At 58.3% G+C, this 227865-nt stretch carries 213 protein-coding genes, 1 tRNA gene and 13 pseudogenes (2 of these 227 cut by a window edge); 85 read left to right on the top strand and 142 right to left on the bottom strand.

What is annotated here, in order from left to right; all coding sequences use genetic code 11:
- From ccoP to hemN, 9 genes are all read left to right on the top strand, one after another.
- A protein-coding gene (gene ccoP / locus AC4ANK_RS12095; protein WP_002554249.1) for a cytochrome-c oxidase, cbb3-type subunit III crosses the window boundary here: on the top strand, window positions 1–734 show its 3' portion. The gene continues 244 nt to the left of window position 1, outside the view; only the last 734 of its 978 coding nucleotides appear in the window; its start codon lies beyond the left edge, outside the window; it ends in the stop codon at window positions 732–734.
- A gap of 124 nt (window positions 735–858) precedes the next feature.
- Window positions 859–1110: a type II toxin-antitoxin system prevent-host-death family antitoxin gene (locus AC4ANK_RS12090; protein ID WP_002554250.1), complete on the top strand. Its 252-nt coding sequence runs from the start codon at window positions 859–861 to the stop codon at window positions 1108–1110.
- A complete protein-coding gene (locus tag AC4ANK_RS12085; protein WP_002554251.1) occupies window positions 1110–1562 on the top strand; it encodes a type II toxin-antitoxin system VapC family toxin in 453 nt (150 codons plus the stop codon). Before AC4ANK_RS12090 ends, AC4ANK_RS12085 begins: the two co-directional genes overlap by 1 nt.
- A 64-nt stretch (window positions 1563–1626) precedes the next feature.
- On the top strand, window positions 1627–3039 hold the full coding sequence (gene ccoG, locus AC4ANK_RS12080) for a cytochrome c oxidase accessory protein CcoG (protein WP_031595107.1): 1413 nt from the start codon (window positions 1627–1629) through the stop codon (window positions 3037–3039).
- A gap of 10 nt (window positions 3040–3049) precedes the next feature.
- On the top strand, window positions 3050–3586 hold the full coding sequence (locus AC4ANK_RS12075; RefSeq protein ID WP_002554253.1) for a FixH family protein: 537 nt from the start codon (window positions 3050–3052) through the stop codon (window positions 3584–3586).
- 2 nt (window positions 3587–3588) lie between these two features.
- Window positions 3589–6063: a heavy metal translocating P-type ATPase gene (locus AC4ANK_RS12070; protein WP_002554254.1), complete on the top strand. Its 2475-nt coding sequence runs from the start codon at window positions 3589–3591 to the stop codon at window positions 6061–6063.
- Window positions 6042–6245: a cbb3-type cytochrome oxidase assembly protein CcoS gene (ccoS, locus tag AC4ANK_RS12065; RefSeq protein WP_002554255.1), complete on the top strand. Its 204-nt coding sequence runs from the start codon at window positions 6042–6044 to the stop codon at window positions 6243–6245. Before AC4ANK_RS12070 ends, ccoS begins: the two co-directional genes overlap by 22 nt.
- Window positions 6238–6921 (top strand): sulfite exporter TauE/SafE family protein, encoded by a 684-nt coding sequence (locus AC4ANK_RS12060; protein ID WP_002554256.1) that lies wholly within the window; start codon window positions 6238–6240, stop codon window positions 6919–6921. The genes ccoS and AC4ANK_RS12060 overlap by 8 nt, the downstream gene beginning before the upstream one ends.
- A gap of 96 nt (window positions 6922–7017) precedes the next feature.
- Window positions 7018–8400 (top strand): oxygen-independent coproporphyrinogen III oxidase, encoded by a 1383-nt coding sequence (hemN, locus tag AC4ANK_RS12055; RefSeq protein ID WP_002554257.1) that lies wholly within the window; start codon window positions 7018–7020, stop codon window positions 8398–8400.
- Window positions 8401–8414: 14 nt separating this feature from the next.
- Here the strand turns inward: hemN and AC4ANK_RS12050 are convergent, their stop codons facing one another.
- Window positions 8415–8885 (bottom strand): hypothetical protein, encoded by a 471-nt coding sequence (locus tag AC4ANK_RS12050; RefSeq protein ID WP_002554258.1) that lies wholly within the window; start codon window positions 8883–8885, stop codon window positions 8415–8417.
- Between the two features lie 152 nt (window positions 8886–9037).
- On the opposite strand from AC4ANK_RS12050, the gene fnr reads away from it, so the two are divergent.
- Window positions 9038–9772: a fumarate/nitrate reduction transcriptional regulator Fnr gene (gene fnr, locus AC4ANK_RS12045; RefSeq protein WP_002554259.1), complete on the top strand. Its 735-nt coding sequence runs from the start codon at window positions 9038–9040 to the stop codon at window positions 9770–9772.
- Window positions 9773–9833: 61 nt separating this feature from the next.
- Entirely contained in the window at window positions 9834–10382 is a 549-nt protein-coding gene (locus AC4ANK_RS12040) for an adenine phosphoribosyltransferase (RefSeq protein ID WP_002554260.1), read from the top strand.
- A gap of 565 nt (window positions 10383–10947) precedes the next feature.
- Here the strand turns inward: AC4ANK_RS12040 and AC4ANK_RS12035 are convergent.
- From AC4ANK_RS12035 to AC4ANK_RS11965, 15 genes are all read right to left on the bottom strand, one after another.
- The gene (locus AC4ANK_RS12035) at window positions 10948–11349 is read right to left on the bottom strand and encodes a DUF2802 domain-containing protein (protein WP_002554261.1); all 402 of its coding nucleotides are present in this window, start codon (window positions 11347–11349) and stop codon (window positions 10948–10950) included.
- The gene (locus AC4ANK_RS12030; RefSeq protein WP_002554262.1) at window positions 11350–11829 is read right to left on the bottom strand and encodes a chemotaxis protein CheW; all 480 of its coding nucleotides are present in this window, start codon (window positions 11827–11829) and stop codon (window positions 11350–11352) included.
- A 57-nt stretch (window positions 11830–11886) separates the two neighbouring features.
- Window positions 11887–12771: a chemotaxis protein CheW gene (locus AC4ANK_RS12025; protein ID WP_054098526.1), complete on the bottom strand. Its 885-nt coding sequence runs from the start codon at window positions 12769–12771 to the stop codon at window positions 11887–11889.
- A 75-nt stretch (window positions 12772–12846) separates the two neighbouring features.
- Entirely contained in the window at window positions 12847–13635 is a 789-nt protein-coding gene (locus AC4ANK_RS12020; RefSeq protein WP_002554264.1) for a ParA family protein, read from the bottom strand.
- 44 nt (window positions 13636–13679) lie between these two features.
- Complete coding sequence (gene motD, locus AC4ANK_RS12015) at window positions 13680–14567, bottom strand: flagellar motor protein MotD (RefSeq protein WP_002554265.1); 888 nt, start codon at window positions 14565–14567, stop codon at window positions 13680–13682.
- Between the two features lie 6 nt (window positions 14568–14573).
- The gene (locus AC4ANK_RS12010; protein ID WP_002554266.1) at window positions 14574–15314 is read right to left on the bottom strand and encodes a flagellar motor protein; all 741 of its coding nucleotides are present in this window, start codon (window positions 15312–15314) and stop codon (window positions 14574–14576) included.
- Window positions 15314–16477 (bottom strand): protein-glutamate methylesterase/protein-glutamine glutaminase, encoded by a 1164-nt coding sequence (locus tag AC4ANK_RS12005; RefSeq protein ID WP_002554267.1) that lies wholly within the window; start codon window positions 16475–16477, stop codon window positions 15314–15316. The genes AC4ANK_RS12010 and AC4ANK_RS12005 overlap by 1 nt, the downstream gene beginning before the upstream one ends.
- A gap of 50 nt (window positions 16478–16527) precedes the next feature.
- Window positions 16528–18810, bottom strand: coding sequence for a chemotaxis protein CheA (locus AC4ANK_RS12000; RefSeq protein ID WP_002554268.1), 2283 nt, complete (start codon window positions 18808–18810; stop codon window positions 16528–16530).
- Between the two features lie 33 nt (window positions 18811–18843).
- Window positions 18844–19629, bottom strand: coding sequence for a protein phosphatase CheZ (locus AC4ANK_RS11995; protein ID WP_002554269.1), 786 nt, complete (start codon window positions 19627–19629; stop codon window positions 18844–18846).
- Between the two features lie 19 nt (window positions 19630–19648).
- The gene (locus AC4ANK_RS11990) at window positions 19649–20023 is read right to left on the bottom strand and encodes a chemotaxis response regulator CheY (RefSeq protein ID WP_011169086.1); all 375 of its coding nucleotides are present in this window, start codon (window positions 20021–20023) and stop codon (window positions 19649–19651) included.
- 252 nt (window positions 20024–20275) lie between these two features.
- Entirely contained in the window at window positions 20276–21016 is a 741-nt protein-coding gene (fliA, locus tag AC4ANK_RS11985; protein WP_002554271.1) for an RNA polymerase sigma factor FliA, read from the bottom strand.
- On the bottom strand, window positions 21013–21846 hold the full coding sequence (fleN, locus tag AC4ANK_RS11980) for a flagellar synthesis regulator FleN (protein WP_003412391.1): 834 nt from the start codon (window positions 21844–21846) through the stop codon (window positions 21013–21015). Before fleN ends, fliA begins: the two co-directional genes overlap by 4 nt.
- A 115-nt stretch (window positions 21847–21961) precedes the next feature.
- Window positions 21962–23290, bottom strand: a complete 1329-nt coding sequence (gene flhF / locus AC4ANK_RS11975; protein ID WP_002554273.1) for a flagellar biosynthesis GTPase FlhF — start codon at window positions 23288–23290, stop codon at window positions 21962–21964.
- 11 nt (window positions 23291–23301) lie between these two features.
- Window positions 23302–25431 carry a flagellar biosynthesis protein FlhA gene (flhA, locus tag AC4ANK_RS11970; RefSeq protein WP_002554274.1) on the bottom strand — a complete coding sequence of 710 codons (2130 nt, stop codon included), beginning with the start codon at window positions 25429–25431 and terminating at the stop codon, window positions 23302–23304.
- A 237-nt stretch (window positions 25432–25668) separates the two neighbouring features.
- Window positions 25669–26649 carry an IS5 family transposase gene (locus AC4ANK_RS11965; RefSeq protein WP_044424202.1) on the bottom strand — a complete coding sequence of 327 codons (981 nt, stop codon included), beginning with the start codon at window positions 26647–26649 and terminating at the stop codon, window positions 25669–25671.
- 156 nt (window positions 26650–26805) lie between these two features.
- Here AC4ANK_RS11965 and AC4ANK_RS11960 point away from each other — a divergent pair, with 156 nt between their 5' ends.
- Both AC4ANK_RS11960 and AC4ANK_RS11955 read left to right on the top strand, forming a co-directional pair.
- A complete protein-coding gene (locus tag AC4ANK_RS11960; protein ID WP_460382697.1) occupies window positions 26806–27555 on the top strand; it encodes an IS5 family transposase in 750 nt (249 codons plus the stop codon).
- A gap of 27 nt (window positions 27556–27582) precedes the next feature.
- The gene (locus tag AC4ANK_RS11955) at window positions 27583–27840 is read left to right on the top strand and encodes a hypothetical protein (protein WP_236471194.1); all 258 of its coding nucleotides are present in this window, start codon (window positions 27583–27585) and stop codon (window positions 27838–27840) included.
- Window positions 27841–28010: 170 nt separating this feature from the next.
- Here AC4ANK_RS11955 and AC4ANK_RS11950 read toward each other — a convergent pair whose 3' ends face one another.
- The 13 genes from AC4ANK_RS11950 to AC4ANK_RS11890 form a co-directional block, all read right to left on the bottom strand.
- A complete protein-coding gene (locus AC4ANK_RS11950; RefSeq protein WP_057446852.1) occupies window positions 28011–28355 on the bottom strand; it encodes a phage tail protein in 345 nt (114 codons plus the stop codon).
- A complete protein-coding gene (locus AC4ANK_RS11945; RefSeq protein WP_095178994.1) occupies window positions 28355–30925 on the bottom strand; it encodes a phage tail tape measure protein in 2571 nt (856 codons plus the stop codon). Before AC4ANK_RS11945 ends, AC4ANK_RS11950 begins: the two co-directional genes overlap by 1 nt.
- A gap of 47 nt (window positions 30926–30972) precedes the next feature.
- Window positions 30973–31125: a hypothetical protein gene (locus tag AC4ANK_RS11940; protein ID WP_474200106.1), complete on the bottom strand. Its 153-nt coding sequence runs from the start codon at window positions 31123–31125 to the stop codon at window positions 30973–30975.
- Window positions 31126–31175: 50 nt separating this feature from the next.
- Window positions 31176–31613, bottom strand: a complete 438-nt coding sequence (locus tag AC4ANK_RS11935; RefSeq protein WP_024691401.1) for a phage tail assembly chaperone family protein, TAC — start codon at window positions 31611–31613, stop codon at window positions 31176–31178.
- A 9-nt stretch (window positions 31614–31622) separates the two neighbouring features.
- Window positions 31623–32123 carry a phage tail tube protein gene (locus AC4ANK_RS11930; protein ID WP_460382875.1) on the bottom strand — a complete coding sequence of 167 codons (501 nt, stop codon included), beginning with the start codon at window positions 32121–32123 and terminating at the stop codon, window positions 31623–31625.
- Between the two features lie 62 nt (window positions 32124–32185).
- On the bottom strand, window positions 32186–32554 hold the full coding sequence (locus tag AC4ANK_RS11925; RefSeq protein ID WP_057446206.1) for a DUF3168 domain-containing protein: 369 nt from the start codon (window positions 32552–32554) through the stop codon (window positions 32186–32188).
- Window positions 32554–33039, bottom strand: a complete 486-nt coding sequence (locus AC4ANK_RS11920; RefSeq protein ID WP_057446205.1) for an HK97-gp10 family putative phage morphogenesis protein — start codon at window positions 33037–33039, stop codon at window positions 32554–32556. Before AC4ANK_RS11920 ends, AC4ANK_RS11925 begins: the two co-directional genes overlap by 1 nt.
- On the bottom strand, window positions 33032–33370 hold the full coding sequence (locus AC4ANK_RS11915; protein ID WP_057446204.1) for a phage head closure protein: 339 nt from the start codon (window positions 33368–33370) through the stop codon (window positions 33032–33034). Before AC4ANK_RS11915 ends, AC4ANK_RS11920 begins: the two co-directional genes overlap by 8 nt.
- Window positions 33370–33846 carry a head-tail connector protein gene (locus AC4ANK_RS11910; RefSeq protein ID WP_057446203.1) on the bottom strand — a complete coding sequence of 159 codons (477 nt, stop codon included), beginning with the start codon at window positions 33844–33846 and terminating at the stop codon, window positions 33370–33372. The genes AC4ANK_RS11915 and AC4ANK_RS11910 overlap by 1 nt, the downstream gene beginning before the upstream one ends.
- Window positions 33847–33849: 3 nt before the next feature.
- A complete protein-coding gene (locus AC4ANK_RS11905) occupies window positions 33850–34266 on the bottom strand; it encodes a hypothetical protein (protein WP_057446202.1) in 417 nt (138 codons plus the stop codon).
- A 50-nt stretch (window positions 34267–34316) separates the two neighbouring features.
- Window positions 34317–35510, bottom strand: a complete 1194-nt coding sequence (locus AC4ANK_RS11900; RefSeq protein WP_460382878.1) for a phage major capsid protein — start codon at window positions 35508–35510, stop codon at window positions 34317–34319.
- A complete protein-coding gene (locus AC4ANK_RS11895) occupies window positions 35507–36370 on the bottom strand; it encodes a head maturation protease, ClpP-related (protein WP_095178991.1) in 864 nt (287 codons plus the stop codon). Before AC4ANK_RS11895 ends, AC4ANK_RS11900 begins: the two co-directional genes overlap by 4 nt.
- Window positions 36371–36373: 3 nt before the next feature.
- Complete coding sequence (locus AC4ANK_RS11890) at window positions 36374–37537, bottom strand: phage portal protein (protein ID WP_420803542.1); 1164 nt, start codon at window positions 37535–37537, stop codon at window positions 36374–36376.
- Between AC4ANK_RS11890 and AC4ANK_RS11885 the strand changes: the two genes are divergently transcribed.
- Complete coding sequence (locus AC4ANK_RS11885) at window positions 37518–37829, top strand: hypothetical protein (RefSeq protein ID WP_157063155.1); 312 nt, start codon at window positions 37518–37520, stop codon at window positions 37827–37829. The genes AC4ANK_RS11890 and AC4ANK_RS11885 overlap by 20 nt on opposite strands.
- An 8-nt stretch (window positions 37830–37837) precedes the next feature.
- On the opposite strand, the gene AC4ANK_RS11880 is transcribed toward AC4ANK_RS11885, so the two are convergent.
- The 5 genes from AC4ANK_RS11880 to AC4ANK_RS11860 all read right to left on the bottom strand — a co-directional run bounded on the left by AC4ANK_RS11880 (window position 37838) and on the right by AC4ANK_RS11860 (window position 41611).
- The gene (locus tag AC4ANK_RS11880; RefSeq protein WP_057446198.1) at window positions 37838–39571 is read right to left on the bottom strand and encodes a terminase large subunit; all 1734 of its coding nucleotides are present in this window, start codon (window positions 39569–39571) and stop codon (window positions 37838–37840) included.
- The gene (locus tag AC4ANK_RS11875) at window positions 39572–40057 is read right to left on the bottom strand and encodes a phage terminase small subunit P27 family (RefSeq protein WP_057446197.1); all 486 of its coding nucleotides are present in this window, start codon (window positions 40055–40057) and stop codon (window positions 39572–39574) included.
- Between the two features lie 166 nt (window positions 40058–40223).
- Window positions 40224–40619: an HNH endonuclease gene (locus AC4ANK_RS11870; RefSeq protein ID WP_057446196.1), complete on the bottom strand. Its 396-nt coding sequence runs from the start codon at window positions 40617–40619 to the stop codon at window positions 40224–40226.
- Window positions 40610–40969 (bottom strand): hypothetical protein, encoded by a 360-nt coding sequence (locus AC4ANK_RS11865; RefSeq protein WP_046235914.1) that lies wholly within the window; start codon window positions 40967–40969, stop codon window positions 40610–40612. The genes AC4ANK_RS11870 and AC4ANK_RS11865 overlap by 10 nt, the downstream gene beginning before the upstream one ends.
- Window positions 40970–41434: 465 nt before the next feature.
- On the bottom strand, window positions 41435–41611 hold the full coding sequence (locus AC4ANK_RS11860) for a hypothetical protein (RefSeq protein WP_156174823.1): 177 nt from the start codon (window positions 41609–41611) through the stop codon (window positions 41435–41437).
- Between the two features lie 297 nt (window positions 41612–41908).
- Here AC4ANK_RS11860 and AC4ANK_RS11855 point away from each other — a divergent pair.
- Window positions 41909–42448: pseudogene (locus AC4ANK_RS11855) on the top strand (MCP four helix bundle domain-containing protein); the annotation flags it as partial.
- A 33-nt stretch (window positions 42449–42481) separates the two neighbouring features.
- A pseudogene (locus AC4ANK_RS11850) lies at window positions 42482–43156 on the top strand (methyl-accepting chemotaxis protein); the annotation flags it as partial.
- 15 nt (window positions 43157–43171) lie between these two features.
- On the opposite strand, the gene AC4ANK_RS11845 reads toward AC4ANK_RS11850, so the two are convergent.
- Entirely contained in the window at window positions 43172–43921 is a 750-nt protein-coding gene (locus AC4ANK_RS11845; protein WP_460382697.1) for an IS5 family transposase, read from the bottom strand.
- A gap of 22 nt (window positions 43922–43943) precedes the next feature.
- On the opposite strand from AC4ANK_RS11845, the gene AC4ANK_RS11840 reads away from it, so the two are divergent.
- Window positions 43944–44393: a methyl-accepting chemotaxis protein gene (locus AC4ANK_RS11840; protein WP_460382881.1), complete on the top strand. Its 450-nt coding sequence runs from the start codon at window positions 43944–43946 to the stop codon at window positions 44391–44393.
- A gap of 37 nt (window positions 44394–44430) precedes the next feature.
- Here the strand turns inward: AC4ANK_RS11840 and AC4ANK_RS11835 are convergent, their stop codons facing one another.
- The 13 genes from AC4ANK_RS11835 to AC4ANK_RS11775 all read right to left on the bottom strand — a co-directional run bounded on the left by AC4ANK_RS11835 (window position 44431) and on the right by AC4ANK_RS11775 (window position 51137).
- Complete coding sequence (locus AC4ANK_RS11835) at window positions 44431–44814, bottom strand: hypothetical protein (protein ID WP_031598203.1); 384 nt, start codon at window positions 44812–44814, stop codon at window positions 44431–44433.
- The gene (locus tag AC4ANK_RS11830) at window positions 44811–45134 is read right to left on the bottom strand and encodes a phage holin, lambda family (RefSeq protein WP_031598201.1); all 324 of its coding nucleotides are present in this window, start codon (window positions 45132–45134) and stop codon (window positions 44811–44813) included. The genes AC4ANK_RS11835 and AC4ANK_RS11830 overlap by 4 nt, the downstream gene beginning before the upstream one ends.
- Before the next feature lie 99 nt (window positions 45135–45233).
- Window positions 45234–45701, bottom strand: a complete 468-nt coding sequence (locus tag AC4ANK_RS11825) for a hypothetical protein (RefSeq protein WP_031598199.1) — start codon at window positions 45699–45701, stop codon at window positions 45234–45236.
- 160 nt (window positions 45702–45861) lie between these two features.
- The gene (locus AC4ANK_RS11820) at window positions 45862–46248 is read right to left on the bottom strand and encodes an antiterminator Q family protein (RefSeq protein ID WP_031598197.1); all 387 of its coding nucleotides are present in this window, start codon (window positions 46246–46248) and stop codon (window positions 45862–45864) included.
- Between the two features lie 2 nt (window positions 46249–46250).
- On the bottom strand, window positions 46251–46571 hold the full coding sequence (locus tag AC4ANK_RS11815; RefSeq protein WP_002553180.1) for a hypothetical protein: 321 nt from the start codon (window positions 46569–46571) through the stop codon (window positions 46251–46253).
- Window positions 46572–46743: 172 nt separating this feature from the next.
- A complete protein-coding gene (locus AC4ANK_RS11810; protein WP_002553179.1) occupies window positions 46744–48021 on the bottom strand; it encodes a tyrosine-type recombinase/integrase in 1278 nt (425 codons plus the stop codon).
- Entirely contained in the window at window positions 48018–48332 is a 315-nt protein-coding gene (locus tag AC4ANK_RS11805; RefSeq protein ID WP_002553178.1) for a hypothetical protein, read from the bottom strand. The genes AC4ANK_RS11810 and AC4ANK_RS11805 overlap by 4 nt, the downstream gene beginning before the upstream one ends.
- The gene (locus tag AC4ANK_RS11800; RefSeq protein ID WP_025168077.1) at window positions 48329–48694 is read right to left on the bottom strand and encodes a hypothetical protein; all 366 of its coding nucleotides are present in this window, start codon (window positions 48692–48694) and stop codon (window positions 48329–48331) included. The genes AC4ANK_RS11805 and AC4ANK_RS11800 overlap by 4 nt, the downstream gene beginning before the upstream one ends.
- Complete coding sequence (locus AC4ANK_RS11795) at window positions 48691–48894, bottom strand: hypothetical protein (protein WP_002553176.1); 204 nt, start codon at window positions 48892–48894, stop codon at window positions 48691–48693. The genes AC4ANK_RS11800 and AC4ANK_RS11795 overlap by 4 nt, the downstream gene beginning before the upstream one ends.
- Window positions 48895–48931: 37 nt before the next feature.
- Entirely contained in the window at window positions 48932–49075 is a 144-nt protein-coding gene (locus AC4ANK_RS11790) for a hypothetical protein (RefSeq protein WP_460382885.1), read from the bottom strand.
- 1 nt (window position 49076) lies between these two features.
- Window positions 49077–49871: an ATP-binding protein gene (locus AC4ANK_RS11785; protein ID WP_031598188.1), complete on the bottom strand. Its 795-nt coding sequence runs from the start codon at window positions 49869–49871 to the stop codon at window positions 49077–49079.
- Window positions 49861–50658, bottom strand: a complete 798-nt coding sequence (locus AC4ANK_RS11780) for an LvrA C-terminal domain-related protein (RefSeq protein ID WP_031598187.1) — start codon at window positions 50656–50658, stop codon at window positions 49861–49863. Before AC4ANK_RS11780 ends, AC4ANK_RS11785 begins: the two co-directional genes overlap by 11 nt.
- 239 nt (window positions 50659–50897) lie before the next feature.
- Window positions 50898–51137 (bottom strand): helix-turn-helix domain-containing protein, encoded by a 240-nt coding sequence (locus tag AC4ANK_RS11775; protein WP_020304837.1) that lies wholly within the window; start codon window positions 51135–51137, stop codon window positions 50898–50900.
- A gap of 83 nt (window positions 51138–51220) precedes the next feature.
- On the opposite strand from AC4ANK_RS11775, the gene AC4ANK_RS11770 reads away from it, so the two are divergent.
- The 7 genes from AC4ANK_RS11770 to AC4ANK_RS11740 all read left to right on the top strand — a co-directional run bounded on the left by AC4ANK_RS11770 (window position 51221) and on the right by AC4ANK_RS11740 (window position 56016).
- Window positions 51221–51916, top strand: coding sequence for a S24 family peptidase (locus AC4ANK_RS11770; RefSeq protein ID WP_031598186.1), 696 nt, complete (start codon window positions 51221–51223; stop codon window positions 51914–51916).
- Window positions 51917–52817: 901 nt separating this feature from the next.
- Window positions 52818–53219 carry a helix-turn-helix domain-containing protein gene (locus tag AC4ANK_RS11765; RefSeq protein WP_003364229.1) on the top strand — a complete coding sequence of 134 codons (402 nt, stop codon included), beginning with the start codon at window positions 52818–52820 and terminating at the stop codon, window positions 53217–53219.
- Between the two features lie 31 nt (window positions 53220–53250).
- Window positions 53251–53448: a hypothetical protein gene (locus AC4ANK_RS11760; protein ID WP_031595194.1), complete on the top strand. Its 198-nt coding sequence runs from the start codon at window positions 53251–53253 to the stop codon at window positions 53446–53448.
- 358 nt (window positions 53449–53806) lie between these two features.
- Window positions 53807–54145, top strand: coding sequence for a hypothetical protein (locus AC4ANK_RS11755; protein ID WP_031595196.1), 339 nt, complete (start codon window positions 53807–53809; stop codon window positions 54143–54145).
- Window positions 54145–54735 carry a hypothetical protein gene (locus AC4ANK_RS11750; RefSeq protein WP_031595198.1) on the top strand — a complete coding sequence of 197 codons (591 nt, stop codon included), beginning with the start codon at window positions 54145–54147 and terminating at the stop codon, window positions 54733–54735. Before AC4ANK_RS11755 ends, AC4ANK_RS11750 begins: the two co-directional genes overlap by 1 nt.
- 88 nt (window positions 54736–54823) lie before the next feature.
- The gene (locus tag AC4ANK_RS11745; protein WP_002553171.1) at window positions 54824–55171 is read left to right on the top strand and encodes a YfdP family phage-associated protein; all 348 of its coding nucleotides are present in this window, start codon (window positions 54824–54826) and stop codon (window positions 55169–55171) included.
- Between the two features lie 29 nt (window positions 55172–55200).
- Entirely contained in the window at window positions 55201–56016 is an 816-nt protein-coding gene (locus AC4ANK_RS11740; RefSeq protein ID WP_031595200.1) for a YfdQ family protein, read from the top strand.
- Window positions 56017–56152: 136 nt separating this feature from the next.
- Here AC4ANK_RS11740 and AC4ANK_RS11735 read toward each other — a convergent pair whose 3' ends face one another.
- Entirely contained in the window at window positions 56153–57019 is an 867-nt protein-coding gene (locus AC4ANK_RS11735; RefSeq protein ID WP_460382889.1) for a hypothetical protein, read from the bottom strand.
- A 72-nt stretch (window positions 57020–57091) separates the two neighbouring features.
- Between AC4ANK_RS11735 and AC4ANK_RS11730 the strand changes: the two genes are divergently transcribed.
- Window positions 57092–59149: a DNA cytosine methyltransferase gene (locus tag AC4ANK_RS11730; RefSeq protein ID WP_002553168.1), complete on the top strand. Its 2058-nt coding sequence runs from the start codon at window positions 57092–57094 to the stop codon at window positions 59147–59149.
- A gap of 209 nt (window positions 59150–59358) precedes the next feature.
- Entirely contained in the window at window positions 59359–59673 is a 315-nt protein-coding gene (locus AC4ANK_RS11725) for a hypothetical protein (protein ID WP_002553167.1), read from the top strand.
- A gap of 100 nt (window positions 59674–59773) precedes the next feature.
- Here AC4ANK_RS11725 and AC4ANK_RS11720 read toward each other — a convergent pair whose 3' ends face one another.
- On the bottom strand, window positions 59774–60121 hold the full coding sequence (locus AC4ANK_RS11720; protein ID WP_460385234.1) for a hypothetical protein: 348 nt from the start codon (window positions 60119–60121) through the stop codon (window positions 59774–59776).
- Here AC4ANK_RS11720 and AC4ANK_RS11715 point away from each other — a divergent pair.
- From AC4ANK_RS11715 to AC4ANK_RS11705, 3 genes are read left to right on the top strand one after another with little or no spacing between them, the layout of a single operon-like run.
- On the top strand, window positions 60093–60284 hold the full coding sequence (locus AC4ANK_RS11715; protein ID WP_031595204.1) for a hypothetical protein: 192 nt from the start codon (window positions 60093–60095) through the stop codon (window positions 60282–60284). The genes AC4ANK_RS11720 and AC4ANK_RS11715 overlap by 29 nt on opposite strands.
- A gap of 36 nt (window positions 60285–60320) precedes the next feature.
- The gene (locus tag AC4ANK_RS11710; protein WP_005753573.1) at window positions 60321–60533 is read left to right on the top strand and encodes a hypothetical protein; all 213 of its coding nucleotides are present in this window, start codon (window positions 60321–60323) and stop codon (window positions 60531–60533) included.
- Entirely contained in the window at window positions 60533–61645 is a 1113-nt protein-coding gene (locus AC4ANK_RS11705; RefSeq protein WP_460385215.1) for a tyrosine-type recombinase/integrase, read from the top strand. The genes AC4ANK_RS11710 and AC4ANK_RS11705 overlap by 1 nt, the downstream gene beginning before the upstream one ends.
- Before the next feature lie 88 nt (window positions 61646–61733).
- Here the strand turns inward: AC4ANK_RS11705 and AC4ANK_RS11700 are convergent.
- From AC4ANK_RS11700 to thrS, 9 genes are all read right to left on the bottom strand, one after another.
- Window positions 61734–61810: transfer RNA gene (locus tag AC4ANK_RS11700), tRNA-Pro, on the bottom strand.
- An 88-nt stretch (window positions 61811–61898) separates the two neighbouring features.
- A complete protein-coding gene (locus AC4ANK_RS11695) occupies window positions 61899–62255 on the bottom strand; it encodes a MerR family transcriptional regulator (RefSeq protein ID WP_002553165.1) in 357 nt (118 codons plus the stop codon).
- Window positions 62236–62538 (bottom strand): integration host factor subunit alpha, encoded by a 303-nt coding sequence (ihfA, locus tag AC4ANK_RS11690; RefSeq protein ID WP_002553164.1) that lies wholly within the window; start codon window positions 62536–62538, stop codon window positions 62236–62238. Before ihfA ends, AC4ANK_RS11695 begins: the two co-directional genes overlap by 20 nt.
- A 3-nt stretch (window positions 62539–62541) precedes the next feature.
- A complete protein-coding gene (gene pheT / locus AC4ANK_RS11685; protein WP_460382892.1) occupies window positions 62542–64920 on the bottom strand; it encodes a phenylalanine--tRNA ligase subunit beta in 2379 nt (792 codons plus the stop codon).
- Between the two features lie 28 nt (window positions 64921–64948).
- Window positions 64949–65965, bottom strand: a complete 1017-nt coding sequence (gene pheS / locus AC4ANK_RS11680) for a phenylalanine--tRNA ligase subunit alpha (RefSeq protein WP_002553162.1) — start codon at window positions 65963–65965, stop codon at window positions 64949–64951.
- A 104-nt stretch (window positions 65966–66069) separates the two neighbouring features.
- Entirely contained in the window at window positions 66070–66426 is a 357-nt protein-coding gene (gene rplT / locus AC4ANK_RS11675; RefSeq protein ID WP_002553161.1) for a 50S ribosomal protein L20, read from the bottom strand.
- Between the two features lie 29 nt (window positions 66427–66455).
- Window positions 66456–66650, bottom strand: coding sequence for a 50S ribosomal protein L35 (rpmI, locus tag AC4ANK_RS11670; RefSeq protein WP_002553160.1), 195 nt, complete (start codon window positions 66648–66650; stop codon window positions 66456–66458).
- Between the two features lie 60 nt (window positions 66651–66710).
- A complete protein-coding gene (gene infC, locus AC4ANK_RS11665; RefSeq protein ID WP_170855886.1) occupies window positions 66711–67262 on the bottom strand; it encodes a translation initiation factor IF-3 in 552 nt (183 codons plus the stop codon).
- Window positions 67262–69184, bottom strand: coding sequence for a threonine--tRNA ligase (thrS, locus tag AC4ANK_RS11660; RefSeq protein ID WP_002553158.1), 1923 nt, complete (start codon window positions 69182–69184; stop codon window positions 67262–67264). Before thrS ends, infC begins: the two co-directional genes overlap by 1 nt.
- Before the next feature lie 360 nt (window positions 69185–69544).
- Between thrS and AC4ANK_RS11655 the strand changes: the two genes are divergently transcribed.
- Both AC4ANK_RS11655 and AC4ANK_RS11650 read left to right on the top strand, forming a co-directional pair.
- The gene (locus tag AC4ANK_RS11655) at window positions 69545–69844 is read left to right on the top strand and encodes a hypothetical protein (protein ID WP_002553157.1); all 300 of its coding nucleotides are present in this window, start codon (window positions 69545–69547) and stop codon (window positions 69842–69844) included.
- Window positions 69845–70145: 301 nt separating this feature from the next.
- Complete coding sequence (locus AC4ANK_RS11650; RefSeq protein ID WP_002553156.1) at window positions 70146–70358, top strand: cold-shock protein; 213 nt, start codon at window positions 70146–70148, stop codon at window positions 70356–70358.
- A gap of 65 nt (window positions 70359–70423) precedes the next feature.
- Here AC4ANK_RS11650 and AC4ANK_RS11645 read toward each other — a convergent pair whose 3' ends face one another.
- Window positions 70424–70765 (bottom strand): I78 family peptidase inhibitor, encoded by a 342-nt coding sequence (locus AC4ANK_RS11645; protein WP_002553155.1) that lies wholly within the window; start codon window positions 70763–70765, stop codon window positions 70424–70426.
- A 309-nt stretch (window positions 70766–71074) separates the two neighbouring features.
- Here AC4ANK_RS11645 and AC4ANK_RS11640 point away from each other — a divergent pair, with 309 nt between their 5' ends.
- Complete coding sequence (locus tag AC4ANK_RS11640) at window positions 71075–71269, top strand: hypothetical protein (RefSeq protein WP_460382895.1); 195 nt, start codon at window positions 71075–71077, stop codon at window positions 71267–71269.
- A 27-nt stretch (window positions 71270–71296) separates the two neighbouring features.
- On the opposite strand, the pseudogene AC4ANK_RS11635 reads toward AC4ANK_RS11640, so the two are convergent.
- Window positions 71297–71854: pseudogene (locus AC4ANK_RS11635) on the bottom strand (nucleoside hydrolase); the annotation flags it as partial.
- Between the two features lie 94 nt (window positions 71855–71948).
- On the opposite strand from AC4ANK_RS11635, the gene AC4ANK_RS11630 reads away from it, so the two are divergent.
- Both AC4ANK_RS11630 and AC4ANK_RS11625 read left to right on the top strand, forming a co-directional pair.
- Window positions 71949–72161: a hypothetical protein gene (locus AC4ANK_RS11630; RefSeq protein ID WP_460382897.1), complete on the top strand. Its 213-nt coding sequence runs from the start codon at window positions 71949–71951 to the stop codon at window positions 72159–72161.
- Window positions 72162–72210: 49 nt separating this feature from the next.
- A complete protein-coding gene (locus AC4ANK_RS11625) occupies window positions 72211–73440 on the top strand; it encodes an IS91 family transposase (RefSeq protein WP_082301315.1) in 1230 nt (409 codons plus the stop codon).
- A 150-nt stretch (window positions 73441–73590) separates the two neighbouring features.
- Here the strand turns inward: AC4ANK_RS11625 and AC4ANK_RS11620 are convergent.
- The 8 genes and pseudogenes from AC4ANK_RS11620 to AC4ANK_RS11585 all read right to left on the bottom strand — a co-directional run.
- Window positions 73591–74088 (bottom strand): annotated as a pseudogene (locus AC4ANK_RS11620) (nucleoside hydrolase); the annotation flags it as partial.
- Window positions 74089–74110: 22 nt separating this feature from the next.
- Window positions 74111–74515: a D-ribose pyranase gene (rbsD, locus tag AC4ANK_RS11615; protein ID WP_002553152.1), complete on the bottom strand. Its 405-nt coding sequence runs from the start codon at window positions 74513–74515 to the stop codon at window positions 74111–74113.
- Complete coding sequence (gene rbsK, locus AC4ANK_RS11610; RefSeq protein WP_031595216.1) at window positions 74512–75432, bottom strand: ribokinase; 921 nt, start codon at window positions 75430–75432, stop codon at window positions 74512–74514. The genes rbsD and rbsK overlap by 4 nt, the downstream gene beginning before the upstream one ends.
- 30 nt (window positions 75433–75462) lie before the next feature.
- Window positions 75463–76479: a LacI family DNA-binding transcriptional regulator gene (locus tag AC4ANK_RS11605; protein ID WP_002553149.1), complete on the bottom strand. Its 1017-nt coding sequence runs from the start codon at window positions 76477–76479 to the stop codon at window positions 75463–75465.
- 1 nt (window position 76480) lies between these two features.
- Window positions 76481–77473 carry an ABC transporter permease gene (locus AC4ANK_RS11600; RefSeq protein ID WP_002553148.1) on the bottom strand — a complete coding sequence of 331 codons (993 nt, stop codon included), beginning with the start codon at window positions 77471–77473 and terminating at the stop codon, window positions 76481–76483.
- Window positions 77470–79023 carry a sugar ABC transporter ATP-binding protein gene (locus AC4ANK_RS11595; protein ID WP_002553147.1) on the bottom strand — a complete coding sequence of 518 codons (1554 nt, stop codon included), beginning with the start codon at window positions 79021–79023 and terminating at the stop codon, window positions 77470–77472. Before AC4ANK_RS11595 ends, AC4ANK_RS11600 begins: the two co-directional genes overlap by 4 nt.
- 53 nt (window positions 79024–79076) lie before the next feature.
- On the bottom strand, window positions 79077–79997 hold the full coding sequence (locus AC4ANK_RS11590; RefSeq protein ID WP_369812058.1) for a sugar ABC transporter substrate-binding protein: 921 nt from the start codon (window positions 79995–79997) through the stop codon (window positions 79077–79079).
- 233 nt (window positions 79998–80230) lie between these two features.
- A complete protein-coding gene (locus AC4ANK_RS11585; protein WP_002553145.1) occupies window positions 80231–80455 on the bottom strand; it encodes a YgdI/YgdR family lipoprotein in 225 nt (74 codons plus the stop codon).
- A 133-nt stretch (window positions 80456–80588) separates the two neighbouring features.
- On the opposite strand from AC4ANK_RS11585, the gene AC4ANK_RS11580 reads away from it, so the two are divergent.
- The 3 genes from AC4ANK_RS11580 to AC4ANK_RS11570 all read left to right on the top strand — a co-directional run bounded on the left by AC4ANK_RS11580 (window position 80589) and on the right by AC4ANK_RS11570 (window position 82017).
- A complete protein-coding gene (locus tag AC4ANK_RS11580) occupies window positions 80589–80840 on the top strand; it encodes a DUF1654 domain-containing protein (protein WP_004662361.1) in 252 nt (83 codons plus the stop codon).
- A 4-nt stretch (window positions 80841–80844) separates the two neighbouring features.
- Entirely contained in the window at window positions 80845–81546 is a 702-nt protein-coding gene (locus AC4ANK_RS11575) for an endonuclease (protein ID WP_460382901.1), read from the top strand.
- A 234-nt stretch (window positions 81547–81780) separates the two neighbouring features.
- Window positions 81781–82017 (top strand): DUF6555 family protein, encoded by a 237-nt coding sequence (locus tag AC4ANK_RS11570; protein ID WP_002553142.1) that lies wholly within the window; start codon window positions 81781–81783, stop codon window positions 82015–82017.
- Between the two features lie 77 nt (window positions 82018–82094).
- Here AC4ANK_RS11570 and map read toward each other — a convergent pair whose 3' ends face one another.
- The 4 genes from map to AC4ANK_RS11550 form a co-directional block, all read right to left on the bottom strand.
- Window positions 82095–82886 carry a type I methionyl aminopeptidase gene (gene map / locus AC4ANK_RS11565; RefSeq protein ID WP_002553141.1) on the bottom strand — a complete coding sequence of 264 codons (792 nt, stop codon included), beginning with the start codon at window positions 82884–82886 and terminating at the stop codon, window positions 82095–82097.
- Window positions 82883–83140, bottom strand: a complete 258-nt coding sequence (locus AC4ANK_RS11560; RefSeq protein ID WP_002553140.1) for a ParD-like family protein — start codon at window positions 83138–83140, stop codon at window positions 82883–82885. Before AC4ANK_RS11560 ends, map begins: the two co-directional genes overlap by 4 nt.
- Before the next feature lie 87 nt (window positions 83141–83227).
- Window positions 83228–83425, bottom strand: coding sequence for a hypothetical protein (locus tag AC4ANK_RS11555; RefSeq protein WP_031595220.1), 198 nt, complete (start codon window positions 83423–83425; stop codon window positions 83228–83230).
- A 102-nt stretch (window positions 83426–83527) separates the two neighbouring features.
- Complete coding sequence (locus AC4ANK_RS11550; RefSeq protein WP_002553139.1) at window positions 83528–84559, bottom strand: Ldh family oxidoreductase; 1032 nt, start codon at window positions 84557–84559, stop codon at window positions 83528–83530.
- Window positions 84560–84814: 255 nt separating this feature from the next.
- Here AC4ANK_RS11550 and AC4ANK_RS11545 point away from each other — a divergent pair, with 255 nt between their 5' ends.
- Complete coding sequence (locus tag AC4ANK_RS11545; protein WP_002553138.1) at window positions 84815–85843, top strand: FecR family protein; 1029 nt, start codon at window positions 84815–84817, stop codon at window positions 85841–85843.
- Between the two features lie 229 nt (window positions 85844–86072).
- Window positions 86073–86465 (top strand): Fe2+/Zn2+ uptake regulation protein, encoded by a 393-nt coding sequence (locus AC4ANK_RS11540; RefSeq protein ID WP_002553137.1) that lies wholly within the window; start codon window positions 86073–86075, stop codon window positions 86463–86465.
- 33 nt (window positions 86466–86498) lie between these two features.
- On the opposite strand, the gene AC4ANK_RS11535 is transcribed toward AC4ANK_RS11540, so the two are convergent.
- The gene (locus AC4ANK_RS11535) at window positions 86499–86687 is read right to left on the bottom strand and encodes a hypothetical protein (protein ID WP_005779813.1); all 189 of its coding nucleotides are present in this window, start codon (window positions 86685–86687) and stop codon (window positions 86499–86501) included.
- A gap of 243 nt (window positions 86688–86930) precedes the next feature.
- Between AC4ANK_RS11535 and AC4ANK_RS11530 the strand changes: the two genes are divergently transcribed.
- Window positions 86931–88739, top strand: coding sequence for a monovalent cation:proton antiporter-2 (CPA2) family protein (locus AC4ANK_RS11530; protein WP_002553134.1), 1809 nt, complete (start codon window positions 86931–86933; stop codon window positions 88737–88739).
- Between the two features lie 42 nt (window positions 88740–88781).
- Here AC4ANK_RS11530 and AC4ANK_RS11525 read toward each other — a convergent pair whose 3' ends face one another.
- The 3 genes from AC4ANK_RS11525 to moaB form a co-directional block, all read right to left on the bottom strand.
- Window positions 88782–89708 (bottom strand): glycosyltransferase family 2 protein, encoded by a 927-nt coding sequence (locus AC4ANK_RS11525; protein ID WP_002553133.1) that lies wholly within the window; start codon window positions 89706–89708, stop codon window positions 88782–88784.
- Between the two features lie 87 nt (window positions 89709–89795).
- Window positions 89796–91007, bottom strand: coding sequence for a molybdopterin molybdotransferase MoeA (locus AC4ANK_RS11520; RefSeq protein ID WP_002553132.1), 1212 nt, complete (start codon window positions 91005–91007; stop codon window positions 89796–89798).
- A gap of 6 nt (window positions 91008–91013) precedes the next feature.
- Window positions 91014–91553 (bottom strand): molybdenum cofactor biosynthesis protein B, encoded by a 540-nt coding sequence (moaB, locus tag AC4ANK_RS11515; protein WP_002553131.1) that lies wholly within the window; start codon window positions 91551–91553, stop codon window positions 91014–91016.
- A gap of 75 nt (window positions 91554–91628) precedes the next feature.
- Between moaB and mobA the strand changes: the two genes are divergently transcribed.
- The gene (mobA, locus tag AC4ANK_RS11510; RefSeq protein WP_002553130.1) at window positions 91629–92234 is read left to right on the top strand and encodes a molybdenum cofactor guanylyltransferase MobA; all 606 of its coding nucleotides are present in this window, start codon (window positions 91629–91631) and stop codon (window positions 92232–92234) included.
- Between the two features lie 97 nt (window positions 92235–92331).
- Complete coding sequence (locus AC4ANK_RS11505) at window positions 92332–92556, top strand: YgdI/YgdR family lipoprotein (protein ID WP_002553129.1); 225 nt, start codon at window positions 92332–92334, stop codon at window positions 92554–92556.
- 83 nt (window positions 92557–92639) lie between these two features.
- On the opposite strand, the gene AC4ANK_RS11500 is transcribed toward AC4ANK_RS11505, so the two are convergent.
- On the bottom strand, window positions 92640–93530 hold the full coding sequence (locus AC4ANK_RS11500) for a pseudouridine synthase (RefSeq protein WP_002553128.1): 891 nt from the start codon (window positions 93528–93530) through the stop codon (window positions 92640–92642).
- Between the two features lie 184 nt (window positions 93531–93714).
- Here AC4ANK_RS11500 and AC4ANK_RS11495 point away from each other — a divergent pair.
- Window positions 93715–94242 (top strand): annotated as a pseudogene (locus tag AC4ANK_RS11495) (shikimate dehydrogenase); the annotation flags it as partial.
- 266 nt (window positions 94243–94508) lie between these two features.
- On the opposite strand, the gene AC4ANK_RS11490 reads toward AC4ANK_RS11495, so the two are convergent.
- Window positions 94509–95396 carry a DMT family transporter gene (locus AC4ANK_RS11490; protein WP_002553127.1) on the bottom strand — a complete coding sequence of 296 codons (888 nt, stop codon included), beginning with the start codon at window positions 95394–95396 and terminating at the stop codon, window positions 94509–94511.
- Between the two features lie 76 nt (window positions 95397–95472).
- Window positions 95473–96732: an IS256-like element ISPsy17 family transposase gene (locus tag AC4ANK_RS11485; RefSeq protein ID WP_054082596.1), complete on the bottom strand. Its 1260-nt coding sequence runs from the start codon at window positions 96730–96732 to the stop codon at window positions 95473–95475.
- A gap of 306 nt (window positions 96733–97038) precedes the next feature.
- Here AC4ANK_RS11485 and AC4ANK_RS11480 point away from each other — a divergent pair, with 306 nt between their 5' ends.
- Window positions 97039–98295: an OprD family porin gene (locus tag AC4ANK_RS11480; RefSeq protein WP_031595227.1), complete on the top strand. Its 1257-nt coding sequence runs from the start codon at window positions 97039–97041 to the stop codon at window positions 98293–98295.
- 252 nt (window positions 98296–98547) lie between these two features.
- On the opposite strand, the gene pcaC is transcribed toward AC4ANK_RS11480, so the two are convergent.
- The 8 genes from pcaC to AC4ANK_RS11440 all read right to left on the bottom strand — a co-directional run bounded on the left by pcaC (window position 98548) and on the right by AC4ANK_RS11440 (window position 105576).
- The gene (pcaC, locus tag AC4ANK_RS11475; protein WP_002553125.1) at window positions 98548–98946 is read right to left on the bottom strand and encodes a 4-carboxymuconolactone decarboxylase; all 399 of its coding nucleotides are present in this window, start codon (window positions 98944–98946) and stop codon (window positions 98548–98550) included.
- A complete protein-coding gene (locus AC4ANK_RS11470) occupies window positions 98943–100304 on the bottom strand; it encodes a 3-carboxy-cis,cis-muconate cycloisomerase (protein WP_002553124.1) in 1362 nt (453 codons plus the stop codon). Before AC4ANK_RS11470 ends, pcaC begins: the two co-directional genes overlap by 4 nt.
- Before the next feature lie 24 nt (window positions 100305–100328).
- Window positions 100329–101678: a 4-hydroxybenzoate transporter PcaK gene (gene pcaK, locus AC4ANK_RS11465; protein ID WP_460382908.1), complete on the bottom strand. Its 1350-nt coding sequence runs from the start codon at window positions 101676–101678 to the stop codon at window positions 100329–100331.
- An 86-nt stretch (window positions 101679–101764) separates the two neighbouring features.
- Window positions 101765–102367, bottom strand: coding sequence for a protocatechuate 3,4-dioxygenase subunit alpha (pcaG, locus tag AC4ANK_RS11460; RefSeq protein WP_004665140.1), 603 nt, complete (start codon window positions 102365–102367; stop codon window positions 101765–101767).
- An 11-nt stretch (window positions 102368–102378) separates the two neighbouring features.
- Window positions 102379–103098, bottom strand: coding sequence for a protocatechuate 3,4-dioxygenase subunit beta (pcaH, locus tag AC4ANK_RS11455; RefSeq protein ID WP_460382910.1), 720 nt, complete (start codon window positions 103096–103098; stop codon window positions 102379–102381).
- A 125-nt stretch (window positions 103099–103223) separates the two neighbouring features.
- Window positions 103224–104153: a pca operon transcription factor PcaQ gene (gene pcaQ, locus AC4ANK_RS11450; RefSeq protein ID WP_002553120.1), complete on the bottom strand. Its 930-nt coding sequence runs from the start codon at window positions 104151–104153 to the stop codon at window positions 103224–103226.
- A gap of 52 nt (window positions 104154–104205) precedes the next feature.
- Window positions 104206–104448, bottom strand: a complete 243-nt coding sequence (locus AC4ANK_RS11445) for a glutaredoxin family protein (RefSeq protein WP_005732565.1) — start codon at window positions 104446–104448, stop codon at window positions 104206–104208.
- 57 nt (window positions 104449–104505) lie between these two features.
- A complete protein-coding gene (locus tag AC4ANK_RS11440) occupies window positions 104506–105576 on the bottom strand; it encodes an acyltransferase family protein (protein WP_002553119.1) in 1071 nt (356 codons plus the stop codon).
- 243 nt (window positions 105577–105819) lie between these two features.
- Between AC4ANK_RS11440 and AC4ANK_RS11435 the strand changes: the two genes are divergently transcribed.
- The 7 genes and pseudogenes from AC4ANK_RS11435 (at window position 105820) to AC4ANK_RS11405 (ending at window position 113629) form a co-directional block, all read left to right on the top strand.
- Window positions 105820–106134 (top strand): ElaB/YgaM/YqjD family protein, encoded by a 315-nt coding sequence (locus AC4ANK_RS11435; RefSeq protein WP_002553118.1) that lies wholly within the window; start codon window positions 105820–105822, stop codon window positions 106132–106134.
- A 4-nt stretch (window positions 106135–106138) separates the two neighbouring features.
- Window positions 106139–106531 carry a phage holin family protein gene (locus AC4ANK_RS11430; protein WP_002553117.1) on the top strand — a complete coding sequence of 131 codons (393 nt, stop codon included), beginning with the start codon at window positions 106139–106141 and terminating at the stop codon, window positions 106529–106531.
- Window positions 106528–106884: a hypothetical protein gene (locus tag AC4ANK_RS11425; protein ID WP_002553116.1), complete on the top strand. Its 357-nt coding sequence runs from the start codon at window positions 106528–106530 to the stop codon at window positions 106882–106884. Before AC4ANK_RS11430 ends, AC4ANK_RS11425 begins: the two co-directional genes overlap by 4 nt.
- Window positions 106885–107057: 173 nt before the next feature.
- Window positions 107058–108389, top strand: coding sequence for a deoxyguanosinetriphosphate triphosphohydrolase (locus AC4ANK_RS11420; RefSeq protein ID WP_002553115.1), 1332 nt, complete (start codon window positions 107058–107060; stop codon window positions 108387–108389).
- 250 nt (window positions 108390–108639) lie between these two features.
- On the top strand, window positions 108640–109032 hold the full coding sequence (locus tag AC4ANK_RS11415; RefSeq protein WP_002553114.1) for a response regulator: 393 nt from the start codon (window positions 108640–108642) through the stop codon (window positions 109030–109032).
- Window positions 109033–109389: 357 nt separating this feature from the next.
- A complete protein-coding gene (locus AC4ANK_RS11410) occupies window positions 109390–110016 on the top strand; it encodes a response regulator transcription factor (protein ID WP_005732559.1) in 627 nt (208 codons plus the stop codon).
- Window positions 110017–110072: 56 nt separating this feature from the next.
- Window positions 110073–113629, top strand: a pseudogene (locus AC4ANK_RS11405) (transporter substrate-binding domain-containing protein).
- An 82-nt stretch (window positions 113630–113711) separates the two neighbouring features.
- Here AC4ANK_RS11405 and AC4ANK_RS11400 read toward each other — a convergent pair.
- Window positions 113712–113822, bottom strand: a pseudogene (locus AC4ANK_RS11400) (50S ribosome-binding protein YggL); the annotation flags it as partial.
- Between the two features lie 46 nt (window positions 113823–113868).
- Here AC4ANK_RS11400 and AC4ANK_RS11395 point away from each other — a divergent pair.
- Window positions 113869–115128, top strand: a complete 1260-nt coding sequence (locus AC4ANK_RS11395) for an IS256-like element ISPsy17 family transposase (RefSeq protein WP_054082596.1) — start codon at window positions 113869–113871, stop codon at window positions 115126–115128.
- Here the strand turns inward: AC4ANK_RS11395 and AC4ANK_RS11390 are convergent.
- Window positions 115109–115438 (bottom strand): 50S ribosome-binding protein YggL, encoded by a 330-nt coding sequence (locus AC4ANK_RS11390; protein ID WP_460382915.1) that lies wholly within the window; start codon window positions 115436–115438, stop codon window positions 115109–115111. The two genes, AC4ANK_RS11395 and AC4ANK_RS11390, sit on opposite strands and share 20 nt — an antisense overlap.
- A gap of 330 nt (window positions 115439–115768) precedes the next feature.
- On the opposite strand from AC4ANK_RS11390, the gene dacB reads away from it, so the two are divergent.
- Entirely contained in the window at window positions 115769–117235 is a 1467-nt protein-coding gene (dacB, locus tag AC4ANK_RS11385; protein WP_002553058.1) for a D-alanyl-D-alanine carboxypeptidase/D-alanyl-D-alanine endopeptidase, read from the top strand.
- A 52-nt stretch (window positions 117236–117287) separates the two neighbouring features.
- Here dacB and AC4ANK_RS11380 read toward each other — a convergent pair whose 3' ends face one another.
- Together AC4ANK_RS11380 and rlmKL are read right to left on the bottom strand one after the other, a co-directional pair.
- A complete protein-coding gene (locus AC4ANK_RS11380) occupies window positions 117288–119678 on the bottom strand; it encodes a sensor domain-containing diguanylate cyclase (protein ID WP_002553057.1) in 2391 nt (796 codons plus the stop codon).
- Window positions 119679–119818: 140 nt separating this feature from the next.
- Window positions 119819–122071 (bottom strand): bifunctional 23S rRNA (guanine(2069)-N(7))-methyltransferase RlmK/23S rRNA (guanine(2445)-N(2))-methyltransferase RlmL, encoded by a 2253-nt coding sequence (gene rlmKL, locus AC4ANK_RS11375; protein WP_002553056.1) that lies wholly within the window; start codon window positions 122069–122071, stop codon window positions 119819–119821.
- A gap of 590 nt (window positions 122072–122661) precedes the next feature.
- Here rlmKL and rmf point away from each other — a divergent pair.
- On the top strand, window positions 122662–122877 hold the full coding sequence (gene rmf, locus AC4ANK_RS11370) for a ribosome modulation factor (RefSeq protein ID WP_002553055.1): 216 nt from the start codon (window positions 122662–122664) through the stop codon (window positions 122875–122877).
- 138 nt (window positions 122878–123015) lie between these two features.
- On the opposite strand, the gene AC4ANK_RS11365 is transcribed toward rmf, so the two are convergent.
- Window positions 123016–124047 carry a quinone-dependent dihydroorotate dehydrogenase gene (locus AC4ANK_RS11365; protein ID WP_460382920.1) on the bottom strand — a complete coding sequence of 344 codons (1032 nt, stop codon included), beginning with the start codon at window positions 124045–124047 and terminating at the stop codon, window positions 123016–123018.
- A gap of 251 nt (window positions 124048–124298) precedes the next feature.
- On the opposite strand from AC4ANK_RS11365, the gene AC4ANK_RS11360 reads away from it, so the two are divergent.
- Together AC4ANK_RS11360 and AC4ANK_RS11355 are read left to right on the top strand one after the other, a co-directional pair.
- Window positions 124299–125510 carry a CmpA/NrtA family ABC transporter substrate-binding protein gene (locus AC4ANK_RS11360; RefSeq protein WP_002553053.1) on the top strand — a complete coding sequence of 404 codons (1212 nt, stop codon included), beginning with the start codon at window positions 124299–124301 and terminating at the stop codon, window positions 125508–125510.
- A 14-nt stretch (window positions 125511–125524) separates the two neighbouring features.
- A complete protein-coding gene (locus tag AC4ANK_RS11355; RefSeq protein ID WP_002553052.1) occupies window positions 125525–126100 on the top strand; it encodes an ANTAR domain-containing response regulator in 576 nt (191 codons plus the stop codon).
- A 63-nt stretch (window positions 126101–126163) separates the two neighbouring features.
- On the opposite strand, the pseudogene AC4ANK_RS11350 reads toward AC4ANK_RS11355, so the two are convergent.
- Window positions 126164–126685 (bottom strand): annotated as a pseudogene (locus AC4ANK_RS11350) (glycoside hydrolase family 68 protein); the annotation flags it as partial.
- Window positions 126686–126749: 64 nt separating this feature from the next.
- Here AC4ANK_RS11350 and AC4ANK_RS11345 point away from each other — a divergent pair.
- Window positions 126750–127730 carry an IS5 family transposase gene (locus AC4ANK_RS11345; RefSeq protein ID WP_044424202.1) on the top strand — a complete coding sequence of 327 codons (981 nt, stop codon included), beginning with the start codon at window positions 126750–126752 and terminating at the stop codon, window positions 127728–127730.
- A 123-nt stretch (window positions 127731–127853) separates the two neighbouring features.
- On the opposite strand, the pseudogene AC4ANK_RS11340 reads toward AC4ANK_RS11345, so the two are convergent.
- Window positions 127854–128582, bottom strand: a pseudogene (locus AC4ANK_RS11340) (glycoside hydrolase family 68 protein); the annotation flags it as partial.
- A 900-nt stretch (window positions 128583–129482) separates the two neighbouring features.
- Here AC4ANK_RS11340 and AC4ANK_RS11335 point away from each other — a divergent pair.
- From AC4ANK_RS11335 to AC4ANK_RS11300, 8 genes and pseudogenes are all read left to right on the top strand, one after another.
- Complete coding sequence (locus tag AC4ANK_RS11335) at window positions 129483–130694, top strand: nitrate/nitrite transporter (RefSeq protein WP_002553050.1); 1212 nt, start codon at window positions 129483–129485, stop codon at window positions 130692–130694.
- A 7-nt stretch (window positions 130695–130701) separates the two neighbouring features.
- Entirely contained in the window at window positions 130702–132363 is a 1662-nt protein-coding gene (locus AC4ANK_RS11330; protein ID WP_031596331.1) for a bifunctional protein-serine/threonine kinase/phosphatase, read from the top strand.
- Window positions 132364–132640: 277 nt separating this feature from the next.
- Window positions 132641–133846: pseudogene (locus AC4ANK_RS11325) on the top strand (NAD(P)/FAD-dependent oxidoreductase); the annotation flags it as partial.
- Between the two features lie 20 nt (window positions 133847–133866).
- Window positions 133867–136587, top strand: coding sequence for a nitrate reductase (locus AC4ANK_RS11320; protein ID WP_002553046.1), 2721 nt, complete (start codon window positions 133867–133869; stop codon window positions 136585–136587).
- Between the two features lie 10 nt (window positions 136588–136597).
- Window positions 136598–136933 (top strand): annotated as a pseudogene (locus AC4ANK_RS11315) (SAM-dependent methyltransferase); the annotation flags it as partial.
- A gap of 87 nt (window positions 136934–137020) precedes the next feature.
- The gene (locus AC4ANK_RS11310; protein ID WP_460382897.1) at window positions 137021–137233 is read left to right on the top strand and encodes a hypothetical protein; all 213 of its coding nucleotides are present in this window, start codon (window positions 137021–137023) and stop codon (window positions 137231–137233) included.
- Window positions 137234–137282: 49 nt separating this feature from the next.
- Window positions 137283–138512 (top strand): IS91 family transposase, encoded by a 1230-nt coding sequence (locus AC4ANK_RS11305; RefSeq protein ID WP_082301315.1) that lies wholly within the window; start codon window positions 137283–137285, stop codon window positions 138510–138512.
- 198 nt (window positions 138513–138710) lie between these two features.
- Window positions 138711–139142: pseudogene (locus tag AC4ANK_RS11300) on the top strand (SAM-dependent methyltransferase); the annotation flags it as partial.
- Between the two features lie 87 nt (window positions 139143–139229).
- On the opposite strand, the gene AC4ANK_RS11295 reads toward AC4ANK_RS11300, so the two are convergent.
- From AC4ANK_RS11295 to ppsA, 8 genes are all read right to left on the bottom strand, one after another.
- Window positions 139230–140264 carry an OmpA family protein gene (locus tag AC4ANK_RS11295; RefSeq protein ID WP_002553044.1) on the bottom strand — a complete coding sequence of 345 codons (1035 nt, stop codon included), beginning with the start codon at window positions 140262–140264 and terminating at the stop codon, window positions 139230–139232.
- A gap of 105 nt (window positions 140265–140369) precedes the next feature.
- Entirely contained in the window at window positions 140370–140960 is a 591-nt protein-coding gene (gene sigX / locus AC4ANK_RS11290; RefSeq protein ID WP_002553043.1) for an RNA polymerase sigma factor SigX, read from the bottom strand.
- A gap of 82 nt (window positions 140961–141042) precedes the next feature.
- The gene (locus tag AC4ANK_RS11285; protein WP_002553042.1) at window positions 141043–141867 is read right to left on the bottom strand and encodes a mechanosensitive ion channel family protein; all 825 of its coding nucleotides are present in this window, start codon (window positions 141865–141867) and stop codon (window positions 141043–141045) included.
- A gap of 2 nt (window positions 141868–141869) precedes the next feature.
- Window positions 141870–142118 carry a hypothetical protein gene (locus tag AC4ANK_RS11280; RefSeq protein ID WP_002553041.1) on the bottom strand — a complete coding sequence of 83 codons (249 nt, stop codon included), beginning with the start codon at window positions 142116–142118 and terminating at the stop codon, window positions 141870–141872.
- An 86-nt stretch (window positions 142119–142204) separates the two neighbouring features.
- Window positions 142205–143200, bottom strand: a complete 996-nt coding sequence (locus AC4ANK_RS11275) for a zinc transporter ZntB (protein ID WP_002553040.1) — start codon at window positions 143198–143200, stop codon at window positions 142205–142207.
- A gap of 11 nt (window positions 143201–143211) precedes the next feature.
- On the bottom strand, window positions 143212–143700 hold the full coding sequence (rraA, locus tag AC4ANK_RS11270; RefSeq protein ID WP_004659258.1) for a ribonuclease E activity regulator RraA: 489 nt from the start codon (window positions 143698–143700) through the stop codon (window positions 143212–143214).
- An 87-nt stretch (window positions 143701–143787) separates the two neighbouring features.
- On the bottom strand, window positions 143788–144780 hold the full coding sequence (locus AC4ANK_RS11265; protein WP_002553038.1) for an alpha/beta fold hydrolase: 993 nt from the start codon (window positions 144778–144780) through the stop codon (window positions 143788–143790).
- Between the two features lie 161 nt (window positions 144781–144941).
- The gene (ppsA, locus tag AC4ANK_RS11260; RefSeq protein ID WP_002553037.1) at window positions 144942–147317 is read right to left on the bottom strand and encodes a phosphoenolpyruvate synthase; all 2376 of its coding nucleotides are present in this window, start codon (window positions 147315–147317) and stop codon (window positions 144942–144944) included.
- Window positions 147318–147522: 205 nt separating this feature from the next.
- Between ppsA and ppsR the strand changes: the two genes are divergently transcribed.
- A complete protein-coding gene (gene ppsR / locus AC4ANK_RS11255; RefSeq protein ID WP_002553036.1) occupies window positions 147523–148341 on the top strand; it encodes a posphoenolpyruvate synthetase regulatory kinase/phosphorylase PpsR in 819 nt (272 codons plus the stop codon).
- A gap of 53 nt (window positions 148342–148394) precedes the next feature.
- Here the strand turns inward: ppsR and prpF are convergent, their stop codons facing one another.
- From prpF to AC4ANK_RS11230, 5 genes are all read right to left on the bottom strand, one after another.
- Window positions 148395–149576: a 2-methylaconitate cis-trans isomerase PrpF gene (prpF, locus tag AC4ANK_RS11250; RefSeq protein WP_004667523.1), complete on the bottom strand. Its 1182-nt coding sequence runs from the start codon at window positions 149574–149576 to the stop codon at window positions 148395–148397.
- Window positions 149577–149710: 134 nt separating this feature from the next.
- Complete coding sequence (gene acnD / locus AC4ANK_RS11245) at window positions 149711–152299, bottom strand: Fe/S-dependent 2-methylisocitrate dehydratase AcnD (protein ID WP_002553034.1); 2589 nt, start codon at window positions 152297–152299, stop codon at window positions 149711–149713.
- Between the two features lie 69 nt (window positions 152300–152368).
- The gene (gene prpC / locus AC4ANK_RS11240; protein ID WP_002553033.1) at window positions 152369–153496 is read right to left on the bottom strand and encodes a bifunctional 2-methylcitrate synthase/citrate synthase; all 1128 of its coding nucleotides are present in this window, start codon (window positions 153494–153496) and stop codon (window positions 152369–152371) included.
- A 297-nt stretch (window positions 153497–153793) separates the two neighbouring features.
- Window positions 153794–154687: a methylisocitrate lyase gene (gene prpB, locus AC4ANK_RS11235; RefSeq protein WP_002553032.1), complete on the bottom strand. Its 894-nt coding sequence runs from the start codon at window positions 154685–154687 to the stop codon at window positions 153794–153796.
- On the bottom strand, window positions 154684–155391 hold the full coding sequence (locus AC4ANK_RS11230) for a GntR family transcriptional regulator (protein ID WP_002553031.1): 708 nt from the start codon (window positions 155389–155391) through the stop codon (window positions 154684–154686). Before AC4ANK_RS11230 ends, prpB begins: the two co-directional genes overlap by 4 nt.
- Before the next feature lie 296 nt (window positions 155392–155687).
- Here AC4ANK_RS11230 and rloA point away from each other — a divergent pair, with 296 nt between their 5' ends.
- The 4 genes from rloA (at window position 155688) to pabB (ending at window position 160175) form a co-directional block, all read left to right on the top strand.
- Window positions 155688–156239, top strand: coding sequence for a retropepsin-like aspartic peptidase RloA (rloA, locus tag AC4ANK_RS11225; protein WP_002553030.1), 552 nt, complete (start codon window positions 155688–155690; stop codon window positions 156237–156239).
- Window positions 156240–156243: 4 nt separating this feature from the next.
- Entirely contained in the window at window positions 156244–157779 is a 1536-nt protein-coding gene (rloB, locus tag AC4ANK_RS11220; protein WP_002553029.1) for an osmotic stress tolerance membrane protein RloB, read from the top strand.
- The gene (locus AC4ANK_RS11215; RefSeq protein WP_161794680.1) at window positions 157779–158756 is read left to right on the top strand and encodes an alpha-L-glutamate ligase-like protein; all 978 of its coding nucleotides are present in this window, start codon (window positions 157779–157781) and stop codon (window positions 158754–158756) included. Before rloB ends, AC4ANK_RS11215 begins: the two co-directional genes overlap by 1 nt.
- A gap of 75 nt (window positions 158757–158831) precedes the next feature.
- A complete protein-coding gene (pabB, locus tag AC4ANK_RS11210) occupies window positions 158832–160175 on the top strand; it encodes an aminodeoxychorismate synthase component I (protein WP_002553027.1) in 1344 nt (447 codons plus the stop codon).
- Window positions 160176–160293: 118 nt separating this feature from the next.
- On the opposite strand, the gene thrH is transcribed toward pabB, so the two are convergent.
- Window positions 160294–160911, bottom strand: a complete 618-nt coding sequence (gene thrH / locus AC4ANK_RS11205) for a bifunctional phosphoserine phosphatase/homoserine phosphotransferase ThrH (RefSeq protein ID WP_002553026.1) — start codon at window positions 160909–160911, stop codon at window positions 160294–160296.
- 139 nt (window positions 160912–161050) lie between these two features.
- Between thrH and AC4ANK_RS11200 the strand changes: the two genes are divergently transcribed.
- Window positions 161051–161785 (top strand): phosphoadenylyl-sulfate reductase, encoded by a 735-nt coding sequence (locus AC4ANK_RS11200; RefSeq protein WP_002553025.1) that lies wholly within the window; start codon window positions 161051–161053, stop codon window positions 161783–161785.
- Window positions 161786–161876: 91 nt separating this feature from the next.
- Here the strand turns inward: AC4ANK_RS11200 and cysB are convergent, their stop codons facing one another.
- The 4 genes from cysB to AC4ANK_RS11180 all read right to left on the bottom strand — a co-directional run bounded on the left by cysB (window position 161877) and on the right by AC4ANK_RS11180 (window position 165471).
- Window positions 161877–162851, bottom strand: a complete 975-nt coding sequence (cysB, locus tag AC4ANK_RS11195; RefSeq protein ID WP_002553024.1) for an HTH-type transcriptional regulator CysB — start codon at window positions 162849–162851, stop codon at window positions 161877–161879.
- 159 nt (window positions 162852–163010) lie between these two features.
- Window positions 163011–163499, bottom strand: a complete 489-nt coding sequence (locus tag AC4ANK_RS11190; protein WP_002553023.1) for a universal stress protein — start codon at window positions 163497–163499, stop codon at window positions 163011–163013.
- Window positions 163500–163575: 76 nt separating this feature from the next.
- Window positions 163576–164496 carry a 5'-nucleotidase gene (locus AC4ANK_RS11185; RefSeq protein WP_002553022.1) on the bottom strand — a complete coding sequence of 307 codons (921 nt, stop codon included), beginning with the start codon at window positions 164494–164496 and terminating at the stop codon, window positions 163576–163578.
- Window positions 164497–164499: 3 nt separating this feature from the next.
- A complete protein-coding gene (locus AC4ANK_RS11180) occupies window positions 164500–165471 on the bottom strand; it encodes a putative 2-dehydropantoate 2-reductase (RefSeq protein ID WP_002553021.1) in 972 nt (323 codons plus the stop codon).
- A gap of 243 nt (window positions 165472–165714) precedes the next feature.
- On the opposite strand from AC4ANK_RS11180, the gene AC4ANK_RS11175 reads away from it, so the two are divergent.
- Window positions 165715–166791 (top strand): 3-deoxy-7-phosphoheptulonate synthase, encoded by a 1077-nt coding sequence (locus AC4ANK_RS11175; protein ID WP_002553020.1) that lies wholly within the window; start codon window positions 165715–165717, stop codon window positions 166789–166791.
- Window positions 166792–166876: 85 nt separating this feature from the next.
- Here AC4ANK_RS11175 and AC4ANK_RS11170 read toward each other — a convergent pair whose 3' ends face one another.
- On the bottom strand, window positions 166877–167164 hold the full coding sequence (locus AC4ANK_RS11170) for a GNAT family N-acetyltransferase (RefSeq protein WP_002553019.1): 288 nt from the start codon (window positions 167162–167164) through the stop codon (window positions 166877–166879).
- Between the two features lie 475 nt (window positions 167165–167639).
- Between AC4ANK_RS11170 and oprI the strand changes: the two genes are divergently transcribed.
- On the top strand, window positions 167640–167891 hold the full coding sequence (gene oprI / locus AC4ANK_RS11165; RefSeq protein WP_002553018.1) for an outer membrane lipoprotei OprI: 252 nt from the start codon (window positions 167640–167642) through the stop codon (window positions 167889–167891).
- A gap of 183 nt (window positions 167892–168074) precedes the next feature.
- Here the strand turns inward: oprI and AC4ANK_RS11160 are convergent.
- The 4 genes from AC4ANK_RS11160 to AC4ANK_RS11145 form a co-directional block, all read right to left on the bottom strand.
- A protein-coding gene (locus AC4ANK_RS11160) for an IS3 family transposase (RefSeq protein WP_095077641.1) occupies window positions 168075–169426 on the bottom strand; the annotation gives its coding sequence in 2 pieces (ribosomal slippage) (window positions 168075–168967 and window positions 168967–169426; 1353 coding nt in all).
- A 1370-nt stretch (window positions 169427–170796) separates the two neighbouring features.
- The gene (locus AC4ANK_RS11155) at window positions 170797–171762 is read right to left on the bottom strand and encodes a L,D-transpeptidase family protein (protein WP_002553017.1); all 966 of its coding nucleotides are present in this window, start codon (window positions 171760–171762) and stop codon (window positions 170797–170799) included.
- Window positions 171763–171874: 112 nt separating this feature from the next.
- Window positions 171875–172156: a hypothetical protein gene (locus AC4ANK_RS11150; protein ID WP_002553016.1), complete on the bottom strand. Its 282-nt coding sequence runs from the start codon at window positions 172154–172156 to the stop codon at window positions 171875–171877.
- A 56-nt stretch (window positions 172157–172212) separates the two neighbouring features.
- On the bottom strand, window positions 172213–172818 hold the full coding sequence (locus AC4ANK_RS11145; protein ID WP_004664750.1) for an arylesterase: 606 nt from the start codon (window positions 172816–172818) through the stop codon (window positions 172213–172215).
- Between the two features lie 10 nt (window positions 172819–172828).
- Here AC4ANK_RS11145 and AC4ANK_RS11140 point away from each other — a divergent pair, with 10 nt between their 5' ends.
- Both AC4ANK_RS11140 and AC4ANK_RS11135 read left to right on the top strand, forming a co-directional pair.
- Window positions 172829–173512, top strand: a complete 684-nt coding sequence (locus AC4ANK_RS11140) for an ABC transporter ATP-binding protein (protein ID WP_002553014.1) — start codon at window positions 172829–172831, stop codon at window positions 173510–173512.
- Window positions 173512–176028: an ABC transporter permease gene (locus tag AC4ANK_RS11135; RefSeq protein ID WP_031598287.1), complete on the top strand. Its 2517-nt coding sequence runs from the start codon at window positions 173512–173514 to the stop codon at window positions 176026–176028. The genes AC4ANK_RS11140 and AC4ANK_RS11135 overlap by 1 nt, the downstream gene beginning before the upstream one ends.
- 37 nt (window positions 176029–176065) lie before the next feature.
- Here the strand turns inward: AC4ANK_RS11135 and greB are convergent, their stop codons facing one another.
- From greB to AC4ANK_RS11110, 5 genes are all read right to left on the bottom strand, one after another.
- Window positions 176066–176539 carry a transcription elongation factor GreB gene (gene greB / locus AC4ANK_RS11130; protein ID WP_002553012.1) on the bottom strand — a complete coding sequence of 158 codons (474 nt, stop codon included), beginning with the start codon at window positions 176537–176539 and terminating at the stop codon, window positions 176066–176068.
- A 46-nt stretch (window positions 176540–176585) separates the two neighbouring features.
- Window positions 176586–176915 carry a hypothetical protein gene (locus AC4ANK_RS11125; RefSeq protein ID WP_002553011.1) on the bottom strand — a complete coding sequence of 110 codons (330 nt, stop codon included), beginning with the start codon at window positions 176913–176915 and terminating at the stop codon, window positions 176586–176588.
- Window positions 176916–177019: 104 nt separating this feature from the next.
- The gene (locus tag AC4ANK_RS11120; RefSeq protein ID WP_002553010.1) at window positions 177020–177328 is read right to left on the bottom strand and encodes a hypothetical protein; all 309 of its coding nucleotides are present in this window, start codon (window positions 177326–177328) and stop codon (window positions 177020–177022) included.
- 242 nt (window positions 177329–177570) lie between these two features.
- On the bottom strand, window positions 177571–178005 hold the full coding sequence (locus AC4ANK_RS11115) for a DoxX family protein (protein ID WP_002553009.1): 435 nt from the start codon (window positions 178003–178005) through the stop codon (window positions 177571–177573).
- A gap of 105 nt (window positions 178006–178110) precedes the next feature.
- Window positions 178111–179532, bottom strand: coding sequence for an MltF family protein (locus AC4ANK_RS11110; protein WP_002553008.1), 1422 nt, complete (start codon window positions 179530–179532; stop codon window positions 178111–178113).
- Window positions 179533–179714: 182 nt separating this feature from the next.
- Here AC4ANK_RS11110 and AC4ANK_RS11105 point away from each other — a divergent pair, with 182 nt between their 5' ends.
- The 3 genes from AC4ANK_RS11105 to AC4ANK_RS11095 all read left to right on the top strand — a co-directional run bounded on the left by AC4ANK_RS11105 (window position 179715) and on the right by AC4ANK_RS11095 (window position 182478).
- The gene (locus AC4ANK_RS11105; RefSeq protein WP_002553007.1) at window positions 179715–180551 is read left to right on the top strand and encodes a TatD family hydrolase; all 837 of its coding nucleotides are present in this window, start codon (window positions 179715–179717) and stop codon (window positions 180549–180551) included.
- A gap of 84 nt (window positions 180552–180635) precedes the next feature.
- A complete protein-coding gene (locus AC4ANK_RS11100; protein ID WP_002553006.1) occupies window positions 180636–182111 on the top strand; it encodes a methyl-accepting chemotaxis protein in 1476 nt (491 codons plus the stop codon).
- 124 nt (window positions 182112–182235) lie between these two features.
- Window positions 182236–182478, top strand: coding sequence for a hypothetical protein (locus tag AC4ANK_RS11095; protein ID WP_002553005.1), 243 nt, complete (start codon window positions 182236–182238; stop codon window positions 182476–182478).
- 13 nt (window positions 182479–182491) lie between these two features.
- On the opposite strand, the gene AC4ANK_RS11090 is transcribed toward AC4ANK_RS11095, so the two are convergent.
- The 13 genes from AC4ANK_RS11090 to kdpF form a co-directional block, all read right to left on the bottom strand.
- Window positions 182492–183289 carry an acyl-CoA thioesterase gene (locus AC4ANK_RS11090; RefSeq protein WP_005746099.1) on the bottom strand — a complete coding sequence of 266 codons (798 nt, stop codon included), beginning with the start codon at window positions 183287–183289 and terminating at the stop codon, window positions 182492–182494.
- Between the two features lie 121 nt (window positions 183290–183410).
- The gene (locus tag AC4ANK_RS11085; RefSeq protein WP_002553003.1) at window positions 183411–184172 is read right to left on the bottom strand and encodes a CHAD domain-containing protein; all 762 of its coding nucleotides are present in this window, start codon (window positions 184170–184172) and stop codon (window positions 183411–183413) included.
- A gap of 24 nt (window positions 184173–184196) precedes the next feature.
- Window positions 184197–186206: a transglutaminase TgpA family protein gene (locus AC4ANK_RS11080; protein WP_031597555.1), complete on the bottom strand. Its 2010-nt coding sequence runs from the start codon at window positions 186204–186206 to the stop codon at window positions 184197–184199.
- Complete coding sequence (locus AC4ANK_RS11075; protein ID WP_460382940.1) at window positions 186203–187186, bottom strand: DUF58 domain-containing protein; 984 nt, start codon at window positions 187184–187186, stop codon at window positions 186203–186205. Before AC4ANK_RS11075 ends, AC4ANK_RS11080 begins: the two co-directional genes overlap by 4 nt.
- On the bottom strand, window positions 187156–188073 hold the full coding sequence (locus tag AC4ANK_RS11070; protein ID WP_002553000.1) for an AAA family ATPase: 918 nt from the start codon (window positions 188071–188073) through the stop codon (window positions 187156–187158). The genes AC4ANK_RS11075 and AC4ANK_RS11070 overlap by 31 nt, the downstream gene beginning before the upstream one ends.
- A gap of 194 nt (window positions 188074–188267) precedes the next feature.
- Window positions 188268–189017 (bottom strand): IS5 family transposase, encoded by a 750-nt coding sequence (locus tag AC4ANK_RS11065; protein WP_460382697.1) that lies wholly within the window; start codon window positions 189015–189017, stop codon window positions 188268–188270.
- Between the two features lie 308 nt (window positions 189018–189325).
- Window positions 189326–189604, bottom strand: a complete 279-nt coding sequence (locus AC4ANK_RS11060; protein WP_002552999.1) for a hypothetical protein — start codon at window positions 189602–189604, stop codon at window positions 189326–189328.
- A 96-nt stretch (window positions 189605–189700) separates the two neighbouring features.
- On the bottom strand, window positions 189701–190393 hold the full coding sequence (locus tag AC4ANK_RS11055; RefSeq protein ID WP_002552998.1) for a response regulator: 693 nt from the start codon (window positions 190391–190393) through the stop codon (window positions 189701–189703).
- On the bottom strand, window positions 190390–193053 hold the full coding sequence (locus AC4ANK_RS11050; protein WP_460382943.1) for a DUF4118 domain-containing protein: 2664 nt from the start codon (window positions 193051–193053) through the stop codon (window positions 190390–190392). The genes AC4ANK_RS11055 and AC4ANK_RS11050 overlap by 4 nt, the downstream gene beginning before the upstream one ends.
- Before the next feature lie 66 nt (window positions 193054–193119).
- Entirely contained in the window at window positions 193120–193692 is a 573-nt protein-coding gene (gene kdpC / locus AC4ANK_RS11045; protein WP_002552996.1) for a potassium-transporting ATPase subunit KdpC, read from the bottom strand.
- A gap of 54 nt (window positions 193693–193746) precedes the next feature.
- Window positions 193747–195825: a potassium-transporting ATPase subunit KdpB gene (kdpB, locus tag AC4ANK_RS11040; RefSeq protein WP_005746105.1), complete on the bottom strand. Its 2079-nt coding sequence runs from the start codon at window positions 195823–195825 to the stop codon at window positions 193747–193749.
- Window positions 195826–195835: 10 nt separating this feature from the next.
- A complete protein-coding gene (gene kdpA, locus AC4ANK_RS11035; protein ID WP_044344885.1) occupies window positions 195836–197530 on the bottom strand; it encodes a potassium-transporting ATPase subunit KdpA in 1695 nt (564 codons plus the stop codon).
- A 2-nt stretch (window positions 197531–197532) separates the two neighbouring features.
- The gene (gene kdpF, locus AC4ANK_RS11030; RefSeq protein WP_003406089.1) at window positions 197533–197628 is read right to left on the bottom strand and encodes a K(+)-transporting ATPase subunit F; all 96 of its coding nucleotides are present in this window, start codon (window positions 197626–197628) and stop codon (window positions 197533–197535) included.
- A 242-nt stretch (window positions 197629–197870) separates the two neighbouring features.
- On the opposite strand from kdpF, the gene AC4ANK_RS11025 reads away from it, so the two are divergent.
- On the top strand, window positions 197871–198134 hold the full coding sequence (locus tag AC4ANK_RS11025; protein WP_004659166.1) for a helix-turn-helix domain-containing protein: 264 nt from the start codon (window positions 197871–197873) through the stop codon (window positions 198132–198134).
- An 84-nt stretch (window positions 198135–198218) separates the two neighbouring features.
- Here the strand turns inward: AC4ANK_RS11025 and AC4ANK_RS11020 are convergent, their stop codons facing one another.
- Both AC4ANK_RS11020 and AC4ANK_RS11015 read right to left on the bottom strand, forming a co-directional pair.
- On the bottom strand, window positions 198219–203054 hold the full coding sequence (locus tag AC4ANK_RS11020) for an RHS repeat domain-containing protein (RefSeq protein WP_460382946.1): 4836 nt from the start codon (window positions 203052–203054) through the stop codon (window positions 198219–198221).
- Between the two features lie 92 nt (window positions 203055–203146).
- The gene (locus tag AC4ANK_RS11015) at window positions 203147–203677 is read right to left on the bottom strand and encodes a hypothetical protein (protein WP_460385216.1); all 531 of its coding nucleotides are present in this window, start codon (window positions 203675–203677) and stop codon (window positions 203147–203149) included.
- A 37-nt stretch (window positions 203678–203714) separates the two neighbouring features.
- Here AC4ANK_RS11015 and AC4ANK_RS11010 point away from each other — a divergent pair, with 37 nt between their 5' ends.
- The gene (locus tag AC4ANK_RS11010) at window positions 203715–204464 is read left to right on the top strand and encodes an IS5 family transposase (protein WP_460382697.1); all 750 of its coding nucleotides are present in this window, start codon (window positions 203715–203717) and stop codon (window positions 204462–204464) included.
- A 78-nt stretch (window positions 204465–204542) separates the two neighbouring features.
- On the opposite strand, the gene AC4ANK_RS11005 is transcribed toward AC4ANK_RS11010, so the two are convergent.
- Together AC4ANK_RS11005 and AC4ANK_RS11000 are read right to left on the bottom strand one after the other, a co-directional pair.
- Window positions 204543–209726: an imidazole glycerol phosphate synthase gene (locus tag AC4ANK_RS11005; RefSeq protein ID WP_460382948.1), complete on the bottom strand. Its 5184-nt coding sequence runs from the start codon at window positions 209724–209726 to the stop codon at window positions 204543–204545.
- 51 nt (window positions 209727–209777) lie between these two features.
- Window positions 209778–214070, bottom strand: a complete 4293-nt coding sequence (locus AC4ANK_RS11000; protein WP_081029278.1) for a hypothetical protein — start codon at window positions 214068–214070, stop codon at window positions 209778–209780.
- A gap of 281 nt (window positions 214071–214351) precedes the next feature.
- On the opposite strand from AC4ANK_RS11000, the gene AC4ANK_RS10995 reads away from it, so the two are divergent.
- The 5 genes from AC4ANK_RS10995 to AC4ANK_RS10975 all read left to right on the top strand — a co-directional run bounded on the left by AC4ANK_RS10995 (window position 214352) and on the right by AC4ANK_RS10975 (window position 225019).
- Complete coding sequence (locus AC4ANK_RS10995; protein WP_460382950.1) at window positions 214352–219538, top strand: RHS repeat-associated core domain-containing protein; 5187 nt, start codon at window positions 214352–214354, stop codon at window positions 219536–219538.
- Between the two features lie 356 nt (window positions 219539–219894).
- Complete coding sequence (locus AC4ANK_RS10990; protein ID WP_031594896.1) at window positions 219895–220449, top strand: fimbrial protein; 555 nt, start codon at window positions 219895–219897, stop codon at window positions 220447–220449.
- Between the two features lie 107 nt (window positions 220450–220556).
- Window positions 220557–221303, top strand: a complete 747-nt coding sequence (locus AC4ANK_RS10985) for a fimbrial biogenesis chaperone (RefSeq protein ID WP_031594897.1) — start codon at window positions 220557–220559, stop codon at window positions 221301–221303.
- 36 nt (window positions 221304–221339) lie between these two features.
- Window positions 221340–223856: a fimbria/pilus outer membrane usher protein gene (locus AC4ANK_RS10980; protein WP_460382953.1), complete on the top strand. Its 2517-nt coding sequence runs from the start codon at window positions 221340–221342 to the stop codon at window positions 223854–223856.
- 47 nt (window positions 223857–223903) lie between these two features.
- Window positions 223904–225019, top strand: coding sequence for a fimbrial protein (locus AC4ANK_RS10975; RefSeq protein WP_031594899.1), 1116 nt, complete (start codon window positions 223904–223906; stop codon window positions 225017–225019).
- A 41-nt stretch (window positions 225020–225060) separates the two neighbouring features.
- Here the strand turns inward: AC4ANK_RS10975 and AC4ANK_RS10970 are convergent, their stop codons facing one another.
- Together AC4ANK_RS10970 and AC4ANK_RS10965 are read right to left on the bottom strand one after the other, a co-directional pair.
- Window positions 225061–226593 carry a hypothetical protein gene (locus AC4ANK_RS10970; RefSeq protein WP_031594900.1) on the bottom strand — a complete coding sequence of 511 codons (1533 nt, stop codon included), beginning with the start codon at window positions 226591–226593 and terminating at the stop codon, window positions 225061–225063.
- Window positions 226594–226682: 89 nt separating this feature from the next.
- Window positions 226683–227865, bottom strand: a pseudogene (locus tag AC4ANK_RS10965) (autotransporter outer membrane beta-barrel domain-containing protein); it runs 1015 nt beyond the window's last position.

The following is a 227865-nucleotide window of genomic DNA, read 5'->3' as shown; positions in this document are numbered from 1 at the left end:
GGAAGGGTTTGCTGCCCGGTTACGACTATCGGGACAAGGACAGCAAAGTGCAATTCTCCGACGGCCAGCAAGGCTGGAGCAGTGTCCACGAATGGGAACGGGAAGTGGCCGTTGCCGAGGCCCGCTATGGCCCGCTGTTCGCCAAATACGCCGCCATGCCCGTCGAGGAGGTAGCCAAAGACCCACAGGCGCTGAAAATCGGTGCTCGCCTGTTTGCCTCCAACTGCTCGGTCTGCCACGGCTCTGACGCGAAAGGCGCCTACGGCTTTCCCAATCTGACCGATGCCGACTGGCGCTGGGGCGGCGACGCTCAGGCGATCAAGACGTCGATCATGGCCGGGCGCATGGGCGTGATGCCCGCCCTGGGCGAAGTGCTGGGCGAACAGGGTGTGCGTGATGTGTCGGCCTACGTGCTGAACCAACTGAACGCCCGGCAGTTGCCCGAAGGTGCCAAAGCTGACCCGGTCGCGGGCCAGAAGACCTTCGCGACACTCTGCGTTGCCTGTCACGGGCCAGAAGGCAAGGGAATGCCGATTCTCGGCGCGCCGGACCTGACGCATCCCAACGCGTTTATCTACGGTTCCAGCTTCGCGCAGTTGCAGCAGACCATTCGCGATGGCCGCCAGGGCCAGATGCCCGCTCAGCAGGTACTGCGAGGCAATGACCGGGTTCACATTCTGGCTGCCTATGTTTACAGCATGTCCCGCCAGGAGAAGCCACCTGAATCCAGATGACGCGGCTCGATTAGCGCATGGTTGTTGCATTCTGAAAGAACAAATTCGTTGTAGTTACATCTCTACATGACTAGACTCCTTCACGACCACAATAATCTGTCTACTCATTCTGGAAGTCGCGCACATGACCACTACCCTCTCCAGCCGTGAATTCAATCAGGACACCAGCGGGGCCAAGAAGGCCGCGAATGAAGGCCCCGTGTTCATTACCGACCGAGGTCGCCCGGCCCATGTGCTGCTTTGCATCGAGGATTACCTGAAGCTGACCGGCAGCGCAGCAAGCATCGCCGACATGCTGATAATGCCCACTGACATCGATATCGAATTCGAGCCTCAGCGTGCCGTGATCACCCCGCGACAGGTTGATCTGTCCTGATGTTCCTGCTCGACACCAACGTGGTTTCAGAGCTCAGAAAGCGCACTGCAGACGCCAACGTGCTTCGCTGGTCGCGAACACAGATGGCCTCCAGCCTGTTCATCTCGTCCATCACGATTCTTGAGCTCGAAACAGGTATCCTGCGTATCGAACGCCGCGACCCGGCACAGGGTGCAGTATTGCGAATGTGGCTTGACCAGCATGTATTGAAAGCGTTCGCCGGGCGTATCCTGACAGTCGATACTCAGGTCGCAAGGCGCTGCGCCCAACTGCATGTTCCCGACCCGCGCAGCGAATGCGATGCGTTGATCGCGGCTACTGCGCTGGTGCATGGCATGACTGTGGTCACACGCAACACAATCGATTTTCAGTCGTGCGGGGTCGCGCTGCTCAACCCCTGGGTCAGCCAGTTGAATGAAGAAGCGGCCGTTTACTCACGTGCGTCACGTTGAACGCGGATGTAAACCTGCCTGACCTGTATCGGCCCGGGCTACTCCACCGCCGCTGGACCCATCAATGAGCAACCAGATTCCAGTACACGACATCACACCGCCATCCGAAAAAAGCGGCGAATTCATCGACCTCTATGCCTCGCGCGAGAAAATCCACACCCGCGCGTTCAAAGGTCTGTTTCGCAATGTGCGCATGTTGGGCGGTGCCGTGTTGCTGCTTATCTTTTTTGGCACGGTCTGGCTCAATAAAGGTGGGCACCAGGCGGTCTGGTGGGACCTGCCGCAACGCAAGTTCTACATCTTCGGCGCGACGTTCTGGCCGCAGGATTTCATCCTGTTGTCCGGCATTCTGATCGTTGCAGCCTTCGGGCTGTTCTTCATCACGGTCTATGCCGGACGGGTATGGTGCGGCTACACCTGCCCGCAAAGCGTCTGGACCTGGATGTTCATGTGGTGCGAGAAAGTCACCGAGGGTGACCGCAACCAGCGCATCAGGCTTGACCATGCCCCGATGAGCACCGGCAAACTGGCGCGCAAGCTCGCCAAGCACAGCCTGTGGCTGCTGATCGGCTTTGCCACGGGCATGACCTTCGTGGGTTACTTCTCTCCCATTCGCGACTTGTGCATTGATCTGTTCACGGGCGAAGCGGATGGCTGGGCGTATTTCTGGGTCGGCTTCTTCACCCTGGCCACTTACCTCAATGCAGGCTGGCTGCGCGAGCAGGTGTGCATCTATATGTGCCCCTACGCGCGGTTCCAGAGCGTGATGTTCGACAAGGACACGCTGATCATCTCCTACGACCAGAATCGTGGCGAAGCCCGAGGCCCGCGCAAGAAGGAGGCTGATCCTCAGGCACTGGGGCTGGGTGACTGCATCGACTGCATGATGTGCGTGCAGGTCTGCCCGACCGGCATCGACATTCGTGACGGCCTGCAGGTGGAATGCATCAGCTGTGCGGCGTGCGTCGATGCCTGCGATACAGTCATGGACAAGATGGACTACCCTCGCGGCCTGATTCGCTACACCACCGAACACAATCTGTCCGGGCAGCGCACCCGCACCTTGCGCCCGCGCCTGATCGGTTATGCACTGGTTCTGTTGCTGATGATCGGGCTGCTGATCGCGGCCTTCTGCATGCGTGGGCTGGTGGGTCTGGAGGTCAGCAAGGACCGTATGCTTTTTCGGGAAAACGCCGAAGGCCGTATCGAAAACGTCTACACCGTGAAAGTGATGAACAAGGATCAGGTGGATCACGACTATGTGCTGGAGGCCAGCGGCCTGCCCGACCTGAAACTGCAGGGCCGTCGGGAAATAAACGTCCCGGCAGGCGAGATCGTCAGCCTGCCGGTGGAGCTCTCCAGCGCGCCCGAAAAGCTCCCGGCACACAGCAATGAAGTCACCTTTACCCTCAAGGACATCGACAGCGACACACATGTCGACACCAAAAGCCGTTTCATCGGCCCACCTCTTCGTTAAGAGCACCGTCATGCCCGTTGCGACTGCTGCAAGCCCTTGGTACAGGCACCTCTGGCCATGGATCATCATCGCCATTCTGACCTGCTCGGTGACGTTGAGCCTGTCGATGGTGTTCATTGCAGTCACCAACCCTGACCCGCTGGTTACCGATAATTACTACGAGGCCGGCAAAGGCATCAATCGCTCGCTGAATCGGGAAGTGCTTGCGCAAAACCTCAAACTGCACGCCCGTGTACATCTGGACGAGTTGACCGGCGAAGTCGAGCTGCGCCTGAGCGGCAACAGCAACCCGGAGCGTCTGGAGTTGAACCTTATTTCGCCGACGCGCCCTGCCAGTGATCGCCGTGTGTTCCTGACCCGCAGCCCGTCTGAACCGGGCCGTTACATCGGGCAGTTGCAAGACCGGGTCGAGGGTCGGCGCTTTGTGGAACTGCTGGGTGTCGAAGGCGACCAGACCTGGCGTCTGTTCGAAGAAGAGCAGGTCGACGCTGCTGACCTGACCCTGGGCGACGAACCCCTGCAAGCCGCGCAACGCCGGAAAGACTGAACATGGCGACGTTGCCCCGCGCCACTCCAATGCGCTGTTACCACTGCGACCTGCCCGTGCCGGCCGGCAGCCGTTTCACGGCGGTTGTGCTCGGTGAACCCCGGGAGCTGTGCTGCCCCGGCTGTCAGGCGGTGGCCGAGGCCATAGTCGCCAGCGGCCTGGAAAGCTATTACCGCCATCGTAGCGAGGCCTCGGCCAACCCGGAAAGCCTGCCCACGCAATTGATCGATGAACTGGCACTCTACGACCGCCCTGAAGTACAGGCGCCGTTCGTACGCCACGAAGGCGATTTGTCAGAAGCCACTTTGCTTGTCGAGGGCATCAGTTGCGCAGCCTGCGGCTGGTTGATCGAAAAGCGCCTGAGCCGCTTGCCCGCAGTGGCCGAAGCGCGCATGAACCTCTCCACCCATCGCCTGCACGTACGCTGGCGCGGCGACCAGCTTGCCCTCAGTCAACTGCTGAGCGAGCTGCACGCAATTGGTTATGTCGCTCACCCCTGGCAGGCCGATCGCGCCGCCGAACGTCTGGCAAGTGAAAACCGTCTGGCGTTGCGGCAACTGGGCGTCGCTGGCCTGCTGTGGTTTCAGGCAATGATGGCAACCATGGCCACCTGGCCGGAGTTCAACATCGACCTCAGCCCGCAGATGCACACCATCCTGCGCTGGGTGGCGCTGTTTCTGACCACTCCGATCGTGTTTTACAGTTGCGCACCGTTCTTCCGCGGTGCGTTGCGCGACCTGCGCAGCCGTCAACTGACGATGGACGTCTCGGTGTCGCTGGCAATAGGCGCGGCTTATGTCGCCGGCATCTGGACTGCGGTCACCGGCGCTGGCGAATTGTATTTCGATGCGGTAGGCATGTTTGCATTATTCCTGCTGGCCGGACGCTACCTGGAGCGCCGCGCCCGCGAGCGCACAGCGGCAGCCACGGCGCAGCTGGTCAACCTGCTGCCTGCCTCATGCCTGCGCCTTGGTGACGATGGCCAGAGCCAGCGCATCATGCTCAGCGAACTGCGTTTGACCGATCGTATATTGGTGCGCCCCGGTGCGGTGATCCCGGCTGACGGCAGGATCCTCGAAGGTCATTCCAGTATCGATGAGTCACTGCTGACCGGCGAGTACCTGCCACAAGTGCGCAGCGCGGGCGATGCGGTCACCGCAGGAACGTTGAATGTCGAGAGTCCGCTGACCATTGCCGTGTCGGCGCTGGGTCAGGAAACCCGTCTTTCGGCCATTGTCCGCCTGCTCGAGCGCGCCCAGGCGCAGAAGCCTCGTCTCGCGCAGATCGCCGACCGGGCTGCACAGACCTTTCTACTGTTTTCGCTGATGGCGGCGGCGCTGATCGGCGTTGTCTGGTGGCAAATCGACGCATCCCGTGCATTCTGGATTGTCCTGGCAATGCTCGTTGCCACCTGCCCCTGCGCGCTGTCGTTGGCGACACCGACCGCGTTGACAGCAGCCACCGGCACGCTGCACAAGCTTGGTCTGTTGCTGACCCGAGGTCATGTACTGGAGGGCCTGAATCAGATCGACACAGTCATCTTCGACAAGACCGGCACCCTGACCGAGGGACATCTGGCGCTGCGCAGCATTCACCCGCTACGCGAACTGGACGCCAGCCGCTGTCTTGAGCTGGCGGCGGCGCTGGAAAACCGTTCCGAGCACCCTATTGCCCGCGCCTTTGGTCGAGCGTCAAGGGCCGCCGAAGAGGTGCACAGCACACCGGGGCTAGGGCTGGAAGGACGTGTTGACGGGAAACTGCTGCGCATCGGCCAGGCGCCGTTCGTCTGTGCGCCGAGCGGCACTGAACCGCCGGTGATCACTGATGAGTCCGGCCAGTGGCTATTGCTGGGCGATGCGCAAGGGCCGCTGGCCTGGCTGGTACTCGACGATCGACTGCGCGACGATGCCGGCACCTTGTTACAAGCCTGCAAGGCACGAGGCTGGAAAACGCTGCTGCTGTCCGGAGACAGCTCACCGATGGTCGCCAGTGTCGCGCAGGCGCTGGGGATAGACGAAGCGCGTGGCGGTATGCACCCGGACGACAAGCTGGAGGTGCTGCGGCAACTTCAGGCTCAGGGACGCAAGGTGCTGATGATCGGTGACGGGGTGAATGACGTCCCGGTCATGGCCGCTGCCGACATCAGTGTGGCAATGGGCTCGGCCACCGACCTTGCAAAAACCAGCGCTGACGCCGTGCTGCTGTGCAACCGTTTGCCGGTGCTGATCGACGCACTGAATCTGGCCCGACGTACGCGCAGGGTCATTATCGAAAATCTGCTCTGGGCCAGCCTGTACAATGGCCTCATGCTGCCATTCGCGGCACTGGGCTGGATCACCCCGGTATGGGCGGCCATCGGCATGTCGCTCAGTTCATTGACCGTAGTGCTCAACGCCTTGCGCCTGACCCGCATGCCGCGCCGCGCCCTGACGTCACAACCTGCCCCGGAGGTTTCATGCCCGCGCTTTACATCATGATCCCTGCTGCGCTGCTGCTGGTGGGTGTCGCGATCTACGTGTTCTTCTGGGCGGTGGACAGCGGCCAGTACGACGATATGGAAGGCCCGGCGCACAGCATATTGTTCGATGATCCGCCGTCAGTGGATCATGCCCGGCCAGAACAGCAACGGCCTGGCGCTGACGAGAAACACGATGTTTGAACTTGCTTCGACGCTGCTCTCGGCGTTCATTCTCGGGCTGCTGGGCGGCGGCCATTGCCTGGGGATGTGTGGCGGCCTCATGGGAGCGCTGACACTGGCCATTCCCAAGGAACAGCGCAGCCGTCGATTCCGGCTGCTGCTGGCATATAACTTTGGGCGCATTCTCAGTTACACGATTGCCGGCCTGGGTTCCGGGCTGGTCGGCTGGGCAGTCGCGCAAAGTCCGCTGGCAACGGGTATGCGGGTCATCGCCGCAGTGTTGCTGATCGTGATGGGGCTGTATCTGGCTGGCTGGTGGAGCGGGCTGACGCATATCGAGCGCCTGGGCCGAGGACTGTGGCGATACCTGCAACCGCTGGCCAGTCGCTTGCTGCCGGTGTCCAGCCTGCCCCGCGCCTTGTTGCTCGGCGCGCTGTGGGGCTGGCTGCCCTGCGGGCTGGTTTACAGCGCCCTGCTCTGGGCCGCCAGCCAGGGCAATCCTCTCCATAGCGCCTTGCTGATGCTGGCCTTCGGGCTGGGCACCTGGCCCGTTCTGCTGGCCACCGGACTTGCCGCCGAGCGCACTACTGTCCTGCTGCGCAAACGAGGTATTCGCATGGCCGGAGGGTTGCTGGTGATCGTGTTTGGCCTCTGGACCTTGCCGGGGCCGCATCAGCATTGGCTGATGCGGCACTGAGGCCGGGCAGCTCACACCGCTTGATCCACGTCAACGCCCGCCCTTGAGCGCCTGCGTATGCTCGCGACATCGCCAGCCTGACCGGGAAACGTGCGCATGCTTGACGCCATTCGTTGGGATTCAGACCTGATCCATCGCTATGATGTGGCAGGACCGCGCTATACGTCCTATCCGACAGCAGTGCAACTTCACACACAAATAGGCGCATTTGAACTGCTGCATGCTCTGCGGGAAAGCCGCAAGGCGTTGCGCCCGCTGTCGCTCTATGTGCATCTGCCCTTCTGCGCGAACATTTGTTACTACTGTGCCTGCAATAAGGTCATCACCAAGGACCGCGGACGCGCCCAGGCTTACCTGCAGCGGCTCGAACACGAAATACAGATGCTCGCCTGCCACCTGGCACCCGGTCAGGTAGTGGAGCAACTGCACCTGGGCGGCGGCACGCCGACCTTCCTGAGTCATGCTGAACTGCGTCGGTTCATGGCGCAGCTGCGCGCGCATTTCAATTTGCTGGAAGATGACTCCGGCGACTATGGCATCGAGATTGACCCTCGCGAAGCGGACTGGTCGACCATGGGCCTGCTGCGCGAGCTGGGTTTCAACCGGGTCAGCCTTGGCGTGCAGGACCTGGACCCGACCGTGCAACGGGCGATCAACCGCATGCAAAGCCTGGAGGAAACCCGCGCCATCGTCGAAGCCGCCCGCACGCTGCAGTTTCGTTCTGTGAATATCGACCTGATCTACGGACTTCCCAGACAAACCGCGCAAGCCTTCAGCCGCACAGTGGATGAAATCATCGAATTACAGCCCGACCGGTTATCTGTGTTCAACTACGCCCACCTGCCGGAACGCTTCATGCCGCAGCGGCGCATCGACACGGCCGAACTGCCGGATGCCCGGAGCAAACTGCTCATGCTCGAGCGCACCGTCGAGCAGCTGGGCAACGCCGGTTATCGCTACATCGGCATGGACCATTTCGCCCTGCCCGACGATGAGCTGGCTATCGCCCAGGAAGACCTGACCCTGCAACGCAATTTTCAGGGCTACACCACGCATGGTCACTGTGATCTGATCGGGCTGGGCGTCTCGGCCATCAGCCAGATTGGCGAGCTGTACAGTCAGAACAGCAGCGACCTGAGCGACTATCAAAGGCTGCTGGACAGCGACCAGCCAGCAACCAGACGAGGGCTGATGTGCAGCGATGACGACCGGATAAGACGCGCAGTCATTCAGCAGTTGATCTGCCACTTCATGCTGGATTTCGCCGAGATTGAAAAAGCATTCTCCATCGATTTCAGAGACTATTTCAGCGACGCATGGCCACAACTGCTTGGCATGGCGGAGGACGGGCTGATTGCGTTGAGCGCCGCGGGAATTGAAGTGAAACCGTCAGGCCGGTTGCTGGTGCGTGCTGTGTGCATGGTCTTCGATGCGTACCTGACCCGGCAGAACAGGCAGCAGTTCTCCCGGGTGATATGAGCAGCGGCCTGGTTCTACATTTTGGCCAGAACCAGCATGCCCGCCTTGGTCTTGTCGGCGTCGCTGGAGTTCAGGCTGTTCATCAGCGACGACAAATCGGCCGTGGAATTGCTCACCTGCGCCTGCAATGTGGTGAGCACGGTCTGTAGCGCCGCGGCCTTGGTGCGGCGCTCCTCGGGACTCAGACTCGGGTCCTTCAGAGCCTTCTGGATCTGCTCCATGGTTTCCGCGATCCTGCGTTGAAGCTCGCGAATAGCCTTGAGGATCTTCTGCACGGAAGCCGGCAGGCCGCTCTGCTCGATATCGGCATTTCTGGAAGACGACGCAGCGGCAGCCTTGCCTGCTGACGACAGATTGACTTCAACACCCTTTGCCTCACCGGCAGGCGTCTCGACGCTGCTTTCGCTGGCCTGGCTGCTGTACGTAATCTGCGAGGTCGCAGTACGTATCGTAATACTGTTGATCAACGGAAGTGTCGTTGACATGCCAAGGCATCCTTGTTCATCCGAGGGAATACAGGCTTATCGGCAGCCGCTCTGGAACCTTGATGGTACAGAAGGCTTTGTAGGCTGGCCCCGACAAGCAAGGGTGAGGTACCCTTACGGCTTATGTGTGTTTTCCCACAAGGAATTAAGTGATGTCCGAGCCAGTAAAGTTGCGCGCTCAAAACCAGGCTCACTGCAAGGATTGCAGTCTCGCTCCACTCTGCCTGCCCCTCTCATTGAACACGGAAGATATGGACTGCCTTGACCAGATCGTCAAACGGGGCCGTCCGCTGAAAAAAGGCGAGTTTCTATTCCGTCAGGGAGATACCTTCGAGTCGGTCTATGCAGTACGCTCCGGCGCGCTGAAAACCTTCAACATCAGTGACAACGGCGAAGAACAACTCACCGGCTTTCATCTGCCCAGCGAACTGGTCGGAATGTCAGGCATGGACGCCCAGGCTTACCCGGTCTCGGCGCAGGCACTGGAAACCACTTCAGTGTGCGAAATACCATTTGAACGCCTGGATGAACTGTCGGTGCAGTTGCCGCAACTGCGTCGCCAGTTGATGCGCGTCATGAGCCGCGAGATTCGCGAAGATCAGCAAATGATGCTGTTGCTGTCGAAGAAGACCGCCGATGAGCGTATTGCCACGTTTCTGATCAATCTGTCTGCGCGCTTTCGGGCCAGAGGTTTCTCGGCCAATAAGTTTCGTCTGAGCATGTCGCGCAACGAAATCGGTAATCACCTGGGCCTGGCCGTCGAGACGGTGTCGCGGGTATTCACCCGGTTCCAGCAAAACCAGTTGATTGCTGCAGAAGGCAAAGAGATTCATATCCTCGCCCCGATCGAGCTGTGCGCGCTGGCGGGCGGCGCAATGCAAAGCTGATACGTGCGATCTGTGGCGGGTCGGCTTAAACTATCGGCCAAACCTGCCATGGATCCCCCTGATGACTTTCGATCAATCGAACTTCAAGTCCCTGATACGCCCGGTCATAGACTTTCCCAAGCCGGGCGTGGTCTTTCGCGACATCACTCCCCTCTTTCAGTCGCCCAAGGCTACCCGTCAGGTAATCGACAGCTTCGTGCAGCGCTATATAGAAGCCGATTTCAGCCATATCGGCGTCATGGACGCGCGTGGTTTTCTGATTGGTTCGGTGGTGGCGTATCAACTGAACAAGCCGCTGGTGCTGTTTCGCAAACAAGGCAAATTACCTGCCGACGTACTCTCCGAGGCCTATCAAACAGAATACGGCGAAGCGTATCTGGAAGTGCATGCCGACAGTCTGTGCGAAGGTGACTCAGTCATCATGTTCGATGACCTGATCGCGACGGGAGGCACGCTGATCGCCGCCGCCAACCTCATCCGCCGCATGGGCGCCGAGGTACATGAAGCCGCTGCGATCATCGACCTGCCGGAACTGGGTGGCTCCAAGCGTCTTAACGACCTGAAGATCCCGACGTTCTGTCTGACCGAGTTTGCGCTGGACGAGCAGTAAGACCGGCGCTGACCGTGGCTCCGCTTTGCACGGTGGTTCTGCGATGTCAGATGGATTGGGGTTCGACTCAGGTCACCTTTTCGCCCCTCGGCGAGTTACTTTGACGGGCCAAAGTAACCAAACCCCCTCGCTCCTGTTTCCGGCCCGACTTCGTCGGGTTCCTTCGCCCTGTCACTGATCCGGGGGTCGCCGCAACGGGCCATCCATGGCCCGGTGCGGCTAGCCTGGCGTCCTGCCAGGCTACCCCCGGATCAGCGCCAGGACTCAGCCGTCACTTACGTCGCACTCTGCGTCGTCAGTACCATCGCGATAAAAAAGCACTGTATGGCAGCATTAACAGGTAAGGCATGATGTTCTGCCGCACCGGAAATTTGCAACGCCAAGCGTTAAGAAGAGCATGCCAATGCAGAGTGATTGACACGAGAATCATACTCAAAATCGGACGCAGAGCGTCCAGAACGGCATTCGACGCAGAGCGTCGCACGATAGTTGAGATTATCGTTGCAGTTCTGGACGCTCTGCGTCCGACCTTGAATGGGCAGCGCAGGCGTGTACCGAAGAGAAACTAGCTCGCAGTATTGCTGTGCAGTTTGGTCATCAGTTGCGCTTCGGCCTGGGTCAGGCCGCAGGACTGGGTCAGCTCATCGATGCTGGCACCCATGCCGACCAGGCGTGCAGCCTGGGCAAAGGACAGCGTGGAGGGATCGCGCTGTTCCAGTGCAGTGAGCTTGTCCGGCAACGGCGCAACGATGGCACGCAGCTCGTGCAACGCTTCGCCCATGCGCACCGTGCCGTTCTGGTAGTTGTCCAGGCGTCTGGCCAACTCCTTGATCCGCTGATCACGCAAGGCAGCCGCCTCATCACGCTCGGCATCGAGCTTGCGCTGACGCCTGGTATGGGCCAGGAACATAAACAGGGTGACTACCCAGAGAATGCCCAGGAAGAAGACAGCTACCTCAAAGATCAATCAGATGCTCTCCAGTTCGGACCACTCTTCTTCGGACATCATTTTGTCCAGTTCAACCAGAATCAACAGTTCGCCGTTCTTGTTGCAAACGCCCTGAATGAATTTGGCCGACTCATCGTTACCCACGTTTGGCGCAGTTTCGACTTCAGACTGACGCAAGTAAACCACTTCAGCCACGCTATCGACCAGAATCCCGACCACTTGCTTGTCGGCTTCGATGATCACGATACGCGTATTGTCGCTGACTTCAACCGGAGCCAGACCAAAGCGCTGACGGGTATCGATCACGGTGACCACGTTACCGCGCAGGTTGATAATGCCCAGTACGTAGCTTGGCGCACCCGGGACCGGGGCGATTTCAGTGTAGCGCAGCACTTCCTGCACCTGCATCACGTTGATGCCATAGGACTCGTTGTCCAGGCGGAACGTAACCCATTGCAGGATAGGATCTTCGGAACCTTGTGCAGACGACTTATTCATAACCCCAACCCCTCACGTGTGTTCTTTGCAGGTGATGCCACTGGCATCGACCCATGATTATTTCGACTTGTTCAACTGCTTGACCGCGCCACTGGCTATCAGCTCGGCCAACTCTGCAACATCCAGCAACGCGCACATGTGCTCGATAACCGTGCCCGCCAGCCATGGGCGCTGACCTCGCTGCGTGCGCCATTTGATCTCATTCGGATCAAGACGCAACGAACGGCTGACTTGATGCACCGCCAGTCCCCACTCGTATCCCTGCACCGAAATCACGTACTGCAATCCCTGGCGAAAATCGTCGCGGTATCGATCAGGCATGATCCAGCGCGCGGTATCCAATACTTTCAGGTTGCCCGCCTGGCAAGGCAGGATCCCGAGAAACCAGTCCGGTTGACCGAACAGTGGCGTCAGCTCCTGCCCTGCCAGCGGGTAAATCGACCCCAGGCATACCAGCGGCACTGCCAGCGTCAGTCCGGCCACGTCGAACAACAGGCATTCGAACGGCTCGGCGGCCCATGCCGGGCGACCATCACTGGTAGGCGGCGGCGGCGTGCGCTGGGTCACCAGTGTGCTCAACTCAGCGACCGGCTCGACCAGCTCAACGGTCGAAACTGCTTCTTCAACCTTCACCACTTCGGCAACAATCACCGGAGCGACTTCAATCACCGGCGCAGGCGCTTCAACCTTTACCGCTACAGCCACCGGAGCCGGCGCGGCCACCGCAACCGCCAGCGGTTTGATCTGCGCTTGCATCCGCGCATCAAAGGCTTGCTCTTCGAGCACAGCCGCCTGAAATTCATCGATGCTGCTGACAGGCTCTTCAAGCACCTCAGTCGCGTCGTACAGCAATGCGTCCAGATAGGACTGCAACGCCAGCTTGGGTCGTGTTGCTACTTCTACAGGGCGGTTCATACCGGGGCCCAACAAAAAATGGAGCATGTGCAACCTGATAGAGTTATCGGCCGCATTGAGGCATCACTTGAGCAAACTGTGTAGAAAGAATGGACGTTCACGTCAGGCCACCTGAGCATTGAGCTGCTCGGCGAGCATATGCTTGAGCAATGCCCGATAAGCAATCACACCGCGACTCTTACTGTCATTCTGCGACGGCGTCAGCCCCAGACGGCTCGCATCGCGCAGCCGCGTGTCGACCGGCACGTAGGCTTGCCAGACATGATCGGGAAAACTGTCGCGCAATAATTTCAATGTGCCCATCGACGCTTGGGTACGACGGTCGAACAAGGTCGGCACGATGGTGTAAGGCAACGGCACCTTGCGCGAACGGTTGATCATGGTCAGGGTATTGACCATACGCTCCAGGCCTTTCACGGCCAAAAATTCAGTCTGTACCGGTATCGCCAACTGCTGGCTTGCCGCCAGCGCATTGACCATGAGAACGCCCAGCAGCGGCGGACTGTCGATCAGCGCATAGTCAAAATCCTGCCACAACTGCGCCAGACTTTTAGCGATCACCAGGCCCAGGCCGCTCTGGCCAGGGGATTGACGCTCCAGTGTGGCCAGCGCCGTGCTGGAGGGTATCAGCGAGATACGCTGGTCACTGGTCGGCAGCAGCAATTGGCCCGGAAGCCCCTCCGGAACCGCACCCTTGTGGAGAAACAGATCGAAGGCACTGTGTTCCAGTTCGTCCGGGTTATGCCCGAAATAGCTGGTCATGGAGCCGTGGGGGTCCAGATCGACCACGACCACACGCTTGCCCGCATCGGCCAGCAGGCCGGCCAGGGCGATGGTCGTGGTGGTCTTTCCGACTCCACCTTTCTGGTTGGCTACTGCCCAGACTCTCATTGATGTTTTTCCTTGCGTACAGCAACGACCATACCGATACGATGTTAGGGGGCAGGTGACGGAGAATTGACGGCGTTCGCACGTACCGGCGGCTTTGCTGGCACCGGTGCAGTTTGTGTGCCAGCACGCCTCAGTGCAGCATCCGGTTGCACATTGGCCGACCCTGAACTGGTCAGGCTGCGACGCACATCCAGATTTCGCGAGATGACCAGCACTACGCGGCGGTTCTTGGCACGTCCGGCGGCAGTGGTATTGGGCGCGATCGGTTGAAACTCACCGTAGCCCACAGAGGCCAGTCGCGCGGGATTGACACCGTCCATCGCCAGCATGCGCACAATGCTGGCAGATCGAGCCGAAGACAGTTCCCAGTTGGTCGGAAACTGCGCAGTGCTGATCGGCTGATCGTCAGTGAAGCCTTCAACGTGTATGGGATTGTCGAAGCGTTTGACGATTCCGGAAACCTTTTCAATGATCGTGAAAGCCTTGTCGCTGGGTATGGCGTCGCCGCTGACGAACAACAGGCTGGAGTTGAGTTCGATCTCGATCCATAACTCGTTGCCGCGCACCGTCATCTGATCGGACTTGATCAGGTCGCCGAACGCATCGCGAACATCCTGAGCGATGGTCTGCAGCGGATCATCAGAAGCCTGGCCAATTCCGGCATCGGTCTGTTCGCTGTCCTTGACCAGCGGCTCGGCGGGCTTTATCGAGACCGGGCGCTGCTCACCAATAGGGATCGGTTTCATAGTGCGCTCGGTATCGTTGAATACGCCAACCAGTGCCTGGGACAGAATTTTGTATTTGCCTTCATTGACCGAGGAAATCGAGTACATCACCACGAAAAAGGCGAACAGCAGGGTAATGAAGTCGGCATACGACACCAGCCAGCGCTCATGATTTTCGTGTTCTTCGGCCTGACGTCGGCGAGCCATGCGCTGTTACTCCATGAAGCCTTGCAGCTTGAGTTCGATGGAGCGCGGGTTTTCACCTTCGGCGATGGACAGCAAGCCTTCAAGCAGCATTTCGCGGTAACGCGACTGACGGTGGGCAATGCCTTTAAGCTTGTTGGCCACCGGCAACAGAATCAGGTTGGCCATTGCAACGCCATAAATGGTGGCAACAAAAGCCACCGCAATCCCACTGCCCAGTTGGCTCGGGTCGGCCAGGTTACCCATGACGTGAATCAGCCCCATTACCGCACCGATGATGCCCACGGTCGGCGCATAGCCGCCCATGCTTTCGAATACCTTGGCAGCCTGAATATCGCGGGTTTCCTGAGTGATGAAATCCACTTCAAGAATGCTCCGGATCGCTGCAGGCTCGGCGCCATCGACCAACAGTTGCAAGCCTTTGCGGGCATAACTGTCAGGTTCGGAATCGGCGACCGTTTCCAGACCGAGCAAGCCTTCCTTGCGGGCGGTCATGCTCCAGCCGATCACCCGGTCGACACCGCCGGGCAGATCGATACGAGGCGGGAAAATGATCCAGCGGATGATTTTCATGGCACGCATGAACGCGCTCATCGGTGACTGCAACAGCGACGCACCCAGTGTGCCGCCCAGTACAATCAGGGCTGCCGGGCCATTGAGCAACGCACCGAGGTGTCCGCCTTCAAGAAAGTTGCCGCCAATGATCGCGACAAACGCCAGGATCAGGCCGATAAGACTGAGTACATCCATCAGAGACAGGCCTCTACCAGGTGGCGACCTATGTCATCCAGACTGTAGATCGCATCTGCAAGCTCAGCCTTGACGATTGCCATCGGCATGCCGTAAATGACGCAGCTCGCTTCGTCCTGCGCCCATACGGTACTGCCCGCCTGCTTGAGCAGGCGCGCGCCCTCACGGCCATCGGCACCCATGCCGGTCAATACCACCGACAGCACCTTGTCACCGTAGGACTTGGCGGCAGAGCCAAAGGTGATATCTACACAAGGTTTGTAATTCAGGCGCTCGTCACCCGGCAGAATCTTCACCGTACCGCGCGCATCCACCATCATCTGCTTGCCGCCCGGTGCCAGCAACGCCAGACCAGGGCGCAGAACGTCGCCGTCCTCTGCTTCCTTGACGCTGATCTTGCACAGCTTGTCGAGACGCTCGGCAAAGGCCTTGGTGAAGGCCGCAGGCATGTGTTGAATCAGCACCAGCGGTGCCGGGAAGCTGGCTGGCAACTGGGTAAGTACACGTTGCAACGCAACCGGGCCACCGGTTGAGGTGCCGATGGCCACCAGTTTGTATGCCTTGCGCTTGGGCGTGCCTGAGGTGGTCGGGTGTGCCGGAGCATGGTGAGCATGAGCCGCAGGGGCCGTGGCAGGCGCTGCAGTGCGCGTCGGCACGGCACGGGCTGGCGCGGTGGTGGGCGCAGGTGCACGGCTGGACGACGTCGGCGCTGCCGGTGCAGCCGCCGATGCAGCGCTGGCCGCACCAAACCCGCTTGAACGGCGGTTACTGCGCGAAATGCTGTTGATTTTCTCGCACAGCAGTTGTTTGACCTTCTGCGGGTTGCGCGAGATATCTTCGAAATTCTTGGGCAGGAAATCCACGGCACCGGCGTCCAGAGCATCCAGCGTCACGCGCGCACCTTCGTGCGTCAGCGACGAGAACATCAATACCGGGGTGGGGATACGCTGCATGATATGACGAACTGCCGTAATGCCATCCATCATCGGCATTTCGTAGTCCATGGTGATGACATCAGGTTTGAGCGCCAGCGCCTGCTCAATCGCTTCCTTGCCGTTGGTGGCGGTGCCAACCACTACAATGTTGGGGTCCGAAGAAAGAATTTCCGTAACACGGCGGCGGAAAAAACCGGAATCATCCACCACCAGGACCTTGACTGCCATAAACACTCCAATAGGTGTTGCAGGCAGCCAGGCTGCCCGCACCCCCGGGTTCAGATACGCCGTGCGGCGTAACGCTTGAGCATGCTGGGTACATCGAGAATCAAGGCGATGCGACCGTCACCGGTGATGGTGGCGCCCGACATGCCTGGCGTACCTTGCAGCATCTTGCCCAGCGGTTTGATAACCACTTCTTCCTGGCCGACCAGTTGATCGACAACGAAGCCGATGCGCTGGGTGCCGACCGTCAGGATCACGACGTGCCCTTCTCGCTGCTCTTCATGAGCCGCCGAACTGACCAGCCAGCGCTTGAGATAGAACAGCGGCAAGGCTTTGTCACGTACGATCACCACTTCCTGACCGTCAACCACGTTGGTAGTGGACAGGTTCAGGTGGAAGATTTCGTTGACGTTGACCAACGGGAAGGCAAAAGCCTGGTTGCCCAGCATCACCATCAGGGTCGGCATGATCGCCAGGGTCAACGGGACCTTGATGACAATCTTGGAACCCTGGCCCTTGGTCGAGTAGATGTTGATCGAGCCGTTGAGCTGGGAGATCTTGGTTTTAACCACGTCCATGCCCACACCGCGACCTGACACATCGGAAATCTCGGTCTTGGTCGAGAAGCCCGGTGCAAAGATCAGGTTGTAGCAATCGGTGTCGCTCAACCGATCGGCTGCATCCTTGTCCATGACACCACGTTTGACCGCAATCGAGCGCAACACGTTGGGGTCCATACCCTTGCCGTCATCGGAAATCGACAGCAGGATATGGTCGCCTTCCTGCTCTGCCGAAAGAATTACCTTGCCGCCGCGGGACTTGCCCGAGGCTTCGCGTTCTTCCGGCGTTTCGATACCGTGGTCGACCGCGTTGCGCACCAAGTGGACCAGCGGGTCGGCAAGCGCCTCTACGAGGTTCTTGTCGAGGTCGGTTTCTTCGCCGACCAGTTCCAGATTGATCTCTTTCTTGAGCTGGCGAGCCAGGTCACGTACCAGACGCGGGAAGCGACCAAAGACTTTCTTGATCGGCTGCATACGGGTCTTCATGACCGCGGTCTGCAGGTCGGCAGTGACCACATCCAGGTTCGAAACCGCCTTGGACATGGCTTCATCGCCGCTGTTGAGACCCAGACGCACCAGGCGGTTACGTACCAGCACCAGCTCGCCGACCATGTTCATGATCTCGTCCAGTCGGGCGGTATCCACACGAACCGTGGTTTCGGCTTCAGTCGCAACCGGCTTTTCACCAGTGGGCGCAGGAGCGCGTGCAGGTGCTGGAGCAGGCTTGGCGGGCTCGGCCTTTGCCGCAGGTGCAGGCGCCGCAGCAGGCTTGGCAGCCGGTGGCGGAGCAGCAGCTATGGCAGTTGCCGGAGCAGGTGCCTTGGCAACGACCGCATCAGGCTCGAACTTGCCTTTGCCATGCAGTTCGTCGAGCAGGCTTTCAAATTCGTGATCGGTAATTTCGTCCGATGCCGCTGCAGCAGAGGGTGCCTTGGCAGCAACGGCCGCAGGTGCAGGTGCAGGTGCAGGTGCAGCAGCAGCCGTAGCGGCTATGGCACCGTCAAACGAGCCCTTGCCATGCAGTTGATCAAGCAAGGCTTCGAATTCGTCGTCGGTGATTTCATCGCCGGCAGGCGCTGCACCCTTGCTCTGTGCAGCAGGTGCCGGGGCTGGAGCGGCTACAGCATCGGCCGCAAACTTGCCCTTGCCATGCAACTGATCAAGCAGGGATTCAAATTCCTGATCGGTAATTTCATCGCGAGCTGGCGCAACCGCAGGTGCCGCTGATGGTGCCGCAGACACCGGACTGGTGCCGTGCAGCGAATCGAGCAGTTGCTCGAACTCATCATCGGTAATGTCATCGCTGGCCGCTTGCTCGGCAACCGGAGCCGGAGCCTCGGCTTCAACCACCGGCTCGGGCTCGGGCGCTGCGACTTCGTCGGCAGATTGTGGCTCGGCCAGTCGCGAAAGCGCAGCCAGCAGTTCTGGCGTCGCCGCAGTTACGTCAGTCCGTTCACGTACCTGACCGAACATGCTGTTGACGGTGTCCAGAGCTTCCAGGACCACATCCATCAGTTCGGAATCAACGCGACGCTCACCCTTGCGAAGAATGTCGAACACGTTTTCGGCGATGTGGCAGCACTCCACCAGCTCATGGAGCTGGAGGAAGCCGGCGCCCCCTTTTACAGTGTGAAAACCGCGAAAAATTGCATTGAGCAGATCAGCATCATCCGGTCGGCTTTCCAGCTCGACCAATTGCTCTGACAACTGCTCCAGAATTTCGCCGGCCTCTACCAGAAAATCCTGAAGGATTTCTTCATCGGCGCCGAAGCTCATGGGGTGCTCCCTAAAATTAACCGTCAACAGATCTTAGAAGCCGAGGCTCGATAGCAGATCGTCTACATCATCCTGTCCGGATACGACGTCTTCACGTTTATCGGCATGAATCTGCGGACCTTCACCCTTGGCGAGATGTTTTTTAGGATCTTTTTCAGCAAGGATGGATTCTTCGTCATGTTCGATGCCTGCGAAGCGATCGACATGGCTGGCCATGAGCACCAGTTTGAGCAGATTGCTCTCGACTTCCGTAACCAATTGCGTCACGCGCTTGATAACCTGCCCCGTAAGGTCCTGGTAATCCTGGGCAAGCAAAATATCGTTGAGATGCCCGGAAACCCTATCTGCCTCCTGCTCGGTGCGCGTCAGAAAACCATCGACCCGCTTGGCCAGCTCACGGAATTCTTCAGCACCGATTTCGCGGCGCATGAAACGCCCCCAGTCGTCACTCAATGCCTTGGCATCGGAGCTCAGACCGCTCATGAGCGGTGTGCTTTCCTCGACCAGGTCCATAGTGCGGTTGGCCGCATTCTCGGTCAGCCTCACCACATACGACAGGCGTTCGGTCGCGTCGGTGATCTGCGACACTTCCTCGGCTTGAGGCATGTGCGGATCAATATGAAAGTTGACGATTGCACTGTGCAGCTCACGAGTCAGCTTGCCCACTTCCTGATAAAGGCCGCGGTCGCGTGTCTGGTTGAGTTCATGGATCAGCTGCACAGCGTCACCGAAGCGGCCCTTTTCAAGGCTGGTGACGAGTTCCTGCGCGTGTCTCTTTAAGGTCGACTCAAAGTCGGCCATCGAATCATTGTTATCCATAGCGCCCTCGCGGCATGCATCAGCTATTGACGCGTTCAAAGATCTTTTCGATCTTCTCTTTAAGCGCTTGAGCCGTGAATGGCTTGACTACATAACCGTTCACCCCGGCCTGGGCAGCTTCAATGATCTGCTCACGCTTCGCTTCGGCAGTAACCATCAGTACAGGAAGGCTCTTGAGACGCTCGTCCGCACGGACCTGACGCAACAAGTCGATACCGGTCATGCCAGGCATGTTCCAGTCCGTCACCAGAAAGTCAAAGGCACCGCTCTGCAGCATCGGCAATGCGGTCAGACCGTCATCCGCTTCAGATGTGTTGGTAAATCCCAGATCACGCAACAGATTCTTGATGATCCGCCGCATCGTTGAGAAGTCATCAACGATGAGGATTTTCATGTTCTTGTCCAATTCGACCTCCAAGCAGTCTTTAACGCGTTCAGCACCTGAACACGCTGTTCACTCAATACTGGCACAGCACACCCCCAGCTATACGAAACGACGACGGGCTTGGCACAACGACAGTCAAGACTGCGACTAAAGCCCATCGAGACATTGCCCGACAGGCCCTTGCCTCGTCTATCCTGCTACCACGTAACGCTTTGCACAGCCGGCATGCAGACAACGCACGACAAACGTCGCGCACTGCCGTCAACGCGCTCGCCACTCCCCCAAACGCCCCCGCAAACGAGCTGCGCACTGGCTGTGTAACTGACTGACCCGAGATTCGCTGACCCCAAGAACCTCTCCGATTTCCTTGAGGTTCAGCTCTTCGTCGTAGTACAGCGCCAACACCAGACGCTCACGCTCTGGCAAATTGGCAATTGCATCGGCCAACGCTGCCTGGAAGCGCTCGTCTTCCAGGTCGCGCGACGGCTCAAGCGAACCGCTTGCGCCATCCTCATGCAGCCCTTCGTGATCGCCGTCCTGAAGCAGGTCGTCGAAACTGAAGAGGCGGCTGCCCAAGGTGTCATTCAAAATCCCGTAATAATCATCAAGACTCAACTGGAGTTCGGCCGCAACCTCGTGATCTTTAGCGTCACGGCCGGTTTTAGCTTCAATTGCACGAATTGCGTCACTGACCATTCGGGTATTGCGGTGCACTGAGCGTGGTGCCCAGTCGCCCTTGCGCACTTCATCCAGCATCGCACCACGAATGCGAATGCCGGCGTAGGTCTCGAAACTCGCACCTTTGGTTGAATCATATTTGGTGGAGACTTCAAGCAGACCGATCATGCCAGCCTGGATCAGATCCTCGACCTGCACGCTGGCCGGCAAGCGCGCCAGCAGATGATAAGCGATACGCTTGACCAATGGCGCATAACGCTCGATCAACTCGTATTGCGAATTACGGGAAGCCTTGCTGTACATCTGGTAGCCGCTCGCAGTCATTGCACAGGCCCTGCACTGGTCTGGTGAACGAGTCGCTCAACGAAGAACTCGAGATGACCCCGCGGGTTGGCTGGCAGCGGCCAGGTATCAACCTTCTGGGCAATGGCCTTGAACGCCAGCGCACATTTGGATCGCGGGAATGCTTCGTAGACGGCGCGCTGTTTCTGTACGGCCTTGCGCACGCACTCGTCGTACGGCACGGCACCTACATACTGCAGCGCGACATCAAGAAAACGGTCCGTCACTTTGGTGAGTTTGGCGAACAGGTTGCGCCCTTCCTGCGGGCTCTGCGCCATGTTGGCCAGCACACGGAAGCGGTTCATGCCGTAGTCGCGGTTGAGCAGTTTGATCAGGGCGTAGGCATCGGTGATCGACGTGGGCTCGTCGCACACCACCAGCAACACTTCCTGAGCGGCGCGCACGAAGCTGACCACCGATTCGCCGATACCGGCAGCCGTGTCAATCACCAGCACATCAAGGTTGTCGCCAATCTCGCTGAACGCCTGGATCAGACCCGCATGCTGGGCCGGGGACAGATGCACCATGCTCTGGGTGCCAGAGGCGGCAGGCACGATACGCACCCCACCCGGCCCCTGCAACAGAACGTCGCGCAACTCGCAACGGCCCTCTATCACATCGGCAAGTGTACGTTTAGGCGTCAGCCCAAGCAGAACGTCGACATTGGCCAGACCCAGATCGGCGTCCAGCAGCATGACACGACGGCCAAGCTCGGCAAGGGCCAGTGAAAGATTCACTGACACGTTAGTCTTACCGACGCCACCTTTGCCACCGGTCACCGCGATAACCTGTACGGGATGCATGCTGCCCATGTTATTTCTTTACCTTGTCTTGCGTAGACCGAAACCACATCGAGGGCTGCACGTTCGCAAATGAACACCGCATGGCAGACCGTTGACGCAGGGACATTCCAATAATATCCATCACTTAACCCACTCTCTTGCCAGGGGTGTGATAGAGGTCAGCAAACATATCAGCCATCGCTTCCTCGCTCGGCTCATCCTGCATCTGCACACTCACCGCACGGCTCACCAGTTGATGACGACGCGGGGTGTGCAGGTCGTCAGGAATACGGGGTCCGTCCGTGAGGTAGGCCACAGGTAATTCATGACTGATCGCCAGGCTCAGGACTTCGCCAAGGCTGGCTGTTTCATCAAGCTTGGTCAGAATGCATCCGGCCAGGCCACAACGCTTGTAACTGTGATAAGCAGCGGTCAGCACCTGCTTCTGGCTGGTGGTCGCCAGTACCAGGTAGTTACGCGACTTGATGCCACGCCCTGCCAGACTTTCCAGTTGCATGCGCAGCGCGGGATCGCTGGCTTGCAGCCCGGCGGTATCGATCAACACCACGCGCTTGCGCAGCAGCGGCTCCAGCGCCTGGACCAGCGACTGGCCAGGATCGACATGGGTAACCGGCACGTTGAGGATGCGCCCAAGGGTCTTGAGCTGCTCCTGTGCGCCGATGCGGAAACTGTCCATGCTGACCAGAGCGATATTCTGCGGACCGTACTTCAACACGTAACGTGCCGCCAGCTTGGCCAGCGTGGTGGTCTTGCCCATGCCGGCAGGCCCGACCATGGCAATGACTCCACCCTCTTCTAGCGGCTCGATGTCCGGCACGGCAATCATGCGCGCCAAATGGGCCAGCAACATGCGCCAGGCCTGACGAGGCTCGTCAATCTCCGGGATCATCGACAGCAGATCGCGCGACAGCGGGCCGGACAAACCGACACGTTGCAGGCGGCGCCACAGATTGGCCTGCTGCGGACGACTGCCCTGCAGCTGGTTCCAGGCCAGGGAGCCAAGCTGGACTTCCAGCAGCTCGCGCAAGCCGTTCAATTCGGAGCGCATCGAATCATAGGCGCGCTGGCCGACAGCAGGCTCTGCGGGCGCAGGCGGCGTGTACGCGAATGGTCGTGGCGGCTCTTCGAGCGTCGGCTCGATGTGCGTATCGACAGCGCTGACCGGTTTGCCGGAAAACAGCTGAAGATTGATCGACGCGTCACTGTCGCTGCGGTTGTTCAATTCGGCCTGAGCAGAGACGATGCGCGACTGGGTCTTGCGCAGCTCGTCTTCGAGCTCCATGTTCGGCACACGCGGTGCCAGGGCGGACAGCTTGTAATCCAGAGCGGCAGTCAGCTCTACGCCACCGGCAATGCGCCGGTTACCGATGATGGCCGCCTCGGCGCCCAGCTCATCGCGAACCAGTTTCATGGCTTGACGCATATCGGCGGCGAAAAATCGCTTAACTTGCATGACTCACTACCTCAGCCGTTCGGCCCGACAGTCGCTACGATGGTTACTTGCTTGTTGTCCGGAATTTCCTGATACGCCAGAACATGCATGTTCGGTACAGCCAATCGTCCAAATCGTGACAGCATCGCCCGGACAGGCCCTGCTACCAGAAGAATTACCGGCAACCCTTGCATCTCCTGACGCTGGGCGGCCTCAATCAACGAACGCTGGAGCTTCTCAGCCATGCTTGGCTCAAGAAGAACGCCTTCTTCCTGACCCTGACCAGCCTTCTGCAAACTATTGAGCAATATCTGTTCCAACCTTGGTTCCAGAGTGATAACAGGCAGCTCCGGCTCAACACCTACAATGCTTTGGACGATTGCGCGGCTCAGACCCACTCGCACGGCAGCCACCAAAGCGGCGGTATCTTGACTCTTGCCGGCGTTGTTGGCGATAGCTTCTGCAATGCTGCGAATATCACGCACAGGTACATGCTCAGCCAGAAGCGCTTGCAGCACGTTGAGCAACGAGGACAGGGACAGCACACCAGGGACCAGCTCTTCAGCCAGTTTGGGCGAGCTTTTGGCCAGCAATTGCATCAACTGCTGGACTTCTTCGTGACCAATCAGTTCATGAGAGTGCTTGTAGAGAATCTGGTTCAAGTGGGTTGCCACCACAGTACTGGCGTCCACCACGGTATAACCCAGCGACTGCGCCTGGCTGCGCTGGCTGATTTCGATCCAAACGGCCTCCAGACCAAACGCCGGGTCTCTGGCGGTGATGCCGTTCAGGGTGCCGAACACTTGACCGGGGTTGATCGCCAGCTCGCGATCCGGATAAATCTCGGCCTCGGCCAGAATCACGCCCATCAGCGTCAGACGGTAGGCGCTGGGTGCCAGATCAAGGTTGTCACGGATGTGTACGGTCGGCATCAGGAAGCCCAGCTCTTGCGACAGCTTCTTGCGCACGCCCTTGATACGCGCCAGCAGTTGACCACCCTGATTGCGGTCCACCAGCGGAATCAGGCGATAACCCACTTCCAGGCCGATGATGTCGATAGGGGTGACGTCATCCCAACCCAGCTCCTTGGCGTCCTGAACACGGGTCGGCGAAGGCAGCAGGTCCTGTTGGCGTTGCACTTCGGCCAGCGCCTCGACTTTCACCTGGTTCTCTTTCTTCCAGAGCAGATACGCACCACCCGCAGCCACCAGGCCGAGGCTGATGAAGGAGAAGTGCGGCATGCCCGGCACCAGCCCCATTACGATCATGATCGCAGCGGAAACTGCCAGTGCCTTGGGCGAGGCGAACATCTGACGATTGATCAGCTTGCCCATCTCTTCCGAACCGGAAGCGCGGGTCACCATGATCGCTGCGGCAGTGGACAAAAGCAGTGATGGCAATTGCGCCACCAAACCGTCACCGATGGTCAGCAGGGTATAAACGCGGCCTGCATCAGCGAATGTCATGTTGTGTTGCAGAATACCGACCAGCATGCCGCCGATCAGGTTGATGAACAGAATCAGCAAACCGGCAATTGCATCGCCGCGCACGAATTTGCTGGCACCGTCCATGGAACCGTAGAACTCGGCTTCCTGAGCGACTTCAGCACGGCGGCGCTTGGCTTCTGGCTGATCGATGAGACCGGCGTTGAGGTCGGCGTCGATTGCCATCTGTTTGCCTGGCATCGCGTCGAGGGTGAAACGCGCGCTGACCTCGGAAATACGGCCGGCACCTTTGGTGATTACTACGAAGTTGATGATCATCAGAATCGCGAACACCACGATACCGACAACATAGTTACCACCGATCACCACCTCACCGAAGGCCTGAATCACCTTGCCCGCAGCGGCGTGACCGTCCTGACCGTGAAGCATGACCACTCGCGTGGAAGCAACGTTCAGTGCCAGACGCAACAGCGTAGCGACCAGCAGAATGGTTGGAAACACCGAGAAGTCCAGCGGCCGCAGAGCGTAAACACACACCAGCAACACGACGATGGACAGTGCAATGTTGAACGTGAAGAACACGTCCAGCAGGAACGGCGGCATAGGCAACATCATCATTGCCATCATGACCAGCAACAACAGCGGAACGCCCAACTGACCACGGCCCAGGCCAGTGATATTGCTGCGTGCGCTACTGAATATCTGAGAACGATCCACTGATTGTTTACCTGCGCACTAGATCAAAACATTGACGCCGATGGCGACCTGTATCGACCCTGTTGCAAAAAGCTGTCCAACTTTTACAAAGCCAGTGCTGGTAAGGCTTTAGGGATGCTCCGATCAACTTGCCGCGCAGCGGTGGCAAGCCGTAATTTGCCAGGCACATAGCGCTATTTTTCTGAAAACGGTCTGATGCAGTGTGAGTCGAGCGCGTTTTTCGCTCGGTTTTCCGTGTTAAGCGCGCAACTCACCCAAACCCATTAGTCGCTTTCGAGCCATCCACAGGTTCGACAGGGCGAACAGCGTGGTCAGTTGGGCCGTGTTTTTCATCAGCCCACGAAAGCGTACTTTCACGTAACCAAACTGGCGCTTGATGACCCGAAACGGATGCTCGACCTTGGCGCGTGTCTGCGCTTTGCAGTACTCGATCTTGCGCTTGGCTTTGTACAACAGGCTGCGTTTGTTCAGCTTGGAATACGTGCTGCGCCGCGCCGCGATTTGCCAGATCACGTTACGATTTTCGTGCTCTTCACGCTTCTCGACACCGGTGTAGCCAGCGTCCGCATAGACCGCGTTTTCTTCCCCGTGGAGCAGTTCGGCGACTTGAGTGACATCGGCCACATTGGCCGCAGTGCCATGGACGTGATGAACCAGTCCAGACTCAACGTCAGCGCCGATGTGGGCCTTCATACCGAAGAAATACTGGTTACCCTTCTTTGTCTGATGCATCTCGGGATCACGCTCGCCGTCTTTGTTCTTGGTCGAGCTTGGGGCATGAATAATGGTGGCATCGACGATGGTGCCCTGGCGCAGCGACAGGCCTTTTTCCTGCAAATAACCGTTGATGACCGCGAGGATTGCAGGAGCCAGTTGATGTTTCTCCAGCAGGTGCCGGAAGTTCATGATCGTGGTGTCTTCCGGTATCGGCGCACTCAACGTCAGGCGTGCAAACTGGCGCATGGGGGTGATTTCGTAGAGCGCTTCTTCCATGGCCGGATCACTCAGGGAGAACCAGTTCTGCAGCAGGTGAATGCGCAGCATGGTTTCCAGCGGATAAGGTTTTCTGCCACCGCCGGCCTTGGGGTAGAACGGTTCGATCAGGCCCAGCAGACCTGTCCAGGGGACGACCTGATCCATCTCGGCGAGGAAGCGTTCGCGGCGTGTCTGCTTGCGCTTGCTGGCATATTCGAAATCGGAAAAGCTCATCTGGCTCATGGGAGGCTCGGATCAGGTGGTCAGGCGATTTTCGCATAACCGGGACTTGTTCGGAGATTCCCTAGGGTCTGTTCCCGTTTCGACGTAACCCATTGATCTCTATGAGAACAGGCCCGTATTGTTGGAGTTCTCACACAACACCAATACGAGCCTGCAATGCCCCGATTAATGCTCAGTGATGAGCACTGGCCGAAGCTTCGAGAAATTTTGCTGCACGAATCGATCTACAACAAGCGAGATTTGCGCACCACGGTTGAAGGCATGCTGTACCGCATGCGTGTGGGTTGCCCTTGGCGAGACCTGCCGAAAGCGTTTGGAAACTGGAGCAAGGTCTACAAGCGGTTCAATGCCTGGTCTGCTTCAGGCAAGTGGGTCAAGGTGCTTGAGGTGCTGATGACCGATCCTGACATGGAGTGGGTTTTCATTGATGGCAGCTATGTAAAGGCTCATCAGCACAGTGCAGGTGCTGCCAGCACGCAGGACCAGGCCATCGGAAAAAGCCGAGCCGGTAACACCAGCAAGATTCACCTGGCTGTAGACGCTTGTGGGCTGCCCATTGCATTTGACGTGACCGGAGGCCAGACCAATGATTGTTCGCAGGCGGCCTCGTTGATTGCCAAGATGCCCAATGCAGAAGTGATCATTGCGGACAAGGGCTACGACACTGAAGCGATACGCGCTCAGGTCGAGCAGCAAGGCAGCAAAGTGGTGATTCCACGAAAGCGCAATTCTCTGAAAGGGAACGCAGATCTGGACAAAGGGTTATATCGCAATCGACATCTCGTAGAAAACGCCTTTGCCCGGTTGAAGCATTTCCGGGCGGCGGCTTCTCGGTTCGACAAACTCAAGAGAAACTATGAAAGCGTCATAGCAATGGCCTGCGCTTTTCTGTGGCTGCCAATGTGAAACGGGAACAGACCCTAGGAGGTCAAAATGTCTGATGTAGAAAAGAGCGCGTTCGAAGCAGGCGTAATGTCTGCTCTTGCGGCAATCGCCGCCGCTCTGAAATCTTCGCCCGAATTCAACAATGAGGCACTGGTGAATATCGCACAACACATTTTGGATGCCGGGACACCGCACTCTTTTGACGGCCTTGAGGCAAAGCAAGCTTTTGCGCGCCCCTTACGCGTCTTGGTCAGCGATCAAGCTGCCTTGACACAATGGCTAGAAACAGGCAGCTCAAAGCATTAACGATATACTTTCATCGGCAGCATCGTCCTCAAGAATTAACCGGATGAATTGCTGCCGCCCCTCTGCATGCTCGGCATAGCCCCGCTACGTAATACTCCTTACACTCGGATACTTGAGTACGCATGACTCTTTTACTCTTGCTCCCTGAGCTCGGCTAAATTCTCAAGTTGTCACGGGTTAAAAGCTTGTTTGAAACTCACGGACAGTGAGTGTAATCCACCTCCCAAAGTAGCCGGCTTGTAACCTTTCGCTCTATAACGACCTTGGGAGCCACCAGGGGGCGTCCAGTAAAACGACTTGTAGCCTTCATGTCGGTCGAGAAAGTCCCGCACCTGTTGCAGCTTCTGCCCAGGCCCGTACCTTCCAGTGACGGTTACGTCCCAAGCTTCAGATCGGTTGTTAATGCCCACTCCACCGGATTGGCTGTAACCGTCACCGAAGTCGTTCTCCCAGGTGCGCTGTGAAACATCGCCCGAGGCGCCTACCTGCACATCAAAATCGAATGTCTCAGCCATTACGCGCGCCTCCAGAGCAAACCGCCCTGCCTCATCTCCTGCTGGAGAACCTGACGGACCTGTGCAGCAGCACTGTCGCCTATTGCTTTACCCTGACTTGCCGCTTCAGCAGCGCTCATGCCGGGCTGAGCCTCGACGGTGACAGGTACGCTGATACTGATCGGCGTAGACCCGCCGCCACCGACAGACTTGTCAGCCAGGTACTTGGTCAGGTCGCGGTTTTGGTTCGGGTTGAGCACGCGCTCACCGCCATCGAGCAGCCAGGTGCCTTCCTTCGGAATATTGTCCATACCGTTGTGAGCCATACCGGCGAGCGCCGATGAGGACACTGCGGCGACCATTGGCGCAGTTGCAGCAGCAGCGGCGAGTGCGGCAGCCGGCGCAGCAGCTGGACCGATCAGCGGGATACCGGCGGTCGATGCGTAGGCGTTCAGCGCTGCCTGCGCAGACGCTGCCTGCGCGTTGGCGATCAAGCCGGTTGCCGCCGTCGATTGGCCGCTTTTACCAACGAGCAGTTGAATGCCCTGATAGACCAGCCATTGCGCCGCCATGTCGCTCAGAGCGTTGATGACCGACTTGGACATGCTCCCAGCGAAGTCAGCGATAGCGTCTCCAGCATCCTCTGCACCGGTGACCACGTCCGAGAACACGTTGCCCAGGCCGCCGGTCAAATCATTCAGGCTGCCCGACACGAAATCGGCCGCGATCGCCGAATAGTCTTCGGCCGCATCAACGTAGTTCTGCCAAGCATCACTCACGCCAGCCATCCAGTTGGACTGGGCCTCGTCAATCCGATTGTAATAATCCTGCTGGATGACCATTCGTTCGGCCAGCGCCTCGGAGAGCATGCCGGTCTCTATGGCGTACAGCTCATCGCTTAAATCGCCGGAGTTGCGCTGCGCTTGGAGGTCCGCAGCCTTGCGCGCGTAATCCTCCTGAATGGCCATATCCTGCTTCAGGCGGTCCCGGGCTTTGTCGCCCATCCCGGCGCCAGCTAGCTCCATGTCGAAGCCAGCATCGACGGAAGCATTTTCATCCTTGAGGGTCGCCAGGAAGCTGACCGCCTTGGCCTCCTCCTCGTTGGCAACCTTGAGCTTTTGGAGAGCATCCAGCTCCGATGCCAGTCCCTCGAGGCGCTTCTGCTGAACAGCGTTGATCCCGACCAGCTTGCCCGATGCAACTTCGAAGCGAATCTTGTCCACTTCCGTAGCGTTTTTCTGCGCGTCCTTGCTGGTATTGATCAGCGCGATCTGACGCTGCAGGTCGGTCTCTGAGCCCTTGACGGTATCGCTCAGTTTCTTCGCCGCCGACGCGGCGTCCTTTGCAGCCTGCTTGGCCGCTTCCAGAGCTTTAGGATCGACTCCGCTGCCCTTTCCACCCTGATCACTGAAGCCGGTACCACCAAATAGGCGCTGGTACTCGCCCGCAGCAGCCCGCGCATCGGTGATGTATTTCTGAATCGTATCGCCCGCGAGTGGCGTTTCGAGACTTGCCTTGATCCCAGCTGCCGCCTCAGCGGCAGCGCCAAAGTTCACTTTAGCCTCATCGCGCAGACGCACACTGTCTGCTATGAACTGTTTGGACACATCACCAATGGTGAACTTTGCCAAACCCGCCGCGACATCCGCCATCATCGAAGATGTATAGCCAACTGCCGTCGCATACATACCTACAAGGGTATCCGAAACGATCTTGAATACTCTCGTAACTCCATCGCCAGCGCTAACGACAAATGCAGTTGCGGTAACGAGCTTGTCGCCCATATCCCCCACGACCTTTGTTACACCGCCGCCCGCTTTGACGCTGTCGTTAAGGTCTTTTGTCAATTGCTGAACCACTGGCATGAAATCATCAGCGATCTTGTTTTTTGTCCCCTGCAAGTTCTGCATGAGCCCCACAAGCTCGCTCGAAAACTGTTTCGAGACGGCTATGGTTTGAACGCTGAGAATAGCGCCGGCGGACTCCGCAGCATCGCCCAGCTGCTTGAACTCTTTCCCACTGTTGCGCAATAAGGGAACGAGCGCACTAGCCTCGTCGGCAATGCCTTCCATATAGAATGTCATTTCAGCCTGGGAGACATTCGCTTTCTCAAGGGTCGAAACATACAACTGAAGAGCTTCGGCGCTGTTGAGCTTTTTGAAACTTTCCGCTGTCACGCCGACTTTCGGCGCGATGACCTCAAAGAAGTCTTTCAGCTCGCCGCCGCCGGTGTTGAAGAAGTCACCCAGCTTGTCGTTGGTATCCTTGAAGATGTCCGCGAGCTTGTCCTGCTCAACGCCAACAGTTTTCGCGCCAGCCGCGTACTTCTGGAACTCGGTTGTTCCAAGACCGGCCAGCGCTGCAAGGTTGGAGATTTCCTTAGCGCTGCCGGCCGTGTAGGCGACCAGCCCTGTCAGAGCGGCAGGGACAGCTGCGATGGCAACGCCCACACCCTTGGCCAGGTTTTCAAAAGACTTGGCGATTTCCGCGTTGCGTTTCTTTGCCTCTTGGCTCGCCCTGTCAAGAGGGCCAGTGAAGGAACCGATCCTGGCCACCAAATCCAGCGTGAGCGTGCCCAGTGACTTGCTCATTCAACTCGCCTCCAAAGGTAAAGCCCGCTGTGCGGGCCTTTTAAGTTTTATGCCCAGCTTTCCATAGCCTGCTCGAGACTGATGGGCGGCTCGACCTCATGCTGCATGAAGTCGAAAATCTTGTACGGACCGTCCTTGTAATTCACGTTGGCGTACATCATTGCGAGCAATGCCGATCCGCGTTCCACCCGCATGCCGATGTTCAGAGAGCCACGTAGCTCCCGGTACTTCAGCCAGGACCTGAACTCATTCAGGCTGAGGGTTTCCTTGGCTTCCGCGATCGTACGCCCGCCGATGCCGGCGAGGACGAGCTCGTGCCAGAACTCTTCTTCGTCGGAGAGGGCGCCGTCTTTCCCAAGTTGTTGACCTGGGCGATGACTGTCAGCAACGCGAAAGTCAGGCTGGGGTCGAGCGAGCCACGCGTTGGATCAGCTTCACCGGTGATGTCTTCAACCGTGAAGACGGGCTTCCCCTCTTCGTCGCAGATACTTGCGGCAATTCGGCCCGCGTGAACCTGCACCTTGCCAGCGGCGGATAGCGCATCGTTGATCGCCGTTTGAAACCCCAGCGGCCTGACGTAGACCGTGGCGACGATTTCTTCTTCGCCCTGCTGCCATTTGATTTCTTTCTCAACGGGGCGGCCGGTAAACGCACCGACGCCGCGCAAGCTTTCAAGACTTAATTTCATCGCGATGCCTTATGCGTTAGCCGACTTGCGAATCCAGGCGGAGCCGCCGGAGCGCTGGATGGTGCCCGCAGTCTTCATGACTGTGTTTCCTGCGAAGTCGAACGGGAAGTCGGCGACATAGCCGTCGAACACGAACCAGGTGCGTGTCGGTGGCAGCTCGAAATCATCGCCATCCGTATTTAAGGTGGGCTTGACATCGAAGCCATCAGCCCAGCCAACGACCCACGACGTATTTTCGACCGAGTCGTCCTCGGAAAGCTGGTAAAGCCGGACGTGCGAGGCGTTTTTCGGATCAGCGTCTACTGAAAACGAAGCCTGTCCAGGCGTGCGCAAGCCGCGCAGGTATCGCCTTACCTTGTCACTCAGACACGTAATTTCAACTTGGTCTGCTGGGTTGCCGCCGGGGTTGAACGCTGTAATGCATTCCACCTCGATAACCTCCAGCTTTTTCGGGTCTGCGGATGTAGGCACCAGCGCATACATCTGAGTGCCTTGAGTCAAAATCGCCATTGTGTTCTCCAAATGTCGGGCATAAAAAACCCGCTCATGGCGGGCTGAAAAATTGGTTGGGACTACCTGAGCACTATCCAGTCGATATCGAAGCTCGACCGGTACAGCTTTGTTTCGGTGTCTTTGCTCTCGCCGCCCCAGCGGACCACATACGCTTTGAGCTCAATGGCGTGTCTGATGGCGTCGGTCACTGCCCTTGCCTGCGCGCCTGTGGCGGCATACACGTCGACTTGCAGAGTGAAGCTGTCGGCATCAGGACGGCCTGCGAGGTAGTTTTCTGGGCTGCCGGTGATGAGCTGCCAGACTGCATACGGCTTCGCCACGCCTTCGGGTGCATCATCGAACGGATAGAGCCTGGTGGGGCTGACGCCGAGTAGTGCCGTCACGCCTGCGTCAGCAGCGCATACCGCGAATATGGGTGCATATGACATCACGCCCCCCCTGAGGCCTTTGCCGCTTTTTTAATCGCGCGGTCAATGGCCTTCTCGTATTCAGTGATGAATGTGTTGGTTGCCTCGGCTATGTTGTCGGCCAAGGCTTTTCGCGCGAATGGATCCGCCCGCATTTTGGAAGTACCGAATTCGATCAAGCGCCAATGAGGCGTCGCAGCGTTCGCAGATTTGTCGCCGCCCTTCTTGAGGACAGCGCCTTGCAGAACACCAACCCGGAAACCCAGGTCCCCGCTCGACTTGAACAATTTCCCGTTCCAGCGAAGCGCGACGTTGTCAGCGATGGATCGGCCTGTTTCAGGGTCGTCTATCCGCTGCGCGCCTTCTTTCATCTTGTTGGCCACCAGCTGGGCAGCCTTACGCAGCGCCGACCGTCCGCCCTTACGCTTCATGTCCTGAGTGATCGATTCGAGTTTCCCAACGAGAGAGTCAATACCCCCCAGTTGGAAATCCACTGAGTCAGCCATCGTTGACCCCCTTGGCCACCAAGATGGTGAGATAGTCCAGACCTGAATCGGGATCGGGCAGCGGCGGGCCTTTGATGTCGTAGACATCACCCCGGTAAAGGATTCGCATCGTCGGCAGCACGCCGGCTCGGTAGCGGATAACCATCCTCGCGGTCGCCTCCGACTGGCTGGCCTGGGCAGCAATGAAATCCCTGGCGCTCAACGGCTCGACCGATGCGGGCACCGTGTCCCAAACTGTTTGCCAGCTCTCCAGCTCTTCGCCGGTTTGGGGGTCCTGCAGTCGGCCCAGCGCCTGGAACGTAATGCGATGTCGAAGTCGGCCGGCACGCATTACACGCCCATCCCGATGCGGTATGGCATAAGCAGCGACTTGGAGGCCAGTGGCAGCTCCGCGGCAATCGTGCCGATTACCACTTCCTCGCGGTTGGCGAAGAGGTTGCCCAGCTTGAGCAGGCATGCTGCCTGTATGGCCTTGTTGATCACGATGCCGAAGTCGTCCATATCTATCTGCTCAAAGCTTTCAGACAATGACTGGCGAGCGCGCTCGCGAAGACGGCAGCGAATATCAGAGTTTTCTGGCTCGTCGGCCAACTCCAGCGCGGCCCGGTATGCAGCTCTCGCGGCTTGAGTGCGCTGAATGGTGTCAGCCTTCACCTTATCGAGATCAGCCTGATCGGCATAGAACCGGCGCTGCAAAAACTGCATGACAGCTTCCTCCGCCGCGCCCAGAAATTCATCCACGAGCGGCTGATCCTCGGATTCTGCGTGCAGGTGATGCATGGCCGTTTCTATACTGATGACGGGCATGTGTCACTCCTGAGGTGGTTGGTTCTGCTCGGTTTTCGGAATCGAATTCTCGCCCTGAACCGGCGGCCCTTCGATAGGAGCATCAGGTTCAGGATTGACGGCGGGATCCGGTGTGGTGGAGGCTGAAAGTTTGGCCAGTTCGCTTTCGGCCTCTTCTTTCTTGCCGATAAACTCACCGACCTGAGCGCCCTCAGCGTCAATAACAATCCAGCGCTGCCCCTTCTTAGCAATCGTCAGCGCCGAGCGTTCACTGGAATTGGTGGTCAAAGCTGCTCCGACTTCGCCCACGATCTCGCAAAGCTTGAGCTGCTCCAGCTCCTTGGCCAGCCATACAGGCGCGGCATAAGGCTCGTTGTCGGTATCACGGATGATGCCGCGGTCCTCGTAAGCCCGCAGCGGTTTGATCAATAACTCTGACATGTCTCACCTCGGTGGGCCGGCGGTGCCGGCCACTTTAGGGGTTGCGCAGCTTAAGCCGCAGCGGCCGCAGCCGTGAGCTTGCCAGTGACGAAGGCTTCGGTACGGTAGATGGAAAACGCCAGACGCTCTTCGGCGCGAAGCGTGACCATGTTGTTTTCGAAGTCCTTGTCGTTCTCGGTAGAAATCAAAACTTCAATTTCCATCCGGTCGAAGATCTGCGCACCCAGTTTGAAGGCTCCCACCAGGAAGTCGTTTGGCTTCATTGCTTGGGTCGCGACTACCGGGCGATTCCACAGACGAGCCGCAGTGCCTTCCTGCGGTTGACCGATCAGATAGCGACCCTGGCTGTCTTTGATCAACTCGATCAGCGCCCAGTCAGTTGGGTTGAGCACGATGCCATCCGAAGGAAACTCTGCAAGCTCGGATTGAAGAAGGACCAGGCGAATCCGGTCGAGGCGCTGTTCGCCGGTTACGGTCCAGCCAGCTGGAGACGCGTATTGGTTTGCAACCGGAACGAGCCCTTGCAGATTTGCACCTGCTCCGCTGCCGTACAGCAACTGAGCCTCTTCAGCGAGCAGCAACCCATAACGAGCGCGCGCATCGATGTAGCTCTGCAAAGCCTTTGCGTCATCCAAAATCTGACGCGAGGCTTTGAACAGATGGGCGATGGTACGAACCGACGCCGTGACCAAGGCGGTCTCGATTTCGGAATACGGTTTTGCAGAGCCCTCCGGTACGGTCGCGGCATTGTTTGTAAAGCCTGTTTCGCGGACATACTCAAGGGAGCCCGCCTCAGTCTCGCCGGGTGCAATCAAATCTCGAATGGTGGCCCGACGCATGCCCGGCAGCGCGACAGTGTCCAGACGCTCCGTGGCCGCCAAGCCACCAGCGGATGTCGTGGTGATTGCGGCGCGGGGTACGGAAACACGACGAGAGCCACGGAACGACGAATTGACGCCTTCCATATGTTCGCTGGTAACAATCAACTCGCCAGCGGATTTTGGGGTCTTGATGCGCTGAGTGTCACGGTTGGCATTGACAAGCTTTTGCTCAGCTTCCAGAACGCGAGCCTGCAGTTCGCCCTGCTTCATCAGCAGCTCGTCCACCTTGGCACGAGTCTCGGCGTTCATCTCGCCGTGACGGGCGATTTCCTTGTTGCTGGTCTCCGCCTGGGATTTGATCTGGTCGCCAATGGTCTTAAGGCTGGCATTCAGCTCGGTGTATTGCTTTTCGAAGTCGCTCATTGCGATGGTCCTTGGAAAGATTTGAGGATGTCGGATGCCGCGCTCAGGGAGGCGGTGAGGTCTGGCGCGACAGCGCGGGGCTTATCGGACGAGGCAGCGTATTGCGTACCCCCGCCAGCAGCGCGCGGCGTGCTGGACTTGAAATTAGCGAAGAGTTCGCGGCGTTCGCTGCGGGCCATTCCAGCTTTTGCCAAAGCGATATCCATAGCCTTCAGCGCGTTACTCTGCTGGGTCTGCTCGTCTTCACGCTCGGTGATTTCGTCAGAAGAGAGAACGGCAGTTGCAAAGCCGAGCTCAACTGCTCGTCGGCCGCGTATGAACGTCTCGTCATCCATCATCTCGGCAATGTCAGCAACGGCCTGGCCGCTGCCTTCCGAGTAAAGGTCTGCCATCGCAGCGTCGAACTCTTCCATCGTGTTCGCGACATCGCGCAAGTCATGGCGGTTGCCGACTGCAAGCGTCCAGCAGTTGTGGATCATGAGAAACCCGCTGCTGGCCACTTCGCGTTTGGCGCCGGCCATGTAAATCACCGATGCAGCCGATGCGGCCAAGCCCAGAACCTTGGTGGTGATCGCCTGGCTGTGCTCTCGGAGCCGGTTGTAGATGGCCAGGCCTTCGAACATGTCGCCACCTGGCGAATTGATGTAAACGGTGACTGGCTTGTCGCCGATTGAGCGAAGGGCCGCGTCGATGCGCGAGACGGTAACGCCTTCCCCGTACCAGTCCTGGCCAATAACGCCGTAGATGGTGATGGTATCGCTGGTGGACTCCACGGCCGCTTTGATGGCCGGATTCCATCTGTCGAGCGCGCGCGGGCTCAGCTCGCAGTTAAAACTGCCAGCCTTGGATTTTGGTTGCATGATTTATTCCTTCGAGTTTGCCGGCTGATCTAGCCAGTTCTGTAGAGCTGCCCTTGCGGCTTGCCCGTCATCGCCCTGACCCAGTTTGTCGATCGGCGAAAGGTTGGTTTGCACAGTTAGCACACCGGCATTTCCGCCCATCTTGGGCAGGTTCTCTTTCATGCGGCATTCGTCGCGGGTGTAGATGCCGTTTTGCACCATCCCCGAATACAGCGTTGCCCGTGCGGCGCTATCAGCACGCATCAAGCCTTCAATGGAAAACTCGGGGTAAATCTGACGGCGCTGCGCAGGCGCCAGCAAACTGCGACTGATCCCTTCCTCGATGCGGCGCATGTAGCTGCGCAGCGTGAAGGTCAGGAATCGAAGCAGCTTCTGCTCAAGGCCGGTACCCCAATTCGATGCCTTATCGCTGTAACCGACCAGCGTCGGGTCCACCATGTAAAAGCGACAGATCTCCTCGGCGCTGTACTCTCGGGATTCCAGCAACTGAGCGTCCACTGGATTGATACCAATCACCTTGGCGGAAACACCCTTTTCCAAAACCGGTGATTTACCGGCATTCATCGCCCCGCTGATGCGTTGGACATAGTCGCGAAAATCGTCGCGCTGCTGCTTGTTCAGCGTTGCATCAACCTCAAAGGCCACGGTTTGGTGCATGCCGTTTTTGAACGTGAAGCTCGCAACGTCCTCTGCCGACATTGCCGCGCCGAATACGTCGGCGCCGTAGGCGATGGGTGATAGCCCGATTTGCCCGTCCAGAGAGAACGCAGGGATATGCATCATGTTGCTGCCAGCAATATCGCGGAGCTGCCCGTTTTTTTCCCGGTATCGGTAAAGAATCTCGCCGTTGTCCGCGACATCCAAATCCATGCGGTTGGGCAGCAGGAATTCAAGCGCTACGATCCGGCCGCTTATACGGATGATCTCGACAAAAGCGTTACCCCGCAGCAGCATCGAAGCTACTACGGCCTCCCAAAACTGCACAGCAGTCATACGGCTGTTCGGGTTGGTGTTGAGAATCCAATGCAGGTCATTGTCACCGGCCACCTCACGACCGCCATCAGGCATGCGCCGGTATAGGCCGAGCGGCAGCGTTGCGATCGTTTCGGAGATGAGGCGAACGCAAGACCAGCAAGCGGCCAGGCGCATGGCTTTGTTGATCGTCACGGTTTTCCCGTTGGCGGATGTGCTGCCCACGGTTTGCGCCCAAATTCCGGAAGCGCTGCCGGAGAGAGACCTGCCCACCCAATCGATTATCGATGACCGAGGCGCGTTGATTGCACCGCTCAAGACGGATTTGAAAGACTTAGCCACCGGTCAGTCCCCTTCGAATGAATGCTGCCGCGACGAAGCACGACGAAGCGGCGGCAAGAAGCGCCCAACCCACGCCAAGCAGTACGTAAACACCTGCCACAGCAAGGGCAAAGCCCAGCACTGCAGTCAGCAGGTAAATGATTGATGCTGTGTTCATTCGAATATTGGGTCCCGGATTGAATCCATGAATCGGTCCACGCCGCCATCGCCGGCAACGACTTGCATCATCGCCCGCCCGACCGACATGATCAGTGCAACAGCGCCATCGATCTTGTTGTCATCGCCCTGTTTGATGGGGCGTACTACGTCGTCGTTACCGGGCATGTTTTTGCCGATCACGTTGCCGATACACCAGGTCATGATCGGATTGCCGTCATGGTGGAACCTTCCAGCGGTGATAGCCGCTTCCAGCTCTTTCATGGCGTCGGACATGTTGGTGTAGTTCTGGGTGATGGTGACCGGGTTGAAACCCTCGTCGTCGAAGTCATGGCTCAACCCAGTAGCACCGTGTGGGTCAATCGGCGACTCGCGCAGCGGTGCGTGTTTGTTTGCCTCTTTGGTGTCTTCGAGGATTTCGCGGTAATCGATCTCGGCACCATCGGTTACCTCAAGGTGTTTCGAGTTCAGCCAGGCCTGGAAGCGCTCGGACATCCGCTTGTTGTCGCTGTCATAAGCGGTGTCGTATGGCACCCAAAACTTGGGAGCCACGCTGTAGTAGTGAGTCTTTCCGTCGATCACCTTCCAAAACAGGCGCGCCCTCGAGTTCATGTCCAGCTTTCGCGCAAGGTCGAAACCGGCGATCCACTCTTGCCCCTCGAATTGATCGAGCGTAAGGGAGGTGTCCTCGCAGGACTTCCAGTCCTGCATGTTGAAGAAGCCAGACTTGGCGCTCACCCAAAGGTTGAGGTGCTTCGTTTTGAAGGTGTTGGTGAACCGAGCCGAGCGGATCGCCCGCGCCTGCTGGCTTTCCAGATATTCCTGGAACACTGACACGCCGTGGTTGGGGTTGGCCTTGGCCAACATCTTGGGGTCGGTCCAATCGTCGCCCTCATCAAGCGTCCAGATCCAGCCGAACAGTTCATCGTCTGGGACAGTGCCCTCCAGCATCTCAATGACCTGGCGACGCTTGTCGTAGCAAGGCCCCTCGATATCGGCGCCGGAAGTGGTGATGATGAACATCAGCGGTTGCCGGCGGGCGCCCATACCGGTGAGCATGGTGTCGTACTGGGCCGAGGTGCGGTGCTCATGATATTCGTCCACGATCGCGCAACTGGGTGATGCGCCGTCACCAGGGTCGCCAATAAGTGGCTCGAAGCGACTGAAGTCGGACGGAATATTCATGTTCGAGGCGTTGACCTCAATGCCCGCCGCCTGGACCAGCATCGGTGACTTGGCCACCATCAGTTTCGCAGGGCGGAAAACCTCCCAAGCCTGCTTCTCAGTGGTGGCACCTGCGTACACCTCGGCGCCGTACTCACCATCCGCAACGAACATGCTGATGCCGACACCGGCCGCAACTACCGACTTTCCGTTCTTGCGGGGAATCTCCCAGTAGCTCTCACGAAAACGGCGGTACCCGCCCTTCTTCTTGACCCACCCGAAGGTGACGGCGAGACCGAAAAGCTGCCATGGCTCAAGGCTGATTCGCTGACGCTTGAACGCCCATTCACCCTTGGTATGCGGCAATAGCTGAATCAGCTTGAGTTTTTTCTCTGCCTTCGCTGGATCGAACTTGAATCTGAACCCGCGCTTGCGGCTGGCTGCCATGTCATCGAAATGGCGCTGCACTGCTTGATGGATGTAGCGACAAGCTGGCACTTTCCCACTCAGAAGAGACCTACCCCACACCATCGCTTTATCAACGTTGGGGTGGGCGGACTTGGCCATTCAGGATCTCAATAGTTCGGCGAATTCGTTGGTCTCTTTTTCCTTGTTTCCTCCGATCAGACGTGTGCGGCTGGCTGGATCAAGGCCGAGCATCGACCCGAACGTAACCATTTGCCGCATCGTTTCGTTCGCCGCGGTCAGTGCGGGGTTTTTCATCGGTCCGCCGGTGGCACCGGTAACCACGATGCCGTGGGCCTGGACTGACTGCTGCGCCATTCGCCAGTTGTCGTATGCAACGCAGAACGCTTCGACGTTGTGTAAATCAGTTATCGCAACCACGTTTTCGCGCAGAAGCTCGGGAACAATCATCTTCCACATCTGCGAAGCGCGGTCGCTGAGCCATCCGGGCGGATCAACATTTGTGATCTTCGAAAAAGCGGGCTCGGCCTTATTCAGCGCGCGTTTGCCGGGATTTCCGGCTAGTGCTTTCTTGGCGGTCGGCTTGGGTTTGCGACCACGGCCGGCGACCGTGGCGGTACCTCCCATCGCGCAACTCCAGAATTTTTAATTTCGCGGGTGTAAAAAAACGACTGAGGGCGCGGTCTAGAAGCCAAAGGGACCAGACTTTTGACCCTCCCCCACCGCACCAGACTGGTGCGCGCACCATACCGGTGCATTCCGTGAAGCCCGCCGAGAACCGTTCTCATTTCGGTCAGCACGACCGGGCAACCTGGGTGTTGCCCCACCCGCCGTCCTCTGCGGCCGTCTTCGTGCTGTGGCATGGATGACACATGGTCTGCCAGTTGGATCGATCCCAGAACAGGTCCATGTCACCCTTGTGAGGAACGATGTGATCAACGTCTGTCGACGCTGTGACACGTCCAACGCGCTCGCACTCTACGCAGAGCGGATGCTTAGCCAAGAAGCCCTTGCGCGCCTGTTGCCACTTGTAGCTGTAGCCGCGCTGGCTGCTGGTCTCGCGTTGCTTCTCCCGCTGCTTCACATCGAACTGCTTGCCTACATCCTTATGGGCGTCACAGTACCGAGGGTTGCGGATCAATGTGTTGCAGCCCTGGGCATTGCATGGTTTCTGCGGCCTCAACGGCATGGTGTACCGTCCAGGTAAGTCTGGGGCGCTGCATCAGGGTCTTCTGGCTCTTCTTCACTCAGTGCGTCGATCAGCAGCGTCTGTTGCTCTGTCATCAGCCGAAGCAGTTCTGTCTGCTTGCGCATCTCTTCAAGGATCGCAGCACCATTCGGCTGCAGAGCCACCTGAATGCCAGGTTGACTTACCAGCAAGTTGCACCCAATCCGCTGAGCAAATGGCTCAAGGCTCTTGGTCACTCGTTCGTGCTGAAGGACTGTCATAGGGTTCTCTGGGTAGATCACCAGTAGATCGCCCTTGCTCGGTGTCAGCTTTTGTATCTGGCTTAGCAATGAGTTGCTGTGCTCGTTCATATGCCACCTTGCTCCACTTCTTGAACTACTAACGCCGAAAGGCACCCCCAATGCATCTCGCCACCAAACCCCGCAAGAAAACTGTTTGCGGTCAGATTGATACCGTTCGGCTGGATTCCTTGACAACCGCTCAAGCCGAGAAAGTCTGTGCCGATATAAGATTCTTGAAGCTTAGCAAGATAGCTCAGGAGGAGCCATGCCCGACTTGAACCAAATAATTAATAACCATCAATTACTCTCAGACACAGTCCTAAAGCTGAAGGCGATATACGCTTCAGAAGACCCGATAGTTGTTGGGCTTTTGGAAAAACTTAATAACTCATTAGTTGCGCAGCACGAATGCATGACCCGTTTATATGAGCTATCCATTCTGAACGCTAATTTGGCTGAAAATTCGCAGCCCGTATTATGCTTGGTAAACTCGAATAGACGTTCGATTTTTTAAGCGTTTGCTTCCTTGGAATATCACTTTGATTTGCTACGTTGTATCTGCGCATCCACCTGGTCAGCACAGGTATCCAGCAGGTTGATGGCGCGATTTTTCAACGCCCAAAGATCGCCATTCAGGGCTAGCTCGTCGTCGCTTTCACTTACCCGCTCACACGGGACCATTTCCAGTGCTTCCAGTCTTACCGATGTCATCTTTACCGCCACTGGCTGCGGACTTGTCGCACAGGCCGTTAGGCAGAGGCTGAGGAGTCCAGGCAAAATAAGTCTTTCTGTTGACTCTGAGCGTATCAACGGTCTTTTGTGGCTAAAAAAACGGCCCTTCAGCCCCCGAGCAATCCGATGGAACAAAGGGCGCCGCAAAGGCTGCGAAACGAGGGAAGGGCTGCGACCTTTATACGTGCTTGTCGTGGATTGCCGCTCAAGTTTAAGCCGATCTGGCAGATATATCCGTAAAGCCCAACTCACAGTACATTACCTAGGAATGACTTCATGAACTTTAGATCCTTTCGCATAGCTCCCAGGGCAGCTATTGCCTTTTCTATTATTACGGTTTTCGTACTGTTGCTGGGCGCCTTTGCCTTCGAGCAAATACGCGAACTTAGATCGACTCAACAGACTCTCGAGAACGACTGGCTACCTAGTATTCAAAAGGCAGACGACATTCAGATAGCATTGCTTCATACTCGACTTGAAGGTATCCGATTACTTGCCTCGACAGACTCCGAAGTGTTCGAAACTACAGCAGAGACAATAAAACGAAATCGTGATGAACTCAATACACTCACAGAGTATTACAAAAAATATTTAATTTCTGGCGAACAAGAAAAAGCACGATTTGAAGAAGCGTCCACCCTGATGAAGCAATACCTTGACGGGTTAGACCATTTGGTTGGACTCGCCCGAGCAGATCGGGGTGCTGCTATTGAGTACGCTAACGGTCCACAAGCAGATAACGCCAAGAACTATCAGATTAAACTTACAGCCCTGCGCGATGTAAATTCCGAGGGAGTGAAAGAATCTGGCGAGCACTCTGCCGTTGTATACGAGCACAGCCTTAAAGTCATGTTTTTTATCGTCAGCATGTCTCTTCTGGTCACAGTGTTACTTGCTTGGAGACTTACAAAAAGCATGTCTAGCCCCATAGGAGATTGCCTGGGTGTCGCTGAGGCGATAGCTAGAGGTGAATTGAATCGCTCCATCAACGTGTCTGGAAAAGATGAAGCCGCCGGTTTGATGCAAGCCCTCAAACAAATGCAAGAAAATCTTAGGCAGACGATTCAGGGTATCGTGAATTCTTCTGCTGAACTGACATCGTCAGCCACGCAGATGCAAACAGTCACCGACAAAGCTGGTTTAACTCAAGAACAGCAAAACGGCCAAATCGATCAAGCAGCCACGGCGGTTACCCAGATGAGCGCTGCCGTTGAAGAGGTGGCACGGAATGCAACATCCACATCCGAGTCCGCACGCGAATCGAGTCACGCGGCAAAACTTGGAAATAGTAAGGTGACTCAGACACTGGACGCTATGAAGCAACTCACTTCTCAGGTGGAAAGTACCTCAGAACAAGTACAAGATGTTGCGGACCAGGCCCAGAATATTGCTGAAGTCGTCAGCGTCATTCAAGCGATCGCCGGTCAAACCAACCTGCTTGCATTGAACGCTGCCATTGAGGCAGCACGAGCTGGAGAGCAAGGCAGAGGCTTTGCTGTTGTAGCTGATGAGGTTCGTGCGCTAGGGTCTGTTCCCGTTTCACATTGGCAGCCACAGAAAAGCGCAGGCCATTGCTATGACGCTTTCATAGTTTCTCTTGAGTTTGTCGAACCGAGAAGCCGCCGCCCGGAAATGCTTCAACCGGGCAAAGGCGTTTTCTACGAGATGTCGATTGCGATATAACCCTTTGTCCAGATCTGCGTTCCCTTTCAGAGAATTGCGCTTTCGTGGAATCACCACTTTGCTGCCTTGCTGCTCGACCTGAGCGCGTATCGCTTCAGTGTCGTAGCCCTTGTCCGCAATGATCACTTCTGCATTGGGCATCTTGGCAATCAACGAGGCCGCCTGCGAACAATCATTGGTCTGGCCTCCGGTCACGTCAAATGCAATGGGCAGCCCACAAGCGTCTACAGCCAGGTGAATCTTGCTGGTGTTACCGGCTCGGCTTTTTCCGATGGCCTGGTCCTGCGTGCTGGCAGCACCTGCACTGTGCTGATGAGCCTTTACATAGCTGCCATCAATGAAAACCCACTCCATGTCAGGATCGGTCATCAGCACCTCAAGCACCTTGACCCACTTGCCTGAAGCAGACCAGGCATTGAACCGCTTGTAGACCTTGCTCCAGTTTCCAAACGCTTTCGGCAGGTCTCGCCAAGGGCAACCCACACGCATGCGGTACAGCATGCCTTCAACCGTGGTGCGCAAATCTCGCTTGTTGTAGATCGATTCGTGCAGCAAAATTTCTCGAAGCTTCGGCCAGTGCTCATCACTGAGCATTAATCGGGGCATTGCAGGCTCGTATTGGTGTTGTGTGAGAACTCCAACAATACGGGCCTGTTCTCATAGAGATCAATGGGTTACGTCGAAACGGGAACAGACCCTAGCCCAACGCACCCAGGAATCGACTAAAAAAATCGAAAGCATGATCATTGCTATCCAAGAAGGTACTAAGGGCGCTGTGAGCTCAATGCAAACAAGTACATCTCAGGCGCATGCTACGTACGACATAGCTCAGGAAGCGGGTAAAGCATTACAAGAAATTATGGACGCCGTACAACTTATTGAGGAGCGCAACATGCAAATTGCTACAGCCTCAGAGGAACAGGCCTATGTAGCAAGGGAGGTGGACCGCAACTTAATAAGCATTCGAGACCTATCTGGCGAAACTGAAAAAGGTACACACCACATAATGAGCGCAAGTAAGAAAATGTCAGGTTTGGCCGTCGTCCTCGAGGGCATGGTGAAGAAGTTCACACTTTAAGCTTGACCAAAAAACAATGTAGCCCGACCTAATCAAGTTAAATTAGGTCAGGCGCCAAGACGGCATCGCCACTGCCAGCGCCCTTGCCGCGTAGGCCGTCAGGCAAAGGCTGATCAGCCCACTTACGAACAGCCGGGCTCTTACGCTTGAGGTCTTCAAAGTCTTTCGTCGCTTGGCGGGCCTTGTCTTCGCTGGCCTTGAGGCGCTGCTGCAGATCGGCCGTGTAGTTGGCATTGCGCTTGGCCTCGGCCTGGAGCGTGGTAATTGTCTTCTGGCTTTCGGTGTTGGCGTCGGTGGCATCCTTGGCAGTCTTCATTTGCAGAGTCACCTGCCCTTCCAGCGCGAGGACGCGGTACTGCTGGATACCCACCAGCAGCAGGCCTACTAGACCGATGATGATTGCAGCGGCAATAGCATTCATACGGAATCCACCTTGCGGCCAATGAATCGGGTCACCAACTCGCGTATGGCCGTAACGCCGAGAAAGCCGATGGTTCCACCAGCGGCAACAGACAGACTGGGCGGCCATGCCATCCACTCGATCAAGCTTGAAGCAACCAAGCTGAGGGCACCGCAGATCAACGCTTCAAAGAAGATCCGGCGTTTGCTGGTTTCTTTGGCGTCATAGAGGATGCGAAGTAGAGAGACGACGATGGCCATAATCATGCCCTGCCACAGTGGGTTTGAAATGGCCGCCACGATCCTGGCCCATGTATCTGGTTTGTCAGGCATGGTGCGCATCCGGTCTCAACCCTTTCGGGATCTACAAAACAAAAAGCCCCAGCAATCGCTGGGGCTAACGATGAAAGTTATGCCTTGAATATACTCACCAAAAGGCCATTACCTCGTTGCACTACGAGCCTTAGCGATCGCTCGATTGAACATTTCATCAAACAAAGGATGCATATCATAAATACCGACATCGAAAGATGTTTCATCGTCGAGAAAAACTGTAACACCAGCTTCTGATCGCTCCATATGGAGCTGAAACAAGAGGATGCCCTGCTCAAGACCAATAGAGTCTGGGTCGAAGTTTAGACGGATGACAAATTGGATTTGTGAACTGGATACTCGAGGAAAAGCCGTGCGTGTAACACTTTTAAATCTGCCTTGCTCATCGAGCACACCAATCGCAACAGCGGGCTGATTCTGTACATCGATTAGATTGGAATTGGTTTCGGACAAACCAAGGTATTTCGCAAACTCTTTGCGCAATGTCAAAGCGGTACCACGTAAGCTTTTAAGATCCTGGTCATCATCTTCCAAGGACTTTCGATATGCGTTGGCGATTTCTGAAAATTTCGTCATCGTCTTGCTCCGCGATTTGAGCAATCACAATGCCACACGTGGGCACCACATCCAACAAAAAGCCCAGCGTTTGGCCGGACTAGATCATGAGTGGTGCCGCGCTGGTACAGCTGAACACCGTGCAATGAAAACAGGTGTTTATCAGGCCTGAAAGAACTTTCTACGCAGCTGCGCAAAAATCTCCCAAAGCACCGTCAACCCATGCCACCCCTTGGCGGATTATTTCGCGCGCGGACCGTTCCGACATCTTGTGAGACTCAGCGATCCGGACCATCGTCCACTTGAAGCCGAAGTACCACCAGATGAAATCGCCCATTTGCTGGTTGCGCGCGATCAGCCTTGCGATAGCCGCATCCACAAGCATTGCCGTTTCGTCGGTGATGACATAAGTCATCGCAGTCGGCTCTGGGCAGCACTGGTTCATCAGCGCCGCCAGCGGGGAGACATATTGCGGCACGCCCATGCCAGATATACGCCAAGAGCCCCAGTTTTCCAGCAGGTACTCGGTATCGCCCAAAGGCTTGTCGACATATGTACGTTTTTTCATGGTCAATCCCCTGTGTAATTCGCTCCACCGGCACCGCGGCGGTTGTTCTGGTTATAAATGGCGGCAGGTCCAGTCATCTGGGCCGGGCGCTTCAATTGTTCGATCTGTCGGTCGGCGGCCTGCAAGCGCATGCTCAATTGGGTCACCAACACTTCCAGCGGCAGAGGTTGACCTGTCTCGGCGGCGACCCAGCCAGAGGCGTTGCACTGCACGCAGGCCATTTCGTGGAAAACACCCTTGATCACAGCGCGACCTCGGCAGGCCGCGCACTGGGCCAGGTCGAGTTGGTCGGCGCGGAACGCTGGGCCGTGAGTCTTCTTCATTTAATGGACCGTCCCTTTTTGCGGCGCAGCCAAGGACGCGGCGTGTTGCTAACCGGGCGGTCTTTCTTCCAAAAACGCGCAGCACCATAGGATTCCAAAGCCTGAAGACACCCGGCAAATCCGAGATTCGGCGACCGGCACATCATCAGCTTTCTATCTGAAGTGGTCATTTTTAAACCTCGCCTATGGTTGATTCTTGAATAGGGTCACAGCCCTTATGTTCCGTGGCCTGTAGCCCGTTACCAGAATCTCCCGATCTAAAGCCGGTCAATGTCTGAATGCGGTTCAGGCCCTTTGAATCTAGATGCGCGTGCCACTTCTCAAGGGCATCGCGCTTGCGGCTCATCACGTCCGACTGGATGTACACCTCCACGTTGTGGCCCATCGCGTGGTTGATCAGCAGTTCGCCAATCAGGTGGTCGATGCCGATGTCTGCCCAGCCGGTGCGCGCGACCTTGCGCAGGTCATGGCTGGTCCACTCGCCCTGCCCCAACCGGGTGAACACGGCGCTCGCCTGGCCCTCGCTGAGCGCGTTGCCGCTGCGGGACGGAAAAAGGAACTGACCTCTGTACCCGCCGGCCAACTGAATGTCCCGATAGCTGATCAGCAGGTTGCGCACCTGGTCTGTCAGTGGCAGGTGATGCTCGACACCGGTCTTGGTGTTCTCGGCCGGGATGAACCATTCACGCTCTGCCAAGCTGATGTGCGACCAGCGCGCCTGCCGCGTCTCGCCGATGCGGGTGCCGTGACAGAGCATCATCAGCGCCAGCAGGCCGTCCGCCGGTTCGTCCTCGAGCACGGTCAGCAGGTGCGCGATAAGGTCCTGCAGCTGGGTGCCGCGCAGCCGGGAAGGCTTGATGCCGACCTTGGCTTTCGAGAAGTCGCTGAACTTGATGTCCTTCATCGGGTTGGCCGCGATCAACCGGAGTTTGAAAGCTTGTCTAAACGCCAGGGCGAGCAGCTGGAACGCCGACCGCACGTAGTCAATGCCGATGGTTTCCTGCGCTGGCCACATGAACTGATCGTCCAGGCTGGCCTTGTCGATACCGGTCAGCGGCAGGTCGCCCAGACGCGGCTTGAGGTGGCATTTGATCAGCGAAGCGCCGGTCTTCTTCCGTTTCTCGGACAGGCTGCGGTCGCGTGCCATGCGGTCTGCGTACCAGTCCAGCAGCTCGCCGGTCGTGACCCACTTCGACAGGTTCGAACCGGCACCGGCATCGAGGCGCAAGCGGATGGCAGGCAGTGCCGCAACGACCTGCTTGGCTGACAGATCGGGAAAGCTGCCGACGAGGTTCCATTTGCCCTTGCTGACCAAGTACCACGACGCCCGTGCGCGATCCCGCGTGAAGCGCAGGTACAGGCCACGGTTCTCCACGTCGCGCAGGTCACGCTCGGTGCCAGCGGCCTGGCGCTTGATTTCCGCGTCGGTGATGCGCACGGCGGCTGTCATGCTGGCTGCGCCTCATTGGCTTTTTGCTGCTCTGGGACGAAGTCGTCGCGTAGAGGCATTAGGTGAACGGGCGCGCATAAGCCCCAGTCACTTTGCTCAACCGTGCCATCTTCGAACCAGCGGCAAAGGCCTTCACCACGAACAATCCAAACGGGAACGTCCGCATGCTGATACTTAAGCCCATTAGGCGCGGTGTAAATTTCATCGAGCTGGACCAGCTGGATCAGCTCACATTGCTTACCAATGTTCTCGACCATGCTGAATGCCCCGACGATCAGCGCCAGGTCGCCCGGCTTGAATTGATTGTTCATGCTGGAACCTCAACGTAGTCAGAAATTCGAACGCGTACAGCGCCACCTTTGATGGTTTCGGCACTGATCTGCAGCTGGGTAACGAACCTGCTGTCGTCGATGCCCAGGGCCTGGGCGACGCCATCGCGTCCGGACTTGAACGCAGCGATGCAGTTGTCATCGTCACGCCGGCGCCGATCCGGCGGTATGAACTCAAGCGCAAGCAAGGCACGACCTTGGGGTACGGGTAGTCCAGCCTGACGGCAAAGCAGATAGCAGGTGTTCCGGTACGCCTTTGCGGCACGGCTTTTGGTAGCCCAGTGCGTCCGGGCGTTGGGACTCAGAACCTTTGGTGGCCAAGGCAACATCAGATCGGTGCTCATAGCGGCTGCCCCGTAACCACGTCGACGACCTCGAAAGTGCTTGGCCACATCCATGCTCCGTAACGCTTGGCCATCGCCAAATCAACGAACAAGGCCAATGCATGGTCAGGCGTCGAGCTCAGGTCATACTTGAACGAGCAGCAGAACACCGCATACCGGTAAGTTTCGATTTCTGGTAGGGCCAGGCGTCTGCCGGTCATTGCGAGCCCCCGAGGTGCATGGCGAGAATTTCAATGGTCAACGCAGCGCGATGAATCCAGAGAGCCCAAGCGTGCTGGCGGCATAAAACCCGCCGGGGAGCTTGTCTAGCCGCATACTCATGGCGGCAGCAGCCCTCTCGAACATCAGATTTTCTTGTTCAAAATCAAGTTGCATGCCCATGTCAGAAACCCTCCTTGCCGCGCTGGGATTCCCACTCGAAGGGCAGCACGATCACTCCGCCCTCGCGCAGTCGATCAACGCAGCGCTCGCCCATCGCCACTGGCAGTGCCTGTCCGTCGAGGTTTGAAATAATCACGGTCGGGCGCATCTGCTCGTAACGGCCATTGATGATCGCGAACAGCGTGGTCAGCTCGAAATCACTCGGAGCCTCTTTGCTGACGCCGATTTCATCGAGAACCAGCAAAGACGGCATTACGAGAGCCGCAATGATCTGCCCTTCGGTACGTTCGCTGCCTTGCCGGTAGGTCGACCTGATGTCATGCAGGATCGTGCCGAGCGTTCGGTAGACGGCCGTGGCGTCAGTCTTGCGCATCAGCTCGTTGGCAATGGCAGTGCCCAAGTGCGTCTTGCCGGTGCCAGGCTTGCCGAGCATCAGCAGGCAGCGACCCGTTTCGGATATTTCCGGAAACCTGTCGACGTACTTTCGAGACACCCGTAGGGCCTCTTTCTGGCCCGCGTTATCGGCGATGTAACCGTTCAGGGTCTTGGCTGCAAAACGCTTCGGAATCAGCGCTGCGCCGAACTTGAGAGATAGCTCGTATCGCTCATTGATCCTTGCACGCTCCGCGTCCTCATCCTTCGCGATACGCATGCATTCCGGGCAGCCCGTTTTGAATACCCTGCCGAAAATCACGTTTACGGTCTGAGGAAATTGCCCATGGTCATCGCAGATCCCGGTCGTCTGTTGCGGCGGGGCCGTGGCGCTGGGCATGGAAACGACGTTTTCAGATCGCATAGCTGCCATCCTCCCGAGCGATCAGTCCAGCGGTGTAATCGCGATCAGCAAAACCGTGGTGCCGGGAATTGGGGAATTGATGCACGTTGGTTGCAGGCTGCACCTCATCCTCCCAGCGCTGGCCGTTGAGCCAAGTGGCTGGGTGCGGAACGAACCGGCCGCCGTCCTTGATCCAGGCCAGCGAAGCGCATTGCGTGGCCAGGCCCTGGGCGATCAGGGCGAACAGCTCGTCATTGACCTTGAGTTTCCGCCAAACCTTCTCGGCTGCCGCCTTCCCCTTCTTGTTCGGGTAAAGCTTCCAGAACTTGGGGAACAGATCGCCAGTCGTCGGCGACGATGCCGAAGGCGTCGGTGTGTTGAGGGGATCAGGAATCAGAGAATCAGGAATCAGAGAATCAGCCGGAGCGCTACCGATAATGGCAGTAGCAGTACCGCCAAAATCGGTACTGATACAACCTTCTGATACAGAAGGGATAACTGACTCCGGTTCATTACGATGCGGGTTCTGATGTTTGTCAAAATTCTCGACTTGGATGTAGCGCTTGCCGGATACCGTATAGCGGACAATGAAGCCCTCGGCCGCCAGCCAGGCCAGCATGCCATCGACATCAAGGCCGTCACGGTACGGAAAGAGCTCGCCTTTGATCCGAAGAGGACGATCCTCAAGGCGGCCAGCTTTATCAGCGAGCAGCCACAGACCTTCGAACAGCAAGGTCAGCATGGGATCAGCCACGCCAAGCACTTCGTTCTTGAACAACGCTGGTTTGATGTTGCGTGCGCGGGCCATATCACAGCCCTCCATGCGTGGGGGTTGAAAAATGACGCGTCAGATTTCGCGTTAACGACGAAGCTGACAACCCTTCGCAGGTATTGCTCGTCGCTGAATTGGTGGGCATAATTGACCTCGTTATGTTGTGAAGAAGCCGGTCTAGCCACCGGCTTTTTTTGCCTGAAATTTGGTACTGGATGAATCAACAGCCCATCCGCTGTACTACCTGCCCTTCCCGCCTGAGCGGATAATTCACGTCACGCCGCTGACTTGTTCGGATGCGCTTCGGCAAGCAGCCAGGAAGCCTCAAAAGGCTTACCCCGGGCAGCAGCGAGCGCTGAGATTCGCTCGGCGTAATGGGTTTCACCTGTGTACTCGGTGCGCGGCAAGCACTCGGCGGAGAGCCATTTGTAAACGGCGCGCGGGGTCTTCCCGCACGCCAAGGCCACCACCGGAACGCCGCCGGCGTCGTCAATCGATTTCTTTAGCGGGCTCATGTGGCCTCCGGGTAAAATATGAACTTGCAGTACATATTATGTCGGAACTGAAAGTACATGCAAGCCAGTGCAGAATTGAACCTATGGTTCAGATCGAAGATTTGAGAGCGGCCTTCGCGGTTCGCCTAAAGAAAGCACTTGCAGAAAACCACATCGAGCCGTGGGGAGCGGGCGTTCGTCTCTCAAAAATGACAGGCGTCACTCCGAAGGCGGCCAGCAAATGGTTGAACGGAGAGGCAATGCCTGGCCCAGCCAAAATGAGGTCGCTATCGGAGGAGCTGAACGTGCCGCTGGCATGGCTCCAGAATGGTGTTGACGACACCTCAATGACCTCACGATCTGTCGCCAGTGCGCCATCCAACGTAGCGATGGTTGAACAACCCGCGGTCATGTACCGCTATCCGGTAGTAAGCACTGTTGCTGCTGGCGCCTGGATGGAAGCTGTCGAGAGCTCTTTTTCAGACCGATACGAGACGACTGACTACAAGGCCAAAGGCCGCGCCTTCTGGCTTGAAGTGGCTGGAGACTCGATGACGGCACCGACAGGCGTGAGCGTTCCAGAGGGAATGCTGATACTGGTGGACCCTGGCGTTGAAGCGAGGCCCGGCAAGCTGGTGGTTGCGAAGCTCCCCAGCAGCAATGAAGCAACCTTCAAAAAGCTCATAGACGATGCAGGCCAGCTCTATCTGAAGCCGCTGAACCCTGGTTACGCAATGATTAAATGCACAGACGACTGCAAAATCATTGGCGTAGCGGTACGTGTTACAGGTTTTTTGTAGGCTAGATCGGGTCATCCGGCGAGCGCTTTTGTTTAGCGTTCATCCAGTTGGGTTTTCGGCACGCGTGGTAGAATCCGAGCACAACTCTATGGAAGGATGAAAAATGCAATCGTCGAAAATCTTTGTCTTGCTATCCGTCGCAATTTGCATGGCCGGTTGCGCTGCTCCGCAGCAAAAGCCGCCCCGAGCTGCCCCGCACGAAACTCACGTCTTCAAGCCGATAGCTTTCGAATACGACTCGAAAAGGCCGGCGGCCGCTAACTTTACACCCCTATATTTCAATGCGATCTGGAAGCTGTCACAGGGAGCTATGCCGTTCGATACGGTGATCGACAGGGGATAGCTGAGTACACGCAATCGTTGCTGGATTGCAACAAGCACGCTAGATCTGAGGGTGATGCCGCAGTTGCCAGGCTGAAAGCCGCAGGGGTAAGTGCAAGGCAGTCAGAATTGGCAAAGGATCTTTATGCTAAATGGGCGGCGTATCTTTCTACGATGAGTCCCTACAGCAGGCCAAACATCCGAGCTAAGGCGGACTACGTTACCGCCAAAGAGGCGCTGGCGACCGAGGTAAAATTCGCGCAGTAGCAATACATACCTTTTGACTAAAGCCCGCCATTGAGCGGGTTTTTTTTCGCCCTGCAAACATTATGTACTTTTGGTACTTGACTCATTATGAACTGATGGTTCATATTTCACCCACCGCAGCGACAAACCGCAGCGACACAAGACTGGTGAAGCCGCCAGATAGCACGGGATCAGCGAAGTGATCTCCCAGCCCCGGATAACGGGACCGACTGGACGAAGCTCTTTACAGAGAACGGAATCACCTGTTGGACAGCATCACTGAAGCACCTGGCTTGCCGGGTGCTTTGGGATGACAACCACCGAGTAAAACGTAATGGACACCACCATCGTATGTGGGGCATGGAGAGGCCACCTCGGCCGTGGTCTTGCGCCGCGAGAGTTGCAGTTTTTGTTGTCAGCCGCCCAGGGCTGCACAGCCAAGGAAATCGCCCGCACGTTCGGCATCGCGCCGGGCACGGTCGTCAAGCGGCTGTCGGTCGCCATGTTCAAGCTCGGCGTGAATCGCCAAACAGCGATGATCGCCGAGGCCATGCGCCGACAGATCATTTCCCCGCTCTGCCTGTTGTTCATGTCGGTGATCGTTCTGCACGCAGTGCTGGGCGATGAATCGATGAGGCGCGAGCGCAGAGCCCCCGAGTCACGCCGAGGCGGGTACGAACAGAAGATCAGCCGTAAGGGCTCGGACAAGCTCCGGCCAGTGGCGGCGATCTGCTGACCAACACCAATACAGTCCGGAGCAAGACAAGATGATCATCATCGAAGACAAGTTCACAGGCGGCGCGCAGGTGAGCATGGAGATGGACAAAGAGGCGAGCGAGCTGTTTGTGTTTCATTGCCCTGCTGGCCAAGGCTGCAAAGTTAGTAAGTGGCCTCTGGATAGTTACCACATGCCAATCGCGGTGGCTCATTACGAGCAGTGCTGCGAGCTGGAACGCACCGACTGAGCAACAGCTACACGTCGGCCTGACGAAAACTGCCCGAACCCTGTCATAGCGTCAGGCTGCATCGGAGATTGATCGGAGCGTGCCCAAGCGGGCTGCAGCGCTAGGATCGCAAAGCCCCGGAAAAGTCCTGAGCCGAATCTGTCGGCCAATACCTGAAACGCGGCGGAAATCAAGCAGGGGTAGCGCCCTGGTGTTCCGATCAATCTCCGATGCGGATGAGTTCAAACCGTTAAATCGGCCCCCTGCATCACCCTCCCCCCTAAATCAAACGACCGCATCGGCAGGTGCCAGGCCAGTCTCACGGCTGGGTTTGTTCACCCGCGCCTGTCATCTGACCAATGCGGTCAAGGAGCCTCACATGCATCAGACAATCAGCCAGCGTCGTGCAATCCTTGAAGGCCTGCGCCAGCGCTGTACCCTTTCCACTGCCGAGTTTTACGACAAGGTCGGCCGCAAGAATCCGGCAGCTCTGCCGCGCTTCACGGTCGTACCGAACGGCAATAACGAGTTCGGCATCGTCGAGCGCTCGACCGGCACTGTGCGCGGCGTGCATCGCGGGCACAGCGCGGCTTGCAAGGTCGCTCAGCAACTGGAAGCCCAGCCTGTACGTCAGCGGTCGTTCGCCACCCACGTGCTGCGCTGGACTGCTGCCATCGCCACCGGCCTGGCGCTGTTCGCCCTGTACGGTGCCAGCTGATGATCAGTCCAGAGCTGAGCATGATTCAGCGCAACAAAGAGCGGTCCGCCGTCCTCGAAGCCGAAGTGGCTGAGTTCCTGAAGAGCGGCGGCGTGATCGCCACGCTGCAGGGCTTCGCATACAAGCCAAGGCCCTATGGACGCATGATGCCGCCAGCAACGCCAGCGCCTCGCCGCCGGACCAAGGAAGCGATGCGCGCAGCTGCTCCACCGCCCCCTGAGCCGAATCTGCCACGGGGCCACGTCAGCGATGAGGTGGTCGCGCAGATCCGCCACATGGCACAGACAACCACGATCACCGATGTGAGCCGTAACACCGGGGTCAGCCACCACATGCTTCGCAAGATCGCCGCCGAGCACCGGTTCGAGTACAAGCGCTTCGATCCAAGCCCAGGCCTTGCGTGTGTGAAGGCCGAGCGCATAGACCCTGTCGCGGATGCGTTGAACGTGCTGCGCATCAAGGAAGCGCGAGACCGGGGGCTTTCGCGTTACGCCGCCAAGAACCTGATCGGCATCAGCAGCACGCTGATGGAGCGACTCATCGCCGACTTCAACATCGATTACCCGGCGAACAGGATTTACCGCAAGTGAGGCGCATGCAGTCCCGCGCCAACCATCGCCGCCGCCCTCTTCAACTCAACATCCCACCCAGTGGAATCAAGCCCCCGGAGAAACAACCATGTCGAAGCCGACAGACACCAGCGAATTCCTGAACGAACTGAATGGCGGGGCTTTCGCCAGCCAGATCGGCCACGCCCTTTCCGAAGTTGCCGCCGGTGTGGTCGACCACGGCAAGGCCGGGAAAGTGGTCATCACCCTGGACTTCTCGCAGATCGGCGAGTCCAGCCAGGTGAAGATCAAACACAAGCTCGATTACAAGGTGCCGACCAAGCGAGGCACCCGCAGCGAGAACACCAGCCTCGACACGCCAATGCACGTTGGCTCCGGCGGCAACATCACGCTGTTCGCCGAAAAGCACGACCAGCTGTTCACGCGTGACGATGCGCCAATCCCACGCCGCGACTGATCACCACCCCACCAAGCGAGACTTGAAATATGTCCCTCACAAAAGAAGCAATTCAACTGATCACTGACACCGCGCTGATCGCAGACGGCAAAGAGCTGAACACCGTCACGCCTACCATCGTGCTACCCGAAGGCGCGAAGATCGTGAACCTTGAGCAGTTCGGCGCAGGCCGCAGCCGCTTCCGTGGCACGTTCTCCACCAACTCCTTGGCGGACTTCGCCAAATACGTGTCCGACCGCGCAGTCGCCGACGCAAAAGGCTTCATCAATCAGGACGAAATGACCTGTTCGGTGCTGTTCAACCTGGGCAATGAGGAAGTGCCAGGCCACGCAGATGATCGCGCCGTGCTGAAGCTCAAGCCCACCGCTGCCTATCAGGCCGTGCAGGCGATCAGTGGCCGGGCCATGTCGCAGAAGGATATGAGCGACTGGATTGAAGACTGGCACAGCACCCTGTCGGCGGTCGGCGATGAGCTGCAGAACATCCCGTTGGCCAAAGCCATCGCCGCCGTGCGCACGATCACGGTCAAGGCGTCGTCGGAAAGCGATCACACCGTCAGTGAGACCCGCGCCAGCCGCAGCGCAATGGATGCAATCGAGGCAACCAGCAAGGAAACCCTGCCCACGTCGCTGATCTTCTCAGCCGTGCCGTTTGAAGGCCTGCAGCAGCGCGAAATCATCCTGCGAATCTCGGTCATCACGAGCGGCGCACAGCCGGTGTTGAAGCTGCGTTGGGTCGGGGAGGACGTGCAGCGCGAAGAGATTGCGCAAGAGTTCAAGTCAGTGCTCGACGCTCAGGTTGGTGAAGCGGCCAAGCTGGCACTTGGCACATTCAGCCCGAATTGAACGAATTCCATCTGGAGTAAATCCAGCCTCAGTATGGCGCGCAGCCCTGTCTCCGAGTAGCACGGCTGCGCTGATATTTTCTTTCGAATCCTGACGCTTCGGCATCGTAAACCGCATGGCTGTCCTCATTGTCAGCTTACCCCAGTGTTGACATATATCGCGGAAGCCAATTATCTCCATATAGAACTTGGCTCCGCACCATTTTGGCAACAGCATGGAACTGCGGGTGAATTCCAGAAATAGTATTCTGAAGAGGAAACAGTTCAAAACCAACATGCAGCCCATCCGTAAAGCAATTAGCAAACGTTCCTCCGCCCAATGGGCCTCCGATCACTAGTTCGGTTGCGCTGGCAGATATTTGTACACACCCATATGTCATATTAAGCCGCTCAATTATTAGTCCAGAAGGTGGCTCTGCGACTAGCTTAAGCACGATATTGCCAGGCCCATTCCTTATAACTATAGACCTCCCCTCAGTAACAACACCCCAACTATCTACTGAAGCCCTCCACTCGTTTTTATCAATTACGAGTGTAGGTCTTCCATTGGTATCAAAGAATGTACCGCTCAACAAAAAGGTCTCACCCTCTACTTCTGGCGGATCTATACGAAGAATATCCGTCCCAAAAATACGAAGTGGGATCCGGCAGGTCCTGAGTGTCGCACCACCGATCGTGATAAAAGGATGATCTCCGCAGAAGTCAAAGCAATCTCTGGAAAATCCTTCCTTTAAGGCGGCAGGAGATTTCATAGCCCGCTTAACTTTTTCTTTCGAGTACATGCCAGTCGTCACCCTTCCATGGCAGCCTGGACACAAAAGCGTAATAAATGCAGCGTCGTGCTCTTCGGCATCCTTAAATTCGGGATCTACGTGCTCATATTGCACAATTCCTGTGCCGCATATGACACACCCAAATCCTGAATTAATTCGAACAGCACGCCTAACAGCAGCCGAAATTTTTCTTGATAGACCGTGTTTATTAACTTTCTTTTTGTCTGTCATCGGCCTGCTCCATAGCGAAGCGTCATAAATACACCACCTTAACGACTCACGCCACCCCGGCGAGGATGAACTATGTCCGCTCACCAGAAGAAACACCTCTTCGATTTTAAAACCCAGTACGGCCTTGGCTTCGATCCGCAAGACGATGAGATCGTTGTGGACTTCTTCTGCGGTGGCGGCGGCGCCGGTACCGGGCTGGAAATGGGCCTTGGGCGCACCGTCAGTGTGGCCAAGAATCACAGCCCGGCAGCGATCAGCATGCACACCGTGAATCACCCGGGCGCGAAGCACTTCACGACCGATGTATTCGACGGCGATCCGGATACCGAATGCGGTGGCAAGGCCGTGGGCTGGTTCCACATGAGCCCGGATTGCACCCACCACAGCCAGGCCGCTGGCGGTCAGCCGCGCAAACGCGAGATCCGCAACCTGTCTTGGATCGGCTTGAAGTGGGCAGGCAAGAAGAAACCCCGCGTCATCAGCCTGGAGAACGTGAAGCAGATCCTGCAATGGGGTCCGCTGGTCGCCAAGCGTTGCAAGTCAACCGGTCGGGTAGTGAAGCTGGGCGGCGGTGTTGCTGCACAGGGTGAGGTTGTGCCGGTCGACCAGCAGTTTCTGGTGCCAGACCCTGCCCGGCGCGGCCAAACGTGGGCGGTGTTCGTGGCCGAGCTGGAGCGCCTGGGCTATGCCGTCGAATGGCGCGTGATCCGAGCGTGCGACTTCGGTGCGCCCACCAGCCGGGAACGCCTGTTCATGATTGCCCGCTGCGATGGGCAGCCGATTGTGTGGCCGGAGCCTACGCACGCCAAGCGTCCCGCCAAAGGCCAGAAGCCTTGGAAGACCGCCGCCGAATGCATCGACTTTACAGACCTCGGCAAAAGCATATTCGGACGCAAGAAAGACCTGGCACCGGCTACCTTGCGCCGGGTCGCCAAGGGCATGAAAAAGTTCGTCATCGACAACCCGGCCCCGTTCATCGTCCCGATTGCGAACTGGTCAGGCGAGACGGTGCAACCCGCCAACGAGCCGCTGCGCACGGTGACGTCATATCCAAAGGGCGGCGCTTTCTCGGTCGTCAGCCCAGTCATCGCGCCAGCAACCCATCAAGGTAGCGACCGCATCAACGACCCGTTGGAGCCATTGCCGACGATCACCTGCGCCAACCGTGGTGAGCTGACGCTGATCAGCCCTACCCTGATCCAGTCAGGTTATGGCGAACGTGAAGGCCAGCAGCCTCGCGTGCCGGGAATCGATCAGCCTCTAGGCACCGTTGTCGCTGGCGGCGTTAAGCACGCGCTTGCAGCGGCGCATCTGGTGAAGTTTCGATTCAACGATGCAGGCAAAGCGCTGGATGAGCCCCTGCCAACCATTACCAGTGGCGGGAACTACCAACGGCCCGCTGGTGCAGCTCACGCAATGGGTGTGTCCACGGTGTTCATGGCTCAAATGAACGGCGGCTTCAACACAACCCACGCCAAGGGTGTCGACGAACCCATGACGACGGTCACCAACACCGGAAGCCAGCAGCAACTGGTAGCCGCAAACCTGGTGCACCTGCGCGGTAACTGTGATGCGCGGGACGTCAGCGACCCTCTGCACACAATCAGCGCCGGCGGCCAGCACCACGGACTGGTCACCGCGTTCATGGAAAGGCAGTTCGGCGCCAGCGTAGGCCAGCCTCTGGATGAGCCAGCGCCTACCGTTACGGCAGGTGGTGGCGGTAAAAGCTCTGTCGTATCGCTCAGGCTCTCCCCAGAGCATGAGGAAGGCGCACTTCGCGTCGCCGCGTTCCTGATCAGCTATTACGGGACCGAGAACGTAAGCGGCGCGGGCGAACCAGCGCCCACGATCACGACCAAGGATCGCTTGGCGCTGGTCACCGTCATGGTCAAGGGCACGCCCTACGTGATCGTCGACATCTGCCTTCGGATGCTCAAGCCGTCGGAGCTGTACAAGGCTCAGGGCTTCCCAGCCGACTACGTCATCACCCATGGTGCAGACGGCAAGCCGTTCACCAAAACTCAACAGGTCCACATGTGCGGCAACAGCGTGAGCCCGCCGCCTATGGCAGCGCTCGCTCGAGCGAACGACCCGTGGCGCACATCAGCTCAACATCAGGTGGCAGCATGATCAACAGGCCAACCTGCTGGCGTGCAGCGGCCCAGGCAGTGCCGAAACAACCGAGTATCACCGCCGAAAGGCCGTTAATTGAACTCATAAAGCGCTTCTCCAAGGGTTTGACAGGGCCTCACTTTTGCCCGGTGCGCCCCAACACCCCGCAGTAACCACCCCCTCTCAATCAATTCAATGTCAGCCGCGTGTGCGGCAAGGACGAAGTCATGCCCGAAGAAAAGTTGATTGGCCCCGTCGAAGTCACTCGCGACGAAGACGGCTACTGGTATCACCCAGGAATCCCGAATTTCGATGAAGACCATGCCGCCTACAAAGCGTGGCTTGATGGCCAGCAGCTGCAGGTGGTCGGCTGGCACATGGATGCCGAACTTGAATCGCACCCGTACTGGGAAGAAGGGGCAGCCAACTGCCTCGGCTGGGAGCCTGAAGCACCCGCTGAGCCCGGCTGGTTCCTTCTGGGCATCTTCGACACGGACGATGGCCCATACGCGCAGTGGGCTCGGCGGGTGGTGACGCCATGACCCAGGCCAAGGAATTCTACTCTCCCGAGCAAGCCGCTAAGCACGCAGCTGAGTGGTGCAAGCGCCATCCAGCATGGCGCCGGATCTGTGATATCCCAGATCACTCAGTGTTCGTGAAACCTACGATGAGATCAGTAAGCGTGAGCGCGCGTACTGGGATCAGAACGGCGGCGAAGAGTGCTGGCGCGAATTCGGGGTCGAGAGAAAAAAGGTGCCTACGGGGTTTATCTCCGGGAAGGGCGAATTTTACGACAGCGTGCTCAAGGTTCCGCTTCATCACAACCTGATGATGGTTTTCCGCGTCGGCAAAAACTGGAAGCCATAACCCCCCTTCCCTACAGAGCCTGCTGGTGATCGGCGGGCGAGGTGTACCCATGAAAGCATCAATAAAAATGCAGCCGAGCGGTTCAGGAATCACGATGGGCTGCGTTTTCCCCAGCGCGATCAAGTGTCCCAAGTGCGATTACAAGGGGCACGCCCAATTGACCACCAAACGGCGAGCGTACTGCCCGGTCTGTTTCGACGAGTTCATTCGCCAGCACGTGCCAGAGCTGATCCCCGACCCAGAAGGAAAACCCTTCGACCCCAATAGCCAGTTTGTTTACCTCTAACCCCTTCCGCCGCCAGCGCGGCCCGGAGCCAAGAAAATGAGAAAAGAACTGATCAAGATCAGTGAGTTTCAGCGTCGGCGCTGGGGCGAGAACGGCACGCCGCCGTGCCCCCAGGCGATCCGAAATTACATCCGCAACGGCCAGCTCCCAGGTGAGCAAATCGGAAAGCTCTGGTATATCGACTGGGCCGCCTACAACAAAGCAGCAGGCAATGACCTGATCGCGATGGTATTGAAAGGAGCTGCATGATGGTCCCCCGGCCGCGCAACAAATCAAACAAGGGCCTGCCCCAGAATCTGTACATGGACGACCGGCGCGGAACCTATCGATATCGCAGGCCGACTGACGGCAAGTGGTTTCAGTTTGGGACCGACCGCGTCAAAGCGGTCGACGCGGCTAAGCAACTGAATCTGGCATTCATGCAGGGGGCCGATCTGGTCGAAACGGTACTGGGCGTGACCTCTGAATCGTTTGCTGGCTTCCTTGATCACTATGAAGCAACCGTGCTGCCGCCGAGGGAACTGGCGAAAGGAACACTTCAGCTGTACGCGGTTCACTTTCGGCGTTTCCGGAAAGCGTTTGAAGGCAAGGCCGTGGATCAGATCAGCATCCGCATGGTTGCTGTGATGCTCGACGAATTGACGCCGCGTACCGCCAATCAGTGCCGAGCCCTGCTAATCGACATATTCAATCATGCCGCTGCTAAAGGCTTGTGCCCGGACAATCCTGCGACCAGCACCATCAACCGAATCGAAAAGAAACAGCGCAAGCGCCATACCGTCGAGGGCCTGAAACTAATACGCGAGAAGTCGCCGGCCTGGCTACGGAACGCGATCGATCTGGCACTGATCACAGCCCAGCGCCGAACCGACATTTTGGACATGAAGTTTGAGGACGTGCGGGAAGGCTTTCTATATGTCATCCAGCAGAAGACGGCCAAGGCCAGTGACGCAGCCTGGATTCGATTCCGAGTGACGCCAGAGTTGCAGGCTGTCATCAGTCGGTGCCGAGACAACGTGGCTTCGCCCTATCTCGTTCACCGGCGCCCGGAGCGCCTGAAGCAAAAGCAGGCCCAGACCAAGGATCACTGGACGAAGATCGAAGAGCGATATTTGACACGCGCGTTCAAGGCAGCGCGAGAGGATGCTGGGTGCTACGCGGATTGGAGTGACGAGGAAATGCCGGGCTTTCATGAAGTGCGGGCACTGTCACTGCACCTGTACAAGAAAGCCGGAAAGGACGGGCAAAAGATCGCAGGGCATGCGAGCGAGGACATGACGAAAAACTACCAGAAAGACCACGCCGAAATCGTCTGGTCAGAGGCAGTTCCCGACCTCGATATCAGCCAGTTTTCGAATTAGTTTTGCGCAAGTTTTGCGCGGGTTTTGCGCAGGCCGGAAATCAAAAAGGGGATCAGCACCGTAAGTGACTGATCCCCTTAACAAAATATGGTCGGGACGGAGTGATTCGAACACTCGACCCCTAGCACCCCATGCTAGTGCGCTACCGGACTGCGCTACGCCCCGACTAGGCGTCTATCTGTTTTGCAACCTGCGAAAACGTTGAGAAATATACCCTAAGCATTTGAATTTTGGAAGTATCCTGGTTGCTCAATTACGCTTTGAGCATAACCAGTACGTCTTCCAGCTCGGCAATCATCTGCCGGATCATCTGCTTGTACTGCTGGGTATCGTCCTTCGGTTCCCCGGTGGTAAGACGAAGTCGGGCACCACCAATGGTGAAGCCCTGATCGTAGAGCAAGCCGCGGATCTGACGGATCATCAGCACGTCCTGGCGCTGATAATACCGGCGGTTTCCGCGTCGCTTGACGGGGTTGAGTTGAGGAAACTCCTGCTCCCAATAACGCAAAACGTGCGGTTTTACCGCGCAGAGCTCGCTAACCTCACCGATGGTGAAGTAGCGTTTGCCGGGGATCGGCGGTAGCTCATCGTTATGACTTGGTTCCAGCATATGCCTCAACTCGGGCCTTCAGCTTCTGCCCTGGACGAAAGGTGACCACACGGCGCGCCGTAATCGGAATTTCTTCACCGGTCTTGGGATTTCTCCCAGGCCGTTGGCGCTTGTCTCGAAGGTCGAAGTTGCCAAAACCTGACAACTTCACCTGCTCGTTATCTTCCAGAGCGTGCCTGATTTCTTCAAAAAACAGTTCAACCAGTTCCTTGGCTTCCCGTTTATTCAGGCCCAGCTCTTCGTACAGACGTTCGGCCATCTCAGCTTTCGTCAGAGCCCCCATACGCTACTTCCTTAACGTGGCGTTTAACCTCTCCTCAAGCGAGGTGAGGATAGCAAGTGTCGTTGCGTTTACCTCATCGTCATTAAGAGTGCGCGATGGATGCTGCCAGGTCAAGCCGACTGCAAGGCTTTTTCTATGCGGATCAATGCCTTTACCCTGGTAAACATCAAATAACCTGAGGTCTGTGAGCCACTCGCCTGCATTTTCACGAATAACGTCCAGAACGGCACTGGCCGAAACGTCGCGATCAGCCAGCAATGCCAGGTCGCGACGCACTTCCGGGAAGCGCGACAGCTCGTGGAATTTCGGCAGACGGCCTGTCGATACTTCAGCCAGAACCAGCTCGAAAACAAAGACCGGACGATCCAGGCCCAGGGTTTTCGACAGTTCCGGGTGAATGGCACCCAGGAAGCCGACTTCGCGACCATCACGCTCGATGCGAGCTGTCTGGCCTGGGTGCAAGGCGGGATGCTGGCCCGGTTTGAAGGTGAACTCACCCAGCGCACCGGCAAACCCCAGAACCGCTTCGACGTCAGCCTTGACGTCGAAGAAGTCGACCGCATCACGGCCTTGCGCCCAACCTTCCGGCAGACGGCTGCCGCATACCACACCCGCCAGCATCGGCTCTTGCTTCAAGCCGTCAAGCTGACCGACGAAGCGCAGGCCGCTTTCGAACATGCGTACGCGGTCCTGCTGGCGGTTGAGGTTGTGCTGCAGCGCTTTGACCAGACCCGGCCATAGCGAGGCGCGCATGGCGGCCATGTCATTGGAAATCGGGTTGGCCAGCAACAGTGGCTTGGCGCCCGGCGAGAACAGTTCGAACCATTTCGGGTCAATGAAGCTGTAAGTAATAGCTTCCTGATAACCGCGGGCAACCAGCAGGCGGCGCAGCTCGGGCAGATCGCCCTTGGCTTCGGCCTTGGCCTGAGGAGCAAGACGGGCTTGCGGGTAGCGGACCGGCAGACGGTTGTAACCGTACAGACGTGCCAGCTCTTCGATCAGATCTACCTCAAGGCTAATGTCGAAGCGATGACTTGGCACTTCTACACGCCACTGGCCGTCGGCTTCGGCAGCCACAGCAAGGCCCAGACCTGTCAGCAGACGCTCGATTTCGGCGTTTTCAATGACCAGACCGAGCATCTGCTCGACGCGACTGGCGCGCAACGTAACCGGAGCAATCGATGGCAAATGCTGTTCGCTGACCACTTCTGTTATCGGACCAGCCTCACCACCGATGATTTCCAGCAGCAGGCCAGTCGCACGCTCCATGGCTTCACGGGCCAGTTGCCAGTCAACACCACGCTCGTAACGGTGCGAGGCATCGGTGTGCAGACCGTAGGAACGCGCCTTGCCAGCCACCGAGATGGTGTCGAAGAAAGCACTTTCCAGGAAGATGTCACGAGTACCGGCAGTTACGCCGCTATGCTCGCCACCCATGACACCGGCAATTGCCAGAGCACGCTGGTGGTCGGCAATGACCAGGGTGTCGGCACGCAGGCTGACTTCCTGACCGTCGAGCAGAACGAGCTTCTCGCCCTCCTCCGCCATGCGCACACGAATGCCGCCGTTGATTTCGGCCAGATCGAAAGCATGCAGAGGCTGACCCAGCTCGAGCATCACATAGTTGGTGATATCGACAGCGGCATCGATGCTGCGCACGTCGGAACGACGCAGACGCTCGACCATCCACAACGGAGTAGGACGCGACAGATCAACGTTGCGGATGACGCGGCCCAGGTAACGCGGGCATGCAGCCGGAGCCAATACTTCAACCGGGCGCACTTCATCGTGTACAGCAGCGACAGCAGCGATCTGCGGACGGGTCACGTCAGCGGCGTACAACGCGCCGACTTCACGCGTCAGGCCTGCTACTGACAAACAGTCGCCACGGTTCGGGGTCAGGTCGACCTCAATGCTGGCGTCATCCAGGTTCAGGTAGACACGAATGTCTTCACCGACCGGCGCATCGGCGGCCAGCTCCATCAGGCCATCATTACCCTCGCCGGCCTGCAACTCGGCAGCCGAACACAGCATGCCGTTGGACTCGACGCCACGCAGCTTGGCTTTCTTGATCTTGAAATCGCCCGGAAGCTCGGCGCCGATCATGGCAAATGGAATTTTCAGACCGGGTCGCACGTTCGGCGCGCCACACACAACCTGAAAGGTTTCGCTGCCATTGCTGACCTGGCACACGCGCAGCTTGTCGGCATCGGGGTGTTGTTCGGTGCCCAGCACCTCACCCACGACCACCCCACTGAAAACGCCGGCGGCCAGCGTGACGCTGTCAACCTCAAGACCGGCCATCGACAGACGAGCAACCAGCTCGTCGCGGGAAACCTGCGGGCTTACCCAGCCACGCAGCCATTGTTCACTGAATTTCATCCTGCTCTCCTGAAAGGTTAGTTACGACTTAGCGAAATTGCGCGAGGAACCGCAAATCGTTGTCGAAGAACAGGCGCAAATCATTGACGCCGTAACGCAGCATGGCCAGACGCTCTACGCCCATGCCGAACGCGAAGCCCTGAAACTCTTCAGGGTCGATGCCCGACATGCGCAGCACGTTCGGGTGGACCATACCGCAGCCCATGACTTCAAGCCAGCCAGTCTGCTTGCAGACACGGCAGCCCTTGCCGCTGCACATCACGCATTCCATATCCACTTCTGCCGACGGCTCGGTGAACGGGAAATACGAAGGACGGAAGCGCACGGCCAGCTCTTTCTCGAAGAACACCCGCAGAAATTCTTCGATGGTGCCTTTCAGGTCGGCAAAGTTGATGTCGCGATCAACCAGCAGACCTTCGATCTGGTGGAACATCGGCGAGTGGGTGATATCGGAGTCGCTACGGTACACACGGCCTGGGCAGACAATGCGGATCGGCGGCTGTTGCGATTCCATGGTGCGGACCTGTACCGGTGAGGTATGGGTGCGCAGCAGCATGTTCGCATTGAAATAGAAGGTGTCATGCATCGACCGGGCCGGGTGATGGCCTGGGATGTTGAGCGCCTCGAAGTTGTGGTAATCGTCTTCGACTTCAGGGCCTTCGGCGATGCCGTAGCCAATGTGCGTGAAGAATTGTTCGATACGTTCCAGAGTACGGGTAATCGGGTGCAGACCACCGGAGGTCTGGCCGCGGCCCGGCAGGGTCACGTCGATGCATTCGGCGGCGAGTTTGGCAGTCAGTTCTGCCTGCTCGAACGATGCCTTGCGTGCATTGAGAACCTCTGTGACACGCTCCTTGGCAACGTTGATCAGCGCACCGACTTGCGGACGCTCTTCAGCTGGCAGGTTCCCCAGGGTCTTCATCACCTGAGTCAACTCGCCTTTCTTGCCGAGGTAGTGAACCCGGATTTGCTCCAGGGCATTGATATCTTCGGCGCTTTGCACAGCCTCAAGAGCTTGAGAGACCAGCGCGTCCAGGTTTTCCATGTACAGACTCCAGATACAAAATAGGGGAAGAGCTGAAGGCTCTTCCCCTATTTATGACGTTTAACACCGACCCCGGAGAACCGGGGCCAGTGATTGTCGGGGACTTAGGCCAAGGTGGCTTTAGCTTTCTCGACAATCGCAGCAAACGCCGCTTTTTCGTTCACTGCCAGATCAGCCAGAACCTTACGGTCGATCTCGATGGACGCTTTTTTCAGGCCGGCAATGAAACGGCTGTAGGACAGACCGTTAACACGAGCACCAGCGTTGATACGAGCGATCCACAGAGCGCGGAACTGACGTTTTTTCTGACGACGGTCACGGTAGGCGTATTGGCCTGCCTTGATTACCGCTTGCTTGGCAACACGGAATACGCGTGAACGCGCGCCGTAGTAGCCTTTTGCAAGTTTCAGAATTTTTTTGTGACGCTTACGGGCAATGACGCCACGCTTTACACGAGCCATGAGTTACTTCCTCTATATCTTGATCAAAATTAACGAAGGCGCAGCATGCGCTCGACTTTTGCCACGTCAGACGGATGCAGCAAGCTGCTACCGCGCAGTTGACGCTTACGCTTTGTCGACATTTTGGTCAGGATGTGGCTCTTGAAAGCGTGTTTGTGCTTGATGCCGTTGGCGGTTTTCAAAAACCGCTTAGCTGCACCACTTTTAGTCTTCATCTTTGGCATGTTCGGATACTCCGCATTCAGTTGATAAATATAACCGCAAGGCCTGCCGTGCCCTGGTGGTTATTTCTTCTTTTTCGGGGCGATGACCATGATCAGCTGGCGTCCTTCCATCTTAGGATGCTGTTCGACGGAACCGTATTCGAGCAGGTCACCTTCAACCCGCTTCAACAGCTCCATACCCAGCTCCTGGTGGGCCATCTCACGACCGCGGAATCTCAACGATACCTTGGCCCTGTCCCCGTCACTCAGGAAACGTACCAGGTTGCGTAGTTTTACCTGGTAATCCCCTTCCTCCGTCCCTGGACGAAACTTGATTTCTTTAACCTGGATCTGCTTCTGGTTTTTCTTCGCTGCAGCAACCTGCTTCTTCTTCTCGAAGATCGATTTGCCGTAATCCATCACACGGCAGACCGGAGGAAGTGCGTCGGCAGAAATCTCTACCAGATCCAGCTTAGCCTCTTCGGCAATACGAAGCGCTTCATCAATCGAGACGATGCCAATCTGCTCGCCGTCAGCGCCAATTAAACGAACCTCGCGGGCCGAGATATTTTCATTGATCGGGGCCTTGGGTGCAGCTCGTTTATCTTGTCTCATTTCACGCTTAATAATAATTACTCCGTATCTTGGCGACCACGCCGGGAAACCGCTTGTGCGAGGAATTCAGCGAATTGGGCAACCGGCATCGAGCCAAGGTCAGCGCCTTCACGTGTACGCACAGCGACAGTTTGCATTTCAACCTCCCGATCTCCAATCACGAGGAGATAAGGAACCTTGAGCAAAGTATGCTCGCGGATTTTAAAGCCGATCTTTTCATTTCTCAAGTCGGACTTGGCACGAAACCCGCTTTCAGCCAGAGTTTTTTCCACTTCAAGGGCAAAATCGGCCTGTTTGTCAGTGATATTCATGATCACTGCCTGAGTAGGCGCCAGCCAGGCTGGAAACGCGCCCTCGTAATGCTCGATCAGAATTCCGATGAAACGCTCGAAAGACCCAAGGATCGCACGGTGCAACATGACCGGATTCTTGCGACTGTTGTCTTCCGAAACGTACTCGGCGCTCAAACGGATCGGCAAGTTGAAGTCCAGCTGCAAGGTGCCGCACTGCCAGACCCGGCCGAGGCAGTCCTTCAGGGAAAACTCGATTTTCGGACCGTAGAACGCGCCTTCGCCCGGCTGCAGATCATAGGGCAGACCAGCACTGTCGAGCGCAGAGGCCAGCGCCGTCTCGGCACGGTCCCAAAGCTCGTCGGAGCCTACACGCTTTTCAGGGCGAGTGGACAATTTGAGTTCGATGTCCTTGAAACCGAAATCGGCGTAGACATCCAGCGTCAGCTTGATGAATGCGGCAGATTCGGCCTGCATCTGATCTTCGGTACAGAAGATATGAGCATCGTCCTGAGTGAAGCCACGCACACGCATGATGCCATGCAAGGCCCCCGACGGCTCGTTACGGTGGCAGGCACCGAACTCGGCCAGACGCATCGGCAGCTCGCGATAGCTCTTCAGGCCCTGATTGAACACCTGCACGTGGCAAGGGCAGTTCATCGGCTTGATCGCGTAGTCGCGGCTCTCGGACTCGGTGGTGAACATGTTGTCAGCGTAGTTGGCCCAGTGCCCGGATTTCTCCCAGAGCGAGCGATCGACCACTTGTGGGGTCTTTATCTCGAGGTAGCCATTCTCGCGCTGCACTTTGCGCATGTACTGCTCGAGCACCTGATACAGGGTCCAGCCCTGCGGATGCCAGAACACCATACCCGGCGCTTCTTCCTGGGTATGGAACAGGCCGAGGCGCTTGCCGATCTTGCGATGATCGCGCTTTTCGGCTTCTTCGATGCGCTGAATGTAGGCAGCCAGCTGCTTCTTGTCAGCCCAGGCAGTGCCGTAGACACGCTGCAATTGCTCGTTCTTGGCGTCACCGCGCCAGTAGGCACCGGACAGCTTGGTCAGCTTGAACGATTTCAGGAAACGCGTATTCGGCACGTGCGGGCCACGGCACATGTCGACGTATTCTTCGTGGTAATACAGGCCCATGGCCTGCTCGTTCGGCATGTCTTCGACCAGGCGCAGCTTGTAGTCTTCATGACGGGCGGTGAACACCTCGATCACTTCAGCGCGCGGGGTGACTTTCTTGATGACGTCGTAATCTTTTTCGATCAGCTGCTGCATGCGCTGCTCGATCGCCGCCATGTCGTCAGGCGTGAACGGGCGCTCGTAGGCGATATCGTAATAGAAGCCGTCGTCGATCACCGGGCCGATGACCATTTTTGCAGTCGGATACAACTGCTTGACCGCATGCCCGACCAGGTGAGCGCAAGAGTGACGGATTATTTCCAGTCCTTCCTGATCCTTGGGGGTGATGATCTGCAGGCTGGCATCGTTTTCGATCAGGTCGCAGGCGTCGACGAGCTTGCCGTCAACCTTGCCGGCCACGGTGGCCTTGGCCAGCCCGGCACCGATTGAAAGCGCGACATCGGCTACGGAAACCGCATGATCGAATGAACGTTGACTGCCGTCGGGAAGAGTAATAGTTGGCATGGCGCCTCCTCTCCTAGTGGTGACCCCTACCAAAGGTCACGTGGGTTGGGATGAGCCAGTACGTGATCCGGTGGTATGCCTGCCTCACAGTGGCAGGAGCCTTGGGGCCAACCTTGAACCGGACCAGATGACTGGAATGTACGAAAAACCTGCCTGCGTCGCGTCCAAAGCCATCAGCCATGGGGACACTTGAAAATAACAGGACGCGCATCCTAGCACAGCTCGGCCGACACCGGACGTTCATATGCGTAAATCACGCCAAATAACACGTCACCTGAACTGGCAGGCGTGATGGGCGTCTTAACCAGTCAGGATCCTGTACGTTTCCTTGTTCACTAAAGTCAGCAAAAGGAGAACACCATGAAGCTTTCCCGTCTGTCCGCACTCCTCGCCTGCGCCGCCGTCATGGCCCCTTGGGGCGCTCAGGCTGCCATGGAAAAAACCGTGCAAGACACGTTCACCCAGGAATGCATCGCTGCGGCGAATCAGCACAAGCAAGATGCCAAGGCCGCGCAGGCTCATTGCGATTGCAGCGCCCGGGTAGTGAACAAGGAGTTTTCTCAGCAGGAAATCGAAGCATTGAGCAGTAACGATAGCGCTCCTGCCCCTGCATTGACGCAAAAACTGCAGAAACTGGTTGCCGAAAACTGCACCAAATAAAAATAAATCATTTTTTTTAACGCAGTAAAGCAGATGCCTGAAATGCCGAGAGCTACGCCCCGCCGCCAACCTGAAAGCCTTGCAGAGCGGGGCTTTCAGCATATCCCGAATAGTCTTGATGCAAGACTGGCAGAGACATCATTTAGCCACTTTATGTGTATGACGCTTTGCATATGCAGCGACCCAGACTAAAGAGATCACCTTAGTAGCTGTCTTTTTGCGCATTTCGACTATGATAGGCCCGTGTGCCCAGTTGGCCTGAGCAGCACGTTATTGAAAATTATGTTTCTGGAGATACACCATGTCTAATCGCCAAACCGGCACCGTAAAATGGTTCAACGATGAAAAAGGCTTCGGCTTTATCACTCCACAGGGTGGCGGTGACGACCTGTTCGTACACTTCAAAGCGATCGAAAGCGACGGTTTCAAAAGCCTGAAAGAAGGCCAGACCGTTTCTTTTGTTGCTGCTAAAGGCCAGAAAGGCATGCAGGCAGAACAAGTCCGCGTTGACTGATTCATTCGGCGCAAAAAAACCCCGTCACTGACGGGTTTTTTTATGCGCCACAGAAAAGTGCCGACTCAACCGCAGTTGATGCGTGTCACCTTTCCCGAAGCGTCGGTATTGACGTTTACCCGCTCGGATCGGTATTCCAGCGTAACCATATCGTCAGGCCCGAGAATGCGGGCATCCTGAGAACCGGTACGGGCGCGCACTTGTGACAGAAGGTCGATGGACGCTGGCTTGCCGATTGCGAACTGGCCAAGCCCTGCATCACAACGGCCAGGTATCGCGTTACTGGCGGATGCGGGTGCGTCTGCCTTGACGGACGCTTCAGCGCCCTTATCAGAGGACGTGCTGCTGCATCCTGCCAGCAACGACGCCACGACCACAAAACCCAATGTTGCGAACTTCCGGGGCATACACCCTCCTCTGCCAATAAAACATTCCAGACCTGTCCGACCGCACTCAGGCGCGTTGGTTGCACACCTAAGTTGAGAAGCCATCGGTAACCTGTTGATCTGCCTGGGCCGAGAGTCTGCCTTGGGATCACACAAGGCGCGCGGTGAAATCGTCACAAAACGTTTACAACCTATGGCCATAGACTCGGACTATCGGGATGAGATGTAAGTAGAAGTGTCAAAATGTGCGCGGGATGGTTTACTGCGAGAGACGCAAGCGCCGGGAAGCGAACAGCGTAGTGCGTGACCCTTTACTGGAGATCAACAGACATGACAGCCATAACTCTGGATGCAGACATCAAGGCCAGATGGCCTCAGGGCCACTGCTCGCACAGCCCCGGAAACCCGGAAGAGCTGATAATCATTGCCGTCGACCTGCTGATCAAGGAACTGGGCACCGAGGGTGCCCGCGCCTTCATCAGCCAGGTACTGAGCCGTTATGCCACGGCAGGGCTGCCGGTCTGATGCACCTGTTGCAGCCCGCGTGATGGGTTACTTCAGTCGCGCCAGACGCTCGGTCAGCAGATCGAAGAAACCCTGAGCGTTGCCATTCTCGACCCAGAATACATTCTGCGGCTGCTTGAGCGTGCCGTACCAGTCAGCCACCGTCTGGCCGAAACCAATGCCCTCGCGGGTGTCGACCGCAACGTTGATCTGCCGCCCGGAAAACAACTCGGGCTTGAGCAACCAGGCAATGACACTGGCGTCGTGAACCGGCCCACCGGGCAAGCCGTAATGCTCCATGTCCAGTTTGACGTATTCATTGAGAATGCCGTCGACCAGCTTGCCGGCGTTATTGCCCAGTGCGGCAATCTGCTTGAGGCGTTGTTCGCTGGTCAGGATCTTGTGGGTCACGTCCAACGGTACGTAAGTAAGCTTCACACCACTGGCCAGAACGATCTGCGCAGCATGCGGGTCAGCAAACAGGTTGAATTCGGCAACCGGCGTGATGTTACCGCCGTTGAAATGCGCGCCCCCCATGACCACCACTTCCTTGATGCCCTGGGTGATTTCCGGTGCCTGCACGAGCGCCAGCGCCAGGTTGGTCTGCGAACTGGGCAGCCTGCGGCTGCAAATTGTGGGATTTTGAAATCGGTTATCATAGCCGAAATCGAGTCGATCCCTCCTCAGCACAGGCTTACACATGGCGTCAGAGACCAAAAAACGTAAACGGGCGAGCCGGGCAAAAGCCAAGGCAAAGCAGACCCGTCTCCAACGCGCCGGGCATACTACCTTCGTGCCCGATACCGACTTTTCCTTCGATATCGATCCTTTCGGTGATGTCGATCTTTGTAGTTGCTGCCAGACAACGTATCTGAACGACATGTTTCCCGACGCTTCTTGCGTAAGCGTTTAGATGAGAGAAGGGCCAGGCGGATTCGCCATCACCGCCGTCATTCACCACGATGAGGAGCCGCCCTGCTGACGTGGCCTCTGCACCGCCTGCTTACAAACCTCGACCGCTCAAAAACCTCTTCACGGCCAACGGCTGCTGGGCAGATTTGCTGGAAGCCGGCGGTCTGCGCCAAATCGAAGTGGAGTCGATCAGCAAAATGCTCGCCTGCGGCACCTCGATACTGGGCGTCAAACACTACACCTGTGCCAATGAGCATTGCCCGCACGTCAAATACCTGTGCAACACCTGCCATTGCCGGGCCTGTCCTTCCTGCGGCAAAAAGGCCACCGACCAGTGGATCGCCGTGCAAAACAACCGTCTGCCCGACTGCCCCTGGCAGCATCTGGTGTTCACGCTGCCCGACACGCTGTGGTCCCTGTTCTTCTACAACCGCTGGCTGCTCGATGCGCTGTTTCGTCTGGCGGCCGATAACCTGATCTACACCGCCAAGCGGCGCGGTTTGCGCGTCGGGATTTTCGGTGCGCTGCACACCTATGGCCGGCGGCTCAACTGGCATCCCCACGTCCACCTGTCGGTGACCGCGGGCGGCCTGGATGAGCAGGGCGTCTGGAAAAATCTGTCGTTCCACAAAGAGGCCCTGCGGCGGCGCTGGATGTGGCTGGTGCGCGATTACCTGCTGGGACAGCCGCTTTCGCAATTGACGATGCCGCCGCAGCTGGCCCACATCCACTGTGAAAGCGACTGGCGCCGTCTGATACTGACCGCTGGTGGCCAGCACTGGCACATCCACTTGTCGAAGAAGACGAAAAACGGCCGAAAGACCGTCAATTACCTGGGCCGCTACCTGAAAAAACCGCCCATCTCGGGCAGCCGATTGGCCCATTACACCAACAGCGCGACCTTGAGTTTTACCTACCTGGATCACCGCACCAAGACCTATCAGCAGGAAACGCTGAGCCAGACCGACATGCTGCGCCGGGTGGTGCAGCACATCCCGGAGAAGCACTTTCGGATGATCCGGTATTTTGGATTTCTGGCCAACCGCGTCTGTGGCCGACAGCTACCCCGGGTGTATGAGGCGCTACGCATGGAAAGGCGTGGCAAAGCGCCAAAACTGTATTTTGCGCAGATGAGTAAAGCGTTCTTGCATCGGGATCCGTTCAGCTGCGTGCTGTGCGGAGCGCGGATGGTGTACACCGCAGCCATCGCCGGCCTGACCGTGCAGGGCCTGGTCAACAATGCCCACAGCATCGCGCAATTGAGGTACGTGCCGGCCTGATACGGGAGAGGTGCGTCCAAAATCTGGAAAAGGTAAAGAAAAGTCGCTTTCAATCCATTTTTCGGCGTGGGTGATGGGTAAAAAAAGCTTTTTGCCGCCATCGACGCCACGTTGGCATCACGCCGAGGGGACCTTTTTTGGCGGATTACCTTGTATAGGAATTATTGAAATTCCTATACATGGACCGAGCATGGCGATAGTGATGCTGTGCGGCTTGGCCTTGCTCAAGGTGCGGATCAGGTAATCGACTGCATTACCGTCGGCCAACCCCTTGGCTGGCTCATGCACGGGCACGCCGGGCAACCCCTCCTGACCGTGAACGTTTTCGGCGTAGATAGGTGTGCGCACCAACGGTTTGGGCGCACCGGCATACACCGGCACTTCTTCACGCCCGGCCCATTCACGCGCCAGCCTGGCATTGCGCGAGGTCTTGTCCAGACGGACATTGCCGGCCACGGTGGTGATCGCCATCACGTTCAATTCTTCGGGTGACGCCAGCGCCAGCAGCAACGCAACGACGTCGTCCGCGCCAGGGTCGGTATCGATGATCAGATCACGCTTTTCTGCCGCCTGAACGGCAGCGCTACTCAGTATGGACAAGAGCAATGCTCCACGAATGAACTGTCTGGAAAACTGCATCAACGTCATATGAAACTCCCTTTCTTGATAGCTAGAACACAACTCCGGAAACCAGCGCCACATTACTGTACGGCTGGCATTCTCCGGTACGGATGATTGCCCTGGCCTTGCGGCTCAATACTTTCAGGTCCTCATGGCTTATCCAGCGCTGCTGACCCAATTGATCATCGAGGTTCAGGCTTTCGATGACCTGCAATGCGGGAGGTTTGACCTCGGCCATTTCGTTGGCCAGCACATGGCTTTCGACCTGCATCTCACTCAGCACCACGTCCAGCACACTGACGAAATCAGGTACGCCGCGAGTCAGCGCCAGGTCGATCAGCTCGACGCCTGCCGGTACTGGCATTCCAGCGTCGACGATCATCAGGATGTCGCCATGCCCCAGCGACGCAATGACGCGAGACAGGGCAATGTTGAGTAGCGGGGTCTTTTTCATAGTGAATCGAATTCCTTTACTTCCTCGAACGTCGGGATGGACGGCTGGGCACCCGCGCGGGTCACGGATATGGCTGCCGCGGCCTGACCGAAGCGAATGGCCTGCGATTCACTCTGACCCGCCGCCAGTGCTGCGGCAAAACCACCGACAAAGGTATCACCTGCAGCGGTGGTGTCCACGGCCTGTACACGACGCGCAGGGATATGTTCCACGCCCGCAGCACTGGCGAACAGGGTTCCACGCTCACCCAGGGTAATGATTACGTTGCGCGCCCCGGCCGCCAGCATGGCCGCTGCCGCCTCTTCAGCCGCCGCCGAGGAGTCGACAGTCACACCGGTCAGGGTCTGTGCCTCGCTTTCATTGGGGATCAGATAGTCGATCAGGCCATACCAGTTTGCCGGCAAAGGCTCGCTGGCCGGGGCAGGATTGAGAATGACGGTCTTGCCCAGCGCGCGGGCGCGGGTAAGGGTGTGGAAAACTGTTTCAGTCGGTACTTCAAGCTGGCAAATGACGATCCCGGAACCCGCCAGCAATGCGTCGAAACGCTCGATCAATGCCGGAGTGAGCCGACCATTGCCTCCAGCAACGATGACAATTGCATTCTGACTGCTGGCGTCGACCACAATCGAAGCGATCCCGGTGGACACGCCTTCAACGACCGTCACGGCCTGACAGTCGATATGCTCGGCCAGCAGTGCTGCACGCAGCTGTTCCCCGCAGGCATCGGCCCCCACACAGCCGATCATCGCCACACTGCCACCCAGGCGCGCTGCGGCAACTGCCTGGTTGGCGCCTTTACCGCCAGGCACGGTGTCGAACGTCTCCCCGCTCAGCGTCTCGCCGGGGCGCGGCAGACGCTGGGCGCGGATGACCAGATCCATGTTCAGGCTGCCCACTATCACTATTTTTGCTTGCATGTCTCATTAATCCGTTGCTGTGCGTGCGCGTCATTCATTGGACAAAGTGTTCGGCGCTGCCGTGGACTCGCGCACCACGACGCAAGGCGTCACGAGTCTTTTTTCGACAGGAACTGTATGCGGTGCGGCGATTCGGTTTAACAACATTTCGGCGGCGGTTTCGCCCAGTTGCATGATCGATTGCCCCACGGTGGTGAGGGCCGGATAGACGTAGCGGCTCATCTGAATGTCATCAAAGCCGATGACCGACAGATCCTGAGGCACGCGAATCGAACGCTCGGCGGCAGCGCGCAGCACACCGATGGCGATGACATCGTTGCCGGCAAAGATCGCTGTTGGCGCATGACCGGCCAGCAGCAGCTTCGCAGCCGCATGGCCAGCCGAACTGGTAAATTCGCTGTGCACCGCCCAATCCGGGCCGACCTCGACAGATGCCTGCTGCATGGCCCGCCGATAACCCGCCAGGCGCATTTCGGCAACCATGCTGTCGCGCGGTCCGCCAATGCAGGCAATGTGACGATGCCCGAGATCCAGCAGATGTCGGGTTGCCAGCCAGGCACCCTGCTCGTGATCGATGCGCACCATGTCAGCTTCGATGCCTTGCAGCTCGCGGTCGACGATTACCAGCGGCGTGCGCACCTCGGTGAGGCCACAGGCAACACTGGCATCACCCGCCACAGACGAGACAATCAACCCGTCAACGCGCTTTTCCAGCAAAACACGCAGGTAACTGCGCTGTTTTTCCGGGTTGTCGTCGGAATTACAGAGGATCACGCAAAAACCGTTGCGCTCACAGTAGTCCTCGATGCCCCTCGCCAACTCGGCGAAATACGGATTCATGCCGTTGGGAATCAACAGGCCGATAGTCGATGTGCTCCTGGCCTTCAGCGAACGCGCCACGGCGCTGGGCACATAATCGAGCTGCGCGATGGCCGCCTCGACCTTGAGCCTGACCGGCTCGCTCACCGGCCGGGTCTTGTTCAGCACATGGGAAACCGTGGTGTACGAGATTCCCGCCAGCGCCGCGACATCCTTGATAGTCGCCATATCAGCCCTGGCGCCGTGCCCGGTGACTGCGGTAGGTGTCCAGCACTACTGCGATCACAATCACCGCACCAGTGATGATGCGTTTGGTCGGCTCGGTCGCACCGATCTGCGCCAGGCCTGCGGCCAGTACCGAAATGATCAGCACGCCGAAAAAAGTACTGATGATCGAACCGCGCCCGCCCATCAGGCTGGTGCCACCGATCACGACGGCGGCAATCACTTGCAGCTCAAGCCCGGCACCGGCATTCGGATCAGCCGCTTCCAGTCGCGATATCTGAAACAGCGCCGCCACACCGGCCAACAGGCCCATCAGCGAGAACACCAGAATCTTGTAGGGTTTGGGATTGATACCGGCCAGACGCACCGCTTCTTCATTGGTGCCGATGCCGATCAGGTAGCGACCAAAAACGGTACGGGTCAGCACCGCCTGAGCAATGAAAATAACCAGCAGTGCGATGATGAAGGACGGCGCGATACCGAACGCGATCGGGTCAGACAGCCAGGCGAACGAATCACCGATATAAGCGGTGCGCGAATTGGTCATCTGGTAGGCCGCGCCACGGGCCATCTCAAGCACACCGAGGGAGACGATGAACGAAGGGATGCGCCAGGCAACAGTAATGGAGCCGGTAATCGTACCGGCCAGGGTCGCGCAGGCGATGCCTAGCAAGGCGGCCGGGAACACACTCCAGCCCCAGCCCAGGATGGCCACACTCACAGCCGAAGCAGCCAGCGCCAGCACCGACCCAACGGACAGGTCGATACCGCCGATGATGAGGATAAGCGTCATGCCGACCGACAGCACCATCAGGTCAGGGATCTGGTTGGCCAGCATGCTGAATGTCTGATAGGACAGAAAGTGATCGCTGAGCAGGGAAAACAGCACGATCATCACCAGCAGCGCACCCGCCAGCCCGATGTAGGTGCCAAGACCAAAGTAATTGCCGCCGCGACGGGCCGGCACGGTCAGCGTCGGAGAAGGAGTATTTTTCATGAGTCGTTCCTGGGCGCGGCGTTATTGAGCAGCGCGTCACGTTTCTGATAACCGGCAAAGGCAGCGGCAAGCAATTGGTCCTGGGTCCAGCTGTCGCGCTCAAACGTGTCGATCAGGCGACCGGCAGACAGCACACCGATACGATCGCAGATCAACATCAGTTCGCGCAGATCACTGGAAACCACCACCAGCGCCCTGCCCTGACGGGTCAATTCGGCCAGCAGCGCGTAGATATCGAATTTGGCACCGACGTCGATACCTCGGGTCGGTTCGTCGAACAGCATCACCGGGCAATCACGTTCCAGCCAGCGACCGATCACGACCTTCTGCTGATTACCGCCTGACAGCTCGGAGACCAGCTGGTCCGGACTGGAACTGCGAATACGCATGGCAGCCACCTGGCGCTGCGCCAGCTTCAGTTCGTCATCGGTGTTGACCAGGCCTGCTCTGGAGATCGAATGCATATTACCCAGCGCAATGTTGGCGCTGATTGACTGCGACATCAGCAGTCCTTCACTCTTGCGGTCTTCCGTGATCAGGGCAATACCGTGCCCCACGGCGTCCGAGGGTGAACGGATGGTGACGGCTTGCAGTGGCTGCCCAACTTCAATCGCACCACTGTCGGCAACATCTGCACCGTAGATCAGGCGCAGCAACTCGGTGCGCCCGGCACCGATCAGCCCGGAAATACCGAAGATTTCACCTCGTCGCACATCGAAGGAAACATCCTGAACCTTGCCGGCACGACTGAGCCCCTTGACTGACAGCGCTACTTCGCCAATCTGCCGGGCACCCATGTCCATGTGTTCGCCAAGTTCACGGCCGACCATCAACGTGACCAGTTGCTCGCTGTTGTAAAGGGCAATCGGCTCGACGCACACCAGCTTGCCATCGCGCAGTACGGCTATGCGCTGAGACACCCTGGCAAGCTCCTCAAGCCGGTGGGAGATGTAGATGATCGAGACGCCACGAGCCTGCAATCGCGTGATCTGCTCGAACAGCATTTCCACCTCGCGGGAGGTGAGCATGGCAGTAGGCTCGTCGAGGATCAGCACATGGCAGTCGCCAACCAGGTTGCGAGCGATCTCGACCATCTGCTGATGACCGATGCCCAAATCGCCGACCAGCGTATCGGGATCAATAGCGTCCAGCCCCACTTGAGCCATAGCCTTGATCGCGTTTTCACGCAGGCGCTTGCGGTCGATCCAGCCAGCACGACGCGGCAGGTCGTCAAGGAACAGGTTTTCGGCAACGGTCAGGGTCGGCAGCAGGTTCAGTTCCTGCATGACCATGCGAACCCCGAGCCTTTCGGCCTGGGTACGACTCGCAGGTTCATAAGGCTGCCCTTGAAACTCCATGCGCCCGGTAGTGGGCGTCACCAGGCCGCCAATGATTTTCGACAAGGTGCTTTTACCGGCACCGTTTTCCCCGGTCAGGGCCAGCACTTCGCCACGCATCAACGTCAGATCGACGTCACCGAGCACGGGTTGAGCGTAGGTTTTACCGATGCCACTGACCGAAAGAACAGCTGTCTGAACAGACGCTGACATAGATTTCTCCCAGCGCCCGTCCTTCAAGGACGGGCACCTTTACGCGGCGTGGATCAAGGTTTGGTAACGAGCTCTACCGGAGTTTCGATGACGCCTTTTTCGTTGGTGTCGACCTTCTCGCCTTTGACCAGCTTCAACGCAGCTTCAATACCGAAGACCGCTTGTTTGGCTGCAAACTGGTCAGCAGTGGCCAACACTCGGCCGTCCTTGAGCATCGGTTTGATCGCGTTGATGTTGTCGTAACCCACCACCATGACCTTGCCAGCCTTGCCTGCTGCACGCACCGCAGAAACCGCCCCCAGGGCCATGCTGTCATTGCCGGCCAGCAGGGCCTTCAGGTTCGGGTATTCATTGAGCATCGCCGAAGCAACGGCGTTGCCCTTGTCGATTTCCCAGTTGCCGGACTGCACAGACACGATCTTCATCTGCGCCTTGTCCATGGCATCCTTGAAACCGGCGGTGCGTTGCTGAGCGTTGGTGGTGGTCGGCACGCCTTCGATAATGCCGACTTCGTCACCGCTCTTGAGTTGCTTGGCCAGGTAGTCGCCTACCAGCTCGGCACCTTTGCGGTTGTCCGGCCCCACGAACGGGATCATCAGGCTTTTGCTTTTGAGCACGTCGGGATCAAGCTGGTTGTCGATATTGACGACTTTGATACCGGCGTCTGTAGCTTTCTTGAGCACCGGCACCAACGCCTTGGAGTCGGCAGGCGCGATCACCAGGGCGTCGACTTTGGAGACAATCATCTGCTCAACAATACGAATCTGCGCAGAGGTGTCTGACTCGTCCTTGATCCCGTTGGAAATAAGGTCGAAGTCGGTGGCGTGCTCTTTCTGATAAGCCTTGGCACCGTCTTCCATGGTCAGGAAAAATTCATTGGCGAGCGACTTCATCACCAGTGCGACCTTGGGTTTTTCAGGCGTCTGAGCGTATGCAGCAGAGAGGGGCATGACTGCCGTGACAGCAGCGAACATGGCGCCAGCGAGAAGGCGTCCAGCAAATGGCAGCTTCATGAGTTCATCTCCGATCTTGTGATTATTGTTCGGGCGAACGACGCAGGGTCGATGCAATGCATCAACACGCAAACGTTTGCGAGGGATGAACTATGAAAAAACCCGCAGGGTTTGTCAATCCGTCGGAAATGAAATCTGTGTGTACTGCTCGCCCCCAACTGCACAGCGAACGAGCATTAGCGTTCAGTCGGATTTCACTCCTCCGGTCTGACCGTAGCCACTTCGTCGGCCTTGATCCGGACTCTCTTGCCGGAGATGTCTTCAAACTCGTAGAAACCATCACGACTCTTGGTCTTGGGCATGTCCTTGGTGATGTATTGTGTGCCGTTCTGAAGCGTGACGACCGAAGGCGTGGAACAGCCTGCCAGCAGTACAGCAGTTGCGGCCAGTAACGGAAATGTCAGTGACTTGATATTCATGCGCGACTCCGGGAGCGTTGGTTTTTCAAGACAATAGTGTGCCATTTCAAGCGCTTTATCTTACATAGATGTTGCGAAAGATCCGACACTGAAATACTGTATGCCCGTACAGCGAAAATCAGGAACCCTATCCGTGGCCAAACAAACCGCAGCGACCGCCTCCACTCCCGGCCCTTACGAGCGCATGGGCATGCGGGTACAGAAGATCATCAACTCGCCTACCGCTCAGAAATCCAGGGCTGCCCTGCTTTTTCGTCAACCGGATGAGTCAGAGGACGACTGGGCGCAGCTTCTTGAAGAAATAGCCGAGAACGACAACGTCACCCTCGCCTGGCGCGACGATGGTGGTGTGCAAATATTCTGGACGTTGCCGAAGGAAGACTGACGGCATGATGTTTCGATTCTCGACACTGCTTTGCACCACCCTGCTCATCACCGCTTCATTCAGCGCTCAGGCCCAAGCTCCGCGTACTTTCAGCGAAGCCAAGAAAGTCGCCTGGGGGTTATACGCACCACAATCGACCGAATTTTACTGCGGCTGTAAATACACCGGCAACCGGGTCGATATTGCTGGCTGCGGCTATGTCCCGCGCAAGAGCGCCAAGCGCGCCAGTCGCATTGAATGGGAGCACATTGTTCCAGCCTGGCAGATCGGCCATCTGCGCCAATGCTGGCAGAACGGCGGGCGCAAAAACTGCACAAAGACCGATGCCGTTTATAAACGCGCCGAGGCAGACCTGCATAACCTGGTGCCCAGCATCGGCGAAATGAATGGCGACCGCAGCAACTTCAGCTTTGGCTGGGTACCCGAGCAAAAAGGCCAGTACGGTTCTTGCCTGTCGCAAGTGGATTTCAAGGCGAAAAAGGTCATGCCTCGCCCTTCCATTCGCGGCATGATCGCCCGCACCTACTTCTACATGAGCAAGCAATACAACTTGCGCCTGTCGCGTCAGGACCAACAGCTTTATCAAGCCTGGGACAAGACTTATCCTCCGCAGGCCTGGGAGCGCCAACGCAATCAGCAGGTCGCCTGCGTTATGGGTCGGGGTAATGATTTTGTCGGCCCGGTAGACCTCAAGGCATGTAAATGAAGCTTGTTTCAAAACAGAAGATCTTCGCTTGGATGACCATTAGGTCATCCATTCATGCGTTTGAGTGAATCCAAAACCACTCATCGGACAACTGGCAACTACATCTCGAAACAACGCGATTTTCGTTCTACGCTCTGAAGACAGCAGCGTGACCGGAGAAGGCTTCTCGCGCATGCCCCACTGGAACAATCACACTATTTTGATGGCATGCCGTCAGGCTTACGAGCAGGAAAGATGAATCATCAAACGGAATTTGAAATTCACTATCAGTTCAATGGCGAACCTCGTTGCTTTCTGCACCAGACCAGGCAAATGTGCCAGTGCGACGCATTGCACTGCGCAACGCTACACGCCGGCGTCGGCACAGTGAGTGGCAATATGTCTGCTGGGCCGATAGGAATGGCGACCTTGCAAGCCGAGCGTTTTGGCGTAACAGAAGTACGCTGGAAAAGATCTTCGCCGCAGTACTGAAACATCACCCCTGATCAAAAAAATGGCCTTTCGACAAGGCCATTTTTTGTGTACATAAATCGCCAGACCACTGACGTTTAAATGGCAGGATAATCGCCCGTCCCCTCAGGCCAGGGCGTCAGCAGTTCAAAACCGGTCGAAGTGACTGCAACCATATGCTCCCATTGCGCAGACAATGAAAGATCGCTGGTCAGAACCGTCCAGCCATCCGGCAAGGTACGAGTACCGGCCCTGCCGGCATTGATCATCGGTTCGATGGTGAACACCATGCCCGGCTTTAGCCTGAGGCCCTTGCCCTGAGCGCCGTAGTGCAGAACCTGAGGCTCTTCATGGTACTTGCGGCCAATGCCGTGCCCGCAATATTCACGCACCACACTGAAGCCTTCACGATGAGCGATGCTCTGAATGGCATAACCGATATCACCCAGCGTCGCCCCCGGACGCACTGCATGAATACCGGCGCGGGTTGCTTCGTAGGTCGTCTCGACAAGACGTTTTGCCAAGGGGCTGACCTCCCCGACCAGATACATACGGCTGGTATCGCCGTACCAGCCATCCTTGATGACCGCGACATCGATATTGACGATATCGCCATCTTTCAGAATATCGGTGGCAGAAGGTATGCCATGACAGACCACTGCATTGGGAGAGATGCAGGTGGTCTTGGTAAAACCGTGATAGCCCACATTCGCGGGAATCACTTTCAACTCCTTGACGATGTACTCGTTGCAGATATCGTCCAGCGCTTCGGTGCTTACGCCAGCCTTGACGTAAGGCGTGATCATTGCGAGTACATCGGCAGCCAGCCTGCCGGCTATGCGCAACTGCACAAGGTCCTGTTCGGTCTTGATACCGATGGCGCTGCTCATGAGGCCGCCTTGGAAAGGCTGGACGCAGAAAGCTCTGCAACGTTGAAGTTCGAAGCAGTCAGCACCGTGCCGCCTGCGTTCTCGATACGGATCAACATCTGGCAGATCTCGCTGTAATCCAGTGCCGGGTGCAATTCGGCAAGCATGCCGATGCGCATCCAGTGCTCAGCCTGCGCATTGATGGAGCGACTGAGCGCAACGCTGGCAGAGCGCAGGTTGGCGTGCATGTTTTCGGAAATCTTTACCAGACCCATGATTCACCTCAAATTTAATATATGAAGCATATACGCTACATATACTCACAATCAACCCGAGACGCATCATGGCCGCTACCAGCCGCACTATTCCATCGCGCTGGCCTGACGGAATTCGCCACTCGCGCGGGCTGCCGCAATGGCTATCGATACATCCTGCTCGTAGCCATTGAACTGACGAAGACCTGCCGCCAGCCGGAGGAAATCCTCACGCTGCATTTCATTGACGGTAGAGAGGGTACGATGCTGCTGAGCAACCGGGCTTTGCACTGACTTAAGGGACATGACAGACCTCGTTCGTTCTTTACTGTTCATGCATACAGTATTTAGAACCGAGCGCCGACACAAGACTGACTGCGACGAATGGTCAGCGAATTTGTAAACGGCTCAACCGCCCGCCAGACCCTGCAAGCGCTCCAGATCAGCCTCAGCGATGTCGATACCGTGCGCCATCGACCGCGCACGCTCGCTGTAGCGTCGGTCCCCCGGCAGTCGCTCCTGCCCTGCCCCGTGGAGCTGCCTTACCAGTTCCTCGCTACGCAGTGCAAAATGCTGACCGCTGCCTTTGTCCGGATCGATGACGATCAGCAACTGACCTGTCCAGGGTGTCCGCGCGCCGGGATGCTTCGACCAGTCGAACTCAAAGGAGAAGTTACCGCCTGTCAGCCCTGCCGCCAGCAGTTCGACCATCATCGACAATGCGGACCCCTTATGACCGCCAAAGGGCAGTAGTGCCCCGCCATCGAGAATGGCGCGAGGATCTTCAGTAGGCCGGCCCTCGCGGTCCACGCCCATACCCGCTGGTAGCAATCGCCCTTCCCGCGCTGCGATCTGAACATCACCATGGGCAATGGCGCTGGTTGCCAGGTCGAAAACAACAGGCTCGCCCCCCGCACGCGGTGCAGCGAAGGCAATAGGGTTGGTGCCGAACAGGGGCTGACGCGCACCGTGTGGCACAACGCAGGTCATACTGTTGACCATGCTCAGGGCGACCAGCCCCTGTTCGGCGAAAGGTTCGACATCCGGCCACAGCGCGGCAAAGTGATGAGAATTGCGTATCGCCAGAACCGCAATCCCGGCACTGCGCACTTTGTCGATCAGCAATGAACTGGCCGCCGCCAGCGCAGGCTGGGCAAAGCCGTTGCCGGCGTCGACCCTGACAAATGCAGCACCGACATCCTCGATCAACGGCACTGCCTTGCCATCCACCCAGCCGCTGTTCAGCGATGAGATGTAGCCAGGCATGCGAAAGATGCCATGACTGTGCGAGCCGTCGCGCTGAGCGCTGGCGCAGTTCTCGGCAAGCACATCGGCAACCTCCGGGGAGGTGCCGTGTGCAAGGAAGATCCGCCGCAATAAATCTTCCAGTTGCTGATATGAAATCGTCCGGACCGGCTGATCGTTAGGGATGGCGGACATCTGAGACTCCTGTTCATGTCATGGCAAGGTACCGGGAACAACCACACGAAATAACAGCACCGAGAGTAGCGCTGCAGGCCCTGCAAAAAAACTCCCTGCGCACTACACGTACTCGATTGTCGCGGAAAGGTTTCAATGAGAGCTGCTTGCATTCACAAGGAATTACGCTGTGCGTTGACGGGTAATATCCTGCAAATGTTCTCTCTCCCTGACATCCAAGGGTAGAATGCGCCGACGGTATAGGCCGGAGCGCCCATGAGCGACCCTCTTTTCAGCAAGGCAGAACACGACGCGATCACCGATGCCGCTGCGCATTGGTGCATGCGCCTGCACGCCGAAGACTGCACCGCCGCAGAACGGAAAGCGTTCGAGCAATGGCTGAAAGCCCATCCTTTGCATGCGGTGGAGTATGAGGCGATGCGGGAAGTCTGGGACATTACCGGACAAATCGAACCGCTCAATCCGGCCCCGGCACTCCCGATTCAGGCTACACAGAGCAACCAGCCCGTACTTCGTCGCAAGCGCCGCGTGGCACCACTCGCGGCTGCCGCGGCGGTCATTGCTCTGGCTGTGCCGGTCACCGGTTATGTGGGCTGGAATCAGGGCTGGCTGCCTGACACCTACGAGTCCTACAACGCCGATACCGCGACGCGTCTTGTGGTACTGGCAGATGGCAGCCGTGCCGAACTGAACCTCGGCACCGAGCTGACCTACGCCAACTACAAGGATCGACGCAGCGTCACGCTGAAAAAGGGTGAGGCGTTCTTTGAGGTCAGCCACGACAACACACACCCTTTTGTAGTCGATGCCGGCAAGGGCAGCATCAAGGTCACGGGCACACGCTTCAATGTGTGGATGTATCAGGACCAGGTACGTGTAACGCTGGTCGAGGGCTCGGTTCAGGTCAGCAGTGATCGCGCACATCCGTCGTCAAGCCATCATCTTGACCCTGGCATGCAGGCCAGCTACAAGGCAGGCGACGACGCGCCCCTGATCAGCCAGACCGACACAAAGGATTCGAGCCTGGCGTGGCGTAATGGCAAGCTGATCTTCAATGATCTGCCTCTCAGCCAGGCCTTGCCACTGATCAATCGCTACCTGCAAACGCCTATTCTGCTGGCCGATACCGCAACCGGTGCCATGCGCCTTGGCGGCAGTTTCAACACGCGCGACCTGTCCAGCCTGCTGGCCTCTCTGCCCAAGGTGCTGCCGGTTTATGTCACGCAGAACCAGAACGGCAACCCGGTGCTCAACCGCCGGATACCCGACGCTCCGAAAGGCTGAGCGCTCTCGCGCACCTGACTGACGCAGAGCGATTTTGTATCCGCCGATCGCCGGATCAACCGTCCCCTCGCGACTGCCCGATCTTCATCTACCCTGAAACGCACAGCGCTGCGGCCACCCCGTGCGTGTTGGCGTTTTTATTTTTTTCCATTGATAACTGAGGTTTTGCTGCGCTCGTTCGTCTTAGTAACTGAGATTGTTTAAAAAAAGCCTGAAAAGGAGTTTGTGGATGTTCAATCGCCAAGGAATCACGACTCGCACCCTGCTGCGCCAAACAGCACTGGCTGCGCAGGCACAGTCGCCCGCTCTGGAGACAGAGCGGCCCGGAAACGAGCACATCCGACTGCTCCTGAAAAGCTTTGGTCTGCGTACCAGCCTGGTCAGGCTCAAGGTGCTCGATGCGCTTCTGGTATCGAGCGAGGAAGGCCAGCCATTGGGAGTACGGGGCGTGCACAGCCAGCTGCTCAGGCTTGATGTACCGCTGTCGTTTCTAAGTGTGCGCGAAGTGCTCAAGCGCCTGTGCGATGAAGGCGTGATTCACCTCAATGACGACAAGACCTACAGCCTGCACCCTCGTGCCCGACAATGGCTGGGTGATGCGAGCAAGGATGGTGCCCAGTAAAACGGGCCTCGTCATCCTTGCCACTTGCCGCGCTTACCGCTTGACCTTGCGGCGCATGATCCCGTTAAGAATCACGACCAGTACGGCCACGCTGATTGCGATGTACTGAAAGGTTTTTTCGGTGATGACACCGCTGTTTTGCAGGTGCGACAAGCCCAGCATGATCGCCAGAACGCCGAGGGCGATCAGAATCGAGTAAATCAAACGCTGCTTGTTGGTCATAACGGTTTCCTGAATGCTCGTGAGCGGGCAGTTGGCACTGCCTGTTTGCGCGCATAGCTTACGCCGATGCGCGACGAATGGCATCGTCAGCCTGCCCTGCTCCCCTCCTTCGCATCCTTCACGCGCGCTCTATCAACCGCGTTGATTATTGTCATGCCGCGATGAACGTTGCCGTGTAAAACTCCCATGCTTTAATACCGCCCTGCTCAAACAGTGTGTTCAATTATTACCAAGGAGTTTTACATGCCCCATGAAGGCAGCCTGTTGCAGGCCGCAGTAGTGTTTCTACTCGCCGCCGTGCTGACAGTACCGCTGGCCAAGCGCCTGAAGCTGGGCGCGGTGATCGGCTATTTGTTCGCGGGAGTGATCATCGGCCCTTCGGTGCTGGGCTTGATAGGCGATACGGAGAGCGTCAGTCACATTTCCGAGCTGGGCGTGGTCTTGCTGCTGTTCATCATTGGTCTGGAGCTGTCGCCAAAGCGTTTATGGGTCATGCGCAAATCGGTGTTCGGCGTAGGCATGGCGCAGGTGTTGCTGACGGGCCTGGTCATTGGCGGGATCGCGTTGTTTGCCTTCGGCCAGTCGCTGAACACTGCGGTCATTCTGGGTCTTGGCCTGGCGCTGTCATCCACAGCCTTCGGCCTGCAGAGTCTGGCCGAGCGCAAGCAGTTGAATAGCCCGCATGGCCGGATGGCGTTCGCTATCCTGCTGTTTCAGGACATTGCAGCAATTCCCTTGATTGCCATGGTGCCATTCCTGGCCGGGGCCGATCACGCAATGGACACCGGCGAAAGCATCAACCACGGCCTGCGCGTGCTGGGCAGCATTGCCATTGTGGTGATCGGCGGCCGCTATTTGCTGCGTCCGGTATTTCGCATCGTTGCCAAGACCAAAATCCAGGAAGTCTCGACCGCCACTGCCTTGCTGGTAGTGATTGGTACGGCGTGGCTGATGGAACTGGTGGGCGTGTCCATGGCGCTGGGCGCATTTCTCGCCGGTCTGCTACTGGCAGACTCCGAATACCGTCACGAACTGGAAGCACAGATCGAACCGTTCAAAGGGTTGTTGCTGGGGCTGTTCTTCATCAGTGTCGGCATGGGTGCCAACGTCGGCTTGCTGCTCAGTTCGCCCCTCGCGGTGCTGGGCCTGACGCTGCTGTTGATCGGAATCAAGCTGCCGATGCTGTTCCTGATCGGTCGTACCGCTGGCGGTCTCAATAAGCGCAGCGCGCTGCAATTGGGCCTGGTGTTGGCAGCCGGTGGCGAATTTGCCTTCGTGGTGTTCAAGATCGGCAGCGCTCAAGGGCTGTTCGAGGCGGGGCTTTACGACATGCTGGTGCTGACCATCACCTTGTCGATGGCGATCACGCCGTTGCTGTTCATTGCCCTGGCGCGCTGGATCAAACCCAGGATCAAGCCTGTCGAGGTGCCGGACGAGTACCGCGATATCCAGACCGACAAACCACGCGTGGTCATCGCTGGCATGGGCCGTATGGGGCAAATCGTAGCGCGGATCCTGCGGGCGCAGAAAATCCCTTTCATCGCTCTGGATACCGCTGTGGAATCGATCGAGTTTTCGCGCAGCTTCGGCAATGTGCCGGTGTTTTATGGCGACCCGCTGCGCCCGGAAATACTGCGTGCAGCCAAGGTTGATGAAGCGGAATACTTCGTCATTGCGACGGATGATCCGGACACCAACATCAAGACCGCCGAGTTGATCCGCAAGCTGTATCCGCACATGAAGATCATTGCCCGTGCACGTAACCGCCAGCACGTTCACCGGTTGATGGACATTGGCGCTCATGCCGTGCGTGAGACATTCTATTCAAGCCTGGAGATGAGCCGTCAGACCCTGATGGGGCTGGGCCTGACCGAGGCACAGGCCGATGCGCGCATCAGTCGCTTCAAGCGCCACGACGAACAGGTGCTGGCCGCACAACATGAAGTGTATGACGACGACGCCAAGGTTCTGCAGACCGCCCGTGAAGCCAGGGCCGACCTCGCGCAACTGTTCGAGGCCGACCGTCTGGACGAAGAAGCTGCGAAAAGCTGATGTGCCAGACGCCGGGCGCTCAGCGTCCGGCGCAGGGTTCGGTCAGGCGTAAGGACTGTCCCAATAGCGCTTGTACATCCCGAGTTTTTTCTTCACACCACGGGGCAGGCGCTTTTCCTGCTTGCTCAGCTTGTAGGCCAGCAGCTTCAGCGCATTACGTACGAACGACATGGGCCACCAGAGAATTCGCCGGGGGCCGAGGAATTTAAGCTCGGACTTGACGTAACGCATGCCCTCGCCGCCGATGCCGCCAAAGGTTTCGTAGATCCACGCTTCACGGGACTGGAACACACCGATATCAAAGTAACGGCAAAACTCCTCACGCAGGCTGTAGTTATGCGAATGACGGCATACAGCCGAACCTTCATAGGCTGCTTTCCAGCCATCGATCAGCATTTTGGCGGTGACGTACATGTCTTCGGAAAGAATCACATGCCGGGGAAAGCCGCCAATCGCCCGCAACGCTTCACCGCGATAGGCCGCGAACGAGTTGGACATGAATGGCGTCTTGATGCCCAGCGTGCGTGCATCGGCCAGAGTCTTGATCTGCGAAGTCGGAGGGTAATTGAACAACCGTGCATGCTGGGCCAGCAGGTTGGCGTTCTTGTGCGGCAATTGACGCCCGCAGACCGCGCCGACCTTGGGGTCTGCGAAAGGCAGCAGAATGTTGGCAATGGCATTGATATCTTCAACGTAGGCGTCCTGGGTCAGATAGACATAGACGTCGTAGTCGGGATGCAAATCGACCATCATCTGCCGGGTACCACCGTGGTTGAAGTCCTTGCTGTCGATGCGCAATACGTTGGCACAACGGGCTTGCGCCAGCTCCAGCGTGCCATCTGAAGAACTGGAGTCGACGATCAGTGTATCGAAGCTCGCAGTCTGCGTAGCCAGCGAGTCCAGTAGACGTTCCAGATCCTTGCGTCCGTTGTAGGTCGGGATCACACAAGCCACTCTCAATGGCGCCATAACAATACTCCAGGGCGAAGTCCGGTTGCCCAACTTGTCAGCGATGTTGAGAGTAGCTCATGCGTGCCCGCCCAACCATTAATCCACTCAGCCCAGCACTTCACTCAACGGGATGAAGTTGACCCAGTCCCCTTCGGCCACGGTTGAGCCTTCACGCACTTCAATCAGGCCGTCAGCCCAGGCAGCGCTGCGCAATACACCCGAGCTCTGGTTGCGATAGGCCACGGCCCTGCCCTGTTCCAGACGCCCGCGCAGGTATTCGCGACGATTGCCCGGGCGCGTCCAGACGAACCCTGCGGGCACCGGAAACTGCAACGGCGCTACGTCAATCACACCTTGGCGACGCAGCAGGTAAGCACGCGCCAGCAAAGCGAAGGTGACCAGCGTGGAGGCGGGATTGCCGGGCAGGCCAATCACCGGTACGCCACGAAAATGCCCGAAAGTCAGCGGTTTTCCGGGCTTGATGGCCAGCTTCCAGAGCGTCAGTTCGCCTTCCTCACGCAATGCGTGACCAAGGAAATCCGCTTCGCCTACCGAGACGCCGCCCGTGGAGAGGATCAGGTCGACATCGTGCAGATTCGCCAGCGCAGTACGAGTCTTCGCCAGATCGTCCGGCAGGATGCCTGCATCCACGACCTCGCATTCGAGTCGCTTCAGCCAACTGCACAGCAACACCCGGTTGCTGTTGTAGATCTGCCCCGGCCCCAATGGCTGACCTGGTTCAATCAACTCGTCGCCGGTGGACAGCACCGCGACACGCACCCGTCGGATCACCTCAAGCTCGGCGAGGCCCAACGAAGCGGCCAGGCCCAATTCAATAGGACCAAGCCGCGTCCCAGCCGCCAGTACGGTGTCGCCGACGCGGGTTTCCTGCCCCTGTGGGCGAATGTTCTGCCCAACGCTCAGCGGCTCGCTGAAGCACACGCGCTGATCCGCCAGCACCTCGGCGTTTTCCTGCATCTCGACGCAATCGGCACCTTCAGGCATCGGCGCACCGGTGAAGATTCGTGCACAGGTGCCAGGTGCCAGCGGCTCGGGTGCCTGACCGGCAAAGATGCGCTGGCTGACCGTCAACGGCTCGCCGCTCCAGTCCGCTACGCGCAGGGCATAACCGTCCATGGCGCTGTTCGGCCAGGGCGGCAGATCCAGAGTGGAGATCAGATCTACCGCCAGCACACGGCCTTCGGCATCGGCCAGCGGAACACGCTGGCGATCAGTGATCGGCGTGGCCTCGGCCATCGCCAGCAGCCGTGCGATAGCCTCTTCGACAGGCAGCAAGGTTTTCGGCTCGTTGTTCATCAGCACTCAACCACGAGTCGCACAGGGCTCGGCCTGCTTGAGGTGCGGCACGAAGTTGCAGGGCCGGAAGCGCGAATCCAGTTGCTGGGCGAGAATCCCGTCCCACGCCGTGCGTACCGCATTGGTGGAGCCCGGCAGGCAGCACACCAGGGTGCCATTGGACAGGCCCGCCAACGCACGGGACTGAATGGTCGAGGTGCCGATATCCGGCACCGAAATCTGCCGGAACAGTTCACCGAAACCATCGACCTGCTTGTCGAGCAAACACGCCACGGCTTCCGGCGTGCTGTCACGGCCAGTGAAGCCAGTGCCGCCGGTGATCAGCACGACCTGCACCTGATCGTCGGCAATCCAGGTCGCTACCTGAGCGCGGATTTTGTACAGGTCATCCTTGAGCAGCACGCGCTCGATCAGGCCATGACCGGCGTCGGTCAGACGGTCGACGAACATTTGGCCCGAGGTATCGGTTTCACGGGTGCGGGTATCGCTGACGGTCAGCACGGCGATATTCAGGGGTACGAAAGGTGTGTCAGCCTTGGCTTTCATGGCCTCATCCAGTTGTTAAGGAAACAGGCCGGTGTTATATCACAGCACTCCTTTTGACTGCCCGCCGAGTGTTTGATGAATGTCCCTGCCGCACTGCCTCCCTGCTCTATCCTGCTGCTGGCCGGAGGTCGCGGGCAGCGCATGGGCGGGCGTGACAAGGGCCTGATCGAGTGGCAGGGCAAGGCGCTGATCGAGCACCTGCACCGGCTGACCCGGCCGCTGACCGACGACCTGATCATTTCCTGCAACCGCAACATCGAGCGCTATGCGCAGTACGCCGATCAACTGGTGCAGGACGACGATGCCGATTTCAACGGTCCTCTGGCCGGAATTCGCGCCGCCCTGCCACTCGCCCGGCATCAGTGGTTGCTGGTTCTGCCCTGCGACGTACCTTTGGTCGATGAACCGTTGCTGCAAGCGTTACGCGAAAAGGCTGTTGAATGCCCGGAGCGACCAATAATGGTGCGTGAAGGCCAGCACTGGCAGCCGCTTTTATGTATGATCCCCATCGCTCACGCCGCAACGCTGGAAGCCGCATGGCAGGCCGGCGAACGCAGCCCGAGAAGGGCCCTGGAACCGCTGCAACCAGTCGCCCTGCAACTGGAAGCTGGCGATCCACGCCTGGCCAACCTGAATACTCCCTGTCTGTTGACCGGGATCAGCGAAAACTGTGGCAAGTGACTGGCTATTGAACTTGCTGACGGTGTATACGGAACTTTGCCGACGGTGTATCCGTCTGAGAGTTCAGTAAATCAAGAATCCATCTGGAGACACAGTAATGAAACAACGGACCCTTCCCGCTGCCTTCCTGCTTGCATTGAGCATTGCCTCCCTCGCCGGCTGCGCATCGCCCACTGTGATCACCTTGAACGATGGTCGTGAAATCCAGGCTGTCGATACGCCAAAGTACGATGAAGAATCGGGCTTCTACGAGTTCAAGCAACTCGACGGCAAGCAGACCCGCATCAACAAGGATCAGGTACGTACCGTCAAGGATCTGTGATCCGGGCGTCGTGTGACTTGTGACTGATTTGAAAAAACCCGCCGAGTGCGGGTTTTTTTTGGCCGTCAGCCCGGCTTTACCGCTTACCAGTCGAGTTCAAGCAGGCTCTCGAACTGACGCTGTTTACCGCTGAGCGGGTCGATGAAGCGCAAGCCCTTGGCCAGCAGCTTCAGAGGGTTTTGATAATCGTCGACAGGGTTCTTTACCACGGCCGGGTAGAACGGGTCGTTGCAGATGCCCGCGCCCAGTGCCGCCATGTGCACGCGTAGTTGATGTTTCTTGCCGGTCACCGGATAAAGCCCGTACCGCCACAATTGATCCTGCCGTTCGAGCACCTCGATCTGCGTCCGGGTATTGCTCGCCCCTGCTCCTTCCTGCATGCGAAAGAATGGTTCGCCTTCGACCAGACGGCTTTCGTGCAAACGTGGAAACTCCAGCCCCGGCAACGCTGGCGCAATGGCTTCGTAGAACTTGTCGATCTGCCGGGTGGGAAACAGCGCCTGATAAGCCGAGCGCGTCTGCTGGTTGGCGGAAAACAGCACCAGCCCGGCGGTGTGCCGGTCGATACGGTGCAGCGGCACCAGATCGGGGTTGCCCAGGCGATGGATCAGACGGCGCAGCAACGTCTGCTCGACGTACTCACCTGCGGGTGTCACCGGCAAAAAGTGCGGTTTGTCCGCCACCACCAGATGCTCGTCGGCGTACAGAATCGTTTCGAGCACCGGGATCGGCGTTTCGTTGGGCACCTCACGGAAATAGTGAATGCGCAGGCCCTCGCGGTACGCAAGGTCAGGCGCGATGGCCTTGCCGTTTTCGTCCAGCACCCGTCCGCGGGCAATACGGTCCAGCCATTGTTCGCGGCTGATGACGGTGAATTTCGCGCACAGGCAATCGAGCACTGTGGCCCACGCGCCTGGCGGCAGGTACAACGTGCTGGCTTGTTGCTGTGCGGCGCTAAAAACGGAATCGGGCATGTGCGGCGTGAACTCTGGCTGATCTGAAGCGGCTGGCCGTGGATTATCACTGATTAGGGCGATCACCGCACAATATCGCTGCATGGCAATCGCCTGCCACCTGCGGCACTATTAACCATCTGGTACATTCCGCTCAACACCTGCTCTGGACCGGGCAGTGGCACAAAAACAAGAGACGTATTCTATGACCCATGCTGAAAAAAAATCCGTTCTTGCCGGCCTGATCGGCTCGGGCATTCAGGCCTCGCGAACGCCCGCCATGCACGAGCACGAAGGCGACGCCCAGGGCCTGCGCTACTTGTATCGGCTGATCGATATCGACGCCCTGCAACTGGATATCAGCGCCCTGCCCCAGCTTATCGAAAGCGCACAAAACTGCGGCTTCACCGGCCTGAACATCACCTTTCCGTGCAAGCAGGCGGTTATCCCATTACTGGACGAGCTGTCCGCCGAAGCCCGCGGTATCGGCGCAGTGAATACCGTGGTGTTCAAGGACGGCAAGCGCATTGGTCACAACACTGACTGCCTGGGTTTTGCCGAAGGCTTCCAACGCGGCCTGGACAAGGCTCCACGTCAGCAGGTGGTGCAAATGGGCGCAGGTGGCGCAGGCGCTGCCGTGGCTCATGCGTTATTGAGCGCTGGCGTCGAATGCCTGACAGTATTCGAAGTCGAGCCGCAACGCGCCCAGGGGCTGGTGGACAACCTCAACGAGCCATCCTTGGCCCGATGCGGCTTGCTCGGCGTCCTGCCTCGCATCCCCCGGATCAGTGCCAGGACTCAGCCGTCACTAACTTCGCACTCTGCGTCGTCAGTGCCACCGCGATAAAAAGCGCTTTATCTATGTAAAGTGATTGCGCGCAAGACACTACGTTGTGCTGCGGTACAGATGTGACGCAGAGCGTCACGAACTGCGTACCAACGCGGAGCATTGGCACGATAGTCAGTCAGATTTGTGTATTCGTACGAAGGAACAGCTCATCACCCACCCTTACGCCGCTGTTGCCAAGCCGCCGCCAGGCCGCTGAGGCAGATGATGGCGATACCGGCCTGTGCGGTCGGTGATGGCATGTGGTCGAACACCACGAAACCCAGCAGCCCGGCAAACACGATCTGGCAATAGCTGAACGGTGCGAGCATTGCCGGGGCGGCGAAGCGGAAGGCCTGGGTCAGCAGCAAGTGGGCCGACATACCACATGCCCCCAGCGCCAGCAGAAACGGCAGATGTTTAAGCGCAGGCACTTCCCAGAAGAACGGCACCAGCGCGCTCATCAACAGGGTATTGAACAGCCCGGCAAAAAAGTTGCTGGTGGTCGGGCTGTCGAACGGGCTGACCAGCCGCGTCAGGAGTTGATACAGCGCAAAGCACAAGGCTGATGACAGCGGCAGCAGAATCGCCGGGGTAAACAGCTCGCCCCCCGGATGAATGATGATCATCACCCCGATAAACCCGACAACCACCGCAACCCATTGCCCGCGCGTCACACGCTCATGCAACAGCGGCACCGACAGTGCCGTGACCAGCAACGGAGCGAGAAAGTTGACCGCGGTCGCCTCTGCCTGCGGGATGAACATCAGGCTGCTGGTAAACAGCAGACTGGTGCCCAACAGCGCCAGCGCACGCAATGCCTGCAAGCCGGGACGCTTGGTACGCAGCACGCGCAACCCCGCCGATGGCATGAAGATGCAGGCCATGAGCAGCGTGTGCACCAGATAGCGCGCCCAGACCACCAGAATGATCGGATAGAAGCCGGACAGGTACTTGGAGAGTGTGTCGTGACTGGCGAACAGAAAAGTCGCCAGAAGAATGAAACCAATCCCTTTCAGTGGTTGGTTGACGCCGGACAAAGGCGTGCTGGCAGTGCTCATCGCGCTTCCTTGTTCGGGAGTATCAGTTTTTTTGTGTTCGGGCTGGTTAGGGCCTGCCGTCAGGCAGGCCCTTGTTTTACCAGCTCGGTCTGGTAAATCGGTCCCCGTACAGGATCGCAAATTGATTCATTGCCACTTTCCAGTCGTGTGCCGCATGACCCCAGTTGGCGGTGATGTTGCGCAACCCAAGCCATATCAGTTTCGTCGCGGCCTCATCGGTCGGGAAGTGCCCTCGAGTCTTGATGATCTTGCGTAACTGGGCATTGATGCTCTCGATGGCATTGGTCGTGTAAACCACTTTGCGGATGCCCGCCGGGAAAACAAAAAACGGTATAACCCGATCCCAGGCGCGACGCCATGCAGCAACCACAGTCGGATACTGCTTGCCCCAGGGGCCCGCTTCAAAGGCGTTAAGCTCTTGCTCAGCCACATCTGCATTGATCGCCTGGTAGATCGGCTTGAGTGCTTTGGCCAGTGCCCGACGTTTATCCCAAGCGGCATAGTCCAAGCTGTTGCGGATCAGATGCACGATGCAGGTTTGCAGCGTCGTGGCAGGAAAAACCGCCCCCAACGCCTCCGGTATTCCTTTGAGGCCATCCGTGACGGCGATCAGAACATCTTCAACGCCACGAGTCTTGAGGTCGTTGAACACCTTCATCCAAAACTTGGCACCCTCGGTGCTCTCGATCCATATACCCAGAATGTCGCGCGTGCCATCAGGTAATACCCCCAGCGCCAGATAAATAGCCTTGTTGCACACTAACCCCTCGTCCCGGATTTTGACCCGTAACGCATCGAAGAAGATCACCGGATACATCGGTTCCAAGGGTCGTTGCTGCCAAGTGCCCACCTCTTCCATGACCGCATCGGTGACTGAGCTGATGAAGTCATGGGACACGTTAGTTCCATACTGCTCAGATAGAAAAGCGCGGATCTCACGCACCGTCATGCCCCGGGCGTACATGGCAATTATCTTGTCGTCGAAGCCTGTAAAACGTCGTTCGTGCTTGGGAATCAGGATCGGGGCGAAGCTACCATCGCGGTCTCTGGGGATATCCAGGCGAAGCGGCCCGTCGTCGGTCAGAACCGTCTTGCTGCTTTTGCCATTACGCTGATTGGTCGACTCCTCAGGGCGCTCCGCGCCCTGAGGGTAACCAAGGTGGTGACCCAGCTCGGCGCCTAGCGCACGCTCGATCAGAGCCTTCTTGAACGCCATGGACGCGTCTTGAATGGCTTCGGCGCTCATCGGGCCTTTAACAAACTGCTCGATCAGCTCTTGGGGAATCGAGGGCAACTCCCTCGCTGTTGCATTGGCGGACTTCTTTTTGGTCGGCATACATGCACCTCTAGCTACATGTTATGCCCGAACACAAAATTTCTGACAGTCTCCCTTGTTCAAGTTTCAGCAGCCGGACGCCGTGGCCGAAAACGCCAGAGCACGCCGCCTATGTTTACAGACCCGTATCTACAGACCAGTGAGCATCGCACACACGTTTGCAACGCCCTCCACAAAATGTTCGAACCGGTTCATTAACGTTCGATTATCGCCCGAAACAGTTATTTCACAATTGCACGGCACCTTCCGGCCTTTCACTATCGTAGCCAGCTACACGACTCAATAACTACAAAAAAGGTCTGTTCCATGCGCGCCAATTCCTCCTGCAAACTCCTTTGCGGTCTGTCTGCGGCCATTGCTGCAAACCTGACACCCATCAGCGGCAATGCTGCCGGGTTCGTCGAAGACGCCAAGGTCAATCTGAACCTACGCAACTTCTATATCAACCGCAACTTCGTCGACCCGGCCAATGCGCAGAACTACGCCGAGGAGTGGACGCAGAACTTCATCCTCGATGCCCGCTCCGGCTTCACCCAAGGCACCGTTGGCTTTGGTGTGGATGCGCTGGGCCTTTACTCGCTCAAGCTAGACGGCGGCAAGGGAACAGGCGGCACGCAATTGCTGCCGATCCACAGCGATGGACGCCCGGCCGACGACTTCGGGCGACTGGCCGTGGCGGGCAAGGCGCGCTTCTCGAAGACCGAATTGAAGGTCGGCGAGTGGATGCCCGTGTTGCCGATCCTGCGCTCGGATGACGGCCGCTCGCTGCCGCAAACCTTTCAGGGCGGGCAAATCACTTCCAAAGAGATCGACGGGCTGACCCTGTACGGCGGCCAGTTCCGCGGCAACAGCCCGCGCAACGACGCCAGCATGGAAGACATGTCCTTGAACGGCCGCTCAGCGTTCACCTCAGACCGTTTCAACTTCGGCGGCGGCGAGTACGTGTTCAACGAAAAGCGCACCCAGGTCGGCGTGTGGTACGCCGAGCTTGAAGACATCTACCACCAGCAATATTTCAACCTGCTGCACAGCCAGCCGTTGGGCAGCTGGACGCTGGGGGCCAACCTTGGCTACTTCCAGGGCAAAGACGACGGCCAGTCGCTGGCCGGTGATCTGGACAACAAGACCTGGTCAGCGATGCTCTCGGCACGGCACGGCGGTAACACCTTTTACCTGGGTTTGCAGAAGGTCAGCGGCGACAGCGCCTGGATGCGCGTCAACGGTACCAGTGGCGGGACGTTGGCCAACGACAGTTACAACTCCAGCTTCGACAACGCCAGGGAGAAATCCTGGCAGCTGCGTCACGACTACGACTTCGCAGCCCTGGGCGCACCCGGCCTGACCCTGATGAACCGCTACATCAGCGGTGACAATGTACACACCGGCGCTATCACCGATGGCGAAGAGTGGGCACGGGAAACCGAGCTGGCGTACGTGTTCCAGAGTGGCGCGTTCAAAAGTCTGTCGCTCAAATGGCGCAACTCCACCATGCGGCGTGACTACAACACCAACCAGTTCGACGAAAACCGCCTGATCGTCAGCTACCCGCTGTCGCTGCTCTAAAAACAAAAACGCCGCCACGGTTGATCACTCATCGTTATACAGAAATCTAACTGACTATCGTGCCGACGCTCCGCGTCGGCATGCAGTTCTGGACGCTCTGCGTCCTCTTTGTGGCGCTACGCGCCACGCGCTGGTTCTGCGAGTCAGTGAGATTGAGGCCCGACTTCGTGATAAAACAGCGCTTTCATTTATGGGCAGTGAACGCGGGTAAGGCATGACATTTCGCTGCAGCACTCCTTGTTATGCGACTTTTCAATCCTCCTTCAACGACTCCACGCCCATTTCATCCCACACCGTTTCGGCGAGGTGGAACGTCGCATTGGCCGCCGGAATGCCGCAGTAGATCGCGCTCTGCATCAGCACTTCCTTGATTTCCTCACGGGTCACGCCATTGTTTTTTGCGGCCTTCAGGTGCAGGCGCAATTCGCCCTCGCGATTCATGCCGATCAGCATCGCAATGGTGATCAGGCTGCGCGTGTGGCGCGGCAACCCTGGACGTGTCCAGATATCACCCCAGGCGTGACGGGTAATCATCTCCTGGAATTCTTCATTGAACGGCGTCAGTTTGCTCAGGCTGTTGTCGACATGCGCATCGCCCAGCACTGCGCGGCGCACCTGCATGCCAGCTTCGTAACGTTCGTCTTCGGTCATCGGGAAATCCTTGTGTGTTCAGCCACGGCACGCTCGACCCATTGTCGGGCCTGGCCAAGGTAATGGGCCGGATCAAGCAGACGATCCAGCTCGTCGGAAGAAAACTGCTCACTGACTTGCGGGGTTTCGCCAAGCACCTGACGCAAATGCGCGCCCTGCTCTACCGCACGACGGCAGCACTGTTCGACCAGATGGTGGGCAGCATCGCGCCCGATGCGCTGAGCCAGCGCAATGCTCACTGCCTCGGCGAGCACCAGCCCTTTGGTGGATTGCAGATTGCTCGCCATACGCTCGGCATCGACCTGCAGACCGGGTAGCACCTGCAACGCTTGCTGCAGCGAACCGGAAACCAGACAGCACAGCTCCGGCAAAGTCTCCCACTCGGCATGCCACAGGCCCAGACTGCGCTCGTGCTCCTGCGGCATGGCGGCCAGCATCGTGGCGACCAGCCCCGGTGCGCGGGTGGCGGTGCTGATCATGACCGCAGCACCGACCGGGTTGCGTTTGTGCGGCATGGTCGAAGATCCGCCCTTACCCGGTGCCGAAGGCTCGAAGACCTCGCCCACTTCGGTCTGCATCAGCAGGCTCACGTCGCGCCCCAGTTTGCCGAGGCTGCCGGCGATCAGGCCCAGCAGACCGGCAAACTCCACCAGTCGGTCACGCTGGGTGTGCCAGGGCTGCTCGGGCAACGCCAGTTGCAATTCACCGGCCAGCGCTTCGGCCACCGAAAAGGCCTGGTCGCCCAGCGCCGCGAGGCTGCCGGAAGCACCGCCGAATTGCAGGCACAACAGACGCGGTTTGATCTCGTTCAAGCGCTGTCGATGACGAGTCACCGCGCCCAGCCAGCCAGCGATTTTCATCCCCAGAGTGACCGGCGTGGCCTGCTGCAGCCAGGTGCGTCCAGCCAGCGGCGTGCCAGCATGACGCTGTGCCTGCTCAGCCATCGCATCGGCCAGTAGGGTGAGATCACGCTCAAGCAGCACGATCGCTCGACGCAGTTGCAGAATCAGCCCGCTGTCCATCACATCCTGGCTGGTTGCGCCCATATGCACATAGCGCTCGGCCTCAGCACTGCGCGCGGCTATCTGTTTGCCCAGCGCCTTGACCAGCGGAATCGCCGAATTGCCGGCACTGCCGATGGCAATTGCCAGCGCGTCGAAATCGAACAGCCGTGCGTCGCAGCTCAGTTCGATGTCGGCGACCACCTCGGGCGGGATCAGGCCGACGCGTGCCTGTGCCCGAGCCAGCGCAGCCTCGAAATCGAGCATGCACTGTACCCGGCCTTCATCCGAAAAGATCTCGCGCATTTCGGGTTGCATGAAGTAGGCATCGAAAAGTTGATTGCTCACTCTGTTCACATCACCACTCCAGATTGAAAGGTTTCAGGTAGCGTCCGAATGATTGACCCAGCCCTTGATCAGCACCGCTATCGCGGCCAGGGCAGCCGGGACCACCAGCGCCGTCAGCACCTGTTCGAAGCTCCAGCCCAGGCCCAGCAGTGTGGCACCGGCCCAGGCGCCGAGAATCGCGCCGAAGCGGCCGATCCCGAGCATCCACGACACGCCAGTGGCACGCCCCTGAGTGGGGTAGAAACGCGCTGCCAGTGAAGGCATTGCCGACTGTGCGCCGTTGATGCACATACCGGCCAGCAGCACCAGCGTGGCCAACAAGGCGACATTGCCCAGACTCTGCCCGACCAGCCAGGCGAACACACCCGCCAGCGCATAGGCCAGACCAATGACCTTATGCGGATTGTAACGATCCATTGCCCAGCCGACCCCCACTGCACTCAGCACCCCGCCGAACTGAAACAGCGCACCGATGAACGCCGATTGCTCCATGCTCGCGCCACTGTCGCGCATCAACGTCGGCAGCCAGCTGGTCAACAGGTAGACGATAACCAGCCCCATGAAATACGTCAGCCACAGCAACAGCGTGCCAGCGCTGTATGTACCGGAGAAAATCACTTTCAGCACGTTGCGGCTACTGACCGTTTTCTGCTCGGGAACGCTGAAATCGGTGATGCCAGCCAACGCCTTCGGCGCAATCGGTGCCAGCACTTTGCGAATACGCTCCGCACCGCGATTGCGCACCACCAGAAACCGCGCTGATTCCGGCAGCCAGACCATCAGTACCATCGCCAGTATCAACGGCAGAATACCGCCCAGCATCAGCAGGCTGTGCCAGCCCATGCTCGGGATCAGTTTGGCCGACACAAACCCACCACAGGCCATGCCCAGATTGAAACCACAGAACATGCTGGTAACCAGCAGCGACTTGAGCCGCTCGGGCGTGTATTCCGACAACAACGTGGTGGCATTGGGCATCGCTGCACCGAGCCCCAGCCCGGTCAGAAGGCGTAATACCAGCAGTTGATCAATGTTGCTGCTGTAAGCAGACGCCAGGCTGAACAGACCGAACAGAAACACCGCGAACACCAGCACGACCTTGCGCCCGAACCGGTCGGCCAGCGGGCCGGAACCCAGCGCGCCGAATACCATGCCGATCAGCGCAGCGCTCATCACCGGGCCCAGGCTGGCCCGGTCGATGCCCCAGTCCTGGCTGAGCGCTGGTGCAATGAAGCCCATTGCGGCGGTATCGAGGCCATCGAGAAACACGATCAGAAAACACAGCGCAACCACCCGCCACTGATACCCGGACAGCGGTTGCGCATTGATGAAGGCCTGAACGTCGAGCGTACACGGCACAGGCCGGCTGGCGGAAAGCGTCATGGAGATGTCCTTTTATTTTTATAAGGTCGCCTGCCGATGCAGGCGCCGGGAACGCACGCACATTGATACGCAAATCGACAACCGATTCAGAAATCGAAAAACACTGTTTCGCCTTCACCCTGCACGCGGATATCAAAACGATAGGCCGTTTGCCCATCATGCGTGCAGCGGCGCGCGACCAGCGTTTCGCGACGCGGCGGCTGCTCGATCAGATTGAGCACCGGGTCCTGAGCATTGGCCTGCGCTTCGTCGTCGAAATACAGCCGCGTCTGCAGATGAATATTGATACCACGGGCAAACAGCGAAACGTTGATGTGCGCAGCCATCGGCACCCCGGCCGCATTATGTGCCGAGCCTGGCTTGATGGTCTTCAGAATCCATTGGCCGTCGTCAGTGGTCGCCGTGCGGCCGAAGCCGTTGAACGGCCGCTCCGGATCGAATTCGCTGTGATACGCACCTTGATGGTCGGCCTGCCAGAATTCCAGATACGCATCGCGGATCAGATGACCGTTGCCGTCGAAGACGTTGCCCAGCAGCACGATGTGCTCACCCGGCGCGTCGGGCCTGGCCATCTCGTTCCAGATTTCCAGCTCGCGGGTCGGATTGCCGGCCACTTGCGGTGCCAGACCGATGTGCACGTACGGGCCAGCGGTTTGCGAAGGGGTTTCCTGCAGTAATTGAACGGGCATGTCGGGCCTCCTCAGCAATTTTCGAAGTGTGTCTTGCGCTGGCCGCGCAACACGATGTCAGAGCGGTACGCCAGGCAATCCATTGGATTACCCATCCCCAGATCGAGCCTGGCAATAAGGCTCTGCACGGCGTCCGGGTTGGCGATGGCCTTGACAATCGGGCAGATAGGAATCAACGGATCGCCTTCGAAATACAGCTGGGTGACCAGGCGGGTGGCAATCGACGGGCCGCTGATCGACACATGAATATGCGCCGGACGCCAGTCGTTAGGGCCGTTGCGCCACGGGTAAGGGCCTGGCTTGACGGTGCGGAAGCTGTAATTGCCTTCGCTGTCGGTCAGCGCTCGCCCTACACCGCCAAAGTTGGGGTCGATGGGTGCCAGATAGGCATCGCGTTTGTGGCGATAACGCCCGCCGGCATTGGCTTGCCAGATCTCCACCAAGGTATGCGGAATCGGCTTGCCGTATTGATCACAGACCCGGCCGGCCAGCAGGATGCGCTCACCGATGGGCAGCCCGCCGTTGTTGAAGTTGAGCAGCAGATCGTTGTCGTGCTGACCAAACTTCAAATGCGAGAAATCCGGGCCCGTGGTTTCGGAAATGGATTGCGGGATACTGACCAGCGCCTGACGCGGCGAGCGCAGGATCGAGGTCTTGTAATCAGGTGTCAGGGCTTTGGGGTGCCAGTTTCGGTCACGAATGACGAAGCGGCTATTGTCCGCGGCAGACATGGCGTTCTCCTTGTTTTTCTTATGGGCGCAAGCGTCGATCACTTACGCTACAGGCTGCGGCGAAGTGTCGCGCGATCCATGCTTATAGAAAATTGAAATAAAACCGGTTATCCATAACCAAATGGTTATGCATACTGCGCTTTGCGGTAGGTCTCTCCGACGCCTCGCAGTTCATCCACACACCATTGCGCCGCACGTGTCAGCGGCAGGGCCGGGTTGCTGCACAGGCCGACTGATCCGCCCGGCTCGCGAATACCCATGTCCAGCTCCACCAGCGTGCCGCCTTTCAACTCCAGTAATACGGCATCCAGCGGTGCTATCCAGATTGCATCGCTGCACTGCACATAGCGGCGGCTCAGGGTGAGTGACAGGGTTTCAAGGCGCTGACGCGGCATGCGGATACCGCATTGTACGAAAAGACTGTCGGCAAACTTGCGGATGGTGGTGCCCGCCAGCGGCAACACCAGCGGGAACTGCTCCAGACTTTCAGGCTTGAGCGGCGCCGCCAGTAACGGGTGATCGCTGCGCACCACCAGCGTCATCGACTCGTTGTACAGATGCTCGAACGTCAGCCCCTGAATCTGCGGGCTGTCAGTCATGCGCCCGACCACGAGGTCCAGCTCCCCTACCCTCAGTTGCGACAGCAGGTAGGCACTGGGGCCGGTCATCACGCTGACGATCAACGCGGGGTGGCGCTCGTGCAGACGATGGACCACCTCCGGAACCAACAGGCTTTCAGCCGTGGACAGCACGCCCAACCGTGCGGTAACAGTTTCATGTTCACCCGAGCGCAGGCTACTGACACCTTCACGCAAGGCCTGGACGCTCGGCCCGGCGAAACGCATGAATGCCACCCCCGCCTCGGTCAGCGCCGCACCGCTCTTGCTGCGCACAAACAAGGTGGTGGCCAGCAGTGTTTCCAGCTCCTTGAGACTTTTCGACAGCGCGGGCTGACTGATTGCCAGTACATCGGAGGCACGCGCCAGGCTGCCCTGCCGAGCCACCTCGAGAAAGCACACCAGATGGCGAAATTTGATGCGGGTATCAATATTCAATGCGCGTCGGGTCCGGGGGATAAAGAAGAATGCAGCTCTACGACAATGCCGCTCAACGACTCAAAAACGAAGCTACCTGAGGCGCGTCAAATGGCCAGTCCAGCTCATCCCCGGTGTCGACTCGACGCAACACAGGGACGCGCAACTCGTAACGCTCGAACAGTTGTTCATCCTCGCAGATGTCGACCAGCTCAACCAGCAGGCCGTGCTCGATGGCGAACGGCAGTAAAACCGCTTCGGCAACCTCGCACAGCGGGCAGCCCAGGGTACTGAACAGCTGGCATTCGGGCGGCATGAATTGATCCTCGGCAAATCCTCTACAACCGAAAATTATTCTAGGCGCACCCCGCGATCACGTCGACACCCGGAAATGCGTCTTGCTGAACGCGTTGGCGCGGTCCAGTACCGGTTTCTCGAAACAACGGTAACCGACCCAGCCGTAACACACCGTTGCCGCCATCATCAGCAGCGCGAAAAACAGGTTGTCCAGATAGCTTTCGGGCCAGGCACCGACCAGGCTCCACACCCGCCCGATCACCCCCAACACCAGCAGATGAGACAGATAGATCGTGTAGGACATGTCGCCCACAGCGACCAAAAACCCTGGCACAGCCAGTTGTCGACGTCGTTCGAGCAGGGCAAGGGTCAGTACCAGCAGGCCGAAAGTACCGCCGACCATGAGCATGCGCAGCAAGCCCTGACTGTCGTATAACCGGAAATAACCGATCAGGGGCACGCCCAGCAGCAGCGCACCTCCCAGCGAGGCAAGGACGGCAGCGGTCGGCACGCGCGCGCTGTGCCGACCATAAAAGAACAACGCCAGCGCTGCGCCGAGAATGAATTCAAGGGCGTAGGGATGCAGGATGATCTTCAATGCGGGCGAATAGTCCTGCCAGTCGGCCAGCACGTTAAACACGATGATGATCAGCGCCCAGCCGCCGAGCAGAAGCGGCACGCTGCGTTCACGAAACAACAGAAAGCCGGAGTACACGACGTAGAACCACAGTTCGAACAGCAGCGACCAGGCCACCATCACCAGCAGCACTTTATCGTTGGGCAGCAGCAGGAACGACATAATCAAGTTGGAAGCCCCATGCCCGCTGTTGACCATGCCCGGCTGCACCAGGTACACCGCCAGCGTAATGAAAAAGTACAGCCAGTACGTGGGGTAGATCCGCGACACCCTGTTGAACAGAAAGCGCCGGGCCTCGACCCCACTCTGGAAACGGCCACGACTGACGATCACCATCACGAAACCGCTGATGACAAAGAACAGATCGACACCCAACTGAAAAAAATCGAGCATTGGCGGCAGAAGGATATCGCCACCGGAAAACTTGCTCTCTACCGACATCATGTGAAACAACACCACACCCAGGACAGCTATGCCCCTGAGCCCCTGCAGGGAATACAGCCGCTCCATGCCTCTCTCCATTCAGCTCTCATATCGCGCGCCATGTACGTGATCACGCGTGTGGAGCATAGCCAATGGCCAGAAATACGGAACCCCAATCTTCAACACGTCGCGGTTTTTCCTGACAGATACTTTTGGAGTAAGGTGCAGCGGCAGCACGCAGCCTGATCGAACACCAGACGGCAATCGAAGTGAACCTTCAGGAATCACCTGTACTCGAAACATTCATACGCCCACCAAACGGAGAACATCATGGCCCGCCAAACTGCACAGAATGCTCAGGAAATCCTGAGAGCCGACTTCCAGGTACTGGTCGCCGACACTGAGAAATTGCTGGCGCATACCGCATCACTGGCCGGTGATCAGGCCGATGAACTGCGTGCCCAGATTCGTGAGAGCCTGCTGCGTGCCAAGGAAACACTGAAGACCACTGAAGATTCGCTTCGTGAGCGCGGTGAGGCTGCAGTGATCGCTACCGAAGATTACGTTCAGAACAACCCCTGGCAGTCAGTCGGTATCGCCGCAGGCGTCGGCTTTCTGATCGGTCTGCTGGCTACAAGGCGCTAACATCATGACTCTGGGAACGGAATCAGCACCGCCCGAGGGAACTCCGGGCTCTTCACCGCGGCGTCTTGGCGCTGCTTTCCTTGGCCTGCTGCACACGCACGTCGAGCTGTTCGGCATCGAATTGCAGGAGCAGAAGGCACGTACCGTCAGCCTGCTGCTGTTCGCGGGACTGGCGCTGGTTTTCGGCCTGTTGCTGCTCACTGGGCTCTCGGCCTTGTTGCTGATCGTTCTGTGGGACAGCTATCGCCTGGCCGGTATCGTCGGCCTTTGCACGTTCTACCTGCTGGCCGCCATCTTCTGCGGGCTGCGCCTCAAGGCAGCGATTTTCGATGAGTCGTCGCCATTCCACGCAACCCTTGAAGAGCTGGCCAACGACCGCGAGCGATTGATGCCATGAGTGAACCCAAGTCGCACCAGAGTAATACCCGTCGAGAACTGCGCAAGGCGTTGATCCGCCTGCGCATGGAGATGCACCGTCAGGAAATTCGTCATGAGTCGACGCAACTGCTGCAGCCGTTGCAACGCTTTCGCGGGATCCGCCATGACTGGAAAAGCGCGCTCGGCTTTCGCCACGCGCCACTCTGGGGAGTGGGCTCGGTCGCCCTGCTGGGGTTTCTGAGCGGCAAACGTGCCAAGACCGGACGCACCAGCCTGCTGGGTCGCCTGTTGAAGCTCGGCATCACGCTGACGCCACTGATCAAGGTCGCCATGCAGAGTCGCGCCATCCAGAACCGCAACCGCAGGCTCTGATTACGCCAGACCTTTTGCGTGATTCGAGCCTTGTGACAAATGCCTGCTCCGGTGCTCCGGGGCGGGCATTTGCTTTTTAACACACCCTGTTTCTGTCTGTCCGCGCTTCAGGCCTTGCGGCAGGCATGCCGAACCGGGAAGCTACGGCCAACATTACTGACGGAGTGAACGCCTTGGATTGGCAAACCCTGCTTAACCGCGAACGACTTGGCAAGACACTGCACAGCCCCGAAGAATTAGGGCGCAGTCCGTTTCACAAGGACCATGACCGGATCATCTTTTCCGGTGCGTTTCGCCGTCTGGGACGTAAGACGCAAGTCCATCCGGTGTCCAGCAACGACCATATTCATACCCGCCTGACTCACTCTCTGGAAGTCAGCTGCGTCGGCCGCTCACTGGGCATGCGCGTTGGCGAAACCCTGCGCACTGCGCTGCCCGACTGGTGCGACCCAAGCGACCTGGGCATGGTTGTACAATCCGCCTGCCTGGCACACGACATTGGCAACCCACCGTTCGGCCATTCTGGCGAAGACGCAATTCGCAACTGGTTCAATCAGGCTGCCGGACGTGGCTGGCTCGACGCGATGAGCGAGACAGAGCGCAATGACTTTCTCAATTTCGAGGGCAATGCCCAGGGCTTTCGGGTGCTGACGCAGTTGGAGTACCACCAGTTCGACGGCGGTACCCGTCTGACCTACGCCACACTGGGCACTTACCTCAAATACCCGTGGACCGCTCGCCACGCAGACTCGCTGGGCTACAAGAAGCACAAGTTCGGCTGCTATCAGAGTGAACTGCCAATCCTTGAGCAGATCGCTGGCAAGCTGGGTTTGCCGCAGCTTGAGGAACAACGCTGGGCGCGCCATCCACTGGTTTACCTGATGGAAGCCGCCGATGACATCTGTTATGCACTGATCGATCTGGAGGACGGCCTGGAGATGGACCTGCTGGACTACGCGGAAGTGGAGTCACTTCTGCTTGGACTGGTCGGCGATGATCTTCCGGAAACCTATCGGCAACTGGGCCCTGGCGACTCACGGCGGCGCAAGCTGGCCATCCTGCGCGGCAAGGCCATCGAGCACCTGACCAACGCAGCGGCCAGAGCATTCGTCGAGCAACAGGACGCCCTGCTTGCGGGCACGCTGCCCGGGGATCTCGTGGAACACATGCACGGCCCGGCCAAACGCTGCGTACTGAACGCCAAGGACATGGCGCGCAAGAAAATCTTTCAGGACAAGCGCAAGACGCTGCATGAAATAGGTGCCTACACCACACTGGAAATCCTCTTAAACGCCTTTTGCGGTGCAGCGGTCGAACAGTTTGGCGGCAGGACGCCCTCCTTCAAGCACCGACGTATCCTCGACCTGCTGGGCAACAGCGCGCCGGATCCCAAGGCACCGCTGCATGCATCGTTCCTGCGCATGATCGACTTCATCGCCGGCATGACCGACAGCTATGCCAGTGAGATGGCCCGGGAAATGACTGGCCGCTCCGGACAGATTTAGCCTTGATAAGACCAGCCGAGTACCTGCGCGCATGCAGATACAACGCTGGTCAGACCTGATTGCCTCGCAAAACTCAGACAGGCCCTACATGCATGTCAGACGAGTCCTATCGCAGCTTTTCTTGCATCCCTCAATAATTACAGCCACTTCGAATGCCACTCCGGCTCGTCATCCATCCGCCTGCGATACTAACGGTCCGCACGCCGTCTGCGAGGCCTGAACGTCTCGCCAGGGCCTTTCCGGAAAACTCATGTCCACACACAGCCTGCGCATCCTCCTGGTGGAAGATCACCCGTTTCAACTGATCGCCACTCAGGTGCTGCTCAACAATCAGGGCTATTTTCTACTGACTCCCGCACTCACCGCCGCAGAGGCCATGGCTGCCATGCAACGCAGCCCGGAGCCCTATGGGCTGTTACTGTGCGATCAGTGCCTGCCGGATATGTCAGGCCTTGACCTGATCGACGAGGCAGCCCGTCAAGGCTTGCTGCATCAGGCCATTCTTCTCAGCGGCCTGCCTGATGTACAGCTTGAAAACCTGCAGCAGCTTGCCACGCAGCGCGACCTGCCCCTGCTCGGCTGCCTGAGCAAACCCCTGCATGGACCTGACCTCAGCCGCTTGCTGGGGCACAGCCCTGAGTGACATCTGCATTCCTGTTTCAAGCGACTTCGGAAATGCCTCGCAACTATGTAAACGGCAACTGATGCAAAACCGCGCTGCTTGTGAATTCACGTTCAGTCTCGTAGGAAATCATCAACCCACATGAATGATGATTCCATAAAGTAATAAACACCCCGTGCATCAATAACCAAATACACACCGAAATAAGCATTAACGTTTAAACACACTTGTGTTCAACGTAGGCTTTTACGTACTCCGATACGCTAATTATTGTAGGACTTTTCCTATATATGCCTGCCGAGCAAGTCTCTTTATGTGCCTGCCCGAACATCTGAGCTAAGGTGCGCGCTTTCTTCACTGCTTGTTATGGAATGGAATATGAACTCAGTTTTTATCATCGACGACCATCCGGTTATCCGGATGGCAGTCAGAATGCTTCTGGAAAACGAAAATTACGAAGTGGTGGGCGAAACCGATAACGGCGTCGACGCGATGCAAATGGTTCGCGAATGCATGCCTGACCTGATCATTCTCGACATCAGCATTCCCAAGCTCGACGGCCTTGAGGTACTGGCGCGCTTCAATACGATGGGGCTGCCCTCCAAGATACTGGTGCTTACATCGCAAACCCCCAACCTGTTTGCCATTCGTTGCATGCAATCGGGCGCTTCCGGTTATGTATGCAAGCAGGAAGACCTGAGCGAACTGCTCAGTTCGGTGAAAGCGGTATTATCCGGCTACAATTACTTTCCCAGTCAGGCATTGGCGTGTGCCGTTCGCGAAGACGGGCAGACGAACGAGCTGGAATTGTTCAAGTTGGTCAATGATCGCGAATTGATGGTGTTGCAATTGTTTGCTCAAGGCCGCTCCAACAAGGAAATAGCCAAGGGCATGTTTCTCAGTAACAAGACCGTCAGCACTTACAAAACGCGACTTATGCAAAAGCTGAAAACCAGAACCTTGGTAGAACTTATCGAGATGGCAAAACGCAACGCGCTAGTGTGAGAAACCGGATGCCCACACGCTTTAGACAATTATTAATACTGGCCACAGGCCTGTGCATGGGCTGGAGTGCTCAGGCCAGCCTTTATGCGGCCGAACATTACACACTGCTTGGTCGCTCGAGCCCGGCACACATGGACGTGAAGCTGGACAGCAACCAATGGCAATGGGTGCGCGGTCAACGTGAACTGACTCTCGGCATCTCGAACCCTGATTACCCGCCCTTCGATATCACAATGTCAGGCAACGACTATGAAGGCATCACTGCCGATTACGCGGGCACCATTTCGGATGCGCTGGACCTGCCGGTCAGGGTGCAGCGCTTCGAAACCCGCGATGCAGCGATCAAGGCACTGATCACAGGCCAGGTCGACCTGCTGGGCACTGCCAACGGCTTTGAAACATCAGACTGTCACAGCCCTACTCGGTGGATCAGCCCGTGCTGGTCACCCGGGTCGGAGACACGCGCCCCCTCAACGATGGCCTGAAAGGCATGCGGCTGAGCATGGTCTATCACTATTTGCCACCCGCAGAGGTCGAGGCGACGTACCCGGGTGCAACACTGAAGACCTACCCCTCGTTTCAGAACGCCATCAACGCCGTAGCCTTCAACCAGGCCGATGTCTTTCTGGGCGATACGATTTCCACCCAGTACATCATCAACAAGGGCTATCTGAACAATGTGCAAATGTCGAATTTCGGCAAGCACGAGCCCAATGGCTTCAGCTTCGCCGTCAGCAATGAAAACACACAATTGCTGGGTGTCATCAACCAGACACTGAAAGCGATTCCAGTCGATGAGCGCATCAACATTTCCAGGCGCTGGAGCACCGGCAGCGACCTGATGCTCACCGACCAGAAGCTGCAACTGACGCAACGCGAGGAACGCTGGATCGCTCAGCACCCGACCGTGCGCGTGGTGGTCAACGAAGCGTACGCACCGCTGACCTTCTTTGACGCCAAGGGCAACTTTCGCGGCATCACCGCCGACCTGCTTGAACTGGTCCGCCTGCACACCGGCCTCAGGTTCGACGTCAAGCGCTCGCCCAGCCTGACCGATATGCTGAACCAGGTCAGCGAGGGCCAGGCGGACCTGATCGGCGCACTGGTGTCCAGCGATGAACGAGAAGACCACCTGAGCTTCAGCCGGCCGTATATCGACAACTCATTTGTACTGGTCACCCGCAAGGACCAGGGTTCGCCCAGCTATCTGGAACAGATGGACGGCAAACGCCTGGCAATAACCCAAGGCAGCCCGATGCTGGACTGGCTGCGACGCAAATACCCCAGAGTCGTACCGCTGGAAATCGACAACCCGTTCCAGGCGCTGGACATGTTGTCACTGGGCAGAACGGAAGGCGCGGTCATTTCGCTGCTCAGCGCAGACTACTTTCTGTCTTCAGGCATCTTCGAGGAACGCCTGCAGACGACCGCCACCATCGGCGAGGACCCGGCGCTGATTTCCATGGCTACCTCACGCAATGCCACCGAGCTGAGTTCGATTCTCGACAAGGCGCTGGCAAGCATCGCGCCGCAGGATCTGGCGGCGATCAACAATTGATGGCGCGCCTATGCCCCTTCAAGCGCCAGCTGGCATGACTACGAACGCCTTATCTATCAGATTCTGATCAGTGCAGGCCTGTTGCTGCTGGGCCTGCTGGCCTGGAATGCCTGGATGCGGCGGCAGATACGTCAGCGTGAAGCGGCAGAGCGGGCGCTGGGCGACCAGTTCGAATTCATGCGCGCACTGGTTGAAGGCACGCCCCATCCGATCTACGTGCGGGATCGCGAAGGCATGCTGCGCATGTGCAATGACAGCTACCTGAGGGTCTTCTCAGCGCAACGTGAAGACATCATCGGCAAGAGCGCTACCGAAGGAGTGCTGGGCAATGCCTTCGAAGCGCGGGAATACGCTGCCGACTATCAACGGGTCATGGCCAGTAACACTGCATTGATCCTCGACCGGCCCCTGCGCATTGGCGACCGGCAGATGACCATCTACCACTGGATCCTCCCCTTTCGCGACTCTCTGGGCGAGGTGCAGGGCATCATTGGCGGCTGGATCGATATCAGCGAGCGTCGCCAGCTTATTGAAGACTTGCAGGCCGCCAAGGAACAGGCTGACGCTGCCAGCCGTGCCAAGAGCACCTTTCTTGCCACCATGAGCCATGAAATCCGTACGCCCATGAATGCAGTGATCGGAATGCTGGAGCTGGCGCTCAAACGTGCCGATCATGGCGAACTGGACCGCTCAGCCATCGAAGTCGCCTACAGCTCGGCCAACGACTTACTGGACCTGATCGGTGACATTCTCGACATTGCGCGCATTGAATCCGGCCGGCTGTCACTGAATCCAGAGCGGGCGAACCTGCGTCGACTGGTAGAGTCGGTACTGCGGGTATTCGACGGTCTGGCTCGCCAGAAGGACCTCGACCTGGTGCTGGAACTGGACAGCCGGATCAACGCCGATGTGCTGATCGACCCTCTGCGCTTCAAACAGATACTGTCCAACCTCGTAAGCAACGCCATCAAGTTCACCCCTATGGGACGGATCAAGATCGTGCTGCAGGCAGCCGAGAGCCCGGACCCGCAACTGCTGCACCTGCACATTACCGTTCAGGACAGCGGTATAGGCATCAGCGCCGAAGACCAGCAGCGTTTGTTCGAGCCCTTTGCCCAGGCCGATAACACCGGGCAGATGGCGCGCACCGGTGCCGGGCTGGGCCTGGTGATTTGCCGCAGCCTTTGCATGATGATGGGCGGCAACCTCTCGCTTGATAGCGTACCAGGCCAAGGCACCCGGATCAGTATGAACCTGGTGCTTACCACGCTTGAACCACTCACAGGCCAGCCCGTTACTACGCCACCGCTAGCCGTCGCTCACCAGACGCTACGGATCCTGATCGTCGACGACCATCCTGCCAACCGGCTGCTGCTCTGCCAGCAACTCGGTTTTCTAGGTCACCACTGCGAAATGGCCGAAAACGGCGCGCAGGGGCTTGAGCACTGGAAGACCGATACCTTTGATCTGGTGGTTGTCGACTGCAACATGCCGGTCATGAACGGCTATGACATGACCACTGCAATCCGCGCGATTGAAGACGCAGACGGCCAGCCACGCTGTCCGGTCTGGGGCTTCACGGCCAATGCGCAGCCTGACGAGATCGAGCGCTGCCGCGCAGCAGGCATGGACGACTGCCTCTTCAAACCCATCAGCCTTTCGATGCTCAGCGAACGGCTGACAGGCGTTTCGCCGCTGGCGCGCACACCTCTGCCGTTCAGCCTCGACAGCCTCAGCAACCTGACCGGTAACCGTCCGAAAATGGTTGAACGCCTGCTTGCGCAGCTACTGCAAAGCAATCACGAGGACCGGCTGTTGCTGGCCAGACTGATACCGGAAAACAATCGCAGGAAAACCCGCGACCTGGCCCACAGGATCAAAGGTGCCGCACGGATCATCAGCGCTTCAAGGGTGGTCGATGCCTGCGATGCACTTGAGCAGGCCTGCGAAGCGGACACGCCGGATGAACAGTTCCATACCTGTCAGCAGGTTGTCGAGCTGGCGATGATCGAGCTTGAGGACGCGCTGATTCTGCAGCAGGCGAAACCTGACTGAAGACGTTTCAAAGACGATGTAGCGAAGGGGAACAAGCGGGGGAAAAGCAAGAGAGGCAGGCGCTGGCCTGCCTCCCGTTACATCAGGCGGCCGGGTTGATTTCTTTTTCCGGGTACCAGACGTCGATCAGCGGGCTGACAGTGACTTCTGTCAGTTCACTGCGGCCTTTGAGCCAGGCTTCGACAGGAGACTGTCAGAAATTTTGTGTTCGGGCATAACATGTAGCTAGAGGTGCATGTATGCCGACCAAAAAGAAGTCCGCCAATGCAACAGCGAGGGAGTTGCCCTCGATTCCCCAAGAGCTGATCGAGCAGTTTGTTAAAGGCCCGATGAGCGCCGAAGCCATTCAAGACGCGTCCATGGCGTTCAAGAAGGCTCTGATCGAGCGTGCGCTAGGCGCCGAGCTGGGTCACCACCTTGGTTACCCTCAGGGCGCGGAGCGCCCTGAGGAGTCGACCAATCAGCGTAATGGCAAAAGCAGCAAGACGGTTCTGACCGACGACGGGCCGCTTCGCCTGGATATCCCCAGAGACCGCGATGGTAGCTTCGCCCCGATCCTGATTCCCAAGCACGAACGACGTTTTACAGGCTTCGACGACAAGATAATTGCCATGTACGCCCGGGGCATGACGGTGCGTGAGATCCGCGCTTTTCTATCTGAGCAGTATGGAACTAACGTGTCCCATGACTTCATCAGCTCAGTCACCGATGCGGTCATGGAAGAGGTGGGCACTTGGCAGCAACGACCCTTGGAACCGATGTATCCGGTGATCTTCTTCGATGCGTTACGGGTCAAAATCCGGGACGAGGGGTTAGTGTGCAACAAGGCTATTTATCTGGCGCTGGGGGTATTACCTGATGGCACGCGCGACATTCTGGGTATATGGATCGAGAGCACCGAGGGTGCCAAGTTTTGGATGAAGGTGTTCAACGACCTCAAGACTCGTGGCGTTGAAGATGTTCTGATCGCCGTCACGGATGGCCTCAAAGGAATACCGGAGGCGTTGGGGGCGGTTTTTCCTGCCACGACGCTGCAAACCTGCATCGTGCATCTGATCCGCAACAGCTTGGACTATGCCGCTTGGGATAAACGTCGGGCACTGGCCAAAGCACTCAAGCCGATCTACCAGGCGATCAATGCAGATGTGGCTGAGCAAGAGCTTAACGCCTTTGAAGCGGGCCCCTGGGGCAAGCAGTATCCGACTGTGGTTGCTGCATGGCGTCGCGCCTGGGATCGGGTTATACCGTTTTTTGTTTTCCCGGCGGGCATCCGCAAAGTGGTTTACACGACCAATGCCATCGAGAGCATCAATGCCCAGTTACGCAAGATCATCAAGACTCGAGGGCACTTCCCGACCGATGAGGCCGCGACGAAACTGATATGGCTTGGGTTGCGCAACATCACCGCCAACTGGGGTCATGCGGCACACGACTGGAAAGTGGCAATGAATCAATTTGCGATCCTGTACGGGGACCGATTTACCAGACCGAGCTGGTAAAACAAGGGCCTGCCTGACGGCAGGCCCTAACCAGCCCGAACACAAAAAAACTGATACTCCCTTCGACAGCAACACGCTGTTCTTCGCTGACCGAGCCACGCTTGCTCAGGCAAACCAGACCGAAGTCGTCGCCGCCCACATAACCAAGACCGTTGGCTTCCATTGCTTCTTTCAGAAAAGCGTCAAGGAAAACATCGATTGCCTTGTCATCCAGCTCTTGCTTGAAGTCCAGGTTCAGTTCAAACCCCAATTCCTGGAACTCGTCCACACACAGTTTTTTGCGCAGACGGCGGGAGCGGTTAGTGGCCATGGGACAATCCTCATCAATAAATATCGGGCGGCACTTTACCAGCTTGACGATTTAAAAGCCCGACAATTGCGGTCCGTCATGGATATCCGGTCTTGCGACAGTGATGCAGGCCCAATCGATAAAAAATAACGTTTACCGGCCTGCCCCCTATCACAAGCCTGCTCTGCTTGGGGCATAATGCGGGTCGTTTCATGCGTGGCACTGTATGTTACAAAAAAAGCCCGCTACGCATTCACTACTATAGTTATCAACATCGCAGCGAAATAGTTACCGAGGGAATTCATCCATGCCCTCTTTTTTATGTCCCCCCTTGCAGTAGGGTTTTATTCAATGATCAAGTCGCTACGTCCATTGTTGCTCGCGTCAATTCTTTTGCCACTGGCTCTGCCCTCCTACGCTGCCGTCATCAACACCACGCTGCCCCCCAAGGTTCAACAGGCTCTGAAAGCCAGCAAACTCGGCGATGACGCGCTTTCGCTGGTGATGTTGCCGCTCAACGGGCCGGGCACGCCGACCGTGTTCAATGCCGACGTATCGGTCAACCCGGCCTCAACCATGAAGCTGATCACCACCTACGCCGCGCTGGAAATGCTCGGCCCTACCCACCAGTGGAAAACCGAATTCTTCACCGATGGCACCCTGAGCAACGGCGTGCTGCGCGGCAACCTGTACCTCAAGGGCGGCGGCGATCCAAAGCTGAATATGGAAAAACTCTGGCTGCTGATGCGTGACCTGCGCGCCAATGGTGTGCAACAGGTGACCGGTGACCTGGTATTGGACCGCAGCCATTTTGTGCAGCCGCAATTGCCCGAATTCAATGATGACGGCAACGATGATAACAAGCCGTTTCTGGTCAAGCCTGATGCGCTGATGGTCAATCTCAAGGCATTGCGCTTCGTGACCCGAAACGATGACGGCAGGATTCTGGTCTCGGTCGAGCCGCCGATTGCGACCATTCGCATCGACAACCAGGTGAAGGCGAGCGCATCAAAGCAATGCACCGGGGATGTGCGCTACAACCCGGTCACCCAGCCTGACGGCAGCGTCAATGTGACGGTGACTGGCCAGTTGGGCAACGGCTGCAATTCGCAGACCTACCTTTCGCTGCTTGACCATCCGACCTATGCGGCAGGCGCAGTACGGGCCATCTGGCAGGAACTGGGCGGCACTATCCAGGGCAAGGACCGCGTTGGCGTTTTGCCCGGTAACGCCAAGCTGCTGGCCAAGGCTTTTTCGCCGGATCTGGTGGAAGTCATTCGTGACATCAATAAATTCAGCAACAACACCATGGCCCAGCAACTGTTTCTGAGCCTGGGTGAAGAGTTCCGCAATGAAGCTGACGGTGACGACGGCAAGGCTGCCCAGCGCGTCATCCGCCAGTGGCTGGCGAAAAAAGGCATCACCGCGCCGCATCTGGTCATGGAGAACGGCTCCGGCCTGTCGCGTGCGGAACGTGTCAGTGCCCGTGAGATGGCCATTATTCTGCAGGCTGCGTGGCGCAGCCCGTATGCTGCCGAATTCATGAGTTCGATGCCGTTGGCAGGCATGGACGGCACCATGCGTAAACGTCTGAAGCGCACCCCGTTGCTGGGTGAAGCGCACATCAAGACAGGCACGCTGAACACGGTTCGCGCTATTGCCGGCTTCAGCCGCGACAGCAACGGCAACACCTGGGCGGTCGTGGCGATCCTCAACGACCCGCGTCCGTTTGGCGCATCCTCGATACTGGACGAGGTACTGGTCGATCTGTATCGACAGCCGAAACTGACCAACACCACGGTCTCGATCCAGCAATAACCACCCGCCGCTTGTAACCAGCAGACCCGCTTTCGAAGCGGGTCTGTGTGCGTCAGATCTGCTCAGGCTCGACCCGATCGCGACCGGCCTGTTTGGCGGCATAGACACCCGAGTCAGCGCGCAACAACATTGTGTCGATCCCCTCACCGGCTCTCCAGCTGGCGATGCCGAAGCTGGCCGTCACAACCTGATCGACGCCTTCGATAACCTGGTTACGCAGGCCCTCGCGCAGGCTCAAAGCCAGTTGATACGCCTGCGAGCCCCGTGTGCCCGGGCAGATCACCATGAACTCTTCACCCCCAAGGCGGCAGAACACATCATCGCTACGCAGGCGCTGGCTGATCTTTTCCGAAATCGCCTTGAGCACCTGATCGCCTGCGGCATGCCCGAAACGATCATTGATGCGCTTGAAATGATCGATATCGAGCATGATGATCGACAGGTTACCGCCGTGCCGGTCGATCCTTTTCAGCTCGGCCTGCATGCGGTCCTGGAAATAGCGCCGGTTGTAGGCACCCGTCAGTACGTCGGTGACCGACAGCGCGCGCAACTCCTGTTCGACACGCTTGAGGTCGGTGATGTCGGACACAAAACCGTGCCATAGCACGCTGCCATCTACCAACCGTTCTGGCGTGGACGCAGCGCGCAGCCAGCGCTGGCCCTTGCGTGGCAGGTCGACACGGTACTCCTCGCTCCAGGGTGTCAGATGCTTCGCGCTGGCCAGAATAGAGCTTCTGACGCGCGTCAGATCCGGTGGCTGGATACGTCGCAGAACGGCCTCGGAATCGCCCAGCAACTGCGCTTCATCGACTTCAAACAGCTCGCACATGCCAGCGCTGGCGTATCTGAAGCGCGCACTGCCGTCGATAGCCAGGTGATACTGATAAATGCCGCCAGGCACCTGCGAGCCAAGTTTTTTCAACAATTGCCCTTGTTCGGCAAGCGCTTCGTTGACGCGCTTGTGCTCCGTGACGTCGATGCACACCGCCAGATACCCGGTCCAGAGCCCCTGATCGTCGCGCACGGCGGTAACCAGCATGTTCACCACCAGGGTGCTGCCGTCACTGCGCTGCAGGGTCCACTCCTGCGAAGGGTGATGACCGTCTTGCACGGCGTCGAGAAACATCAGCCGGGAAGCGCTGATCGGGTGCCCGCGGTCCTTGCTCAATACACTCGCGCGGGCCTCCAGCTCGGCCGGCTGATAAAGGTCCATGAGGCGCAGCCTGCCCAGTACCTCTTCCTGAGAATAACCCAGCATTTTCTGCGCACCGACGTTGAACGTCTTGATCAACCCATCCAGGTCGGTTGCAATGATCGCCACTTCGGTCGCGGCGTCCAGCACACTGCGCAATTGCCCGTGCGCCGCCCGTAACTGCTGCCCGCGCTGGCGCAACTCGCGGGTACGCTGCGCCACACGCTGCAGCGCTCGCTGACGCTGGCTGATCAGGCTGTAGAGCAACGCGCTGAGCATCAGGCTCAAAAGCCCGCCAAGCCAAAGCACCCGGCCCGGCATCATGGTCTGATTGCTCTGGCTGAAGATTTCCGTAGGGCGAACCTCGACCAGATAATCCCTGTCACCGAGGCTCAGCAGGCTGCTGGCATACAAATGATTGCGTACTGCTACGACCGGCGACTGGTAAACCTGCTCAGGCTTTGCCGGCGAACTGAGGTCAAGCATGGTGACCGCAAGATTGTCTTGCTCCGCTGTGCCGATGCTCATTAATTGCGTCAGGCTGATCACTGCAGTGACATAGCCTCTCAATTCGGAAGGCGACTGGCCGATGGAGAACACCGGCGCCACCAGCAAAATTCCGTACGTGTCTGACGGGTCAAGGGCCAACAGGCTGATACGAGGCGTTGCAACAATGCGCTTGAGCAAACGCGCACGCTCAAGGGCGACATGACGTACCGGCTCTGAGGCTATATCAAACCCCGACGGCGTCGGAACTTTGCTGAGTGTCTGGATGAATCGAACCGGAAAATACTCGTTGCGTACAGTGGCGGTTTTCAACGCACCGTTTTCATCCATTTCACGTATGGCGTATCCGGCTGAGCCCTCCTCACGCGCCTGCTGTTCAAAAGCGGCCCGCTCCGCCAGCGTCACTCTGGGGTTCCAGGCGTAGGCCTGGGTTCCAATCAGCAATGGCGCGACAAAGCCGTCGAATTCCGACTGCTCGACCTGATGGGAAAAAATAAAGAAGCGACACAGGGTGTCCAGCCGAGTGACCTGCCGGTCCAGACGCTCCTGAAGATGACTGAAGCGCTCCGCAGCAAGCATGTCGAAACGCTGGCGCAATTGACGCTGGTACAGCTCATTGTCGGCCAGCGCCAACATGATGGTAAGTGCTGCTCCGACCATCAATGCCAAAACGGCTATTGGCCACGCTGAGAGCTGGCCGTTGATGAAACTCAGAACTCTGAGCCTGAACCGTTTCGCTGTCATACACAGAAACTCATGACGCCAACATGCTGAAGCGTCAAGCTGGCTATGACTTCTGTTATAGCTATTCGCCAGTAATTTTCATAGGGAGCGATGAGCAAACCTGTACAAAACTGTTACAGGCAAGCTCATCACACACCGTATCAGGCACGCGCCATGATTTTCCAGGCGCGATGAATCTTGCCGTTGCGGGCAAAATCCTGGTCGATGGTTTGCGCGGTAATATCCTCGACCGCATAGCGCTGACTCAGATTTTCATCGAGCACGAACTTGCGGAAGTTGTTGGAGAAGTACAGCACGCCACCCGGAGCCAGACGCGCCATGGCCAGATCGATCAGCTCAACCTGATCACGCTGCACATCAAAAATGCCTTCCATGCGCTTGGAGTTGGAGAACGTCGGCGGATCGATGAAGATCAGGTCGTATTCGTCGCGATTGGCCTGCAGCCAGGCCATCACGTCGCCCTGCTCCAGACGATTCTTGTCGGAGAAACCGTTCAACGACAGGTTGCGCCGCGCCCAGTCCAGATAGGTCCGCGACAGGTCAACGCTGGTGGTGCTGCGCGCACCGCCCTTGGCGGCATGCACGCTGGCAGTCGCGGTGTAGGCAAACAGGTTCAGGAAGCGCTTGCCGGCCGCCTCGCGCTGAATACGCATGCGCATCGGACGATGGTCGAGAAACAGGCCGGTGTCGAGGTAGTCGGTCAGATTGACCAGCAACTTGACGCCGCCTTCACTGACTTCCAGAAACTGGCCCTGCGCGCTTTGACGCTCATATTGTTTGGTGCCGCTCTGACGCTCGCGACGTTTGATCACCACACGGTTCTTGTCGATGTTCAACGCCTGCGGAATCGCCGCCAGCGCATCGAACAGCCGGGCCGAAGCCTTTTCCGGATCGATGGACTTGGGCGCTGCGTATTCCTGAACGTGAACCCAGTCGTGATACAGGTCGATCGCCAGCGAGTATTCAGGCATGTCGGCGTCATACACGCGGTAGCAATCGATACCTTCGCGGCGCACCCATTTGCCCATCAGCTTGAGGTTCTTTTGCAGGCGATTGGCAAACATCTGCCCGCCTTCGCTCAGGCGCGCCTGTTCGACCACCACCGGTTCCGGCTTGATCGGGTTGCCGTTCTTGTTGAGCTTTCTTTCAACGACTTCAACTTCGACAGGGTTTTCGCGCTCGATCTGACGCTGCTCGGGTGTGCGACGCTCGCCCGTCACGAACTGGTCAGGCGTGACCTTGATCAGCAGCAATTTGCACGGCAAGGCACCGTTCCAGAACGAATACTGTTTGTGGCTGCGAATGCCCATGCGCTTGCCCAGGTCAGGCGCGCCGGTGAACACCGCAGCTTCCCAGTTAAGGCAGGCCTGACGCAGGCGCTCGCCCAGATTCTGGTAGAGATACAGCAGGCTGGCTTCATCACCCAGACGCTCGCCGTATGGAGGGTTGCAGATCACCAGACCTTTCTGGTTCTGGTCGGGACGCGGCTCGAAGGTCGCAACTTCGCCTTGATAGACCTTGATCCAGTCGCTCAGACCTGCACGTTCGATATTGTTGCGCCCAGGCTGGATCAGTCGCGGATCAGCCTCGTAACCGCGAATCCACGAAGGTGTTTTGGCCAACCCGGCTTCCGCGCGGGCCAGCGCTTCGTCGTGCAGCTTGCGCCACAGCGCCGGGACGTGGCCCAGCCAGGCCGAGAAGCCCCAGCGTTCACGCTTGATGTTCGGGGCGATGTCGGCGGCGATCATGCCTGCCTCGACCAGGAACGTACCGACACCGCACATCGGGTCAGCCAGCGCGCCGCCCTCGGCAGCGATGCGCGGCCAGCCAGCGCGGATCAGGATCGCGGCGGCAAGGTTCTCCTTCAGGGGCGCAGCACCTTGCTGCAGGCGATAGCCGCGCTGGTGCAGGCTGTGGCCAGAGAGGTCGAGAGACAGAATTGCCTCGCCGCGATCCAGGCGCAGGTGCACGCGCAGGTCAGGGTTGATCTTGTCCACTGACGGCCGCTCGCCATCCGGTGTACGCAGCTTGTCGACGATCGCATCCTTGACCTTCAGTGCACCGAAGTGGGTGTTATCGATGCCCGACCCGTGGCCACTGAACTCCACTGCGATGGTGCCATCGGACTCGAGATGATCATGCCACTCGACATCGAGCACGCCGTGATACAGGTCTTCGGCATCCTTCATCGGGAAGCGCTTGAGCACCAGCAGCACGCGGTTGGCTAGCCGCGACCAGAGGCACAGCCGGTAGGCGGTCTCCATGTCGGCCGAGCCGCGAATGGCCGATGTGTGCTCGCGGGTCTCTTGCAGACCCAGTGCCGTAGCTTCCTCGGCAAGCAGTCCTTCGAGGCCTTTGGGGCAAGTAAGGAAAAGTTCGTAGCGATCCGACATGTGTATTCCAGGGCCTGAGCCGTCTGCGGCGGGCAACGCATTGCCCTGCCAGATTTGAACAGGCGTCTTTCGTGGAGAACGCCTGCGTGGCACGTGATGTGTGCCGGTCCACCGCATGATCCTGTCATGTCATTGCGGCAGTTTTCGGGAGTATTAGAACAGATATCCGCCAGGACGATGTCGGCAATAAAAAGACGTAATTAAAAAGTCACGCTGGAAAAGTCACATTTCTACCGTGCCCATCGCGACCCTTCGTCGCTTAACCAGCCAAGGCATTAGGCCACCATACGAGACTGACAAGCGATCTCATCTGGCTCGCAAACCCCTGCGTCAAAAGGGCTGCGCCAAACAATCAGTGTTTGAACAGACCATTGCTTATTGCTCGACAGACCTGAATATGACGTGCTTATGACAAAACGATCATTCACACCGACCTGTGCTTTGGTTAGAAATCGTCTCAGGTCATCTCCGCAACGGTTATGACATCAAGGTCCGCGACGCCGGCAGCGGGCCCCAACGGCAGAAGATTCTGCCCGACCTCATCACGGGGTCTCAGGGATATTACAGTCAACAGACGAGGGCATTACCCTATGAGAAGACTTAAGCGTGATCCGTTGGAAAGAGCATTTTTACGCGGATATCAATACGGCGTTCATGGTAAATCCCGTGAGCTTTGCCCTTTTACTCTACCGTCAGTACGCCAGGCATGGATCAATGGCTGGCGCGAAGGACGCGGCGACAACTGGGACGGTATGACCGGCACTGCGGGCATCCACAGACTCAACGAACTTCACGCGGTCGGATGAGGCGATTCAAAGACTTTCAGGCCTCTGTCGGGCCACCCACATGATTGACTGATTCACACCTGTACCATGCACGCCCGACCCGGGCGGCGGGCCAACGCCCAGGGGCTCTCTCGAGGAGCCCCTTTTTTTGCCTTCGATTCAGCGTACGGCCGGTGGCATTGCCGCAATGGCGTCCACCGATTCGCGAATCAGCGCAGGGCCCTTGTAGATGAAACCGGAATAGATCTGCACCAGACTGGCACCTGCGGCTATCTTCTCGGCAGCATGCCGGCCTTCAGTGATGCCACCAGCGGCAATGATCGGCAGACGACCTGCCAGCTCACCGGCCAGCACCTTGACGATGTGCGTGCTTTTTTCCCGCACCGGCGCGCCCGACAGACCACCCGCTTCATCGCCATGCGGCAGCCCTTCCACACCCTGGCGGCTGAGCGTGGTGTTGGTGGCAATCACCGCATCCATGCCCGACTCGATCAGTGCAGAGGCCACCAGCACGGTTTCTTCATCGCTCATGTCCGGGGCAATCTTGATCGCCAACGGCACGCGTCTGCCGTGCTGCTGCGTCAGTTCCTGCTGGCGCAGGCTCAGGGCCTGGAGCAGTTGCTTGAGCGAGTCACCGAACTGCAGACTGCGCAGCCCCGGCGTGTTGGGTGAGCTGACGTTGACGGTGACGTAGCTGGCGTGGGCATAGACCTTGTCCAGGCAGATCAGGTAATCGTCCACCGCACGCTCGACCGGCGTGTCGAAGTTCTTGCCGATATTGATACCCAGAATGCCGCGATACTTTGCCGCCTGGACTCGGGACACCAGGTTATCGACGCCCAGATTGTTGAAGCCCATGCGATTGATGATCGCCTCGGCATGCGGCAGGCGGAAAATGCGCGGTTTGGGGTTGCCCGGCTGTGGACGTGGCGTCACAGTACCGATCTCGACGAAGCCGAAGCCCAGCTGCGTAAAGCCATCAATGGCTGCACCGTTTTTGTCCAGACCTGCTGCCAGCCCCACAGGGTTGGGAAATTCCAGCCCCATCACACTGACCGGCAACTTCGCCGGGGACTTGCTCAGCAGACCATTGAGGCCCAGCCGCCCGCCTGCACTGATCAGGTCCAGCGACAGGTCATGAGAGGTTTCCGGAGAAAGTTTGAACAGTAACTGGCGGGCCAGGTTATACATGGCGGGATGGGCTCGTGAGCAGCTGAATTCAGGGTGGCGATTATAGACGCGTGCAGGCCTGTCAGGCGAGGCGCGCGACAAACTTGTTGCTCACTCTTCCCCGGCGATGGCATATGCCTTGCTTGAAACCGCTATCGGCACTCACTCCAACGGCGGAGCGGTGCATGGACAACGGCGTCGCTTCGACACTTGCATTGCAATGGGTCGGACGACGCCTTTTTTCTGGACGGACCTTTGATGAAGCACGCGCGATGAACGAACGAACCGGTAATGCGCTGGACTGGGTGGCCGGTAGTGACGCCCCGGAAATGAACAGCCTGGACGTGGGCTTCATGGCATTGACCGACTGCGCCCCGCTGGTGGTTGCGGCCACTCAGGGTTTCGCCCAGCCATACGGCCTGAGCCTGAACCTCGAGCGTCAGACCTCCTGGGCCGGGCTGCGCGACAGGCTGGTCAGCGGGCAGTTGCAGGCGGCACACAGCCTGTATGGTCTGATCTATGCGGTGGAACTGGGCATCAGCGGTGGTCCGGCGACCGACATGGCCATCCTCATGGGACTCAACCAGAACGGCCAGTGCATCAACCTGTCCCGCGAGTTGCAGCAGGCGGGCGTGATCACTCCTGAAGCACTGGACAAACGCGCGCACCAAAGCGGATCAAGGCTGACCTTCGCGCAGACCTTCCCCACCGGCAACCACGCCATGTGGCTCTACTACTGGCTGGCCAGCCAAGGCATCCATCCACTCGATGATGTGACCAGTGTCGTGGTGCCACCCACGCAAATGGCGCAACACCTGCAGGCTGGGCGCATCGACGGTTTCTGCGTCGGCGAACCCTGGGGCGCCAGCGCCGTTCAGCAGCAACTGGGCTTCACCATGGCGACCAGCCAGTCGATCTGGCCGGATCACCCGGGCAAGGTGCTGGGCTGTACCCGTGAGTTCGTCGAGCAGAACCCCAACACCGCCAGAGCGCTGATCATGGCCGTACTGGAAGCGAGCCGCTTCATCGAGGAAAGCGACCATAACCGGCGCAGTACCGCACAACTGCTCAGCGGTGCGGATTATCTGGATACCTCGCCGGACTGCATCGAGCCGCGCCTGCTTGGCCACTACAGCGACGGCCTCGGCAATCACTGGCAGGACCCACATGCAGTCAGTTTCCATGATCAGGGGCAGGTCAATTATCCGTGGCTGTCCGACGGTATGTGGTTCATGACTCAGTTCCGGCGCTGGGGCCTGTTGCGTGAAGACCCGGATTACCTGGCTGTCGCCAGCCGTGTCCAGCAACTGGACCTGTATCGCCAGGCAGCAGATGCGCTGGGCATCGACGCACCCACTGCAACCCTGCGCAGCAGTCAGTTAATCGATGGCAGGATCTGGGACGGCAGCGACCCCGCAGGCTACGCGCGTAGCTTCAAGCTCCACTCGCTGGCCGACAACGCGCCCGCTGTGGCCAGTCGTTGACGGAGAACGTGACCATGCTGCGTATCCTGCTTATCAATGACACGGCCAGAAAAGTCGGTCGCCTCAAATCGGCATTGATAGAGGCCGGTTTTGAAGTAATCGACGAATCCGGACTGATCATCGACTTGCCCGCCCGCGTTGAAGCGGTGCGCCCGGACGTCATCCTGATCGACACCGAATCGCCAGGACGCGATGTAATGGAGCAAGTGGTGCTGGTCAGCCGTGACCAGCCGCGGCCCATCGTGATGTTCACCGACGAGCACGATCCGGGCGTGATGCGCCAGGCAATCAAGTCCGGGGTCAGTGCGTATATCGTCGAGGGTATCCAGGCCCAACGGTTGCAACCGATTCTGGACGTGGCGATGGCCCGTTTCGAGAGCGATCAGGCACTGCGTGCGCAACTGCATGCCCGCGATCAGCAACTGGCCGAACGCAAGCGCATCGAGCTGGCCAAGGGGCTGCTGATGAAAATGAAGGATTGCAACGAGGAAGACGCGTACACCCTGATGCGGCGTCAGGCGATGAGTCGCCAGCAAAAGCTGATTCAGGTGGCCGAGCAAATTATCGCGATGAGCGAGTTGCTGGGGTAAACGAGCGAAGAACGCCTGCTCGCACAGGCGTTCTTCCGCTACCAGGTTAATGGGTGCAGTCGGTCAGCTCAGCACCACGTTCTTCATCGCGGGGATGTAGCCGTAGTCATACACTTCCTGCACAAACGAGCGATCGCCCTCCAGTAGAATCCTCACCGTCGGTGCCTCGGTACCGCCAATGCGGTAATCCTCGCCAGAGGTGGGTACGCTGTCGATGAACGAGGTCACCAGACCGTTCGGCATCACACAGTGCGAGTAAGTCTGAAATGGCTGTGCAGGCGGATTGCCCAACACCAGGCCGGAAGCGTTCATCGGCCGGTAAGGCCCGAACAAATGCTCGCCGACAAACCCGTAAACACCATCCGGACCCGTAACACCATCGGCATAAGTAAACTTGTGGCTGATGGTGAACAAGTAATACTTGCCGTCCTGAAAGACATAATGCGGGCGTTCAGTCTGATCATTGACACCTACTGCGGTGACCAGCGGCGGAAGTATTTCCCACTCATCACCACTGAGGTCTTTCGCAACGGCCAGTCCGATACAGCCGACTTGAAATCTGGCACCGCCTATTTCCTCATGACCTAGGGAATCTCCGAACAAGTCCCGGTTATGCGAAAATCGCCTGACCACCTGATCCGAGCCTCCCATGAGCCAGATGAGCTTTTCCGATTTCGAATATGCCAGCAAGCGCAAGCAGACACGCCGCGAACGCTTCCTCGCCGAGATGGATCAGGTCGTCCCCTGGACAGGTCTGCTGGGCCTGATCGAACCGTTCTACCCCAAGGCCGGCGGTGGCAGAAAACCTTATCCGCTGGAAACCATGCTGCGCATTCACCTGCTGCAGAACTGGTTCTCCCTGAGTGATCCGGCCATGGAAGAAGCGCTCTACGAAATCACCCCCATGCGCCAGTTTGCACGCCTGACGTTGAGTGCGCCGATACCGGAAGACACCACGATCATGAACTTCCGGCACCTGCTGGAGAAACATCAACTGGCTCCTGCAATCCTCGCGGTCATCAACGGTTATTTGCAGGAAAAAGGCCTGTCGCTGCGCCAGGGCACCATCGTCGATGCCACCATTATTCATGCCCCAAGCTCGACCAAGAACAAAGACGGCGAGCGTGATCCCGAGATGCATCAGACAAAGAAGGGTAACCAGTATTTCTTCGGTATGAAGGCCCACATCGGCGCTGACGTTGAGTCTGGACTGGTTCATCACGTCCATGGCACTGCGGCCAATGTGGCCGATGTCACTCAAGTCGCCGAACTGCTCCACGGGGAAGAAAACGCGGTCTATGCGGACGCTGGCTACACCGGTGTCGAGAAGCGTGAAGAGCACGAAAATCGTAACGTGATCTGGCAAATCGCGGCGCGGCGCAGCACGTATTCCAAGCTGAACAAACGCAGCCTGTTGTACAAAGCCAAGCGCAAGATCGAGTACTGCAAAGCGCAGACACGCGCCAAGGTCGAGCATCCGTTTCGGGTCATCAAGCGCCAGTTTGGTTACGTGAAAGTACGCTTTCGTGGGCTGATGAAAAACACGGCCCAACTGACCACGCTGTTCGCCCTGTCGAACCTGTGGATGGCTCGAAAGCGACTAATGGGTTTGGGTGAGTTGCGCGCTTAACACGGAAAACCGAGCGAAAAACGCGCTCGACTCACACTGCATCAGACCGTTTTCAGAAAAATAGCGCTATGTGCCTGGCAAATTACGGCTTGCCACCGCTGCGCGGCAAGTTGATCGGAGCATCCCTAGCGGAACAGGACCAAGTTCTGCGGCGCCTACTGTATGCGTGCCGCGTTCGCCGGCGACATTGCCTTCAAAAACCATGTACAACTTGCCATCATTGGGATCAATAAACGGACTGGGGTCGCGAAAGTTCCAGGTCGAGTTCTGCGCTTCGGTTTGGTAATATTTGCCGTCGGCCTCGAACAGTGTTTTCACCTCCGTAAAGTCTTTCAATTCCACGCCCTTGTCGGACGTCACAATACGGCCACGTACTTTGGCAATTGCCGCACCCGGCGTTACACAGGTGTAGTACAGGTCGATATCGCCTTTATCATTCAACAGTACGGGTGTGCCCGCCCACTCCCGGGTGGTTGGCGACACACCTTCGGCCATTACCCGGCCACCAAAGATCCAGTCCTTTCCGGTGCGCGAGTACCAGTAGCACATGCGTGCCCGGCCATGACGATCTTCCCAGTCACGCTTGATGTCATAGCGGCCATTGGCACCGACATACTGCGGATCGTCGGGGTGGCGGTCAGCCGTCAGCGTGACGATCACCGACCAGCCGTTGACTGAAACCACGGTGCCGTCAAGCTCGCGCAACGGCATGGTGTCCCAGATGAATACGGTATCACTCATGACCGGAAAATCCGGGCTTACCAGAGGCTGCGTGGTAGTCGGATCATTTTCATTGACCTTCAGCGCATCAGCTCTGGACCAGATGGTGGGTGCGTAATTGATGTTACTCATGATGATGTCCTTTATTGGCGCCTGCAATGAAGCGCGAAGAGGAAGACAGCCCGGTCGGCGCGGCTGTATTGCCGGGAGGTACCCGGGATCGGTGTTTCAAGCCCTTGAGGGCAACTGAAAACCGGAAAAAGAGCGAGTAGACGATTACTTTTTAAAAAGTAAACATTTATCGAATATTGACAGGCAATTTGCAATTACAGATCGCCGCAGTGAAGAGTAAATTCATTTCCTGATGGATGAGCCGTGTTAATCACGGTGCAATGAATGCTGTCAGAGATACCGGGCAATGTAAATTAAATATTGAGACTGGTGTTATCGTACAACCTCAATAAACAGAATATTAATGAATATTAACACTTATTGATCAGCGCTATTAAAACCGTCATACAGGCACGTCAAAACAGCATCACAATGACAGTACTTAACACCAAAACCAATGGCACATGAAATAATAATACCGCCATTGAACTTTAATAAACTCTTCAATGGCCATGCGTGATCTTGCCCTTTCAGGCTGCAGACTGTCGCTCGCGGCGCGCCCTGTTTTACAGCGCTTTGCTGGCGAGCGCCCGCTTCAAGGTCACTGACCGGCCCTCGCCTGCTTCCCGGGAATCACCCAAACCCGCTCGCAGCTTGCGGCTAATCGCTTGCAACGCCATTGGCCCATCTCTTGCTTTAGCAATCGCACGGTAGCCAACGGCGGCTATCACCTTTTTACGACAAAGACGTCGCTCATCTCTTTCCGCTCACTTGGACAGAGAGGCGACGTTTTTTGCGTTTTGGCCCCGGCGACGGGGCCGGTGGAGTCGCCGTCATTCGGAACACTCCACCACAGCGTCTGGAAAACCCGTGTCGCGGTCATGGCCCGACTGACTAACTAGCAGATGATGAGGTGTACACATGGATACAAGCTTCTGGAAGGCAGGCCATAAACCGACCCTGTTTGCGGCGTTTCTCTATTTCGACCTGAGTTTCATGGTCTGGTATCTGCTTGGCCCGCTGGCGGTGCAGATTGCCACTGACCTGCACCTGACCACTCAGCAACGTGGCCTGATGGTCGCCACGCCGATTCTGGCGGGTGCCGTGCTGCGCTTTTTCATGGGCCTGCTGGCGGACCAGCTGTCGCCCAAGACCGCTGGCATCATTGGCCAGGTGATTGTCATCGGCGCACTGCTGGCGGCCTGGCAACTGGGCATTCACACCTACGGCCAGGTACTGCTGCTGGGCCTGTTCCTGGGTATGGCCGGTGCTTCATTCGCCGTCGCGCTGCCCCTGGCGTCGCAGTGGTATCCACCGCAGCACCAGGGCAAGGCGATGGGCATAGCCGGTGCGGGCAACTCGGGCACCGTACTGGCAGCATTGATCGCGCCGGTACTGGCCGCCAGTTTCGGCTGGGGCAACGTATTCGGCCTGGCGCTGATCCCGCTGGTTCTGACCCTGATCGCTTTCACGCTTATGGCGCGCAACGCCCCGGAGCGCAGCAAGCCCAAATCCATGGCGGATTACCTAAAGGCGCTGGGTGATCGTGACAGCTGGTGGTTCATGTTTTTCTACAGCGTGACGTTCGGCGGCTTCATCGGCCTGGCCAGCGCCCTGCCCGGCTATTTCAACGACCAATATGGCTTGAGCCCGATTACTGCCGGTTACTACACCGCTGCCTGTGTCTTCGGCGGCAGCCTGATGCGCCCGCTCGGTGGCGCGCTGGCTGACCGCTTTGGCGGGATTCGCACATTGACCGTGATGTACGCCGTTGCGGCCATCGGTATCGCGGCGGTGGGTTTCAACCTGCCAAGTTCGTGGGCAGCACTGGCTCTGTTCGTTGCCGCGATGCTGGGCCTGGGTGCCGGTAATGGCGCAGTCTTTCAGCTGGTTCCGCAGCGTTTCCGCAAGGAAATCGGGGTCATGACCGGCCTGATCGGCATGGCGGGCGGCATCGGTGGCTTCCTGCTGGCAGCGGGTCTGGGCACCATCAAACAGAACACTGGCGATTACCAGTTGGGCCTGTGGCTGTTCGCAGGCCTGGCAGTGCTGGCCTGGTTCGGTCTGCTGAACGTCAAGCGTCGCTGGAGAACCACCTGGGGTTCGGCGGCTGTGACCGCGGCGCGAGTCTGAACCGCCGATGACGCTGCAACTGCAGTTCGCTCAATTCAGCGCCAGCGGTCCGCGCGCGGAAAATCAGGATGCTCTGCGCCTGGTGACTCCGGCCCCGACACTGGCCGCAAGCAAGGGCTATCTGTTCGCCCTTGCCGACGGCGTCAGCCAGTGTGCTGATGGCGCACTGGCTGCGCAGTCCACGCTACAGGCGCTGGCGCTCGACTATTACGCCACGCCGGAAACCTGGGGCGTGGCCCAGTCTCTCGACCGCCTGCTGCTGGCGCAGAATCGCTGGCTGCTGGCCAACGGTTTGCTGACCACCCTCAGCGCTCTGGTGCTGCGCGGACGACGCTTCACCCTGGCCCACGTCGGCGACTGCCGGGCTTATCGCTGGCAGGCCGGTACGCTAAAGCGCATCAGTGAAGACCACGTCTGGGAACAGGCCGACATGCAGCATGTGCTCAAGCGCGCGCTGGGCCTGGACCAGTACGTGGTCATGGACTATCTGGACGGCGAGCTGTGTGAAGGTGAACGACTGTTGCTGGTCAGCGACGGTGTCTGGGCGACCCTTGGTGATGCCAGCATCCGCTCGATTCTGACCGAGCAGGACAACCTCGACTCGGCGGTGAAAACCCTGGTCAGCGCGGCGCATCTGGCAGGCAGCCAGGACAATGCCAGCGCCCTGCTGATTCAGGTCGATAGCCTGGGCGAGGACGATCTGGGTGACACACTGCTGCAATTGCAGCAATGGCCACTGCCACCCGCGCTCAAGGCGGGCCAGGGCTTCGAAGGCTGGACGGTTGGCGGCATCGTGGCGCAGTCGCGCCAGTCCATCCTTTATCGGGTGACCGATACCCACGGCCAACCGTGGCTGCTCAAGACCCTGCCGGCCAGCCGGCATGACGAGTCGGGTGCAGGCCAAGGGTTATTGCTTGAAGAGTGGTTTTTACGCCGGGTTGCCGGGCGCTTCTTTCCCGAGGTCCATCCGCTGGCAGACCGCCAGCACCTGTATTACGTGATGCGCGAGTATTGCGGAAATACACTGGCCGAGGTTTTCACGCGCAACGGGCCGCTGCCGCTGGCTCAATGGCAGGACCTCGCGACCCGACTGTTACGCGCTGCGGGCCTGCTGCATCGGCGCAACATCATTCATCGCGATATCAAACCGGAAAACCTGCTGCTGGCAGATGATGGCGAACTGCGCCTGCTGGATTTCGGCCTGGCTTACTGCCCGGGATTGTCAACTGGCAACGCTGACGACTTGCCCGGCACCCCGAGCTACATCGCCCCGGAAGCCTTCAACGGCGCTGAGCCGCATCCGCAGCAAGATCTGTATGCGGCAGGCGTCACGCTGTACTACCTGCTGACAGGCCACTACCCGTATGGCGAGATCGAAGCCTTTCAGCATCGCCGCTTCGGCACGCCAATCGCCGCCAGCCGTTATCGACCGGATCTGCCGCAATGGCTGAGCCAGAGTCTGGACAAGGCACTGCAAGCCGACCCGCACCAGCGTTACGAAACCGCCGAGCAGTGGTTGCTGGAAATGGATCAGGCCGAGCATCGCCCGGTGGTAGCAAAACCGCGCCCGTTGCTGGAACGCGAACCGCTCAAAGTCTGGCAAACGCTGGCACTGATCTCGATGCTGCTCAATCTTCTGCTGGCGATCTGGCTCATGAGCCATCACTGAACCAGACCGCCCTGCTTCTGTGCAGCACGCCTCAACGCAGTGCAGAAATAGCCTGAGGCATCGACCGAAATCCCCTTTACGCAAGTGAATGCGAGTTGGCACAGGCGCTGCATGATCTTGTGCAGATCATACATAACGCGTAGCCCTCAACGATGAAGGCTGCGCCTCCCGATAGAACGGGACCGGACAAAGGCGTCCCCGTCAGGCAACTGGCGGGACGCCTTTTTTTGTTTGCGCGAAACGTGTCGAGCACGCGCTGCAGTGACTCGGAGGCAAGATGAAAAAACTCAAACTGGTGATGATAGGCAACGGCATGGCCGGCGTGCGCACACTCGAAGAGTTGCTGAAACTGAGCGAAGACCTGTATGACATCACGGTCTTCGGTGCCGAGCCACACCCCAACTACAACCGCATCATGCTGTCCCCAGTGCTGGCAGGCGAACAGAATTTCGAAGACATCGTGCTCAACGATCTGGCCTGGTACGAAAGCAACAGTATCCAGTTGTTGCTGAACCGTCGCGTGGTGAAGATCGACCGCATCAAACGCGTGGTAATCGCCGATGACGGCACCCAGGCCTCTTACGATCGCCTGCTGATCGCCACCGGCTCACGACCCTTTATTCTGCCGGTTCCCGGCAATACGCTGGAAGGCGTCATCGGCTACCGCGACATCGGCCACACCCGTCAGATGATCGATACCGCCGTCACACACAAACGCGCAGTGATCATCGGCGGCGGCCTGCTCGGGCTCGAAGCTGCCAACGGCCTGAGCCTGCGCGGCATGCAGGTCACTGTGATTCACAACGGCCAGACGCTGCTGGAGCGCCAACTGGACAAAACCAGCGGGCTGATGCTGCAAGCCGCGCTGGAAAAGCGCGGCCTGGGTTTTCGCCTCAACGAACAGACCGAAGCCTTGCTCGGCGATGATCTGGGCCGCGTACGCGCGGTGCAATTCAAAAGCGGCGAGGTGATCGACACCGATCTGGTGGTCATGGCCGCAGGCATACGCCCCAACACCGAATTGGCCGAACAGGCTGGTCTGCCCTGCAACCGGGGCATTCTGGTCAACGATACCTTGCAGACCTACGACCCGCGCATCTATGCGATTGGCGAATGCGTCAGCCATCGCGGCATCGCTTACGGGCTGGTGGCACCGCTGTTCGAGCAGGCCCGGGTGTGTGCCAATCACCTTGCCCAGTTGGGCTTTGCCCGTTATCCGGGGTCAGTGACCTCGACCAAGCTGAAAGTCACCGGCATCGACCTGTTTTCCGCCGGAGACTTTCTGGGTGCTGAAGGCACTGAAAGCATCACCCTCTCGGACCCCATCGGCGGCGTCTACAAAAAGCTGGTGATCAAGAACGACGTACTGGTCGGCGCCTGCCTTTATGGCGACACCGCGGACGGAAGCTGGTACTTGCAGCAGATACGTGATGGCCAGGGCATTGATGCCATACGCAATCACCTGATGTTCGGCAAACCCGCCGCGCCAGAGGCCGCCTGCGCATGACCAGCCTCGCCATTCAGACCACTCGGGTGACCGCGTCCACCTGCTGCTATTGCGGCGTTGGCTGCGGCGTGCTGATCGAGCATGACGGGCAGAATATCCTCGGCGTCAGCGGCGACCCGAAGCACCCGGCCAACTTCGGCAAGTTGTGCAGCAAAGGTTCAAGCCTGCACCTGACCGGGGACATCGAAGCGCGCGCACTGTATCCGGAACTACGCCTGAGCAAAGGCCTGGCACGCAGCGTCACCGATTGGGACACCGCGCTGGAGCACGCGACCAACGTCTTCGCCGACAGCATCCGCGAGCACGGCCCCGACAGCGTCGCATTCTATATTTCCGGCCAGTTGCTGACCGAGGACTATTACGCGTTCAACAAGCTGGCCCGTGCACTGGTCGGCACCAACAATATCGACAGCAACTCACGGCTGTGCATGTCTTCGGCCGTGGCCGGCTACAAGCGCAGCCTGGGCGCCGACGCACCGCCTTGCAGCTATGAAGATATCGAACTGAGCGATTGCGTGATGATCGTCGGCAGCAACATGGCCTACGCGCACCCGATTCTGTTTCGTCGCCTGGAAGAAGCAAAAAGCCGTCGCCCGCAGATGAAACTCATCGTCATCGACCCACGGCGCACCGATACCTGCGAACTGGCGGACCTGCACCTGGCGATTCAGCCTGGCACCGACGTTGCGCTGTTTCACGGCATCCTCCATGTGCTGATCAGTGAAAGCCTGATTGATCCCGAGTTCATTGCCGCACACACACAGGGCTATGAGGCGCTGTCAGCGCTGGTACGAGATTACCCGCCTGAACGCGTAGCAAACCTCTGCGGCATTACCCAGGAACAGCTATACACCTGCGCCAGTTGGGTGGGTGAAGCTCCGGGCTTTCTGTCGCTGTGGTGCATGGGGCTGAATCAATCCACTGCGGGAAGTGCAAAAAACAGCGCACTGATCAACCTGCACCTGGCCACCGGGCAGATCGGCCGACCCGGTGCAGGCCCCTTTTCGCTCACCGGCCAACCCAACGCCATGGGCGGACGTGAAACGGGCAGCCTGTCCAACCTGCTGCCCGGCCATCGCGACGCAGCCAATCCCGAACACCGTGCGCAGGTTGCGCACTACTGGGGCGTCGACAGCCTGCCCGCCAAGCCCGGTTTGTCCGCCATCGAACTGTTCGAACAACTGCAGAACGGTACGATCAAGGCATTGTGGATTGCCTGTACCAACCCGGCACAATCACTGCCCGATCAGAACAAAATCCGACAGGCGCTGGAAACCTGCCCGTTCGTGGTACTTCAGGAGGCTTTCAAGACCACCGAAACAGCGCGCTATGCCGACCTGTTGCTGCCTGCCGCAAGCTGGGGCGAGAAAGAAGGCACGGTGACCAACTCGGAGCGGCGCATTTCCAATGTCCGCAACGCCATTGCGCCCCCCGGCGAAGCGCGCTCCGACTGGGCAATTACTGTGGACTTCGCCCAGCGTCTGCAAAAGCGCCTGCAACCCGATGCACCTGCGCTGTTCGATTTCCACACACCCAAGGCCTTGTTCGATGAATTCAAAGGCCTGACGGACGGGCGGGATCTGGACATGTCCGGGATCGACCGCGAGCTCATCGACCTCCATGGCCCACAGCAATGGCCCTTCCCTCGCGGTGCCAGCGTGGGCACGCCACGCCTGTATACCGATGGTATTTTCCCCACTGACTCGGGCCGTGCGCAGTTTTTATCCGAGCCTTACATCGCCGCCAAAGAGCTGCGCGATGCTGACTACCCGCTGACACTCAACACCGGCAGGCTGCGCGATCAATGGCATGGCATGAGCCGCACCGGCACCGCTGCGCGGCTGTTCGGGCATGTCAGCGAAGCGCTGTTGAGCCTCAACCCTCAAGACATGCAACGTTATGACCTGCAACCTGGCGATCTGGTCAAGCTGATCAGCCGACGCGGCGAGCTGTTGTTGCCCGTCGGCGGCGATGACAGTGTTGCCTGCGGTCAGGCCTTCTTGCCGATGCACTGGGGCGACCGGTTTCTCAAGGGCGGCGTAAACGCTCTGACTCAGCCAGCCTTCGACCCGATCTCGAAACAACCGGAACTCAAGCATTCCGGGGTCAAAATCGAAAAAGCTCATCTGCCCTGGCAGTTTTTCGCGCTTATTGAAGGCAATGTGCAGCAGCAAATGGAAAGGCTGCGTCCCCTGTGCGACGTGTTTACCTACCTGAGCATGGGCCTTACCGGACGCGAACGTCCTGCATTGATCATACGCGCCGCCAGCGCCGAAGCGCCTGATCCGATGCTGCTGCAGCACATTGACCAGGTACTCGGCCTCGATGAAGGGCCAGTCATGGCTTATGACGACCCCAAGCGCTCAATTGGCAAGCGGGTGCGTATCGACAACGACCGAATTACTGCCATCCGCCTGGCCGGTGAAACGCTTGCCCGACACTGGCTCCAGGCGCTATGGCTGGAAGAGCGCTTTGATGCTTCGCTGCGGCGCTGGCTGCTGGCCCCGCTCAGTAGCGAGCCTGGCAAAGACTCGACGCAGGCCTTCGACAAGACCTTGTGCAACTGCATGAACGTCAGCCAGAGCGCAGTAAAGGAAGGTATCGAGCGCGGCCTGGACCTGAATCAACTCAAGACACAACTGGGTTGCGGGACCCAATGCGGTTCCTGCGTGCCTGAAATAAAAAGACTGATCAACACCATGGCGGTTACCCAATGAGGAGTGCAGCATGAGCGCAAAAGTATGGCTGGTGGGCGCCGGTCCCGGTGACCCGGAACTACTGACCCTCAAGGCAGTGCGTGCCTTGCACGAAGCCGACGTGGTGCTGATAGATGATCTGGTCAATACCGCAGTGCTTGAGCACTGCCCGAATGCGCGAGTGATCGCGGTCGGCAAACGCGGCGGTTGCCGTTCAACGCCACAAGCGTTCATCCATCGCCTGATGCTGCGCTATGTACGTCAGGGCAAATGCGTTGTGCGCCTCAAGGGCGGCGATCCGTGCATCTTTGGCCGTGGCGGTGAAGAGGCGCAGTGGTTGCAGGAACGCGGCGTCGCGGTGGAACTGGGCAGCCTGCGGCTGCAAATTGTGGGATTTTGAAATCGGTTATCATAGCCGAAATCGAGTCGATCCCTCCTCAGCACAGGCTTACACATGGCGTCAGAGACCAAAAAACGTAAACGGGCGAGCCGGGCAAAAGCCAAGGCAAAGCAGACCCGTCTCCAACGCGCCGGGCATACTACCTTCGTGCCCGATACCGACTTTTCCTTCGATATCGATCCTTTCGGTGATGTCGATCTTTGTAGTTGCTGCCAGACAACGTATCTGAACGACATGTTTCCCGACGCTTCTTGCGTAAGCGTTTAGATGAGAGAAGGGCCAGGCGGATTCGCCATCACCGCCGTCATTCACCACGATGAGGAGCCGCCCTGCTGACGTGGCCTCTGCACCGCCTGCTTACAAACCTCGACCGCTCAAAAACCTCTTCACGGCCAACGGCTGCTGGGCAGATTTGCTGGAAGCCGGCGGTCTGCGCCAAATCGAAGTGGAGTCGATCAGCAAAATGCTCGCCTGCGGCACCTCGATACTGGGCGTCAAACACTACACCTGTGCCAATGAGCATTGCCCGCACGTCAAATACCTGTGCAACACCTGCCATTGCCGGGCCTGTCCTTCCTGCGGCAAAAAGGCCACCGACCAGTGGATCGCCGTGCAAAACAACCGTCTGCCCGACTGCCCCTGGCAGCATCTGGTGTTCACGCTGCCCGACACGCTGTGGTCCCTGTTCTTCTACAACCGCTGGCTGCTCGATGCGCTGTTTCGTCTGGCGGCCGATAACCTGATCTACACCGCCAAGCGGCGCGGTTTGCGCGTCGGGATTTTCGGTGCGCTGCACACCTATGGCCGGCGGCTCAACTGGCATCCCCACGTCCACCTGTCGGTGACCGCGGGCGGCCTGGATGAGCAGGGCGTCTGGAAAAATCTGTCGTTCCACAAAGAGGCCCTGCGGCGGCGCTGGATGTGGCTGGTGCGCGATTACCTGCTGGGACAGCCGCTTTCGCAATTGACGATGCCGCCGCAGCTGGCCCACATCCACTGTGAAAGCGACTGGCGCCGTCTGATACTGACCGCTGGTGGCCAGCACTGGCACATCCACTTGTCGAAGAAGACGAAAAACGGCCGAAAGACCGTCAATTACCTGGGCCGCTACCTGAAAAAACCGCCCATCTCGGGCAGCCGATTGGCCCATTACACCAACAGCGCGACCTTGAGTTTTACCTACCTGGATCACCGCACCAAGACCTATCAGCAGGAAACGCTGAGCCAGACCGACATGCTGCGCCGGGTGGTGCAGCACATCCCGGAGAAGCACTTTCGGATGATCCGGTATTTTGGATTTCTGGCCAACCGCGTCTGTGGCCGACAGCTACCCCGGGTGTATGAGGCGCTACGCATGGAAAGGCGTGGCAAAGCGCCAAAACTGTATTTTGCGCAGATGAGTAAAGCGTTCTTGCATCGGGATCCGTTCAGCTGCGTGCTGTGCGGAGCGCGGATGGTGTACACCGCAGCCATCGCCGGCCTGACCGTGCAGGGCCTGGTCAACAATGCCCACAGCATCGCGCAATTGAGGTACGTGCCGGCCTGATACGGGAGAGGTGCGTCCAAAATCTGGAAAAGGTAAAGAAAAGTCGCTTTCAATCCATTTTTCGGCGTGGGTGATGGGTAAAAAAAGCTTTTTGCCGCCATCGACGCCACGTTGGCATCACGCCGAGGGGACCTTTTTTGGCGGATTACCTTGTATAGGAATTATTGAAATTCCTATACATTGTAAATTCCTATACATGAACTGGTCAACGGGATCACGGCGGGGCTCGCCGGCGCAACACAATGCGGCATTTCGCTGACCCTGCGCGGCATAAGCCGTGGCGTGACATTGGTCACTGCCCATACCCAGGACGACAGCAGCCTCAACTGGCAGGCCCTTGCACAAGGCGGAACTACTCTGGTGGTTTACATGGGCGTGGCAAAGCTGGCGGAAATTCGCGAGAGCCTGCAGGCTGGCGGAATGAGTGGCGAAATGCCGGTGGCGATGATCGAGAATGCTTCGCTGCCCTGGCAGCGCGAGTGCCGCAGCACGTTGAACGCAATGCAGCGCGACGCCAGCGCTTTCGAGCTGAAGAGCCCTGCCATTCTGGTGATCGGCGCGGTTGCTGCGTGCAGCAATGAGCTGCTGAATGAAACGCTGATTGATCACGCACAGCTGAGTGCTGGCTGACCGTGCCTCCTGAGTAGCGTCTGCCTGCGCAAATCGCAGGCAAAGAAAAGCCCGGCCTGAGCCGGGCTTTTCAGTACAAGCGGCTAATTACTTAGCTTGAGCTTCTACTTCTGCTTCTACGCGACGGTTAACTGCGCGGCCAGCTTCAGTTGCGTTGTCAGCAACTGGGCGGGATTCGCCGTAACCAACCGAGTTTACGCGGCTAGCGCCAACACCGTACTGGTTAACCAGAACCTGTTTAACGGCGTTTGCACGACGCTCGGACAGTTTTTGGTTGTAAGCGTCAGGACCGACGGAGTCAGTGTGACCTTCAACAGTGGTGGTGGTCTGTGGGTACTGCTGCATGAAGTCAGCGAGGTTCTTGATGTCGCCGTAGCTGTTAGGCTTGACTACGGATTTGTCGAAATCGAACTTCACGTCCAGCTCAACACGAACGACTTCGGCAACTGCTGGGCAGCCATCAGCGTCAACGGTAACGTTGGCTGGGGTGTCCGGGCACTTGTCGACGTTGTCGCACACGCCGTCGTTGTCGCTGTCGGAGCACACTTCAGCTACTGGAGCTGGTGCTGCTTCGACTTTCTTGCTGCCGCCGCCGAAGTTTACGCCGATACCGACGCTAGGCGCCCACTCAGTGTTGCCCTGGTCGATGTTGTACTGAGCTTCAACGCCTGCACGGGCATAGAAGTTGTCAGTGAAGTACAGCTTGGCGCCGCCGCCGATGTTGGCGAAGGTAGAACCGTCACGGCCGTTGCGAGCGTCTTGACCGATGCTTTGGTCAGAGAAACCGGCAGACAGGTAAGGACGCAGCATGTCGCCTGGGTTGTTGAAGTGGTACAGAGCGTCCAGAGCGGTGTTGGCGCCCTTGATGTTCTTGCCACTGTCGCTACGGACGTTGTGGACTTCGTCGTAGCCCAGACGCAGTTCAACATCGTCAGTCAGGAAGTAGCCAACGGAGCCGCCGAACAGGTTGCCGTCGTTTTTGAAGTTACGATCGCTGTCGTAGTATTCTTTCTTGGCGAAGCCTTCGATTTCGACCGCGCCTTGGCCTTGGGCCAGAGCGCCGAACGAAGTTGCGGCAACAATAGTGCCAATGGCCAAGCCCAAGGTGTTTTTCAGTTTCATCCGTTAAATCCCCATCTGATGATTATTAAGCAGTCCCACACAGGGGGACAACTCAGCGGCAAGTCTACCAGACCTTGCCAGTTTGTTAGAGATATTTGCACCGTATTAAGTTTCGGCGATTCCCGCAAATTTCTCTCGTAATTTATCTAAAGCCCGCTTGTAACGCATTTTCGTTGCGCTCAAGCCCATGTGCATGATGTCAGCAATCTCCTGAAATTCAAGTTCTGCAACAAAACGCAGGACCAGAATCTCCCGATCGATCGGGTTCACATACACAAGCCAGCGATCAAGTCCGCCCCGCTCTTCAGGTTTGGGCGTCTTTTCTTCCGACGCTTCCTCAAGTGGATCCAGACTCAAAGCGTCCATCAAGCGACGCTTACGCCGTTCCTTTCTGTACTGCGTGATGCATTCATTGTAGGTGATGCTGTAAAGCCAGGTCTTAAATTTAGATTTACCTTCAAAATTTTTCAACCCATACAACACCTTAAGCATCACCTCCTGACAGACATCGTCAGCATCGCGATCGTTCCCTAAATAACGTGCGCAGACGTTAAAAAGTGTTCTCTGGTAACGACGCATCAATTCTTCATAAGCCCGCGTCACATTGAACAGCTCAACATGGGCGCGCGCGACCAGCTCCTCATCAGAGAGCTCGCGGGGATCGTAGCGCGTCGAAAACGGTTGAGGTTTATTCAAAACAAATCTTGCCGACAGTCAGGTCAGTGTCCGCCACGGCCTGTATCGGCAACCTGGCGGCATACATTAGCAGGTTAGCCGCTTAACGGCTGCTTACTCTCTGCTCGAGAAGGATGCGGTTGGAAAACGACACCAGCTCCCCCTCGTCTGTCAGCAACGTTGTCTTGACCGTACCGATTTCCTCGATCTGACCTTCCGTATCGCCCACCCGCACCTGCTGGCCCACCTGAAACAGCTCACGAACATAAATTCCGGCGATGATCTGCCCTGCAATCTCCCGACTGCCGAGGCCCAGGGCAAGCGCCACTGTCAGACCAACGGTAATCAAGGCAATCACAATAACGTGGTTCAGCAGGTCGGTCTTCACCTCAAGCTGGCTGATCGCAACCGAAATACTGATGATGATGACCAGGCCTTGAGCAATTCGTCCCAGGCCGGCGGAGTAGTCGATACCTACGCCTTCGGCTGCGCCGCGTACCAGCCCATTGACCAGTTGCGCCAGCAGCACGCCGACCAGCAAGACCAGCGCCGCACCAAATACCTTGGGCAGATACAGCGCCAACATGTCCAGCGTAGCTGAAACCCGCTGCAGCCCCAGCGATTCAGCAGCCGAGACGAGGAAAATCAGTAACACAAACCAATACACGATCTTGCCGATCAGCGTTGAGATCGGCACCTTGACGCCGGCGCGGCCGATGATCTTGGTCAGACCTGTACCGCCGACCAGACGATCCAGGCCCAGTTTGGCCAGCAGTTTGGAAAGTAGCGCGTCAAGCAGTTTGGCCACGACAAAACCCAGCAGCACCACAACAAGCGCGCCGAACAGGTTAGGGATGAAATTTGCGACTTTGGTCCACAATGCAGTCATTGCAGCAAGAAGGCTCTGGGTCCAGAGATTCAATTCCATGCTCAATCAGCCTTATCGATAGAACGGGCACCCGGAATGGTGCGGCGAGAAACAGGAGAGACGTGGGCAGAGCCGTTGTTCACGGCGATCATCAGTGCCTCTGACCAACGGCCCAGCAACCCGAACAACACACCGGCACCGACCTGGCGATTGGCGGTTTTCAGGACGCGTCCCAGACATGCGTCATCATCCCGGCTGGAGGATGAAGAATTGAGCATGTCGCGTAAAGATTCTTCAAACGGATCGTGCATCAGGCACCTCACGTAATGTCAGTCAAAGACGCGACGCGAAAACAACAAGTCACACACGCCCATCAAAAACCCGGACAAGCCCACGCCTATACCCAGCGCAATCGCTTGAATAGCCACCACTGCCCGACGGCTAGCGCGACAATCAGCGAGCACGCCACCAGAAAGCCGTATGAACTGTCAGAACCGGGTATGCCGCCGACATTGATACCCAGCAAACCGGTAAGAAAACTCATGGGCAGGAAGATACCGGTAATGATCCCGAAACGGTACATGGTGCGGTTCATGTGCTCGCGCAAACGCCTGTCTTCGGACTCCAGCAGCAGCCCTACCCGCTCGCGGGTCAGCTCGAGCTCTTCCAGATAACGCGTCAGGCTGTTGTTCAGCTCATTCCAGTAATCGGCGTCGTCATGGGCGAACCACGACAGTTTGATCCGCGAGAGCTGGCCATAAATATCGCGCTGCGGCCCGAGAAACCGGCGCAGACCGGCTGCGCGTCGACGAATATGCAGCAGCTTGCCGTGCTCGGGACTGTACCGTTCGTCGGCGTCGGTCTTTTCTTCCTCTTCATCGACCGATTCGGTGAGTTCGCCGACCAGATCCTGAACCTTGTCGGTCAGGTATTGCGCCAGGTACAGGATCAGCTCCGAGGCACTGGTGGGGCCTTTACCCTGCCCCAGCATCTCGATCAGTTCCTCAGTGGCCCGCAGAGGACGCAGGCGCAGCGAGATCACCCGCTGAGCAGCAGCAAAAATGCGCACCGAGACCATGTCTTCCGGTTCGGCACCGGGGTTGAGGTTCACCCCGCGCAGAAACAGCAGCAACTCTTGCTCCGGCAACGGCAGCAGGCGCGGCCGGGTGTTCTCTTCAAGCAACAGGTCGCAGGCAAATTCGCTCAGACCACTACCAGTACGCAGCCACGTATGGGTCTGCGGATGACTGCGGTCCCAATGCAGCCACAGACTTTCCTGCGGCTGCAGCTCAAGGTCCTGCAACTCGGTTCGAGCGATGAAACGCGCCCCGCCCTTACCGTCCAACACAAGGGCATGAACCAGCCCCCACTGCGCGTTTGCTTCATCGAACATGGATATTTCGCTTATTCCGGCATGGTCAGGGGTGAAGGGGAAATGATGACGCCATTGTTGTCGGCATACAGATACTCTCCCGGGCGGAAGGTCACGCCACCGAAGGTGACCAACACATTCAGGTCACCGATTCCGCGTTTCTCGGTTTTTTTCGGATGGCTGGCCAACGCCTGAACACCCAGGTCGGTCTGCGCGATGACGTCAACATCGCGGATGCAACCGTAAATCAACATGCCTTCCCAGCCGCTTCTGGCCGCTTTCTCTGCCAGCATGTCACCGAGCAAGGCACAACGCAGCGACCCACCACCGTCGACCACCAACACCTTGCCCTTGCCGTCGAGCTCGACCTGCTCCTTGACCAGCGAGTTGTCTTCGAAACATTTAACGGTGACGATCTGGCCGCCAAACGAATCGCGACCGCCAAAATTGCTGAACATCGGCTCCACGACCTGAATCAGGTCCGGATAGGCGTCACACAGATCGGGGGTGATGTAGTGCATAAGGTCAACTCCTGTCTCGCGAATGGTACGGATCGGCCTGATGAATCAGACGCGACCGGCTGACGCTAACCATAGCGACTTTAACCGCTAACTGCCCACCGCCGCCTGAAACTCTACAACCTGTTCAGGAACAGACTGCCCGTTCAGCCACTCGATGACCCGCGGCCAGACCTGTTGCTGCGCGGCCTTGCTGACCAGCATGCGCACGTGGTCGAAGTCTTCGTCAAAACCGTGCTCGCGCCCCAGGCAAAGAAACTGTTTGTGCTGCGCTGCGCCGATCTGATCAAACAGCGTGCGACAGGCCCACACCGGGTCCTGATGATCGCCAGCCGCAGCAACGGCCAGCACCGGCACCTGAACCTCCTTCAGCCCCGCCCACCAGTTGTTGTCGCGCTCGCCAAAACGCCCGAACAGCCCGTGCCAGCGCAGGCTTTCCAGCACCAGCCCTATTGGCTCGTCTTCCGGCCCACGCTTGAAACGCGGCCCTGAAACATGTTCGAAGGACCTGAGCAACAGCCGCGCGGACCATTGCAGCGGCGGAATTTTCAGCGGCCAGTACGTGCGGCTGACCTGACTGCCGAATAGCGCCACCGACGCTGCAGTGTGCGGCCCCAGGTACTGGCCGCCCAAGGCCGCCGCCAGGGTTGTGCCGCCCAGCGAGTGCCCCATCCAGTGCGGTATCTGACCACTTTGCTCACAGACAAAAGCGGCAATGGCGGGCACGTCGAAACGGGCATAGTCAGCCACACAATTGGCGCGGTAGTTCTGGTTGCGTGCAGACAAGCCGTGCCCGCGCATTTCCGGGATCCATACGTCATAACCGGCACGCGCCAGATACGGCCCCAGACCGATACCTTTGGGCGAATACCAGAAGCGCCGGTTGGAAAAACTGCCATGCAGCAGAATCACCGGGATGCCGCGCACGTCGGGCTGATCGACCAGCCCCAGTCGGGTCACCACCAGCTCGACGCTGGGGTCGGGGCTGTTGGCTGGCTTGAGACGGTAGACGTCCTCGACAAGGTCGCCGCGACGCTCGGCGCTGATCAAGGCAACGGGAAAAAGCTGGCTACTGCTTTGCATATCACTCTTTATCTGGCTTGACAGACGGTATGAAACAACGCGCTCCGGGGCTATCGCGGCACGCCATAAAAAAGGCGGCTTCCGAAGAAACCGCCTTTTTCAAACACCTGAACCAAATGACGGTTCAGGCCACCCTCGCGTCACACGAAGGCCGTGTCGCCTCAGACAGGTGCCTGCGCCTCGGCGAGGAAGAACCAGGTTTCCAGCACCGAATCAGGGTTGAGCGATACGCTCTCGATCCCTTGATCCATCAGCCAGCGCGCCAGATCCGGATGATCGGAAGGACCCTGTCCGCAGATGCCGATGTACTTGCCCGCCTTGTTGCACGCCTGAATGGCATTGGACAGCAGCTTCTTGACCGCCGGGTTACGCTCGTCGAACAGGTGAGCAATCACGCCGGAGTCGCGATCAAGGCCAAGTGTCAGCTGGGTCAGGTCGTTGGAGCCGATGGAGAAACCATCGAAATACTCGAGGAACTCTTCGGCCAGAATCGCATTGGACGGCAACTCGCACATCATGATGATGCGCAGGCCATTTTCGCCACGTTTCAGGCCATTGGCCGCCAGCAGGTCGATGACTTGACTCGCTTCACCCAGAGTCCGGACGAATGGCACCATGATCTCGACGTTGGTCAGGCCCATCTCTTCGCGCACGCGCTTGAGCGCACGGCACTCCAGCTCGAAACAGTCGCGGAAGTTCTCGCTGATATAGCGCGACGCACCTCGAAAGCCCAGCATCGGGTTTTCTTCTTCAGGCTCGTATAGCTTGCCGCCGATCAGGTTGGCGTACTCGTTGGACTTGAAGTCCGAGAGGCGCACGATGACCTTTTTCGGCGTGAATGCGGCGGCCAAGGTGCTGATACCCTCGACCAGCTTGTCGACGTAGAAACCGACCGGGTCATGGTAACCGGCGATGCGCTTGTCGACGCTTTCCTTGATTTCCGGTGGCAGCAGCGAATAGTTGAGCAGCGCCTTGGGATGCACGCCGATCATGCGGTTGATGATGAACTCCAGACGCGCAAGACCAACACCGGCGTTGGGTAACTGGGCGAAATCAAACGCACGATCCGGGTTGCCGACGTTCATCATGATCTTGAACGGCAACTCGGGCATCGCATCGACCGAGTTGGTCTTGATGTCGAAACCCAGCTCCCCTTCAAAGATGTAACCGGTGTCGCCCTCTGCGCAGGAGACCGTTACGCCCTGGCCATCCTGCAGCGTCTGAGTGGCGTTGCCACAACCGACCACTGCCGGAATGCCCAGCTCGCGCGCGATGATCGCGGCGTGGCAGGTACGACCGCCACGGTTGGTGACAATTGCGCTGGCGCGCTTCATGACCGGTTCCCAGTCCGGGTCGGTCATGTCGGACACCAGCACGTCACCAGGCTGGACCTTGTCCATCTCGGACACGTCCTTGATGATCCGCACCTTGCCTGCGCCGATGCGCTGGCCGATGGCACGACCTTCGACCAGCACCTTGCCGGTCTCCTTGAGCAGGTAGCGTTCCATGACGTTGGCCGAAGCGCGGCTTTTCACGGTTTCCGGACGCGCCTGCACGATGTACAGCTTGCCGTCGTCACCGTCCTTGGCCCATTCGATATCCATCGGGCACTTGTAGTGTTTCTCGATGATCATTGCCTGCTTGGCCAGTTCCGAGACTTCGGCATCGGTCAGGCAGAAGCGCGCACGATCAGCAGGCTCTACGTCGATCACCTTGACCGAACGACCGGCCTTGGCTTCTTCGCCGTAAATCATCTTGATAGCCTTGCTACCCAGATTGCGCCGCAGAATCGCCGGACGGCTAGCAGCCAGCGTGTCTTTATGCACGTAGAACTCGTCCGGGTTGACCGCGCCCTGCACAACCGTCTCGCCCAGGCCGTAGGCACCGGTAATGAACACCACATCGCGGAAACCGGATTCGGTGTCGAGGGTAAACATGACGCCCGCCGTTCCGGTTTCGGAACGCACCATACGCTGCACACCCGCCGACAGCGCGACCAGCTTGTGGTCGAAGCCCTGGTGCACGCGATAGGAAATGGCACGGTCATTGAACAGCGAAGCGAAGACTTCCTTGGCAGCGCGGATAACGTTCTCGACACCGCGAATGTTCAGGAAAGTCTCCTGCTGGCCTGCGAACGAGGCATCCGGCAGGTCTTCAGCGGTCGCGGAAGAGCGCACGGCCACCGCCAGGTTCGGATTGCCGGCTGACAGCTCGGCAAATGCAGTACGGATCTGGGCGTTGAGCGTCTCGGGAAACTCGGCTTCCATGATCCACTGGCGAATCTGCGCACCGGTGCGGGCCAGGGCGTTGACGTCATCGACATCGAGCGCGTCCAGCGCAGCATGGATCTGATCGTTCAGACCGCTCAGCTCAAGAAAATCACGGTAAGCCTGGGCCGTAGTCGCGAAGCCGCCGGGCACTGAGACGCCAGCACCTGCGAGGTTGCTGATCATCTCGCCGAGGGACGAGTTTTTGCCCCCCACGTGCTCTACATCATGGACGCCGAGCTTATCGAGGGAAACTACGTACTCTACCAAGGTGATCTCTCCACTAACTGTGTTTGTTGTTGGGAAAAGCTCATTCACCCGAGCCACCGTTATGTGACCTCGGGCGTGTCTGGCCGGGCGCAGGCCCATGCCTTGAAACCGTGCCTTCAAAAAAGATGCACCTGCAGGCCCTCAGAGCCGGCAGGCACGCCTATGATAGCCAGAATTCGTCAACTGCTTAAGGCCTGGGTCAAAAATGAAACGATCTGCTTTCTTCATCTCGGACGGCACCGGTATCACCGCCGAAACCCTGGGCCAGAGCCTGTTGGCACAATTTGAAAACATTACATTCAACAAGTTCACCAGGCCCTATATCGACAGCGTCGAGAAAGCGCGGGCGATGGTACAACAAATCAATAATGCCGCCGACAAGGACGATGTGCGCCCGATCATCTTCGACACGATCGTCAATCAGGACATCCGCGAGATTCTGGCGACGTCCAACGGCTTCATGATCGACATCTTTTCGACCTTCCTTGCCCCGCTGGAGCAGGAGCTTAGTTCACACTCCTCCTATTCGGTGGGCAAATCGCACTCCATCGGGCATAACTCCAATTACATGGAGCGCATCGAGGCAGTCAACTTCGCGCTGGACAACGACGACGGCGCGCGGACGCATTATTACGACAAGGCCGACATAATCCTGGTTGGCGTGTCGCGCTGCGGCAAAACCCCGACCTGCCTGTACATGGCCATGCAATTCGGTATCCGGGCCGCCAACTACCCGCTGACCGAAGATGACATGGAGCGTCTGCAACTGCCTGCGGCACTCAAGGAACACCGCAGCAAACTGTTCGGCCTGACCATCGACCCGGACCGCCTCACCGCAATCCGTCACGAGCGCAAGCCAAACAGCCGCTATTCCAGTTACGCGCAGTGTGAATTCGAAGTGCGCGAGGTAGAGAGCCTGTTCCGCCGCGAGAACATTCCCAACATCAACTCCACGCACTTTTCGGTTGAAGAAATCTCTGCCAAGGTGCTGGTCGAAAAAGGTGTAGAGCGGCGCTTCAAATAACCGTTGAAGGTAGCCACGTCGGCTGATTTTTTCAGCTGACTGTTTCAGTCGTTTTACTGTGGCACTCGCACCCAGCCTTCCATCAGCACTCTGGCGCTGCGGCTCATGAGGGCTTTGGTGACCTTCCAGTCAGCGCCTTCCTGAACAGCCTGCGCACCGACTCGCAGTGTGCCGGAGGGATGGCCGAAGCGCACCGCACTGCGCGCCTGTCCGCCAGCTGCCAGACTGACCAGCGTGCCCGGAATGGCGGCGGCAGTGCCGATGGCAACGGCAGCGGTGCCCATCATCGCGTGATGCAACTTGCCCATCGATACGGCACGCACCAGCAGATCGATATCCTTTGCCGCAACAGGTTTGCCACTCGATGACAGGTAATCGGCAGGCGCTGCTACAAAAGCCACCTTGGGTGTGTGCTGGCGCGTCGCGGCTTCAGCAATGCTACGAATCAGGCCCATGCGCACGGCACCGTGGGCGCGAATGGTTTCCAGACGGGCAAGCGCCTGCGGATCACCATTGATATCGCCCTGCAACTCGGTACCGCTGTAGCCTATGTCGGCGGCGTTGACGAAAATTGTGGGGATACCGGCGTTGATCATGGTTGCTTTCAAGGTGCCGATGCCGGGCACTTCAAGGTCGTCTACCAGGTTGCCGGTGGGAAACATCGAGCCGCCTGCGCCCTCTTCGTCCGCTGCCGGATCAAGAAACTCCAGCGCCACCTCCGCGGCCGGAAAGGTCACGCCGTCCAGTTCGAAATCGCCGGTTTCCTGTACCTCACCGTTGCTGACGGGCACATGGGCGATGATGGTCTTGCCGATATTGGCCTGCCAGATACGCACGATGACGACGCCGTCTTGCGGCACACGACCAGCATCGAGCAGACCACTGGCGATAGCAAACGAGCCGACGGCCGCCGACAGGTTGCCGCAATTGCCGCTCCAGTCGATGAAAGGCTTGTCGATGGATACCTGGCCGAACAGGTAATCCACATCGTGGTCGGCCTTGGTGCTGCGCGACACAATGACCGTTTTGCTGGTACTGGACGTCGCCCCGCCCATGCCGTCGATCTGCTTTTCATAGGGGTCCGGGCTGCCGATGACTCGCAGCAGCAACGCATCCCGCGCCGATCCCGGAATCTGTGCAGCTTCGGGCAGGTCCGTCAGCCTGAAAAACACACCCTTGCTGGTGCCACCACGCATGTAGGTGGCGGGGATGCGGATCTGGGGTGAATGAGCCATGAATTCGTTGTCCTGTTCAAAGAGCGCTACGCGCTCAAAATCGGACGCAGAGCGTCCAGAACTGCATGCCCACGCGGAGCATGGGCACGATAGTGCTCTTGCGCACGCTTATCGTTCCTCACGCTCCAGCGTAGCTACGATGCAGTAGCTTCCAGAAAATCCTGAGCAAAACGCTGCAGTACGCCGCCAGCCTCATAGATGGAGAGTTCTTCGGCCGTGTCCAGACGGCACGTTACCGGCACTTCCACACGCTCACCGTTACGGCGCTGGATCACCAGCGTCAAGGTCGCGCGCGGTGTGCGCTGACCGACCACGTCGAAGGTTTCGCTGCCATCAATACCCAGAGTCAGGCGGCTGGTGCCCGGTTTGAACTCAAGTGGCAGCACGCCCATGCCCACCAGGTTGGTTCGATGGATACGTTCGAAGCCTTCTGCGGCAATGGCTTCAACGCCCGCCAGCCTGACGCCTTTGGCGGCCCAGTCACGGGAAGAACCCTGCCCGTAGTCGGCACCGGCAATGATGATCAACGGTTGCTTGCGGGCCATGTAGGTTTCAATGGCTTCCCACATGCGCGTAACCACGCCCTCGGGTTCGATCCGGGTCAGCGAGCCTTTCCTGACTTTGTCGTCGACCACCGCCATCTCATTGACCAGTTGCGGGTTGGCAAAGGTTGCGCGCTGGGCCGTCAAGTGGTCGCCCCGGTGGGTTGCGTAGGAGTTGAAATCCTCCTCCGGCAGGCCCATTTTCGCCAGATATTCGCCCGCAGCACTGTCCAGCATGATGGCGTTGGACGGTGACAAATGATCGGTGGTGATGTTGTCCGGCAGCACGGCCAGTGCGCGCATGCCCTTGAGCGTGCGCTCCCCGGCCAGCGCGCCTTCCCAATAAGGCGGGCGACGGATGTAAGTGCTCATCGGGCGCCAGTCATACAGCGGCTCGACTTTCGGCCCGGTGTGTTCTTCGATGGCGAACATCGGAATGTAGACCTGACGAAACTGCTCCGGCTTGACCGACGCCTGCACCACGGCATCAATCTCTTCATCGCTCGGCCAGATATCCTTGAGGCGAATCTCTTTGCCATTGGCCATCCCGAGCACATCGTTTTCGATATCGAACCTGATGGTGCCGGCAATGGCGTAGGCCACCACCAGAGGTGGCGAGGCCAGGAACGCTTGTTTGGCGTAAGGGTGAATACGCCCGTCGAAATTGCGATTACCCGACAGCACCGCAGTGGCGTACAGATCGCGGTCGATGATTTCCTGCTGGATCATCGGGTCCAGCGCACCGGACATACCGTTACAGGTGGTACAGGCAAACGCCACGACGCCAAAGCCCAATTGCTCCAGTTCGGACGTCAGCCCTGCGGCATCCAGATACAAGGCCACGGTTTTCGAGCCGGGCGCCAGCGACGACTTCACCCACGGCTTGCGCATCAGCCCCAGGCGGTTGGCATTGCGGGCCAGCAGGCCTGCCGAAATCACGTTGCGCGGGTTGCTGGTGTTGGTGCAGCTGGTAATCGCCGCGATGATCACCGCGCCATCGGGCATCTGCCCCGGCACGTCTTCCCACTGCCCGGCAATACCTCTGGCTGCCAGATCCGCGGTGGCGACCCGCGCATGGGGGTTGGACGGCCCGGCCATGTTGCGCACCACGCTGGACAGGTCGAAGCTCAGCACGCGCTCGTACTCGACCTCCTTCAGGCTGTCCGACCACAAGCCGGTGTGCCGGGCATACAACTCGACGAGCTTGACCTGTTCGTCCTCACGCCCTGTCAGGCGCAGATAATCGATGGTTTGCGAATCAATGGAAAACATTGCCGCTGTCGCGCCGTATTCCGGTGCCATGTTGGAAATCGTCGCCCGGTCACCGAGGGTCAGGCTCGACGCACCCACGCCATAGAACTCCAGATACGCGCCAACCACCTTCTGCTGACGCAGGTATTCGGTCAGAGCCAGCACCACATCGGTGGCGGTAATACCCGGCTGACGGCGTCCAGTCAGTTCGACACCGATGATGTCCGGCAGGCGCATCCACGAGGCGCGCCCCAGCATGACGTTTTCGGCCTCGAGGCCGCCAACGCCGATGGCAATCACGCCCAGCGCGTCGACATGTGGCGTGTGGCTGTCTGTCCCCACCAGCGTGTCGGGAAAGGCTACGCCGTCGAGCACCTGCACCACCGGCGACATTTTCTCCAGGTTGATCTGGTGCATGATGCCGTTGCCCGGCGGGATCACTTCGACGTTCTTGAACGCCTGTTTGGTCCAGTCAATGAAGTGAAAGCGGTCTTCGTTGCGACGGTCTTCGATGGCGCGGTTCTTTGCGAACGCCTGCGGGTCATTACCGTCGGATTCCACTGCCAGCGAATGGTCGACAATAAGCTGCACCGGCACCACCGGGTTTACCTGCGCAGGATCACCGCCCTGCGAGGCAATTGCATCGCGCAGGCCGGCAAGATCGACCAGTGCGGTCTGCCCCAGAATGTCGTGGCAGACCACCCGCGCAGGGAACCACGGAAAGTCCAGATCACGCTTGCGCTCGATGAGTTGGGTCAAAGAAGCACTCAAGGCCGCAGGATCACAGCGGCGCACCAGGTTCTCGGCAAGCACGCGCGAGGTATAGGGCAGCGTGGCATAAGCGCCGGGCTTGAGCGCCTCGACCGCTACGCGCGCATCGAAATAGTCCAGTCGGGTGCCAGGAAGCGTTTTGCGGAATTCACTGTTCATTGCGGGACTCGATCACGGAATGTTCGGAATGCGGGTGGGGAACTCGTCAGCGGTTCCCCTGCCCCCTTTTCAGCGCTGTTCGATGGGCACGAAGCTGCGCTGTTCGACACCGGTGTACTCGGCGCTCGGACGGATGATGCGATTGTTGGCGCGCTGTTCGAAAACGTGGGCGGCCCAGCCGGTCAGGCGCGAGCAGACGAAGATCGGTGTGAACAGCTTGGTCGGGATTCCCATGAAGTGGTACGCCGAGGCATGGTAGAAGTCGGCGTTGGGGAATAGTTTCTTCTGCTCCCACATGACCTTGTCGATGGCCTCGGAAACCGGGAACAGCACCGTATCGCCCACTTCGTCAGCGAGTTTCTTCGACCAGCCCTTGATCACCTCGTTGCGCGGGTCGGACTCCTTGTAGATCGCATGGCCAAAGCCCATGATCTTTTCCTTGCGTTCCAGCATGCCCAGCGTGCCTTTGGTGGCCTCTTCAGACGAGGCGAAGCTCTGAATCATTTCCATCGCGGCCTCGTTGGCACCACCGTGCAGCGGGCCGCGCAATGTGCCGATGGCTGCCGTGACGCAGGAATACAGGTCCGACAGCGTCGACGCGCAGACGCGGGCGGTGAAGGTCGAGGCATTGAATTCGTGCTCGGCGTACAGAATCAGCGAGACGTCCATGACCTTGCGGTGCAGTTCGCTGGGCGCCTTGTCGAGCAACAGGTGCAGAAAATGCCCGCCGATGGAGTCTTCTGCGGAGGTGCAGTCGATACGCTTGCCGTCATGACTGAAGCGATACCAGTAGCACATGATCGCCGGGAACGCTGCGAGCAGACGGTCGGTTGAGTCGCGCTGCTGATCGAAGCTGCGCTCCGGCTCCAGGGTGCCGAGCATGGAGGCACCCGTGCGCATGACATCCATCGGGTGAGTGTCGGCGGGTATGCGTTCCAGCACTTCCTTCAAGGCCTGCGGCAGATCGCGCAGGCCCTTGAGTTTGTCCATATAGGCAGACAATTCGGCTTTATCAGGCAGTTCGCCGTACAGCAGCAGATAGGCAACTTCTTCAAAGCGAGCTTCGGCGGCCAGATCGCGCACATCATAGCCGCGATAGGTCAGCCCGGCACCGGCCATGCCCACCGTGGACAACGCCGTCTGCCCGGCCACCTGCCCGCGCAGTCCGGCACCACTCAATACTTTTGCTTCAGCCATGGTTCTCTCCAATTTTGTTTTTTTGATGTTGGACTGACTCTGGCTATCGTGCCAACGCCGGAGTGCTCATCGTTGTACACAAATCCGCTTTTGATTCTGGCCGAAGGCCGTGGGAGCGAACTTGTTCGCGAAAGGGCAGGTATGATCGCCAAAAATGTATAGCCTGAAACACCGTATTCGCGAACAAGTTCGCTCCCACGCCCTTCGGGCAGAAGCCTGAAGCCCTGATTAAGGGCTCCCCAATACTTTTTTATAGCGCTGAGCGCTGAAGCGTGGGAACGATAGTCAGATGTGCTTTTACCCTTTCTTCTGCGCAAACAGCGCGTCCAGTTTTTGCTCGAATGTGTGGTAGTCGATGGCGTCGTACAACTCCATGCGCGTCTGCATGCTGTCGACCACGTTCTTCTGGCTGCCATCGCGACGGATTGCGCCGTAGACATTTTCCGCAGCCTTGTTCATGGCACGAAAGGCAGAAAGCGGGTAAAGGACCAGCGACACGTCGGCCGCACGCAACTCATCGACGGTAAACAAGGGCGTAGCGCCGAATTCGGTGATATTGGCCAGGATCGGCACGCCTGCACGGTTGGCAAATTGCTTGTACATCGCCAGCTCGGTGATTGCCTCAGGAAACACCATATCCGCGCCCGCCTCGATACAGGCCGCAGCACGCTCAAGTGCCGACTCCAGCCCCTCGACCGCCAGTGCATCGGTGCGCGCCATGATCACGAAACTGTCGTCAGTGCGTGCATCTACAGCGGCTTTGATCCGGTCGACCATTTCCTGCTGCGAAACAATTTCCTTGTTCGGGCGATGCCCACAGCGCTTGGCACCCACCTGATCCTCAATATGAATCGCAGCAGCCCCGGCCTTGATCATCGAGCGCACGGTTCGCGCTACATTGAAAGCCGAGGAACCGAAACCGGTGTCGACATCCACCAGCAGTGGCAGGTCGCAGACATCGGTGATGCGGCGCACATCAATCAACACGTCTTCAAGACCGGTAATGCCCAGGTCCGGAATACCCAGTGAACCTGCTGCAACGCCGCCGCCAGAAAGGTAGATAGCCTTGAACCCGGCACGTTTTGCGAGCAGCGCGTGATTGGCATTGATTGCGCCGACCACTTGCAACGGCTGTTCACTGGCGACCGCATCGCGGAAACGCTGGCCGGGAGTACTGTTGTTGTGACTCATTGTTCACCTCGGTCGGGAGCCGCCTGAAAGTGGCGCTCGATGTTGCGTCTGGATGCACCGATATGGCGGCGCATCAACAATTCAGCCAGCTCACCGTCGCGATCAGCGATGGCATCGAGAATGCGGTGGTGTTCGGCAAAGGCCTGACGAGGCCGGTTGGGCGTTGTGGAATACTGGATGCGGTACATGCGCACCAGTTGGTACAGCTCGCCACACAGCATCTGGCTGAGGGTACGATTGCCGCTGCCCTGGATGATCCGGTAATGAAAATCGAAATCACCCTCCTGCTGGTAATAGCCGATGCCCGCCTGAAACGCAGCATCGCGCTCATGGGTGTCAAGGACGCCGCGCAATTCATCGATCTCGGCCTGGGTCATGCGCTCGGCGGCGAGGCGGCAGGCCATCCCTTCCAGAGACTCACGGATCTCATAAAGCTCGATCAGCTCGGCATGGCTGAGCGCGACGACCCGGGCGCCGACGTGCGGCACGCGCACCACCAGTCGCTGCCCTTCGAGCCGGTGAATGGCTTCACGTAACGGCCCGCGACTGATGCCGTAGGTGCGCGCCAGCTCCGGTTCGGAGATCTTGCTACCGGGGGCGATCTCGCCTTTCACAATAGCGGATTGAATGCGTCGGAAAACGTTCTCGGAGAGGGTTTCCGACTCATCAACGATTGCTACTGCCTTCTCGACCGCACCCAGCATTGTCGACACCTTTAGCCTTTTAAGACGCAAATCTAGCCATAAACCGCAAACCAGTCAAAGCAAAACAAAGGATTGTCGACAATATATCGAAAGGACGTCAAAGGCTCCTGCGAGAGAACCTGAACAGACATACAGGTTGATCACTGGCAGCGCCGAGGCTTCATGCTAGAATGCGCCGCGTCCGCACAGCACGCTCCGCACCGGAGCGGCGACTGCGAGCTGCCTGCCCTATCACCCTCAGGTCAACTCCATTTGCGCCCTGACCCTGAAGTTGTTCGCTCATCGCGCCAGGATTTATGAGACTGACTAGCCTGCCCACACTGCTCTACCTGCTGTTCTTTTCCGGCCTGCTGCTGCCCAGCGTCAGCCTGGCCGCCAACAAGACAGTCTATGGCCTCAACGAATACGCCAGCCTCATTGAAATCGACGTCGAGATTGCCGCCAAACTGGATACGGGGGCCAAGACCGCTTCACTGAGCGCCCGCGACATCAAGCATTTCAAACGCAATGGCGAAAGCTGGGTGCGCTTCTATATAGCCAGCGACAGCAAGCATGTACACCCCATAGAACGACCTCTGGCCCGGGTCAGCAAGATCAAGCGCCGCGCCGACGACGTTGACCCGAATGAAGAAAACAAATACTCGTCACGTCCGGTGATCAACCTCGATATCTGTATGGGTGAAGCTTTACGCACCATCGAAGTGAACTTGACTGACCGAAGTGCTTTCCAATATCCGCTTTTGATCGGCTCCGAAGCGTTGAAACGCTTCGATGCGCTGGTCGATCCAAGTCTTAAATATGCGGCAGGGAAGCCCGGCTGCGCTTCCGTCGCTCAAAACGCAGAGTAAACCCATGCGCTCTCTTACACTCCATCTGAAGATCCTGATCACTGCCCTTGTGACCCTGGGCATCGCGATCACGGCCTATCAGATACTGGCGCTCGGCATACCCGTCACCGAAGACGAAACCGATGACCTGTGGAATATCGACGCCAAAGTCGAATTCATCGCCAATCCAAAGGATTCGGTGAAGGTCCAGATGTTCGTGCCGCCACTGGCCCACGACTACATCAGCCTCAATGAAAGCTTCATCTCGAACAATTACGGCGTCAGCGTCAACCGCGCTGACGGCAACCGTAAGGTCACCTGGTCCGCCCGTCGCGCCACCGGCAACCAGACGCTTTACTACCGCCTGGTACTGACCAAGCGCTACAGCGGTGAGAAACCCAAGGTCAAAGGGCCGATCTTTCGCGACAGCATGACCGTCGAAGGCCCCGAAAAAATTGCAGCCGAGGCACTGCTGGCCCCCATTCGCCAGCACTCTGCGGACGTGGAAACCTTCATCACCGAGGCCATCAAACGCGTCAACAACCTGAATGACGATAACGTCAAGCTGCTGCTGGCCGGTGATAACTCGGCCTCCAACAAGGCCCGGGTCACCGAGCTGCTGCTGTCGATCGCCCACGTACCACTGGAAAAGGCCCACACCATTCGCCTGGATGCCGAGCAGCAGACGCCGGAACTCTGGTTGCGCAGCTTCAATGGCAAGGAATGGCTGTACTTCAACCCGGATACCGGTGAAGCCGGTCTGCCGGATGATCGCCTGTTGTGGTGGACCGGTGAAGACGCCCTGGTCAATGTCGAAGGGGGCAAGAAAGTGCAAGTCACGTTCAGCCTCAATAACAGTGAAATGAACGCCATGCGTCTCGCCAAACTGACCGATGCCAGCACCGACTCCGACTTCCTCGCCTATTCTCTCTACGGGCTGCCGCTGCAAACCCAGCAGACCTTCATGGTCATGGTCATGATCCCGATTGGCGTACTGGTCATCCTGATCCTGCGCAACCTGATCGGCCTGCAGACACTGGGCACTTTCACGCCGGTGCTGATTGCCCTGGCGTTCCGCGAAACCCAACTGGGCTTCGGCATTATTCTGTTTACGGTGATCACCGCCCTGGGCTTGTCATTGCGCTCGTACCTGGAGCACCTGAAATTGCAAATGCTGCCACGCCTGTCGGTTGTACTGACTTTCGTTGTGGTGCTGATTGCAGCCATCAGCCTGTTCAGCCACAAGCTGGGGCTCGAACGCGGGCTTTCGGTGGCGCTGTTCCCGATGGTGATCCTGACCATGACCATCGAACGCCTGTCGATTACCTGGGAAGAACGCGGCGGCAGCCACGCCATGAAAGTCGCGATCGGCACGCTGTTCGCGGCATCGTTGGCACACCTGATCATGAGCGTGCCGGAACTGACCTATTTCGTTTTCACCTTCCCGGCAGTGCTGTTGATACTGGTCGGCTTCATGCTGGCGATGGGTAGATACCGTGGCTATCGCCTGACCGAACTGATGCGCTTCAAGGCTTTTCTGAAAGAGGAAAAGACTAAATGATCGGCTGGTGGAAGACCTGGAAGGCGCTTGAGGCCCGCGGCATCATGGGCATCAATCGGCGTAACGCCGACTATGTGCTCAAGTACAACAAGCGCAGCCTTTATCCGGTCGTCGATGACAAGATCATCACCAAGGAGCGGGCCATCGCGGCAGGCATTCACGTGCCGGAAATGTACGGAGTGATTTCCACGGAAAAGGAAATCGACCGGCTTGACGATATCATCGGCGCGCACAGCGACTTCGTGATCAAGCCCGCCCAGGGCGCAGGCGGCGACGGCATTCTGGTCATCGCCGACCGTTTCGAAGAGCGTTTTCGCACCGTCTCGGGACGCATCATCAGCCACGCGGAAATCGAGCATCAGGTGTCCAGCATCCTCACGGGCCTTTATTCGCTGGGCGGCCACCGTGACCGGGCGCTGATCGAATACCGGGTTGTTCCGGACCCGATCTTCAAAAGCATCAGTTATGAGGGGGTGCCGGACATCCGCGTCATCGTGCTGATGGGCTATCCGGTGATGGCGATGCTGCGCCTCCCGACCCGTCAGTCAGGTGGCAAGGCCAACCTGCATCAGGGCGCGATTGGCGTCGGTGTGGACCTGGCCACCGGCGTCACCCTGCAAGGCACCTGGCTGAACAACATCATCAGCAAGCACCCGGACACCACCCATTCGGTAGACGGCGTGCAACTGCCCAACTGGGACGGTTTCATGAAGCTTGCCGCCGAGTGTTACGAGCTGTGTGGTCTGGGCTACATCGGTGTCGATATGGTGCTGGACCAGGACAAGGGCCCGCTGATTCTGGAACTCAATGCCCGTCCCGGCCTGAACATTCAGATCGCCAATGACAGTGGCCTGACCCATCGCACTCAGGCCGTCGAGGCGCGTCTGGAACAACTGGCTCTCGAAGGACGCCAGGAATCTGCGCAGGAGCGGGTCAGCTTTGTCCAGGAACTGTTCGGCCACGTGCCCGGCATCTGAACGGACATACCGCTAGGACTGCCGCATCGGCAAGGCTACAATCGACAGCCGCGTTTCCAAGACCGATATTCGACGATGCCGATCTGTTCGATACACCCCCTGCCCTACAGCGCCGACCCGATCGCGTTCTTTGCGCGAATCCGCGAAGCGCCGGGCGCGGTGCTGCTCGACAGCGGCAGGCCGACCGCCGAGCGCGGCCGATATGACCTGCTCAGTGCATGGCCGCTGCAGGAACTGACCGTTGCCGATGACGAGAATGGGGCCACCTATCTCCAGCGGTTGCGCGACAGTCTCAAAGCGCTCGGCACAGCGCAATTGCCTGACGGGTGCGAACTGCCCTTCGCTGGCGGCCTGATCGGTTATCTGAGCTATGAGTTTGGTCGACGCCTGGAACCGCTACCGGATCAGGCCGTCGACGACCTGCAACTGCCCGAAGCGCGCCTGGGGCTCTACGCCTGGGCGCTGATCAGTGATCATCAGGAGCAGACCAGTCAGCTGATTTTTCACCCGTCCCTGCACGCAAACGAGCGCAAACGGCTGATTGATCTGTTCTCTGTCTATATCCCTGAGCCGCACACGGAGTTCCGCCTCAGCCAGCCGTTTCAGGCCAGCATCAGCGCGGATCACTATCGACAGGCTTTCGAACGTATTCAGGCCTACATCCAGGCGGGTGACTGTTATCAGGTCAACTTCGCGCAACGCTTTCAGGCGCAGTGTACGGGCGACCCGTGGGCCGCTTATTGTGCACTGCGAGCGGCTTGCCCGACGCCGTTCGCCGGTTACCTGAGCCTGCCGGGGCACGATGCAATCCTGAGCCTATCTCCGGAACGCTTCGTGCGGGTCAGCGCCAGACAGGTCGAAACCCGCCCCATCAAAGGCACGCGGCCGCGCAGCCCGGACGCCACAGAGGATGCCGCGTTCGCCAACGAGCTGTTGGCCAGCGAGAAAGACCGCGCTGAAAACCTGATGATTGTCGACCTGCTGCGCAATGACCTGGGCCGCAGCTGTAAAATCGGTTCGGTAAAGGTCCCTGAGCTGTTCAGCCTGGAAAGCTACCCCAATGTGCATCATCTGGTGAGCAGCGTGACCGGGGAGCTGGCCGCTGGCAACGATGCACTGGACCTGATTGCGGGCAGCTTCCCTGGCGGCTCCATAACCGGCGCGCCGAAGATCCGCGCCATGCAGATCATTGACGAACTGGAACCGACCCGACGCAGCCTGTATTGCGGCTCGTTGATGTACCTGGACGTACGCGGCGAAATGGACAGTTCAATCGCCATCCGCAGCCTGCTGGTCAAGGATGGGCGCATTTCCTGTTGGGGCGGCGGCGGCATTGTGGCGGACTCGAGCTGCGAGGCTGAATATCAGGAAACCTTCACCAAGGTCCGCGTGCTGCTGAAAACGCTTGAGGCGCTCTGAGATCCTGCGCGATACGCCTACCTCGCTCCGACTATCGTGCCAATGCTCCGCGTTGGCATGCCTTTCTGGACGCTCCGCGTCCGATCTTGCGCAGGAGCCAGAAGTGTAAGCCCTGCGTCTAGAGCGCCAGATCCCGATTCGACGCCTTGATGAACTCTTTTTTCAGCTCATCAAAGGTATGCACCGCCGGAAACTGCGGAAACTCGCGGATCACGTTGTCGGGGGCATGAAACAGGATACCGGCATCGGCCTCGCCCAGCATGGTGGTGTCGTTGTAGGAGTCGCCTGCCGCAATGATCCGGTAGTACAGGCTTTTGAACGCCAGTACCGACTGACGCTTGGGATCTTTCTGACGCAACTGGTAACTGACGACACGGCCGGTTTCATCGGTGATCAGGCGATGACATAGCAGGGTCGGAAACCCCAATTGGCGCATCAGCGGCTGCGAGAACTCGTAAAAGGTGTCGGACAGAATCACTACTTGAAAACGCTCGCGCAACCAGTTGACGAACTCCACTGCACCTTCCAGCGGCTTGAGGGTGGCGATCACTTCCTGAATGTCCGACAGTTTCAGACCGTGCTCATCGAGAATACGCAGGCGCTGATTCATCAGGACGTCGTAGTCGGGAATGTCCCGAGTGGTTGCGCGCAGTGATTCGATACCGGTTTTTTCGGCAAAGGCGATCCATATTTCCGGGACAAGCACACCTTCCAGGTCCAGACAGGCAATTTCCACAGCGCACTCCTCAAGGCTTTGACTATCAACGCAGGCAGCACTCTAGCCTCTGGTAACGGCCACTGAACAGCGGATTTTGTTACCATTGCCGCCATCACGAGCGCTTAAGCGCCACTCTTGCATTTTAGGAAGCCGCCTGATGAGCCAACCTTTCGACGTCGCTGAACTGGCGACGACCTATGCGAACAAGTCTGCCCAAGACATTCTGAAACTGGCCTTCGAACACTTCGGTGATGAACTATGGATCTCCTTCAGCGGCGCCGAAGACGTCGTGCTGGTAGACATGGCCTGGAAACTGAACAAAAACGTCAAGGTCTTCAGTCTCGACACCGGGCGCCTGCACCCGGAAACCTATCGCTTCATTGAACAGGTCCGTGACCACTACAAGATCGAGATCGAAATCATCTCGCCGGACCAGAGCAAGCTCGAACCCTTCGTCAAGGAAAAAGGCCTGTTCAGCTTTTACCGGGATGGTCATGGTGAATGCTGCGGCGTCCGCAAGATCGAGCCGCTGCGCCGCAAACTGTCTGGCGTCACAGCCTGGGCCACCGGCCAGCGCCGCGACCAGAGCCCTGGCACACGCAGCGCCGTTGCCGCACTGGAAATCGACAGCGCGTTCTCGACCGCCGAGCGCACCCTGTACAAATTCAACCCGTTGGCGCAGATGAGCAGCGAAGAAATCTGGGGCTACATCCGGATGCTGGAACTGCCCTACAACAGCCTGCACGAGCGTGGTTTCATCAGCATCGGCTGCGAACCCTGTACCCGCCCGGTATTGCCGAACCAGCACGAACGCGAAGGTCGCTGGTGGTGGGAAGAAGCCACGCAGAAGGAATGCGGGCTGCATGCAGGCAACCTGATAGCGCGCAACTGACGTTGCGAGCGGCAAGCCTCAAGCTGCGAGCCTCAAGTCAGAGCGCGTAAGGCTCTGGCTCCGGCTTGTAGCCAAAAGCTTGCCGCTGCTACTAGTGCACCGGCAGTTCGACGTTGGCAAACAGCTCTTCCATTTCCTGTTTGTTGTGGCACTGAATCGCCTTGGCCATGACTTCGCGGGTCAGGTGCGGGGCGAACTTTTCGATGAAATCGCACATAAAGCCACGCAGGAAGGTGCCGCGACGGAAAGCGATCTTGGTCACGCTGGACTCGAACAGGTCGCTGGCGTCCAGGACCACCAGATCGCTGTCGACCTCTTCGTCTACCGCCATCCTTGCAACAATGCCCACGCCCAGATTCAGTCTGACGTAGGTCTTGATCACGTCAGCATCCGCAGCCGTAAACACGACCTTGGGCACCAGTCCCCGATGACTGAACGCTTCATCGAGCTTGGAGCGGCCGGTAAAACCGAATACGTAAGTCACAATCGGGTACTCGGCCAGCAGCTCCAGGGTGAGCTTGGGCACCTTGGTCAACGGGTGGCCCTGTGGCACAACGACGCAACGGTTCCAGCGGTAGCACGGCATCATTACCAGATCGCTGAACTGCTCAAGCGCTTCGGTGGCAATAGCGAAATCGACCGTCCCGTCAGCGGCCATTTCGGCGATCTGCATTGGCGAGCCCTGATGCATGTGCAGGGCCACGTCAGGGTACTGCTTGATAAAATTACTGATAACCGACGGCAACGCATAACGCGCTTGGGTGTGAGTGGTTGCGATCGACAGTGTGCCCTTCTTCTCGTTGGAGAACTCCTGGGCAATCTGCTTGATGCTTTCGACCTTGCGCAGAATTTCGCCTGCGGTGGTGATAATCCGCTCGCCTGCGGGTGTCACACGCGTCAGGTGCTTGCCGCTACGGGCGAAAACCTCGACGCCCAGCTCGTCTTCAAGCAGACGAATCTGCTTGCTGATGCCGGGCTGGGAGGTGTAAAGGCTCTGGGCCGTCGCAGAAACGTTGAGGTCGTGGTGCGCCACTTCCCAAATGTAGCGCAGTTGTTGGAGCTTCATATGTATCCCTCAAAGCAGATAAACCCTATGGGTATCAGCGACGGTATATAACTGGATTAATGGTGAGACGAATAATTCTAGAACTTTTTATCACCTTTGTAAGGTGATCGCACGCTCGATTTCACTAAAACCACCAATTGAACCTTCCTCTCCCTACCCTCACTCCTTTTTCAACATCATCGGAACCATGTAGACCGGCACGTCGGAAAATTGCAGGACCCGGGCAGCCGTCCGGCCTATCGAGGTGCCCTCTTCTATCCTGCGACTGTGACTGCCCACCACCAGCAAATCCACCTCCAGCTTGTGCGCCTGCTCGATAATCACACTGGCAGGCTCTCCCTGAACGACACGCACCGTACGAATCAGGGAGAGGTCCGCGTGGCCGTCTCCCAGTTCTTCACGAAACCCGTCGAGCATTCGTTGCTCTATGGCGTCCAGAAACGTATTGACCCCCTTGCCGCGAAGCTCTTTCAAGGCCTCCTCGCCCAGATGGCTCTGCAGTACCGACTCGGCGAACAGGCCCATCGGCTCAACGACATGGATTACATACAGCCCTGCGTTGAACGTTCGAGCCAGCGCCAGCGCGTGCTGCGTTACATAAGGCGCGTACAGACCAAGGTCTGTGGCATACAGCATCGAACGAACCATACAACCTCCCGAACAACCGGAATGGCGGAGATTGACTCAGCGTAGCAGCGCATCATCGGCTGCGACGACAGACTTCTCAGCTGCCGTCGGCAAGCGGCGTTAATTCATTGCTGATGCCATGCGGAACATGTCCGGTTGCCACCACTTCACGCGCCTTTTCGCAGTGACCGGGCTGATCGTCGAAAAACACATCGGCGGCAAATGCCTCAAGAAAAGCCGACTTCTGCAAGCCGCCGAGAAACAACGACTCGTCGAGACGAATGTCCCATTCGCGCAAGGTGCGGATCACCCGTTCATGTGCGGGTGCAGAGCGGGCCGTGACCAGCGCGGTACGAATCGGGCAGCTCGCGTCGGGAAACTCGCGCTGCAATTGGTAGAGCGCGGCGAGAAACGGCTTGAAGGGGCCGCCACGCAACGGCTCGCGCGCCGACTCACGCTCGCTGGCCTGAAAGGCAGCCAGGCCGTCGCTCTGGTAAACCCGCTCCGATTCGTCGGAAAACAACACGGCGTCACCGTCGAACGCGATACGCAGCTCGGCGCTGGCTGCACGTCGCGCACCGCCTGAAAGGATGGTCGCCGCAGCAAAACCGGCATCCAGTGCGCTGCGCACATCCTCGGCGTGGGTCGACAAAAACAGATGGCAGCCAAACGCCGCCAGATAAGGATAAGGACTGCGTCCGCCTGCAAAGGCAGCACGACTGATGTCCAGGCCGTAATGCTGGATCGAGTTGAAGACCCGCAAGCCGGTATCGGCGCTGTTGCGCGACACCAGCACCACTTCCACGCGCGCCTTGTCCAGGCTGGCATTGAGGCTCAGAAGTTTTTCAACCAACGGGAAAGCGTCGCCCTGTTCGAGAATCTCATCCTCGTGCTCAATCTGATACTTGCGGTAGGCCTCCACGCCGTCGGCCATATACACCTCGTGGCTGTCGCGAAGATCGAACAGCGCCCGCGATGAAATCGCCAGGACCAGCTTATGGCCATCAGCCTCTTTCATGAATCATTCCTCGTTTGCCGAGCGGTTGGCACGGTCAATAAATGCCAGTGCCTGATAAAGCGCCCGCACGCGGGGCATGTCAAACCCTGCGGCAAGCGCGGCTGCGAGGGGCCGGGCGTAAATGGCTTCAAGCTCCAGTGGCCGCTTCTCGACCAGGTCGTGATACATGCTGGGCCTGTAGTCCGGCATGCTCTGGGTCACGGTAAACAGATGCTGCGCGAACCCCGGCGGCAAGGCATGACCACAGGCCTGGGCACCCTGCACCACTTCATCCATCAGCGCCTGGATCAATGCCTGACTGTCAGGGTCGGTCATCAATTGGCTGGTACTGGTATGCAACAAAGCCGACAGACCGTTGTAGGGCACATTCCAGACCAGCTTCTGCCAGCGGGCCTGCTGCAGATTAGCCATGACAGGGGCGTCGATGCCGGCCGTCTTGAACAGCGCCGCGCAGGCTTCGACGACCGCCATGCGGCTCGCTTCGTCGCCTGCCGGGCCGCTGTGATAGCCGATACTGACCGCGCCGAAGGCTTCATGAGCGACGACGCCGGGCGCAACCCGGTTGACGCAGACGAAACATAGCCCGCCCAATATATGCAGGCTGTCGGGCAGCACGCTGCGCAACTGATCTTCGACGGCCAGACCGTTCTGCAGCAGCAACACTTTGGCGTCCGGCGCAGCAGCCTGGCTGATGATCGGACCCAGCGCGGCGTTGCCGGTGCTCTTGGTGCCAACCAGCAACCAGTCGCAAGGCGGCATGTCAGCCGCCGAGCGATAGGCTTGAACGGGCTTGAGATGCAAGTCGCCATGCACGGCACTATTGACCTGCAACCCCTCGCGCGCCACCGCCTCAAACTCGCTGCGCAGCAGAAAATGCACGTCGTATCCGGCACGCGCCAGCATCAGCCCGTAAAAGCCGCCGATGGCACCGGTACCTATAACGCCGACACGCGGACGACGGGAATCAACACTCATGACCTCTCCCTTGGCTGTCAGGTTATTTCGGGCCATACACTATCCGTCGCAGCGGATTGTCTTGCAATACAGCAGCGCGGCCCGGCGGGCAGTTACCCGTAACCTGCCCGATACCTCGTTTACTTATTGTCGAACAGCGCGATAACGCGCTAAGGTTCGGCTCCCCGCTGCGCTCAAACCTGCTGGGCACCGCCGCACGGGGTACCGTTGGCGGCCAGTACCCGCGACCTGATGAGTAACACGATGGCTGATTTACCGATTGACGACCTTAACGTTGCCTCCAACGAGACTCTGATCACCCCGGATCAGCTCAAGCGCGACATCCCACTGACCGACGCCGCCCTGCACACCGTCAGCCAGGGCCGCGAGGTGATTCGCAACATCCTCGATGGCAATGATCACCGCCTGTTCATCGTGATCGGCCCCTGCTCGATCCACGACCTGAAGGCAGCCAAGGAATACGCCGAGCGCCTCAAGGCATTGGCGGCAGAAGTGTCCGACACGCTGTATCTGGTCATGCGCGTCTATTTCGAGAAGCCACGTACTACCGTGGGCTGGAAAGGCCTGATCAACGACCCATACCTGGATGACTCGTTCAAGATCCAGGATGGCCTGCACATCGGTCGCCAGTTGCTGCTGGACCTGGCTGAAATGGGCTTGCCAACCGCCACCGAAGCACTGGACCCGATCTCCCCGCAATATCTGCAGGACCTGATCAGCTGGTCGGCCATTGGCGCGCGCACCACCGAATCCCAGACTCACCGCGAGATGGCTTCCGGCCTGTCGTCGGCAGTCGGCTTCAAGAACGGCACCGACGGCGGTCTGACCGTTGCCATCAACGCCTTGCAATCGGTCTCGAGCCCGCACCGCTTCCTCGGTATCAATCAGGAAGGTGGCGTATCGATCGTGACCACCAAGGGCAATGCCTACGGCCATGTCGTACTGCGCGGCGGCAATGGCAAGCCCAACTATGATTCGGTCAGCGTCGCGCTGTGCGAACAGGCCCTTGACAAGTCCGGCATTCGCCCGAACATCATGGTCGACTGCAGCCACGCCAACTCCAACAAGGACCCGGCCCTGCAGCCGCTGGTGATGGAAAACGTCGCCAACCAGATTCTGGAAGGCAACGAATCGATCATCGGCCTGATGGTCGAGAGTCATTTGAACTGGGGCTGTCAGGCGATTCCGAAGGACCTGTCGGAATTGCAGTACGGCGTATCCATTACCGATGCCTGCATCGATTGGGAAAGCACTGAAAAAACCCTGCGCAGCATGCACGCGAAACTCAAGACTGTACTGCCCGCTCGCAAGCGCAAGTAACTGCCTGACCGATTAACCTGCAATAACGAAAACGCCGAGCATATGCTCGGCGTTTTTCATGCTGACGGTCAGTAAACTCGATGTATCAGAGCTTGGCCGCCTGGGACTGCAGGTCATGCAGTTCCATGTATCGCTCGACGTAAGAGCAGGACGGTATGACGGAGTAGCCCATGCTGCCTGCATAGTCCAGGGCCTCCTTGGTCAGGGCGGCGGCTATACCGCGTCCACGCAAGGCATCGGGCACAAAGGTCCGGTAGAAATCCAGCGTCTGCTTGCCGAGATCCATGTACGTCAGGTAGGCACGGTGGCCGTCGATAATGATTTCGAAATGGTGGCCGACTTCGTCATGGTGGATGGACAACGCCTCGCTCATCGCTACTCCTCGCGGGTCTTGGAATTTGACCCCTACCTTACCGGTCTTTTTCAGGCGAAGGAACATCTACGCCGCCCAGTGTCTGTTTTCGACACCGGATAAGAACATTGCCGATCTCGACGTACATCACATTCAGATAGTAGGCACCATTGCCGGATATCCTCAAGCGCAGTCGGATTAAAAACGCCTGGAAATGCCCATGCACCGACCGACAGTCAGACATCCAAGGTTTTTGCAGATGTTCAAGCGAGTCCTGAGGAACCGCCGATACGGGCGGGGGGGTCCAGTGAAAGTGGATAGTTTTTGTACAGAACGCTTGAGAAGTAACGCGGAACACTTTCAAAGCAGGGAATTTTAGCAGCTTCTTGCGCTGGGTCCGTTTACTTACTACAAACAATGGGTACTATGTACGCCGGTCGTTTTCTCATTTTCGAGAGATGACTAATTTGAACAAAATTCCTTGAAGGTGAACACGATGAACAACGTTCTGAAATTCTCTGCTCTGGCTCTGGCCGCAGTTCTGGCTACCGGTTGCAGCAGCGTATCCAAAGAAACCGAAGCTCGTCTGACAGCTACCGAAGACGCAGCAGCTCGTTCGCAAGCACGTGCCGACGAAGCCTACCGCAAGGCTGACGAAGCTCTGGCTGCTGCTCAAAAAGCTCAGCAAACTGCTGACGAAGCCAACGAGCGCGCTCTGCGCATGCTGGACAAAGCTAGCCGCAAGTAATAATCCACCGGGATTATTGAAAGCCGATCCGGCAACGGGTCGGCTTTTTTTATGCCTGTTATCTGACTGGGTGATGGCTTACAGATTGGCACGATAGTGAGGTTCGACTCAGGCTACCTTTGTTATCCCAGACACCTCTCGTTCCTCACGCTCCGTGAACTGCCCCCCAAAAGTTGGACGGTTTTAGCTTGCCGCCTGAGCCCTGTATTTTACGGGGCTTTGGCCGTTGAGCTTCAGCTTGATGCGGTCATGGTTGTAGTAGTGGATGTACTCATCCAGACCTGCTTTCAACTCATCGATGCTTTCAAACTGTTTCAGGTAGAAAAACTCGGATTTCAGTGTACCGAAAAAGCTTTCCATTGCCGCATTGTCCAGGCAGTTGCCCTTACGGGACATGCTTTGTTTGACGCCTCGTACCGATAGCTTATGGCGATACTGCGCGTGTTGATACTGCCAGCCCTGGTCCGAGTGCATCACAAGCTTCGGCTCGTCCTGCAACTGCTGAAGCGCCTTGTCCAGCATGCTGGTGACCAGCTCAAAGCTCGGCCTTGTCGACACTTCATACGCCACGATTTCACCGTTGTACAAGTCCATCACGGGTGAGAGATACAGCTTTCGATTGCCTACCTTGAACTCAGTCACATCGGTCACCCACTTCTGGTTCGGGCGTTGCGCGCTGAAATTGCGCTCCAGCAAATTCGGCGCAATGGTTCCGATTACGCCCTTATAGGAGCGGTATTTTTTGGGGCGCACCACTGATCGCAGGCCCAGTTCTGCCATCAGTCGTTCTACAACCTTCTTGTTGACCAAAATACCTGCAGTGCGAATGACCGCCGTGATACGCCGAGCGCCATAAAGGCCTTTCTCCTCGTGGTAAATGCTTTCGACTAACTGTTTCAAAGCAGCATAGGGATCGGGTCTGGATTGCACCTGAACCTGATAGTAAAACGTGCTGCGTGCCAAGCCCGCCAGCCTCAGCAGAGCGCAAAGCGGGAACCGGCCCCTCAGTTGCTTGATGCTCAGGGCTTTTTCGGTTGCCGTCGTTTCTGCTCCTTCAGCTCTTCCAACTTTTTTAGGTAAGCGTTCTCCATGCGCAGATATTCAAGCTCGCTCATCAACTGGTCGCGCGTCTTCTGCGTATCGTCGGCGGTTACTGGTTTGGCGGGATAAGGCTTCTTTGGCATGGCGACAGGCTTTCTTCTGGCAGGAACATACGGGGCTGTACCGCTACTGTAATGCCGCTTTTCCCAAATGACTATTTGGCCGGGATCCCCGATACCAAAATGCGCAGCGGCCTGACGGAGCGATAGCTTGTGTTCACGCCTGTGCTCAAGCACTGAGCGCTTGAAAGCTTCGCTGTATCGAAGACCAGGCTTGCGATGGCCGGTGTGACCATGACTCTTGTAGTTAGCGACCCAGCGTCGAAGCAGGCTGAAATCGATCGAGAACTGGCGGGCTACCATACGAAAGCCCATGTTGTCTTCAAGATACGCTTTGACGACAGTGAGCTTGAACTGCTCTGAATACTTACCCATTTGAACACCCCCGTGAGGTCGGATTGGTGTCCAACTTCTTGGGGGCAGTTCACCGCGTGGGAATGCAGTTCGTGACGCTCCGCGTCACACAGCGGTTCTGCGACGTCAGGTGGATCGGGGTTCGACTCAGATCACCTTTGTTATCCCAAACGCCTCTCGTTCCTAACGCTCCGCGTGGGAATGCAGTTCGTGACGCTCTGCGTCACACGGCGGTTCTGCGACGTCAGGTGGATAGGGGTTCGACTCAGGTCACCTTTGTTATCCCAGACGCCGCTCGTTCCTCACGCTCCGCGTGGGAATGCAGTTCGTGACGCTCCGCGTCACACAGCGGTTCTGTGATGTCAGGTGCATCGGGGTTCGACTCAGGTCACCTTTGTTATCCCAGACGCCTCTCGTTCCTCACGCTCCGCGTGGGAATGCAGTCGTGACGCTCGCGTCACACAGCGGTTCTGTGATGTCAGGTGAACTGGTGTTCGACTCAGGTCACCTTTGTTATCCCAGACGCCTCTCGTTCCTCACGCTCCGCGTGGGAATGCAGTTCGTGACGCTCCACGTCACACAGCGGTTCTGCGATGTCAGGTGAACTGGTGTTCGACTCAGGTCACCTTTGTTATCCCGGACGCCGCTCGTTCCTCACGCTCCGCGTGGGAATGCAGTTCTTGACGCTCCGCGTCACAAAGCGGTTCTGCGATGTCAGGTGAACTGGTGTTCGACTCAGGTCACCTTTGTTATCCCGGACGCCGCTCGTTCCTCACGCTCCGCGTGGGAATGCAGTTCTTGACGCTCCGCGTCACACAGCGGTTCTGCGATGTCAGGTGAACTGGTGTTCGACTCAGGTCACCTTTGTTATCCCGGACGCCGCTCGTTCCTCACGCTCCGCGTGGGAATGCAGTTCTTGACGCTCCGCGTCACACAGCGGTTCTGCGATGTCAGGTGAACTGGTGTTCGACTCAGGTCACCTTTGTTATCCCAGACGCCGCTCGTTCCTCACGCTCCGCGTGGGAATGCAGTTCTTGACGCTCCGCGTCACAAAGCGGTTCTGTGGTTTCAGGTGGATTGACGTTCGACTCAGGTCACCTTTTCGCCCCTCGGCGACTCACTTTGAGGGACCAAAGTGAGCAAAGTCCTTCGCTCCTGTTTCCGGCCCGACTTCGTCGGATCCCTTCGCCCTGTCACTGATCCGGGGGCCGCCGTCACTAACGTCGCACTCTGCGTCGTCAGTGCCACCGCGATAACAAAACGCTTTATCTATGTACAGTGATTGCGGGCATGACACTACGTTGCGCTGCAGCACAGATGTGACGTGAAGCGGCGCACCATAGCTGAGGTTATCGTAGCGCTCGCTCTAGCGTCGTTATACATAACGAGGACTACTGAAAAATCACAGGCTCTTCAGCACTCGCAGGCGCTTTGCCCGGTTCTGCGATTTCCACCGGCATGCCGTCTTCGGCCGCAACTACATCACGTACTACGTCCCAGTTCATGCGCAGGTTGTTGGCCAGGTCGTCACGTTTGAGCAACGCATTAATGACCGCAGTGTGCTTGTCGACAACCGACGGGTTGCCCAGATCATCGACCGGTGTGTGTGCTTCAAGGTAAACCTTGCCGCCACTGATGCCGAATTTGTAGGGCTCGCTGATGATTCGCACGGTCGTACCGACCGGAGCCATGTCGGCCAGTTCCAGCACGTTGTTGTTGTACATGCGGAAACAGCCATGACTGGTGCGCATGCCAATACCGAACTTCTTGTTCGAACCGTGGATCAGATAGCCGGAAAGCCCAAGACCGAATTTGAACGGCCCCAGCGGGTTATCCGGACCGGCAGGCACTACGTCAGGCAGCGGATCACCATCGGCGGCATGTTCGGCCTTGATCGAGGCAGGTGGCGTCCAGGTCGGGTTTGGCGTCTTGGCCGTTACCTTGGTCACCCCGATGGGCGAACCCCAGCCTTCACGACCGACACCCAGCGGATAGGTGTGCACGACATTCTGCCCTTTGGGGTAGTAGTACATGCGGTACTCGGCAAGGTTGATGACTATCCCTTCGCGCGGGCCCGGCGGCAGAATGAAGCGGGTCGGCAGCACGATGTCCTTGCCTGCACCCGGCAACCATGGGTCAACACCAGGGTTGGCCGCGATCATTTCCAGATAACCCAGATCGTATTTTGTGCCCAGATCGGCAAAGGTGTCCTCGTATTTGGCCTTGATGACCTGCACCTGGCCCACGATGTCCTCGCCGGGCGGCGGCAACGGAAATTCCAGAGCATGGACAGAGCTCGCCGCGCACAGAGCAGCAAGCGACAGACAGCGGGTAACGGCTGGTATGCGCGACAACATCCGGGAAGATCCTTCGGGTAACGACTAAAGAGATGGAAACAGGACCTGAAGTGTACACCGGCCCTTGCAGGATCGGGGATATCTGCGGTTGGCCTTCAGGCAGTCATGACAGCTAGAGTTCAGGCCAGATCGGGTTCATGCCCCTGCGCTGCGCATCCATGATGGCCTTGCACAGCGGGCACAGGCGCTCATCGCGCATGGCTTGCAGTTCGACGGCGCGCATCTGCGGCTGGGCAGGCAACAACGTGCCACACAACGTCCGGTCGATCGAGCCGCCCAGCTCCAATTGGCGAGCAATCAGATGGACGCGCACTTCCTGACAGGCGAACAGATCCAGCTGCTCATGGGGCTCAAGCATTTGATAGGCATACAGGGACCAGGCGGGACGCGGCATGGGGGGCTCCAGATCGGGGGCGCCACATTAGCCGAAAGCCCCCGTCCGGGAAAGCCTCAAAGCAGCGGTTTCAGGCTCGGCCAGACATTTTCCAGCAACTTGCCCTGAGCAGCCGCCGCCGGATGCAGACCATCAGCCTGCATCAGTTCGGGCACTCCGCCCACACCTTCCAGAAAGAAGGGCACAAACGGGACTTTTTTCTGCTCGGCCAGGTTGCTGTAAACCTCTTTGAACGCGTTGGTGTAACGCGGCCCGTAGTTAGGCGGTATCTGCATACCGAGCAGCAACACTTTCGCACCGGCTGCCCGAGAGCTGTCGATCATCGATGAAAGGTTTTGTTGCAATTGAGCGGGCTGCTGGCCACGCAGTCCGTCGTTGCCACCCAATTCGAGAATAACCAGTTCCGGCTTATGCTCTGCAAGCAGCGCAGGCAAACGCGCCTGGCCCCCGGCACTGGTGTCGCCACTGATCGACGCATTGACCACCTTGTCGTCGAATCCCTCCTTGCTCAGACGCTGCTCCAGCAGGCTGACCCACCCTACGCGGGTATCCAGTCCGAAAGCCGCACTGATACTATCCCCAACGATCAATACCGTGCCCGCCAACGCGCCCTGTGACAGCAGCAGTAACCCCAGGCCAGCACTTAAAAACAACGCACGCATCGGATTCTCCATGAGTGAAAGTATTCTCAGTGCCCAAAGCCTCAGCAAAGTAGTCCCCAGCACCGAAGGTGACCTGATCATCCTGCACGAACTCTCCCTGGAACTAAACAAGGGCGACACACTGGCCATCGTCGGTGCATCCGGTTCGGGCAAATCCACCCTGCTCGGCTTGCTTGCCGGGCTTGACCTGCCCAGCTCCGGTTCGGTCATCCTCTCGGGCCGCAACCTGAGTGAGCTGGATGAAGACCAGCGCGCCAGAGTACGCGCCGAGCACGTCGGTTTTGTATTTCAGTCATTCCAGTTGCTCGACAGCCTCAATGCGCTGGAAAACGTCATGTTGCCGATGGAGCTTGAAGGCCGCAAGGACGCCCGCGAAAAGGCTCGCGACCTGCTGGAGCGCGTAGGCCTTGGCCAGCGCCTGACCCACACACCGCGTCAGTTGTCCGGAGGCGAACAACAACGTGTCGCCATCGCCCGCGCGTTTGCCGCCGACCCGGACGTACTGTTTGCCGACGAACCCACCGGCAACCTGGACAGCCACACTGGCGAGCGTATCAGCGACCTGCTGTTCGAACTGAACAAGGAGCGCAACACCACGCTGGTGCTGGTGACTCACGATGAGCGTCTGGCGCATCGCTGCCGCCGCCTGATCCGTCTTGAAGGGGGCCGACTGGTCGCCCCGCTGGAGCCTTGATGGCACGTTTGCCTTTTGCCCGTCTGCTAAGCCTCGCCGCCCGCCAACTGCTGCGCGATGCACGCGCCGGAGAGTTGCGGGTGTTGTTCTTTGCCCTTCTGGTAGCCGTGGCTGCCAGCACCGCCATCGGTTATTTCGGTGCGCGCCTGAACGGCGCAATGCTGTTGCGGGCAACCGAGTTTCTTGGCGCTGATCTGATTCTGGAGGGTTCCAGCCCGGCGCGCGCCGAGCAGGTCGAGGAAGGCAAGCGCCTGCAACTCAAGCAAGCGCAGATCGTGATCTTTTCCAGCGTGATCGCCACCGATGCCGGTATCCAATTGTCCAGCATCAAAGCAGTGGATGACGCTTACCCACTGCGCGGCGAGCTTAAAAGCGCAGCGGACCTGTATCAGACCGAGCAGGCTGGCAGCGGCCCCAGGCCCGGTGAAGCCTGGGCCGAGGCGCGACTGTTTCCAGCCGTTGATCTGAAGGTCGGTGATGATATCGACGTCGGCTCGAAAACCCTGAAACTGACTCGGGTACTGACGTACGAGCCAGACCGTGCGGGCAACTTCTACAGCCTGACCCCGAGGGTGATGATAAATCTCAAGGATCTCGCCGCTACCGGCGTAGTGCAACCGGGCAGCCGAGTCAGTTACCGGGAAATGTGGAGCGGCCCGCCCGAAGCGCTGGCCGCCTACCGTAAAGCCATCGAGCCGACTCTGGAACCGCATCAGGAAATCAAGGACGCCCGCGATGGCAGTCAGCAGATTGGTGGCGCGCTGGGCAAGGCTGAACGTTATCTGAATATGGCGAGCCTGGTGGCCGTACTGCTGGCAGGCGTTGCCGTGGCGCTTTCGGCATCCAGGTTTGCCGCACGGCGCTTCGATGCCAGCGCCCTGCTGCGCTGTCTGGGCCTGTCACGCGGCGAGACCATGACCCTGTTCAGCCTGCAACTGGCGATCATCGGCCTGCTGGCCAGCCTGAGCGGCGCGCTGCTGGGCTGGCTGGCGCAATTGGGATTATTTGCACTGCTGCAGAATCTGTTGCCGGCCGCCGTACCACCGGGCGGCCTTTTGCCTGCGCTGGCAGGCATGGGCACCGGGCTGGTGGCGTTGGCCGGTTTCGCCCTGCCGCCACTGGCAGCACTGGGTCGCGTGCCGCCGCTGCGCGTGCTGCGCCGTGACATGCTGCCGATTCCCGCCAGCTCATGGCTGGTGTATGGCGCGGCGCTGTTCGCGCTGGGCCTGATCATGTGGCGCCTGAGCCTGGACCTGGTGCTGACCTTTGCCCTGTTGGGCGGTGGCGTCGTCGCCGCGCTGATACTGGGCAGCCTGTTGCTGCTGGCGCTTAACAGCCTGCGCCGCCTGCTGGCCGGTGCGTCGCTGCCCTGGCGGCTGGGCCTGGGGCAACTGCTGCGTTACCCGCTGGCCGCTGCCGGTCAATCTCTGGCCTTCGGCCTGATCCTGCTGTCGATGGGTTTGATCGCGCTGCTGCGCGGTGAACTGCTCGACACCTGGCAAAACCAGCTGCCCAAGGACGCACCAAACTATTTCGTGCTCAATGTGTTGCCATCAGAGAAAGAAAACTTCGCCCAGACCCTGAGCAAGCTGTCCACCCACTCGGCTCCGCTCTACCCGGTAGTGCCGGGACGTCTGACCAGCATCAACGGTGAACCGGTGGGCAACTTCGTGACCAAGGACTCGCGTGGTGAAAACGCCACTCGCCGCGACCTTAGCCTGACCTGGGCCGCCGATTTGCCCGAAGGCAATACCCTGACTGCCGGTAACTGGTGGAAGGCGCTGCCGGCCTCAGGCCAGAGCGACGCGACGCCCGGGGTATCGATCGAGACCAAGCTGGCCGAAAGCCTGAAGATCAAGCCGGGCGACCGCCTGAGCTTCATTGTCGGTGGCCTGACGCGTGAAGCCTTAGTCACCAGCCTGAGGGACGTGAACTGGGATACCTTCCAGCCCAACTTCTTCATGATCTTCCAGCCTGGCACTCTGGCTGATTTGCCCACCACTTACCTGACCAGCTTCTACTTGCCGCCTGGCCAGGATAAACAGATTGTCGAACTGTCGCGGGCCTACCCGTCGATCAGTATTCTGGGAGTGGAGGCCTTGCTGGCGCAGGTGCGCAGTATTCTTGATCAGGTTACGCTGGCCGTGCAATTCGTGCTGCTGTTTGTGCTGGCGGCCGGTATTGCCGTGCTGTTCTCAGGGTTGCAGGCGACCCTGGACGAACGCATCCGTCAGGGCGCGCTGCTGCGTGCACTCGGCGCAGAGCGAGCACTGCTGATCAAGTCACGGCGCATCGAATTCGGTTTGCTGGGGGCTGCAAGCGGCGTGCTGGCGGCGCTGGGCTGTGAGCTGGTGAGCTTCGTGCTGTACCGCTACGCCTTCTCACTGGAATGGCAGCCGCATCCGTGGCTACTGCTGCTGCCGGTAATCGGTGCCCTACTGGTGGGTGGCGCTGGCGTATTCGGCACACGCCGCGCACTGAACGTCAGCCCGTTGACCGTGCTGCGCGAGGGTTGAGGGCGACTGGCCGGACCACGACGCTGTGCGTCCGGCCTCACTTCTCGTAATCAATCGAATTCACGAACCACAGCTTTTCGCCTTCCGGCGTGTTGACCAGCACCTCATCGCCCTCTTCCTTCTTCAACAAGGCGCGTGCCATGGGCGAGTCGATGGAAATGTAATCGTTGCGCCCGTAGATCTCGTCATACCCGACAATGCGAAATTTCTTGAGGTCGCCCGCTTCGTTCTCGATCTCGACCCAGGCACCGAAGAACACTCGCCCTTCCTGCTCCGGCGAATACTGGACGACACGCATGTCTTCAAGGCGCTTGCGCAGGTAGCGCACGCGCCGGTCGATCTCGCGCAGCAGTTTCTTGTTGTACTGGTAATCCGCGTTCTCGCTGCGATCACCCAACGACGCTGCCCAGGCGACCTTTTGAGTAATGTCAGGCCGGTGCTCTCGCCACAGGTAATCGAGTTCTTTCTTCAGGGCTTCATGCCCGCCCCTGGTGATGATCTTTGTACTCAAGACGTTTCTCCAGCCCTGCAAAAATCAGTTCGACAGGCATAAAAAGTCAGCGACGCGCCACCTCATGCTGGATGCAGCCGTCGTAATACACCTTGCTGACAGCATCAGGCTTCAAACGCGACTCGCTGTCGTAGGTCTGCTCGGTGATACGCAATGCCATGGGTCGCATCCACTGTTTGGCGAACTTGCGCGCCTGCAGCTTTTGCCGCGCCCCGTAACGGGTAACGCCTGACAGCTTGGAAGCCTGCGCACCACCGGCAATGGTCGAGCCCCAGCGACAAAGATAACGCTCGTTCTCCGTCGCGTTTCTGGCCTGAACGGAAAAAGCCAGCCCGGAAAGCGTCAGGCACGCCAGAGCACAATAGACCAAACGCATGCGAAAACCACCTAATCCTTTGATAAGGCGGCGATTTTGCCTGTCAGTTCACCAGCCGGGGGCCAGCAATATGCCTTCTATGCCAATTGAATACGTCCGCCGTTTCAACCCAGCGTAATCAGGCCCTGACGGGCTATACGCGTCAGGTCACAAATGAGCTGCTCGACGTCGTCAGCCTGCGGCGATTGCACCACCGCCAGGTCGAACTCATCGTTGCCAAAGTGGCTCAACGACGAGTTCGTATCGACAAACTGAATTAGAAACGCACAGTTACCAGCGCCCCGACGAGGCCAGCCATCGAGATAGCGCAACAGCGTAGGCTGATGAGAGCCGCTCAGAAGGATTTTTGGGTTCTTGCGTGACAAGACCGTGCTGATCGGGGAAAGACGAATGAGGGGGCGCAGGTTGTTCATGGTTATATCTCTGCCTCGCAAGATCCGCTGGGCAGCGGTGAGAGGCAACACCGAACCAACGTTTTAGCGGTATTTCGACAAGACCTGAGCCTTGCCAGGCGCCCCGCAAGTAGTTGTTAAATCGGCGCTTGAGCACGCATCCTAGAGAAACGCCCCATTCATTGTCAATTGTCATCCGTGACGCGAGCCTGCAAACGCACAAGGCCCGCCAGAAGCGGGCCTTGCAGAACAAGCATAGCCGGTTATCGGGAGATGACGCGGTCCAGCGACAACTTGCCTGCACCTTCGATAAGCACTGCCAGAGCGCCGCCGAGCAACGCCAGCGCATACTCATAACCGTTATTGGCCATGAAGAAACCGTTATGGATATGCACGGTAAAGATCGCTACCAGCAACAACAGGATCACCACTACCGCAGCCGGACGAGCCAGCAGCCCCAACAGCAGGCCCAGACCGCCAAAGAACTCGGCGCTGCCAGACATCAGCGCCATCAGATAACCCGGTGTCAGGCCCAGGCTTTCCATGTACTGCGCAGTGCCTTCCAGGCCATAACCGCCGAAGGCCCCGAACAGCTTCTGACTACCGTGAGCGATAAAGGCAATACCGACAATAACGCGCAACAGGGTAAGGCCGTAACCGGCGCGAGTGCTGAGAACCGATTTGATCATTGTGTTCATGTGGGTAATTCCGGGATTGATTAAGTGAAAGTGGCGCCATCATAATCAAATTTACTTATGTGAAAACCGCAAATAACAGCACGTAACAATCCAATAAATCGATGATTAGCGTTTTACGGCGGTTTTCGGCCCACTCTTTTCCAGCGAGTCTCGCTCGCGATCAAATGCCAGGTAATACTTGTTCACGCTGTTGACGAACGCGACGACGTTGGCACCGCCCTGCTCCATTGCCACGCGCTCGGTCTGGAAAAACCACTGATCTGGATTGAGCCCCCGCCGCCGCGCTTCCTCTCGCATGCCTTGCACACGCCCCGGCCCCAGGTTGTAGGCGGCCATCACAAACGCCATACGCTCGCGCTCGTTGACTCGGCTGCTGGAGAAATACTTGCGCTGGATCAGCGCCATGTAACGCGAACCTGCACGGACGTTGTCGTCAGCGCTCTGAATGCTCGGTACTCCGACGCTTTTTGCCGCCGACGGAGTGATCTGCAACAGCCCTGTCGCGCCGCCACTGCCCTTGGCCGCCGGGTCGAGCTTCGACTCCTTGAACGCCAGGGCAGCGAGGTCCAGCCAGTCCATACCCTGCGCATCGGCGTGGCGTTGCAGCATCGGACGCAGTTGCTCAAGACGTTGCAGGTTGTTGCGTACCAGCGGGTTGTTGACCTTGTAGGTGTTTTTGTAAGCCTTGGCGAGCACCTGATCCTGCTGAGCCGAAGGTTTATAGCCTTTGAGGAAATCATCGATACTGGCCCGCAGCTGGGTTGCGTTGTCGCGTACAAACCAGCTGATGTCGCCGTGGGTCTGTAGGGTCAGGCCGCGCTCGATACGCAGCTTGGGCATGATCTTCGCCCAACGCTCGGCAATAGGCTGCTCGACCAGTGTCATCGGGTAAATACCGGCCTGGACCATTTCCAGCACATCTTCGACTGCCAGGCTAGGGTCGACCCATTCGATCTTGGCCAGCGGCAGCTTGCGCAGCTCCAGTTGCCGGTTGACCTGATGCAGGGCCTCGTCGGCCGCGCTGCCGGTGGGCAGGCTCAGTGTATGTCCCGACAGTTGCTCCACACGCCGTACGTTGCGCTGGCCACGCGCGCCGACCAGCACCAGAGGCACATCATGAATGATCGGCGCACTGGCCTGAACACCTTTGGCTTCGCTGACATCAAGCAGTTCGCCAGGCGCGATCATATCGCCTTCGCCGCGCTGCAACGCTGTCAGTAACTGGTTCTTGGCCTTGGGTATGACTTTAAGTGTGACCTTCTGAGCGCCGCGCGAATGGCTGTTGAGGTACTGTTCGAAGGCTTGCAGGCGATGATATTCGATGCCGATTTCCTGACCCTTGACGTCACCGGAGCTGTTGCGGCTTTGATTGACCAGCACGCGCAGCACCTTGCTGCTGCGAATGGCAGGCAGATCGCGCACCTGCGCGTTGTGCTGCACGGCCTGCGGGCCAGTCTGACGAGCAGAAACCTGCAGCGGCAGCAGCGCCAACAGACACATAAAAGACACAAGCGCGGATCGGATCATTCACTTCCCCAGGGCAACGCCGGAAAAAAAAACAGGAAAAAGGAAATCTTGAGGTCACGCAGCAGCATCGAACAGCGAAGGAAATCGTTGAACCATCCGGCTCAATCGCTTGAATACCCAGCGTTTTCTTATTGTGGCCGGAGCTCTGGTATGCTCGACAGCCTTCAGCTGGAGGTAGCACCATGCAACTCATCGACATCGGCGTCAATCTGACCAACGCAAGCTTCGCCTCGCAACGACAGGCGGTACTCGATCGCGCCTATGCCGCAGGCGTCGAGCAACTGGTGGTGACCGGCACCAGCGTCGAGGGCAGCGAACACGCCTTGCAGCTGTGTCACGAGCTGGATGAAAGCGCGCAACGCCTGTTCTGCACGGCAGGCATCCACCCGCACTCGGCGAGCGATTGGACCGGTGACACCGAGAAACAGTTGCATGCGCTGCTCAAGGAAAATCGCGTTCGCGCCGTGGGTGAATGCGGCCTGGATTTCAATCGCGACTTCTCGCCTCGTCCGCAGCAGGAAAAGGTTCTTGAAGCGCACCTGGCCATGGCGGTGGAACTGCAATTGCCGGTGTTTCTGCATGAACGTGACGCCAACCAGCGCCTACTGGAGATTCTGCGTGACTACCGCGACCGTCTGCCGGCTGCGGTGGTGCACTGCTTTACTGGCGAACGCGCCGCCCTGTTCAGTTATCTGGACCTCGACCTGCACATCGGTATCACCGGCTGGATCTGCGATGAGCGACGCGGCACGCATCTGCACCCGCTGGTGGGCAATATTCCTCGCGGCCGGCTGATGCTGGAAAGCGATGCGCCTTATCTTCTGCCACGCAGCCTGCGCCCGAAGCCGAAAAATGGCCGCAACGAACCCGCTTACCTGCCGGAAGTCTTGCGCGAAGTGGCTTTGCATCGCGGCGAAAGCCAGGAAGATCTCGCCCGTCACAGCACGGCCTGCGCGCGGGAGTTTTTCGATTTACCCTCCCTGGAACAGATAACCGGCGAAAATCTGCAGCTTTCTTGACCCGCATCAAGGGTCTCTTTGATGGCTGAGGCATCGTGATAGCATCTTGCTGCTACCTCACACGACCATCAAAGAAGACCGCTCATGGGCTCATGGCTTGGCAACCTGTCACTGAAATATAAATTCTGGGCCGTGAATGCGGTCGCCTTCGTCACAACCCTGTTGCTGGTGCTTTACGCCATGCAAGCAGAACAGCAGGCACGAGTAGATACGTCACGTCAGGCAGCGCAAGCTCAGGCCCGCTTGCTGGCCGCGTGGCCTGCCGACGCAGTGCTGCCCGCCAGTGATACGTTGCTGACTTACAACAAAGGTCAGACACCGACCTTCAATACCCTCGCGCTGCCGGAACTGGCTGACGCCCGCGACTGGGTTGCGCTCAATAAACCAGCCAACGACAGACTGCTGAGCGGCGCGCAGATCTTCACCCGCAGCACCGGCCAGCAGGTCGCGGTGCTGGCTTTTGCTCCGACCTTCCTGCAGGTATTTCAAGATCGCTTCAGCCATTACGCAGCCGCGGTTTTCGTGCTGATGCTGTTGATGCTCTGCGCCTCGCAACTGCTGATCCGTTTTCTGCTCAGCCAGCTCAACGCGCTCAAGGATGTGATGCTGCACGTCGAAAAAAGCGGCGATCTGGCGGCCCGCGTGCCTAACCGCAGTGACGATGAGGTTGGGCAGATGGCCAAGGCGTTCAATGCCATGCAGGCCGGGTATCAGCGAGTGGTCAATACGGTTTCGCAAACCGCTGGCCGCCTCGATCAGGGTGCAGCGCATCTGGCTGCGGGCATGAAAGATGTACGCCAGGGCATGCTCGGCCAGCAAAGCGAAACCGATCAGGTGGCCACGGCAATCAACGAGATGACCGCCACGGTACATCACATTGCCCAGCACGCCACGGCCACACGCGACCAGTCGCAGACCGCCGACGCGTTGGCGGGCAGTGGCAAGGAAGTGGTCGACCGCGTGCAGGTATCCATCGCCGGGCTCTCCAGCGGCGTGCAACAGACCGCCGAAATGATCCAGCGCATGGCCCAGGACAGCCAGAAGATCAACGGCGTGGTCAACGTGATCCACAGCATTGCCGAACAGACCAACCTGCTGGCCCTGAATGCCGCCATCGAAGCCGCACGCGCCGGGGAAATGGGCCGCGGCTTCGCCGTGGTAGCCGACGAAGTGCGCAATCTGGCCAAACGGGTGCAGACCTCGACCGATGAAATCACCACAATGGTTTCGACCCTGCAAAGCGGCACCCGCGATGCGGTGGATTTCATGCAGGAGAGCTCATTCAAGGCCGATGAATGCGTGCAGCAGGCCAAGGAAGCGGGCGAAGCGCTGGCGGCCATTGCCGGTGCCGTGGCACAGATGCGCGAAAGCAATACGCAGATTGCCGTCGCCGCGCAGCAGCAAAGTCAGGTGGCCGAGGAAATGAACCGTGCGGTGGTGAGTATCCGCGATGTCACCGAACGCACGGTGGTGCAGACCGTGGACTCGGCCAGCACCAGTGACGAACTCGCCATGCTGGCGGGCGAGTTGAATGCTGCAATCGGCCAGCTCAAGTTGTAACAGGCTATCGCGGCGATAGACAGGCTTGAGTCGTCAGCGATCAGCAAGCGGGCCTATGCTTCAGGCATTGAACGGCGCTTTACGCACCGTCCTGAACAAGCGCTATCTTTAAGAGGACCGCAGCATGAACAAGCCACTTTCCGATCTGCAGCTCAATCAATGGCGTAACAACAACGACAATCAGGGGCACTCGGCCAGCCTGGCCATGTACCTGATTGCCGTACCATTGTTCATTCTGGCGGCCCTGCTGATACTCAACGGCCTGTTCTCCGAGAGCCTGCCATCGATTGCCATCGGCGTGATCGGCCTGCTGGCTGCGCTGGGTTTTCAACGCAAGGACGCCGCCCGCTCCGCCCGGAAATATTGACCTGCCTTGTCATTCAGCCAAACACCGTCACCGTCTGGCGGCTGATTGCGATCAGTTCGCCGTCGGGGCTCCACAACGCTGCGGCGGTGTGACCATAGCCATCCCGGGCGTGTTCGATGACTGCGCGATAACTGCACCATTGCAGCGTATCGAGCAATGGCTGTGGCTGGACGAATTCGATGGTCCAGGTCAGCGAACTACCCGGTGCGGGCTTGTTGAGGTGCGGCAATACCGCAGGCGGCCAGGTGTCGACCAGCGCCAGAATATGGGCCTCGCTCATGGGGCTGGCATGCGCCTCATCACGAAAACGCACATGACCACCAATTGCCGGTGACGGGGTATTGCTGAATGGCATGCCGCCCAGCGCCCAACGAATGTCCATGAAACGCAAGTAGTCGGGCATCACGCCCTTGGCAAAAGGCAGCTCCGGGCATTGTTCTACCGGCTTGAGCACTGGCGCGGCCTCTGCTGCAACCGCAATCATCGACTCACGAGGTGCGCCGAAGCTGCCTTGTATCAGGGTCATCACCTGACCGTTCTGCATGGCGCGCCCCGACACCTGACTGACAGCCTTGCCGTGACGCAGAATTTCAACGTCAAAGGCAATCGGCACGCCCGGCTCGGCCGGCCCGACAAAGGTAATCGCCAGCGAGCGAACCGGGCGCCCTTCCGGCACCTCGGCACGCATCGCTTCATAGGTCAGCGCCGCCATCAACCCGCCGAAGCAGGCGCGCCCCTGGGACCATTCGGCAGGGATCGTGACAGCACGCGGGTCGCGACGCACCGCATCGATCAATTCGGAAAAGGTCATGCTTACTCCAGCAAGTCGACACACAAGTGGATGGATGATAACCATCCTCTTAGTCAACGACATGCCGCATATTGGCCATTATTGCGGCCTGAATGACCTATTCCATAAAAAAGCCACTGCCTTAGAAACATGCCTTGGCCAGCCGCTTGAGCGACGCCTCGGCCTTGCGCTCGGCACGCACGATGCCGATCTGCCAACCCGCAATGCACGGCGCCAGATCCGGCTGCTCGGCAGCCTGCGCCAGCCATTGCAAATGATCATGCCAGTCGCCCAGCTCGCCTTGTGCGGCCTTGAGCCGGGCCTGCATGTTTTTCGGCTGGTGACTGAGTTCCGGGTACGCTTCGGCGGCGTAACGCACGCGTTTGATCAGCAGGCGCAGATCATGCCGATCATGCCCAGGCTCGGCGATGGCCACACGTAGCTTGCTCCACTGTTTGTCCATACGCTTTTCGATGGTCTTGCGCAGGCCGCGCAACATTCCCTGACGCTGTTGCAAACGCAGTAGCTCCGGAAATAGATCGATCAGTTTGAGCAAGCGGCTTAGTTCAGGCGACGTCGCAACCCTGGGGCAGGCATTTCCCAAGTACTGGTTGCGCTTGAAAGCCGCCTCGTTCAGGCCCTGCTCTTCGAGAAACGCGGCGAGCACCTGCATGTCACGCAAAGGCGTGGTCAGTTGCCCTACCGCTTTTGCGGCCTCTTCCAGTTCTGCGGCAGCCGGGTTTTCCCGCAGGGGCCGCAGTACGCTACGCAGACGACGCACGGTGGTACGCAAATCATGCAGCGCTTCGCTGTCCGTCGAAACTGCAAGGCGTGCCTGGCACGCGAGCAATTTGACATCCAGCGCCAGCACCTCGGCCACCAGATGATCCACCATTGAAGACATGCAATTCCCCTTCGACACACTCATTCATGAATGCCTGTCCCTGACGGCTGACAACCTCCATGGCAGACGACGACGCAACGTGCTTAATGCATGCCTCAAGCGGCTGGCCGAAGCAAGCCGCCCGGCATAGCGCTGCGCCTGAAATTCGCGGATGAAAGCTTCGATGGCCTCGGCATGCTGCGGAAAATACAGCACCGCTCTGCGGCAGAATGCGTCAGCGCCTTCACCCGGCATACGACGCAGACCATGACGGGCGAGCAAGCGTTCAAATGCGTTGAACACCCGCAGTTGCGAGTCGCTTTCGCGCTGCCAGGGTTTAAACAGCCATAATGCAATCAGGCCCAGTGAAAGCAAGGTCCCCAGGACGAAAACCGGTGCCTGAAACCCTGAAAACCAACGGCCGAGAATTTGTAACTGCTGTTGTCCCTGATAGCCCAGCACCCAGCGCTGCCAGCCATAGTTGAGGTTATCCCAGCTCAGGCGTATGGCGTTGACCCAAGGCACATTGCGATAGCGTAACGCTGAATAAGGCGAGTCCTGCAGAAAGGCTTCGCCTGCTGCCAGCGCTTGCTCCAAGCCCTGTTCGATACGCTGCGGTGCAACTGCTGCGGTGGGGTCGACACTGCGCCAGCCGATACCCGGCTGCCAGTATTCGACCCACGCATGCGCGTCGAACTGGCGCACGGTCAGGTAGTGCCCGTCAGGGTTCAGTTCACCGCCTTGATACCCGGCCACGACCCGCGCCGGAATACCCGCAGCGCGCAGCACAAAAGTCATTGCCCCGGCGTAGTGGGCGCAAAAACCCTGACGACTCGCAAACAGAAACTCATCAATGCTGTCATTGCCCAACGGTGCGGGCTTGAGGGTGTAGTGAAACGGCTGGTCGCTGAAATAACCCAGCATCGCGGCGACCATCGCATCCGCCGTAGTGTAGCGACGGCGCAGTTCAGCCGCCCACTGCCGGGCCTGATCATTCCCCTTGGCGGGCAATTGCAGGTTTTGGCGCTGGACCTGTTCGCTGGATTGCGGGTCGCGAATACTCAGCGGCCAGGAATTGACGGCATATAACAGCGATTGCTCAACGGGACGCCGGCGTTGCAGGCGGAAGTCGCTCATCTGCCGAACGTCCGGCAACGTGGTCTCGGCCACGTCGAGGCTCGGCAACCAGGGCCGACCGCTGGCTTCCATGACAATGCTGTAAGCCAGTGGATCGCCGCGCTTTTCCCACTGCGGGATCTGCACGGTCTGGGCACGTGCCGACTGTGACCAGCGCCGCCCATCGAACTGCTCAAGGGTCAGACCGCGCCAGTACAACTGATTACGCGCCGGTATCGGCCCTTCAAAACTGGCCCGAAATACCAGTGCCGGCGACTTGCTCAGCTCGGCCATGTCGCCCGGTGCCATGTTGTCGGACAGCCCAGTGACGCCCTTGTTGCTCGGTTGCGGCAACGACCAAAGCGGGTCCAGACGTGGAAAAAACAGAAACAGCACAAGCATCAACGGCACAGCCTGCGCCATCAGCTTGAACGCCAGCTTGAGCGTATCGGTTGATCTGCCAGCCAGATCCGCGTGCTGCAGCCCGATCAACGCGGCCAGCAGCGCGCCGACCGGCAGCAGGCTGAAAAGCGCCCATAGCAGGTTGTCTTCAAACAGATAGCCGACCGCCACGCAAAAGAAACCGAGGAAGATCAGCACCCGAGCGTCGCGATGGTTGTTCATTTCCAGCATTTTCAGAACGAATGCCGCAACCAGTAAAGCCGCACCGGCGTCCAGCCCGACCAGACTGCCACGCGCCAGATACACGCCCCCGGCGGTGCCCACCAGCAACCCTGACTTGATCCAGGTGCCGGGCAGCCGCGCGCGCATCCGGAACACCTGAACCCGCCAGCATGTGCAGCCCAGCCACAGAAGCGTGATCGATACCGGCACGTGCAGCGCGAACGGCAACACGACCAATGCCTGCGCCAATAGCAGCCAGGTAAGGCTGACACGCGGAATGGGTGCGGCTGCGAGCGCTTTATTCTTGTCACTCATGATCGATGACCATAAAGCGCCAAGGCGCGCAGGCAGGCTTCGCGGTGCGCATCACCGCTGTCGACCGTGGACAGAAAACCTGGCAGGCGCAAGGCAAACGGCTGACGACGCTGGGACAGCTCCAGCACCCAATAACACAGGCGCGACAAGCGCTCCTCGATATCGCCGCCCAGCGCCATGAAGTCCAGGCACAGGTCGTGGCCGCTCAAGTCAGTGAAGTCCTTGACCAGCAACCCCTGACCTCGGGAATAGGCTTTCCAGTGCAGGCGACTGAGGTTATCGCCCGGCTGGTAGCTGCGCAGCCCCTGATAATCATCGACACCGGCACCCTGAGTGGCCTGACCGTCGTCCTCGGCGTGGGGCTGCACGCCTTTTAGCTGCGGCATGGCACCCGACAGTGGCCGCGGATAGATCAAGGCGCTCTGCTCCAGATCCAGCCAGCTCCAGGCGCGGAAAATGCCCAGCGGAAACACACTCTCGACCCGCAGCCTTGGCGCATGCAGCCAGCCGCGCTTTTCGGCAGGCAGGGTCAGTTCCACATCGGTCAGCCCGCGAGGCAGTACATCGCCGGATTGCAGAGCTGTCGCAGTCCAACCCACGCCCAAGGCGTGGTGGGCCTGGCTGGCACTTTCCAGGCGCAGGCGCAATTGCACCGGTTCGCCGACAAACACTGAACGCGCCACACCCGCACTGAGAATCAGGCCGCTGACGTTGCGATACGTGTGCAAAATGGCCAGCACGCCAATCGACAACAACAGAAAGGTCAGCCCGTAGGCCAGGCTGTTTTGATAATTGATCGCCACCAGCAGCATGAGCACGATCACGACCGCAAAGGTCATGCCGGTGCGCGTCGGCATGATGAAGATGCGCCGATGGTCGAGCGTGATGCGTGACGCCGGAGGAATTCGTCTTGCCAGCCAGCGTTGCCAAAACGGTTTGAGCAGCTCGATCAAAGCACCGGCACCTCGCGCAATAACCACTGCACCAGCGCTCCGCCGCCATGCCCGGTCGGGTCGCTGCGCTCGCGCAGCCGATGGCCGACCACCGACGGCAATACCGCCTGCACATCCTCGGGAATGACGTAATCACGCCCCAGCAACATCGCCCAGGCCCGCGCTGCGGCCAGAATCGCCAGGCTCGCCCTGGGCGACAGTCCATAGGCGAATTGCGGCTGGCTGCGGGTTGCCTCGACCAGGCGCAGCACATAGTCGACCAGTGCATCGCTGGCCCGCAACTGCCGTGCATGCGCCTGCAACTGGCCAAGCATGGCGTGGTCCAGAATCGGCTGCAGGCGCGGTAAAAGTTCGCGACGTGACTCGCCAAGCAGCAACGCTTTCTCCGCCGCTCTCGCCGGATAGCCCATGGAGATGCGCATCAGGAACCTGTCCAGCTGAGACTCGGGCAAGGCAAAGGTGCCACCGGAGCTGAACGGGTTCTGCGTAGCGATCACGAAGAATGGATCGGGCAACAGACGTGTCGCGCCCTCGATGGAGACCTGCCCTTCTTCCATGGCTTCCAGCAACGCGCTCTGGCTCTTGGGCGTGGCGCGGTTGATTTCGTCGGCCAGCACCAGTTCGGCGAAGATCGGCCCGGGATGAAAGGTGAATTGCCCGCTGTCCCGATCAAATACCGACGTCCCCAGGATGTCACCCGGTAGCAGGTCGGACGTGAACTGAATGCGCTGATAACTCAGGCCCAGAATTTTCGCCAGCGCATGGCTGAGCGTGGTCTTGCCCATCCCCGGCAAGTCTTCGATCAGCAAATGCCCGCCGCCGATCAGGCAGGTCATCGCCAGCCGTACCTGCACTTCCTTGCCCAGTACCACTTCATTGATGGCGCTCAGGCATGCATCGAGTTTTCTACCCATCGAAAGCCCCTTCCGGCAACTGCTTAATGACTGTGGGACTGCAAGCGATGCTAGTGTCCGAACACTTTAAGATGAGCGTAGGCCGTTTCGCTAGAGTCGGTAGGGATTCGATGTGATGCGAGCATACGGAGCGAGAGGTATCTGGACAAACACTGTGCGGAACGGGCGACGGTTCGCTAGGGTCTGTTCCCGTTTCACATTGGCAGCCACAGAAAAGCGCAGGCCATTGCTATGACGCTTTCATAGTTTCTCTTGAGTTTGTCGAACCGAGAAGCCGCCGCCCGGAAATGCTTCAACCGGGCAAAGGCGTTTTCTACGAGATGTCGATTGCGATATAACCCTTTGTCCAGATCTGCGTTCCCTTTCAGAGAATTGCGCTTTCGTGGAATCACCACTTTGCTGCCTTGCTGCTCGACCTGAGCGCGTATCGCTTCAGTGTCGTAGCCCTTGTCCGCAATGATCACTTCTGCATTGGGCATCTTGGCAATCAACGAGGCCGCCTGCGAACAATCATTGGTCTGGCCTCCGGTCACGTCAAATGCAATGGGCAGCCCACAAGCGTCTACAGCCAGGTGAATCTTGCTGGTGTTACCGGCTCGGCTTTTTCCGATGGCCTGGTCCTGCGTGCTGGCAGCACCTGCACTGTGCTGATGAGCCTTTACATAGCTGCCATCAATGAAAACCCACTCCATGTCAGGATCGGTCATCAGCACCTCAAGCACCTTGACCCACTTGCCTGAAGCAGACCAGGCATTGAACCGCTTGTAGACCTTGCTCCAGTTTCCAAACGCTTTCGGCAGGTCTCGCCAAGGGCAACCCACACGCATGCGGTACAGCATGCCTTCAACCGTGGTGCGCAAATCTCGCTTGTTGTAGATCGATTCGTGCAGCAAAATTTCTCGAAGCTTCGGCCAGTGCTCATCACTGAGCATTAATCGGGGCATTGCAGGCTCGTATTGGTGTTGTGTGAGAACTCCAACAATACGGGCCTGTTCTCATAGAGATCAATGGGTTACGTCGAAACGGGAACAGACCCTAGTCCGCGAAGGCGATGTTGAGAGCGATATATCTCCTGCGAATTTAAGGCCCTTTTCGCGGACAAGTCCGCTCCCGCGACTTGAACTACCGTAAGACGCTCCGCGTAAGCATGCCGTTTGCGGCTTTTGATTATCGTGCGACGCTCCGCGTCGGCATGCCGTTCTGGACGCTCTGCGTCCACGATGGCATGTACAACGCGGTGCAGGCTCAGCTATCAACGGCCAGCGCGGGACTCGCGGATGTAGAAGCGGGCTTTTTCGGCTTTTTCGGTGCAGCCTTCAAATGCTTCGAACTGTTGCTGGGTCTTGGCACCGGTCAGCAGCGACAGGGCCTTGGAGTAACTGACGGTGCCGGCGAAGCCTTCGGCCTTGGCCAGATCAAGCTCGTGCCAGGCAGCGTCTATCTGGGTGGCGCAGCTGTCTCGATACCCGGTCTTGCCAGCGCAACCTGCAAGAACCAAGACAAGCAATGGCAGACAGATAAAGGCTTTCATGGGGGTGTTACCTCAGGAGTGAATATGGAGTGTGCGGCTTTGACGGTTCGATGCAGTAAAAGTGCCGTGCCACGGGGGTATGGTCGCTTTTTTCATCTAATGGTCGGCCAGCAGACGATACCCTATTCCAGGCTCGGTGAGGATGAACCTCGGGGCGGTCGGATCGTCTGCCAGTTTCTGACGCAAATGCCCCACCACAATGCGCAGGTAGTGGCTGTCATCGGTGTGGGTAGGCCCCCAGATATCCTTGAGCAACTGCTGCTGGGTAATGACCCGCCCAGGGTGGCGTGCCAACTGCGCCAGCACCGCGTATTCCTTACGCGTCAGCGCCACTTCGTGACCATCGAGCAGCACCCGGCGATAGGCCAGGTCGACGGTCAGCGGACCGAATTGAAGGGCCGACTCCGGCTTGTCGCTACCGGAAACCTGCCTGAGCAGCGCCCTGATTCTGGCCAGAAACTCCTGAATGCCGAACGGTTTGGTCACGTAGTCGTTGGCCCCGGCGTCCAGCGCCTGGACTTTCTGTGCTTCGCTGGCGCGTACCGAAAGCACCAGTACCGGCACCGCTGACCACTCGCGAAACTCGCTGAGCACTTGCTGACCGTCCATGTCCGGCAGGCCAAGATCAAGCACCAGCAAATCCGGTTTGTTCAACGCAGCCTGGGTCAGTCCCTCCGCGCCGGTAGCCGCTTCGAGCACCTTGTAGCCCTGAGACACCAGACTGATGCGCAAAAATTTGCGAATCTGCGGCTCGTCATCGATGACCAGAATGGTCGCCGCCTGGCTCAAGCTGACTCCTCCATTTCCACATCTGGCTGCGCCTGCAACGGCAGGAACAAGGTGATGCGCGTACCCTGCCCGTCAATGCCTTCCTCGACGGTGAGACGTCCGCCATGCGCGCCAATCATGCCCTGACAGATCGCCAGCCCCAGACCCGTGCCCTGCCCGCCCCGATCACCGCGGGCTGCGGTATAGAACATGTCGAAAATCTTCGCCCGTTCATCCTCCGGAATGCCCGGCCCTTCGTCACTGACCGAGAAGAACAGCTCGCTGTCGAGCACACCCGCCGCCACCTGCAAGCGCCCGTCGACAGGTGAAAAGCGTGCAGCGTTTTCCAGCACATTGACCAGCGCCTGCTCGATCAGCGCCGCATGCACGTACAGCAATGGCAGCTCGCCGGTCACCTGGGTGCTGACCTGCAAGGGTGCCAGCACGGCGCGCAGCCGGTTGAGCGCACTGCCGACGATATCGGCAGGCGACACCCAGTCTCGTGCGAGTTTCAGCGCGCCATGCCCCAGGCGCGTCATGTCCAGCAGGTTCTGGATATAGCGATCCAGACGTTCGGCTTCGTCGCGTGTACCTTCCAGCAGCTCGCGGCGATCCTCCAGCGGGATGGCTTCGCCCAGCGCCAGCAGGCTGTCGATGCTGCCGCGCATGGAGGTCAGTGGCGTGCGCAGGTCGTGGGACACAGAGGCCAGCAAGGCGCTGCGCAATTGCTCGGTTTCACCATGCAGACGCGCGGCTTCAAGCTCTTGCGCCAGTTGTGCGCGAGCCAGCGCCTGCGCCAGCGGCTGGGTCAGCGCCGCCAGCAGACGCCGGTGTTGCGCGGTGAACGACTGGCCTTCACGCGCACTGACACCCAGCAGGGCCAGTGGTCCTTCTTCTGCGGTAATCGGCCACCACCACCAGCGCCCGGACGGTAGCGTGCCGGTGCCGCTGCCAGCCGGTTGATCGTGCTGCCAGGCCCACTCGGCGGCGGCACGTTCGGCTTCCGAGAAGGTCAGCGGCCCACCAGTCTCAACAACCAAACCGCCCTGACCGTCACGATCAACCAGGCACAGATACAATTCCTTCCAGCCGGAAAAATGCTGTTCGGCGGCATTGAGCACCGCTTTGCGATCCGTGGCAGCGGTCATCTTGCGCGACAGGTCGAGCAGTTCGCTGGTCTGTTCCTGAGTATCACGCAACGCCTGCAACTGCCTGCGCTGGCGCGCCGCAAGCTTGCCGGTCAGCGCCGACATCAGCAGGAAGAACAGCAGCGTCAGCACGTCTTCTTCGCGCTGGATGTTCAGGGAAAAACTCGGTGGAATGAACAGAAAGTCATAGGCCAGAAATGACAGCCCGGCACACGCCAGCGCCGGTCCCATGCTGCTGCGCACCGCAACCAGTAACACCGCCGCGAGAAAGATCAGGGAAATGTTGGGCAGCGCCAGCACGCCCGACACACCCCAGGCGACCAGACTGGCAAGCAGCGTGGCCACAAAGGCCAGGCCGTAATCGAACCACACCACTTCGCGAGCCGGGCGTGCGCGGGGCGGTTGATCGGGTAGCTCTTCACTGTCGTCGAGCACCGAGATTTCCAACCCGTGCCCTTCACGCAGCAAACGTGCGGCAACGCCGCCGCCAAACACCCGGCGACGCCAGTGCCGACGCGACTGGCCGACCAGCACCACGCTGGCACGCCGTTCGATGGCATGCTGCACCAGTGTTCTGGCAACCTCTCCGGCACGCAATGAAACCGCCTCGCCACCCAGCCGCTCGGCCAGTTGCTGAGCGCTTTGCAGGCGCGCGCGGGACTGCTCGTCGAGGGTTTGCCCGTCGTCCACATGCACGGCGCTCCACGGCAGGTGGCGACGCTGAGCAACCCGACTGGCGTGACGCACCAGGCGCTCGGCATGGGTATCACCGTCGATGCCCACCAGCATCCGCCCACGAACTGCCGGAGCCGACTGGCCCAATTGCCGGTAGCCCTGCGCCAGATCGTTATCGACCTGCGCCGCAGCGGTCTGCATGGCCATTTCGCGCAGCGCAGTGAGATTGGTTTGCGTGAAGAAAGCGTCGATGGCCGCGCGCGCCTGCTCAGGCACGTATACCTTGCCGTCGCGCAGGCGCTCCAGCAGTTCGCGCGGCGGCAGGTCGATCAGCACCAGGTCGAAAGCTTCCTGCAACACCCAGTCCGGCAGCGTTTCGCGCACCTGCACCCCGGTGATACCGCGCACCTGATCATTAAGGCTTTCCAGGTGCTGGACGTTGACCGTGGTGTAGACGTCGATGCCGGCAGCGAGCAGTTCCTGAATGTCCTGCCAACGCTTGGTATGCCGACTGCCGGGCGCATTGGTGTGCGCCAGTTCGTCGACCAGAACCAATGCCGGTGCCGCCTTGAGCAAGGCATCAAGGTCCATTTCTTCGAGGGTCATGCCGCGGTATTCGGTGCGCAGCAAGGGCTTTTGCGGCACGCCATTGAGCAGCGCTTCGGTTTCCGCACGGCCGTGGGTTTCCACCACGCCCGCCACGACCCTGACGCCCTGACGCAACTGCGCATGGGCCGCCTGAAGCATGGCGTAGGTTTTGCCCACGCCCGGCGCGGCGCCGAGAAAAACCTTCAGCCGCCCGCGCCCCTCGCGGGGCAGCTGGGCCAGCAGTGCATCAGCTCGACCGGAATCACTCACCTTGGTTACCACCCCTCTCTAATCATCTACAGCTTAGTGAATCTGCTGCGAACACGGCGCACTTTGTTACAACTGCGCGTCGCGCGGTGCAGACGGTAACTGATTCAGGCTCATATTCAAGGCCAATACGTTGACCACGGGCGGGCCTATCAGCGGACGTTGCGTGTTGGCGTCGATCAGCGCCTGTACTTTCTCCAGCGGCAACTGGCGCGCCGCGGCAACGCGACCGGCCTGCCAGGCAATGGCTTCAGGCGAGAGATGCGGGTCCAGACCGCTGCCGGACGTGGTCAGCAAGGCCAGTGGCACCGGTTCCTGCGAGGCATTGGCCAGTTTCGCAACGTCCTCTTTCACGCGTGTCACCAGTGCCGGGTTGCTCGGCGCGAAGTTGCTCGCGCCACTGGCTACCGTCGCAAACGCGCCTGCCGAAGGACGCGACTGAAACCACTCATCACCCGTAAACGACTGGGCGATGAGTGCCGAGCCGCGCACTTTGCCCGCCGCGTCGTACACCAGGCTGCCATTGGCCTGCGCCGGAAACGCCACTTGCGCAACCCCGGTGACTACCAGTGGATAGGCCACGCCGGTGATCAGGCTCATCAACACGATCAGGCTCAAGGCCGGACGCAATACATTGGACATCTGCACATCCTCAATCAGGTGAGGCTGCACGCCGACCGGCGTGCAGCACAGGCTTCAAACAAGGCCGAGTGCGACCAGCAGCATGTCGATCAACTTGATGCCGAGAAACGGCACAACGATGCCGCCCAGGCCATAGATCAGCAGGTTGCGACGCAACAGATGCGCCGCGCTGGCGGCCTGAACCCGCACGCCACGCAGGGCCAGCGGGATGAGCACAACGATGATCAGCGCGTTGAAGACGATGGCCGAGACAATCGCACTTTGCGGGCTGGCCAGTTGCATGACGTTGAGCACGCCCAGTTGCGGATAAATCGAGGCAAACAGCGCAGGCAGCACGGCGAAGTACTTGGCCACGTCATTGGCAATCGAAAACGTCGTCAGCGCACCGCGTGTGACCAGCAATTCCTTGCCGATCTGCACCACGTCCAGCAACTTGGTAGGGTCGCTGTCGAGGTCAACCATGTTGGCCGCTTCACGCGCGGCCTGGGTGCCATCGTTCATCGCCATACCGACGTCCGCCTGCGCGAGTGCGGGCGCATCGTTGGCTCCGTCGCCGCACATCGCCACCAGTCGGCCTTCGCCCTGCTCCTGACGAATTCGCTCCAGCTTTTTCTCTGGCGTGGCTTCGGCCAGCACATCATCGACACCCGCTTCAGCGGCAATGGCTGCAGCAGTCAATGGGTTGTCGCCAGTCACCATCACCGTGCGAATCCCCAGCTTGCGCAACTCCTCGAAGCGCTCGCGAATACCCGGCTTGACCACGTCCTTGAGATGAATCGCACCCAACAAACGACCGTTGGCGCAGACCAGCAGCGGCGTGCCGCCGGTCTTGGCAATCTTGTCGACTTCCCGCGCCAGGGCAGGCGGCAGGTCGCTACGCTGCATGTTGATGAAGGCCAGCAGCGAATCCACCGCGCCCTTGCGGTACACATGGCCCTGATAATCCACACCGGACAGACGTGTATCGGCGCTAAACGGTACAGCGGTTACCGAACTCAGGGTGGGCTCGTTCATCGGGTGCAGGTCGCGCAGGAACTCGACGATGGATTTGCCTTCCGCCGTATCGTCGGCCAGCGAGGCCAGCAAGGCGCCCTCGCCCAGTTCCTTCGGGGTCACGCCGGGTGCTGCGTAAACGGCAGCGCAGCGGCGATTGCCGAAGGTGATGGTGCCGGTCTTGTCCAGCAACAGCACATGCACATCGCCCGCAGCTTCCACGGCGCGACCGGACTTGGCGATCACGTTGAGGCGCACCAGCCGGTCCATGCCGGCAATGCCGATGGCCGACAGCAGGCCGCCAATGGTGGTCGGGATCAGGGTGACCAGGAGTGCTACCAGAAACACCAGCGGCAGGCTGCCCCCGGCAAAGTGGGCGAACGGCTGCAAGGTGATGACCACCAGCAGAAAGATCAGGGTCAGGCCGATCAGCAGAATATCCAGCGCGACTTCGTTAGGGGTCTTCTGCCGCTTGGCACCTTCCACCAGCGCAATCATGCGGTCCAGCGTCGATTCGCCGGGGTTGGTGCTGATGCGTATCAGCAGCCAGTCGGACACCAGCCGGGTGTTACCGGTGACGGCCGAGCGGTCGCCGCCGGATTCACGAATCACCGGCGCGGATTCGCCGGTAATCGCCGCCTCGTTGACCGCCGCGATGCCTTCGATGACTTCGCCGTCGCCAGGGATCATTTCCCCGGCGTCGACACGCACCACATCGCCCTTGCGCAACTCGCTGGCGTTGATGGTGCGCAGGCTGCCATTCTCATCGCGAATGCGCGCCTTGAGCCCTTCGCTGCCGGCCTTGAGGCTGTCGGCGCGTGCCTTGCCCCGTCCTTCGGCCAATGCTTCGGCGAAGTTGGCGAACAACACGGTGAACCACAACCACAGAGCGATCTGCACGCAGACCGAAGTCGGCACCTGCGGGTTGGGGATCACGCACAGCACGGTGGTCAGAATGGCAGTCAGTTCCACCACCAGCATCACCGGCGAACGCTTGAGCTGGCGCGGGTCGAGCTTGACGAACGCCTGCACCAGCGCCGGACGCCACAGGGCAGCGATGCCGGTCTTGGCTGACTCGCTGGCGGCCTGAGGCTCGGCAGTTTTTACAGCATCACGTCTTGAAAAATCAGTAGTGCTCATGATCGGTTCCTCAGAAACCCAGGCTCAGGTGTTCGGCAATCGGCCCCAGTGCCAGGGTCGGCAGGAAGGTCAAACCACCCACCAGCAAAATGGTGACGGTCAGCAGAGTGACAAACAGCAGGCCGTGGGTCGGGAAGCTGTTCTGACCCTGTGGTGCGGTTTTCTTCATGGCCAGGCTGCCAGCCAGTGCCAGCACCGGCAGGATGTAACCAAAGCGGCCAATGAAGATCGCCAGGCTGAGCATCAGGTTGTGGAACACGGTGTTGGCACTGAAACCGCCGAACGCCGAGCCGTTGTTTGCCGTGGCCGAGGTGTAGGCGTACAGCAACTGACTGAAACCGTGCGGGCCGGGGTTGCTGACCGCACCGGCCGGGCCAGGCAGGCTGGCAGCAATCGCGCCCAGCACCAGCACGCCGACCGGCATCACCAGCAGGGTGGCGACCAGCAGCCGGACTTCCTGCGCTTGCAGCTTCTTGCCGAGGTATTCCGGCGTGCGGCCAATCATCAGGCCGGAGAGAAATACCGCAATCAGTACGTTCAGCAGCATGCCGTTGAGGCCCACACCCACGCCGCCGAAAATCACTTCACCGACCATCATGTTGACCAGCGCAACCATGCCGGTCAAAGGGTTGAGGCTGTCGTGCATACCGTTGACCGAACCGTTGGAGGCCGCAGTGGTAGCGACTGACCACAGCACCGTGCCGGTGGTGCCGAAGCGGGTTTCCTTGCCTTCCAGCGGTGCGGTCTGCTCGACACCGGCGATGTTCAGTGCCGGGTTGGGCTGGTACTCGGTCCACAGCGACACCGCGCCGCCGATCAACAGCAGTGCCAGCATGCAGCCAAGAATCGCGCGGCTCTGGCGCATGTCCTTGACGTAGTGGCCAAAGGTGAACACCAGCGCTGCCGGGATCAGCAGGATCGACACCAGTTCGAACAGGTTGCTCCACGCCGTCGGGTTCTCGAACGGGTGCGCCGAGTTGACGCCGAAGAAGCCACCACCGTTGGTGCCCAGCTGCTTGATCGATATCTGGCTGGCCGCAGGGCCCATCGGCAGGCTTTGATCCGCGCCTTGCAGGGTCAGCGCATCAATGTAATGGCCGAAGTTCTGCGGCACGCCCTGCCAGACCAGAAACACGGCCAGCACGATACTGATCGGCAACAGCCCATAGAGCGTGGCGCGGGTCATGTCGGCCCAAAAGTTACCCAGGCTCTGCGACGAGCGACGGCTGATACCGCGACATAGCGCGACCAGCACGGCGAGACCTGTGGCAGCGCTGACGAAGTTCTGCACGGTCAGGCCGACCATCTGGCTCAGGTAGCTGAGCGACGCTTCGCCGCTGTAGGCCTGCCAGTTGGTGTTGGTGACAAAACTCATCGCCGTGTTGAAAGCCAGCGACCATTCCATGCCCGGTAGTTGCTGCGGGTTGAGCGGCAGCGCGCCTTGCAGCATCAGCATCGCGAACAGCACGACAAAGCCTGCCAGGTTGAACGCCAGCAAGGCCCACATGTATTGCTGCCAGGATTGCTCGGTTTTCGGGTCGACGCCGGAAATTCGGTAGCAGGCCCGCTCGACCGGCCCCAGCACCGGGCTCAGCCAGGTGCGCTCGCCTTCCATGACCCGATAATAGAAACGCCCCAACCAAGGCGCGGGTGCCAGCAGCAGGACCAGAAAGGCCAGGATCAACAGATAATCGTAACTGTGCATGATCACTCCTGACTCTGGTCGGCGCGCAACAGCGCCACCAGCAGATAGATGAACAGCCCGACTCCCATCAGCAGCGAGATACCATCCATAACGCTCATTGAAATTTCCCCCATCAGGCAACACCGATACGGCACAGGCCGCGTGGGGAGATTGTCCGCAGGCAGGGTGTAAAGGCGCGAGATCGACAGGCTGGTCGGGGCGTAAAGAAGCTGTAAAAAAGCCCTACAGCCTTGACGGCGCAAGGCCTTCGCGGACCTCCAGCGCTGTCATTTATGTCAGGTTCGCGTTGGGGATTGCGGGGGTATCGTGGTGCGGCGATCTTCAGGAAAAGGACTTCACCATGCTTCGCGACAACGGAAAACCACCCGGCACCACGCCGCCCTCCCACACCACACCCGCCACTGTCCAGTTGACCGTCAAGGAACGACAAGTCCTGGAATGGGTGGCGATCGGCAAATCCGCGTGGGAGATATCCCGTATTCAAGGGTGCACGGAAGCGACCGTGCACTTTCATACCAGCAATATCCGCCGCAAGTTCGGGGTGACGTCATTGAAGGCGGCGCTGGTGATGGCGATCAGGCAGGGGGTTATTTTGGTGGAGTGATGTAAAACGTATTTCAAGCTTTTGAGTTAAGCCGGGCAACAGTAAATCTGTTGTTGCCCGGTTATTCTGGGAAAACGCGTGCCATCAAGAATTCCCATCACCCAGGTAACTGCGCTGCGCTGTGGGAACTCTTATTCCATCTCTCTTTGCCAGAGCATTACCCTGCGCTATCCTTTGTTGTTGAGCAGTGACAGCCTGATCAATATCAAACTCTTTCGCCGAGCGCTTGAACACATCTCTTGCATATGGAGTGATCGCTCGTTGCCCGACATTAGTTTTGGCAAACGTTGAAGCCTCGTACAGGTCCTGAAACGGTTGATAGTTTGCTTGTGCAGCTTTGTATTCGTTGGCGAGCCTTGAAGTATCAAGCCCTTTGGAAACTGCACGATCAAGTTTCGTCTGAACACTTTGCAGTTCCTTGAACGCGACATCCGATTTTACCGCCTTTCTCGCCACATGCTTGTCAATATTTACGACATCCTTAACCGTCACTCTACTTAATCGGGCTGACTCACCGTATCTGGTCTTGAGGAGGCTTTTGGGGATATTCTTGGCCGTCGAACTGAGAGGCGCCGTAAGAAGCCTGATCAACGCCCCCCAAGGACTATGCCCCGACGGATCCACCCTGTTCACCGGGTCCCCCTCGACATACGCATACCCATTCACCCCTCCCTTGCCAAACGGACTCCAGCTATCGGGACTGTTGAAGCGCATCAACACCGGGCTGTAGGCCCGATAACCATTCCCCAGCATTTGCCAGCCGCTATCCGCCTCGGCCAGTTCGCCATTGAACCCCAGTTTACCGAGTGGTGGAGCTTCACCGCTGGCATGGCCGTAGGCCGTATACCTCCTCCGATTGATCCCGTCGCCACCCACCTCGCCCAGCACACTGTCGCTGCCGTCTGTGGCAAGCAGCAGCGTGTGATCACTCTGCTGTTCGGCCAGCAGGTAGTCGTCGCCACGCATGAAGGTGCTCTGGACATGGCTGCCAAGTTGATTGGCCAGCCCTGCGTCGCTATAGAAGCGCAGGTCCCTGTCGTCGCCACGGGTCTCCCCGGTCAGTTGGTCCTGGGGGTCATACTGGTAATGAATGCCGGCCGAGGGCGTGCCTACTTCGATCAGGCGGCCGAGGGGATCGTATTTAAGCGTGCGCCCGGCTTCGTCGGTTTTGAGGTTGCCGTCCAGGTCGTACTCAAGTTTGATTTCAGACGGGTAGTATTTATCGTTAGTGTTCGTCACCCGGCTCAACTGCACCGGGTCGTCACCTTCGTAAAAATACCTGGCATTGTTGCTCTCGACATTGCTGTTGTCGTCGCTGCCGTCATTGAAGCGGGTCGTGACGACCGTCAGGTTGTTCGCGCCATCGAAAGTGAAAACCTGCGCGCGGAGGGTCCTGCCATAGGGGTCCACTGGCCGCTGAGTTCCCGTGCATTGGTATTGACCCAGGCGACCGGACGTATCGTAAAGGTAGGTTTCGTCACGGAGTGTTTCAGTGCCTTGGCGCAGGATACGCTGGACCATGTTATCCACATCATCATAGACCTGAACCATCTGTTGCTCGACGCCGTCGAGGTCAAATGTACGCTTTACTTCCCGACCCAGATCATCATATTCAAGGCTGTTCGCGACGGTTCTCTCGCGGCTGCCGTCGGTCTTGTCGGTGGTGGTGATTTTTGCGAGGCGACCAAAGACAGTGTCGTAGTCGAACGTTGAATAGACCTCACCCAGCGAGGTTTCGTAAAGACGACCGCAGCTGTCATAGCGGTTGACCTGCTCCTGTCCCAGTACGTCGGTGTAAGACAGCAGCAGGCCCAATCGGCTGTAGCTGTAGAACATGTCGTAGGTCTTGCCTGCCGAGGTGCGCTTCTCGCTTTTCAGCGAGCCGGTGCTGTAATACTCGCGATCCAGTATCTCGTCCTGCTCCGAGGAATGAAGCAGACGAGCATTCTGCTTATCGTAACTGTAATCGGCAGCCACACCCGGCTCCGCAGTCCGGACAGGCCCGGACTCTTTCAGCGGATCAACTTCGCAGGTGGTTTCAGGTTCAGGCACAGCTTCGGACTGCACCCTGCGCCACGGCTCATCGCCCACCTGGGGCTTGTATTCGTAGTCGATTTTCCGCTTGCTGGGCAGGGTTATCGTTTTGGGTTGCAGCAGACCGGGGTCGTAAACAAGCGTACGTTTACGACCCCCGGTGACAGAGCTGACCAGACGATCCAGCCCATCGAACTCCTGCTCTCCCAACACAATGCTTTTGCCGTTGTGCTCGATGCCGATACTGACGGGCAAGTCTTCGCTGCTGTAGCCAGCATAGCTGCGACGCACGATGGCCCTGCTTGGCAATGTGGACTCGATCACCCGATCAAAGACGTCGTAAACAGAGGTGGTGCGCCGCTCGCCGCCCGCTTCCCCGACAATTTCCTCGACACGGCGGCCAAGGCCGTCGTAATGGTACTGGCTCAGACTGACCGAGTTTTCAGCCTGATCCTTTCGCTCGCTGCGGGTCGGCTGTTCGAACAGGTTCATCCAGGTCTCGGTGAACTCGCTTTTACCGCCACCGTTGCCTTCGATCCAGCTACGTTGAATCGGGCCCTGCGATTGCGCCGTACCAATAGGGTCGGTCTCTTCGAACGTCTTGACGCCATCCGGCCCGGTGACGCAGCGCTGCTTGCCCCAATCGTCGTATTCGAAGACGCTCTTGAGCGCCAGATCCTGCTGGCCCAGCCAGTCAAACTCGGTCTCACTGACCATAAGCCCCCACGCATCATAAACAGCCTCGTAGGTCTGTCGGGGCTTATCGGCGCGTGCAGGATTATCTGCGTCATCCCGTTCCTCACAGACGACTCGGTTGAGGCCATCGAAGTGGCTGCAGGTTTTTACCCCTTTGACGTCGATGAGCGTCTGCATGGCCTGATCAGTCGCGTTGGCACATAGCTGATACTCGTAACTTCTGGTCGCGTTGTAGGTTTCATCATTTGGTGCCACGGTTTCACTCAGCACACGTCGCAGGCTGTCGTAGACATAACGAATTTCCACGTTGTTGTCGTCGCGATTGAGCAAGGGTTCGCCATCGAGCAGAGAATCCTCCAGCGTAATGACCTTCTTCGCGCCATCGAAGCCGGTTACGGTCTGTACGGTTTGCAGCACTGTCGCGGCATAACGGCTGCTCTCAGGGACGCTTTCGGGAGTGTTCTCGGGAGCACTTTCAGTGGTGTTCTTGGGGAGGCGCACAGGAATGCTGTAGGCGTACGCTGTGCTGGTCACCTTTCCACCCATGATCACTTGCTGCAATTTGAGCCGACCGTGCAGGACTGCATTGTTCGGCTCATCGAAGTATTCGTAGGTCGTGCGTTGCTGTTCCTGCTCACCGTCAGGGGCCTGCATCAGTAACGTCTCGCTTTGCGGTGCAAGCCATTTCTGTAGCTGGCCGCCACCCACTGCTGGCAACGCAAGGTAGCGATAGCGGGTGATCAGGACCGGTGCCTTGCCGTAGCCGGATATCGCCGGGGTGACCTTGCTACTTTTCATCCAGCGGACGAAGCCTTCAGGGTCCTTCGGGCATCCGTCCTCGCCGTCGGCCAGATACCACTCACTGGCCTCGACCACACCGTTGGCCTGAGTCTGAGTGAGCAGATTACCGTGCTTGTCATACGTGCTGCTGACAGTCTCACTGCGCGGCACACTGCCGTCTGACGACAGCCGCCAGGTGGTCTGGACCTCTTTGGGCAGCTGACAGTAGGCAATCTGAGTCGAAAAGGGTTCTCCCGGCTCGATGTAGTAACGAGTGTCCACCTGCATGACGCTAAGGTTCTTGCGCGTGGTTTCTCGAGTGAGCAGGTGAAACTGGTTGAAGGTTCGTTCGATGCTGCGCTCGGCATCAGCCTTGCCCGCGACCTCGACACGCAATGTTTCGGTCGACGAGTACTCGTATAGCTCCGCCCCGCGGTACAGATACAGATTGTCCAGACCATTGTCTTCCCAGGCGATATCCAGCCCTGCGCCCAGAAAATTATGCTCGCGCCCGAAACTGTCCTTGTAAGTGTAATAAACGTCCATTTGCGCCTGCCCCAGGCCGGGCGTCGTGCGATGGCGCGTGACTCTGGGGAGAGGCGCGCGTTCCGCCCTCTCAGGAAACTGATGGCCGCTGTCGGTATAAAAGATCTCTTCCCGGCCGCCAGCGGGTGTTTCCACCGCCGTCATGCATAAATGCTCACGGATCGTGTTGTATACAAAACGCCAGGAGGCAGCATTGTCGGTCGGCAATTCGATACGGTTGACACGGTGATCCGATCCACCCAGCACCATCACGAAGGTCGCATCGGGGCCCTCGCCAGTGGTCATACGCAACTTCACCGACGTTGCGTCGCGGCTGATGCCGAGCAGGAGCTGACCCGAGTCATCCTTGATTTCGCTGAGCATTTGATGCCCGCCGAAAGAAGCGTAATCCAGCGTGATACTGTGACCTTCAGGGGCGAATACGCGCACCGGCAGCGCGACTCTGTTGGTGCCGCTGCCGCGCATTTCGAGCTGCTCCACCAGACCGGACTTGTGCATCACCCGGTAGTGATTATCGTCCTCCTTGTACAAGTGGAAGCTGTCGATTTTCTTTTCCGACATCAGCATCTGGCCGTCGCCGGTGCCATCGACCTTGAATGTCTCGCCGCTGCTCAGCGATACGATCTGCTTACCCGGATCGTACTGCGACAATTGCAGGTTCCAGCCAAGACCAAAGCCGCTGTCCTGACGGTTGAGAGGATTATAGTTGAGTGCCAGTGGCATGCCCGGGCCACGCAATCCGTTGGTTTTGACATCGGGCAGGGTGATCGCCACCGTGTACTGCCCGGTGCGGGGGTCAACGCCGCTCTGTACATAACTGAGAAAGTTGAACGCGTTGGAGTGTACGGAAGTCGATGCTGTCATGTTCCATGAACCTCGAACTTTATGTATTAAGATAACCGCCGCCCACGGGGGCGACGGTTAAACAGGCCTGACACGTTCAGTTGTACTAACAGCTAATCCGATACATCGACACGCACGCAGGACAACTTGCCTTTTATATTTTCATCACCGTCATACGCCTTGATCACAAGAACGCCGCGACTGACGATGGTGCCGACCGGTTTGCTTCTGAGCTGGTCGATGGATATCCAGGGTGTTGTAAGGGGGTCGATATAAGTCTCGAGCCCAAATACCCAGCCTCCCGAATCATTACAATCTCTGGATTCCAGGTATATCTTCATGGCTGAGCGCACATTATCCAGCTTGATAAAACTCATCTCATCGTTCGTGCACTCATGATCTTCTTTGTTGAGATAAACCGTGTCGTCCTTGGCGGTAAAGGTGCAGTTCTTGCCTCCGCCATCAGCGTTTGCTGCGAGCATGATCAGTCGAACCGCCTGTGCCGGGGGCTTTGGCACAGGGCTGTGGGACGGGACGAGCGTACAGCCTGTCAAACCCGCAAGCACTACACACGCAAAGGTTTTACTTAGGGTCTGTTCCCGTTTCGACGTAACCCATTGATCTCTATGAGAACAGGCCCGTATTGTTGGAGTTCTCACACAACACCAATACGAGCCTGCAATGCCCCGATTAATGCTCAGTGATGAGCACTGGCCGAAGCTTCGAGAAATTTTGCTGCACGAATCGATCTACAACAAGCGAGATTTGCGCACCACGGTTGAAGGCATGCTGTACCGCATGCGTGTGGGTTGCCCTTGGCGAGACCTGCCGAAAGCGTTTGGAAACTGGAGCAAGGTCTACAAGCGGTTCAATGCCTGGTCTGCTTCAGGCAAGTGGGTCAAGGTGCTTGAGGTGCTGATGACCGATCCTGACATGGAGTGGGTTTTCATTGATGGCAGTTATGTAAAGGCTCATCAGCACAGTGCAGGTGCTGCCAGCACGCAGGACCAGGCCATCGGAAAAAGCCGAGCCGGTAACACCAGCAAGATTCACCTGGCTGTAGACGCTTGTGGGCTGCCCATTGCATTTGACGTGACCGGAGGCCAGACCAATGATTGTTCGCAGGCGGCCTCGTTGATTGCCAAGATGCCCAATGCAGAAGTGATCATTGCGGACAAGGGCTACGACACTGAAGCGATACGCGCTCAGGTCGAGCAGCAAGGCAGCAAAGTGGTGATTCCACGAAAGCGCAATTCTCTGAAAGGGAACGCAGATCTGGACAAAGGGTTATATCGCAATCGACATCTCGTAGAAAACGCCTTTGCCCGGTTGAAGCATTTCCGGGCGGCGGCTTCTCGGTTCGACAAACTCAAGAGAAACTATGAAAGCGTCATAGCAATGGCCTGCGCTTTTCTGTGGCTGCCAATGTGAAACGGGAACAGACCCTAGCGCATTCATAATAATAATGACTCCCTGTCGGTGTGTGGCATCAATGCCTCATTCGGGCTTCTATACCGAATAGAGGGTATGCATGAGACGGTTGCGCCTGCCGACGCCGGTGGCCAGAAAACCGATTCGTCGTTTATGGGCATTGCCCTGCTTATCGAGCAACAGGACTGCTATTTCCCCCATCAATTTGTCGCGTGCGAGGTGACCTGCCGGGATATATTCAAGGCCCCGGAGGCGGTGCAGGCTGATGACCAGTTTGCCGGTCTCGAATAAGGACATCTTGACGTCAATGTCCAACGTGTGAACATCCCCCATCACGTCCTGGAGCGCTTCGTCAAAGTTCACCTTGCTTACATCACCGATAACCGCAGGGTCGTCGAAAATAAAACCCGTCCAGCTGAACATTTTTTCTTCTTTCTGCTCGCTCTCCCAGAGAATGATCGACGTATTGATCACGTCACCGTCAGGCTTGGAGGGCAGAAACTTCAGCGTCTCGAAGTTCACCCATTGCCGGGTATCGGGGTTAATGAAAGCCAGCGTCCAGTAATCAGTGGTCTCGAACTGGTAATCGAAATGCACATCCTCCCCAAAGTCCGGAGCCCCACTCAACGGCGGATCAACCGGAGGATCTCCGCCATCCCCATGTGCACGCCGCGGAATGAAGGTGTAATTGCGGGCATCGAACCTGGGCAAGTGTCGCGGGGTGATTTCAACCTTGCTGTTCATCTCTTCAATCATCAAAGAGGTCCACCAATTGGCGTTGTCATCCTGAAATTTCGCGTGGAAGACGCCGATGAAACCCGATGCCGCCCGGCTGTGCAGGAAGAAGTTCTGCGTGATTGTCCGTGACGCATCCAGGCCCGATTCAGCAGCCAAGACGCCGGCCCCGGATAGCTCGAAGCGGTTATATTGACTGCGCACGCGCCACTCTTGGCTATCCCCCTCGGGTATGCCTTCAAGATGGGAGAGTACTGACTCGATACATTGATTGGATTCATCGTATACCAGACGCATGGAGGCCCTTTCGGTGGGACTCAGCTCGTACTCGATGCCGTTGTGCGGCGTTATCTGGGTCTTGATCTGCAGCCTGAGTTGCTGATAACCGTTGGGGTACAGATTGCCTGTATTACCGTAAGGCGATGACGAGCCAGGAACCGTGACGATAAACATCGACATTTCTTGCCAACTTTCTTCATCGATGACTTCGGATAATTCGATGACGCTATAGCCGTACGCCATAACCACCCCATTGCTCAGCACTTCACAGCTCACCACGCTACTGGCGACAAGCGCCTCATCGGGCGGCATGAAAAGCCCCTGCCGATCAACAGTGCCAAGCCCACCCACCACTTTCCAGCGCCGCTCAAGCCCGGGCAGCAGTGCGCTGTCATCGTGTAAATGCACCGCTACCTTGGGCCGTGCTCTGGGTACGAAAGACGGCTCGATACGCAGCGTTTGCTGCCCGTTGGCAATAAGCACCGTAGCGATACCACGGTCATTACCCAACGCCTCTATCTGTTGCACCGCCAGTGCTCTTTTTCCGGACCTGGCATCCGGACTGAAGAGCGCGCCCTTGCCGGCCTCACTCAACCTGCCAAGCTCGGGGTCCAGCAACGCCCAGCTCACCGGGCTGCCGTCAAGCGTCGAAGCCGCCAGCGAGACCGTTTGCAGCGCAGCCCCCCCTGGCACTACCGTTACACGTGGCGCCAACTCCATGCTGCGTGATACCACACCCACCAGCGCCGAGACCTTGACGACAGCGCCTGACTCTTCATACGTGGCTGTGATTACCACGCGCAGCGCGTCATGGCCGATCGCCTCAATACCCGCCGCCGTGTAGACGCCGCTGGAAGAGATGCTGCCGCTTCCGGTAGCCAGGTGGCTTTGAATGCTTAATGCACTCCAGCTGGTGGCCGGTACTTCTTCGCCTTGCGGGTTGTGCAGGACAAATCGCTGAGTCTGCCCGGCCTTCAGGGTCGAAAACAGGGGTGTAATGCTGGCCTGTGTCGAACGAAGGCTGCCAAACAACAGCAGGTCATGTGGACGGTATTGCTCAATTGGTTCGAATACGCGTCCACAGGTGAACTTCAGGCAGTCCGCCACGTGCAGACGTTCACGCTCGATCATCGACTGAGTCTCCTGCGAGAGCATCAGCACCGTGCCGTAGATTGGCTGACCATCTGCCCCACGATCATCAGGTATCGGATAAACGAAATCATCTGTCGGCGCAAACACGCCTTCAGCGTCGCCATCCTGCGCGCCCATGAACAGCACAAGCGCGCCATCACCGGTAGTAGTGTCCATACGCGCATCGCTTGAACGCGGCGCAGCGCGGGTAACAAGCCGCAAGCTGGCTGGCGTCTGAACATGATAGCGATTGAGCTGTGCCTGCAGCACAGAGAAAACCCGGCGATGAAGTGCAATCTGCTTAAACTCCTCAGCAAAGAAATCTGCCAGCCGCAGATTGATCACATCATCGAAGCCCCCCAGATTACAGGCAATGTCAACCCCGCCGGCCAGATCGAGCAGCACATGCCCCTCCTCCCCCACGAAGAGGTCAACAGTCATCGCCAGCCTGAAGCCCATGGGCTCGCTGATGATGAAGCTGCCGGACACGGTAGTTACACTCCCCTCCGGCTGATGCAAGCCGCTGTAACGGCCAGACACGATGTTCATCGTGACGAGGACACTGCTGGAGCCCGGCGAGTCAGGCAGAAACGACAGGCCCAGCTCGACCTGTTTCAGACGAACAGTGTCGCCTTGTCGCTCATCCACCACGATGTCGCCGGTGAACAACGGCAAGAAGGCCAGATCCTGATAGCGTTCGATGTATTGTTGCTCTATATGCCGGTTGAGCTCGCTGCGACTGACCGCCGCGACGGCTCCCCAGCCTTGGGTCAAGGTACCTGCACCCGCTCGCTGCACGATACCGCTCAATGAACGGGGCATTGCAGTAGCCGCCGTGCCCTCCGCTGTCCCGGTCAGTGCCTGCAACACACCGGAGGAACCACTCAATGGCAGCGGCAGAATCAAGTGCCCGGCCATTGTGCCAAAATACTCGTCTTCAAATTCTGCAAACACGACAACGTAGCGTTCGGGTGCTTTGGCATCACTGCTGTACACACCCGTGGCGTCTATAGAGCCCGGCCCATCAATACTCCAGGTGACTGGAAGGTCACGGCCATTGACGACGACTTTCAGCTCGGCACGCTGATCATTGACGCTGGCAAGCGTTATGAACAGCATCGGAGGGTGGCGAACGACCAGTACCTGAATCGATTGGGTGTGCTGATCGTCGCTGACCGTTATTGTGTCAAGGACATAGGTATTCCCTGGCCCCCCTGCACCGGCGACGTAAAACTTCTCATGCGATGCATCTACGCCGTCCTCAAGCGTCCCGCTTTCTCCGGCTACCGGATCGACCACCGTCCATTTCAGGCTGGTTGCACGCGAACTGCGTGCTGTAAGCGCTACCCGCTGACCGTGATTACACACCTGAATCAACGGGCTGACGCTGACGCTGCTGGTGAGCACCGTCACCACAGCGGTACTGTAATGCCCCGACACCGGGTCCATCGCCTTGATCAGTACACGCTGAAAGCCCTGCTTTGCGGGCAGCGCTGCGGGCGCCGTATACCGACCCTGCTTATCGATTTCTCCCAAACCTTCAGTACCGTCATCCGATGGATCTTCCAGGGTCCAGACGATGCCCGACCGCGCAGGCTGGGTGGTCAATTGCAGCGCTTCTCCCGTAGCGATCAATGCCTGGTGCCCGGCGATACTGAACGTCGACGCACCGGGATCGATGCGTCCGAACACGACCTGGTCATAAGGCAGGCGCTTGAGTACAGGTTGTAACACTTGCTCGTCAGGCAATAGCCAGCCGCCCAGAAAACGCTCGGCGCCAGTTGCATCCAGGGTTTTGCTCAACCCTTGCAGCAACGCGTGTTTGACGGTGTAGGCCACGAAACCGTTGACCTGCTCCAGCTCCCCGGAACTCAGGTTGTCCAGTGTTCCTGGAACGGCGCTGACTTCATGGTCGAACAGGTAAGGTGTATAAAGATGCCCTTCCACTGCCTGACCATCCGACCCACCTTCGGTCAGATGAAACTCATGCCTGAGGCTGATGTTGAAGGTAGCGTTGTGCGATTGCCATTCATCGCTGTCCAGCGCTCTGTAGCGAAAGCCCAGCGTGCAGGGAAATTCCCAGGTCTGCGTGGTCTGGGCGTACTCGAAGTCAATGGTCAGGGGATGCTGGGCGTTGAAGGCCTGAACGCTGAACGGTTCCGATTCAAAGACGAATTCCGCGCTGCGATATTCTCCAGCCGGAACTGCAAACGTGCCGGCCTGAGCGACCATCCGCTGCAGCGGTTTATCGTCCGGAACGCTGAAGCTGAAGTCAGGCGCTTGCAGCATTTGTATCACCGCATGGCCAAAGGCAGCACGGTGCAGTGCGTGAGAGGAAAACACAGCGGTCGCCGAGTACGACTGCTGAGCATCGTTGGGAATCAGGTAACGGAAGTCGGAGTCGCCACCCGGAATCCCGCCCGTCACGCCGTATTCCATGGTCGCGAACAGCAGTAACGCGCCTTTTTTATGGACTGATACAGCATCGGGGCTTTCAAGCTGTGATCGCACATCGATTCTACGTACATTGAGCAATTCGTTGCTCTGCTCGTTGAAAATACCCAGCCTGAACTGCTGCTCATGATTTTCCGGGTTGCTGAACCAATCCTGAAAAAAGTCGCCGATCTTCTCTCGTTCGGTAGAACCGCCCGGAAAATCCAGTGAAAGATTTTTAGCCAGACCAAGGTCCACCACCAGATCCGCGCTTTGACTGCTCAGTTCCAGATCGAAATCCAGGCCTGGCGCGTTCAGTGGGTCGTAGGCTGCGATTCTGTGAATATTGTGTTGCCCTTGAGCGTTCTCTATCACGGTATGCAAACCGGCGATAACTGAAATGCGCCAGGCCAGCAGCGAATTCTCCAGAACGCTGTGCTTGAACGACAAGCCTGGTGGCCCGAGAACGCAGCCCGAGAAAAAATGGGAATCAAACGTATCGGGAATCGTGATACTTCCGTCCGGCACCGGACGCGACATTCCCTGAGCCAGACTCTGTTGGTAAACATGGTCGAGGAGCTCGTTGACCTTGTCGCCATCCAGAGCAATGATCGCGTCCCAGCCTCTGAGACGCGTGGTATTTTTCATCCATGCCAACAGACTTTCCGCTGAATAACCAGCCATGACATCACCTCCTGTGATGTTGATATATATATAAGACCGATGTGCCTTGGGTCAGGACGCTGGGACTTCTTTGCCCTTCATCAATTCCAGCTCCTTGGCGAACCCGCCCACTGGTAGCGGCAATATGATATGCCCCTCCATGACGTCAAAGACTGGATGATCGGCCTCGGCAAAAATAAGCACAAACCGGTCAGTCGACGAGATGTCGGGGGTGTACAAGCCGTCACTGATGCTCCCGCTCCCGGCGCCTACTCTCCATCTGACGCCAGGCAGCGCAACGGCATTGGCAAACGCTTGCAGTTGAACCTGATCAGCACGAATGGTCACAACGTCCATGGGCTTGCCGACCTTCGCAACCTCCAGAACTTCAGAAACCTCCACGGTTTTTACGACTTTCACGGTCAACAGTGGGGTTTGATGCTTTACCAATACCCACGACGAAACACTCGCCTGCCCGCTGGTCACGACTATCTGATCCAGGACATAGGTTTTGCCGGGCACCTTGTGCGCCGCGACGTAACGGTGATCACCATCAGCCAGTGCACTGCCCTCCAGAACACCGCTTTCGCCGGGAACCGGATCCTTGAGCGACCAGTGCATTTCTTCTGTGCCGAGCGAACCTGCCTCGAGCTCCACAATCTGCCCGGCGTCACACACCTGAATCAACGGATTGACGGTGATCGGGTTGGTCACGATCGTGACCAGTGCCGAACTTCGATAGTTCGAGTTCATGTCAGTGGCCGTCACCCGAACACGCGTGAACGCAAGCTCGGTCAAAGAGGCTTCCGGCGCGTAATACCGGCCGGTGCCATTGATGGCACCGAAGTTCTGCGCATCGCCCTGCAGACGTTCGACACTCCAGGTCACATTCGCACCCGGCGGTTGAATGGAGAAGGTGGTGGAACTGTCGACCACCATCAGATGCTCCGCCGGGCTGACGACAAAGTCTGCCCCGGAACTGTTGATGCGGCCGAAGGCGGCTATGTCTCTGGGCGCACGCAATACATCAGGCACAATGGCTTCGTTGAAATTGAGATCGATACTGTCCCGGATGAACGAACTGATCGGCACACGAGTAGCGAGTTTGCGTGCCAGTGCGGCTTTGATGTCGGACTCGAACGGGTCCTTGTTCAACTTCTCAAAATTGCTTTTTACCGCCGCTATTAAAAACAGTAATGAAAAGCTGTTTGCTGGTGGAGGGATCTCCACGAAAGTCAGGCCATCGATGATGGTGTTTATCGTGAGGCTGGGGATCAAAACCAAGTCGTTGTTTTCCTCGGCGAAGGTATAAATGCACCGTACATCGACCGTGACGACCTTGCTCATGACCAGCAGCGCCCCATGGCCTGGCAACGTAAGCACAACGCCGGGGGTTGCTTTGGACTTCCAGGTCAATGCCACCGTGCCATCGGCAATGAGCTCCACAGACAAAGGCGTGCTCCCCAACGCATCAAGCCAGGTCTCGGTTTTGTAAACATTTGCCAGGACTGACACGCCATCGATTTGAACCTGGACATCCTGGCTGCTCGACTCGGACGTCTTCAGTCTGCCCGACGTGGCAGTCGCCTTGACCAGTCGGCCGGAGCCATCATGAACAGGTTTGAACACAACGCCTTCAATAACCGAAGCAATGGTCTTGGTCACTTCACCTATGAACAGTGCCGCCTTGAACGTACGCTCCGCACTGAACAACACGGTGGCCGAGTAATCTTTCCCGACATCATCCGGTATCAGGTATTGGTACTCTACCGGGATGTCGCCGCCTTCCTGACTGCCTTCCAGACGAATGAACACCAACACGGCCCCGTCGCCGTAGTTGGCGGCATGCGGGTCGAGAGGTGCAGCGGGATTGGTCTGGGTGCGCAGTTTGAAAGACTGTGGGTGCATCAGATTATTCGTGCCACGCTTGATCACGCCAAGCGTCCATATGCGCTCCTCGTCCGGCAACGCATTGAACAAGGCTTTGAAAAAAGCTCCGCCGAGTGCCCGGTCAGTCCTGTCAGCCGCGAAGGTAAGAATGAAATTGTCACTGTCCTTGAGGTCGAGCCGCAGCCGGCCATCGCTCTCGATATTGCCCGGGACCCTTTCCAGCGCGAGATCCAGTGTCAGCTTCGGACCTTGCAGCGCATCGATATGGATGACCCTGTAGGCTTCCCAATTATCGACGTTATTCTTCATCGTCAATTGGGTTCCGCCCAGGATCGAACAGGTCAATGTTGCATGAGACTGACCGAGGTTATCGTTCGAGAAGGCCAGCCTGGGCGCATCCAGAATAAAATTGTGAATGCTTTCTTTAAACCCTTCGCTCAGTCTCACCTCTCCGCTCACAGGCTTTAGATAGGTATCCGACGAAAAACGCGCGACATACTCCTGAAGCAACAGGTTATTCACCTTGCCTCGGGCCATTGCAGCGATGGAGTCCCAACCCCACATAACATTATTGTCGAGGTCTTTCATCCACTCGGTCAGGTGGTTCAGCGTGTTATTGGCCATGGGGTTACGTCCGTGTATGTGTGGGATCATGCCAGTGGCTGTTGCGTCCTGCGCCAGCCCGCCGGCCTGTAAAGAATGACCGTCCAGTGCGATGAAATCGATAGACGGAAACTGTGTGTAAGTCGCCCCGTCATCAAAGCTGACTTCAACCGTCACGGTGTTGGTCAGAGTTTTTCTCTGCAGACTCTCCAGAAAGTCCCTCGGGATGATCACCGACACCTGCCTGGATTGGTATTCCGCCTCACTGAGCGGTTCGGCTGCGCCGGTACGTAGCCCGACCGCTTGTGGCGAACCCGATTGTGACAAACCAATGGCCTTGATTCGTACCCGTTGCCCGGGTGCCATGTAGGGCCAGGATGCGAGGTCCAGACCCGCACCTTCTGACGGCACAAGGTCGAGGTAAAGCAGGGTATCGGTAATGCGTGGTCGCATGATCTGGATAACCGGCCAAACGCCGACAAGGCCTCTGACTTCCAGTTTGAATACCGGCGAAGTGCCTGACTGCGACAGCGAAACGACCTTGTAATACACCTCTACCCACTTGCCCATATTGGCCGGAACCGCCGTGGACGGGATGATGAACAGGCGCGGATCGTCTGGTGAAGGATCAGCGATAAAGCTGCCCGTGCTTGTATTGCCCTCCCAGTGCATCTGTACCGTGGAATCGTCACCGATGAAAGCATCGTCCGGTATGCGAATTTTCACCCCGTTCTGCAGCAACGAGGCATAGATATAGCCCTTTACTCCCCATTCTTCAGCGCTCTCGATCTGGGCGTCGTCGATAACGGGCACAGGAAGATCGAGCGGAAGACTCAGCATGACCTTGCGCGGCAACGAACTGGCGGCATGGCCTGGTCGCGCGTACTGATACACCAGCTCGATTTCCTTGCCGTTATTGGCGCAAAGCCAGGCATTCGCCAGCGAGAACTGCAGTACGCCACTGTCGAGATTGGATATGTCGGCCCTCAGGGTCTGCACCAGCATATTGCCGCTGGAAACGTAAACCACGACATCGTCATCGATCTGCATGCCGAAAGGATCGATCAGCAGGGTGATGCCGTCAGGAAAGGCTTCCGGATCCAGTGAGCCACCGTTGAAATCCTTGATCCTCAATGGCGGCAATAACGCCGCTGACGGTGCGACGATGGCCAGTGACTGGGTGACTGAATCCGTTATAAATGTGGAATCGGCATACTCGATGCAGTAGCTCATCAGCGCGACGCCATTTTCAATTGACAAAAATTCGCCAGCGGTTATCGACCACCGCAAAGGCTGGCCCACCTCGTTCCCAGTCAATAACCGGGACTCGACCAGAGGGTACAAGGAGCAGCCGTCCTCGAAATAAAGATCCAGTGTGAGGGTCACTCTGTCGCCCTCGCGCATGGCCAGATACGGCGGCGTCACGATCGACACCTGACTGAGGCCCCACAGCAGGTCGGGATCAAGCTTCAGATCGTGAGACTCCTTGCATTGCGGCACCCCCAGCCCGGCAGCCGTTGGTGGACGTTTGCCAACATAGAAAAACAGTCGCCGGGACTCCTCGACGCTACCTTCGACTGTGTACGAGTAAAACACCCAGCCCTTGTCAAGCCTCATCAGCAACGGGTTATTGATCATCAGCGGCATGCCTTCAGGCTGCAGCCCCCTAACCTCGATAAAATCGCCGACATAGTCGTCCACTGCGCCCTCAGCGCCACAACCTCGCCAGTTGGGCATGAACAGATCGCCGTTCGTGATCCCTGGATAGTCGATCCAGGTGAGCAGGTCGGCGCTGCCCAACTGATCCAGGTCGAGGTAATTCCCGGGCTGCTGCAGGTCGGGCACCTTGGGGGCGGGAAAATCCAGCGCCATGAGTGAGACTCCTTTCTCGTTTCCGCCTGAATGGGTGTATCGCAAGGGTTGCCCCTGCAAATGCGGATAGGACTTTTTTACGCCGGTGCTCACCAGTTGCCCACTAGCACTACTGCTAGGTTGTTGCCCGGATACGGACTGTTAGGGTTAGGCAAGACCTCCAGCCACACGGACGCCTCAGGGAGTTCAGGCTTGGGGGGCGTCAATGACCAGAGCGCAAGGACTGCACAATTGTCAGACACCGCTGCGCTTGTCCCGCATCAATCAGCGAGGTCCGCTCCATGGCTGCTTCTACTTCCGTGCACTCCAACGCGTTCAATTTCATGAGTTGTCTGAAAAGCGGCGTTGACCCGCGCACCGGGCTGTACAACATATCGATCAGCATGCCCGAACTGCAAAGCAATGACCTGCGCGGACCAGGGTTCCGACTCGACCTGTCCTACAGTCAGCTAAATACGCTGGACAGCGGCTATGGCAAGGGCTGGAATCTACAGGTTTCGCAATACAACCCTGCCACTCAGATCCTGTCCCTCAGCACAGGCGAGACCTTCCGGGTCGACGGCACCGGCAGCAACGGCCTACGGACGATGAGCGAGAAAAAAATTGACACCTTCCACTTCTACAAGCGGGACGATACGTCCTACCGGGTGGTGCACAAATCAGGTCTGGTGGAAATCCTCGAGTTGCACATCAGCGGCAATAAAAGAATGGCCTGGGCGGTGAAAATCATCGCGCCGTCCGGGCACAGCATCACGCTCAAGCACAAGCCGTTCAACAGCAGCACCTACAGGCTTGCTTCGATCACTGACGACCTGGGTCAGACACTGTTGGAAATTGCACGCAGCGACGATTTCGTCGAGCTGAAGCTGCATCCGTATGAAGGCATTGGCGGTGCTCCACTGGCGCGCTTTTTGATGACCCTCGCCGGCACCGACAAACGCGTATCGCGCATCACCCTGCCCACCGAGAATAATGCGTCATGGCGCTTTGAATATACCCCGAAGAACGACCAGCAATTGTGCGTGAAGCATGTAGAGACACCGTCTGGAAGCAGCGAAGATGTTTACTACCAGGATGAAGGCCATGCGTTTCCATCCAGCGCCGCTCGCCAGCCCATACCCAGAGTGACCAGGCACGTCATCGATCCCTGCCTCGGTCAGCCAAAGGTCGATGTGCGATATACCTACAAGGACGGCCAGCAACGCTCACGAAATTTTCTCGGTGCAGGGCTGACCATCGCCTGGGAAGACAACGGCCTGGACAACCTTTACAAAACCTTGCAGGACTACAGCTATGTCTGTACCGAAAGCCTGTGGGTCGACAGCAAGGCCGTGCGCAGCATAGAGCGGACCTTCAACCGCTTTCACTTGCAGACCCAGAACAACAACCAGCAAACGGTCACGACCGCCTATAACATTCGGCCGGGCGAGCGTTACTGCATGCAGCCCAACAATTGTCAGCTACCCAGCGAAGTCACCACCCGTTGGCAACGGCTGGACGAGCCTGAGCGGACGCGCACAGAAACCGTCACCTATACCTATGACCTTTACGGCAATCCGCTGGTGCATACACGCGCCGACGGGATCAAAGAAGTCAGCAGCTGGTACCCGGCCGGCGGTGGCGACGGTTGCCCGGCCGATGCGGAAGGGTTTGTCTCCCGACTGAAAGAAAAAGTGGTCAAACCCGCGCCATCGTCGCAGTCCGGGGCCCCTACCCTGTCCACACGTTATCGCTACAGCACGCTGCCTGCACTGACCGGCAGCGAGTTACCCGACTGGATCGTGCCGGAAACCGAAACACTGCTGCAGCTTGAAAGCGATGGAACCTCTGTGGAGTTGCAAAAGATCCTGCTGGAGCATATCAACCAGCCGGACGCGCCTTTCCAGCATGGTCGAACCGGGAGAAATATCGAGTCCCTGAATGGAAAGGACACCGTTACCGTCTACGAGTACAGCCACTCCAGCATCAGTCACAGCAACAGCAACAGCACCAATAGCAGCAGCCGCAAGAAAAAGGGTAAGGGCAAGATCAGGATCAAGATCAAGATCAAGATCAAGGGCAAAGGCAACAACAAGAGCAAGGGCAACAGCAAGGGCAACAGCAAACACTTGCAGGTCCCGGTACAGCTGATAGAGATCACCACTATCGGCTTCGACAACACTCGCATGAGCAAGCAGCAACAGCAGTCGTTGTTGACCGGCCAGGTGCTGCTGACCCTGGAAGAAGGCGTGGAGATCCGCTATGTCTATGACGCGCTCAACCGGCTGACCAAAGAAACGATCGCACCGAATTCAAGTGCTGGCTATGAAGCCAGTCGCGAGTACGAGTACACCCTGTGTTCCGATACGGGACAGTGGGCAGAACAAGTGCTGACCGACGCCCGCAAGGTCAAGACCCGCTCTGTCATGGACGGCCTGGGCCGGGCAATACTCGAGGAACGGGACCACATCGACAGCAATGATCTGCAAGCAATGTGCGTGATCCATACAGCGCAATACAACGCCTGGAACAATGTGCAATACGAAACGGATTACGACTGGTTCGACAACCAGCAACTGTTCGCTATGCAAAACACCTACACCTACGACGACTGGAACCAGCAATCTGTCATTGCCTCGGATCACGGCATGCAGACTCACCAGTACCACGACCCCATCGGCAGTAAAGAACATAACGGTCCTGTTCAGAAGACCTGGGTGCAAAGCGGTGACGCAGAACCTCTGATCAGTGGTCGTAGCGAGACCTGGCTGAACATGTTCGGCAAACCGGACAAGATCAAGAGCCAGGACGCAGCAGGAAAAGATCTGGGCTCACAAACTTTTCTCTACGACGGAATTGGACGCTGCACGGAACAGACCGATGCGTCAGACCACAAAACGCAGTTCAGTTATGACGCCTGGTCGCGCATGGTCAGCACACGCTTGCCCGATAGCAGCGAGGCACATCGTGAGTATGAACCGTTCAGCACCACCGAGCTGCCGACCAGCCTGAACGTGATTCATCCGGACGGTATTACCAAAACCGCGGCAGGCAAACAGACGTTCGACGGGCTCGGGCGTCTGACACTGGCCCAGGCAGGGCAACGTATCGAGCATTACGAGTATGAGGACGGTCACCGGCAGATCAAAACCCGCAAAACGGCCAAGGGTGATGACATTAGCTACACCTACAACCTGGCACTCACCGATCAGATCGTCTCCAGTGTCTCCAGTACTGCACCGGATGACGCTGCCCGTTTCGAGTATGACAACGTCAGTGCCCGCCTGATCTCTGCCACCAATAAGCAGGGCAAGCGCACTTACGCATATGACGCGCATAACCAGCTGACCAAAGAGACCTGGGAAGATCTGCAAGGCCGGACCTGGCAAACCCTTCATCGGACATCCTTGCAGGGCCGTGCGATGTATCGCACCGATGTCGAACAAAAAGACGTCAAAAACCCGGTTAAAGGTGTAGTCAAAGGCCGGAGCAAAGGCGGCGTCAAAAACAGTGTCAAAGGCGTTGAAACGATTTACCGGTATGACACGTTCGGCCGACTCGAAAGTGCCGTTCAGGGCAACGTGGAGGTGACCACCCGTTATGACACACTGGGTCAGCCCTGCGAGATGACGACCCATGACACAGTAGCCGGAACCAGCCTGGTAAACCGTATTGAATATGATGACCAGGGACAGGAAGTTCTCAGAACGCAGAATGCCGGCAATCACCCTGTACGTACGCTGACACAGCAATGGCAACCCGACGGGCTCATGCAAAGCCGTCATTTGCAGGAAGCGGGCAACCCGCTGCTGCTGGAAGAGTTCAAGTATGACGCTCGAGGTCGTCTGAGCGGCGTCACCTATTCAGGCAGTAACCGGCCAGTGCACGCATCCGGCAAAGCGATCATCAACCAGACGTTCATCTTCGACGAGCTGGACAACATGACCCTGACCACTACCAGATTTGACGACGTCAGCAATGAGGCCGGCTTCAGCACTGAGACGGCCATTTTCCGCTATGGCAAAGAAGGGGACCCCGATTCCAGGGACCGATGCCAGTTACTCGGCATCACCTACCGGCCTCCACGGGACACACCGCACCCGACGTTCAACTATGACGCCAACGGCAATCAGTCCGCTGACGAGCATGGCAACCTGTTGTACTACGACAGTGAAAGCCGCCTTGTACGGACGGACAAACCGACAGGTGAGCCGATCAACACATACGCTTACGACAGCCATGATCATCTGGCCACCACCCGCAATGGCAGTGACAGCGAAATACTGCGTTTTTATCAGGGCCAGCAGTTGAGCAGCACGGTGCAGGACGACCGACGAACTCAGTTTCTGCACATTGACGAGCAACCCATAGGCCAGCAGACCATCGGAGAACCTGCCGAAACCCTGCTGTTGCTGACGGATGCGAACCAGAGCGTTATTGGTGAGTTCCAGCAGGACACGTTGCGAACAGCTGTCTACAGCGCCTACGGAGAACGCCACAGCGATGACGCGCTGCTCAGCGTCGCTGGGTTCAACGGCGAGGTATGCGAAAAAGACACGGGCTGGTACCTGCTGGGCAATGGCTACAGAGCCTACAACCCCGGCATGATGCGTTTTCACAGCCCCGATTCCTTGAGCCCCTTTGGCGCAGGTGGGGTCAACCCCTATACCTATTGCCTGGGCAACCCCATTGCCTGGCGCGACCCCACCGGGCATGACGCCAGCTCCCAGAGCGGCAGGCTGCGACGGCCCGACGAGAATGCGATACCGGCAGAGATGCGGGGGGACCTGGGCCTATGGACCTGGGTCTCGCTCGCGGCTGGCGTAGTGTTCACGCTACTCAGTTTCTACGCGACAGTTACCACGTTTGGAATAGCCACCCCCGTCACGGGCCCTATAGCATTTCTAGGTTTATCGATGACCTCATACGCGGGCGCCAGCATTACAACCGCGGTGTTGGCGACAGGAACCTTTATCAGTGCTGCATCAACGGCTGCCAGTACTTATGGTGCAGTGACGGGAAACACCAAAGCCATGCAAGCAGGGCAATACCTCGCCTATATCGGGGCCGCTGTAGAGATCAGTGGGGGGATATTGAGACATACGCTTAAAAGAGCGGTCCATGCTGCGGTCCACGTTGGGGACGATGTAACCAAGCCGGTATTGACGGGCAGACTATTCAGGTTTTTGAACAGGTCGAAGTCCACGTCTGAGGATGGGGCTGCTCCAACGAATCCAGCGAACTCAGGCGCAGGTAACTTAGCAGAGAATACGTTGATTCCAAGAGCGGTCGGGAAGTCAAAGCCTGTGCCACCGCGACCCAACCCGCGGCCAAGGACAGGCCCTTACGCCAGGCGCGACCAGCAATTGGTAACTAATGAAGCATCACCCAGCAGCCCTTCATGGCTGGCACGAAGGACAGCTTTTACAAAACAGCTTGGCGAATTAGGACAGAACGTATACTTGGTTACATACATGATTCGCAGGTGAGAGAACCGAACTTCCCGCCGCCGATAAAAAGTCCATCGCTGTCGGCGGCATTTCAGTCAACGCCTCTATTTCCATACCGTTACATTTGCCCTTCGGATTCTCTGCCCGAACAGACAAGCACAGACCCATGAAAAACCCGGAACAACGTAAAAACTCAAGATTTTAAATGTATGACACTAATTTAGGAAATATCCTACACCTCCCGCCACTAACCAAAGCCCGCCAGAGACTTCGCAACTAACGCACCTGCTGTAAACTCCCGCGCCGTCATGACGCACAACACAAACCGTCTCTCAAGACACCATAAATAGTTACATTTCCACTCTTGTAACGTTAATACTTATAAGGTTTTTATCGTGAATAAAATGCTATCTGTACTGGGCCTTGCTCTGGCGACCACACTGACCGGCACTGTCGCATCCGCCAACTCCGGCACCATCCGTTTCGAAGGCAAGATAACCTCCACCACCTGCCCTATCGAAGTGGTCAATCCGGGCGATGGCTCTACCGGCAACCTGGTTAACATGGGCTCTATCGAGGCCAGCCGCTTCACCCGCATCGGTGACGAACTGTCTGGCAAGAGCTTTGCCCTGCGCGTCAATGACAACGGCAACTGCGGCCTGGCGAGTGGTAACTTGAATGCGGCCAAAGTCACCTTCACCGGTGACGCGGACAGCAGCGGCGACTACTTCGGCGTCACCCCTACTGCCGACGGGGCAAAGGGCGTTGCGATTGTCATCAAGGACCAGACCGGGGTCTCGATCAAACCAGGCGACACGTCGGCGCCTTACACACTGGTCGAAGGTGGTGTCACCGACATGGTGTTCAACGCCTACTATCGTTCGACAGCAGCTACAGTTGAAGCCGGTGCTGCCTCGGCGGATGTCCAGTTTGTTGTCGCGATTAACTGATACATCGACCCACTCGCTCACTGTGTAAGGATCGATAGTCTTTTCACGTGAAGCATCTTCAATACGTTCAGGTCCGTTTCGGATCTGAACGTACAAGGTAACTTTTCATGATGTGCCAACAGTCTTTTAAAAGACCTGCGCTCGCGGGGTGCACGATATTATTCATGTGCGCAGCCTATATACCTGCCAGCCAGGCAGCACTGACCGTCAACGCAACGCGCATAGTATTCGATGGCGACAAGCGCAGTACGTCGGTGGTCATATCCAACCCAAGTGATCGGCCGTTCGCGGTACAGACCTGGGTAAATACGGAGGCAGACGACACTGTCACCGTCGTTCCATTCGCACCTTCGCCGCCACTTTTTCGCCTTAATCCGGGCAAGGAACAACACGTACAGATCAATGGCCTGCCCCAAGACCTGCCCTCCGATCGTGAATCATTGTTCTACTTCAACGTGCAGGAAATACCTCAGGCCAACTCTTCGCAAGGCAATGTACTGAATATTGCCCTGCGTACCCGTATCAAACTGTTTTATCGCCCGGCTCTGCTGACTGACAACCCCACTGCCCGCCTCAAGGACCTGCAATGGTCGGTCCGGCAGATTGCCGGCAAGGCAGAGCTGACCGCCATGAATCCGACGCCCTTTCATGTGTCGTTCATTCGCCTCGACGTCTCCGGCGGTGGCAGGACTGAAAAGGTCAGTGAAGTCGCCATGCTTGGCCCGTTCAGCTCTCGCCATTACAAGCTCAACGAAACGAAAGCGGTACCGGGCCTTCAGGTGGTGTTTGCCGCGATCAACGATTACGGCGGCTACAGCCAGCCGCTGACAGCTACGGCCACGCTGACCGACTGAAACAGCGCAAGCCCGCTTCATCCCAGGACATTGAACATGACCCTATTACCCGATTCCGGGCTCATACCAGTGCGCCTGCGCTTTATGCAGGTGCTGATTGTGTGCGGCAGCGTTACCGTTGTGCTGGAGCCGACCAGAGCGGCAACCGCCGTCAATTTCCAGCCTGGCTTCCTGCGTCAGGGCCAGAACTATGACAGTGCGGCCGCGGCCAGCGTGCTGAACCAGTTGTCAGCTGTCGAGAGCCTCGGGCCAGGCGAGCATTGGGTAGAAATCCACGTCAATATGCGCTATTTCGGCCAACGTCAGATCCGTTTCGATGCCGACCCACAAGGCAACGGCCTGCTACCCTGCCTGTCGCCGGAGTTGCTGGAGCAGATCGGCGTACGTCTCGGCAGTCTGGCCGACCCGGCCTTATTGCAAGTCGCCTGTGTCGCGCTGGGGCAACTGATTCCGGACGCCAGGGTCGTACTGGACGGGAGCAGACTGCAACTGTCGATCTCGATACCGCAGATCGCCATGCGCCGCGATGCCAACGGGCGAGTGGACCCGGCGCTTTGGGATTACGGCATCAACGCCGCCTTCATCAATTACCAGACCTCGGCGCAACAGACGACCCACAGGGAGACAGGCACCAGCAGCAGCGCAGACCTGTACCTCAACACCGGTATCAACCTGGGATCATGGCGATTGCGCAGCAATCAAAGCGTGCGTCAGGATGCACAGGGAAATCGCGAGTGGACCAGAGCCTATGCCTATGCACAGCGCGACCTGCCCGGCACGCACGCTAACCTGACCCTGGGTGAAACCTACACCGGCGGCGATGTCTTCCGGAGCGTGCCGATCAAGGGCGGGTTGATCAAAACCGATCAGGAGATGCTCCCCGATTCCCTGCAGGGTTACGCACCGGTGATTCGTGGCGTTGCGCAAAGCAGGGCCAAACTGGAAGTGCTGCGCAACGGATACCCGATCTACTCCACATATGTCAGTGCCGGCCCCTATGAAATAGATGACCTGAATACGGCGGGCAGCGGCGAACTGGAGATCGTGCTGACCGAGGCCGATGGTCAGGTACGGCGCTTTACCCAAACTTACTCGACCATGAGTAACCTGTTGCGCGAAGGCGCCTGGAAATACAGCGCAGCCCTGGGCCGCTTCAACGGTGCCTACGCCACCGAGCATCCCTGGCTGTGGCAAGGCACGCTGGCCGTTGGAACAGGCTGGAACTCGGCACTTTATGGCGGACTTATAACCAGCGACTTCTACCACGCCGCTGCACTGGGCGTGTCACGGGACATGGGCACGCTGGGGGCGATGGCATTCGATGTGACCCGGTCAAGCGCCAGCATCGACCAACCCGGTCAGTCCAGCGCGCAAGGCATGAGTTACGCCATCAAGTATGGCAAGGCGTTCACTACCCAGACCAATCTGCGCTTCGCAGGTTATCGCTACTCCACCGAAGGCTATCGGGATTTCGACGAAGCCGTCAGTCAGCGCAGCAGCGACGCTACGTTCACAGGCAGCCGCCGAAGCCGCCTGGAAGCTTTGGTTCATCAGAGAATCGGCTTACGCAGCAGCGTTGGTCTGACGCTGTCGCAACAGGATTACTGGGGCAGCGATATCGAACAGCGACAATTTCAATTCAATTTCAACACCCATCGTGCCGGGATCACCTATAACTTCTACGCCTCACAGTCACTGAGCGCAGCCAGTAGTAGCCGCGGCAACGACCGGCAGTTCGGCCTGAGCATCTCGATGCCCCTCGACACCGGCCATTCGAGCAATGCCACATTCGACCTGCGAAGCAGCGCCAATCGCCACAGTCAACGGGGCAGCCTGAGCGGCAGCCTCTATGAAAACCGCGTCAACTATCACGCCAGTCTGAGCAACGATGACGGCAAGCAGCAAAGTGCAGGCCTCGCGGCCGGCTATCAGGCGCCCTTCGCCAGCCTCGGCGCCGGTGTGACCCAAGGCAATGATTATCGAAGTGCATCAGTCAACGCCAGTGGTGCCTTGTTGCTGCATGCGGACGGCATCGAGTTCGGCCCGAATCTGGGCGACACCATCGCCCTGATCGAAGTACCCGATACACCCGGCGTTGGCATACAGAACGCTACCGGTGTCAGGACCAATAGTCGCGGCTACGCATTGATGCCCTATCTACGTCCCTACCGCCATAACCCGATCACCTTGCAAACCGACCGACTGGGGCCCGAGGTGGAAATCGATAACGCCAGTACTCAAGTAGTACCTGCCAGGGGTGCCGTGATCAAGACCACTTTCGCTGCGCGCACGGTGACACGCCTGATCATCAATGCAACCACTGACGGTGGCAAACCGTTGCCATTCGGTGCCCAGGTGAGCGATGCGCAGGGCAACATTCTGGGCATCGCAGGTCAGGGCGGGCAGATTTTGCTGTCCACCGGCATGCAGGCACAAACCCTCGATGTCCGTTGGGGTGAGAAAAGCGACCCTCAGTGTCATCTGCACATAGACCCCGCCAGCATGCCTCTGGCCAAGGGCTACCGAATGCAAGACATGACGTGTGCCCAGTGACATCAGGTCTGAGCCATCCGCGACATTGTTATTTCAGGAATCCCCCCATGAACTTTGCATTGAACGCCCTGCTCCCCAGTCTGATCCTGTTGGGGACCAGCTATAGTGCTGCGGCTTATTCCGACGTACCGGATGACATACCGAGCAACGATTGCTATTGGATTTCCCCACCGGGAATAAAAGATTACCGTCGCGACATCGGCACGCTCTACGTCCCGAAAGACGCCGCAGTGGGCACCTTTATCGGCAGCATCGATATGCTTCACGCCACGCCAGACAAGGCAGGTCTGGAGGCGGCCTGCAGAAATGACGGCACGGCTCTTCTGGAATTCAATGCAACGGCTACGGTTCCGATATTTCCTGGCACGCTGGAGCCGATAAACGGGGAAGACCTCACAGGCAAGATACTGCAAACCAATATTCCGGGCGTCGGAGTGCGGATAAGACTGGGGTATCCGTATGACAGGAACTGCAGCAATTGCTTCACGCCTGTAGGAGGAAGCGCCTCCGTTCCGTTCATCGGCCTAAACGACCACCAGAAAATGCTCACGAGCCTGCCTTTGGTTCATTTGCACAACTATGTAACGCTGGTCAAGACCGGACCGATCCCCTCCGGACCCAATGTGCTCAATGGCAGCGAACTGTTCTCCGGAAGCGTGACAACGCTTGGCAGGATCATGAAGTACGGGCTAACCGGCACGATACTTCAGGCACAGTGCAGCGTTGGTGCAGATCCGGTCAGTGCCGACCCGGTGCAGTTGGGTGAGTGGGACAGCGCGGACTTCACCGGTCCCGGCTTCACCACACCGGCGGTGCCCTTCAGTATTGCGTTGAGTAACTGCGAGACCTACATGGACGCAGGCTTCGTGGCAACGGCGCATATCCAGCTCGATGGTGTCGAAGGCTCGGTTCCCGAGGGCCCTGTCGGCAGCGGGGTTTTCACCCTGACCAGCGACTCGGACGCCAAGGGCATGGGGATTCAGATTCTCAAAGGTGATGGAGTCACGCCCATGGAGCTGCAGACCGAAGTGCCAATGATGGTGATCACACCCGGTAACGTTGTGCTGAACTTTTACGCCCGCTTCTACCAGACACAGGCCAGTAGCGCGATCCGGCCGGGCAAGGCCAAAGGGGCCCTTAGCTTCACGATGACCTACAAGTAGCAATGCGCCGTGGACTGCCAACCTGGCGGTCCATGACCTCCTCAGGGGTACAACGTTGGTCTGAGCGAAGGGAAAGACTGCCAGGAGAGCGTCTGGTCGAAACTCACACGCACCCGGACATCCAGCTGAGTGCCGAGATTAAATGCCTTCAAATCCGTTTTGCTGATAACACCGGCGTCGATTCTATCGGCCACCCGCGGCACCGGGTATTCATCCAGAACGTTAACGATCAACAACTCTTTATCAGCACCGCTGACACCACGCACATCAATGGTGATGAACTGGTCAGTGCCCATGAATGACCAACTGTCGAGCGTGAACTGTGCGTAGCCTCCCTCGGGAATGTCCTGCAGGCTCAGAATCGCTCCGGAGACCTTGTCACACTGCACGACTGGAAAGCCTGTCATCCCCAGAATAGTCAGAGTATGCCGGTCCGAACGATAAGGTGGGTCGGCGCTATTTTCGAACACCTCGTAGTACACCGGGATCGCCTTGCCGAAATGCTGGGCAATCTGAGTGGAAGGCACGTTGAACAGCCTCGAGTCTGCTACCTCCGTAAGAAAGGAACCCACACTACCGGGCTCGGCCCACTGAACGCGGACGGTGTCACCGGGAGCAATCACGGCATTCTCAGGTATCGATACCACTGCGCCCCGATAAGCATCTACCGGATCGAGCGTACTGGCGCTTGGCCGGCCTGTGGCCTTCTGAACCCGAGGGGGTGGCAGCACACGGGGTACTGGCTGAGCGCACACCAGCAGCGAAACAGCCAGCGCACGGGGCCCGGCATTCCCCGAGCGATCCTTCAGCCTGTAGGACACATAACGCATGCCATCGCCACTCTCTAGAACCATTTGCTTATCGAAGGCAATACTAATCGTGCTACCGATGTCGGACGCTTCAAGCGGCAGGGTTCCGGTGTGCTCCGATCCCGTCGGCGTACTGCTCCAGTACCAGATAACGAGATCCCCGGGGCTCGGCGAAAAATACGCGGGCACTTCGGCCAGCACGGTGTCGTCATGAGTGTTCAGCCAGGCCGCGGTGAGACCGTCGCTGACGATTTCCTGCGGAAAAATCAGCGCACCTTCGTCTTCGAATATCGGTGCCGTTTTATCAATGACAAAGGCCAGTGTTTCGGATTCAGTCAGCATCTGGTTCGCGGTCTCGACGCTATAACGGAGTCGATGCCGGCCTTCGCCAAGGCGTTGCTGCGCGATCATGATGAACAGATCGACAGGCTGTACAGGTCCGGTCCAGACCTTCTCGTCCAGCAGCTCGTCATTCCAGTACACGCGCAGATACTCAGGGTAGTCCAGGCTGGGCTCGGAGTTTTGCCACATGGGAAAATCGACCCGCAACGGCACGAGCCAGGCACTGCTGGGAAGCAGATTGGGTTCGCCGCCGGGTACGTCAGGGAGGAGTTCGGCGATCAAGGGCGGCGCAAGCAGCACGCTCTTGCGCCATGAAGCCGGCCAGAAAAGGATTCTGATCCGTTCGATCCACTTTGAAATGACAGACATGAGCCGGGCCTCCAGCACGAGAAAGCGGTGGCCGACCCGTTTGCCGACCGCCATGCCCGTCAGTTAACACCCTGTTTTTTTTTGCGGATACTGGCACAAGTGATAGGACCGTTGGCGCATCAGCGCCAGTCGCTTCACTGTCGCTACCAGCTGTAACGCAAGCCTGCACTGGCACCCCACGGCTGTTCGATGGCATCGCTCTGTTGCTGTAATCGAAATCAACATGCAGCTGCAGGTTGTCAGACAGCGACACCGAAACGCCCGCACCCAATTCGCCACGGGAACCAGAGAGGTCGTTATTGAACATGTTGTCGTTGACCCTGACTTCGTTCCTGTTGACGAATTCGTGAGCCACGGCAACCCGCACGTAAGGTTGCAGCGTACGTCCCTGGCCCAGATCGAAACTGCTCCCCGCCGTCGTACCGATCTTGCCGAGCAGCGACCGGCTGCGGTCACTTTCAGCATGCATACCGTTATCCAGTGCATAGTCCTTACCCTGAACGACCAGGCCCGCCAGTTGGGTATAGGGTTCAAGAAAATAACCGTTGTTCAGTTTGATGTGCCGACCCAGCTCCAGCGACGCGCCAACCCCCAGATTGTCGTAGTTGCCGCGCGTGCGGGAACCATCGCTGAGATTGACTCTGCCTTTGTTTTTGAACTGATTGAGTTTGATCACGCCATCGATGTAGTAGCCACTCTCGCTGTCCAGCCATGTGCTGTAAGCGCCCAGCGAGTAGCTGTCGACCTTGCCACTGGCACCGTGATCCAGACTAAGGTCGGACGTGCTCTGCCCGATCATGAAACCCGCCAGCCATTGCCCCGACCCCATAGGCAGCTTGCCATCTGCGCCAAGAGCAACACCGCTCTGAACCTGCTGATATCCGAAGCCCGAGGCGTCGGCGACATTGAATTTGTTGCCGTAGGTACGCATCCAGCCGCCGGAACGGGCCTGGTCCATGCGCAACTCACCCATGCGCGAACGCAACGTGCTCAACTCCCCATACCAGACCGTCGGCGCCGTATTGAACAACGCCATGACGGTCTGTGCGGCCGGGCTGATGGTCCGGGTTGCGGTGTCCAGATACCAGTCGTTTGCGCCATGCTTGATCAGGTCATAGGACCAGGCGCCCAGATCCACGGCACCGCCTGCCAGGGAAAAACTGGCATCGCCGGCTGCGGCATGTACTACGTGCAGAGAGGTGTCACTGAGAGGATCGGTACCGGTGCTGCCGATAAGCAAGGAATGGCTGCCGGTTGCATTGCCGGTGATATCCAGAAAGTCTGTGGCCGCGCCGCCGAAATCCACGTCCATCATGAACGTGCCGC

It is taken from the genome of Pseudomonas sp. Pmew2 (assembly GCF_058129885.1).
Note: the sequence above shows the minus strand (reverse complement) of the source record. Positions and strands in the feature narration are given on the sequence as shown.

What these genes read in the sequence shown, in the direction of transcription:
- AC4ANK_RS12090 (WP_002554250.1), top strand. Translation starts at nt 859, where the DNA reads ATGACCACTACCCTCTCCAGCCGTGAATTCAATCAGGACACCAGCGGG.
- AC4ANK_RS12085 (WP_002554251.1), top strand. Translation starts at nt 1,110, where the DNA reads ATGTTCCTGCTCGACACCAACGTGGTTTCAGAGCTCAGAAAGCGCACT.
- ccoG (WP_031595107.1), top strand. Translation starts at nt 1,627, where the DNA reads ATGAGCAACCAGATTCCAGTACACGACATCACACCGCCATCCGAAAAA.
- AC4ANK_RS12075 (WP_002554253.1), top strand. Translation starts at nt 3,050, where the DNA reads ATGCCCGTTGCGACTGCTGCAAGCCCTTGGTACAGGCACCTCTGGCCA.
- AC4ANK_RS12070 (WP_002554254.1), top strand. Translation starts at nt 3,589, where the DNA reads ATGGCGACGTTGCCCCGCGCCACTCCAATGCGCTGTTACCACTGCGAC.
- ccoS (WP_002554255.1), top strand. Translation starts at nt 6,042, where the DNA reads ATGCCCGCGCTTTACATCATGATCCCTGCTGCGCTGCTGCTGGTGGGT.
- AC4ANK_RS12060 (WP_002554256.1), top strand. Translation starts at nt 6,238, where the DNA reads ATGTTTGAACTTGCTTCGACGCTGCTCTCGGCGTTCATTCTCGGGCTG.
- hemN (WP_002554257.1), top strand. Translation starts at nt 7,018, where the DNA reads ATGCTTGACGCCATTCGTTGGGATTCAGACCTGATCCATCGCTATGAT.
- AC4ANK_RS12050 (WP_002554258.1), bottom strand. Translation starts at nt 8,885, where the DNA reads ATGTCAACGACACTTCCGTTGATCAACAGTATTACGATACGTACTGCG.
- fnr (WP_002554259.1), top strand. Translation starts at nt 9,038, where the DNA reads ATGTCCGAGCCAGTAAAGTTGCGCGCTCAAAACCAGGCTCACTGCAAG.
- AC4ANK_RS12040 (WP_002554260.1), top strand. Translation starts at nt 9,834, where the DNA reads ATGACTTTCGATCAATCGAACTTCAAGTCCCTGATACGCCCGGTCATA.
- AC4ANK_RS12030 (WP_002554262.1), bottom strand. Translation starts at nt 11,829, where the DNA reads ATGAATAAGTCGTCTGCACAAGGTTCCGAAGATCCTATCCTGCAATGG.
- AC4ANK_RS12025 (WP_054098526.1), bottom strand. Translation starts at nt 12,771, where the DNA reads ATGCTCCATTTTTTGTTGGGCCCCGGTATGAACCGCCCTGTAGAAGTA.
- AC4ANK_RS12020 (WP_002554264.1), bottom strand. Translation starts at nt 13,635, where the DNA reads ATGAGAGTCTGGGCAGTAGCCAACCAGAAAGGTGGAGTCGGAAAGACC.
- motD (WP_002554265.1), bottom strand. Translation starts at nt 14,567, where the DNA reads ATGGCTCGCCGACGTCAGGCCGAAGAACACGAAAATCATGAGCGCTGG.
- AC4ANK_RS12010 (WP_002554266.1), bottom strand. Translation starts at nt 15,314, where the DNA reads ATGGATGTACTCAGTCTTATCGGCCTGATCCTGGCGTTTGTCGCGATC.
- AC4ANK_RS12005 (WP_002554267.1), bottom strand. Translation starts at nt 16,477, where the DNA reads ATGGCAGTCAAGGTCCTGGTGGTGGATGATTCCGGTTTTTTCCGCCGC.
- AC4ANK_RS12000 (WP_002554268.1), bottom strand. Translation starts at nt 18,810, where the DNA reads ATGAGCTTCGGCGCCGATGAAGAAATCCTTCAGGATTTTCTGGTAGAG.
- AC4ANK_RS11995 (WP_002554269.1), bottom strand. Translation starts at nt 19,629, where the DNA reads ATGGATAACAATGATTCGATGGCCGACTTTGAGTCGACCTTAAAGAGA.
- AC4ANK_RS11990 (WP_011169086.1), bottom strand. Translation starts at nt 20,023, where the DNA reads ATGAAAATCCTCATCGTTGATGACTTCTCAACGATGCGGCGGATCATC.
- fliA (WP_002554271.1), bottom strand. Translation starts at nt 21,016, where the DNA reads ATGACTGCGAGCGGCTACCAGATGTACAGCAAGGCTTCCCGTAATTCG.
- fleN (WP_003412391.1), bottom strand. Translation starts at nt 21,846, where the DNA reads ATGGGCAGCATGCATCCCGTACAGGTTATCGCGGTGACCGGTGGCAAA.
- flhF (WP_002554273.1), bottom strand. Translation starts at nt 23,290, where the DNA reads ATGCAAGTTAAGCGATTTTTCGCCGCCGATATGCGTCAAGCCATGAAA.
- AC4ANK_RS11965 (WP_044424202.1), bottom strand. Translation starts at nt 26,649, where the DNA reads ATGAGCCAGATGAGCTTTTCCGATTTCGAATATGCCAGCAAGCGCAAG.
- AC4ANK_RS11960 (WP_460382697.1), top strand. Translation starts at nt 26,806, where the DNA reads ATGCCCCGATTAATGCTCAGTGATGAGCACTGGCCGAAGCTTCGAGAA.
- AC4ANK_RS11955 (WP_236471194.1), top strand. Translation starts at nt 27,583, where the DNA reads ATGTCTGATGTAGAAAAGAGCGCGTTCGAAGCAGGCGTAATGTCTGCT.
- AC4ANK_RS11950 (WP_057446852.1), bottom strand. Translation starts at nt 28,355, where the DNA reads ATGGCTGAGACATTCGATTTTGATGTGCAGGTAGGCGCCTCGGGCGAT.
- AC4ANK_RS11945 (WP_095178994.1), bottom strand. Translation starts at nt 30,925, where the DNA reads ATGAGCAAGTCACTGGGCACGCTCACGCTGGATTTGGTGGCCAGGATC.
- AC4ANK_RS11935 (WP_024691401.1), bottom strand. Translation starts at nt 31,613, where the DNA reads ATGAAATTAAGTCTTGAAAGCTTGCGCGGCGTCGGTGCGTTTACCGGC.
- AC4ANK_RS11930 (WP_460382875.1), bottom strand. Translation starts at nt 32,123, where the DNA reads ATGGCGATTTTGACTCAAGGCACTCAGATGTATGCGCTGGTGCCTACA.
- AC4ANK_RS11925 (WP_057446206.1), bottom strand. Translation starts at nt 32,554, where the DNA reads ATGTCATATGCACCCATATTCGCGGTATGCGCTGCTGACGCAGGCGTG.
- AC4ANK_RS11920 (WP_057446205.1), bottom strand. Translation starts at nt 33,039, where the DNA reads ATGGCTGACTCAGTGGATTTCCAACTGGGGGGTATTGACTCTCTCGTT.
- AC4ANK_RS11915 (WP_057446204.1), bottom strand. Translation starts at nt 33,370, where the DNA reads ATGCGTGCCGGCCGACTTCGACATCGCATTACGTTCCAGGCGCTGGGC.
- AC4ANK_RS11910 (WP_057446203.1), bottom strand. Translation starts at nt 33,846, where the DNA reads ATGCCCGTCATCAGTATAGAAACGGCCATGCATCACCTGCACGCAGAA.
- AC4ANK_RS11905 (WP_057446202.1), bottom strand. Translation starts at nt 34,266, where the DNA reads ATGTCAGAGTTATTGATCAAACCGCTGCGGGCTTACGAGGACCGCGGC.
- AC4ANK_RS11900 (WP_460382878.1), bottom strand. Translation starts at nt 35,510, where the DNA reads ATGAGCGACTTCGAAAAGCAATACACCGAGCTGAATGCCAGCCTTAAG.
- AC4ANK_RS11895 (WP_095178991.1), bottom strand. Translation starts at nt 36,370, where the DNA reads ATGCAACCAAAATCCAAGGCTGGCAGTTTTAACTGCGAGCTGAGCCCG.
- AC4ANK_RS11885 (WP_157063155.1), top strand. Translation starts at nt 37,518, where the DNA reads ATGGCTTTGTTGATCGTCACGGTTTTCCCGTTGGCGGATGTGCTGCCC.
- AC4ANK_RS11880 (WP_057446198.1), bottom strand. Translation starts at nt 39,571, where the DNA reads ATGGCCAAGTCCGCCCACCCCAACGTTGATAAAGCGATGGTGTGGGGT.
- AC4ANK_RS11875 (WP_057446197.1), bottom strand. Translation starts at nt 40,057, where the DNA reads ATGGGAGGTACCGCCACGGTCGCCGGCCGTGGTCGCAAACCCAAGCCG.
- AC4ANK_RS11870 (WP_057446196.1), bottom strand. Translation starts at nt 40,619, where the DNA reads ATGCCGTTGAGGCCGCAGAAACCATGCAATGCCCAGGGCTGCAACACA.
- AC4ANK_RS11865 (WP_046235914.1), bottom strand. Translation starts at nt 40,969, where the DNA reads ATGAACGAGCACAGCAACTCATTGCTAAGCCAGATACAAAAGCTGACA.
- AC4ANK_RS11860 (WP_156174823.1), bottom strand. Translation starts at nt 41,611, where the DNA reads ATGACATCGGTAAGACTGGAAGCACTGGAAATGGTCCCGTGTGAGCGG.
- AC4ANK_RS11845 (WP_460382697.1), bottom strand. Translation starts at nt 43,921, where the DNA reads ATGCCCCGATTAATGCTCAGTGATGAGCACTGGCCGAAGCTTCGAGAA.
- AC4ANK_RS11835 (WP_031598203.1), bottom strand. Translation starts at nt 44,814, where the DNA reads ATGAATGCTATTGCCGCTGCAATCATCATCGGTCTAGTAGGCCTGCTG.
- AC4ANK_RS11830 (WP_031598201.1), bottom strand. Translation starts at nt 45,134, where the DNA reads ATGCGCACCATGCCTGACAAACCAGATACATGGGCCAGGATCGTGGCG.
- AC4ANK_RS11825 (WP_031598199.1), bottom strand. Translation starts at nt 45,701, where the DNA reads ATGACGAAATTTTCAGAAATCGCCAACGCATATCGAAAGTCCTTGGAA.
- AC4ANK_RS11820 (WP_031598197.1), bottom strand. Translation starts at nt 46,248, where the DNA reads ATGAAAAAACGTACATATGTCGACAAGCCTTTGGGCGATACCGAGTAC.
- AC4ANK_RS11815 (WP_002553180.1), bottom strand. Translation starts at nt 46,571, where the DNA reads ATGAAGAAGACTCACGGCCCAGCGTTCCGCGCCGACCAACTCGACCTG.
- AC4ANK_RS11810 (WP_002553179.1), bottom strand. Translation starts at nt 48,021, where the DNA reads ATGACAGCCGCCGTGCGCATCACCGACGCGGAAATCAAGCGCCAGGCC.
- AC4ANK_RS11805 (WP_002553178.1), bottom strand. Translation starts at nt 48,332, where the DNA reads ATGAACAATCAATTCAAGCCGGGCGACCTGGCGCTGATCGTCGGGGCA.
- AC4ANK_RS11800 (WP_025168077.1), bottom strand. Translation starts at nt 48,694, where the DNA reads ATGAGCACCGATCTGATGTTGCCTTGGCCACCAAAGGTTCTGAGTCCC.
- AC4ANK_RS11795 (WP_002553176.1), bottom strand. Translation starts at nt 48,894, where the DNA reads ATGACCGGCAGACGCCTGGCCCTACCAGAAATCGAAACTTACCGGTAT.
- AC4ANK_RS11790 (WP_460382885.1), bottom strand. Translation starts at nt 49,075, where the DNA reads ATGGGCATGCAACTTGATTTTGAACAAGAAAATCTGATGTTCGAGAGG.
- AC4ANK_RS11785 (WP_031598188.1), bottom strand. Translation starts at nt 49,871, where the DNA reads ATGCGATCTGAAAACGTCGTTTCCATGCCCAGCGCCACGGCCCCGCCG.
- AC4ANK_RS11780 (WP_031598187.1), bottom strand. Translation starts at nt 50,658, where the DNA reads ATGGCCCGCGCACGCAACATCAAACCAGCGTTGTTCAAGAACGAAGTG.
- AC4ANK_RS11775 (WP_020304837.1), bottom strand. Translation starts at nt 51,137, where the DNA reads ATGAGCCCGCTAAAGAAATCGATTGACGACGCCGGCGGCGTTCCGGTG.
- AC4ANK_RS11770 (WP_031598186.1), top strand. Translation starts at nt 51,221, where the DNA reads ATGGTTCAGATCGAAGATTTGAGAGCGGCCTTCGCGGTTCGCCTAAAG.
- AC4ANK_RS11765 (WP_003364229.1), top strand. Translation starts at nt 52,818, where the DNA reads ATGGACACCACCATCGTATGTGGGGCATGGAGAGGCCACCTCGGCCGT.
- AC4ANK_RS11760 (WP_031595194.1), top strand. Translation starts at nt 53,251, where the DNA reads ATGATCATCATCGAAGACAAGTTCACAGGCGGCGCGCAGGTGAGCATG.
- AC4ANK_RS11755 (WP_031595196.1), top strand. Translation starts at nt 53,807, where the DNA reads ATGCATCAGACAATCAGCCAGCGTCGTGCAATCCTTGAAGGCCTGCGC.
- AC4ANK_RS11750 (WP_031595198.1), top strand. Translation starts at nt 54,145, where the DNA reads ATGATCAGTCCAGAGCTGAGCATGATTCAGCGCAACAAAGAGCGGTCC.
- AC4ANK_RS11745 (WP_002553171.1), top strand. Translation starts at nt 54,824, where the DNA reads ATGTCGAAGCCGACAGACACCAGCGAATTCCTGAACGAACTGAATGGC.
- AC4ANK_RS11740 (WP_031595200.1), top strand. Translation starts at nt 55,201, where the DNA reads ATGTCCCTCACAAAAGAAGCAATTCAACTGATCACTGACACCGCGCTG.
- AC4ANK_RS11735 (WP_460382889.1), bottom strand. Translation starts at nt 57,019, where the DNA reads ATGACAGACAAAAAGAAAGTTAATAAACACGGTCTATCAAGAAAAATT.
- AC4ANK_RS11730 (WP_002553168.1), top strand. Translation starts at nt 57,092, where the DNA reads ATGTCCGCTCACCAGAAGAAACACCTCTTCGATTTTAAAACCCAGTAC.
- AC4ANK_RS11725 (WP_002553167.1), top strand. Translation starts at nt 59,359, where the DNA reads ATGCCCGAAGAAAAGTTGATTGGCCCCGTCGAAGTCACTCGCGACGAA.
- AC4ANK_RS11715 (WP_031595204.1), top strand. Translation starts at nt 60,093, where the DNA reads ATGGGCTGCGTTTTCCCCAGCGCGATCAAGTGTCCCAAGTGCGATTAC.
- AC4ANK_RS11710 (WP_005753573.1), top strand. Translation starts at nt 60,321, where the DNA reads ATGAGAAAAGAACTGATCAAGATCAGTGAGTTTCAGCGTCGGCGCTGG.
- AC4ANK_RS11705 (WP_460385215.1), top strand. Translation starts at nt 60,533, where the DNA reads ATGGTCCCCCGGCCGCGCAACAAATCAAACAAGGGCCTGCCCCAGAAT.
- AC4ANK_RS11695 (WP_002553165.1), bottom strand. Translation starts at nt 62,255, where the DNA reads ATGCTGGAACCAAGTCATAACGATGAGCTACCGCCGATCCCCGGCAAA.
- ihfA (WP_002553164.1), bottom strand. Translation starts at nt 62,538, where the DNA reads ATGGGGGCTCTGACGAAAGCTGAGATGGCCGAACGTCTGTACGAAGAG.
- pheT (WP_460382892.1), bottom strand. Translation starts at nt 64,920, where the DNA reads ATGAAATTCAGTGAACAATGGCTGCGTGGCTGGGTAAGCCCGCAGGTT.
- pheS (WP_002553162.1), bottom strand. Translation starts at nt 65,965, where the DNA reads ATGGAAAACCTGGACGCGCTGGTCTCTCAAGCTCTTGAGGCTGTGCAA.
- rplT (WP_002553161.1), bottom strand. Translation starts at nt 66,426, where the DNA reads ATGGCTCGTGTAAAGCGTGGCGTCATTGCCCGTAAGCGTCACAAAAAA.
- rpmI (WP_002553160.1), bottom strand. Translation starts at nt 66,650, where the DNA reads ATGCCAAAGATGAAGACTAAAAGTGGTGCAGCTAAGCGGTTTTTGAAA.
- thrS (WP_002553158.1), bottom strand. Translation starts at nt 69,184, where the DNA reads ATGCCAACTATTACTCTTCCCGACGGCAGTCAACGTTCATTCGATCAT.
- AC4ANK_RS11655 (WP_002553157.1), top strand. Translation starts at nt 69,545, where the DNA reads ATGAAGCTTTCCCGTCTGTCCGCACTCCTCGCCTGCGCCGCCGTCATG.
- AC4ANK_RS11650 (WP_002553156.1), top strand. Translation starts at nt 70,146, where the DNA reads ATGTCTAATCGCCAAACCGGCACCGTAAAATGGTTCAACGATGAAAAA.
- AC4ANK_RS11645 (WP_002553155.1), bottom strand. Translation starts at nt 70,765, where the DNA reads ATGCCCCGGAAGTTCGCAACATTGGGTTTTGTGGTCGTGGCGTCGTTG.
- AC4ANK_RS11640 (WP_460382895.1), top strand. Translation starts at nt 71,075, where the DNA reads ATGACAGCCATAACTCTGGATGCAGACATCAAGGCCAGATGGCCTCAG.
- AC4ANK_RS11630 (WP_460382897.1), top strand. Translation starts at nt 71,949, where the DNA reads ATGGCGTCAGAGACCAAAAAACGTAAACGGGCGAGCCGGGCAAAAGCC.
- AC4ANK_RS11625 (WP_082301315.1), top strand. Translation starts at nt 72,211, where the DNA reads ATGAGGAGCCGCCCTGCTGACGTGGCCTCTGCACCGCCTGCTTACAAA.
- rbsD (WP_002553152.1), bottom strand. Translation starts at nt 74,515, where the DNA reads ATGAAAAAGACCCCGCTACTCAACATTGCCCTGTCTCGCGTCATTGCG.
- rbsK (WP_031595216.1), bottom strand. Translation starts at nt 75,432, where the DNA reads ATGCAAGCAAAAATAGTGATAGTGGGCAGCCTGAACATGGATCTGGTC.
- AC4ANK_RS11605 (WP_002553149.1), bottom strand. Translation starts at nt 76,479, where the DNA reads ATGGCGACTATCAAGGATGTCGCGGCGCTGGCGGGAATCTCGTACACC.
- AC4ANK_RS11600 (WP_002553148.1), bottom strand. Translation starts at nt 77,473, where the DNA reads ATGAAAAATACTCCTTCTCCGACGCTGACCGTGCCGGCCCGTCGCGGC.
- AC4ANK_RS11595 (WP_002553147.1), bottom strand. Translation starts at nt 79,023, where the DNA reads ATGTCAGCGTCTGTTCAGACAGCTGTTCTTTCGGTCAGTGGCATCGGT.
- AC4ANK_RS11590 (WP_369812058.1), bottom strand. Translation starts at nt 79,997, where the DNA reads ATGTTCGCTGCTGTCACGGCAGTCATGCCCCTCTCTGCTGCATACGCT.
- AC4ANK_RS11585 (WP_002553145.1), bottom strand. Translation starts at nt 80,455, where the DNA reads ATGAATATCAAGTCACTGACATTTCCGTTACTGGCCGCAACTGCTGTA.
- AC4ANK_RS11575 (WP_460382901.1), top strand. Translation starts at nt 80,845, where the DNA reads ATGATGTTTCGATTCTCGACACTGCTTTGCACCACCCTGCTCATCACC.
- AC4ANK_RS11570 (WP_002553142.1), top strand. Translation starts at nt 81,781, where the DNA reads ATGAATCATCAAACGGAATTTGAAATTCACTATCAGTTCAATGGCGAA.
- map (WP_002553141.1), bottom strand. Translation starts at nt 82,886, where the DNA reads ATGAGCAGCGCCATCGGTATCAAGACCGAACAGGACCTTGTGCAGTTG.
- AC4ANK_RS11560 (WP_002553140.1), bottom strand. Translation starts at nt 83,140, where the DNA reads ATGGGTCTGGTAAAGATTTCCGAAAACATGCACGCCAACCTGCGCTCT.
- AC4ANK_RS11555 (WP_031595220.1), bottom strand. Translation starts at nt 83,425, where the DNA reads ATGTCCCTTAAGTCAGTGCAAAGCCCGGTTGCTCAGCAGCATCGTACC.
- AC4ANK_RS11550 (WP_002553139.1), bottom strand. Translation starts at nt 84,559, where the DNA reads ATGTCCGCCATCCCTAACGATCAGCCGGTCCGGACGATTTCATATCAG.
- AC4ANK_RS11545 (WP_002553138.1), top strand. Translation starts at nt 84,815, where the DNA reads ATGAGCGACCCTCTTTTCAGCAAGGCAGAACACGACGCGATCACCGAT.
- AC4ANK_RS11540 (WP_002553137.1), top strand. Translation starts at nt 86,073, where the DNA reads ATGTTCAATCGCCAAGGAATCACGACTCGCACCCTGCTGCGCCAAACA.
- AC4ANK_RS11535 (WP_005779813.1), bottom strand. Translation starts at nt 86,687, where the DNA reads ATGACCAACAAGCAGCGTTTGATTTACTCGATTCTGATCGCCCTCGGC.
- AC4ANK_RS11530 (WP_002553134.1), top strand. Translation starts at nt 86,931, where the DNA reads ATGCCCCATGAAGGCAGCCTGTTGCAGGCCGCAGTAGTGTTTCTACTC.
- AC4ANK_RS11525 (WP_002553133.1), bottom strand. Translation starts at nt 89,708, where the DNA reads ATGGCGCCATTGAGAGTGGCTTGTGTGATCCCGACCTACAACGGACGC.
- AC4ANK_RS11520 (WP_002553132.1), bottom strand. Translation starts at nt 91,007, where the DNA reads ATGAACAACGAGCCGAAAACCTTGCTGCCTGTCGAAGAGGCTATCGCA.
- moaB (WP_002553131.1), bottom strand. Translation starts at nt 91,553, where the DNA reads ATGAAAGCCAAGGCTGACACACCTTTCGTACCCCTGAATATCGCCGTG.
- mobA (WP_002553130.1), top strand. Translation starts at nt 91,629, where the DNA reads ATGAATGTCCCTGCCGCACTGCCTCCCTGCTCTATCCTGCTGCTGGCC.
- AC4ANK_RS11505 (WP_002553129.1), top strand. Translation starts at nt 92,332, where the DNA reads ATGAAACAACGGACCCTTCCCGCTGCCTTCCTGCTTGCATTGAGCATT.
- AC4ANK_RS11500 (WP_002553128.1), bottom strand. Translation starts at nt 93,530, where the DNA reads ATGCCCGATTCCGTTTTTAGCGCCGCACAGCAACAAGCCAGCACGTTG.
- AC4ANK_RS11490 (WP_002553127.1), bottom strand. Translation starts at nt 95,396, where the DNA reads ATGAGCACTGCCAGCACGCCTTTGTCCGGCGTCAACCAACCACTGAAA.
- AC4ANK_RS11485 (WP_054082596.1), bottom strand. Translation starts at nt 96,732, where the DNA reads ATGCCGACCAAAAAGAAGTCCGCCAATGCAACAGCGAGGGAGTTGCCC.
- AC4ANK_RS11480 (WP_031595227.1), top strand. Translation starts at nt 97,039, where the DNA reads ATGCGCGCCAATTCCTCCTGCAAACTCCTTTGCGGTCTGTCTGCGGCC.
- pcaC (WP_002553125.1), bottom strand. Translation starts at nt 98,946, where the DNA reads ATGACCGAAGACGAACGTTACGAAGCTGGCATGCAGGTGCGCCGCGCA.
- pcaK (WP_460382908.1), bottom strand. Translation starts at nt 101,678, where the DNA reads ATGACGCTTTCCGCCAGCCGGCCTGTGCCGTGTACGCTCGACGTTCAG.
- pcaG (WP_004665140.1), bottom strand. Translation starts at nt 102,367, where the DNA reads ATGCCCGTTCAATTACTGCAGGAAACCCCTTCGCAAACCGCTGGCCCG.
- pcaH (WP_460382910.1), bottom strand. Translation starts at nt 103,098, where the DNA reads ATGTCTGCCGCGGACAATAGCCGCTTCGTCATTCGTGACCGAAACTGG.
- AC4ANK_RS11445 (WP_005732565.1), bottom strand. Translation starts at nt 104,448, where the DNA reads ATGCCGCCCGAATGCCAGCTGTTCAGTACCCTGGGCTGCCCGCTGTGC.
- AC4ANK_RS11440 (WP_002553119.1), bottom strand. Translation starts at nt 105,576, where the DNA reads ATGGAGCGGCTGTATTCCCTGCAGGGGCTCAGGGGCATAGCTGTCCTG.
- AC4ANK_RS11435 (WP_002553118.1), top strand. Translation starts at nt 105,820, where the DNA reads ATGGCCCGCCAAACTGCACAGAATGCTCAGGAAATCCTGAGAGCCGAC.
- AC4ANK_RS11430 (WP_002553117.1), top strand. Translation starts at nt 106,139, where the DNA reads ATGACTCTGGGAACGGAATCAGCACCGCCCGAGGGAACTCCGGGCTCT.
- AC4ANK_RS11425 (WP_002553116.1), top strand. Translation starts at nt 106,528, where the DNA reads ATGAGTGAACCCAAGTCGCACCAGAGTAATACCCGTCGAGAACTGCGC.
- AC4ANK_RS11415 (WP_002553114.1), top strand. Translation starts at nt 108,640, where the DNA reads ATGTCCACACACAGCCTGCGCATCCTCCTGGTGGAAGATCACCCGTTT.
- AC4ANK_RS11410 (WP_005732559.1), top strand. Translation starts at nt 109,390, where the DNA reads ATGAACTCAGTTTTTATCATCGACGACCATCCGGTTATCCGGATGGCA.
- AC4ANK_RS11395 (WP_054082596.1), top strand. Translation starts at nt 113,869, where the DNA reads ATGCCGACCAAAAAGAAGTCCGCCAATGCAACAGCGAGGGAGTTGCCC.
- AC4ANK_RS11390 (WP_460382915.1), bottom strand. Translation starts at nt 115,438, where the DNA reads ATGGCCACTAACCGCTCCCGCCGTCTGCGCAAAAAACTGTGTGTGGAC.
- dacB (WP_002553058.1), top strand. Translation starts at nt 115,769, where the DNA reads ATGATCAAGTCGCTACGTCCATTGTTGCTCGCGTCAATTCTTTTGCCA.
- AC4ANK_RS11380 (WP_002553057.1), bottom strand. Translation starts at nt 119,678, where the DNA reads ATGACAGCGAAACGGTTCAGGCTCAGAGTTCTGAGTTTCATCAACGGC.
- rlmKL (WP_002553056.1), bottom strand. Translation starts at nt 122,071, where the DNA reads ATGTCGGATCGCTACGAACTTTTCCTTACTTGCCCCAAAGGCCTCGAA.
- rmf (WP_002553055.1), top strand. Translation starts at nt 122,662, where the DNA reads ATGAGAAGACTTAAGCGTGATCCGTTGGAAAGAGCATTTTTACGCGGA.
- AC4ANK_RS11365 (WP_460382920.1), bottom strand. Translation starts at nt 124,047, where the DNA reads ATGTATAACCTGGCCCGCCAGTTACTGTTCAAACTTTCTCCGGAAACC.
- AC4ANK_RS11360 (WP_002553053.1), top strand. Translation starts at nt 124,299, where the DNA reads ATGAACGAACGAACCGGTAATGCGCTGGACTGGGTGGCCGGTAGTGAC.
- AC4ANK_RS11355 (WP_002553052.1), top strand. Translation starts at nt 125,525, where the DNA reads ATGCTGCGTATCCTGCTTATCAATGACACGGCCAGAAAAGTCGGTCGC.
- AC4ANK_RS11345 (WP_044424202.1), top strand. Translation starts at nt 126,750, where the DNA reads ATGAGCCAGATGAGCTTTTCCGATTTCGAATATGCCAGCAAGCGCAAG.
- AC4ANK_RS11335 (WP_002553050.1), top strand. Translation starts at nt 129,483, where the DNA reads ATGGATACAAGCTTCTGGAAGGCAGGCCATAAACCGACCCTGTTTGCG.
- AC4ANK_RS11330 (WP_031596331.1), top strand. Translation starts at nt 130,702, where the DNA reads ATGACGCTGCAACTGCAGTTCGCTCAATTCAGCGCCAGCGGTCCGCGC.
- AC4ANK_RS11320 (WP_002553046.1), top strand. Translation starts at nt 133,867, where the DNA reads ATGACCAGCCTCGCCATTCAGACCACTCGGGTGACCGCGTCCACCTGC.
- AC4ANK_RS11310 (WP_460382897.1), top strand. Translation starts at nt 137,021, where the DNA reads ATGGCGTCAGAGACCAAAAAACGTAAACGGGCGAGCCGGGCAAAAGCC.
- AC4ANK_RS11305 (WP_082301315.1), top strand. Translation starts at nt 137,283, where the DNA reads ATGAGGAGCCGCCCTGCTGACGTGGCCTCTGCACCGCCTGCTTACAAA.
- AC4ANK_RS11295 (WP_002553044.1), bottom strand. Translation starts at nt 140,264, where the DNA reads ATGAAACTGAAAAACACCTTGGGCTTGGCCATTGGCACTATTGTTGCC.
- AC4ANK_RS11285 (WP_002553042.1), bottom strand. Translation starts at nt 141,867, where the DNA reads ATGGAATTGAATCTCTGGACCCAGAGCCTTCTTGCTGCAATGACTGCA.
- AC4ANK_RS11280 (WP_002553041.1), bottom strand. Translation starts at nt 142,118, where the DNA reads ATGCACGATCCGTTTGAAGAATCTTTACGCGACATGCTCAATTCTTCA.
- AC4ANK_RS11275 (WP_002553040.1), bottom strand. Translation starts at nt 143,200, where the DNA reads ATGTTCGATGAAGCAAACGCGCAGTGGGGGCTGGTTCATGCCCTTGTG.
- rraA (WP_004659258.1), bottom strand. Translation starts at nt 143,700, where the DNA reads ATGCACTACATCACCCCCGATCTGTGTGACGCCTATCCGGACCTGATT.
- AC4ANK_RS11265 (WP_002553038.1), bottom strand. Translation starts at nt 144,780, where the DNA reads ATGCAAAGCAGTAGCCAGCTTTTTCCCGTTGCCTTGATCAGCGCCGAG.
- ppsR (WP_002553036.1), top strand. Translation starts at nt 147,523, where the DNA reads ATGAAACGATCTGCTTTCTTCATCTCGGACGGCACCGGTATCACCGCC.
- prpF (WP_004667523.1), bottom strand. Translation starts at nt 149,576, where the DNA reads ATGGCTCATTCACCCCAGATCCGCATCCCCGCCACCTACATGCGTGGT.
- acnD (WP_002553034.1), bottom strand. Translation starts at nt 152,299, where the DNA reads ATGAACAGTGAATTCCGCAAAACGCTTCCTGGCACCCGACTGGACTAT.
- prpC (WP_002553033.1), bottom strand. Translation starts at nt 153,496, where the DNA reads ATGGCTGAAGCAAAAGTATTGAGTGGTGCCGGACTGCGCGGGCAGGTG.
- prpB (WP_002553032.1), bottom strand. Translation starts at nt 154,687, where the DNA reads ATGAGTCACAACAACAGTACTCCCGGCCAGCGTTTCCGCGATGCGGTC.
- AC4ANK_RS11230 (WP_002553031.1), bottom strand. Translation starts at nt 155,391, where the DNA reads ATGCTGGGTGCGGTCGAGAAGGCAGTAGCAATCGTTGATGAGTCGGAA.
- rloA (WP_002553030.1), top strand. Translation starts at nt 155,688, where the DNA reads ATGAGACTGACTAGCCTGCCCACACTGCTCTACCTGCTGTTCTTTTCC.
- rloB (WP_002553029.1), top strand. Translation starts at nt 156,244, where the DNA reads ATGCGCTCTCTTACACTCCATCTGAAGATCCTGATCACTGCCCTTGTG.
- pabB (WP_002553027.1), top strand. Translation starts at nt 158,832, where the DNA reads ATGCCGATCTGTTCGATACACCCCCTGCCCTACAGCGCCGACCCGATC.
- AC4ANK_RS11200 (WP_002553025.1), top strand. Translation starts at nt 161,051, where the DNA reads ATGAGCCAACCTTTCGACGTCGCTGAACTGGCGACGACCTATGCGAAC.
- cysB (WP_002553024.1), bottom strand. Translation starts at nt 162,851, where the DNA reads ATGAAGCTCCAACAACTGCGCTACATTTGGGAAGTGGCGCACCACGAC.
- AC4ANK_RS11190 (WP_002553023.1), bottom strand. Translation starts at nt 163,499, where the DNA reads ATGGTTCGTTCGATGCTGTATGCCACAGACCTTGGTCTGTACGCGCCT.
- AC4ANK_RS11185 (WP_002553022.1), bottom strand. Translation starts at nt 164,496, where the DNA reads ATGAAAGAGGCTGATGGCCATAAGCTGGTCCTGGCGATTTCATCGCGG.
- AC4ANK_RS11180 (WP_002553021.1), bottom strand. Translation starts at nt 165,471, where the DNA reads ATGAGTGTTGATTCCCGTCGTCCGCGTGTCGGCGTTATAGGTACCGGT.
- AC4ANK_RS11175 (WP_002553020.1), top strand. Translation starts at nt 165,715, where the DNA reads ATGGCTGATTTACCGATTGACGACCTTAACGTTGCCTCCAACGAGACT.
- AC4ANK_RS11170 (WP_002553019.1), bottom strand. Translation starts at nt 167,164, where the DNA reads ATGAGCGAGGCGTTGTCCATCCACCATGACGAAGTCGGCCACCATTTC.
- oprI (WP_002553018.1), top strand. Translation starts at nt 167,640, where the DNA reads ATGAACAACGTTCTGAAATTCTCTGCTCTGGCTCTGGCCGCAGTTCTG.
- AC4ANK_RS11155 (WP_002553017.1), bottom strand. Translation starts at nt 171,762, where the DNA reads ATGTTGTCGCGCATACCAGCCGTTACCCGCTGTCTGTCGCTTGCTGCT.
- AC4ANK_RS11150 (WP_002553016.1), bottom strand. Translation starts at nt 172,156, where the DNA reads ATGCCGCGTCCCGCCTGGTCCCTGTATGCCTATCAAATGCTTGAGCCC.
- AC4ANK_RS11145 (WP_004664750.1), bottom strand. Translation starts at nt 172,818, where the DNA reads ATGCGTGCGTTGTTTTTAAGTGCTGGCCTGGGGTTACTGCTGCTGTCA.
- AC4ANK_RS11140 (WP_002553014.1), top strand. Translation starts at nt 172,829, where the DNA reads ATGAGTGAAAGTATTCTCAGTGCCCAAAGCCTCAGCAAAGTAGTCCCC.
- AC4ANK_RS11135 (WP_031598287.1), top strand. Translation starts at nt 173,512, where the DNA reads ATGGCACGTTTGCCTTTTGCCCGTCTGCTAAGCCTCGCCGCCCGCCAA.
- AC4ANK_RS11125 (WP_002553011.1), bottom strand. Translation starts at nt 176,915, where the DNA reads ATGCGTTTGGTCTATTGTGCTCTGGCGTGCCTGACGCTTTCCGGGCTG.
- AC4ANK_RS11120 (WP_002553010.1), bottom strand. Translation starts at nt 177,328, where the DNA reads ATGAACAACCTGCGCCCCCTCATTCGTCTTTCCCCGATCAGCACGGTC.
- AC4ANK_RS11115 (WP_002553009.1), bottom strand. Translation starts at nt 178,005, where the DNA reads ATGAACACAATGATCAAATCGGTTCTCAGCACTCGCGCCGGTTACGGC.
- AC4ANK_RS11110 (WP_002553008.1), bottom strand. Translation starts at nt 179,532, where the DNA reads ATGATCCGATCCGCGCTTGTGTCTTTTATGTGTCTGTTGGCGCTGCTG.
- AC4ANK_RS11105 (WP_002553007.1), top strand. Translation starts at nt 179,715, where the DNA reads ATGCAACTCATCGACATCGGCGTCAATCTGACCAACGCAAGCTTCGCC.
- AC4ANK_RS11100 (WP_002553006.1), top strand. Translation starts at nt 180,636, where the DNA reads ATGGGCTCATGGCTTGGCAACCTGTCACTGAAATATAAATTCTGGGCC.
- AC4ANK_RS11095 (WP_002553005.1), top strand. Translation starts at nt 182,236, where the DNA reads ATGAACAAGCCACTTTCCGATCTGCAGCTCAATCAATGGCGTAACAAC.
- AC4ANK_RS11090 (WP_005746099.1), bottom strand. Translation starts at nt 183,289, where the DNA reads ATGACCTTTTCCGAATTGATCGATGCGGTGCGTCGCGACCCGCGTGCT.
- AC4ANK_RS11085 (WP_002553003.1), bottom strand. Translation starts at nt 184,172, where the DNA reads ATGTCTTCAATGGTGGATCATCTGGTGGCCGAGGTGCTGGCGCTGGAT.
- AC4ANK_RS11080 (WP_031597555.1), bottom strand. Translation starts at nt 186,206, where the DNA reads ATGAGTGACAAGAATAAAGCGCTCGCAGCCGCACCCATTCCGCGTGTC.
- AC4ANK_RS11070 (WP_002553000.1), bottom strand. Translation starts at nt 188,073, where the DNA reads ATGGGTAGAAAACTCGATGCATGCCTGAGCGCCATCAATGAAGTGGTA.
- AC4ANK_RS11065 (WP_460382697.1), bottom strand. Translation starts at nt 189,017, where the DNA reads ATGCCCCGATTAATGCTCAGTGATGAGCACTGGCCGAAGCTTCGAGAA.
- AC4ANK_RS11060 (WP_002552999.1), bottom strand. Translation starts at nt 189,604, where the DNA reads ATGAAAGCCTTTATCTGTCTGCCATTGCTTGTCTTGGTTCTTGCAGGT.
- kdpC (WP_002552996.1), bottom strand. Translation starts at nt 193,692, where the DNA reads ATGTCCAATGTATTGCGTCCGGCCTTGAGCCTGATCGTGTTGATGAGC.
- kdpB (WP_005746105.1), bottom strand. Translation starts at nt 195,825, where the DNA reads ATGAGCACTACTGATTTTTCAAGACGTGATGCTGTAAAAACTGCCGAG.
- kdpA (WP_044344885.1), bottom strand. Translation starts at nt 197,530, where the DNA reads ATGCACAGTTACGATTATCTGTTGATCCTGGCCTTTCTGGTCCTGCTG.
- kdpF (WP_003406089.1), bottom strand. Translation starts at nt 197,628, where the DNA reads ATGAGCGTTATGGATGGTATCTCGCTGCTGATGGGAGTCGGGCTGTTC.
- AC4ANK_RS11025 (WP_004659166.1), top strand. Translation starts at nt 197,871, where the DNA reads ATGCTTCGCGACAACGGAAAACCACCCGGCACCACGCCGCCCTCCCAC.
- AC4ANK_RS11020 (WP_460382946.1), bottom strand. Translation starts at nt 203,054, where the DNA reads ATGACAGCATCGACTTCCGTACACTCCAACGCGTTCAACTTTCTCAGT.
- AC4ANK_RS11010 (WP_460382697.1), top strand. Translation starts at nt 203,715, where the DNA reads ATGCCCCGATTAATGCTCAGTGATGAGCACTGGCCGAAGCTTCGAGAA.
- AC4ANK_RS11005 (WP_460382948.1), bottom strand. Translation starts at nt 209,726, where the DNA reads ATGGCTGGTTATTCAGCGGAAAGTCTGTTGGCATGGATGAAAAATACC.
- AC4ANK_RS11000 (WP_081029278.1), bottom strand. Translation starts at nt 214,070, where the DNA reads ATGGCGCTGGATTTTCCCGCCCCCAAGGTGCCCGACCTGCAGCAGCCC.
- AC4ANK_RS10995 (WP_460382950.1), top strand. Translation starts at nt 214,352, where the DNA reads ATGGCTGCTTCTACTTCCGTGCACTCCAACGCGTTCAATTTCATGAGT.
- AC4ANK_RS10985 (WP_031594897.1), top strand. Translation starts at nt 220,557, where the DNA reads ATGATGTGCCAACAGTCTTTTAAAAGACCTGCGCTCGCGGGGTGCACG.
- AC4ANK_RS10980 (WP_460382953.1), top strand. Translation starts at nt 221,340, where the DNA reads ATGACCCTATTACCCGATTCCGGGCTCATACCAGTGCGCCTGCGCTTT.
- AC4ANK_RS10975 (WP_031594899.1), top strand. Translation starts at nt 223,904, where the DNA reads ATGAACTTTGCATTGAACGCCCTGCTCCCCAGTCTGATCCTGTTGGGG.
- AC4ANK_RS10970 (WP_031594900.1), bottom strand. Translation starts at nt 226,593, where the DNA reads ATGGCGGTCGGCAAACGGGTCGGCCACCGCTTTCTCGTGCTGGAGGCC.